Annotated in this window: 174 protein-coding genes, 1 tRNA gene and 11 pseudogenes (1 of these 186 cut by a window edge); 92 read left to right on the top strand and 94 right to left on the bottom strand. The window is 65.0% G+C overall.

Going from position 1 to position 230,686, the window contains the following annotated elements:
• Positions 1 to 57: 57 nt before the first annotated feature.
• On the top strand, positions 58 to 966 hold the full coding sequence (locus H5J25_RS01205; protein ID WP_202093963.1) for a LysR substrate-binding domain-containing protein: 909 nt from the start codon (positions 58 to 60) through the stop codon (positions 964 to 966).
• Between the two features lie 76 nt (positions 967 to 1,042).
• On the opposite strand, the gene H5J25_RS01200 is transcribed toward H5J25_RS01205, so the two are convergent.
• Positions 1,043 to 1,117, bottom strand: a tRNA-Thr gene (locus H5J25_RS01200).
• 67 nt (positions 1,118 to 1,184) lie between these two features.
• On the opposite strand from H5J25_RS01200, the gene H5J25_RS21065 reads away from it, so the two are divergent.
• Positions 1,185 to 1,310 carry a hypothetical protein gene (locus tag H5J25_RS21065; RefSeq protein ID WP_263973986.1) on the top strand — a complete coding sequence of 42 codons (126 nt, stop codon included), beginning with the start codon at positions 1,185 to 1,187 and terminating at the stop codon, positions 1,308 to 1,310.
• Here the strand turns inward: H5J25_RS21065 and H5J25_RS01195 are convergent.
• Positions 1,300 to 3,097 (bottom strand): annotated as a pseudogene (locus H5J25_RS01195) (aminopeptidase P family protein). The gene H5J25_RS21065 and the pseudogene H5J25_RS01195 sit on opposite strands and share 11 nt — an antisense overlap.
• A 171-nt stretch (positions 3,098 to 3,268) precedes the next feature.
• Here H5J25_RS01195 and H5J25_RS01190 point away from each other — a divergent pair.
• Together H5J25_RS01190 and H5J25_RS01185 are read left to right on the top strand one after the other, a co-directional pair.
• Positions 3,269 to 4,138, top strand: coding sequence for a 3-hydroxybutyryl-CoA dehydrogenase (locus tag H5J25_RS01190; RefSeq protein WP_202093961.1), 870 nt, complete (start codon positions 3,269 to 3,271; stop codon positions 4,136 to 4,138).
• A gap of 27 nt (positions 4,139 to 4,165) precedes the next feature.
• A complete protein-coding gene (locus H5J25_RS01185) occupies positions 4,166 to 4,642 on the top strand; it encodes a YbjN domain-containing protein (protein WP_202093959.1) in 477 nt (158 codons plus the stop codon).
• Between the two features lie 464 nt (positions 4,643 to 5,106).
• Here the strand turns inward: H5J25_RS01185 and H5J25_RS01180 are convergent, their stop codons facing one another.
• Genes H5J25_RS01180 through H5J25_RS01155 form a run of 7 tightly spaced genes read right to left on the bottom strand, consistent with a single transcriptional unit; the run spans position 5,107 to position 9,813 of the window.
• Positions 5,107 to 5,565 carry an SRPBCC family protein gene (locus tag H5J25_RS01180; RefSeq protein ID WP_202093957.1) on the bottom strand — a complete coding sequence of 153 codons (459 nt, stop codon included), beginning with the start codon at positions 5,563 to 5,565 and terminating at the stop codon, positions 5,107 to 5,109.
• Positions 5,562 to 6,011 carry a hypothetical protein gene (locus H5J25_RS01175; protein WP_202093955.1) on the bottom strand — a complete coding sequence of 150 codons (450 nt, stop codon included), beginning with the start codon at positions 6,009 to 6,011 and terminating at the stop codon, positions 5,562 to 5,564. Before H5J25_RS01175 ends, H5J25_RS01180 begins: the two co-directional genes overlap by 4 nt.
• Positions 6,008 to 7,060: a molybdopterin-dependent oxidoreductase gene (locus H5J25_RS01170; RefSeq protein ID WP_318781340.1), complete on the bottom strand. Its 1,053-nt coding sequence runs from the start codon at positions 7,058 to 7,060 to the stop codon at positions 6,008 to 6,010. The genes H5J25_RS01175 and H5J25_RS01170 overlap by 4 nt, the downstream gene beginning before the upstream one ends.
• The gene (locus tag H5J25_RS21260; RefSeq protein WP_318781339.1) at positions 7,057 to 7,230 is read right to left on the bottom strand and encodes a hypothetical protein; all 174 of its coding nucleotides are present in this window, start codon (positions 7,228 to 7,230) and stop codon (positions 7,057 to 7,059) included. Before H5J25_RS21260 ends, H5J25_RS01170 begins: the two co-directional genes overlap by 4 nt.
• Positions 7,223 to 7,813, bottom strand: coding sequence for an NADPH-dependent FMN reductase (locus H5J25_RS01165; RefSeq protein ID WP_202093953.1), 591 nt, complete (start codon positions 7,811 to 7,813; stop codon positions 7,223 to 7,225). Before H5J25_RS01165 ends, H5J25_RS21260 begins: the two co-directional genes overlap by 8 nt.
• Positions 7,814 to 7,840: 27 nt before the next feature.
• Positions 7,841 to 8,908 (bottom strand): LLM class flavin-dependent oxidoreductase, encoded by a 1,068-nt coding sequence (locus tag H5J25_RS01160; protein ID WP_202093951.1) that lies wholly within the window; start codon positions 8,906 to 8,908, stop codon positions 7,841 to 7,843.
• Positions 8,905 to 9,813, bottom strand: a complete 909-nt coding sequence (locus H5J25_RS01155; RefSeq protein ID WP_225883265.1) for an aldo/keto reductase — start codon at positions 9,811 to 9,813, stop codon at positions 8,905 to 8,907. The genes H5J25_RS01160 and H5J25_RS01155 overlap by 4 nt, the downstream gene beginning before the upstream one ends.
• A 63-nt stretch (positions 9,814 to 9,876) precedes the next feature.
• Between H5J25_RS01155 and H5J25_RS01150 the strand changes: the two genes are divergently transcribed.
• Both H5J25_RS01150 and H5J25_RS01145 read left to right on the top strand, forming a co-directional pair.
• Entirely contained in the window at positions 9,877 to 10,926 is a 1,050-nt protein-coding gene (locus H5J25_RS01150) for a Gfo/Idh/MocA family protein (RefSeq protein ID WP_404829600.1), read from the top strand.
• A gap of 97 nt (positions 10,927 to 11,023) precedes the next feature.
• Positions 11,024 to 13,402 (top strand): TonB-dependent receptor, encoded by a 2,379-nt coding sequence (locus H5J25_RS01145; protein WP_202093948.1) that lies wholly within the window; start codon positions 11,024 to 11,026, stop codon positions 13,400 to 13,402.
• Between the two features lie 173 nt (positions 13,403 to 13,575).
• Here H5J25_RS01145 and cyoD read toward each other — a convergent pair whose 3' ends face one another.
• The 5 genes from cyoD to H5J25_RS01120 form a co-directional block, all read right to left on the bottom strand.
• Positions 13,576 to 13,983, bottom strand: a complete 408-nt coding sequence (cyoD, locus tag H5J25_RS01140) for a cytochrome o ubiquinol oxidase subunit IV (RefSeq protein ID WP_202093947.1) — start codon at positions 13,981 to 13,983, stop codon at positions 13,576 to 13,578.
• Entirely contained in the window at positions 13,980 to 14,633 is a 654-nt protein-coding gene (gene cyoC, locus H5J25_RS01135; RefSeq protein ID WP_225883264.1) for a cytochrome o ubiquinol oxidase subunit III, read from the bottom strand. The genes cyoD and cyoC overlap by 4 nt, the downstream gene beginning before the upstream one ends.
• Positions 14,630 to 16,669: a cytochrome o ubiquinol oxidase subunit I gene (gene cyoB, locus H5J25_RS01130; RefSeq protein ID WP_225883263.1), complete on the bottom strand. Its 2,040-nt coding sequence runs from the start codon at positions 16,667 to 16,669 to the stop codon at positions 14,630 to 14,632. The genes cyoC and cyoB overlap by 4 nt, the downstream gene beginning before the upstream one ends.
• A gap of 24 nt (positions 16,670 to 16,693) precedes the next feature.
• Positions 16,694 to 17,566, bottom strand: coding sequence for a ubiquinol oxidase subunit II (gene cyoA, locus H5J25_RS01125; RefSeq protein ID WP_225883262.1), 873 nt, complete (start codon positions 17,564 to 17,566; stop codon positions 16,694 to 16,696).
• 323 nt (positions 17,567 to 17,889) lie between these two features.
• Positions 17,890 to 20,055, bottom strand: coding sequence for a penicillin acylase family protein (locus H5J25_RS01120; RefSeq protein WP_404829560.1), 2,166 nt, complete (start codon positions 20,053 to 20,055; stop codon positions 17,890 to 17,892).
• A 337-nt stretch (positions 20,056 to 20,392) separates the two neighbouring features.
• Here H5J25_RS01120 and clpB point away from each other — a divergent pair, with 337 nt between their 5' ends.
• On the top strand, positions 20,393 to 22,972 hold the full coding sequence (clpB, locus tag H5J25_RS01115) for an ATP-dependent chaperone ClpB (RefSeq protein WP_202093946.1): 2,580 nt from the start codon (positions 20,393 to 20,395) through the stop codon (positions 22,970 to 22,972).
• A gap of 133 nt (positions 22,973 to 23,105) precedes the next feature.
• On the opposite strand, the gene H5J25_RS01110 is transcribed toward clpB, so the two are convergent.
• The 4 genes and pseudogenes from H5J25_RS01110 to xseA form a co-directional block, all read right to left on the bottom strand.
• On the bottom strand, positions 23,106 to 26,078 hold the full coding sequence (locus H5J25_RS01110; RefSeq protein WP_202093945.1) for a TonB-dependent receptor plug domain-containing protein: 2,973 nt from the start codon (positions 26,076 to 26,078) through the stop codon (positions 23,106 to 23,108).
• Between the two features lie 748 nt (positions 26,079 to 26,826).
• On the bottom strand, positions 26,827 to 27,741 hold the full coding sequence (locus H5J25_RS01105; RefSeq protein WP_202093944.1) for a M23 family metallopeptidase: 915 nt from the start codon (positions 27,739 to 27,741) through the stop codon (positions 26,827 to 26,829).
• Between the two features lie 26 nt (positions 27,742 to 27,767).
• Positions 27,768 to 27,971 (bottom strand): DUF2093 domain-containing protein, encoded by a 204-nt coding sequence (locus H5J25_RS01100; protein WP_202093943.1) that lies wholly within the window; start codon positions 27,969 to 27,971, stop codon positions 27,768 to 27,770.
• A gap of 14 nt (positions 27,972 to 27,985) precedes the next feature.
• Positions 27,986 to 29,366: pseudogene (gene xseA / locus H5J25_RS01095) on the bottom strand (exodeoxyribonuclease VII large subunit).
• Here xseA and purD point away from each other — a divergent pair.
• Together purD and H5J25_RS01085 are read left to right on the top strand one after the other, a co-directional pair.
• Positions 29,365 to 30,630: a phosphoribosylamine--glycine ligase gene (gene purD / locus H5J25_RS01090; protein ID WP_202093942.1), complete on the top strand. Its 1,266-nt coding sequence runs from the start codon at positions 29,365 to 29,367 to the stop codon at positions 30,628 to 30,630. The pseudogene xseA and the gene purD sit on opposite strands and share 2 nt — an antisense overlap.
• Positions 30,631 to 30,743: 113 nt before the next feature.
• Positions 30,744 to 31,475, top strand: coding sequence for a hypothetical protein (locus tag H5J25_RS01085; RefSeq protein WP_202093940.1), 732 nt, complete (start codon positions 30,744 to 30,746; stop codon positions 31,473 to 31,475).
• A gap of 250 nt (positions 31,476 to 31,725) precedes the next feature.
• Here the strand turns inward: H5J25_RS01085 and H5J25_RS01080 are convergent, their stop codons facing one another.
• The gene (locus H5J25_RS01080) at positions 31,726 to 33,063 is read right to left on the bottom strand and encodes a hemolysin family protein (RefSeq protein WP_225883261.1); all 1,338 of its coding nucleotides are present in this window, start codon (positions 33,061 to 33,063) and stop codon (positions 31,726 to 31,728) included.
• 163 nt (positions 33,064 to 33,226) lie between these two features.
• On the opposite strand from H5J25_RS01080, the gene H5J25_RS01075 reads away from it, so the two are divergent.
• Entirely contained in the window at positions 33,227 to 33,904 is a 678-nt protein-coding gene (locus tag H5J25_RS01075) for an OmpA family protein (protein WP_202093938.1), read from the top strand.
• A gap of 180 nt (positions 33,905 to 34,084) precedes the next feature.
• On the opposite strand, the gene H5J25_RS01070 is transcribed toward H5J25_RS01075, so the two are convergent.
• Both H5J25_RS01070 and H5J25_RS01065 read right to left on the bottom strand, forming a co-directional pair.
• Positions 34,085 to 34,525: a nucleoside deaminase gene (locus H5J25_RS01070; protein ID WP_225883260.1), complete on the bottom strand. Its 441-nt coding sequence runs from the start codon at positions 34,523 to 34,525 to the stop codon at positions 34,085 to 34,087.
• A gap of 79 nt (positions 34,526 to 34,604) precedes the next feature.
• Positions 34,605 to 34,844, bottom strand: coding sequence for a hypothetical protein (locus tag H5J25_RS01065; protein WP_202093936.1), 240 nt, complete (start codon positions 34,842 to 34,844; stop codon positions 34,605 to 34,607).
• A gap of 164 nt (positions 34,845 to 35,008) precedes the next feature.
• Between H5J25_RS01065 and rpmB the strand changes: the two genes are divergently transcribed.
• Positions 35,009 to 35,305 carry a 50S ribosomal protein L28 gene (gene rpmB, locus H5J25_RS01060; protein ID WP_055774133.1) on the top strand — a complete coding sequence of 99 codons (297 nt, stop codon included), beginning with the start codon at positions 35,009 to 35,011 and terminating at the stop codon, positions 35,303 to 35,305.
• A gap of 103 nt (positions 35,306 to 35,408) precedes the next feature.
• Here the strand turns inward: rpmB and H5J25_RS01055 are convergent, their stop codons facing one another.
• Entirely contained in the window at positions 35,409 to 36,422 is a 1,014-nt protein-coding gene (locus tag H5J25_RS01055; protein ID WP_202093934.1) for an esterase-like activity of phytase family protein, read from the bottom strand.
• Positions 36,423 to 36,605: 183 nt separating this feature from the next.
• On the opposite strand from H5J25_RS01055, the gene H5J25_RS01050 reads away from it, so the two are divergent.
• Positions 36,606 to 36,998: a glycine zipper 2TM domain-containing protein gene (locus tag H5J25_RS01050; RefSeq protein ID WP_202093932.1), complete on the top strand. Its 393-nt coding sequence runs from the start codon at positions 36,606 to 36,608 to the stop codon at positions 36,996 to 36,998.
• A 367-nt stretch (positions 36,999 to 37,365) separates the two neighbouring features.
• On the opposite strand, the pseudogene phbB reads toward H5J25_RS01050, so the two are convergent.
• The 4 genes and pseudogenes from phbB to H5J25_RS01030 all read right to left on the bottom strand — a co-directional run bounded on the left by phbB (position 37,366) and on the right by H5J25_RS01030 (position 43,301).
• Positions 37,366 to 38,087, bottom strand: a pseudogene (gene phbB / locus H5J25_RS01045) (acetoacetyl-CoA reductase).
• A 37-nt stretch (positions 38,088 to 38,124) separates the two neighbouring features.
• Positions 38,125 to 39,084, bottom strand: a complete 960-nt coding sequence (hemH, locus tag H5J25_RS01040; protein WP_404829559.1) for a ferrochelatase — start codon at positions 39,082 to 39,084, stop codon at positions 38,125 to 38,127.
• A 43-nt stretch (positions 39,085 to 39,127) separates the two neighbouring features.
• Entirely contained in the window at positions 39,128 to 41,368 is a 2,241-nt protein-coding gene (locus tag H5J25_RS01035) for a xanthine dehydrogenase family protein molybdopterin-binding subunit (RefSeq protein ID WP_202093928.1), read from the bottom strand.
• A gap of 202 nt (positions 41,369 to 41,570) precedes the next feature.
• Positions 41,571 to 43,301 carry a class I adenylate-forming enzyme family protein gene (locus tag H5J25_RS01030; RefSeq protein WP_202093926.1) on the bottom strand — a complete coding sequence of 577 codons (1,731 nt, stop codon included), beginning with the start codon at positions 43,299 to 43,301 and terminating at the stop codon, positions 41,571 to 41,573.
• An 80-nt stretch (positions 43,302 to 43,381) separates the two neighbouring features.
• Here H5J25_RS01030 and lgt point away from each other — a divergent pair, with 80 nt between their 5' ends.
• The 8 genes from lgt (at position 43,382) to H5J25_RS00990 (ending at position 50,660) form a co-directional block, all read left to right on the top strand.
• Complete coding sequence (gene lgt, locus H5J25_RS01025; protein WP_202095854.1) at positions 43,382 to 44,263, top strand: prolipoprotein diacylglyceryl transferase; 882 nt, start codon at positions 43,382 to 43,384, stop codon at positions 44,261 to 44,263.
• A 132-nt stretch (positions 44,264 to 44,395) separates the two neighbouring features.
• Positions 44,396 to 45,499 (top strand): class I SAM-dependent methyltransferase, encoded by a 1,104-nt coding sequence (locus H5J25_RS01020; protein WP_202093924.1) that lies wholly within the window; start codon positions 44,396 to 44,398, stop codon positions 45,497 to 45,499.
• On the top strand, positions 45,496 to 46,005 hold the full coding sequence (locus tag H5J25_RS01015; protein ID WP_202093923.1) for a GNAT family N-acetyltransferase: 510 nt from the start codon (positions 45,496 to 45,498) through the stop codon (positions 46,003 to 46,005). The genes H5J25_RS01020 and H5J25_RS01015 overlap by 4 nt, the downstream gene beginning before the upstream one ends.
• A complete protein-coding gene (gene pgeF / locus H5J25_RS01010) occupies positions 46,002 to 46,775 on the top strand; it encodes a peptidoglycan editing factor PgeF (protein WP_202093922.1) in 774 nt (257 codons plus the stop codon). Before H5J25_RS01015 ends, pgeF begins: the two co-directional genes overlap by 4 nt.
• A 179-nt stretch (positions 46,776 to 46,954) precedes the next feature.
• Entirely contained in the window at positions 46,955 to 48,286 is a 1,332-nt protein-coding gene (locus H5J25_RS01005) for a cystathionine gamma-synthase family protein (protein WP_202093921.1), read from the top strand.
• 102 nt (positions 48,287 to 48,388) lie between these two features.
• On the top strand, positions 48,389 to 48,775 hold the full coding sequence (locus H5J25_RS01000) for a DUF2147 domain-containing protein (protein WP_225883258.1): 387 nt from the start codon (positions 48,389 to 48,391) through the stop codon (positions 48,773 to 48,775).
• 359 nt (positions 48,776 to 49,134) lie between these two features.
• Entirely contained in the window at positions 49,135 to 50,148 is a 1,014-nt protein-coding gene (locus H5J25_RS00995; RefSeq protein WP_202093920.1) for an adenosine deaminase, read from the top strand.
• A complete protein-coding gene (locus tag H5J25_RS00990; RefSeq protein ID WP_202093919.1) occupies positions 50,145 to 50,660 on the top strand; it encodes a phosphoribosyltransferase in 516 nt (171 codons plus the stop codon). The genes H5J25_RS00995 and H5J25_RS00990 overlap by 4 nt, the downstream gene beginning before the upstream one ends.
• Positions 50,661 to 50,675: 15 nt before the next feature.
• Here the strand turns inward: H5J25_RS00990 and murA are convergent.
• Positions 50,676 to 51,958: pseudogene (gene murA, locus H5J25_RS00985) on the bottom strand (UDP-N-acetylglucosamine 1-carboxyvinyltransferase).
• 178 nt (positions 51,959 to 52,136) lie between these two features.
• Here murA and H5J25_RS00980 point away from each other — a divergent pair.
• From H5J25_RS00980 to H5J25_RS00970, 3 genes are all read left to right on the top strand, one after another.
• Complete coding sequence (locus H5J25_RS00980) at positions 52,137 to 52,835, top strand: Crp/Fnr family transcriptional regulator (protein ID WP_202093918.1); 699 nt, start codon at positions 52,137 to 52,139, stop codon at positions 52,833 to 52,835.
• 332 nt (positions 52,836 to 53,167) lie between these two features.
• The gene (locus tag H5J25_RS00975; protein WP_202093916.1) at positions 53,168 to 53,896 is read left to right on the top strand and encodes a head GIN domain-containing protein; all 729 of its coding nucleotides are present in this window, start codon (positions 53,168 to 53,170) and stop codon (positions 53,894 to 53,896) included.
• A gap of 52 nt (positions 53,897 to 53,948) precedes the next feature.
• Entirely contained in the window at positions 53,949 to 54,683 is a 735-nt protein-coding gene (locus tag H5J25_RS00970; protein ID WP_202093914.1) for a GIN domain-containing protein, read from the top strand.
• 254 nt (positions 54,684 to 54,937) lie between these two features.
• Here H5J25_RS00970 and H5J25_RS00965 read toward each other — a convergent pair whose 3' ends face one another.
• Entirely contained in the window at positions 54,938 to 55,342 is a 405-nt protein-coding gene (locus tag H5J25_RS00965) for a DUF1489 family protein (RefSeq protein WP_202093912.1), read from the bottom strand.
• A gap of 34 nt (positions 55,343 to 55,376) precedes the next feature.
• Positions 55,377 to 56,792 carry a magnesium transporter gene (mgtE, locus tag H5J25_RS00960; RefSeq protein WP_202093910.1) on the bottom strand — a complete coding sequence of 472 codons (1,416 nt, stop codon included), beginning with the start codon at positions 56,790 to 56,792 and terminating at the stop codon, positions 55,377 to 55,379.
• A gap of 164 nt (positions 56,793 to 56,956) precedes the next feature.
• On the opposite strand from mgtE, the gene H5J25_RS00955 reads away from it, so the two are divergent.
• The 3 genes and pseudogenes from H5J25_RS00955 to H5J25_RS21475 all read left to right on the top strand — a co-directional run.
• Positions 56,957 to 57,412 carry a peptidylprolyl isomerase gene (locus tag H5J25_RS00955; RefSeq protein ID WP_202093909.1) on the top strand — a complete coding sequence of 152 codons (456 nt, stop codon included), beginning with the start codon at positions 56,957 to 56,959 and terminating at the stop codon, positions 57,410 to 57,412.
• Between the two features lie 146 nt (positions 57,413 to 57,558).
• Positions 57,559 to 58,752, top strand: a pseudogene (locus tag H5J25_RS20420) (PQQ-dependent sugar dehydrogenase); the annotation flags it as partial.
• 204 nt (positions 58,753 to 58,956) lie between these two features.
• Positions 58,957 to 59,064 (top strand): annotated as a pseudogene (locus H5J25_RS21475) (PEPxxWA-CTERM sorting domain-containing protein); the annotation flags it as partial.
• 18 nt (positions 59,065 to 59,082) lie between these two features.
• Here H5J25_RS21475 and H5J25_RS00945 read toward each other — a convergent pair.
• Positions 59,083 to 59,973 carry a LysR substrate-binding domain-containing protein gene (locus H5J25_RS00945; protein WP_202093908.1) on the bottom strand — a complete coding sequence of 297 codons (891 nt, stop codon included), beginning with the start codon at positions 59,971 to 59,973 and terminating at the stop codon, positions 59,083 to 59,085.
• 370 nt (positions 59,974 to 60,343) lie between these two features.
• On the opposite strand from H5J25_RS00945, the gene H5J25_RS00940 reads away from it, so the two are divergent.
• Entirely contained in the window at positions 60,344 to 62,638 is a 2,295-nt protein-coding gene (locus tag H5J25_RS00940) for a CDC48 family AAA ATPase (RefSeq protein WP_202093907.1), read from the top strand.
• Positions 62,639 to 62,824: 186 nt separating this feature from the next.
• A complete protein-coding gene (gene rarD / locus H5J25_RS00935) occupies positions 62,825 to 63,700 on the top strand; it encodes an EamA family transporter RarD (RefSeq protein ID WP_202093906.1) in 876 nt (291 codons plus the stop codon).
• Between the two features lie 13 nt (positions 63,701 to 63,713).
• On the opposite strand, the gene H5J25_RS00930 is transcribed toward rarD, so the two are convergent.
• Entirely contained in the window at positions 63,714 to 65,012 is a 1,299-nt protein-coding gene (locus tag H5J25_RS00930; protein WP_202093905.1) for an MFS transporter, read from the bottom strand.
• Positions 65,009 to 65,359, bottom strand: coding sequence for an antibiotic biosynthesis monooxygenase family protein (locus tag H5J25_RS00925; RefSeq protein ID WP_202093903.1), 351 nt, complete (start codon positions 65,357 to 65,359; stop codon positions 65,009 to 65,011). The genes H5J25_RS00930 and H5J25_RS00925 overlap by 4 nt, the downstream gene beginning before the upstream one ends.
• A 149-nt stretch (positions 65,360 to 65,508) precedes the next feature.
• Here H5J25_RS00925 and H5J25_RS00920 point away from each other — a divergent pair, with 149 nt between their 5' ends.
• Both H5J25_RS00920 and H5J25_RS00915 read left to right on the top strand, forming a co-directional pair.
• Entirely contained in the window at positions 65,509 to 66,132 is a 624-nt protein-coding gene (locus tag H5J25_RS00920) for a class I SAM-dependent methyltransferase (RefSeq protein ID WP_202093902.1), read from the top strand.
• Positions 66,133 to 66,211: 79 nt separating this feature from the next.
• Positions 66,212 to 67,357 (top strand): GNAT family N-acetyltransferase, encoded by a 1,146-nt coding sequence (locus tag H5J25_RS00915; protein ID WP_202093901.1) that lies wholly within the window; start codon positions 66,212 to 66,214, stop codon positions 67,355 to 67,357.
• Here H5J25_RS00915 and H5J25_RS00910 read toward each other — a convergent pair.
• From H5J25_RS00910 to H5J25_RS00900, 3 genes are all read right to left on the bottom strand, one after another.
• On the bottom strand, positions 67,335 to 68,993 hold the full coding sequence (locus H5J25_RS00910; RefSeq protein WP_202093900.1) for a hypothetical protein: 1,659 nt from the start codon (positions 68,991 to 68,993) through the stop codon (positions 67,335 to 67,337). The genes H5J25_RS00915 and H5J25_RS00910 overlap by 23 nt on opposite strands.
• Positions 68,994 to 69,002: 9 nt before the next feature.
• Positions 69,003 to 70,757, bottom strand: a complete 1,755-nt coding sequence (locus H5J25_RS00905; protein WP_202093899.1) for a hypothetical protein — start codon at positions 70,755 to 70,757, stop codon at positions 69,003 to 69,005.
• A 79-nt stretch (positions 70,758 to 70,836) separates the two neighbouring features.
• On the bottom strand, positions 70,837 to 72,054 hold the full coding sequence (locus H5J25_RS00900) for an argininosuccinate synthase (protein WP_202093898.1): 1,218 nt from the start codon (positions 72,052 to 72,054) through the stop codon (positions 70,837 to 70,839).
• Positions 72,055 to 72,254: 200 nt separating this feature from the next.
• Between H5J25_RS00900 and H5J25_RS00895 the strand changes: the two genes are divergently transcribed.
• From H5J25_RS00895 to H5J25_RS00880, 4 genes are read left to right on the top strand one after another with little or no spacing between them, the layout of a single operon-like run.
• A complete protein-coding gene (locus H5J25_RS00895) occupies positions 72,255 to 72,959 on the top strand; it encodes a 3'-5' exonuclease (protein ID WP_225883467.1) in 705 nt (234 codons plus the stop codon).
• A 57-nt stretch (positions 72,960 to 73,016) separates the two neighbouring features.
• A complete protein-coding gene (locus H5J25_RS00890; RefSeq protein ID WP_202093897.1) occupies positions 73,017 to 74,543 on the top strand; it encodes a sensor histidine kinase in 1,527 nt (508 codons plus the stop codon).
• Positions 74,540 to 74,983, top strand: a complete 444-nt coding sequence (locus tag H5J25_RS00885; RefSeq protein WP_202093895.1) for a response regulator — start codon at positions 74,540 to 74,542, stop codon at positions 74,981 to 74,983. Before H5J25_RS00890 ends, H5J25_RS00885 begins: the two co-directional genes overlap by 4 nt.
• Positions 74,980 to 76,008 carry a sensor histidine kinase gene (locus H5J25_RS00880; RefSeq protein ID WP_202093893.1) on the top strand — a complete coding sequence of 343 codons (1,029 nt, stop codon included), beginning with the start codon at positions 74,980 to 74,982 and terminating at the stop codon, positions 76,006 to 76,008. The genes H5J25_RS00885 and H5J25_RS00880 overlap by 4 nt, the downstream gene beginning before the upstream one ends.
• Before the next feature lie 77 nt (positions 76,009 to 76,085).
• On the opposite strand, the gene H5J25_RS00875 is transcribed toward H5J25_RS00880, so the two are convergent.
• Together H5J25_RS00875 and H5J25_RS00870 are read right to left on the bottom strand one after the other, a co-directional pair.
• Positions 76,086 to 76,556, bottom strand: coding sequence for a DUF1440 domain-containing protein (locus H5J25_RS00875; RefSeq protein ID WP_202093891.1), 471 nt, complete (start codon positions 76,554 to 76,556; stop codon positions 76,086 to 76,088).
• An 89-nt stretch (positions 76,557 to 76,645) separates the two neighbouring features.
• Positions 76,646 to 77,743 carry a metallophosphoesterase gene (locus H5J25_RS00870; protein WP_225883256.1) on the bottom strand — a complete coding sequence of 366 codons (1,098 nt, stop codon included), beginning with the start codon at positions 77,741 to 77,743 and terminating at the stop codon, positions 76,646 to 76,648.
• 223 nt (positions 77,744 to 77,966) lie between these two features.
• On the opposite strand from H5J25_RS00870, the gene H5J25_RS00865 reads away from it, so the two are divergent.
• Positions 77,967 to 78,284: a hypothetical protein gene (locus tag H5J25_RS00865; protein ID WP_202093889.1), complete on the top strand. Its 318-nt coding sequence runs from the start codon at positions 77,967 to 77,969 to the stop codon at positions 78,282 to 78,284.
• 7 nt (positions 78,285 to 78,291) lie between these two features.
• On the opposite strand, the gene H5J25_RS00860 is transcribed toward H5J25_RS00865, so the two are convergent.
• The 7 genes from H5J25_RS00860 to H5J25_RS00830 form a co-directional block, all read right to left on the bottom strand.
• Positions 78,292 to 79,491: a multidrug effflux MFS transporter gene (locus tag H5J25_RS00860; RefSeq protein WP_202095848.1), complete on the bottom strand. Its 1,200-nt coding sequence runs from the start codon at positions 79,489 to 79,491 to the stop codon at positions 78,292 to 78,294.
• 147 nt (positions 79,492 to 79,638) lie between these two features.
• A complete protein-coding gene (gyrB, locus tag H5J25_RS00855) occupies positions 79,639 to 82,146 on the bottom strand; it encodes a DNA topoisomerase (ATP-hydrolyzing) subunit B (RefSeq protein WP_202093887.1) in 2,508 nt (835 codons plus the stop codon).
• Positions 82,147 to 82,242: 96 nt separating this feature from the next.
• Complete coding sequence (locus H5J25_RS00850; protein ID WP_202093885.1) at positions 82,243 to 82,914, bottom strand: hypothetical protein; 672 nt, start codon at positions 82,912 to 82,914, stop codon at positions 82,243 to 82,245.
• A 108-nt stretch (positions 82,915 to 83,022) separates the two neighbouring features.
• Complete coding sequence (locus H5J25_RS00845; RefSeq protein WP_202093883.1) at positions 83,023 to 83,787, bottom strand: OmpA family protein; 765 nt, start codon at positions 83,785 to 83,787, stop codon at positions 83,023 to 83,025.
• Between the two features lie 84 nt (positions 83,788 to 83,871).
• Positions 83,872 to 84,936, bottom strand: a complete 1,065-nt coding sequence (recF, locus tag H5J25_RS00840) for a DNA replication/repair protein RecF (protein ID WP_202093881.1) — start codon at positions 84,934 to 84,936, stop codon at positions 83,872 to 83,874.
• A 63-nt stretch (positions 84,937 to 84,999) separates the two neighbouring features.
• The gene (locus tag H5J25_RS00835; protein WP_202093880.1) at positions 85,000 to 85,788 is read right to left on the bottom strand and encodes a Coq4 family protein; all 789 of its coding nucleotides are present in this window, start codon (positions 85,786 to 85,788) and stop codon (positions 85,000 to 85,002) included.
• A 52-nt stretch (positions 85,789 to 85,840) separates the two neighbouring features.
• A complete protein-coding gene (locus H5J25_RS00830; RefSeq protein ID WP_202093878.1) occupies positions 85,841 to 87,403 on the bottom strand; it encodes an ArnT family glycosyltransferase in 1,563 nt (520 codons plus the stop codon).
• A gap of 318 nt (positions 87,404 to 87,721) precedes the next feature.
• Between H5J25_RS00830 and H5J25_RS00825 the strand changes: the two genes are divergently transcribed.
• The 3 genes from H5J25_RS00825 to H5J25_RS00815 are packed head-to-tail and all read left to right on the top strand — an operon-like array spanning position 87,722 to position 89,216.
• Positions 87,722 to 88,282 carry a hypothetical protein gene (locus H5J25_RS00825; protein ID WP_202093871.1) on the top strand — a complete coding sequence of 187 codons (561 nt, stop codon included), beginning with the start codon at positions 87,722 to 87,724 and terminating at the stop codon, positions 88,280 to 88,282.
• Entirely contained in the window at positions 88,279 to 88,983 is a 705-nt protein-coding gene (locus tag H5J25_RS00820) for an OmpA family protein (protein ID WP_202093869.1), read from the top strand. Before H5J25_RS00825 ends, H5J25_RS00820 begins: the two co-directional genes overlap by 4 nt.
• Before the next feature lie 2 nt (positions 88,984 to 88,985).
• Positions 88,986 to 89,216, top strand: a complete 231-nt coding sequence (locus H5J25_RS00815) for a hypothetical protein (protein WP_202093867.1) — start codon at positions 88,986 to 88,988, stop codon at positions 89,214 to 89,216.
• Between the two features lie 9 nt (positions 89,217 to 89,225).
• On the opposite strand, the gene H5J25_RS00810 is transcribed toward H5J25_RS00815, so the two are convergent.
• The 8 genes from H5J25_RS00810 to H5J25_RS00775 all read right to left on the bottom strand — a co-directional run bounded on the left by H5J25_RS00810 (position 89,226) and on the right by H5J25_RS00775 (position 102,982).
• Positions 89,226 to 90,806, bottom strand: a complete 1,581-nt coding sequence (locus H5J25_RS00810; RefSeq protein WP_202093865.1) for an alkaline phosphatase D family protein — start codon at positions 90,804 to 90,806, stop codon at positions 89,226 to 89,228.
• A gap of 82 nt (positions 90,807 to 90,888) precedes the next feature.
• On the bottom strand, positions 90,889 to 92,307 hold the full coding sequence (locus H5J25_RS00805) for an FAD-binding oxidoreductase (RefSeq protein WP_202093863.1): 1,419 nt from the start codon (positions 92,305 to 92,307) through the stop codon (positions 90,889 to 90,891).
• Between the two features lie 23 nt (positions 92,308 to 92,330).
• The gene (locus H5J25_RS00800) at positions 92,331 to 94,610 is read right to left on the bottom strand and encodes a TonB-dependent receptor (protein ID WP_202093861.1); all 2,280 of its coding nucleotides are present in this window, start codon (positions 94,608 to 94,610) and stop codon (positions 92,331 to 92,333) included.
• Between the two features lie 153 nt (positions 94,611 to 94,763).
• Positions 94,764 to 95,135: a response regulator gene (locus H5J25_RS00795; protein WP_202093858.1), complete on the bottom strand. Its 372-nt coding sequence runs from the start codon at positions 95,133 to 95,135 to the stop codon at positions 94,764 to 94,766.
• On the bottom strand, positions 95,125 to 97,503 hold the full coding sequence (locus tag H5J25_RS00790) for a PAS domain-containing protein (RefSeq protein ID WP_202093856.1): 2,379 nt from the start codon (positions 97,501 to 97,503) through the stop codon (positions 95,125 to 95,127). Before H5J25_RS00790 ends, H5J25_RS00795 begins: the two co-directional genes overlap by 11 nt.
• Positions 97,504 to 97,692: 189 nt before the next feature.
• Positions 97,693 to 99,126, bottom strand: a complete 1,434-nt coding sequence (locus H5J25_RS00785) for a sensor histidine kinase (RefSeq protein ID WP_202093854.1) — start codon at positions 99,124 to 99,126, stop codon at positions 97,693 to 97,695.
• Positions 99,126 to 99,821 carry a response regulator transcription factor gene (locus tag H5J25_RS00780; RefSeq protein WP_202093852.1) on the bottom strand — a complete coding sequence of 232 codons (696 nt, stop codon included), beginning with the start codon at positions 99,819 to 99,821 and terminating at the stop codon, positions 99,126 to 99,128. Before H5J25_RS00780 ends, H5J25_RS00785 begins: the two co-directional genes overlap by 1 nt.
• A gap of 59 nt (positions 99,822 to 99,880) precedes the next feature.
• Positions 99,881 to 102,982: a TonB-dependent receptor domain-containing protein gene (locus H5J25_RS00775; RefSeq protein ID WP_202093850.1), complete on the bottom strand. Its 3,102-nt coding sequence runs from the start codon at positions 102,980 to 102,982 to the stop codon at positions 99,881 to 99,883.
• 224 nt (positions 102,983 to 103,206) lie between these two features.
• Here H5J25_RS00775 and H5J25_RS00770 point away from each other — a divergent pair, with 224 nt between their 5' ends.
• Positions 103,207 to 106,023, top strand: coding sequence for a M16 family metallopeptidase (locus H5J25_RS00770; RefSeq protein ID WP_202093849.1), 2,817 nt, complete (start codon positions 103,207 to 103,209; stop codon positions 106,021 to 106,023).
• Positions 106,024 to 106,117: 94 nt separating this feature from the next.
• Here the strand turns inward: H5J25_RS00770 and H5J25_RS00765 are convergent, their stop codons facing one another.
• Positions 106,118 to 106,582 carry a DUF4126 domain-containing protein gene (locus H5J25_RS00765; protein ID WP_202093848.1) on the bottom strand — a complete coding sequence of 155 codons (465 nt, stop codon included), beginning with the start codon at positions 106,580 to 106,582 and terminating at the stop codon, positions 106,118 to 106,120.
• A gap of 281 nt (positions 106,583 to 106,863) precedes the next feature.
• Between H5J25_RS00765 and H5J25_RS00760 the strand changes: the two genes are divergently transcribed.
• A complete protein-coding gene (locus H5J25_RS00760) occupies positions 106,864 to 108,288 on the top strand; it encodes an MFS transporter (protein ID WP_202093847.1) in 1,425 nt (474 codons plus the stop codon).
• A gap of 25 nt (positions 108,289 to 108,313) precedes the next feature.
• Positions 108,314 to 109,000 (top strand): TetR/AcrR family transcriptional regulator, encoded by a 687-nt coding sequence (locus tag H5J25_RS00755; protein WP_202093846.1) that lies wholly within the window; start codon positions 108,314 to 108,316, stop codon positions 108,998 to 109,000.
• On the opposite strand, the gene H5J25_RS00750 is transcribed toward H5J25_RS00755, so the two are convergent.
• Complete coding sequence (locus tag H5J25_RS00750) at positions 108,995 to 109,900, bottom strand: TetR/AcrR family transcriptional regulator (RefSeq protein ID WP_202093845.1); 906 nt, start codon at positions 109,898 to 109,900, stop codon at positions 108,995 to 108,997. The two genes, H5J25_RS00755 and H5J25_RS00750, sit on opposite strands and share 6 nt — an antisense overlap.
• A gap of 210 nt (positions 109,901 to 110,110) precedes the next feature.
• Between H5J25_RS00750 and H5J25_RS00745 the strand changes: the two genes are divergently transcribed.
• The 4 genes from H5J25_RS00745 (at position 110,111) to H5J25_RS00730 (ending at position 115,013) form a co-directional block, all read left to right on the top strand.
• Positions 110,111 to 112,525: a TonB-dependent receptor gene (locus tag H5J25_RS00745; protein WP_202093844.1), complete on the top strand. Its 2,415-nt coding sequence runs from the start codon at positions 110,111 to 110,113 to the stop codon at positions 112,523 to 112,525.
• Between the two features lie 14 nt (positions 112,526 to 112,539).
• A complete protein-coding gene (locus H5J25_RS00740) occupies positions 112,540 to 113,154 on the top strand; it encodes a glutathione S-transferase family protein (RefSeq protein WP_202093843.1) in 615 nt (204 codons plus the stop codon).
• A 26-nt stretch (positions 113,155 to 113,180) separates the two neighbouring features.
• Positions 113,181 to 114,161: an NADP-dependent oxidoreductase gene (locus H5J25_RS00735; RefSeq protein WP_202093841.1), complete on the top strand. Its 981-nt coding sequence runs from the start codon at positions 113,181 to 113,183 to the stop codon at positions 114,159 to 114,161.
• A 420-nt stretch (positions 114,162 to 114,581) separates the two neighbouring features.
• On the top strand, positions 114,582 to 115,013 hold the full coding sequence (locus tag H5J25_RS00730; protein ID WP_202093840.1) for a hypothetical protein: 432 nt from the start codon (positions 114,582 to 114,584) through the stop codon (positions 115,011 to 115,013).
• A 193-nt stretch (positions 115,014 to 115,206) separates the two neighbouring features.
• Here the strand turns inward: H5J25_RS00730 and H5J25_RS00725 are convergent, their stop codons facing one another.
• Positions 115,207 to 116,517, bottom strand: a complete 1,311-nt coding sequence (locus tag H5J25_RS00725; RefSeq protein ID WP_202093838.1) for an SLC13 family permease — start codon at positions 116,515 to 116,517, stop codon at positions 115,207 to 115,209.
• A gap of 227 nt (positions 116,518 to 116,744) precedes the next feature.
• Between H5J25_RS00725 and H5J25_RS00720 the strand changes: the two genes are divergently transcribed.
• Positions 116,745 to 117,491, top strand: a complete 747-nt coding sequence (locus tag H5J25_RS00720) for a hypothetical protein (protein WP_202093836.1) — start codon at positions 116,745 to 116,747, stop codon at positions 117,489 to 117,491.
• Positions 117,492 to 117,542: 51 nt separating this feature from the next.
• Here the strand turns inward: H5J25_RS00720 and H5J25_RS00715 are convergent, their stop codons facing one another.
• Positions 117,543 to 119,960 carry a membrane-bound PQQ-dependent dehydrogenase, glucose/quinate/shikimate family gene (locus H5J25_RS00715; RefSeq protein WP_202095847.1) on the bottom strand — a complete coding sequence of 806 codons (2,418 nt, stop codon included), beginning with the start codon at positions 119,958 to 119,960 and terminating at the stop codon, positions 117,543 to 117,545.
• An 8-nt stretch (positions 119,961 to 119,968) separates the two neighbouring features.
• Positions 119,969 to 120,496: an MgtC/SapB family protein gene (locus tag H5J25_RS00710; RefSeq protein WP_202093834.1), complete on the bottom strand. Its 528-nt coding sequence runs from the start codon at positions 120,494 to 120,496 to the stop codon at positions 119,969 to 119,971.
• A gap of 999 nt (positions 120,497 to 121,495) precedes the next feature.
• On the opposite strand from H5J25_RS00710, the pseudogene H5J25_RS00705 reads away from it, so the two are divergent.
• The 7 genes and pseudogenes from H5J25_RS00705 (at position 121,496) to H5J25_RS00675 (ending at position 130,320) form a co-directional block, all read left to right on the top strand.
• Positions 121,496 to 122,368: pseudogene (locus tag H5J25_RS00705) on the top strand (TorF family putative porin).
• Between the two features lie 120 nt (positions 122,369 to 122,488).
• On the top strand, positions 122,489 to 122,578 hold the full coding sequence (gene kdpF / locus H5J25_RS00700; protein ID WP_055761421.1) for a K(+)-transporting ATPase subunit F: 90 nt from the start codon (positions 122,489 to 122,491) through the stop codon (positions 122,576 to 122,578).
• 16 nt (positions 122,579 to 122,594) lie between these two features.
• Entirely contained in the window at positions 122,595 to 124,298 is a 1,704-nt protein-coding gene (gene kdpA, locus H5J25_RS00695; protein ID WP_202093832.1) for a potassium-transporting ATPase subunit KdpA, read from the top strand.
• Positions 124,299 to 124,312: 14 nt separating this feature from the next.
• Positions 124,313 to 126,358 carry a potassium-transporting ATPase subunit KdpB gene (gene kdpB, locus H5J25_RS00690; RefSeq protein WP_202093830.1) on the top strand — a complete coding sequence of 682 codons (2,046 nt, stop codon included), beginning with the start codon at positions 124,313 to 124,315 and terminating at the stop codon, positions 126,356 to 126,358.
• A 10-nt stretch (positions 126,359 to 126,368) separates the two neighbouring features.
• Positions 126,369 to 126,947: a potassium-transporting ATPase subunit KdpC gene (gene kdpC / locus H5J25_RS00685; protein WP_202093828.1), complete on the top strand. Its 579-nt coding sequence runs from the start codon at positions 126,369 to 126,371 to the stop codon at positions 126,945 to 126,947.
• Complete coding sequence (locus tag H5J25_RS00680) at positions 126,944 to 129,634, top strand: sensor histidine kinase (protein ID WP_202093826.1); 2,691 nt, start codon at positions 126,944 to 126,946, stop codon at positions 129,632 to 129,634. Before kdpC ends, H5J25_RS00680 begins: the two co-directional genes overlap by 4 nt.
• Entirely contained in the window at positions 129,634 to 130,320 is a 687-nt protein-coding gene (locus tag H5J25_RS00675) for a response regulator transcription factor (RefSeq protein WP_202093824.1), read from the top strand. Before H5J25_RS00680 ends, H5J25_RS00675 begins: the two co-directional genes overlap by 1 nt.
• A 61-nt stretch (positions 130,321 to 130,381) precedes the next feature.
• On the opposite strand, the gene H5J25_RS00670 is transcribed toward H5J25_RS00675, so the two are convergent.
• Complete coding sequence (locus H5J25_RS00670; RefSeq protein ID WP_202093822.1) at positions 130,382 to 131,800, bottom strand: aldehyde dehydrogenase family protein; 1,419 nt, start codon at positions 131,798 to 131,800, stop codon at positions 130,382 to 130,384.
• A 185-nt stretch (positions 131,801 to 131,985) separates the two neighbouring features.
• Between H5J25_RS00670 and H5J25_RS00665 the strand changes: the two genes are divergently transcribed.
• From H5J25_RS00665 to H5J25_RS00650, 4 genes are read left to right on the top strand one after another with little or no spacing between them, the layout of a single operon-like run.
• Positions 131,986 to 134,274, top strand: a complete 2,289-nt coding sequence (locus H5J25_RS00665; RefSeq protein ID WP_202093820.1) for a TonB-dependent receptor — start codon at positions 131,986 to 131,988, stop codon at positions 134,272 to 134,274.
• A gap of 2 nt (positions 134,275 to 134,276) precedes the next feature.
• Positions 134,277 to 135,491 carry a cytochrome P450 gene (locus tag H5J25_RS00660; protein ID WP_202093818.1) on the top strand — a complete coding sequence of 405 codons (1,215 nt, stop codon included), beginning with the start codon at positions 134,277 to 134,279 and terminating at the stop codon, positions 135,489 to 135,491.
• Positions 135,492 to 135,501: 10 nt separating this feature from the next.
• Positions 135,502 to 136,365 carry a helix-turn-helix domain-containing protein gene (locus tag H5J25_RS00655; protein ID WP_202093816.1) on the top strand — a complete coding sequence of 288 codons (864 nt, stop codon included), beginning with the start codon at positions 135,502 to 135,504 and terminating at the stop codon, positions 136,363 to 136,365.
• Between the two features lie 12 nt (positions 136,366 to 136,377).
• Entirely contained in the window at positions 136,378 to 137,484 is a 1,107-nt protein-coding gene (locus H5J25_RS00650) for an NAD(P)-dependent alcohol dehydrogenase (RefSeq protein ID WP_202093814.1), read from the top strand.
• Here the strand turns inward: H5J25_RS00650 and H5J25_RS00645 are convergent.
• Positions 137,462 to 138,994, bottom strand: coding sequence for an acyl-CoA synthetase (locus tag H5J25_RS00645; RefSeq protein ID WP_202093813.1), 1,533 nt, complete (start codon positions 138,992 to 138,994; stop codon positions 137,462 to 137,464). The two genes, H5J25_RS00650 and H5J25_RS00645, sit on opposite strands and share 23 nt — an antisense overlap.
• 150 nt (positions 138,995 to 139,144) lie before the next feature.
• Between H5J25_RS00645 and H5J25_RS00640 the strand changes: the two are divergent.
• A pseudogene (locus H5J25_RS00640) lies at positions 139,145 to 140,322 on the top strand (acyl-CoA dehydrogenase family protein).
• A gap of 2 nt (positions 140,323 to 140,324) precedes the next feature.
• On the top strand, positions 140,325 to 141,404 hold the full coding sequence (locus tag H5J25_RS00635; RefSeq protein WP_202093811.1) for a phosphotransferase family protein: 1,080 nt from the start codon (positions 140,325 to 140,327) through the stop codon (positions 141,402 to 141,404).
• Between the two features lie 394 nt (positions 141,405 to 141,798).
• On the opposite strand, the gene H5J25_RS00630 is transcribed toward H5J25_RS00635, so the two are convergent.
• Complete coding sequence (locus H5J25_RS00630; protein WP_202093810.1) at positions 141,799 to 142,419, bottom strand: RNA polymerase sigma factor; 621 nt, start codon at positions 142,417 to 142,419, stop codon at positions 141,799 to 141,801.
• A gap of 224 nt (positions 142,420 to 142,643) precedes the next feature.
• Between H5J25_RS00630 and H5J25_RS00625 the strand changes: the two genes are divergently transcribed.
• The 8 genes from H5J25_RS00625 (at position 142,644) to H5J25_RS00590 (ending at position 151,225) form a co-directional block, all read left to right on the top strand.
• Positions 142,644 to 143,864: a dipeptidase gene (locus H5J25_RS00625; RefSeq protein WP_202093808.1), complete on the top strand. Its 1,221-nt coding sequence runs from the start codon at positions 142,644 to 142,646 to the stop codon at positions 143,862 to 143,864.
• Positions 143,865 to 144,042: 178 nt separating this feature from the next.
• A complete protein-coding gene (locus H5J25_RS00620) occupies positions 144,043 to 146,463 on the top strand; it encodes a TonB-dependent receptor (protein WP_225883255.1) in 2,421 nt (806 codons plus the stop codon).
• Between the two features lie 61 nt (positions 146,464 to 146,524).
• Positions 146,525 to 148,129 (top strand): flavin monoamine oxidase family protein, encoded by a 1,605-nt coding sequence (locus H5J25_RS00615; RefSeq protein WP_202093804.1) that lies wholly within the window; start codon positions 146,525 to 146,527, stop codon positions 148,127 to 148,129.
• A gap of 56 nt (positions 148,130 to 148,185) precedes the next feature.
• Positions 148,186 to 148,686, top strand: coding sequence for a RidA family protein (locus H5J25_RS00610; RefSeq protein ID WP_225883254.1), 501 nt, complete (start codon positions 148,186 to 148,188; stop codon positions 148,684 to 148,686).
• Between the two features lie 261 nt (positions 148,687 to 148,947).
• A complete protein-coding gene (locus H5J25_RS00605; RefSeq protein ID WP_202093800.1) occupies positions 148,948 to 149,187 on the top strand; it encodes a hypothetical protein in 240 nt (79 codons plus the stop codon).
• A 335-nt stretch (positions 149,188 to 149,522) separates the two neighbouring features.
• Positions 149,523 to 149,792, top strand: coding sequence for a hypothetical protein (locus H5J25_RS00600; protein WP_202093798.1), 270 nt, complete (start codon positions 149,523 to 149,525; stop codon positions 149,790 to 149,792).
• Between the two features lie 233 nt (positions 149,793 to 150,025).
• Entirely contained in the window at positions 150,026 to 150,598 is a 573-nt protein-coding gene (locus tag H5J25_RS00595; protein ID WP_202093796.1) for a DUF937 domain-containing protein, read from the top strand.
• A gap of 285 nt (positions 150,599 to 150,883) precedes the next feature.
• Positions 150,884 to 151,225 (top strand): TfoX/Sxy family protein, encoded by a 342-nt coding sequence (locus H5J25_RS00590; RefSeq protein WP_202093794.1) that lies wholly within the window; start codon positions 150,884 to 150,886, stop codon positions 151,223 to 151,225.
• Between the two features lie 396 nt (positions 151,226 to 151,621).
• On the opposite strand, the gene H5J25_RS00585 is transcribed toward H5J25_RS00590, so the two are convergent.
• Both H5J25_RS00585 and H5J25_RS00580 read right to left on the bottom strand, forming a co-directional pair.
• Positions 151,622 to 153,040 carry a sensor histidine kinase gene (locus H5J25_RS00585; protein WP_202093792.1) on the bottom strand — a complete coding sequence of 473 codons (1,419 nt, stop codon included), beginning with the start codon at positions 153,038 to 153,040 and terminating at the stop codon, positions 151,622 to 151,624.
• Complete coding sequence (locus H5J25_RS00580) at positions 153,037 to 153,702, bottom strand: response regulator (protein WP_202093790.1); 666 nt, start codon at positions 153,700 to 153,702, stop codon at positions 153,037 to 153,039. Before H5J25_RS00580 ends, H5J25_RS00585 begins: the two co-directional genes overlap by 4 nt.
• A 95-nt stretch (positions 153,703 to 153,797) precedes the next feature.
• Between H5J25_RS00580 and H5J25_RS00575 the strand changes: the two genes are divergently transcribed.
• The 6 genes from H5J25_RS00575 to H5J25_RS00545 all read left to right on the top strand — a co-directional run bounded on the left by H5J25_RS00575 (position 153,798) and on the right by H5J25_RS00545 (position 161,462).
• Entirely contained in the window at positions 153,798 to 154,874 is a 1,077-nt protein-coding gene (locus H5J25_RS00575) for an ABC transporter substrate-binding protein (protein WP_202093788.1), read from the top strand.
• Entirely contained in the window at positions 154,871 to 156,364 is a 1,494-nt protein-coding gene (locus H5J25_RS00570; protein WP_202093786.1) for an OprO/OprP family phosphate-selective porin, read from the top strand. Before H5J25_RS00575 ends, H5J25_RS00570 begins: the two co-directional genes overlap by 4 nt.
• A gap of 25 nt (positions 156,365 to 156,389) precedes the next feature.
• Entirely contained in the window at positions 156,390 to 157,694 is a 1,305-nt protein-coding gene (locus H5J25_RS00565) for a CitMHS family transporter (RefSeq protein ID WP_202093784.1), read from the top strand.
• 28 nt (positions 157,695 to 157,722) lie between these two features.
• Complete coding sequence (locus tag H5J25_RS00560; RefSeq protein WP_202093782.1) at positions 157,723 to 158,376, top strand: alpha/beta fold hydrolase; 654 nt, start codon at positions 157,723 to 157,725, stop codon at positions 158,374 to 158,376.
• Positions 158,377 to 159,534: 1,158 nt separating this feature from the next.
• Positions 159,535 to 159,915, top strand: coding sequence for a VOC family protein (locus tag H5J25_RS00550; RefSeq protein ID WP_202095845.1), 381 nt, complete (start codon positions 159,535 to 159,537; stop codon positions 159,913 to 159,915).
• 707 nt (positions 159,916 to 160,622) lie between these two features.
• Entirely contained in the window at positions 160,623 to 161,462 is an 840-nt protein-coding gene (locus tag H5J25_RS00545) for an alpha/beta fold hydrolase (RefSeq protein WP_202093780.1), read from the top strand.
• A gap of 241 nt (positions 161,463 to 161,703) precedes the next feature.
• Here H5J25_RS00545 and H5J25_RS00540 read toward each other — a convergent pair whose 3' ends face one another.
• The 5 genes and pseudogenes from H5J25_RS00540 to H5J25_RS00520 all read right to left on the bottom strand — a co-directional run bounded on the left by H5J25_RS00540 (position 161,704) and on the right by H5J25_RS00520 (position 170,077).
• Positions 161,704 to 163,902 carry a xanthine dehydrogenase family protein molybdopterin-binding subunit gene (locus H5J25_RS00540; protein WP_202093778.1) on the bottom strand — a complete coding sequence of 733 codons (2,199 nt, stop codon included), beginning with the start codon at positions 163,900 to 163,902 and terminating at the stop codon, positions 161,704 to 161,706.
• Between the two features lie 154 nt (positions 163,903 to 164,056).
• Positions 164,057 to 167,270: pseudogene (locus H5J25_RS00535) on the bottom strand (efflux RND transporter permease subunit).
• 3 nt (positions 167,271 to 167,273) lie between these two features.
• Complete coding sequence (locus H5J25_RS00530; RefSeq protein WP_404829558.1) at positions 167,274 to 168,290, bottom strand: efflux RND transporter periplasmic adaptor subunit; 1,017 nt, start codon at positions 168,288 to 168,290, stop codon at positions 167,274 to 167,276.
• 129 nt (positions 168,291 to 168,419) lie between these two features.
• Positions 168,420 to 169,682: a TolC family protein gene (locus H5J25_RS00525; protein ID WP_202093776.1), complete on the bottom strand. Its 1,263-nt coding sequence runs from the start codon at positions 169,680 to 169,682 to the stop codon at positions 168,420 to 168,422.
• Between the two features lie 56 nt (positions 169,683 to 169,738).
• Positions 169,739 to 170,077 carry a hypothetical protein gene (locus H5J25_RS00520; protein ID WP_202093774.1) on the bottom strand — a complete coding sequence of 113 codons (339 nt, stop codon included), beginning with the start codon at positions 170,075 to 170,077 and terminating at the stop codon, positions 169,739 to 169,741.
• A gap of 203 nt (positions 170,078 to 170,280) precedes the next feature.
• Here H5J25_RS00520 and H5J25_RS00515 point away from each other — a divergent pair.
• Positions 170,281 to 171,050 (top strand): IS5 family transposase gene (locus H5J25_RS00515; protein ID WP_202093772.1). Its coding sequence is split into 2 segments (ribosomal slippage): positions 170,281 to 170,629 and positions 170,629 to 171,050, totalling 771 coding nucleotides; the frame shifts between segments, so codons are not numbered across the junction.
• Positions 171,051 to 171,243: 193 nt separating this feature from the next.
• On the opposite strand, the gene H5J25_RS00510 is transcribed toward H5J25_RS00515, so the two are convergent.
• Positions 171,244 to 172,065 carry an SDR family NAD(P)-dependent oxidoreductase gene (locus H5J25_RS00510; RefSeq protein WP_202093770.1) on the bottom strand — a complete coding sequence of 274 codons (822 nt, stop codon included), beginning with the start codon at positions 172,063 to 172,065 and terminating at the stop codon, positions 171,244 to 171,246.
• 290 nt (positions 172,066 to 172,355) lie between these two features.
• Between H5J25_RS00510 and H5J25_RS00505 the strand changes: the two genes are divergently transcribed.
• The 6 genes from H5J25_RS00505 to H5J25_RS20410 all read left to right on the top strand — a co-directional run bounded on the left by H5J25_RS00505 (position 172,356) and on the right by H5J25_RS20410 (position 180,476).
• On the top strand, positions 172,356 to 173,885 hold the full coding sequence (locus tag H5J25_RS00505) for a GDSL-type esterase/lipase family protein (RefSeq protein WP_225883253.1): 1,530 nt from the start codon (positions 172,356 to 172,358) through the stop codon (positions 173,883 to 173,885).
• A complete protein-coding gene (locus H5J25_RS00500) occupies positions 173,882 to 174,949 on the top strand; it encodes a glycoside hydrolase family protein (RefSeq protein ID WP_202093765.1) in 1,068 nt (355 codons plus the stop codon). Before H5J25_RS00505 ends, H5J25_RS00500 begins: the two co-directional genes overlap by 4 nt.
• Before the next feature lie 399 nt (positions 174,950 to 175,348).
• Positions 175,349 to 178,039 carry a TonB-dependent receptor gene (locus H5J25_RS00495; protein WP_202093763.1) on the top strand — a complete coding sequence of 897 codons (2,691 nt, stop codon included), beginning with the start codon at positions 175,349 to 175,351 and terminating at the stop codon, positions 178,037 to 178,039.
• A 43-nt stretch (positions 178,040 to 178,082) separates the two neighbouring features.
• Positions 178,083 to 179,246, top strand: a complete 1,164-nt coding sequence (locus tag H5J25_RS00490; protein WP_202093761.1) for an SGNH/GDSL hydrolase family protein — start codon at positions 178,083 to 178,085, stop codon at positions 179,244 to 179,246.
• A gap of 14 nt (positions 179,247 to 179,260) precedes the next feature.
• A complete protein-coding gene (locus H5J25_RS20415) occupies positions 179,261 to 180,001 on the top strand; it encodes a hypothetical protein (protein ID WP_225883252.1) in 741 nt (246 codons plus the stop codon).
• The gene (locus H5J25_RS20410) at positions 179,898 to 180,476 is read left to right on the top strand and encodes an SGNH/GDSL hydrolase family protein (RefSeq protein ID WP_225883251.1); all 579 of its coding nucleotides are present in this window, start codon (positions 179,898 to 179,900) and stop codon (positions 180,474 to 180,476) included. The genes H5J25_RS20415 and H5J25_RS20410 overlap by 104 nt, the downstream gene beginning before the upstream one ends.
• Before the next feature lie 20 nt (positions 180,477 to 180,496).
• Here the strand turns inward: H5J25_RS20410 and H5J25_RS00480 are convergent, their stop codons facing one another.
• Positions 180,497 to 181,318 carry an IclR family transcriptional regulator gene (locus H5J25_RS00480; RefSeq protein WP_202093759.1) on the bottom strand — a complete coding sequence of 274 codons (822 nt, stop codon included), beginning with the start codon at positions 181,316 to 181,318 and terminating at the stop codon, positions 180,497 to 180,499.
• A 220-nt stretch (positions 181,319 to 181,538) separates the two neighbouring features.
• Here H5J25_RS00480 and H5J25_RS00475 point away from each other — a divergent pair, with 220 nt between their 5' ends.
• Positions 181,539 to 182,684: a CaiB/BaiF CoA transferase family protein gene (locus H5J25_RS00475; protein ID WP_225883250.1), complete on the top strand. Its 1,146-nt coding sequence runs from the start codon at positions 181,539 to 181,541 to the stop codon at positions 182,682 to 182,684.
• Positions 182,685 to 182,693: 9 nt separating this feature from the next.
• Here H5J25_RS00475 and H5J25_RS00470 read toward each other — a convergent pair whose 3' ends face one another.
• The 10 genes from H5J25_RS00470 to H5J25_RS00420 form a co-directional block, all read right to left on the bottom strand.
• Positions 182,694 to 184,676, bottom strand: coding sequence for a beta-galactosidase (locus H5J25_RS00470; RefSeq protein WP_202093757.1), 1,983 nt, complete (start codon positions 184,674 to 184,676; stop codon positions 182,694 to 182,696).
• Positions 184,677 to 184,769: 93 nt separating this feature from the next.
• Positions 184,770 to 188,441, bottom strand: coding sequence for a beta-galactosidase (locus tag H5J25_RS20405; RefSeq protein WP_225883249.1), 3,672 nt, complete (start codon positions 188,439 to 188,441; stop codon positions 184,770 to 184,772).
• Positions 188,438 to 189,160: an SDR family oxidoreductase gene (locus H5J25_RS00455; RefSeq protein WP_202093752.1), complete on the bottom strand. Its 723-nt coding sequence runs from the start codon at positions 189,158 to 189,160 to the stop codon at positions 188,438 to 188,440. The genes H5J25_RS20405 and H5J25_RS00455 overlap by 4 nt, the downstream gene beginning before the upstream one ends.
• Positions 189,157 to 190,167 (bottom strand): Gfo/Idh/MocA family protein, encoded by a 1,011-nt coding sequence (locus H5J25_RS00450; protein WP_263973946.1) that lies wholly within the window; start codon positions 190,165 to 190,167, stop codon positions 189,157 to 189,159. The genes H5J25_RS00455 and H5J25_RS00450 overlap by 4 nt, the downstream gene beginning before the upstream one ends.
• 47 nt (positions 190,168 to 190,214) lie before the next feature.
• Complete coding sequence (locus H5J25_RS00445; protein WP_202093748.1) at positions 190,215 to 191,408, bottom strand: extracellular solute-binding protein; 1,194 nt, start codon at positions 191,406 to 191,408, stop codon at positions 190,215 to 190,217.
• The gene (locus H5J25_RS00440; protein ID WP_202093747.1) at positions 191,405 to 192,577 is read right to left on the bottom strand and encodes an ABC transporter permease; all 1,173 of its coding nucleotides are present in this window, start codon (positions 192,575 to 192,577) and stop codon (positions 191,405 to 191,407) included. Before H5J25_RS00440 ends, H5J25_RS00445 begins: the two co-directional genes overlap by 4 nt.
• Entirely contained in the window at positions 192,574 to 194,067 is a 1,494-nt protein-coding gene (locus H5J25_RS00435; RefSeq protein ID WP_225883247.1) for a sugar ABC transporter ATP-binding protein, read from the bottom strand. Before H5J25_RS00435 ends, H5J25_RS00440 begins: the two co-directional genes overlap by 4 nt.
• A complete protein-coding gene (locus H5J25_RS00430; protein WP_225883246.1) occupies positions 194,061 to 195,029 on the bottom strand; it encodes a sugar ABC transporter substrate-binding protein in 969 nt (322 codons plus the stop codon). The genes H5J25_RS00435 and H5J25_RS00430 overlap by 7 nt, the downstream gene beginning before the upstream one ends.
• A gap of 28 nt (positions 195,030 to 195,057) precedes the next feature.
• Positions 195,058 to 195,507 carry a MaoC family dehydratase gene (locus tag H5J25_RS00425; protein ID WP_202093743.1) on the bottom strand — a complete coding sequence of 150 codons (450 nt, stop codon included), beginning with the start codon at positions 195,505 to 195,507 and terminating at the stop codon, positions 195,058 to 195,060.
• On the bottom strand, positions 195,504 to 196,682 hold the full coding sequence (locus H5J25_RS00420) for a CaiB/BaiF CoA transferase family protein (RefSeq protein WP_225883245.1): 1,179 nt from the start codon (positions 196,680 to 196,682) through the stop codon (positions 195,504 to 195,506). Before H5J25_RS00420 ends, H5J25_RS00425 begins: the two co-directional genes overlap by 4 nt.
• A gap of 116 nt (positions 196,683 to 196,798) precedes the next feature.
• Here H5J25_RS00420 and H5J25_RS00415 point away from each other — a divergent pair, with 116 nt between their 5' ends.
• From H5J25_RS00415 to H5J25_RS00385, 7 genes are all read left to right on the top strand, one after another.
• Positions 196,799 to 197,908 (top strand): extracellular solute-binding protein, encoded by a 1,110-nt coding sequence (locus tag H5J25_RS00415; RefSeq protein ID WP_202093741.1) that lies wholly within the window; start codon positions 196,799 to 196,801, stop codon positions 197,906 to 197,908.
• A gap of 22 nt (positions 197,909 to 197,930) precedes the next feature.
• The gene (locus H5J25_RS00410) at positions 197,931 to 201,983 is read left to right on the top strand and encodes a glycosyl hydrolase (RefSeq protein ID WP_202093740.1); all 4,053 of its coding nucleotides are present in this window, start codon (positions 197,931 to 197,933) and stop codon (positions 201,981 to 201,983) included.
• Positions 201,980 to 203,167: a ThuA domain-containing protein gene (locus H5J25_RS00405; RefSeq protein ID WP_225883244.1), complete on the top strand. Its 1,188-nt coding sequence runs from the start codon at positions 201,980 to 201,982 to the stop codon at positions 203,165 to 203,167. Before H5J25_RS00410 ends, H5J25_RS00405 begins: the two co-directional genes overlap by 4 nt.
• A 65-nt stretch (positions 203,168 to 203,232) precedes the next feature.
• Positions 203,233 to 203,970: a FadR/GntR family transcriptional regulator gene (locus H5J25_RS00400; RefSeq protein ID WP_202093739.1), complete on the top strand. Its 738-nt coding sequence runs from the start codon at positions 203,233 to 203,235 to the stop codon at positions 203,968 to 203,970.
• Positions 203,971 to 204,096: 126 nt separating this feature from the next.
• The gene (locus H5J25_RS00395) at positions 204,097 to 205,914 is read left to right on the top strand and encodes a beta-L-arabinofuranosidase domain-containing protein (RefSeq protein WP_202093738.1); all 1,818 of its coding nucleotides are present in this window, start codon (positions 204,097 to 204,099) and stop codon (positions 205,912 to 205,914) included.
• Entirely contained in the window at positions 205,914 to 207,182 is a 1,269-nt protein-coding gene (locus tag H5J25_RS00390; RefSeq protein WP_202093737.1) for a ribulose-bisphosphate carboxylase large subunit family protein, read from the top strand. Before H5J25_RS00395 ends, H5J25_RS00390 begins: the two co-directional genes overlap by 1 nt.
• On the top strand, positions 207,179 to 208,450 hold the full coding sequence (locus H5J25_RS00385) for a four-carbon acid sugar kinase family protein (protein ID WP_202093736.1): 1,272 nt from the start codon (positions 207,179 to 207,181) through the stop codon (positions 208,448 to 208,450). Before H5J25_RS00390 ends, H5J25_RS00385 begins: the two co-directional genes overlap by 4 nt.
• A 10-nt stretch (positions 208,451 to 208,460) precedes the next feature.
• Here the strand turns inward: H5J25_RS00385 and H5J25_RS00380 are convergent, their stop codons facing one another.
• The 15 genes and pseudogenes from H5J25_RS00380 to H5J25_RS00315 form a co-directional block, all read right to left on the bottom strand.
• Positions 208,461 to 209,723 carry an MFS transporter gene (locus H5J25_RS00380; RefSeq protein WP_202093735.1) on the bottom strand — a complete coding sequence of 421 codons (1,263 nt, stop codon included), beginning with the start codon at positions 209,721 to 209,723 and terminating at the stop codon, positions 208,461 to 208,463.
• A complete protein-coding gene (locus H5J25_RS00375; protein ID WP_202093733.1) occupies positions 209,720 to 210,388 on the bottom strand; it encodes an aspartate/glutamate racemase family protein in 669 nt (222 codons plus the stop codon). Before H5J25_RS00375 ends, H5J25_RS00380 begins: the two co-directional genes overlap by 4 nt.
• Before the next feature lie 86 nt (positions 210,389 to 210,474).
• Positions 210,475 to 213,552, bottom strand: a complete 3,078-nt coding sequence (locus H5J25_RS00370) for a family 78 glycoside hydrolase catalytic domain (protein WP_202093732.1) — start codon at positions 213,550 to 213,552, stop codon at positions 210,475 to 210,477.
• Positions 213,549 to 214,454, bottom strand: coding sequence for an amidohydrolase family protein (locus H5J25_RS00365; protein ID WP_202093731.1), 906 nt, complete (start codon positions 214,452 to 214,454; stop codon positions 213,549 to 213,551). Before H5J25_RS00365 ends, H5J25_RS00370 begins: the two co-directional genes overlap by 4 nt.
• A gap of 1 nt (position 214,455) precedes the next feature.
• The gene (locus H5J25_RS00360; RefSeq protein WP_202093730.1) at positions 214,456 to 215,205 is read right to left on the bottom strand and encodes an SDR family NAD(P)-dependent oxidoreductase; all 750 of its coding nucleotides are present in this window, start codon (positions 215,203 to 215,205) and stop codon (positions 214,456 to 214,458) included.
• Positions 215,202 to 216,059 carry a fumarylacetoacetate hydrolase family protein gene (locus H5J25_RS00355; RefSeq protein WP_202093729.1) on the bottom strand — a complete coding sequence of 286 codons (858 nt, stop codon included), beginning with the start codon at positions 216,057 to 216,059 and terminating at the stop codon, positions 215,202 to 215,204. Before H5J25_RS00355 ends, H5J25_RS00360 begins: the two co-directional genes overlap by 4 nt.
• A 10-nt stretch (positions 216,060 to 216,069) precedes the next feature.
• Positions 216,070 to 217,258, bottom strand: a pseudogene (gene rhmD, locus H5J25_RS00350) (L-rhamnonate dehydratase).
• A gap of 48 nt (positions 217,259 to 217,306) precedes the next feature.
• A complete protein-coding gene (gene glcF / locus H5J25_RS00345) occupies positions 217,307 to 218,629 on the bottom strand; it encodes a glycolate oxidase subunit GlcF (RefSeq protein ID WP_202093727.1) in 1,323 nt (440 codons plus the stop codon).
• A gap of 3 nt (positions 218,630 to 218,632) precedes the next feature.
• Complete coding sequence (glcE, locus tag H5J25_RS00340) at positions 218,633 to 219,766, bottom strand: glycolate oxidase subunit GlcE (protein ID WP_202093725.1); 1,134 nt, start codon at positions 219,764 to 219,766, stop codon at positions 218,633 to 218,635.
• The gene (locus H5J25_RS21060; protein WP_263973944.1) at positions 219,766 to 220,158 is read right to left on the bottom strand and encodes an FAD-linked oxidase C-terminal domain-containing protein; all 393 of its coding nucleotides are present in this window, start codon (positions 220,156 to 220,158) and stop codon (positions 219,766 to 219,768) included. The genes glcE and H5J25_RS21060 overlap by 1 nt, the downstream gene beginning before the upstream one ends.
• A 94-nt stretch (positions 220,159 to 220,252) precedes the next feature.
• A pseudogene (locus tag H5J25_RS00335) lies at positions 220,253 to 221,194 on the bottom strand (FAD-binding protein); the annotation flags it as partial.
• A gap of 65 nt (positions 221,195 to 221,259) precedes the next feature.
• The gene (locus H5J25_RS00330; RefSeq protein ID WP_202093724.1) at positions 221,260 to 222,024 is read right to left on the bottom strand and encodes an SDR family NAD(P)-dependent oxidoreductase; all 765 of its coding nucleotides are present in this window, start codon (positions 222,022 to 222,024) and stop codon (positions 221,260 to 221,262) included.
• A gap of 8 nt (positions 222,025 to 222,032) precedes the next feature.
• Positions 222,033 to 223,172: an FMN-dependent L-lactate dehydrogenase LldD gene (lldD, locus tag H5J25_RS00325; RefSeq protein WP_202093723.1), complete on the bottom strand. Its 1,140-nt coding sequence runs from the start codon at positions 223,170 to 223,172 to the stop codon at positions 222,033 to 222,035.
• A 73-nt stretch (positions 223,173 to 223,245) separates the two neighbouring features.
• On the bottom strand, positions 223,246 to 224,226 hold the full coding sequence (locus H5J25_RS00320; protein ID WP_202093719.1) for a TIM barrel protein: 981 nt from the start codon (positions 224,224 to 224,226) through the stop codon (positions 223,246 to 223,248).
• Between the two features lie 47 nt (positions 224,227 to 224,273).
• Positions 224,274 to 225,059 carry a DeoR/GlpR family DNA-binding transcription regulator gene (locus H5J25_RS00315; protein WP_202093718.1) on the bottom strand — a complete coding sequence of 262 codons (786 nt, stop codon included), beginning with the start codon at positions 225,057 to 225,059 and terminating at the stop codon, positions 224,274 to 224,276.
• A 210-nt stretch (positions 225,060 to 225,269) separates the two neighbouring features.
• Between H5J25_RS00315 and H5J25_RS00310 the strand changes: the two genes are divergently transcribed.
• The 4 genes in view from H5J25_RS00310 to H5J25_RS00295 are tightly spaced (at most 27 nt apart) and all read left to right on the top strand, a layout consistent with a single transcriptional unit that may run on beyond the window.
• Positions 225,270 to 226,157, top strand: a complete 888-nt coding sequence (locus H5J25_RS00310; RefSeq protein ID WP_225883243.1) for a transketolase — start codon at positions 225,270 to 225,272, stop codon at positions 226,155 to 226,157.
• On the top strand, positions 226,154 to 227,110 hold the full coding sequence (locus H5J25_RS00305; RefSeq protein ID WP_202093717.1) for a transketolase family protein: 957 nt from the start codon (positions 226,154 to 226,156) through the stop codon (positions 227,108 to 227,110). The genes H5J25_RS00310 and H5J25_RS00305 overlap by 4 nt, the downstream gene beginning before the upstream one ends.
• A complete protein-coding gene (locus tag H5J25_RS00300) occupies positions 227,110 to 228,672 on the top strand; it encodes an FGGY family carbohydrate kinase (RefSeq protein ID WP_202093716.1) in 1,563 nt (520 codons plus the stop codon). Before H5J25_RS00305 ends, H5J25_RS00300 begins: the two co-directional genes overlap by 1 nt.
• A 27-nt stretch (positions 228,673 to 228,699) precedes the next feature.
• Positions 228,700 to 230,686, top strand: the 5' portion of a protein-coding gene (locus H5J25_RS00295; protein ID WP_202093715.1) for a TonB-dependent receptor plug domain-containing protein. The gene runs 1,112 nt beyond the window's last position; 1,987 of the gene's 3,099 nt are visible here — the first part of the coding sequence; it begins with the start codon at positions 228,700 to 228,702; its stop codon lies beyond the right edge, outside the window.

The raw sequence follows: 230,686 nt of genomic DNA, 5'->3' as shown, positions 1-230,686 counted from the left end.
TGCGTGCCCGTCCGGTAGGGGGAGAATGGGACCAGCAGCTTTGCATAGGGAGCACGAATGGACGTCGGCGGTCGATCGGGAGAGATGGCGGTATTCGCCAGCGTCGCGTCGCAGGGCAGCCTGTCGGCGTCGGCCCGCGCACTCGGGCTGACGCCATCCGCCGTCAGCCGCATCATCGCGCGGATCGAGACGCGGCTGGGCGTGCGGCTGATGGTCCGCACGACCCGCGCGCTGTCGCTGACCGCGGAAGGCGAGGCCTATCTGCGCGCCGCGCGCCGCATTCTCGCCGATCTGGAGGAGGTCGAAGGCAGTATTGCCGACCAGGCAAGCCCGCACGGCCGGCTTCGCGTTACCGCGTCGCTGGCGCACGGGCGCTTGTTCGTCGTTCCGCTGCTTGGCGATTTCACCGCGCGCTATCCCGGTATCCTGATCGACCTGAACCTCAGCGACCGTATCGTCGATGTGCTGGGCGGGCAGGCGGACGTCGCGATCCGGTTCGGGCAGTTGGCCGACAGTCCGCTCACCGCGCGCAAGCTGGGCGAGACCGGGCGGGTCGTGGTGGCCTCGCCCGACTATCTCGAACGGCATGGCACGCCGCAGGTGCCCGACGATCTGCTGCGCCACAATTGCCTGAGCTTCAACTTCCGTCGGGCCGAACCTGGCTGGCCGTTCCGCCAGGATGGCCGCGACCGGGCGCTGGCGGTGACGGGCACGATCGAGGCGAATAGCGGCGAAGCACTGGCGCAACTCGCCCGCGCCGGCGTCGGCATCGCCCGTGTCGGGCGATTCTCGATCGAGGCGGATTTGGCCGCGGGTCGGCTCGTATCGCTGCTGGAGGCCTTCAACCCACACGATAACGAGGCGATCCACGCGGTGTTCGTCGGCGGATCGACCACGCCGGCGCGCGTCAGGGTTTTCGTGGACTATCTGGCGGAGCGGATCGGCGGGCGTACCGCGGCGACGTGAATCCAGTCGGCTTCTAAGGAGCCCCGGTTCCGCTCCAGCCCGCCAGTCGGGTCGGCACTGGCCCGATGAAAAGAAATGGTGCTGCCGGTGAGGATTGAACTCACGACCTCAGCCTTACCAAGGATGCGCTCTACCACTGAGCTACGGCAGCATTTCCACATTTCGGCGGAAGCGGCGTAAGAGACGAGGGCGGCGGGAATGTCAAGGCGAAGAACGTGGTGAATCACAAGGACGACAAAGCGGAACGGCTGGCGGCGGCACTCCGCGACAATCTGAAACGGCGCAAGGCGCAGGCGCGTGCCGCCGACACGCGCCCGCCGGAGGACGACAAGGTCACGCGATAGGCGCGCATTTCTCCCGTAGCCACGCCAGATCCTCCCCCTCCATCCGGGGACCGAGGATCGCCAGCACCTGCGCGTGATAGGCGTCCAGCCAGGCGCGCTCCGCCGGCGTCAGCATGTCCGCGACGATCAGGCTGCCTTCGATCGGGCAGAAGGTCAGCGTCTCGAACCCGAGCATCGCCGCGTCGCCGTCCGGGAAGGCACGATCCTCGACCAGCACGAGATTCTCGATTCGGATGCCGTATTCCCCCGTTTTGTAATAGCCGGGCTCGTTCGAGATCATCATGCCGGCGCGCAGCGGCTCGGCCGGGCCACCGCCCGGATAGTTGGGCGGAGCGATACGCTGCGGGCCTTCGTGCACCGAAAGGTATGCGCCGATGCCGTGGCCGGTGCCGTGCGCATAATCCAGCCCAGCCTCCCACAAGGGCCGCCTGGCGAACGCATCCAGTTGCGCGCCGGTCGTGCCGGGCGGGAAGATCGCGGTGGCGAGCGCGATATGGCCGCGCAGCACGCGGGTGAAGCGATCGCGCATTTCCTCGGTCGGCGTGCCGACGGGAACGACGCGGGTCACGTCGGTCGTGCCATCGGCATATTGGCCGCCCGAATCGACCAGATACAATTGTCCGGGCTCGATCGACGCGTTCGATTCCTCGGTGACGTGGTAATGCGGGCTGGCACCGTTCGCGCCCGTCGCGGAGATCGTGTCGAACGACGTGTCGAGCAATACGCCGGTCGCTTCGCGAAATTCCTGCAGCTTCGCGGCGGCGGTGAGTTCGCTTTGCCCGCCTTTGGGCAATTCAATCTCGCACCAGCGCAGGAAACGGGCGAGTGCGGCGCCGTCGCGGGCGGAAGCGGCACGGTGGCCGGAAATCTCGGCGGGGTTCTTCAGCGCCTTGGCGAGCACGACGGGATCGCGCTCCGCGACGACGGTCGCCCCGCCTGCCTCCAGCGCGTCGAAGATCGCCGCCACGGCGCGTTCGGGGTCCGCCGCGATCTTCTTGCCGGCATAGCCACCCAGCGCCGCCGCGAACTCGCTGCGCGGTCGCACGCGCACCGCATTGCCGAGATGCTGCGCCACGTCCTCGCCGACCTTGTCGGGCGCGACGAACAGCTCGGCGGTGCCGTCCGCATCGACGATCGCATAGGCCAGGGCGACGGGCGTGTGCGCGACGTCGCCGCCCCGGACGTTGAGCGCCCAGGCGATCGAGATCGAGCGCAGTCAGCACGACGGCATCGGCATGATGTTCCGCCAGCCAGTCGGCGATCAGCGCGCGCTTTGCCGCGGAAGACGCGCCGGCACGGTCGTCGCTTTGCACGGTGAGTTTCGCATCGGAGGGTTGCGGACGGTCCGGCCAGATCGCATCGACGGGGTTGGTATCAACCGGGACCAGCTCCGCACCCCCCGCGGCCAGCGCCGCGCTCGCCTGACGTACCCAGGCGCTGGTGTGTAGCCACGGATCATAGCCGATCCGACCGCCCTGCGGCGCGTGGGTGCCCAGCCAGTCGGCGACGCTGACCGCAGGCACGGGGACATAATCCCAATGTGCGCCATCGACCTGCTGGCGCACCTGCAGCGTGTAGCGGCCGTCGGTGAAGATCGCCGCCGCTTCCGGCAGGACCGCGGCGGACCCCGCCGAGCCCTGAAACCCGGTCAGCCAGGCGAGGCGCTGCGCATAGGCGCCGACATATTCGCTCATATGTTCGTCGGTCAGCGGCACGACGAATCCGTCGAGGCGATCCCGCTTCAACTGGTCGCGAAGGGCGGCGAGGCGGTCGGCATAGCTGGACATCGAAACTTTTCCCGAAAACGATCTGGATGCCACCGCGTCTGCCAGATTTCGTGCGCGCGCAACAGGCCATGCGGCGGGCGCGGCACGGCTTTGGGCACAGGCAGAAAGCGTCGCGGCACGGTGGATCATCGGCGCGCTATTGCCTAGGGAACGGGCAAAGGAGATTTCGAGATGCAGACGGTGGGTGTGATCGGGGCCGGGCAGATGGGCGCAGGCATCGCGCAGGTATCGGCGCAGGCCGGCTACCGCGTGCTGCTGAGCGACGTGTCGAAGGAGCGCGCCGAGGCGGGCAAGGCGGGCATCGCCAAGCAGCTCGACCGGCTGGTCTCGAAGGAAAAGCTCGAAGCCGGCGCGCGCGACGAGGCGCTGGCGCGGATCGAGTGCGTCGACAGCGTGGCTGAGATGGGCCCGTGCGCGCTGGTGATCGAGGCGGCGACCGAACGCGAGGAAATCAAGCGCGCGATCTTCGCCGAGGTCGGCAAGGTTCTCGGCGCGGACGCGGTGCTGGCGTCGAACACCTCGTCCATCCCGATCACCCGGCTCGCGCAATCGTCGCCCGATCCCAAGCGGTTCATCGGCGTACACTTCTTCAACCCCGTGCCGGTGATGGGCCTGATCGAGATCATCCGCGGGCTGGCGACATCGGACGCGACCGTCGCGACGATCGAGGCCTATGCACAGGCGCTGGGCAAGAAAGTGGTGCGCGCGAACGACGCGCCGGGCTTCATCGTCAACCGCGTGCTGATGCCGATGATCAACGAGGCGTGTTTCGCGCTTGGCGAGGGCGTGGCGACGATCCCGGATATCGACCTGGCCTGCCAATTGGGGCTGAACCATCCGATGGGGCCGCTGACGCTCGCCGATTTCATCGGGCTGGACACGTGTCTGGAGATTACGCGCGTGCTGTTCGAGGGAACGGGCGATCCGAAGTTCCGCCCCGCCCCCGTGCTGGTGAAATATGTCGAGGCGGGCTGGTACGGGCGCAAGACGGGGCGCGGATTCTACGATTATAGCGGCGACGAGCCCGTCCCGACGCGGTAGGCCGGTCGCTTATCGAGAGGGTCGATCATGCCATTACCATTCGTTTTCGCCGCGCTGCTGGCGGGCGCCACGCCCGCGACCGAGCCCGCGATCAACACGCACGACACCGCGATGTTCGAACGGCAATTGCGCGAGATGGGATATACGATCGATCCGTTCGAGCGCGACGGCGATACCGCGACGGCGGTGCTGCGATCGGGCAACGACAAGACGGTGATCGTGCTGGGCGGCTGCACCAAGGGCGATGCGTGCGATTATCTCGTCATCGTCAGCGCGTTCGACGACGTGCTGAAGCCCCCCGCGGACTGGGTGGCGAAGATGAACAGCACGTACGACCTGATCAAGGTATCGACCCGCGATCCGGATCAGGCGCTGACCTATTCGGCCGGCATCATCATCGACGGCGCACCGCGCGCGACGTTTCGCCACTGGCTGGAGCGCGTGGAATCGTCGAGCGCCGATCTGGCGCAGGAAGCGGTGAAGGCGAAACTGGTCGCGAAATAGGGTTTGGGCCGAACTTTCGGAGGGGGCTTGCTGGAGGCCGCTTCCGGTATCCGCCCCTGCCCGTTCGTTTCGAGTGTAGTCGAGAAACCTGTTTGGTGGACCGTGGGGCCTGTTTCTCGACAGCGCTCGAAACGAACGGGGGGGTTTGGGACAGGTGCTTCGACAAGCTCAGCACGAATGGACGGGACTCGGGGCAGGTGCTTCGACAGGCTCAGCACGAACGGGCAGAGGGCGGGTGAAATGAGTTCGATAATGCGCCTTGCCCGTATCGTTGGCGCGGCCTGACCCGCTACCGATCGCTCGGCCCTGGCCTGCCGGCGTAACTCTCAACCGACGCCCCCGTTCGTTTCGAGCGTAGTCGAGAAACCTGCTCCGTGGTCCGCGTGACGTGTTTCTCGACTACGCTCGAAACGAACGGGGTTATTTTTGGGCAAGCGTCCGGATCGCTGCCGGATCGAACGACTTCAGGCCGCCAGCGCTTCCAGCCAGCGTTGGTGCCAGTGTTCCATACGGCGCGGGAACAGCCGGCGGGCGATGCGGGCGAGCCAGCCGTGTTGCGTTTCCTCGGTCAGGATCGTGCAGCCGCCATCGGGCAACGGAGTGATGAGCCAGGCGTGATAGGCGCGGACGCCGGTGCTCTGCGCGAACCAGGCAAGCCGCGTTTCGGGTTCGAACTCCACCACGCGCGTGTCGAGCGAGACGCCGAACGTCTTCCAGTGGAAGCGCGCATCGGCGAACAGGTCGGCACCGCCGCCTTCGATCACCACGTCCTGCGCATTGGCATAGGTGGCGGACCATGCGGTCGCGTGGACCAGCCGGGTCCAGACGATCTCCGGCGCGGTGGTCGTCTCGATCCGGTTGACGACATGGATTGGGCTTTCCGAAGGGTTGAAGCCAGCCGGCCAGACGATACCGCCCGTCACTTCGCCGGGGCCTGACCCGGCGCGGTTGGGGCCGGCGCGACCTGCCCCGGCGTCATCTGGGTCGGCAAGGCAGTCAGCGCGGCGATCAGCGCCGTGTCGTCCGCTGGCGCGATCGGGGCCTTGTAGACGCCGCGCATCTTGTCGATCGTCGCCTGCCACTTTTCCGCATTCAGTTGCGGCTGGGTCAGGATCATTTCCGGCGAATGGCATGCGGTGCAGTTGGCGGTGATCAGCGCGCTGCCGGGCGTATCGGGCAAGGCGGCGGTCTCGTCCGGCAACGTGATGCTGTCCGACACCAGGGTGACCCCTCCGCCGGATACCGCCGATCCGAGCGCCGCGACGGGCGGGGCGGCGACGGGATCGACGCGGTGGATGAAGGCCAGCCAGCCGAAGACGAGCACGGCGAATACCGCCAGCGCGGACAAGGCGATCGTGCGCCCGGTCATGCCGCCGTCACCGCGATGCTCTCGATCGCGTTGCGCATGAAGCCGGCCGGGTTCCAGATCGGCTGCTGCACCTGAGTCTGGCCCGCGGCGTTGGTGCAGCGGACGGCGATCGTATAATTGCCCGGCGCTTGCGGCGGAACGGTCGCCTCCCACAGGCGGAAACCGTATTTGCCGTGATCCGGGCCGAGCGGGGCCGCGTGCCAGCTTCGCCCGCCATTCATCGACAGATCGACGCGGGCGACCGCGCTGGTGCCGCCCATCGCAAGGCCGCGAATGTAGAAAGGCGATCGCGCGACGACCTTCGCCCCGTCCGCGATGTTGGTGAAGAAAGCGCGGGGGATCATGCGGTTTATGGGAACGGTCGGGAAATCCTTCGCGCCGGGCACGACGTTCGCGCCGGGCGTGTCGGGAATGCGGTAAGCCTTGTCCATCCAGTATCCGGTGTCGGGCGTGTCCAGCACCTCGATCCGGTCGAGCGCCTTGACCCAATAGGTGGAGTACCAGCCCGGCACGACCAGCCGCAGCGGAAAACCGTTGAGCAAAGGCAATTGCGCGCCGTTCATCTGGAATGCGACCATCACTTCGCCGTCGCGGGCGTGATCGATCGAGATCGATTTCTCGAACGCGGCGGCACCGGGCGGCGGCTTGTCGAGCCCGCCGACGCGCACCGCGACCGCGCCCGGCGCGACACCCGCCAGATCGAGCAGGTGGCGCAGGCTGACGCCGACCCATTTGGCATTGCCGATCGCACCATTGCCCCATTGCGCGCCCGGCACGCGCGGGAAGAAATGGCCGCGCGAATTGCCCGAACACTGGTTGATCGCGGCGATTTCGACCCGCGGCATCGTCAGCAATTGCGCAAGCGAGATGCTCAGCCGCCGCCGCACCGCACCGCCGATATTCAGGCGGAAGCGACCGACATCCACGCTGGTCGGGATGTCGCTGTAATGCCAGCGCACGAAGAAGCGGTCGTTGGGGGTGAAGACGTTGCCGTCCAGCGCGTCCATCGGCGTTTCCAGCAACGGTGCGCGGCCGCGTTGCAGGATCATGTCGCCCTTGCCGGGAAATCCCCCGCGGTGGCGCGGGCATCGTTGCCGCCGGGCAGGCCCAGCCTCACCAGCGCCTGCGACCAGGCCGGAACGGTGACGATGCCCGCCCCGCCGATCCCGATCAGGCCGATCGCGCGCCGACGATCGTACAAGCCGGACAGGTCAGCCATTGGTTTGCAGGCTGAGCGGCGCGAACCGCGCGACCTGTTGCCCGACCATGTACAATTGATCGATCACCGACTGATCGTTCGCACCGCCTTCGTCGTCGAACTTGGTGATCTGCGTGTTGATCGCGGCGGCGAACGGGGTCGGCCAGCCGCGCAGCGCGTGGACGATCGATCGCAGCGCGGCGATCGTGCTGCCGGTCGCCTGCCATCCATAGGCCGTCGCGATCAGCCCGACGGGCATGTCGGCGAGATACGGCCGCTTCGCGTCGCGCGCCGTTTCCTCCAACAGGTCGAGCGCGTTCTTCACCACGCCGGAAATGCTGCCGTGATAGCCGGGCGACGCGATGATCAGCGCGGATGCCTTGCGCACCGTCTCGACGAAATCCGTCTCGTCGGGCGTGCGCGTCGCGGCCTTGGGATCGTAGAGCGGCAGGCGCCCCATCTCCACGCCGCCGAACATGCGCGTCCGGAACCCCTGTTTCGCGGCGGATTCGAGCGCGATCTTCAGCGCACGCTCGGTCGAGGACATCCCGCCGATCGTACCGCCGATGCCGACGACGAGCGGTTGGTCTTCGCTATCTGCCACGTATGTCTCTCCTGATCCCCCCTCCTGTTAGCGCGTCAGCGGGGCGTGGTCGATATTGGGCAGGACGTGGCGGGCAAACAAATCCGCCTCCGCCGCATGCGGGTAGCCGGACAGGATGAATGCCTCGATCCCCATGTCGCGATACGCGTTGATCTTGGCGAGCACCTGATCCGGATCGCCGACGATCGCCGCGCCGCAGCCGGAGCGGGCACGGCCGACGCCGGTCCACAAATTCGCCTCTGCATAACCATCGTCCGCGGCATTCTCACGCAGCGCGGCCTGCGCTGCGACGCCGGTCGAGGTGGAATCGAGCGATTTCGCGCGGATCGCCGCACCCTCCGCGTCGTCCAGCTTCGACAGCAGGCGATCGGCGGCGGCGCGCGCCTCCGTCTCGGTATCGCGGACGATGACGTGCGCGCGGTAGCCGAATTTCAGCGTGCGGCCATGCGCGGCGGCACGCGCGGTCATGTCGGCGATGATCGCGGCGACGTTTTCCTGCTTGTCGGGCCACATCAGGAACACGTCGCAGCCCTTCGCCGCCGCCTCGCGCGCATCCGGCGACAGGCCACCGAAATACAGCAAAGGCGCTTTGCCATCGACGGTGCCGATGCGCGGCGGATCGACCTTCAGCTTCCAGAATTCGCCGTCATGATCCAGGCTTTCGCCGTTCAGCAGCGTCTTCAGGATATGCATCGCCTCGACCGTGCGGGCGTAACGCGGCGCGCTGGCCAGCGTCTCGCCGGGCAGGTCGCTGGAGATGATGTTGACGGTCAGGCGGCCACCGAGAAGGCGATCGATCGTCGCGATCTGGCGTGCAAGCTGCGGCGGCCAGCTTTCGCCGATGCGCACCGCCATCAGCAACGCCATGCGGCGCAGCATCGGCGCGATCGCCGATGCAAACGCCGTGGTGTCGATGCCGAGCTGATAGCCCGAGGGCAGCAGGATATTGTCGAACCCGCCGGTTTCCGCCTGCATGACGATGTCGCGGCAATGCTCCCAGCTGGATTTCAGCTTGGCATCGGGCACGCCCAGGAATTCGTAATCGTCGTCGCACAATGCGGAGAACCAGCTGATCTCGCAGGCAGGACGCGTCATGGCAGTTTCTCCCCACGCGAGGCGACCAGCACCTCATACCATTCGGCCCGCGTCCATTGCACCTTGTGGACGTCGCTGATCTCCGCGATGCGGCCGACATTCTGCGTACCGACGATCGGGATCACCTTCGCCGGATGCGCCATGATCCAGCTATAGGCGGCGGTCGTGCGGCTGACGCCGGTGGCATTCGCCTTCGCATCCAGCGCTACCGCGACGGCGCGTTCGCGCGCGGTGCCCGGCTCCGCGATGCGACCGCCACCCAGCGGCGACCAGGCGAGCACGGCGATGTCGCGTTCCATCGTCAGGTCGAGCAGACCCGAGGTGATCGGATCCAGTTCCAGCGGCGAGAATTCGGGCTGCACCGTGGCCAGCGGGATCGACAGCATGGTGGCCAGCGCAGTCGTCTGCGCCAGCGTATAGTTGGACACGCCGACGGCACGCACCTTGCCCGACGAAACCATCTTCTCGAGCGTGGCGGCGACCTCCTGCGGGTGCGCCAGAATGTCCGGGCGATGGATCTGGTACAGGTCGACCCGGTCGGTCTTCAGCCGCCGCAGCGAATCGTCCAGCGCCTTTTCCAGATACGCCGCACTCGAATCGTACGGCACCGGCGGGGTGATGCCGCCCTTCGTCGCGAGCACCATCCGGTCGCGCAGGCCCGGCGCGCCGGCGAACACCTCGCCGAGCAGCGACTCGGCATCGCCGAAGCCGTTTTCCCCATCGAAGCCGTAGATATCGGCGGTATCGAACAACGTAACGCCGGCATCGAACGCCGCGTCGATCAGCCCCCTGCCCTCGTCCACGGAGACGCCGGCAAAGCGCCACATCCCCCATGCAATCGGTGAGACGAGCAATCCGCTCTTGCCGAGCGGACGCATTTCGGGTGTAAGGTGTGTTTCAGACATCGTTGTCATATAAGGGCGAGACGCGTGGGAGAGCAAGTACGATATGGGTTGGTCGGCGCCGGCATGATGGGCGTCGAACACATCACCAACCTCGCGATCACCCCCGGCGCGGTGATTACCGCCCTGGCGGATCCGACCGGAACCTCAATCGACTGGAGCATGAAGGCGCTCGGCGAAAAGGGCGCTTCGGTCGCAACGTTCGGCACGGCGGAGGAGCTTGCTAAGAGCGGCCTCTGCGACGCGGTGATCGTCGCCAGCCCCAATTATACGCATCGCATGGTGCTGGAGCCCCTGTTCGACGCGGCGCTCAACATCCTGTGCGAAAAGCCGATCGCGACGACGATTGAGGATGCGCGCTGGATCGTCGATCGCGCGGAGGCATCGGACAAGGTGTTCTGGACCGCGATGGAATATCGCTACATGCCGCCCGCCGCCGATTTCATCCGCGAAATTCATGACGGCCGCATCGGCAAGCTGCAGATGCTGTCGATCCGCGAACATCGTTTCCCGTTCCTCGAAAAGGTCGCCGACTGGAACCGGTTCAGCCGCAATACCGGCGGAACGATGGTCGAGAAATGCTGCCACTTCTTCGACCTGATGCGCCTCGTCACCGGGGCGGAGGCGGTGCGCGTCTATTGTTCGGGCGCGATGGACGTGAACCATCTGGACGAACGCTATGACGGCGAGACGCCCGACATCATCGACAACAGCTATACGACGGTCGATTTCTCGAACGGCGTGCGCGCGATGCTCGACTTGTCGATGTTCGCGGACGGCGCCGAGAACCAGGAGGAAATCACCGCGGTCGGCGACAAGGCGCGTCTCGACGTGCTGATCCCCGAGGGCGCGATCGTTTATTCGCCGCGCGTCGGTTTCCGCAACGACAAGAAAGTCGAACGGCGCGTCGTGGAGGTCGATCAGGCCGCGCTGGACGCCGGCAGTCATCACGGGTCGACCTTCTACGAACATCAGAAGTTCAACGCCGCGGTGCGTGGCGAAGGGGCGGTCGAAGTGACTGCACGCGACGGTTTGATGGCGGTGGCGATCGGCACGGCGGCGGAAATCAGCGCGCGCGAACACCGCGTCGTCGAAATGAGCGAATTGGGTTTCTGAAAAGACGGGCTTTGCCGCGACAAAGCCTGATTGCGCTGTCAGAACGCGAACGAGAACAATATCCCATCGAACGAATGGGATTTCAGTGGAGGGAATAATGAAGGCACTTTATCTATCCGGAGCGGCGCTGTTCGCTTTGGTCGCCAGCCCCGCCGTGGCGCAGGTCGCCCCCGCGACCGCGCCCGCCGATACCGCCGCCACGCCGGCGGCCGAGGACGCCGCGCCCGGCGAGATCATCGTCACCGCGCAGAAGCGCAGCGAACGCCTGCAGGACGTTCCGGTCGCCGTGTCGGTCGTGTCGGGCGATGCGCTCGCCGCACAGGGCAAGGTCAGCCTGGAGGGCGCGCAATATCTCGTCCCGACGCTGAACTTCCTGAAATCAGGCACGACGCTGAACCAGTCGCTGTTCCTGCGCGGCGTCGGCACCGCGACCTTCTCGATCGCGGGCGAGCCGTCCGTATCGACCGTGGTCGACGGCGTCGTCTTCGCACGCGCGGGTGAAGCGTTCGGCGATCTGGTCGATATCGACCAATTGGAAGTGCTGCGCGGCCCGCAGGGTACGCTGTTCGGCAAGAATGCCAGCGCGGGCGTGATCAACATCATCTCGAAAAAGCCGACGCGCGATTTCGGCGGTTATGTCGAGGCGGGCTTCTTCACCAAGAGCGAGTTCCGCGGCCGTGCGGTCGTGAACCTGCCGCTGGGCGAAAACGTGCGGTCGCGCGTCACCGGCTTCTACAATTCGTACGACGGCAACATCTACAACCGCGCGGTCGACAAGACGGTCAACGGCTTCAAGCATTATGGCGGACGCTTGCAGATCGATGCAGATCCCACGTCCACGCTAAAGCTGAGCTTCATCGCCGACTATCACCGCAACGACGACGATTGCTGCGGCGAAGTGATCGCCACGCCGCCGATCAACACCGCGACGGGCCTTCCCACGACAAACATCTCGTCCGGTGCGCTGCCGACGCCGAGAGGCAATGAGGGGCGCGAGATTTCGCAGGACCTCGTCACGCGCACAAAGGAAACCGGATACGGCTTCTCGTTGCAGGGCGATCTCGATCTGGGCAGCGTCACGCTGACCTCGATCACCGCCTATCGTAACTACAAGAACACCGAGATCCGCGACGGCGATTTCCTGGCCCAGGCCTATTCCGACCGGGCGACCGCGCCGCGGTCCAACCTCAACCAGCTCCACGATTTCGGGCCGCAGACCGGCGATACGTTCAGCCAGGAATTGCGCCTGACATCGTCCGGTCGCAACTTTATCGATTATGTCGTCGGGGCCTTCTACTCCCGCGCGAAGAGCGAACGCATCTTCACCCGCAACGACGTCACCTGCGACCAGGCGACGGCTCCCACCACCCTGATCGCTTGCGGCAGTGCCGGCGCGCCCGCGACGACGTTCCCGACGGGCACGGCGGACTTCGGTTCGACCTTCGACAACCTTGCCTTCTTCGGTCAGGGCACCGTCAACGTCGCCGAACGCTTCCGCATTATCGGGGGTCTCCGCTATTCAAGCGACCATCTGGACGTGTTCCACAAGCGCGTGACCGGGCTGGCGGGACCGGGAATCCAGCCCAATTTCGATCAAGGCGTCTACAATAACGGACTTGGCGGCGGCATTTCGAACGGCATCCCGTTCACCGCGAAGACCAGCAACGACAATTTGTCGGGCAAGGCGGGCGTACAATTCGACGTGTCGCGGGATTCGACCGCCTATGCGAGCTATTCGCGCGGTTATAAGGGCCCGGCCTACAACGTATTCTTCAACCTGACCGCTACCGGCACCAACGTGATCGCGCCGGAAACGTCGGATGCCTACGAACTCGGCCTGAAGAACACGCTGGCCGGTGGCAAGCTGGTGCTGAACCTCGCCGCCTTCTACGCCAAGTACCACAATTTCCAGGCGAACAACCCGGATCTGGTCGCTGGCGTGGTCGTCACGCGCTTCACCAACGCCGGTGAAGTCTCGACCCGTGGCGTGGAACTGGACGCGATCCTGCGTCCGGCGCGCGACTTCAGCCTGTCGGGCGGCGTCGCCTATACCGATGCGCATGTCGACCAGTTCAACGCGCCATTGGGCGCCGCGGTGGTCCCGTCGGGCACGCCGCTCGGCTTCGCGCCGAAGTGGAAGGGTAATCTCAGCGCCGATTATCGCTGGCGTACGGGCGGGGCGTTCGACGTGACGCTGGGCGCGCAGGGGTCGTACCAGAGCAAGCAATTATCGCTCTTCTCGGCCGATGCGGTGCAGCGCCGGTTGGGGACGATCAAGGGCTATGGCCTCGTCAATCTCAGCGCCGGGATCACCTCGACCGACGATCATTACCGCCTGACGTTCCAAGTGCGGAACCTGTTCGACCAGAGCTTCGCCGCGTCCATCATCAACGGCGGCCCGGGCCAGGCCTATCGCTACCAGATCCCGCGCGACGCGGATCGCTATTACGGCGTGACGGGCCGGGTCAGCTTCTGATCCGATCCCCTGCCCGCCGGCCCGGTGACGGGTCGGCGGGTAAGCGTTCACCCGCAACGCCGTTCGTTTCGAGCGTAGTCGAGAACCCTCTCGATAGTTCGTGCGGCCTGTTTCCCGACTTCGCTCGAAACGAACGGAGCAGGGGGACGCGCTCCTGCCGGGTGGGGCAGTCCCTAGCGCTGCATCTGCTGCATCATGTGCGCCGGCATCGTATTATGGTTCAGGTTTGCCATGATCCAGATCGACCCGATCAGCACCAGGGCGACGATCAGCACCCCGAATGCCAGCGCCAGCACGTTGTTCGCATTGTCCGGCCCGGTCGTGATGTGCAGGAAGAAGACGAGGTGGACGCCCATCTGCGCGATCGCCAGCGCGACCAAAGCGACGGGGATGCCGGGGCCATAGATCACGCCCGACCGCAGGGCCCAGAAGGACGCGGCGGTCAGCACCGCCGCCAGCACCAGCCCGATGACGTAACCGCGAACACGCCGCGCGATCGCCTGCGGATCCTGCGTATCCTCTCCAGGCGCGAGATCGGTGCCGGTCTCGTCGCGGCGGCGTTCCCTGTCATGACCGCTCATGCGCCCGCCCCCATCAGATAGACCATCGTGAACACCGCGACCCAGATGATGTCGAGCGCGTGCCAGAACAATGCGAAGCATTGCACGCGCCGCTCGATATCGTCGCGAAAGCCCTTCGCACCGACCTGCGCCATCATCGTCGTCAGCCAGATCAGACCGAGCAGCACGTGCAGCCCGTGGCAACCGACGAGGGCGAAAAAGGCCGAGAGGAACGCGCTGCGCGATGGCCCCGCGCCCTCGCCGATCAGGTGCGCGAATTCATACGCCTCCAGCGCGAGGAAGCCCGCGCCGAGCACGAACGTCGCCGCCATTGCGCCCTGGAACCAGCGCATGTTGCGCGCGGTGAGCGCGATGCCCGCCATGCCGCAGGTGAAGCTGGACAGCAGGAGCAACGCCGTCTCGGTCGCGACGAGCGGAAGCTCGAACAGGTCGCGCCCCGCAGGGCCGCCCGCCGTCGCGCCCGACAGCACGGCGTAACCGGCGAAGAACCCCGAAAACAGGATGAAGTCGGACAGCAGGAAGATCCAGAAGCCATAGGCGACGACGATCCGTTTGGGCGCGGGACCCTGCTCGCTGATCGGCACGTTGTCGTCATGGCCGAGATTGTGGGGATCCTCATCCCCCATCTGGCCGGCGGCTGGGTTGCTCATGCCACCTCGCCTTCGCTCAAGCCGAGCAGCTTTGCCTTGGCGCGGCGGCGGTCGCGGTCATGCGCTTCTAGGTCGCGCGCGTGGATTTCATATTCCGGATCGTCCCGCCAGGCGAAGACGACGAACGTCGCCCATGCCCCGACGAACCCGAGCGCGACCAGCCACCAGATGTGCCAGATCAGCGCGAAGCCCATCGCGGTGGCGAAGAACGCGCAGACGACGCCGGTCGGCGAATTCTTCGGCATCTCGATATCAGCGTAATCGGGCAGGTCGCTCAGCCTCTGACGTTCGCGCGCCAGTTCCTTCACGCCCCAATAGGCTTCCTCGCCCTCGACATCGGGCAATACGGCGAAGTTGAATGCGGGCGGTGGCGATGTCGTGATCCATTCCAGCGTGCGCCCGTCCCACGGGTCTCCCGTCGCGTCCGCCAGGTGCTTGCGGTTGCGGATGCTGACCGCGATCTGGATGATCTGGCACGCAATCCCGCCGGCGATCAGCACCACGCCGATCCCCGCGACGATCAGCCAGGGCTGCCATTCGGGCACGTCATAGCGTTGCAGCCGCCGCGTCATGCCCATCAGGCCGAGGACGTAGAGCGGCATGAAAGCGACGTAGAAGCCGCTGATCCACAACCAGAAGGCGCGCTTGCCCCAAGTCTCGTCCAGCTGGAATCCGAATGCCTTGGGCCACCAATAGGTCAGCCCCGCAAACGCGCCGAACAGCACGCCGCCGATGATCACGTTGTGGAAATGCGCGACGAGGAAGACCGAATTGTGCAGCACGAAATCGGCCGGCGGCACGGCCAGCAGCACGCCCGTCATCCCGCCGATCACGAACGTCACCATGAACCCGACCGACCACAGCATCGGCGTGGTGAACCGGATCCGCCCGCCATACATGGTGAACAGCCAGTTGAAGACCTTCACGCCGGTCGGCACCGCGATGATCATCGTCGTCACGCCGAAAAAGCCGTTGACGTCGGCCCCCGCGCCCATCGTGAAGAAGTGGTGCAGCCAGACCATGAAGCTGAGGATGCAGATGGCCATCGTCGCGAGGATCATCGACCGGTATCCGAACAACGGCTTGCCGGAGAAGGTGGAGACGACTTCGCTGAACACGCCGAAGGCGGGCAGGATCAGGATGTAGACCTCCGGATGGCCCCAGGCCCAGATCAGGTTGACGAACATCATCGGATTGCCGCCGAGTTCGTTGGTGAAGAAATGGAAGTCGAGATACCGGTCCAGCGTCAGCATCGCGAGCGTCGTGGTCAGGATCGGGAAGGCCGCGACGATCAGCAGGTTGGACGCAAGCGCGGTCCAGCAGAACATCGGCATGCGCGTATAGCCCATGCCGGGCGCGCGCATCTTCAGGATCGTGGTGACCAGATTGACGCCGGACAGCAATGTCCCGACCCCGGATATCTGGATCGCCCACAGATAATAATCGACCCCCACGCCGGGGGAGAAGCGCAGTTCGGACAGCGGCGGATAGACCACCCATCCGGTCTTCGCGAATTCACCCACGACCAGGCTGACGTTGATCAGCAACGCGCCGCTTGCCGTCAGCCAGAAACTGACCGAATTGAGCGTCGGGAACGCCACGTCGCGAATGCCGAGTTGCAGCGGGACCGCGAAGTTCATCAGCCCGATCATGAACGGCATCGCCACGAAGAAGATCATGATCGTGCCGTGCGCACTGAATATCTGGTCGTAATGGTCGGACGGCAGATAGCCGCCATTGCCCATCGCGATCGCCTGTTGCGACCGCATCATGATCGCGTCCGAAAACCCGCGCAGCAGCATCACCGCGGCGAGCAGGCAATACATCACGCCGATCCGTTTGTGATCGACCGACGTGATCCATTCGCGCCACAGATACGGGAAATAGCCCGATCGCCACACCCAGAACAGCAACGCGCTGAGCCCTACCGCGACCACGCCCGACGCGACCATCGGCAATGGTTCGCCGAACGGTATGGCGTCGAGGCCGAGCTTGCCGAACACAAGGCTGGTCTGCGGGGCGACGTCTGGATTCATAGGGGCGGCTTCATAGGGGCGGCTTCATTGCTGGCGACCATCCTTTGCGCGCTTCGCCGACAGCGTGCCGGAATCCTTCACCACGGCATCGAACAGGCCGGGCGCGACCGCGCGGTAGGTGTAGGGGGCGACGTTCTCGCTGTCCTTCAGCAGGGCGAGATAGCCGGCGCGATCGAGCAGTGGCCCGGAACGCTTCGCCCCCGCGATCCATCCGGCGAATTGCTGCGCTGACACGGCGTCCATCCGGAACATCATGCCGGGAAAGCCGCGCCCGCTATAATGTGCGGACAGGCCTTGATAGCTGCCGGGCCGGTCGGCTTGCAGGTGCAGCTTCGTTTCCATCCCCGCCATCGCATAGATCTGTCCGCCGAGTTGCGGCACGAACAGGCTGTTCATGACGGTCGCGGACGTGATCTGGAACGCGACCGGCGTACCGACCGGAGCGACGACGCGATTGACGCTGGCGATCCCCTGATCGGGATAGATGAACAGCCATTTCCAATCGAGCGCGATGACCTGCACACGGAGCGGTGGCACCTTCGATTCGAGCGGGCGGGAGGGATCGAGATCGTGGCTGCCGATCCACGCAATCCCGCCGAGGAAGATCACGATAAGCGCCGGCACCGACCAGACGAGCAGTTCCAGCCGCCCCGAATAGGCGAATTCGGGCTTATACTCCGCCTTCTTGTTACCGGCGCGAAACCACCAGGCGAACAGCAGAGTGGCGAGGATCGTCGGAATGACGATCGCCAGCATGATCGTCAGCGAGTTGAGCAGGATGATCCGATTGCCCGCCGCGACCGGCCCCGCCGGATCGAGCACCCCCCGCGCGCACCCGCCGAGCGGCAGCGCCGTCGCCGCGTAAAGCGCGGTTCGGGAAAGGAATTTCGGACTCACGCCCGAACGCTAGGCGCGCCCGGCCGATACGGCCAGAGGGAAGCGGTAGATTTCGCTTAAGTCGGGTGCGGGTTTTCCTACGGCTCGTGAGGGTCCGGGCGGTGTGGCGTCGGCGGGCCCCGCCTCATACCAACCCACCCCCAACCCCTCCCTTCCAGGGAGGGGAAAAGTGGAGGCAGACCCTCCCTTTAAGGACGGAGGTAGAAAGTAGTGAAATACTACCGTCGCCCGCGCGCTCCCCTCCCTGAAAGGGAGGGGCCGGGGGTGGGTCGCCATCGAGGGAATGCCCCGCCGGCCTCACACCGACCCCCGACGAAACGACATCAAGGCCGGTACACACGCTCCGTATGCCCGCGCAGGTCCGCCGGGCGGAAGCGCACCGGCTTGGTCCGGTGCGCGACGAACAGGGCCGCCTGATCGGTATAATGCGGCGATCCGGGCCGCGTCGTGGCGGCGCCATAAGGCTGGATCGAGGTCGAGGACACGCGGCCTGCCTTGTCCCACGCCATGAACATCACGAAGCTGTCGCCATGTTTCACCACCAGCCGCCCGTCCGGCGCCTCGTCCCAGGTGGAGGCGGCGCGCAGCACGTCGGGGGCGCCGTCCAGCGGCAGGTCCACGGCATATTTGCCCGGCCCCTGACGCAGGCGCAGCACTTGCCCCAGCGGCGGATCGAGCCGCCCGAAATGCTTGGCCAGATACGCCGCCGCCTTGGCGAGTTCCTCGCGCGGGATCTTTTCCGGCTTGCGGACATAGTGCCACGATTGTCCCGCGCGCAGCAGGATCGCGGCCAGTGCCTCGGCCGGATTGTTGCCGTCGAAGCGCCAGTTCCATTTCGCCATCAACGCCTTGGCCGCGTCGATCTGCTTGTCGCCCTTCGCATCGACGCGTGCGAGATCGTCATACCAGCGCGCCGCCCAACTGAGCCGGCTGACGCCCGTATCGTATTTGATGCGGTGCAGGTCGGCGTCGCTGATGCTGCCGTCCTGTCCCATCAACTCCACCGCGCGCGTGCCGCGATTGGTCGTATCCGTTTCGATCCCGAGCAGCGGCGACCAATCCGCCGGGTTCATCTCCGATCCCTCGCCCGCCGACTGGAACGGCGTATTGTTGGCATTGGCGAGGAAACCCGATGCGGGGTTCACGTTGCGCGGCACCTGCGCCCACGGCACCGTCCCCGCCATCAGGTCGCGCGATGTATCGCCGGGCAGTACCTGTCGATAATCGAACCCCTGTTTGCGGTTGGGGAAGGCGGCGTTGTAGAAATAGGCGATGTTCCCGGCGGCATCGCCGTACAGGAAATTGGTCGCCGACACGCCCTGGATCGCCAGCGCCTTCTGCCACTGCGTGAAATCCTGCGCGCGCGTCAGGCGGTAATATTCCTCCACCATGCGCAACTGGTCCGCGCCGCCATAGCGCATCGCGAACGCGCCATTCCTGTTGACGATCACTGGCCCCTGCACCGCGCGGTACACGGTCTTCGGGATCGGCAGCACGAACGGCCCGAACCGGACGGGCAGCCACACGCGCGTCGATTGCAGCGGCAGCGACTTTCCGTCGAAGCGATAGTGCGTCCCGTCCTGTTCCATCGACAGTTTGTACACGTCAACCAGATCGGGGCGGTTGACCGTGTTGGTCCAGCCGAGCCGTTCGTTATGCCCCAGCACCGGATAGGGCACGCCCGGGAAGGTCGCACCCGCGAAGTTCCAGCCGGTGCCCGAATGGATCACCAGCTCGTACCACGCCACCGGCCCCTTCCACGGCTGATGCGAATTGGACACGACCCGCGTGAAGCGGTCCGCCGACCGCTTGGGCGCGACGACGAACGCGTTCGACCCGTTCATATTGCCTTCGCTGGCATCCTGCCCCGCCGGGATCGCCTTCGGATCGGGCGCATCCGGCGTCGGCCCGGCACTCTCGCGCGGCGGCGGCAGGTCGCTCGACAGCGCGCCGAGCACCTGATCCAGCCCGAAGAAGAACGGCGTCCGCAGCACGAAGCCGGTCGCGATGTCGCGCCCGTCGACCGGGAACAGCTTGCGCATCCGCACTTCGCCCGGATGACGTTCGGCATAATGGTTGAGGCCCGAGGCGTAGCCGTCCAGCAATGCACGCACGTCGGCGGGCTGCTTGTCGTAATCGCGATCCACCGTCGCCCGCGCGCCCAGCAATGCCAGCGCATAATCGACCTTCGCGCCATCCTGTCCGGTCAACGCACCGAGCCGCCCGCGCGACATTGCGATCGCTTCCTGCAAGGTCGAGAAATCATCCTCGGCATGGGCATAGGCGACGCCGTACGCCACGTCGGGGTCGGTCTTGCCGAAGATGTGCGGCACGCCGAACGTGTCGCGCGCGATGACGGTGTCGTAGCGATGCGGGGGCGGCGGTGCGGGCGTGGAGGCGGCAAGCGGCTCCCACACCATCAACCCGATCGCGACGACGACCAACAGACCGATCAGGCCAAGCAGCCCCTTGGCGACCTTGCGCATCATCCCCGACATCCCGTTCTTATCGTTGCTGTTTGCAACTGGATATTGCGCATCCAAGCTTCTGTCGAGCGGCATGGGCGGTTTCGAGAACCCATGCGGAGTGACTGCGCCCCGCCCCAGTCACATCGTCATTCCCGCGCAGGCGGGAATCCATAAACGCCGTCGTTCGCCATAAGCTCGACACGTCAGTGACTATGGATTCCCGCCTGCGCGGGAATGACGATGTTAGGGCCCTGCCGAAACTCGACTTCCTCCGACCCAAGCAGTTAAAGTATCCCCCAACCTCTTGTGTTGCATAATTACCACACTACATCGCGGTCACAATCCAACAGGGCTGATCATGAACATCGAAAAATTCACCGACCGCGCCAAGGGCTTCCTGCAATCCGCTCAGACCGTGGCGATCCGCATGAACCACCAGCGTATCGCGCCCGAACATATCCTGAAGGCGCTGCTGGAGGACGATCAGGGCATGGCCGCGGGGCTGATCTCGGCCGCCGGGGGCGATGCGAAGCGCGCGGCGAGCGAAACCGATCTAGCGCTGTCGAAGATTCCGGCCGTGTCGGGCGGCGGTGCGCAGCAGACGCCCGGCCTCGATAACGATGCGGTGCGCGTGCTCGATTCCGCCGAACAGATCGCGCAGAAAGCGGGCGACAGCTTCGTCACCGTCGAACGCCTGCTGGTCGCGCTCGCTCTGTCGCTCAACAGCGCGGCGGGCAAGGCGCTCAAGACGGCCGGCGTCACGCCCGAGGCGCTCAACGCCGCGATCAATCAGGTGCGCAACGGTCGCACGGCGGACTCCGCAGGCGCGGAGGACAAGTTCGACGCGCTCAAGAAATTCGCCCGCGACCTGACCCAGGCGGCGCGCGACGGCAAGCTGGATCCGGTGATCGGCCGCGACGAGGAAATCCGCCGCACGATCCAGATCCTGGCGCGCCGCACGAAGAACAATCCGGTGCTGATCGGCGAACCCGGCGTCGGCAAGACCGCGATCGCCGAGGGGCTCGCGCTGCGCATCGCCAATGGCGACGTGCCCGATACGCTGAAGGACCGCCGCCTGATGTCGCTCGACATGGGCAGCCTGATCGCCGGCGCGAAATATCGCGGCGAGTTCGAGGAACGGCTGAAAGGCGTGCTGGACGAGGTGAAGGCCGCCGAGGGCGACATCATCCTGTTCATCGACGAGATGCACACGTTGGTCGGCGCCGGGAAAGGCGAGGGCGCGATGGACGCGTCGAACCTGTTGAAGCCGGCGCTTGCGCGCGGCGAACTGCATTGCATCGGTGCGACCACGCTGGATGAATATCGCAAGCATGTGGAGAAGGATCCCGCGCTCCAGCGGCGGTTCCAGCCGGTCTTCGCCGACGAACCGACCGTCGAGGACACGATCTCGATCCTGCGCGGGCTGAAGGAGAAATACGAACTCCATCACGGCGTACGCATCACCGACGGGGCGATCGTTGCCTCCGCCACGCTCTCGAACCGCTACATCACCGATCGATTCCTGCCCGACAAGGCGATCGACCTGATGGACGAGGCCGCCAGCCGCATCCGCATGGAAGTGGAGAGCAAGCCCGAAGAGATCGAGACGCTCGACCGCCGCATCATCCAGCTCAAGATCGAACGCGAGGCATTGCGCCGCGAAAGCGATGCCGCGTCGAAGGAACGGCTGTCAGCGCTGGAGGGCGAACTCGCCAATCTGGAGCAGCAATCGGCCGAATTGACGACGCGCTGGCAGGCGGAAAAGGACAAGATCTCCGCCGAGGCGAAGCTGAAGGAACAGCTGGATGCCGCACGGCTGGAACTGGAACAGGCGCAGCGCGGCGGCGATCTCGCCAAGGCCGGCGAGCTGTCCTATGGCCGCATCCCGCAACTGGAAAAGCAGCTTGCCGACGCAGCCGGCGCGACCAAGGGCGCGATGCTGCGCGAGGAAGTGACCGCCGACGATATCGCCGGCGTCGTCAGCCGCTGGACCGGCATCCCCGTGGATCGCATGCTGGAGGGCGAGCGCGCCAAGCTGCTGGGCATGGAAGCCGCGATCGGCAAGCGCGTCATCGGACAGGCGCAGGCGGTGCGCGCGGTGTCGACCGCGGTGCGCCGCTCGCGCGCCGGATTGCAGGAAACGAACCGCCCGCTCGGCAGCTTCCTGTTCCTAGGCCCGACCGGCGTCGGCAAGACCGAACTGACCAAGGCGCTCGCCGAATTCCTGTTCGACGATCCGTCCGCGATGGTGCGCATCGACATGAGCGAGTTCATGGAAAAGCACGCCGTCGCGCGGCTGATCGGCGCGCCTCCCGGCTATGTCGGCTATGAGGAAGGCGGCGTGCTGACCGAAGCCGTCCGCCGCCGCCCCTATCAGGTGATCCTGTTCGACGAGGTCGAGAAGGCGCATGGCGACGTATTCAATATCCTGTTGCAGGTGCTGGACGACGGCCGCCTGACGGACGGACAGGGCCGCACGGTCGATTTCAGCAACACGCTGATCATCCTGACGTCGAACCTGGGCAGTCAGTATCTGACGCAATTGGCGGACGGCGAGGATGTGGCGAGCGTCGAGCCGCAGGTGATGGATATCGTGCGCGGGCATTTCCGCCCGGAATTCCTTAACCGGCTGGACGAGATTATCCTGTTCCATCGGCTGGGCCAGAGCGAGATGGCACCGATCGTCGACATCCAGGTCTCGCGCATCGGCAAGCTGCTGGGGGATCGCAAGATCACGCTGGACCTGACGGAAGGCGCTCGGTTGTGGCTCGGCCGCGTCGGCTACGACCCCGTCTACGGCGCAAGGCCCCTGAAACGCGCGGTGCAGCGGTATCTGCAGGATCCGCTCGCCGACCTGATCCTGCGCGGCGACGTAAAGGACGGCGCGACGGTGCGGGTGGACGAGGGCGATGGCCGGCTTGAGCTGGTGGTGGGTTGATTTTGTAAGAGATGCTTCGTCGCAAATGGAACGGCGATCCCATCGAGTCTAACAAGCGATCATTTTTACATTCTACACAACGAAAAAAGGGGGACAGAGCAATCGCTCTGCCCCCCTTTTTCCGAAGGTTAGATCACAGTTTGAATTTGAAGCCCGCTGTGAAACGCCGACCGATTACATCGTAATCTGCTGCCGTCTCCAAGCCCGTAGGGGTGCCGAAGGGCGTACCTGGCAGATAGCGCGGCTTTTTGTCGAAGAGGTTGTCGATACCGAAGAAGAAAGAATAGCCACTTTTCAAATCGAACCGAGCCTGCGCGTCGTGCAGCCAGTAATCAGGCTGCGCATTAAGCGCTTCCACCGCTGGCGTATTGCTAACCGAAGGACCTGTTCCGTCGTTATAGATGTAGTTTCCGCCGCTCGTGAACGTGGTCTGCCAGCTGAAGCTGAACTCGTCGATCGAGTATGTTCCACGAACGTTGAAACGGTGAGTCGAAAAGCCGTTGCCATATGTTCCAGCCGAATCGATCTTGGCGCTGGTCGGATCAGACTGCTGTTTGTAATCAAGTAGCCACGTGTAGTTCCCGTTGAAGGAGAAGCGGTCATTACCAAGAAGATTCAACTGACGTTGATACCGTATTCCGAAATCGATACCGCTAGTTTCAAGGGTCACAACGTTGATCAACTGACCATTAACCGTTGTAACAAAGCCGGTGGATGAATCACGGGTAACCTGGCTGCAGAATACTGGCGCACCGGTAAGCAAGCACTGCTGGATCGAGAAGCTGCGTCCAAGCGACCCAATCGCATCCTCGATCTTGATGTTATAATAATCTGCTGTGAAAATCAGACCGCGAACGAGTTGAGGGCTCACCGTCACACCTAATGTGTACGTTTTGGCAGTTTCTTCCTTGAGCGCAGTATTGCCTCCGACGAAACCGTTAATCCCTTGAATATCAGCCAGCGAATACTGGAACGTACCGGTCGGGTTAGCGGTAAAGAAATTTCCAATTGCCGGGACGTTTGCACGACATGCGACTGCCTCAGGTGTTGCGGTGGCCGCCGTGATACCATCGCACGGATCCGAAACCGCCGCGAACGTTTCCGATGGCTGACTGAACAGTTCGCCGATATTCGGCGCGCGGTTGGCCACGGCATAAACACCCCGGAACCGCAGCCCCGAAATCGGCTCGAATTCGGCACCAGCGTTCCAGCTAAACACATTCCCAATCGTCGAGTAATCCGAATAACGCGCTGCGCCAATCAAACCAAGATATTTGACGAATGACTTATCCTTGAGCAACGGCACATTCAGTTCGCCAAACACTTCCTTGACGTTGAACTGGCCGACGAGATCGGGAATTTGATTGCCAGAGTTGCCACCGGTGTTGGTCAAGAAGTCAAGGTCATCAACCGTCTTTTCCTTACGGTACTCGACGCCGATCGACGCCCCAACGTCACCTGCCCATAGAGCAAACAGCGGACCCGCGATATTAGCAGACCAGACCTGTTGCGTATTTACGATATCTTCCGACTTGGCCACTTGGGACTGCACGTAAGCCGACGCGAGCGGATCGGCCGTATTGAGGCCAAAAAGATTGATCGGGACGCATCCTGCAGCACGAGCAGCGACATCGCGGCATACGATATCCGTTCCAACAACGTTGCCCGGTCCGACGCGAATGGCGTCGAGTGCATTTCGGTAGCGAGCGGCATCAACGTCTTGCGTGGTGTTAAAATCACGCAACCGACCATAGACATAGCTCGCTTCCCAATTGAAACGATCCGCAATTTCGCCCTTGAAACCGGTCGCCACGCGAACGGTCTCACGTGATGCGCGATTAGAGCGGCTGAATACCTCGTTCTGACGTCGACGGAAACCGATGAAGCCCACATCGTTCGCCGGGTTAGCATCACTGTTCAACCCCGCGATTTGCGCAGCAACGGCCGCCGGGATGAACGGATTATCGATGTTGTAGCCCAGGCTTCCAAGATCGGCGTTCGCGATTGGCGAAGCCTCGAGGCTCGCCTGCGATTTCACGTTGGAATAGGTAGCCTCGACGAATGCCTTGATGCCATTCGTGATCTCGTAATTGGCTATGCCGGACACCAAATGCCGCTGGACTGGCACAGAAATGTAGCGAACACCGTTACGGTTGAAGCCGAAGGCGCCAGTGTTGAACCCGTCAAGGCGGGCCAAGCTATTGTCTGGATTGAAAGAGAAAAACTGATTTGCAGTGGGCAAATTCACCGCAGCGATCGCCCCACCAGTCGGGCTTAACAGCCGAAACTGACCCTGTGGCGCAAACGAGCTGAAAGAACCCAAACCACAGACTACGCCGGAGCAATCCTGGGCAGAGATAGCTCGCTGGCGCGAAAACAGACCCTCGTCACGATCATAAGAATAGTTAACAAGGATATTACCGCGACCATCACCAAGCGTCTCGCCAGCGGTTACGCTGGCGAAATAGCGTTGGGCATCGCCCTTCCCCGTCAACGTGGACTGACCGCGGACTGAGATTCCCTTGAATTTGTCGCGCAGAATGAAGTTGACGACGCCTGCAACGGCATCCGATCCGTAAACCGCCGAAGATCCACCAGTAACAAGTTCAACTCGCTCCAAGAAGTCGGTTGGTATGTTGTTGAGATCAACTGCAGAGTCACCTGCAAAGCCACCGATAAAACGGCGGCCGTTGACTAGCGTCAATGTACGTGAACTGCCGAGCGCGCGCAGATTGACCGTTGCGGTACCGGTGCCTGACGTGGAGAAGTTTGTATTCGTGCGCGTCTGCCCGATACCGACCTGCGGAAGCTCGTTCAGCACGTCCGATATGTTCTGCTGACCCTCAAGGGAAAGCTGGGTATCGTCAATAACAGTGATCGGAACGGCAGAATCGGCTTCCGGCCTTGCGATGCGCGAGCCAGTTACGACAATGTCCGTTCCAGCAGGCTCTTCTTGCCCAACAGCAACAGCTTCAGGCTGCTGCTGCGCCATCGCCGGAACGACGGAGATCGCACTTCCGGCGACACCAGCGCCTAATAATACAAATGCCTGCATAGCGGCACCGCTACGAAGCATCTTCAGCGTAGAATTCAATGAATTAGCCACGATTTACCCCTATCTGTCGCTCGCCGAATCTATAGTGATCCGCGCGAGCGGTTGCCCCAGTTCGATCAAACTTCATCAACACGGATGATTCGAACATTAACGATGGATGAAGCGGTATAGGATTGGTGTAAAGCCGACATGCTGCGCGCCGTAGAGTCTTTACAATATTTGTGTAGCTAAAATGCCACAATATGACTGTTATAACCAAGCAACACACCTGCCTATTAGTTTTCGTTGCTTTGTGTTTACTCGGCATTTTTCCGTTCTCTGCGCTCTGTTTTCGTATTTATTTTATCCATATAATTTCATGGCGATACCGCTCCTTCTTGATATCTTATCCGGAGCTTTCCCTTGGATCGTGCGGACATAAGTCGTGCGATCACGACAGGCGCCGACGTCGCCGTTCGGACTGCCTCACAAAATAAAGAGATCGAAGCTGTCGGGACACTTTTGCCCGCGTTTGCCGGTAAAACGAGTACGGGTACGAGGTCAGGGCGCCAAGGACGGTGAAGGTCGAGGCGGGTCGTCGTCCTGGTTAAGACGGTCTTGGCGAAGATGAAGGCCAGGCGATCCTCGCGACCGCGTCGCTCGCCAACAGGTTCGATGTCCGACAACGCGCCGCGCCGAACGTCGACGCAGGTGCGAGATAACAGGTTGGAGCGACGTAGCGCGCATCGCTACCGGCGATAGGGATGGAAACGAAATCGACCGCACTTTCGAAAGCGGTGGGGATCGCGATTGCGGCTGATTATCTCTCGCCGCTAACCATCGGACCCGCCAACAACAGCGGGTCGATGCGAGCGTCGCGCCATTTCATGCCCCAGTGGAGATGCGGGCCGGTGGCGCGGCCGGTCATGCCCACGGCGCCGATCACCTGGCCGCGCTTCACCCGGTCGCCGACCCGCACGTCGATCCGCGAGAGGTGCAGGAATGCGCTGTTCAGGTCGGCGCCGTGATCGATCATCAGGAGGTTGCCCTCCAGCGTGAAGGGGTGGTCGGCGGCGAGGATGACGACGCCGTCGGCCGGGGCGAGCACGGGCGTTCCGGTTGCGCGCGCGACGTCGACGCCCGAATGATAGGCGCCCGCCTCGCCGTTCCTGTAGATGCGCTGCGACCCGAACAGCGTGGAGATGCGGCCGGTGGTCGGCCACAGGAACGGCTGCCGCCACCCCGCGCTATCGACCGAAACGCGCCGCGCGGCGGCGATCTCGGCAAGTTCGGCGGGGCGGATGCGGGCGAACTCGGCCTCCGGCACCGGATATTTGGGCAGGCTGCCGAGGCGCGAGATGTTCCATTCGCGCGGTGCGATGACGAGCGCATCGGCGACGCGCCGCCCGTCCCGCAGCGTCGCGACCAACGTGGCGGACGGCCCGGCGTCGCGATCGAACGCGATCAGGAAGCGGCCGTCCGGCGCGACCGTCACCGGCGCACCGTCGAGCGTCAGCGTCGCGGTCCCGGCGGGGGCGATGCCGATCACCGTGCCGCCCTGCATGCGCGGGCCGCTATAGCTGAACGTGACCGGCCCCGCCGGGCGATCGGCCTGCACCGTCGGCGGCTCGGCGCGGGTCGAGGGGGGCACCGGCTGGACCTGCGGGCGGGCCTGCGGGACGGCGGCGCATCCGCCGAGCAGGACCAGGCCGACCGCGATCGGAATTCCCCGCATTCGTCCCCCGCACGCCCGCGTGAAGATCACGCGGCGGGGCTCATCGCTTTCGTCGCCAGCTCGGCACTGGCATAGGCTTCCTGCGCCGCGACGCTCCAGTAGCGCAGATCCTCCAGCGAGATCCGCTCGCCGCTCACCGCGCACAGCACGTGATCGCCCGGCGCCAGCACGCGGAAGCCGTTCGCCATGTAATGCAGCTTTGCGGGGCGATCGGTGTTCGACATCAACATGGGGGCGTCCGGACCTAGAGCAGAGTGGGCTGTTCGGGCGTCTTCCCGGCAGTCGCCTTGTCATAGGCTTTGGCCGGCTTCTGCTCAAGGCGCGCATCGACCGGGCCGTCGCGGAAGTGGAGCGTGACGGCGCCCGCCGCCCGCGCCGCCGCCGCGCTCGTCACCACCGCCCCCGATGGCCGCGCCGAGACGCGGACGTATCCGCGATCCAGCAGCTTGTCGGGGTTGAGCGATCTCGACCAGCCGCCACGTCGCGTTCAGCCGGTCCCCCGCGGACGCCAGTTGCCGTTCCAGCACCGACAGGCGGAGCGCACCACCCGACCGGTCCAGCTGCCCGCGCGCCAGCGTCACGCGCCGTTCCAGCCCGCGGTCCAGCCGCGCGCCCGCCTCGTCCGCACGCTGGCGCTGGGGCCCGAGCAACGCGTCGCGCTTCGGCAGCACCCGCACCAGCGCGTCCAGCCGTTCCCGGCTGCGCTCGTGCGTCCGCCGGGCGCAGCGTTCGGTACGCTGGCGGAACCCGTCCAGCGTCAGGCGCAGGTCGGCGAGGACGGGGACCGCCATCTCCGCCGCGGCGGTCGGCGTCGGCGCGCGCAGGTCGGCGGCGAAATCGCACAATGTCGTGTCCGTTTCATGCCCTACAGCGGAGATGATCGGGATCGAACAGGCGGCGACCGCGCGCACCACGACTTCCTCGTTGAACGCCCACAGATCCTCGATCGAGCCGCCGCCGCGCGCGACGATGACCAGATCGGGCCGCGTCCCCGCCGGCATCGCGTCGAACCCCGCCACTGCCGCCGCGACTTCCTTCGCCGATCCGTCGCCCTGCACCTTGACCGGCCAGACCAGCACATGCGTCGGGCAGCGATCCTCCAGCCGGTGCAGGATGTCGCGGATCACCGCCCCCGTCGGCGATGTCACGACCCCGATCGTGCGCGGCAGGAACGGCAGGCGCTTCTTGCGCAAGGGATCGAACAACCCCTCGCCCGCCAGCTTCGCCTTAAGCTTTTCCAGCAAGGCCATCAGCGCGCCTTCGCCGGCCAGTTCCATCCGGTCGATCACGATCTGGTATTTGGATCGCCCCGGATAGGTCGTGATCTTGCCGGTCGCGATCACCTCGATCCCGTCCTGCGGCTGGAACGGCAGGTTCGCGACCGAGCCCTTCCACATCACGCCGTCGATCACCGCACTGTCGTCCTTCAGGCTCATATAGGCATGGCCGGAAGCGACGCGCTTGTACCCCGACAGTTCGCCGCGCAGCCGGACATGGCCGAACTCGCCCTCCACCACGCGCTTCAGCTTCTGCGCCAGTTCGCCGACGCCCATCGCGGCGGCGTTGTCGCCCGGCATCTCCTCGGCTACCAGCCGGTGCGACGTATCGAAAAAGGGGTCGGCCATGAATATCCTGCTGATCGGCTCCGGGGGCCGTGAACATGCGCTCGCGTGGCGGCTGGCGCAATCGCCGGGCACCACTAAACTGTTCGCCGCGCCGGGCAATCCGGGGATTGCGGAGCATGCCGAGCTGGTCGATCTTGACCCGGCGGACCACCGCGCGGTGATCGATTTCTGCCACCGCCATTCGATCCACTTCGTCGTCATCGGGCCGGAAGCGCCACTGGTCGACGGTCTTGCCGACAATATCCGCACGATGGGCCTGCCCGTCTTCGGCCCGAACAAGGCGGCGGCGCAGCTGGAAGGATCGAAGATCTTCACCAAGGACCTGTGCCGCCGGTCGAACATCCCGACCGCCGCTTATGCCCGGGTTACCTCGCGCGACGGCGCGCTGGCGACGCTGCAGGATTTCGGCATTCCGGTGGTGATCAAGGCGGACGGCCTCGCCGCGGGCAAGGGCGTCACCGTCGCGATGACGCGGGCCGAGGCGGAAGAGGCGATCGCCGACCTGTTCTCCGTGCCCAAGGCCGAGGCGGTGATCGAGGAATTCCTGGAGGGCGAGGAAGTCAGCCTGTTCGTGCTGACCGACGGGACTGCGATGATGCCGTTCGGCACCGCGCAGGATCACAAGCGCGTCGGCGACGGCGATGTCGGGCCGAACACCGGCGGCATGGGCGCATACAGCCCCGCGCCGGTGCTCACCCCGGATCTGGAACGCCGCGCGATGGAGGAGATCGTCGCGCCGACCGTGGCGGCGATGGCGGCGGCGGGCATGCCGTTTTCGGGCGTCCTCTATGCCGGGCTGATGCTGACCGCGGATGGCCCGAAGCTGATCGAATATAATGCGCGGTTCGGCGATCCCGAATGCCAGGTGCTGATGATGCGCTATCGCGGCGACCTGCTGGAACTGCTGCTCGCCGTGGCGCGCGGTACGCTTGGCGATCATCCCGCGCCCGATTTCACCGACGAGGTCGCGCTGACCGTCGTGATGGCGGCGAACGGCTATCCCGGCACGCCCGACAAGGGCGGCACGATCGACGGAATCGTGGCGGCGGAGGTGGACGGTGCCCGTATCTTCCAGGCCGGCACGGCGCGCGTCGGGGGCAGGCTGGTCGCGGCGGGTGGCCGCGTGCTGGCCGTGACCGCGCTCGCGACGGACATCGAGACGGCGCAGGCGCAGGCCTACGCCGCGGTCGAGCGGATCGACTTTCCCAGCGGCTTCAACCGCAGCGACATCGGATGGCGGGAAATCGAACGGCAGGCCGGCTGACCGTCCGTCCGCGATCGGACCAACCAACATTGGCGACCATAGCGGGATTGACCGGTAGCTTCGGACGCACGCGCCTGCGATAAGGCGCGACGCGCGGCCATTGGAGTATCGCAGTGACGGAAACGACGACCATTTTCACCATGGCGCAATTCGGGTTGATCGGCCTGTTCGCCATTCTCGCGATCGTCGGCATCCTGTTCGGCATGCGCCTGAAACGCCGCCGCATCCGGGCGGAGAAGGAAGTCGATGCGCACCGTGAGGCTGCGATCGACGCCGAGGATGGACCGGCAACGCCTGCCCGCGTCGCGCCCCCGCCACCCGCGCCCAGGGCCGTGGAGCGCGAGGCCCCTGCCGCCGCTCCGATCCCGCCTGCTCCGACACCCGCCGCCCCCGTCCCGGCCGCCCCGACTCCCTCGGCCCCCATTTCCGGCGAACCGGCCGTGGAAGCACCGGCCTCCGAACCGCAGGCGGCATCGCAGACCGCCCCCGTCGCTCCGTCCGCGCCTGTTTCGACGCCCGCGCCCACCGCGCCGCCGCCCGTGGACCGCGCGATCGAGGCGGCCGAACCGACGGCCGCACCCGCTGCGCCCGCGTCCACCCCGCTTGCCGGCAATATCACGCAGTTGAAGGGCCTTGGCCCCAAACTCGCCGCGACGCTGGCGGACCTCGGCATCACACGCGTCGATCAGATCGCCGCGATGAGCCCCGCCGATCTTGCCGATCTCGACGCGCGGCTGGGCGCCTTCAAGGGCCGCCCCACGCGCGACCGCTGGGCCGAACAGGCGGCCTTGCTGGTGGCCGGGGACCGTGCGGCGTACGAAGCGGAGTTCGGCAAGCTGGGCTGAGCCGACTTCCCCGCCTTTGTCGTCACCCCGGACTCGTTCCGGGGTCCACCCCGCCGCGAGCCCACCGTTAGAGTATCATCGTCGTCGCAAGCCGCCGGGTGGGCATCGGAACGCGTCCGCCTTGATGGGATACCCTGCCCCCCACCCGTTCGTGCTGAGCCTGTCGAAGCACCTGTCCTGCGCTACCCGCCCTTCGACACGCTCAGGACGAACGGCAGGTATGGATGGGCCTACGTCGTAAGCCGCAAACTCAGCCGCGCGAAACGACCGCGCTGACCAGCAACTTGTCGATCCGCCGCCCGTCGAGATCGACCACCTCGAACTTCCAGCCCTGCTCGACGAAGCTTTCGCCCTCGCCGGGCAGGTGACGGAAGACCGCAAGCGCCAACCCGGCGACGGTCGCATAATCCCGGTCCTCGGGCAGGTCGATGCCGAGCCGCTCGGCCAGCGCATCCACCGCCATCTGGCCCGACACCAGCAACGATCCGTCGTCGCGCTCCACGACGGACGGCGAATCCTCCGGATTGCTGTCGGACGCGAACTCGCCGGCGATCGCGGCAAGCAGGTCGGCCGGTGTGACGATGCCTTCGAAATGGCCGTATTCGTCGTGCAGCAACGCCATCGGCACTTCCGCCTGCCGCAGCGCGCTCAACGCGTCCATCGCGTCCAGCTGATCCAGCACGACCGGCGCCTGGCGCAGCAGCGCGCGCAGATCGAGCGGATCGTTGCCGAGCAGGGCGATCGCGATGTCGCGCGCCTGCACCACCCCGATCACCGCATCGACCGATCCTTCAGCCACCGGCAACCGGCTGTGCGTCATGCCGAGCAGCGCCGCGCGGATACCGTCTTCCTCCAGCCCGATATCGATCCATTCGATTTCGGTCCGCGGCGTCATCACCTCGCGCACGGGACGATCGGCGAGCCGGACCACGCCCGAGATGATCGAGCGTTCATGCTCCTCGATCACGCCCGATTTGCTCGCCTCCGCGACGATCAGATGCAGTTCCTCGGCGGTGACGTGATCCTCGGTCTCGCGCTTCAGTCGCATCAGCTTGAACAGCAAGGCGCTGGACGAATCGAGCAGCCAGCCGAGCGGCGCGGTGCCCCAGGCGATCCAGCGCATCGGCGGCGCCATGAACGCGGCGATCGGTTCGGGCGCACGCAGCGCGATCTGCTTGGGAACGAGTTCGCCGACGATCAGCGAGAAATAGGTCGTGATGCCGATGACCAGCGCGAAGCCGATCGTGCCCGTCGTTTCCGGCGAAAAGCCCAGCCAGCCAAGCCGCGCGGCGACCGGCGCACCCAGGCTCGCGCCCGAATAGGCACCCGCCAGAATACCGATCAGCGTGATGCCGATCTGCACCGTCGACAGGAATTTTCCGGGATCGGCGGCGAGCAGCATCGCGGCGCGTGCGCCACGTTTCCCTGCGCGCGCCATCGCTTCCAGCCGGGCCTTGCGCGCGGAGACGATCGCCAGTTCGGACATCGCGAAGACGCCGTTCAACGCGATCAGCGCGAGGATGATCGCCACGTCGATCCAGGGGAAGGGGGAAGCGGTGCCATGTCGCTGCACAGGCTCTTGCAGCACATCGCCGCGATTGCCAACCGATCTTCTGGGAAATCGCGCTGGCAGTTGCTCCAGATTGCGTTCAAATCGCTCCCGGAACAATTGGACGCAGGCCCGAGTTGTCCGGCCGAAACCAATACAGACGGCCGTCGCCATCGCGCCCGCCACCAAAGGAGTGAAGTCCATGCCCTCACCGAAATTGCTGATCGGCGCCGCAATGGCCGTCGTCCTGACCGCCAGCGGTTGCGTCACGGATCCGGAAACCGGGCAGCGTTCGATCTCGAAGACCGCGCTGGGCGGTATCGGCGGCGCGCTCGGCGGCTATCTGCTCGGCGACATCGTCGGCGGACGCAACGACCGGACCGCGAAGATCGTCGGCGCGGGTCTGGGCGGCATCGCGGGGGCCGGGATCGGCGCCTATATGGACAATCAGGAACGCGAACTCCGCGCCCGTACGGCCGGCACCGACGTGCAGGTGATCCGTCAGGGCGACGATCTGATCCTCAACATCCCGTCGGGCATCAACTTCGCCTATAACAGCGCCGACGTGCAGCCGCAGTTCCGCAGCACGCTGGACCGCGTCTCCGACGTGCTCGGCCAGTATCGCGAGACGTATATCGACGTGTACGGCCACACCGATTCGACCGGCAGCGACGCCTATAATCAGGGTCTGTCGGAACGTCGCGCGATCTCGGTCGCCGATTACCTGTCGGGCCACGGCGTGCAATCCGCCCGCATCGCGACCCGCGGCTACGGCGAGACGCAGCCGATCGCCTCCAACGATACCGAAGACGGCCGCGCCGCCAACCGTCGCGTCGAAATCAAGATCGTCCCCATCTCGCAGAACGACCTGCGTCGATAGAACACGGCGCAGGTAGAATAGGGCGCCGCTGGACATGGCGCCCCTTTTACCGACCCGTTCGTGCTGAGCTTGTCGAAGCACAGGTGCCTCGCACATGACCTCGACAGGTTCGGGCGAACGGGACCGTGACCTTGGTCCAGCCTTGGGAACAAGCAGCGTGTGCGCGCTCTCGGGATAACGTCACCGCCGTCCCGCAAAAAATCCCTTCAGCAGCGCACCCGCCTCTTCCTCGCCGATGCCGGAATAGATTTCGGGCCGGTGATGACAGGTCGGCTGCCCGAAGAATCGCGGTCCATGCGCGACCGCGCCGCCCTTGGCATCTTCTGCTCCGTAATAGAGCCGCGCAATCCGGGCATGCGCGATCGCACCCGCGCACATCGCGCACGGCTCCAGCGTCACCCACAGATCGCAATCGTCCAGCCGGTCGCGGCCGAGCGCCTGCGCGGCGGCGCGAATCGCCAGTATCTCGGCATGCGCGGTGGGGTCGTTCAGCGCACGCGGCGCATTGGCGGCGGTGGCGACGATCTTCCCGTCGAGCATCACGACGGCACCCACCGGAACCTCTCCCGCGGCCGCGGCGGTGGCGGCGGCATCCAGTGCGGCGCGCATAGGGGCGGGCATCGGGAACATCCCTGCCCTATGCCCGCTCTCCGCGGTCACCGCCATGCCTGTCCAGGCGTGGCGGGACGGGCCGATACCATTACTGCGCGGTCGAATTGCCTTCCGGACGATCGACCTTCAGCGTCGGGACGGCGACGGTCTTGTTCTCGGTGCCGACGACGATCTTCGCGACGTCCGCATTCACCTTGGGCGCGCTGCCGCCTTCGACATGCACGCTCGGTAGCGATCCCGGCGAGGCGTTCAGTTTCAGCAGCCCGACCGACATGAGGCCGACGACGACCAGGGCGGCAAGCCCGATCAGGATTAGGATAGCGCGCATGTGAGTCCTCCCGTGGAATCGAATCGTTTGCGTAATAACGCCGCCATTGCGCGCATGGTTGCATCGTTTTCTTGCGTGAATCGGTTGACGCCCTTGCCCGATCCGGCTATCCGCGCCGCCTTTACAGGACACCGTCTGGCGTCCGGAAATCAGGATTAGCGAACATGTCGCGCATTTGCGAGCTGACCGGCAAGGGCCGGATGGTGGGTAACAACGTTTCCCACGCGAACAACAAGACCAAGCGGACATTCCTGCCGAATCTGCAGAACGTGACGCTGATGTCGGACGCACTCGGCACTTCGGTCAAGCTGCGCGTCTCGACGCACGGCCTGCGTTCGGTCGAGCATGTCGGCGGCCTGGACAACTGGCTGGTCAAGACGACCGACGACAAGCTGTCGCTGCGTGCACGTCGCCTGAAGCGCGATGTCCGCAAGAAGCTCGACACGGCGGTCGCCGCCTAACAGTCCTTGCGTATAGCGAGATTGCCGGCCCGCTCTTCATATCGGAGAGCGGGCCGTCGGCGTTTGTGTCGCGGTCGAAGACCAAGGCTATGGCCGGGCTGGGCTAGCGGCCCGGTACCCCGAGCACCGCGGGGTCCAGTCGGAACTTGAGCAACAGGCTGCGTTGCAGGAACAGCTGGTTGTCGTCCGACACCATCCAGATCACCGTGTCATCGCCCTCGCGCACCACCGCGATCCCCTCAAAATTATCGTGCAGCACCGGCGCGGCGAAGGTCGCGATCTCTTCCCCCCGCACGCGTTCGCCCGGCCGAATCGCTTTCGGATCGACGATAGTCAGCTTGGCCGTGAAGTTGAAAGGGAAGGTGAAGGCACGGTTGAGCACCAGTATCCGCCCGTCCGGCAGCAACGCCGCGTCGCTCGGATCGTAATCGGCGGGCGGCATATACAGGAAGCGGAATCCGGCATTGGGCCGCGCGGTAGGATCGCCCGCGAATCGGATCGCGATGCGTCCGGCCCCGCGCTTGCCGGTGCTGGTCTTCGGTCGCGTCGTTTCAGAGAATACGATCGTCGCGCCGTCCGCCAGCCGCACCATCGCCTCCGGCCCGCCATTCTCGTTCCATTTCCGCATCGCGCGGGGTGCGGCGTGCCGGCACACCCTGGTCAGGTCGCGATCGTATCGCCAGATTGCATTGGCGAATTCGAACCCGATCGACCGGTCGCCCGTCGCCGGATCGACGATGATCGATTCGCTGTCCCGGTCGCGCTTTCTCCATCCCGTATCGGGGCCGCCGGGCAATTCGGCGAACTGGCGCGCACTGATCCCCCATCGCCCGTCCAGATCGAATCGCACGATATTGCCGCCGTCGCTCAGCAGCGTGAAGCGCCGCCCCTCGACCGTCAGCGACGAAAACCCGCCAAATACCGGATCCGGACTCTTCAGTTCGACCCCGCCCAGATAGGTCAGCCGCCCGACCGTCCGGCGCGCCGGATCGCTTGCGTCCAGCGCCACCGGCGTCGCGGTGAAGTCCACCTTCGGCCCCAGCAGCCCGAGCCTAGAGGCACCGTCCCAGCCGGGGGTCAACACGGGCAGCAGCAGGATCAGGAGCCAGGTTCGCACGCGCCCTCATACCCGCGATCCCCCGGCGAGCCAGCCTTTGATCCGCCTGCCCCGCATCATGAACGAAGGATAACGAACGCATTCAGGGATCGCTCAATGCGACTCGGGCAGAAGTCATGTCATCGAAGGAGTTCAGCCGCTTCGTCGAACAGATTTTACGATGCACGGCCTGGGAGAAAGACGATGTTCAAGAAATTCACGCTCGCTGCCACCGCAATCGCCATGAGCTCCGCCGCTCTGGTCTCCGCCACGCCCGCTTCGGCGCAGCGTTATAGCGATGGCTATTATGGCGACCAGTATCAGACGCAGTATCGCGGCTATCGCGATGACCGCCGCAATTACCGCGACGACCGCCGCAACTATCGCGACGACCGCCGCTACTACAACAACCGCCGCAGCAACCGTTGCGACAATACCGGCGGTACGGTGATCGGCGCGATCGCCGGCGGCCTGCTCGGCAACGTCGTCGCCGGACGCGGCGACCGCCTGCTCGGCACGGTGCTGGGTGCCGGTGGTGGCGCACTTGCCGGTCGCGCGATCGATCGCTCGGACGATCCGCGCGGTTGCCGCCGCTGATCCCGGACACAGGGTTTCCCCTATCCCTCGTGTTGCGTAGCTGAGGGCGAAGGCCGGTTCCCGATTTCGGGGGCCGGCCTTCAACGTTTTGGCGGTTTGAACCCTGTGTGGCAGACCCGTTCGTCCGAAACTCTTCGGAGGCCCGATCCAAGCCACCGTTCGTCCTGAGCTTGTCGAAGGGCGGGATCTGGGGACAGGTGCTTCGACAGGCTCAGCGCGAACGGGGTGGGAAAATTGTGGTTCGGCGCGAATAGCTTACCAACGCCGCCAGCAAAGCCGTCGGCCGGAGCGGGGGACCAAGCCCCCGCCCCGCCGGCCCCGCCGGGCGCTGCGCCTTGCGCATCGGCGGCTTTGCCGCCGGCGCCCGTCAGTACATATGCTGCCCGCCGTTGATCGACAGCGTCGATCCGGTGACGAACCCGCCATCCTCGGAACACAGGAACGCCACGCCGCGCGCGATCTCGTGCGCCTGCCCAAGCCGTCCGACCGGGATTTTCGCGACGATCTTCTCCAGCACATCGGCCGGCACAGCGGCGACCATGTCGGTGTCGATATAGCCCGGTGCGATCGCATTCACCGTTACGCCGGCCCGCGCGCCTTCCTGCGCCAGCGCCTTGGTGAAGCCGTGAATGCCCGATTTCGCGGCGGCGTAATTCACCTGGCCATATTGCCCCGCCTGCCCGTTGATCGATCCGATATTGACGATGCGGCCCCATTTGCGGCTGCGCATGCCCGGGAACACCGCCTTCGCCATGTTGAAACAGCCCCCCAGATTGGTGTCCATCACCTCTTTCCAGTCCTGATAGGTCATCTTCAGGATCGTCCCGTCGCGCGTGATGCCGGCATTGTTGACGACGATATCCACGTCGCCCAATTCCTCGGCGACCTGCGCGCAGCCCGCCTGGCAGGCGTCATAGTCGCTGACGTCCCACTTATACGCCTTGATCCCGGTGCGTTCGGTGAACTCGCGCGCGCGTTCGTCATTGCCGGCATAGTTCGCCGCGACGGACAGCCCCATATCCCTCAGCGCAAGGCTGATCGCCTCGCCGATACCACGCGTACCCCCGTGACAATTGCGACGCGTGCCATATCTCTCTCCTGGGTTAGCTGTTGCTGCAACCGGACGCTACGGCCTTGGCGTCCAGCCTTCAAGCTCCCGTGCGATCAACCTTTGTAACATATGAATGCCGGGCTCGCTGTCGTTCAGGCACGGCAGATATGCGAAATGCGTTCCACCGGCCGCGACGAAGCTCTCGCGCCCGCGAATACTCAGTTCCTCCAGCGTTTCGAGACAATCGGCGGAAAAGCCCGGCGCCAGGATCGCGACCTTCTTCACACCCGTTCCCGGCAAGGCCTCCAGCGTTACGTCGGTCGCCGGAGTCAGCCATTTTGCCCGCCCGAAGCGCGACTGGAACGCCACGATCACCTCGCGTCCCATCGCGGCGGCCAGCAGTCGCGCGGTCTTCTGGCAGTGGCAATGATACGGATCACCCAGCTCCAGCGTGCGCTGCGGCATGCCGTGAAAACTGGCGACGATCGCCTCGGGCTCGAAATCCAGCGCCGCCAGCGACGTTTCGACCGACGTCTTCAGCGCGGCGATATAGGACTCGTCGTCGTGATAGGGCGGCAACGTGCGCACCGCCGGTTGCCAGCGCATCCCCGCCAATACGGCGAACGCCTTGTCGTTGGCAGTTGCGGTCGTCGCGGCGCAATATTGCGGATACAACGGCGCGATCAGGATGCGCTCGCACCCCGCATCCTTCATCGCCTGCAAGCGGTGCGCGATCGACGGATTCCCGTAGCGCATCGCCCAGTCGACCAGCACGCCGGGGCCGAACGCGTCCTTCAGCGCCGCCGCCTGCAACCGCGTGATCGCGGCGAGCGGCGACCCATCCTCGCGCCATACCAGACCGTAGGCGTGCGCGGATTTTTTCGGGCGCGTGTTCAGGATGATGCCGCGCAGGATCGGCTGCCATGCGATCTGCGGGATTTCCACGACGCGGCGATCGGACAGGAATTCGCCGAGATAGCGTTTGACCGATTTCGCATCCGGGCCGTCGGGCGTGCCGAGGTTGGTCAGCAGCACGCCGATCTTGGGCTTCGGTACGGGGGGTGGCCGGGAGGAAGGATCACATGTCTCCAAATCTGAGCGGAAGCCCGCGCATCCGCACGCCGGTGGCGGATTGCAATGCGTTGGCGATGGCCGGCGCGACCGGCGGCACCGCGAGTTCGCTGACCCCGCCCGGTTCCGCCTCGCTGCGGATCAGTTCGACGGTGATGTCGGGCGTATCGGCCAGGCGCGGCAGGTTGAGATCGGCCAGCGTCCGCGCATCCGCTAGGTTCTCGGTAAAGCCGGTCGATGCGCCGATCGCCTGTGCCATGCCGAAGATCAATCCGCCCTCGATCATCTGGCGGACGATATCGGGGTTCACCTGACGTCCGCAATCGACCGCGGCGACGATCCGGTCGACGCTGATCGCCTGGCCGTCACCCATATGCGCCTCGACCAGCACCGCGATATAGCTGCCCCGGAATGCATGGCAGGCGATGCCCTGGCCGCTGCCGGGAATACCGCCTTCCCAACCGCCCAGCGACGCGACCGTCGACAGGCATCGCGCCAGCCGGATGTCGCTGCCCAGCATCCCGATCCGGTAGGATAAAGGTTCGGTATTCGCGACATGCGCCAGCTCGTCGAGGAAGCATTCGGTGAAGAAACAGGTGTAGCTGTGCGCACCCGACCGCCAATGCCCGGTGGGCACGCCGATCTCCGCGGGGTGGTGATCGACCGCGTAACTCGGGATGCGATAGAATGGCCGTGCGCCGGCCACGGCATAGCGATCCCCGCTGCCCCCCGCCTTCATCGCCAGCCCCGCGATCCGGTCCCCCGGCATCAATCGGTCCAGCAATTCGTGCCCGGTCGGCGGTGCGGCGATCTTGGCGAGCCACCCGCTAATCTGTCCGTTCGCCGCCAGCCGCGCGGTCATGCGGGCGGCGGCGGGCGGGCGATAGCGGTCGTGCAATATGTCCTCGCTGCGCGACCAGACGAGCTGCACCGGCCGCTTCATTTCCCGCGCGAGTAACGCCGCCTGCTCCGCCACCAGATTTTCCAGATTGGCGCCGAACGATCCCCCGGCGAGCATGGCGTGAACCGTCACGTCATTCTCCGCGATCCCAAGCGTCGCCGCGGCGGCGGCGCGCGCCAGCCCCGGCGCTTGTGTCGGCAACCACAATTCCAGCCGTCCACCGGCGAAAGACGCGGTCGCCGTCATCGTTTCGGCCGCGGCATGCACAGCTAGTCCGGCGCGATACTCCGCCGTGACGACGCTCGCGCCCTTGAACGCCATCGACAGGTCGCCCTGCGACGCCATGCGCGTACCGGGACCGTCCAACGCGGCGGACAAAGCTGAATCGATCGACGCCGTGCCGATAATCGCGCCCGTCGTGACGAAGCGGGGCTTCAGCGCATCCAGCGCCATGTTCGCCGCCCACCAGCTGTTCGCCACGGCCGCGACCCAGCGATCGTTCGTCACCACCGCCATGACGCCGCGGATCCGGTCCGCCGCCGCGCGATCGACGCGGATCAGCTTGCTGTCGCCGACCGGTCCCTGCCGGATGCTGGCATAGACCATGTCGGGCAGGCGGATATCGCCCGCGAAATTCGCCGATCCGTCGACCTTCGCCGGCACGTCCAGCCGGGGCAGCGACTTGCCGTACAGCCGGTTGCCGTCCGGCCCACGCAACGGGATCGGGCTCGGCACAGAGCCCCCCGCCGCTTCCGCTGCCAGTTCGGCGAAGCGGATCTTCTTGTCGCCGTGCAGGACGAAGCCGTTTGCCGTGCCGCACGATTGCCAGTCGACGCCCCAGCGTCCCGCCGCGACCTTGCTCAGCAGGATACGCGCCGACGCGCCCGCCGCGCGCAGCACGTCCTCGAACGCGCGGACCGAGGTCGACCCGGCTGTCAGCATCAGCGCGCTGCGCTGCGCATGTCCGGCGCGCAACGGTGCTGGAACCCCGTCGAACGCACCTTCGAACAGTTCGTCCGCCGCCAGCGTGTTGGCGTAGAGCGGATTGAGCGGCGCGGGCTGCACGCCGACGGTGCGCCAGTCGGCCCCCAATTCGTCCGCCAGGATCTGCGGCAGCGTGGTGAACACGCCCTGCCCGTGCTCGCATTGCGGCACCGCGACGGTGACATGCCCGTCCTCGCCGATCTTCAGCCAGGCGCCGAACACCGTCTCGCCCTTCACCGCGGTCAGGTTCGCGGCATAGTCGCGCGGCCACACCGCCCAGGCGACGAGCAACCCGACCCCCGCCCCGCCGCCGATCAGCAAGGTCCGCCGATCGATCCGGTCCAGTGTGTCGCGCGCGCTCATGCCTTTCGCTCTATCCCGGCGGCGGGAATGGGGGAAGGGGAACCGGTTGCACGCGTTTGTTGCCGCATGCTGTTTCGCGCTACCCCGACCGTCATCCCCGCGCAGGCGGGGATCCATAATCCCGCCGGATTCGAAGGAACCGCACCCCCGCGACTATCGATTCCCGCCTGCGCAGGACTGACGAACCTCGACGCAACAGCCGCTACGAAGCCAAGACTCCCTGCGCCCCCGCCTCGCGCTCCGCCGCCGCCAGCGCCTGATACGCATTCCGCAAAGCGACCCGGTCGATCTTCTCTGTACCCAATCGGGGCAGCGGGTTCGGCGAGGTCCAGATGCGCTGCGGCACCTTGAACGCGGCGATGTGCGCGAACAGGAATGCGCACAGTTCGTCCGGCGTCATGTCCTCGCCCGGGCGATAGACGACGACCGCGCCGGGTACTTCGCCGAACCGCTCGTCGGGCAGGGCGAACACCGCGACCTCGGCGACGCGCGGGTTTTCGTAGATCGCGGCCTCGACCTCCTGGCAGGAGATGTTCTCGCCGCCGCGGATGATGATGTCCTTCTTGCGATCGACGATGAACAGATATCCGTCCTCGTCGAGATAGCCGATGTCGCCGGTCAGGAAATAGCGGTCGGCGGTAAAGGCCGCGGCGGTCGCGTCGGGGCGGCCCCAATATTCCTTGAAGTTTGCCACCGACCGTATGCCGATCTCGCCGCGCTCGCCCTGCGCGACCGGGCGACCCGCATTGTCAAGGATCGCGAGATCGACCAACGGTGCGGACGCGCGCCCGGTGGAATTGGGCTTGGCGAGGTAATTGTCGCGCCAGTTGCCGCAGCCGATGCCGTTCGTCTCGGTCAGGCCGTAGCCCAGCAACGGCGCGCCGCCGCCCTTCGGCCCGCCCATCTCCGTCTTGATCCGCCGCACATGCTCCACCGGGCGCGGCGCACCGCCGGCCGCGAAATCGGTGACCGTCGACAGATCGTATTTTGTGCGGTTCGGGTGCGTCAGGATCTCGAAACTCATCAGCGGCACGCCGACGAAATAGGTCACGCCTTCCTTCTCGATCAGCCGCATCGCTTCCTCGGCATCCCATTTCGGCATCAGCACCAGCTTGCGCCCCATCGCGAAGCTTTGCAGGAACACCGGCACTTCCGCGGTGACGTGGAACAGCGGCACGTTCAGCAGCGTCGCGGGCTGCGTCGTCGGCGGGCTGCCATCCTCGGTCGAGATGCCGAGCATCACCAGCGCCTGCGCCAGATAGTTGAACACCGCCTGCACCACCGCGCGGTGGTCGCTCAGCGCGCCCTTGGACTGGCCGGTCGATCCGCTGGTGAACAGAATCGTCGCATTCGCATCGCCGTCCAGCTCGGGCAGTGCCGCACCCGCTGCGCCCTGCGTCGCGGGGGCGATCGCCTGCGCCAGCGGCAGCGTGTCGACGATCTCGATCACGCGCACCTGCAGCCCGTCGATCTCGGCCAGCCGCTTCGCGCGCGGCGGATCGGCGAACACCAGGCTGCACCCGACATCCCCGATCGCGTCCGCCAGTTCGGACGATTGCCACCAGCCGTTCAGCAGGCACGCGATCCCGCCCGCCATCGTAATTCCCATGTACAAGGCGATCCACGACGGCGAGTTGCGCATCGCGATGCCGATCCGGTCGCCGACCGCCATCCCGCCGCCCGCCAGCGCCTGCGCGATCTTCTGCGCCTCGTCATAGACCTGCCCGAACGTCAGCCGTTCGTCACCCGCGACCAGGAACGTCGCCTCGCGATGCTGCGCGACATAATGCGCGAAATAGTGCGGCAAGGCAGGAGGCGCGACCGCGATCGTCGGCAGCGTCACGCCGTTCAGCATGACCTCCCCCAGCGTCAGTTGCGTGCCGGTCAGCGCGGCCAGCCCATCGTCCATTCGCCGGTCGAGTGTCGTCCGCATCATTCTCTCCGCTTGGTCTTGTCGCCAGCCCCCCTTATGGAGACGACAAAGCCCGGGGAAAAGCCTTGATCCTGACCAGCATGTTAGCCGCCGCAACCGCCGCCCCGATCGCGGGAACCCCGCACATCCGGTTCAGCGATCTCGGGCTGGATCCGGTCGCGATCAATCTCGGCTTCTTCCAGATCAAATGGTATTCGCTCGCCTATATCGCGGGCATCCTGAGCGGCTGGTGGTATTTGCTGAAACTGCTCGCGCAGCCTGGCGCACCGATGGCGCGTCGGCATGCCGACGACCTCGTCTTCTACGCCACCCTCGGCATCATCCTCGGCGGGCGGATCGGCTACGTCCTGTTCTACGCGCCCGACATGCTGCTCAGTCCGTGGCAGGTGTTCAAGCTGTGGGACGGCGGCATGTCGTTCCACGGCGGTGTCATCGGCACGTCGCTCGCGCTGATCCTGTTCGCGCGCGCCAACAAGCTCAACTGGTTGCGGATCCACGATTACGTCGCCTGTGTCGTGCCGTTGGGCCTGCTGTTCGGGCGGCTGGCGAACTTCGTCAACGGCGAACTCTGGGGCAAGCCTAGCAATGTCGCCTGGGCGATCATATTCCCGCGCACCGGCGACGACGTCGCGCGCCACCCGAGCCAATTGTACGAAGCGGGGCTGGAAGGCATCGCATTGTTCGCGATCCTGTGGTTCGCCTTCTGGAAGACCAAGGCCCGCTACGCGCCCGGCCGCCTCGTCGGGCTGTTCGTACTCGGCTACGGCGTCGCGCGCTTCATCGTCGAATTCTTCCGCGAACCCGACGCGCAGTTCGCGGGCACCTTCATCCAGGCGAGCGGACTGCATATGGGCCAGTGGCTGTGCGTCCCAATGATCCTGGGCGGCGCATACCTCGTCGCGACCTCTGCCGGTCGCCGCCAAAGGGTCGAACCGATCGCCGGCAGCGAGAGCGTGGCGTAACCACCCCTCCCTTCTCCTCCCTCCCGCTTGCGGGAGGAACCTCTTCTTACTCCCCTCCCGCTTGCGGGAGGAACCTCTTCTTACTCCCCTCCCGCTTGCGGGAGGGGCTGGGGGAGGGCATGTGCACCCCCGATGACCGACCCAGATTCCTTTCCGGCCGCCCCTCCCCCGACCCCTCCCGCAAGCGGGAGGGGAGCAGCAGAACCATCCCTCCCCGAGCGCCTGTCGCGGGCGATCACGCTGACCGGGCCGATCTCGATCGCGCATTACATGGCGGCGGCGAACGGCCAATATTACGCGACGCGCGATCCGCTGGGCGCAGGCGGCGACTTCACCACCTCGCCCGAGATCAGCCAGATGTTCGGCGAACTGATCGGCCTGTGGTGCGCGGACCTGTGGGATCGTGCCGGGCGGCCGGACGTCGCATGGGTCGAACTCGGCCCCGGCCGCGGGACGCTCGCCGCCGATGCGATCCGCGCGATGGCCAGGGCCGGGCTGACCCCGCCGGTGCATCTGGTCGAAAACTCGCCCACGCTGCGCGCGGCGCAGGCCGAACGCGTCGCCGCCCCGCACTGGCACGACGCGATCGATACGCTGCCGACCGATCGCCCGCTGATCGTCATCGCCAACGAATTCTTCGACGCTCTGCCGATCCGGCAACTGGTCCGCACCGGCAGCGGCTGGCACGAACGGCTCGTCGCCTGCCAGGACACGCTGTTCCTGCCCGTCGCGGGAAAGCCCGTCCCCGACACCGTCCTGCCCGAGGCGTTGCGCGACGCGCCACCCGGATCGATCGTCGAGACCTCCCCCGCCAGCGTCGGGCTGATGCGCGATCTCGCCGCCCGGATCGCGGAACAGGGCGGCGCGATGCTGGTCATCGACTATGGCTATGAAGGTCCCGCGATCGGCGACACGTTGCAGGCGATGCGCGCGCACGCCTTCGTCAATCCGTTCGAGGCCCCGGGCGAGCACGATCTGACTGCGCATGTCGATTTCGCCACCTTGCTCGCCGCCGCGATCACCGCCGGCACGCGCGGGCACGGCCCCGCGGATCAGGGTGCGCTGCTCGAACGGCTCGGGATCGCCGCGCGCGCCGCCGCGCTCGCCAAGGCCGCGCCAGACCGCGCCGCCGCCATCGCCGCCGACCGCACGCGCCTGGTCGAGACGATGGGCACATTGTTCAAGGCCATCGCGATCACCGCGCCCGACTGGCCCTTGCCGGAAGGATTCGCATGATCACCTATCGCGACGCACGCACGATCGACGGGCCCGCGCTCTCCGTCATGGCGCGGCGCAGTTTCACCGAGACGTTCGGCACGCTGTACCCGCCGTCCGATCTCGACGCCTTCCTGGACGAGGCGTTCGGCCCGAACGGCCTGCCATCGCAACTGTCCGATCCGGATTTCACGATCCGCCTCGCGCTGGACGACGACCGGATCATCGGCTTCGTGAAGATGGGTCCGGTCACCTTCCCCGGCGAATGGCGCCCCGACGCGATCGAACTCTACCAGTTCTACGTGCTCGCCCCGTGGCAGGGACAGGGCGTCGCGCAGGAATTGATGGCCTGGGCGCTGGAACACAGCCGCAACCACGGCGCGAAGGAAGTGATCCTGAGCGTCTATGTCGACAATCACCGCGCGCACCGCTTCTACGAACGCTACGGCTTTCGCGATATCGGGCGAATCGCGTTCCGCGTCGGCGAGACGGTCGATGACGACAATCTGATGCGGCTCGTCCTGTGAGCGGCCCCGACCCCGTCGAGATTATCCGCGCCCGCACGCTGGACGGCGTGGCGCACGGCTTTCTCGGGCGGCGCGGCGGCGTGTCGACGGGCCTGTATGCCGGGCTGAACGTCGGCATCGGATCGGAGGACGATCCGCACGCCGTAAGCGAGAACCGCACCCGCGCGGTCGCCGCGGTCCTGCCCGGCGCTCGATTGCTGACCCCCTATCAGATCCATTCCGCCGACGCCGTCACCGTGCTTGCCCCCTATGAGGAAAGCCTGCGTCCACGCGCCGACGCGCTGGTGACGGACCGTCCCGGCCTCGCGATCGGCATTATCACCGCGGATTGCGCGCCCGTGCTGTTCGCCGATGTGCAGGCGGGCGTCGTCGGCGCGGCGCATGCGGGATGGAAAGGCGCGATCGGCGGCGTCACCGATTCAACGATCGCCGCGATGGAGGCGTTGGGCGCGCGCCGCAACCGCATCGCCGCCGCGATCGGACCGACGATCGCGCGCGCCAGCTACGAAGTGGACGACGCGTTCGCGCGACGATTCGAGGAAGCGGACCTCGCCAACGAACGCTTCTTCGCCCCCGGAAAGCCCGGCCACCACCAGTTCGATCTGGAGGCCTATGTCGTCCACCGCCTCGCCGCCGCGGGCCTGACGCGGATCGAGGCGCTCGGCCTCGATACCTATGCCGATGCCGATCGCTTTTTCAGCTTCCGCCGCGCGACTCATGCCGGCGAGCCGGGCTATGGCCGCCAGATCGCGATCATCGGCATAGCCTGACGCCTGATCCTCCCCGGAACGGGGAGGGGGACCGCCCGGCTCCTTCAGCCGGGTGGTGGAGGGGGCTCTCCGCGCGCAACCCGCTCTCGGATCGCCCCCTCCCCGTCCCGAAGCGGATAGTATAGAACGATACTATATCGTCGCGACGAGACGACGAATCCCCTTCAGGAGTTACCCAGATGCCGACCCCTCCCAAGCCGACTGAAGACGATCTCACCGGCGTCGCCGCCCGCGCCAAGCCGAAGGCCTCGATCGAGAAGATCGGCGATCGCAAGCTGAAGCCGTCGACGATGATGATGGGCCACGGCTACGATCCGATGCTGTCGGAAGGTTCGCTCAAGCCCCCGATCTTCGCCACCTCGACCTACGTCTTTCCCAATGCGGCGGCGGGCAAGCGCCATTTCGAAGGCGTCACCGGCAAGCGCCCCGGCGGGTCCGAAGGCCTGGTCTATTCGCGCTTCAACGGCCCGAATCAGGAAATTCTGGAAGACCGGCTGGGCGTCTGGGAAGAGGCGGACGACGCGCTCGTCTTCTCCTCCGGCATGTCGGCGATCGCCACGCTGTTCCTGTCGATGGTCAAGCCCGGCGATACGATCGTCCATTCCGGCCCGCTTTATGCCGCCACAGAAACGCTGATCGGCCGCATCCTCGGCAAGTTCGGCGTCAAATGGCTCGATTTCCCTGCCGGCGCGACCCGCGAGGAAATCGATGCGGTGCTGAAGACCGCATCGGACGGCGGCAGTGTCGCGTTGATCTATCTCGAAAGCCCGGCCAATCCGACCAATGCGCTGGTCGATATCCAGGCCGTCGCCGCCAGCCGCGACGCGACCTTCACCGGCGATACCAAGCCGCCGATCGCGATCGACAACACTTTCCTCGGCCCGTTATGGCTGCAACCGCTGAAGCACGGCGCCGACATCGTCGTCTATTCGCTGACCAAATATGCCGGCGGGCATAGCGATCTCGTTGCGGGCGGCGTGCTCGGATCGAAGGAGCATATCAACACGATCCGCCTGATGCGGAACACGATCGGCACGATCTGCGATCCCAACACCGCATGGATGCTGATGCGCAGCCTCGAAACGCTGGAATTGCGCATGAGCCGCGCGGGCGAGAATGCGGTCAAGGTCTGCCAGTTCCTTCGCTCGCATCCCAAGGTCGAACGCGTCGGCTATCTCGGCTTCCTCGCGGATTCGCCGGGTATGGAGCGGCAGGCGGATATCTACGCACGCCATTGCACCGGCGCCGGCTCCACCTTCTCGCTGATCGTCAAGGGCGGCGAGACGGAGGCGTTCGCGTTTCTCGACGCGCTCAAGATCGCCAAACTCGCCGTATCGCTCGGCGGCACCGAGACTTTGGCATCGCATCCCGCGGCCATGACGCACCTGTCCGTGCCGGAAGAGCGAAAGCAGGCGCTGGGCATCAGCGACAACCTCGTCCGCATCTCGATCGGGGTCGAGGATGCCGACGATCTGATCGCCGATTTCGGGCAGGCGCTGGACGCGATCTGACCGGTCGTCGTGCGGAAGGGGAAATCCCTTCCGCACGATGCGGTTAATCCGCCGCTCAGGCGTTCCGGTTCAATACAGGCCATTGATACTGGAGCACGAACGATGCGGCACCCGATGATAGCGGCCCTCGCCGCACTGGCGATGATCCCCGCCGCGGCGAATGCGGCCCCGCCCAAGGGCGTGTGGACCAACCCCAAGAAGAACGTCCGCGTCACCTTTCAGCGCTGCGGCGACGCGATGTGCGGCAAGGTCATCTGGGCCTCGCCCGAGGCGCAGGAAAAGGCCGGTTCGCCTTTGGTCGGCACGATGCTGTTCGAGGATTTCGTCGAGGAAGGCCCCGGCGAATGGAGCGGCAGCGTCTTCGTCCCCGATATCGGCCAGAGCGTCTCCGGCACGATCCGCCAGATGGACGCGAACACGCTGGTAGGCGAAGGCTGCGTGATCGCCGGCCTGGGCTGCAAGAGCCAGACCTGGACGCGATTGCGCTGAGCGACTCAGCGGGGGCGAGGTTTGGCGCTCGTCCTCACGCGCCGTTCGCCCCCCCCCTTCCCATGAGGTCGGGTCCCCTCCACCGTTTGTCCTGAGCGTGTCGAAGGGCGGGCAGCCCAGGACGAGTGCTTCGACAGGCTCAGCACGAACGGGGCTTTTCAACGTCATCGCTCTCTAGCCCCCCTTCCCCGTTCGTTTCGAGCGAAGTCGAGAAACAGGCCCCAAGCGCACGCCTCCCGTTTCTCGACTTCGCTCGAAACGAACGGAGGGTGAGAGGAACGGGCACCTCACCCCCCCGAACAGCCAGCCAATCACCCTCCGCGCTTGCCCCGCACGCCCAACCCCGCAATGATGCGCGCATGACCGAAACCGATTTCATCGCGGGCCTGCCCAAGGCCGAACTCCACCTGCACATCGAGGGGAGCCTGGAGCCCGAGCTGATGTTCGCGCTGGCGAAACGCAACGATGTGGCGATCCCCTTCGCGAGCGTGGAGGAGGTTCGCGCCGCATACAGTTTCTCGCGGCTGCAGGATTTCCTCGACATCTATTATGCCGGGGCGGACGTGTTGCGCACCACGCAGGATTTCCACGACCTCGCGATCGCCTATTTCGACCGTGCGGCGGCGGACGGCGTCGTCCATGCCGAGATCATGTTCGATCCGCAGACGCACACCGCGCGCGGCATCCCCTTCGGCACCGTGATCGAGGGGCTGCTGTCCGGCATGGCCGAGGCGGAAGCGAAGCATGGCATGACTTCGAAGCTGATCATGTCCTTCCTCCGCCATCTAGACGAGGACGACGCCTTCGCCACGCTAGAGGCCGCGAAGCCGTGGCTGGACCGGATCGATGCGGTCGGGCTGGATTCGTCCGAACTCGGCCATCCGCCCGAAAAGTTCGCCCGCGTCTTCGCCGAGGCGCGCGCGCTTGGGCTGCGGCTGGTCGCGCATGCGGGAGAGGAAGGGCCGCCGGAATATGTCTATCAGGCGCTGGACCTGCTTGGCATCGACCGGCTGGACCACGGCAATCGCAGCCTCGAGGATCCCGTCCTGACCGCGCGGCTCGCGCGCACGTCGATGACGCTGACGGTCTGCCCGCTGTCCAACCTGAAGCTGTGCGTGGTGGACGACATGGCCGATCATCCGATCGACCGGATGCTGCGCGAAGGGCTGCGCGCGACGCTCAATTCCGACGATCCGGCCTATTTCGGCGGCTATATCGCGGACAATTACCGCGCCGCCGCCGCCGCACGCGGGCTCGACCGCGACGATCTGGCATTGCTCGCGCGCAACTCGTTCCTCGGCAGCTTCCTGCCCGACGACGCGGTCGCGGCGCATCTCGCCAAACTCGACGCCTATGTGGAGCAGGCCGCATGACGATCTTCACCCCGATCCCGCAGGACGAGTTCGTCGCCGCGATCCACACGATCGCCGGCATGCTCGCGGCGGATGCGTGGAAGCCCGACTTCATCATCGGCGTCGGTCGCGGCGGCCTCGCCCCCGCCGTCTTCCTCAGCCACGCCACCGGCCTGCCGATGCTGTCGGTGGATTATTCCAGCCAGGTGAAGGACTTCGCCGACGAACCGCTGACCAAACTCGCCAAGCGCACGCAGACCGGTGAGCGCCTGTTGTTCCTCGACGACATCAACGATTCCGGCCGTACGATCGCCCATCTGCGCGCCAAGCTGGCCGAGGGCGGCGCGGTCGACGGCAGCATCCGGTTCGCGACGCTGATCGACAATGTCAGCTCCGCCCAGACCGTCGACTACCGCGCCCGCACGATCGACCGCCGCGAGACGAAGGACTGGTTCATCTTCCCCTGGGAAGCCGTCGCCCCCGCCGCCGCGATCGAGGACGATGCCGCCGCGGTGCCGGAACGGATCGCCTGACCCCCGGGGACCGCCTCAGCCGTCCCCGACGCGCTCGATATCCGCGCCCACCGCGCTCAGTTTCTCCTCCAGCCGTTCATAGCCGCGGTCGAGGTGATAGACGCGGCCGACCTCGGTCTGCCCGTCCGCCACCAGCCCGGCGATGATCAGGCTCATCGACGCGCGCAGGTCGGTCGCCATCACCGGCGCGCCGGTCAGCCCGGCCACCCCCGGACGATCGCGGTCCGCCCGCTGACCTGGATATCCGCCCCCATCCGCGCCAGTTCGGGCACGTGCATGTAGCGGTTCTCGAAGATCGTCTCGGTCAGCACGCTCGCGCCGTCCGCCTTGGTCAGCATCGCCATGAACTGCGCCTGCATGTCGGTCGCGAAGCCGGGATAGGGCGCGGTCGACAGCGTCAGCGGCGCAAGCCGGTCGGGCGCATCGACGAACAGGCTCCCGCCGCGTTCCTCCACCGTCACGCCTGCCGCGATCAGCGCGGAGACCGTCGCACGATTGTCGGCCAGCCCCACGCCAACCAGCTCCACCGACCCGCCGGTGATCGCCGCCGCACAGGCATAGCTGCCCGCCTCGATCCGGTCGGGCATCACCGCATAGGTCGCGCCGTGCAGCCGGTCGACGCCCTCGATCGTCAGCGTTTCCGTCCCGATCCCGTCGATCCGCGCGCCCATCGCGACGAGGCAGTTGCACAAATCGACGATCTCCGGCTCGCGCGCGGCATTCTCGATCACGGACGTGCCCTTGGCGAGCGTCGCGGCCATCACGACATTCTCCGTCGCGCCGACCGACACGATCGGGAACGTATAGCGTCCGCCCGCCAGCCGCCCGCCCGGGGCGGTCGCCTTGACATAGCCTGCCGCCAGCTCGATCTCCGCGCCGATCGCCTCCAGCGCCTTCAGATGCAGGTCGATCGGGCGATTGCCGATCGCGCAGCCGCCGGGCAGCGACACCGTCGCCTCGCCCGCGCGCCCGACCAGCGGCCCCAGCACGAGGATCGACGCCCGCATCTTGCGCACGATGTCGTACGGTGCCTCGGTCGAGGTCAGCTTGCCCGCACGGATCGTCATCACGCGGCCGAAATCCTCCGGCCGGCTGCCCTCGATCTGCGTCGATGCGCCAAGCTGGTTGAGCAGATGCCCGAAGCTGTCGACATCGGCGAGGCGCGGCAGGTTGCGCAGCGTCAGCGGCTCGTCGGTCAGCAGCGCGCACGGCATCAGCGTCAGCGCCGCATTCTTCGCGCCGGAGATCGGCAGGCGGCCGGAAAGGCGGTTGCCGCCACGAATGAGAATTCTGTCCATACGGCGCAGCTTTATCGCGTGTGCGGGGCCACGCAAGTGCGCGGCGGCTCAGCTGGCCGTATGCCCGATAGGGGTTGATCGACTTTAATGCAGCGATTCCCGTGCGATGCTCTTGAAGAGGTCGATCAGGGGGACGTACCGAGTGGCTGGCAGTTGTTTTGCGGCGCGTTTGAGCGCCATGGCGGCGCTTACTTCGTCCGAGCACTTTGCTCTGGGCCGGCTCGAGGATCGGGAACGCTCGCTTCGCCGCGGTGGCACGCTGGTCCGCGAAAACGATCGCGCGGGCGAGATGTTCGTGCTGCGCAAGGGCATCATGATGACCTCCGTCCTGCTCGATGACGGCAGCCGCCAGATCCTGCGTTTCATGTTCCCGGGCGACATGCTCGCCGTGTCGAACCTCGTCTATCGCGAGGCACCGGAGACGATCACTGCGCTGACCGATTGCATCGTCTCCCCGTTCGAACGATCGGCGCTCGCGCGCCTGATGAACGAACATCCGCGCCTGTCCGCGCTGATCCTGGTCTATAACCAGATCGAACGCGCGGCGCTGACGGACCGGCTGGCCGCACTCGGACGCACCTCGGCAAAGGCCCGCGTCGCGGCGGTACTGCTGGAAATGCGCAATCGCCTGCGCATGACGGATGCCAGTCTCGGCGAAAGCTTCGTGCTGGGCCTGACGCAGGAGGAGATCGGCGACGCCACCGGCCTGACCGCAGTCCACGTCAACCGCATGCTCCGTCAGTTGGAGGACGAGAAACTGATCGCGCGCGAAGGCGGCCGTATCTCCTTCACCGACGAACGCGCACTCTCCCGCGCGGCCAATTATGTCGATCGCTATGCGGGTCTCGACCTGAGCTGGCTGCCCGACGCGGTTTAGGCGCGCCTGCATAGAGCTTTCGGGTGCGTCCTGCCGAGCCCCCGTCATTCCCAAGCGCCTATTCCGTCACTCCCGCCCCCTCCCCGTCATTCCCGCGAAGGCGGGAATCCATACTGGCTGACGTCCGTGATCAACCACAAACGCCGGCAACTATAGATTCCCGCCTTCGCGGGAATGACGAGGGGAGGCGTACGTCGTCCTTCGCGGGAATGACGAGCGTGGGGCGTACCTCGCCCGCCCCCTCGCGAACGACGAAAGCGAAGGAAACACCCGACCCGCTTGCACACCCCCGACGCGTGTGTTATTCAAACAACACACATTGGGAGAGTATCATGCGCCTTGCCATCCTCGCGGCCCTGCCGCTCGCCGCCTGCTCGATAGCGTCGGACGGCCATGATTCCTCACCCGGCGTCCCCGGTACGGGCAGCGGCACGACGCGCACCTATGCCGTGTCGGATTTCACCGGCGTGGATCTGCGCGGATCCGACGATGTCGATGTCCGCGTCGGCACCGGCTTCTCGGTCCGCGCCGAAGGCCCATCGGACGAACTCGACAAGCTGAAGATCGAGCGCAAGGGCGAAGCGCTTCAGGTCGGCCGGGTCGACAGCAAGGGGCTGGGCTGGATCTCGAACAGCAAGGCGAAGGTGAAGATCTACGTCACGATGCCGCGCGTCGCCTCGGCCAACATCCTGGGGTCGGGTAGCATGGCGATCGACCGGGTCGAGGGGCAGCAATTCGATGCCAATACGGCGGGATCGGGCGACCTATCCGTCGCGGCAATGAGCGTGGATCGGGGCGAATTCGATATCGCCGGGTCGGGCGGGATGACGCTGAACGGCACTGTACGCGACCTGACCGTCAACATTGCGGGGTCCGGCGACATCAACGGCGGGCTGAAATCGTCGCAAGCCGAAGTCTCGATCGCCGGATCGGGCAGCGTGAAGGCTGCGGTCGACGGCCCGGCCAAGGTGTCGATCGTCGGATCCGGCGACGCGGACTTGGGCAAAAGCGCGAAATGTTCGGTGTCGAAGATCGGATCCGGGTCGGCCAGTTGCGGCTGATCCGCGACCGTACGATCTTGTAACCGGCGGGGAATCGGAGGATGCCGATGGCATGATCCGATTCCCGCTCGCTTTTGCCGCATCGTTGCCCGCCCTGCTCGTCGCCTCGCCTGCGCTGGCGGCGGATCGCACCTATTCGGTCGGCAGCTTCGACCGCATCCGCATCGACGGCCCGTTCAGGGTCGAACTCACGGTGGGAAAATCGCCCGGCGCGACCGCACAGGGCGACACGCGCAACACCGACCGGCTGAACATCCGCGTCGAAGGCGATACGCTGATCGTCAGCGCCAGCAGCACTGCGTGGCAGGAACAGGCCAATACCGCCAGTTCCAACCGCAGCCCCGCCGCCACGATCATCCGCGCCTCCACTCCCCGCCTGCGCAGCGCGACCGTCTATGGCGGCGGGCAATTGTCGATCGCCGGCCCGATGCGCGCGCAACGCGTCGACCTGTCCGTCCGCGGCACCGGATCGCTCGACGTCCGCGCCATCGATGCGGACCAGTTGATCGCCGACGTGAGCGGGCCGGGCACGATGACCCTCGCCGGCAAGGCCGCCAAGGCGCGTATCAGCGGCAACGGCCCGACGCGTATCTTGGCGGAAAAGCTCGTCGCCAACGACCTGTCGATCCGCACCGACGGAAACGGCGAAACCATCGCGCGCGCACGCTTCACGACGACCGTCAACGCCGCCGGCGTCGGTGCCGTCACCGTCTACGGCAAGCCCACCTGCATCGTGAACAAGAACGTCCAGGGGCCGGTAAGCTGCGGAGAATTGCTCGTCCCGTAATAGCGCGGGACCGAACCGCCCGCCCGCACCCAAACCGCTCCTGCCGAGCCTGTCGAAGCGTCCGCCCTCAAAAACCGTTCGTGCTGAGCCTGTCGAAGCACCTGCCCACAAAGCCCGTTGGTGCCGAGCCTGTCGAAGCACACGCCCTCAAAACCGTTCGTGCTGAGCCTGTCGAAGCGCCTACCCACAAAACCCGTTCGTGCTGAGCCTGTCGAAGCACCTGTCCCATACTGCGGACACGCACCGGACCCAGATCAGATCAGCGCCAGCGCCGAAAGCTTCCCGATCAACGCCGCCGGCATCGCGGCGTCCAGTTCCGCGCCCTCGCCCAAATCGGCCGGCGCATCCGCCGCCTCCAGATACCGCCACCCCTGATGTGCACGCTTCGGCCGCCCGGCGACCAGGATCAGGCGCGGATCCAGCAGGATCGACACCCGCCCGCCATCCGCCTCGCCGAACCCGACGATCGGGGATCGCGCGACGAGTTGGTGCTTCAGGATCCAGAACAGCGAACCCTGCCCGCCAATCTCTTCGTGCCGCTTGGGCAGGTACCGCGTCGTCAGTTCATAGGGCGGCAGGCCCTCGCGATCGCGCCAGCGCGCGACGAAACTTTCCAGGCTATCAACGCCGAACGCCACTTTGGTCAGATGCAAGGCCACGCCCCCATGTGGGCCGCGGCGCGCTGCGATCAAGTCAGCCGCCAAGCCCCGCCAGCGTCGCGAGCCCCAGAAACGAGAAAAATCCCATGCAATCCGTCATCATCGTGACGAACACGGCGGACGATACGGCGGGATCGACGCCGGAGCGTTCCAGCGTGATCGGCACCAGCACCCCGGCCAGCCCGGCGACGAGATTGTTCGTCAGGATCGCCGCGCCGAACACCAAACTCAGCGTCGGATTGCCGTAGATCAGGATCGTACCCAATCCGATCAGCGTGCCGAGCACAATGCCGTTGGTTGCCGCGATGCGGAACTCGCGCCCGATCATCCGCACCGTGTTCGAACTGGTCAGCTGGTTCGTGGCCAGCGCGCGGACGACGACGGCCAGCGTCTGCGTCCCGGCATTGCCGCCCATGCCCGATACGATGCCCATCAATGCGGACAGCAAAGCGAATTTGGCGATCGTGCCCTCGAACATGCCGACCACCGACGCGGCCAGCATCGCCGTGCCCAGGTTGACGACCAGCCATACCAGCCGGGTGCGCACCGTCAGGCCGATCGGTTCGTTGATGTCGCCGTCGCCGGCACCGGCAAGACGCAGCGTATCCTCGCCCGCTTCTTCGGAAATGATGTGGACGATGTCGTCGACCGTGATCATCCCCACCAGCCGCCCGCCGGTATCGGTCACCGCGGCGGAAATCAGCGCGTATTTCTGGAACCGGAGCGCGACTTCCTCCTGATCCATGTCGACCGGGATCAGCGTCTGTTCGCGCTTCATCACGTCGGCGATCGAAACGGTCCGCGGCGTGCGCAAAATCCACGACAACTGGCACGTGCCGACCGGCTTGTGCGCGGGATCGACGACGAATATCTCCCAGAAATCGGTCGTCAGTTCCTCATGCCCGCGCAGATAGTCGATCGCGTCGCCGACGGTCCAATGTTCCGGCACCGCGATCAGTTCGCGCTGCATCAGGCGTCCGGCCGATTCCTCGGGGTAGGACAAGGCCTCCTCGATCGCGGCGCGATCGTCCGGGTCCAGCGCGCGCAACACCTCGCGCTGGTCCTCGGGCTCCATGTCCTCGATGATCGCGACCGCGTCGTCCGTATCCAGTTCGGACGCGATGTCGGCGACTTCGTGCGGCTCCAGCGCGTCGATCAGGTCCTCGCGGACATAATCGTTCATCTCGGCGAACACGTCGCCGTCCAGCAGGTCGGTGATCGCCTTGGCGAGCGCAGCGCGCATCTCGTTCGGCGTCAGTTCGAACAGATCGGCGATGTCGGCGGGGTGCAGCGGCTCGACCAAAGCGCGCGCCGCCTCGTCGTCGCCCGCCTCGACCGCGTCGAGCACGTTGCGAACGAATTCGGGCTTCAGCCGGTCGTCGCGGTCCAGTTGGCTGCCCTGTTCGGCGGCATCGTCTTCCGCCTCGGGGATCAGGTCGACCTCGCTCATCTTCGACCTCCTTCACGCCGTGCACCGCCCCCTACCGCACGCGGTCGCATCCGTCATCCCCGACGATGCCGGGGCGATGTTTGCCGCCCTCTGCCCTCCCCCTCGCATTGCAACTCGGCGGGTGCATCGCTACCTGCCGGGCACAGCAATTCCAGGAGAGCCCGATGGCCGATACTTTCGAAACCCTGACCCTGACGCTCGATACCGGCGAAGTGAAGATCAAGCTGCGCCCCGATCTGGCGCCCGAACATGTCGCCCGCATCGGCGAACTCGCCAATGACGGTTTCTATGACGGCGTGGTCTTCCACCGCGTGATCGACGGCTTCATGGCGCAGGGCGGCGATCCTACGGGCACCGGCATGCACGGCTCCGACAAGCCGAACCTCAAGGCCGAATTCTCCAAGGAGCCGCACGTTCGCGGCGTCGCCTCGATGGCCCGCGCGCAGAGCCCGAATTCGGCCAACAGCCAGTTCTTCATCTGCCTCGACGATGCGCGCTTCCTGGACGGACAATATACCGTTTGGGGCGAAGTAACGGACGGGATGGACGCGGTGGACGCCCTTCCGAAGGGCGAGCCGCCCCGCACGCCGGGCAAGATCGTCAAAGCAAAAGCCGAGTAATTTCAAACCCCTCCCGCGAAACGGGAGGGGTTTTTCTTTGTCTTTGGACGAATATCCTTAAATAGATCAACAGTAAGTTGCAGACCACATTGACTCCTCGCCGGGCGTCCAACTATTCCCGTTGAACAGGGAATTGGGGGGCGTTCATGATCAGATACTTGGGTGCGGCGCTATGCGTCGCTGCGGCAACTTCGCCAACTTCCGCCGCCATCGTCATAAACCCCGTCCCCACCCCGATCGCGCCCGGCAAAACGGTCCGTCTCGATTTCTTCACCCGCGCGCCCGTCAGCAGGTTTCCCGTTACCGACGGCTTCTACACGCGCATCCAGTCGCTTCAGTCGTCACCCGGTGTTAGCGGCCGCAAATTCATCACCGATACGCGCGGCCTGATCAGCGTGGTCGGACCGGACGGCATTTCGCGTCCCTGGCTCGACATCAAGTCCGTCCTGCCCGGTTTCAGCAACGTCACGAACACATCGCAGACCGGGCTGATGAGCCTCGCATTCCACCCGAATTTCGCGGGCGATAAGAACCAGCCCGGCTACGGCGTGTTCTACACGGTCGATACCAGCACACCGACCGGCACCGCGACATTGTCGGGCAAGGGCGCGGCGATCGATCACGACAATGTGATCCACGAATTCCGCGTCACCGATCCCACCGCGGCGATCCCGACCGTCCAACCCGCCCGCGAAGTGTTGCGCGTCGGTCAGCCGCTCAGTGATCACGGCGCGGGCACGATCGCCTTCAACCCGTCCGCAACCCCCGATTCTCCGGATTACGGCAAGCTGTACATCGGCTTCGGCGACGGCGGCGGGATCGGCGATCCCTATGCCAACGCACAGGACCAGCGCAGTCCGTTCGGCAAGATCCTGCGCATCGACCCTGCGCGGGGAGCGAACGGCGAGGCGTATACGATCCCTTCGGACAACCCCAATGCCGGATCCACGACCGCGCTGGGCGAGGTCTGGGCTTCCGGGCTTCGCAATCCTCAGCATTTCAGCTGGGACAAGAATACTGGCCAGATGCTCATTTCCGACATCGGCCAGTCGCAGCTCGAGGAAGTGAATGTCGGCAAGGCCGGGGCGAATTACGGCTGGCCCCTGCGCGAGGGCACGTTCGCGCGCGGCGCCAACTGGTGGGACGGGAATGTCTATGACACGCCCGCAAATCCCGGGACCTTCGCCGATCCGGTCGCGCAATTCGACCATGAGGAGATCGTACGTAGCGGCCAGTTCAACGGAGTCGCGGTCAGCGGCGCGTTTGCCTATGCCGGCAGCGCGATCCCCGAACTTAACGGGATGGTCGTCCTGTCCGAACTCGTATCCGGGCGGCTTTTCTACTACGATCCGCGTGAAACGATCGGCCTTTCCACCGCCACTCTGTACGAGCTGGGCCTGAACTTCGAAGGTTCCGATACGACGTTGTTCGACCTTGCGGGCAACCCTTATGCCCGCGGACGCGTCGACCTTCGGCTCGGGACCGATACGGCCGGCGAACTATACCTGCTGACCAAGTTCAACGGCGACATATTCCGCCTGAGCTCGCTTGGCGCTGTGCCGGAACCGGCAACTTGGGCGATGATGATTCTGGGCTTCGGTGCCGTGGGCGGGGCGATGCGCCGCCGTCGCCTCAAGGTCAGCTACGCCTGAGAGATGTCGGCTGGGGCGTCAAACCCCCGGATCGGTGACGGCTTCGATCAACCAGTCGTGGAAGAGCCTGACCGGCTTCTGCGTCAGTGCGCGCGGACGGCACACGAACCAATAGCTGTACGGGCTTTCCACCGCGATATCGAACAGCTGAACCAGCCGGTCATCGCGCGCATCCTCGAAATGGCTTTCGTGCATGAAGGCAACGCCAAGGCCCTGCGCCGCCGCCTCCAGCATCAACTGCCCCGAATCGAAATGATCGATCGCCAGCGGTTCCATATCTCGTAAGCCGGCCGCGCGCCGCCACGCGCTGAACGTATCCGGCATCTCGCGGTGGACGAGCGCGGTCAATCCGCCCAACTGGTCGGGCCGGGTGATCGGGTTCGGTCCCTCCACCAATGCTCTCGACCCAATCACATAGACCAGATTGCGGTCCAGCCGTCGTGCGTACAGCGTCGGATCGATCTCCCGCGCGAGCGCGATCACCGCGTCCAGCCCGTCGCCGAGGCGCGATACGCCGTGTGCCGCCGTATCGATATCCAGATGCAGTTCCGGATGTTTGGCCCGAAGCTCGCCGAGTTTGGGAAACAGCCGTTGCGAGGCGAAGAGCGGCAGGATGCCAAGCCGCAGCCGCAGCACGTCCGCTCCGCTGGTCATCGTCTCGACCGCATCGGACAGGCTATCGATCGCCGGCGCGATTTGCGCGAGCAGGCGCTCGCCATCCATGTTGAGCACAACCGCCTGGTGTCGCCGTTCGAACAGCGGCTTGCCTATGAACCGCTCCAGCGCCTGCACGCGCCGGCTGAGCGCAGGGGGAGACAGCGCCAGTTCCTGCGCAGCGGCTTTGATCGATCCAAGGCGCGCGACCTGCACGAACGCCTCGATCGCGGTCAATGGCGGCAATCTACGCATCGACCCTCCGATCGTTCAGCCTCGAATATGGTGCGCTGCACCCGGCAGGCGAAACGCCCAAGCGACCAGGTCACCATCGTCTATGCCCTGACGCACTTTCGCCAATGCGTGCGTTAATTGCAACCGTGACAATTCTTTTCGCACTTGCACAACAAACCGGTGAGCGGCAAAAGGATCGGGCCTTTCAGGCATCCTCTCCTAAAACTTTCAAAGCCAGCCTTTCGGGGCTGGCTCTTTTTTGCGTTTTTCAGTAGCCTGGATCAAGTCCAGCATTGAAACGGGCATCCCCGTCGCTCGCTTTCTCGTATTCCGGGAACCGGCTTCCTATCTCGCACGCTGACTGATCGAACGGTCGTGTTTGAGAGAGATAATGGCTGATAGCGAAACCCCCGTCCGTAAATTGCAGGTTGCGAACGCCCGCCCCGAAGACAGCGGACGCGGTCTGGCGCATGTTCCACGATCGCTGATGGTGGCGCTTGGCATGACCGAGGGCGACGTGATCGAGATCGTCGGCAAGTCGTCGACGCCCGCACGCGCGGTCGCGCCCTATCCGGAAGACGAGGGCCTGGACCTTTTGCGGATCGACGGGTTGCAGCGCGCCAATGCGGGCGTCGGTTCGGGTGATTTCGTCGAGGTTCGCAAGGTGGAATCGAAGCCGGCGACGCGTATCGTGTTCGCGCCGGCGCAGCAGAATCTTCGCCTGCAAGGCTCGTCCCAGGCATTGAAGCGCACCTTCTTCGGTCGCCCCGTCACGCAGGGCGATGTCGTTGCGACCGCGGGACAGCAGCGGGTCGACAACATGCCGCCGGGCGTTCAGCAGTTTCTCCGCGCGCCCGCTTATGCATTGCAGGAAATCCGTCTCGCGGTGATCGCCACCACGCCGAAGGGCGTGGTTCATGTCGACGAGAATACCGAGATCGAACTTCGCCCCGAATATGAGGAGCCGAAGGAAGCGCGTCGCGCCGACGTGACGTATGACGATATCGGCGGCATGGCCGGTACGATCGACCAGCTGCGCGAGATGGTCGAACTGCCGCTGCGCTATCCCGAACTGTTCCAGCGCCTTGGCGTCGATCCGCCAAAGGGTGTTCTGCTCTACGGCCCACCCGGTACCGGCAAGACGCGGCTCGCCCGCGCAGTCGCAAACGAATCCGCCGCGGAATTCTTCCTGATCAACGGCCCCGAGATCATGGGATCGGCGTATGGAGAATCCGAACAGCGGCTGCGTCAGGTGTTCGAGGAAGCCGAAAAGGCGTCGCCGTCGATCGTCTTCATCGACGAAATCGACTCGATCGCTCCGAAGCGCGGACAGGTTTCCGGCGAGGCGGAAAAGCGTCTGGTTGCGCAATTGCTGACGCTGATGGACGGGCTGGAGGCGCGCGCCAATGTCGTGGTGATCGCCGCGACCAACCGCCCCGAGGCGATCGACGAGGCGTTGCGGCGTCCCGGCCGGTTCGATCGCGAGATCGTCGTGGGGGTGCCCGACGAGCGCGGCCGGCGCGAAATCCTCGGCATCCACACGCGCGGTATGCCACTTGGCGATCGGGTCGATCTCGATGAACTGGCATCGACGACCTACGGCTTCGTCGGGGCCGATCTCGCGGCGCTTGCCCGCGAGGCGGCGATCGAGGCCGTGCGCAAGATCATGCCGAAGCTGAACCTGTCCGAAGGCACGATCCCACCCGAAGTGCTCGACGAACTGGCGGTCACGCGCGAGGATTTTCTCGACGCGTTGAAGCGCGTCCAGCCGAGCGCGATGCGCGAGGTGATGGTCGAGGCACCGAAAGTCCGCTGGGAGGATGTCGGCGGGCTCGACACCGCGCAGATGCGGCTGAAGGAAGGCGTCGAACTGCCGCTGAGGGATCCCGACGCGTTCCGCCGGCTGGGCATTCGTCCGGCCAAGGGGTTCCTGCTCTACGGCCCGCCCGGCACCGGCAAGACCCTGCTCGCCAAGGCGGTCGCGCGCGAGGCTCAGGCGAACTTCATCGCGACCAAGTCGAGCGACCTGCTCAGCAAATGGTATGGCGAGAGCGAACAGCAGATCGCGCGCCTGTTCAGCCGTGCGCGTCAGGTCGCGCCGTGTGTCCTGTTCATCGACGAACTCGACTCGCTCGTCCCGACGCGGGGCAGCGGCATGGGCGAGCCACAGGTCACCGAACGCGTCGTCAACACTATCCTGGCCGAGATGGACGGGCTGGAGGAGCTGCAATCCGTCGTCGTCATCGGCGCGACCAACCGGCCGAACCTGATCGATCCCGCATTGCTCCGTCCGGGCCGTTTCGACGAACTCATCTATGTCGGCCTGCCCGATACGGACGGTCGTCGGCGCATCCTGAACATCCAGACGGCGAAGATGCCGCTCGCACCGGATGTCGATCTCGCCGTCCTGGCGGGGCGGACGGATCGCTTCACGGGCGCCGATCTGGAGGATCTCGTCCGCCGTGCCGGTCTCGTCGCATTACGGTCCTCGCTTGCCGTGTCGCATGTGACGATGGCGCATTTCGAGGAAGCCCTGACCGACTCCCGCGCCTCCGTCACGCCGGACATGGAGCGCGACTATGCGCAGATCGCGGCGCAGCTGAAGCAGGACGCATCCGCCCTGCAACCTTTGGGGTTCATCTCGCCCGGCCAGTTGCGGCCGCACGGCCCGAAGGGCACGGACTGACACCGCGCGGCTCCCTTAACGCGAAAGGGGGCCGCACCTCAGACGTCGGGGGCATTCCCGAAAGTCGCGACCGACCTCAACAAGCATTCCTCGTCCACAGGTCGTCACGGTCCGATGAACCTTCGGCATGAATGACGAAGAACAGCCGCGGGTTGATCTCGGACCGTCTTGCTTTAGCGCGGCGGGATGAACAGCAAGATCAATCCCGGCATCCTCTACGGCGTCGCCGCCTACGCGATGTGGGGCCTGCTTCCCATCTTCCTGAAGCTGTTGAAGCCGCTGCCCGCGCCGGACATTCTCGCGCATCGCATTCTTTGGTCGCTCGTCCTTCTGGTCGTGTTGGCGATCGTGTTCCGCCACGGTGCGGCGGTGCGGCGGATCGTCACCACGCCGCGGCTGATGCTGGCCCTCGCTGCGACGGCGACGCTGATTGCGATCAACTGGCTCTGCTACATCATCGCTGTGAATAGCGGGCATATCGCACAGGCGAGCCTGGGCTATTTCATCAATCCGCTGGTCAACGTGCTGCTGGGAACGCTGATCCTGCGCGAACGGCTGGGCCGGATCGAGGGCGTCGCGGTTGCGCTGGCGGCGTGCGGCGTCGCGTTCCTGGCCTATGAGCAAGGCGGCGTGCCGATCATACCGTTGACGCTCGCTTTCTCGTTCGGTGCGTACGGCTTGATCCGTAAGGTCACGCCCGTCGATGCGCTGGACGGGCTGCTGATCGAAACCGCTATCCTGACCCCGCCATCGATCCTGTGGCTCGCGCTGGCCGGGACGTCGCTCGCCGCCGGCCCGCCCTTCGCCTTGCTGCCGATTGCGGGTGTCATCACGGCGATCCCGCTGATGCTGTTCGCCGCCGCGGCCAAGCGGGTGCGCTATAGCGACCTGGGGTTGCTGCAATACCTGGCCCCTACGCTGCAACTGATCCTGGCGGTGGCGGTGTTCGGCGAAGTACTGGCACCCGCGCAATGGGCAGCGTTCGTGCTGATCTGGGTATCGCTTGCCATTTATCTCGCTGGAGCGACGCTCGCTGCACGGCGCGCGACGGCGATCGCATAGCCGGTCGCCGCGTTCAAACGGCCTTCAACGTTTTCCAGCCGTAGAAGAAGACGATCACCAACGCCGCCGCCGCCACTAGATATGGCAGGGAATGCTGCGCCTCGTACAGCCCGACGCCGATCGACGGACCAAGCACGAAACTGGCGCCGTTGACCGACGTAACCTTGCCAGCGACCGACCCTTGCGCCTCTGGTCCCACCGCGAGCGACGATCCCGCGGTGAAGCCCGGACGCGTGAAGCCGAACCCGGCCGATGCCAAGGCGTAGGCCAGCGCGATACCGTATAGCGACGTCGCAATCCCGGTCAGCGCGCATCCGATCGCCGCGAGCACCAGCCCGACCAGCACCAGCCGCCGGGGATCCAGCTTTAGCACCGGGATCATGCCCCACTGCACCAGCAAGGCGGACCCCGCTCCCATCATCAGCACCAGCCCGGTCGGTTGCAGCGCCTCGATCGGGGCGACGTGCAGCCGGTCGATCACCAGGAAACCGACTGCCTGCCCCGTCATCGCCTGCGCGTGGCCCATGATCAGTCCCATGATCATCCAGCTGCGCACGCGCGGGTCGGTATAACCGACCGCCTCGCTTACCTCGTGCGTCGCCGCAGTGACGCTCGCACCAGACGACTGCCCCCCAACCGAGGGATAGGCGATCGCCGCGCCGTGTGTGCCGGGCTGCGGGACGAGGTCGTCCGGCAATACGCGGTGGACCGCGGCGAAGATGCACGCGCCGAAGATCGCTGCGAAGAAGGCGGGGCCCGCGAGCCCGATCTCGATCCCGCCGACATGGCCGAGCGTCATGTACGGCGCGATGGCTGGGCCCAGGATCGTGCCCAGCCCGAATGCCGAGCCGAGCAAGGTCAGTGCGCGAGTCCGTTCCTCCCGCGTCGTCCGCCCGGCGACCAGCGCCTGAACCGCGGGCGGCGCGGCGGACCCGAACGTGCCGTAGAGCAACCGGCCGAAGATGAACGCGACGAACGCCGTGACGCCGCCGATCCACCCGTTGATACCCGCCGTCAGTGCGATGCCGCACAACAGCAGCGACACGGTGAACCCGCCCAGCCCCAACAGGATCATCGCGCGCCGCCCATGCCGGTCGGACCGGTTCGCCCAGAACGGTGCGGATATCACCCACAACAAGGCGGAGACCGAAAATGCCGCGGCCACCGCGCTGTCAGGCACGTGGAGCGATCGGCCCAGCGCAGGCAGCACCGATTGCAGCGCGGTATTCCCCGCCGCGATCGTCAGCATCACGACGAACAGCAGGATGAAGTCGCGCTCGACCCCGCCGGCTGGCTTGAGCGCTGCCTTCATGTCCGGCTCCACCGATACGCCCGTTCGATTCGCGTCACGATCACCTCATACCTGTCATACCAGAGTGCCCGGCCCCGCTCGCGAATCACCGCATGCCCGGGATGATCGCGCCACGCGATCGCTGCCGCGTCATCGGCCCAGTAGCTGATGGTTATGCCGTGACCGTCGCCGTCCCGTGTCGAGACGATGCCCCGATAGCCCGGCTGCGAAGTGGCAAGGCGCTCCATCGCGTCCGCGGCGGCATGATAGCCGGCCTCGTCGCGGCCATTCCGCGAGGATCGGAAGATGACCGCGATCTCCCCGATCGCGTCCCCCTTCTGTGCATCCTGCCCCGTCTCATCCTGCATAATCGTCGCTTAAGCGTTTAGATGGCGTTCGCAAACCTAGGTGAGCCATGACGGTGCAACCCGAGCGCTTGAATGTTCGTTGCAAGTTTGCGACGGGTGCCGGGAGCATGTCGTCACGACGACGCGAACGATGAAGACAAGGATTGCCTGTGCCCGTTTCAACCGCTGCCGCACGGCGCGAACGCCGCCAGCTTCGACAGGCCGCCGGCATCCCTTCGCCTTTCGGTATGTTCCTGAAAGGGTTCCTGAAGCATCCGGTGATGGTTGGCGCGCTGGTCCCGTCGTCGCAGACGCTCGTCAACAAGATGCTCAGCCGCTGCGACTGGGCGAATACCAAAGTGTTCGTCGAATACGGGCCGGGCGTCGGCACCTATTGCCGCACGATCCTCGATAACCTGCCCGCCGATGCGACCTATATCGCGATCGACACCAATCCTGATTTCATCCGCTACTTGCGGCACGAGATCGTCGACCCGCGCTTCTCCGCCGTACTGGGTTCCGCCGCCGACGTGATCCAGATCGTCGCCGACCACGGGCATGAAAAGGCCGACTACGTCTTGTCCGGCTTGCCTTTCTCTACGCTGCCAGCCGGGGTCGGCGATGCGATCGGACAGGCTACGGCGGACGTGCTGCGGTCTGGCGGTGCCTTCCTCGTCTATCAATATTCGCCCAAATGCCGCGATTTCATCGAACCCTATATCCCCCGCATCGACCATGCGATGGAATGGTGGAACGTTCCCCCCGCGCAGCTCTATTGGGCGTGGAAAGAATAAGCCGCCGGCCTGCCCGAATGCGGCGGCTCCGTCCGGCCAAGCCTTGGACCGAGGCACCGGGCATCCTATTTTGGCGGTAATGCCAGACACCGCCGTTACCGCTCGCCTCGCCGACGGCGTCGCCGCCATTCCCGCTGCCGATTGGGACGCGTGCGCCGGAGCGGACAATCCGTTCCTTAGCTATGCCTTCCTGTCGGTCATGGAACGATCGGGCAGCGCGACGGCGCGTACCGGCTGGCAACCGATCCCGATCGTGATCGACGGGCCGGACGGTCATCCCGCCGCGATCGCGCCCGCTTATGCCAAGAGCCACAGCCAAGGCGAATACGTCTTCGATCATGGCTGGGCCGATGCGTGGGAACGGGCCGGCGGGCGATATTACCCCAAGCTCCAGATCGCAGCGCCATTCACCCCGGTCCCCGGCCCGCGCCTGCTGCTGAAGGACGAATCCTATGCAGCACCGTTGATCGCCGCGATCGAGGCAGTGACCGACCAGCATGGCCTGTCCTCCGCGCATGCGACCTTCATCGCGCCGGAACAGGTTCCGCTGTTCGAGGCGGCTGGCTGGCTGATCCGCGCCGGCACGCAGTTCCACTGGCAGAATCAGGACTATTCGACCTTCGACGATTTCCTGGCCGCGCTTGCCAGCCGGAAACGCAAGGCGATCCGCAAGGAGCGCGCTACCGCGGTTAAGGGCCTGACGATCCGCCACCTGACCGGTGCCGAGATCACCGAGGCAGACTGGGATGCGTTCTGGATCTTCTATCAGGACACGGGCAACCGCAAATGGGGCCGCCCCTATCTGACGCGGCAGGCCTTTTCGCTGCTCGGGCGGGACATGGCGGATCGCATATTGCTGATCATGGCCGATCGGGACGGCGTGCCGATTGCCGGCGCGCTAAACCTGATCGGCGCGGATACCTTGTACGGCCGCTATTGGGGGTGCAGCGAGGACGTGCCCTTCCTGCATTTCGAACTCTGTTACTATCAGGCGATCGACGCCGCGATCGCGCGGGGATTGAAGACGGTCGAGGCCGGTGCGCAGGGCGAACACAAATTGGCGCGCGGCTATGTCCCCGTCACGACCTGGTCCGCCCACTATATTCCCGATCCGAACTTCCGCCGTGCGATCGCCGATTTCCTGGTCCGCGAACGGGAATCGGTCGAGGCGGATCAGGACTATCTCGGCGAACTGACCCCGTTCAGAAAGGCGCCCGCCATATAATCTTCGGATGGATCTCGGCATCGCTGACGAAGATGCCGGGCCGCGAGTGATCGACCTTGAACAGCACGCTGGTACCGTCGCGCCACACCTCGACCAGACCCTGATTGTATTTGGGGTCATAGGCCGGCGGCTGGACCAGCCAGACATAGTCATAGGCGTTGCGCGGGAAGCGGGCGAGCGCACGGTTGATCGGCCGCCACCATTCGCGCGGGCACTGGATGCTCGTCACGATCTGCGACGGATCATGCGAAAATTTGCCCGCCGGAAGATATTTCGTCGTCAGCAACTGCGCGCCGGCCATCGACCATTGGTCGTTCGAATAGGCCAGTCGCCGTTCCAGCGCGATTGCCGGGATATGCTCCAGCCGCGTCATGAACCAGCGGTTGCCGCATCTTTGCCCGACGAACGTCACCAGCCGCGCGCCGATCGGCACATGGTCCAGCGCCTTCAACTCGCGATCGTAGGTCTGGTCGAACATCCAGTAGCTGACCGTCCCCGCCCCCATCCGCACCAGGAAGAACGCACAGCCGAGCACGGCCAGCGTCGACGCGCCGCGGATCGAAAGACCCGGTTTCGGGCGCAGCGCGATCACCGCGATCGCGATCATGAACGGCGCCAGCCGCATATCGGCATAAGCAGACCCGAACACGATGCGCGGCAGGACGATGAACACAGCGAGCAGGAACAAGGCCGACAGGCCCAGATTACGCGAATATTCCACGTTCGGGTCGCGGAAACCCTTGAACAGGATCAGGTACAACACGGCCGTCGCGGCGATGTCGAACGCCTGCCAGCGATCCGCCAGCACCTTGGTCAGCCAGCTTACCTTCGCCTGCCAGTTGAACCAGTCCCCGGTCTGGCCGGCGACGTGTTCGCCGCTGCGCCACAGGATCATCATCACCATCGGTATCGCGAGCGGCAGGCAGTTCAGCCCGGCCTTGAACCATGCCTCGACCCAGTGCCCGCGCTTGACCCGTTGCCATAACGTGCCCGGCACGCGGCGCCCGGTCATCGCATCGTGCTGCCGCACCATTTCGGCAGAGAAGGCCAGTACACCCAGCACGCCCCAGCCGAACGTGTGGCAGATCCACAATGCGACCGACAAAGGCAGGAAGATGATCGCGCGCAGTTTCAGCCGTCCGAGCCGCGCGAGCCGCAACCACAGGGCGAAGGCGTTGAGCGCGATCGCCATAGCGAGCGCGAAATTGACGAAACCGAACTGGAACGGAAAACTATAGGCCAGAGGCAGCGCGAAGAGAGCGGTCGGCGGTATGCGGCCATGCACCTCGCGCGCGATCCACAGCAGCCCGAGCACCGTCAGCGCGGGAATGCTGATCACGATCAGCTTGACCGCGAGTTCCAGCCCGAACACCGGCGCCAGCGGCACGACCAGCAGGTCGATGCCAAGATTGCCGATCAGCGACCATTGGAAATTATACCAGTCGCGCAGCCACGGAACCGTGTCCATGTCGAGTTGGACGCGGTAGCGCCCCATATGTCCGGGCAGGTCGACCAGCGGCGGAATATCGGGTTTGAGCAGGGGAATGATGGCGGCCAGCACCATCAACGCCACGAACCACCGCGTCTGCCACCAGTGCAGCGTCTCGCCGCTGCTCTGCCTGTCCTCAACCTGCATCGAACGGCCTTACAGCGTTGCGGGGCGCCCGAACAAGCGTGGTTCGATCGCAAACAGGATCAATCCGTCATCCGGCCCTTCGACTGGTCGCATCCAGTCAGGCGCATGGCCGGCGCGGAGTCGAGCGATCAGGCTGCCCCGATCGGCCGGGCCGAGTTCACCGAAACTGTCCGGGCACACGGCGGCATAGCGCAGGTGCCAGTGCCGCGCGATCGCCTCCGCCTCGGCCGCCGACCCGAGATAGAAACGATAGACGGCGGTATTGCCGTGATCGCCGCGATGATACGGCGCGCCGACGACCGACAATCCGGTCGCGCCGATCGCATAGGCCCCAAGGTCGAGCGGCGCGATCAACCGTCCGCCGGGCAGTCGCGCGAGGCGGGCCAGCGCCTCGCGCGACGTGCAGGATCCGCCCGGTCGTGCCGTGGACGGCGATGACGGGGCATGCATGTCGGCCGGGGTCAGCGCATTTGCGGCCAGCGGATACAGCATGCCCGCGGATCCGATCCACGCGGCCGCGAGCGCGCCCGTACCGCGACGTCGTGCGATCGATATGACCGCCGCCAGCGCCGGGGCGGCGAGGATCGCCCCGGCATAGGCGCCACGCAACTGGATGCAGGTCAGGATCAGCGCGCCCGCCTGGAACGCCAGCAACACGCCCCACCCCGCCCGTCGCGTCCTGTACAGCCGCCACGTGCTTGCGACGATTCCGGCGACCATCAGGCCGGCATAGCCCAGCGCCGTCACCGTGGGTGCGGCGAACAGCGACTGCGCTTCCCCGACATTCGCCAGCCACATGCGCGCGAGCATCGGGTCCACATTGCCGTAGGGAGACAGGCATTGCGGCGCGCCGCGCCACACGCCGGCCGCGGTCACGATGCCGGCGGCGCCCGCCAGCGCGGCCCGAACGTCGCGCCGCTTGCTCGCATAACCGGCGATCGCGAGGATGATCGGTGCGAATGCGGCGAACTGGAAGGCGCGCCACGCGATCGCGGTGAATCCGTCGCAGGCGGGATACAGAAACTGGTCGGTTCGCAGCATCGTGTTGGCGGTCAGCAATCCCGCGGCAAGCGCAATACCGAAGCCCATCAGCGCGTCGTCCGATCCGCCGATGATCCACCGGACGACCAGCACCGCGCCGGCCACGCCGATCAAGGGCAGCGTCTCCAGCCCGATCGCGATGCTGGCGGCTGCGGCGAACCCCGCCACCAATGCGCGCTCCATCCCTCGCCCGGTGATCAGGGCAAGGACGATGACGAGCAGCAGGACGATCTGGAAGCCGTGATGGTCGATCCGTCCGGGCAGGAAGATCGTCGAGGATGGATAGGCGATCGCGGCGACGATCAGGGCCGTGCGCGCGATCTCGGCGCCGCCCAGCGCGCGGGCGATGCGCGCGATCAGGAACAAGGCGATCGTCAGCAGCATCGCGGGCCAGATGATCACCGCCGCGATCTCCGCCGCATGTCGGCCCGCCAGCGGGGCAAGGGCGGCGATGATCGCGCCCGGCACAAGATCCGGAAGCCGCGACCAGTGCATCGGCAGGCCGCCTGCCCCCAGCCGATGCTGCGATACGTCGCTGAAACGCTGCCCGGCGAGCCAGTCGCGGATCTGCTGCAGCCGCATGACGTCGTCCGTGTCGGGCAATCGCAGCGCCGAAAGGTTCTGCCAGTCGCGGAGACTCCAGGCGAGGACGAGCGCGAACGCCAGCAGGATCGCCGCCCAAGCGTCGCCCTGCCAATCCCGCCGTGATGCCGTGGAAGCCATGGGCCGGGTCTAATGGCGCACGGTTAATCGTCCGTTGTCTGTTCAGTCCCGCGCAGGCAATTGTAAGGAATAACTTTGCCTAGCGGTCGCGCCGACCCAGAAGGCGCAGGCGCAGCGCCTGCAACTTGATGAAACCGGCCGCATCACGCTGGTCGTACGCGCCCTGATCGTCTTCGAACGTCACGACCTTTTCGGAATAGAGCGAGAAAGGCGATTTGCGCCCGGTGACGTTGACCGAACCCTTGTACAGCTTCAGCCGCACCGTTCCGGTGACCTTTTCCTGGCTGTGGTCGATCGCCGCCTGCAGCATCTCGCGCTCCGGGCTGAACCAGAAGCCGTTATAGATCAGCTCGGCGTAACGCGGGGCGAGTTCGTCCTTCAGATGCGCCGCGCCACGATCCAGCGTCAGTTGCTCGATGCCGCGATGTGCGAGGTGATAGATCGTGCCGCCCGGTGTCTCGTACATGCCGCGCGACTTCATGCCGACGAAGCGGTTCTCGACCAGATCGAGCCGTCCGATGCCGTGCTTGCGACCCAGTTCGTTCAGCGTTTCCAGCAAGGTGGCGGGGGACATACCGACGCCGTTGACCGCCACGCCGTCGCCGCGTTCGAAATCGATCGTGATCGTCTCCGGCTCGTTCGGTGCGTCTTCTGGGTTCACCGTGCGCGAATAGACATAGTCCGGCACCTCGTCCCACGGATCCTCCAGCACCTTGCCCTCGGACGAGGTGTGCAGCATGTTCGCGTCGGTCGAGAACGGCGCCTCGCCGCGCTTGTCCTTGCTGACCGGAATCTGGTGCTGTTCGGCGAATTCGATCAGCTTGGTGCGGCTGGTCAGATCCCATTCGCGCCACGGCGCGATCACCTTAATGTCGGGCGCCAGCGCGTAATAGCCCAGTTCGAAGCGGACCTGGTCGTTCCCCTTGCCGGTCGCGCCGTGGCTGACCGCGTCGGCGTTCAGCATCTTTGCGATCTCGATCTGCCGTTTGGCGATCAGCGGCCGCGCGATCGACGTGCCGAGCAGGTACAGCCCCTCGTACAACGCGTTCGATCGCATCATCGGGAAGACGTAATCCCGCACGAATTCCTCGCGCAGATCGTCGATGAAGATATGCTCGGGCTTCACACCCGCCATCTGTGCCTTCTGACGTGCCGGCTCCAGTTCCTCGCCCTGCCCCAGATCGGCGGTGAAGGTCACGACTTCGCACTTATACGTCTGCTGCAGCCATTTCAGGATGACGCTGGTGTCGAGGCCGCCCGAATAAGCGAGGACGACTCTGTTGATCTGGTCGGACATGGCGGCGAACTCCGGCGATGTTGGGTCGCGGGCGGGTATCAGCCGCGCACGCGCGGGGCAAGCATTGCGAACCCGACAGGCGGTATCGCACGGAAAAGCTGGCATTCGGGCATGCGAACCTCCACTTAGGCACCGATGCCTCCCCCCAGCCTTCGATCATCCGCGTCATCGACCTCGAAACCACCGGCCAGGCGCCCCCGATGCATGGCGTGTGCGAGATCGGGTGGCAGGATGTCGCACTCGGTCCGGACGGACGCTGGGACCTGTATGGCGAGGGCGGACAGCGCTTCGTCAATCCCGGCCGTCCGATCCCGCCGATCACGCAGGCCGTGCATCATATCTTGGACGAACAGGTCGCGAACGAGCCGTTCTGGCAGGATGTCGCGCGCCCCGTGCTCGATCCCTATCCGCGACGCATCGCGCTGGCGGCGCACCGTGCGACGTTCGAGGAGCAATATTGCACCCCGGCGCTGACGCGCGGTGCGGACTGGATCTGCACGTGGAAGTGCGCCCTGCGGCTGTGGCCCGATTCGCCGAGCTTTTCCAATCAGGTGCTGCGCTATTGGCGCAAGCCGGCGGGGATCGATCACGAACGCGGCCTGCCGGCACACCGCGCGTTTCCGGATGCATACGTCACAGCATTCCACCTGCGCGACATGCTGAACGAGGCGAGCGTCGCGCAACTGATCGCCTGGTCGAACCAGCCCGGCCTGCTGCCGCGGGTCCGTTTCGGCCCAGACCGGGGCAAATCGTGGCAGGAGATCGACGAGGACAGCCTCAACAAGTTCCTGGGCGACCGCGACATAGACGTGCGCTTCACGGCGGAAACCGAAGCCGCGCGCCGGCGTGGCGGCGGTATGGTCGGGCGGCCCACGCTGCAGGGTTCGCTGCTGTGGGACGATTGATCGAAGTCAACCGTCACATGCTGGCGTTGATCGTAACGGCTGCGTAAGAGCGGTCCGATGGCAAGGCCGCTTCTCCAACGACTGGGTGTACGGGAGGGGCTTGCACGCCGCTTCCTGGTGGCGTGCCTCGCGGTCGGCTTCCTTGCGCTGATCACGGCGATCTTCGCTGCCGCCTGGTCGACCAAGCGCAGCCAGGATCATGGCCGCTGGGTCACTCATACCTACGAAGTCGAACTCGCGGTCACGAAAGTGACGACGGCGATCGAGCGCGCGGAAACGGTACGGCGCGGATATCTGCTGACCGGTCAGCAGGTCTATCTCGACAGTTACCGCGACGTCGCCGCGACGCTTTCCCCCGCACTGTCGCGAGTCATGCGCCTGACCGACGACAATCCACGGCAGCGCGGCAACATCGTGCGCCTGCAAGCGCAGGTCCGCGATATCCTCGCCTATCGCAACCAGTCGATCACGCTGATGGCGGCTGGGCGGCAGCAGGCGGCGATTGACGCGTTCGTCGCGGAAACCGGCGCGGCCCGCATGAAGGGCGTGCGCGCGACTTTGGCGGCGATGACTGCCGAGGAACAGCGCCTGCTCGCCATTCGCGATCGCGAATTGCAGTCCAGCGTGACGATCTTCTACGGCATTCTCGCGTTGACCGGCGTGCTGCTGCTGCTGGTCGCGATGGCGACATTGGCCACCGTCCTGCGCTATACGCGCGATCTGTCCGCCTCGCGCGACGATCTTCGCGATTTCGCCGACACGCTGGAGGAACTGGTCGAGGAACGCACGGCGGACCTGTCGCGCGCGAACGAGGAAATACAGCGCTTCGCCTATATCGTCAGCCACGATTTGCGCTCCCCGTTGGTCAACGTGATGGGGTTCACCGCCGAACTCGACACCGCCACCGTGGCGATCACCGACCTGATCGATCGCGCCGAGGCGACCGCGCCCGACATCGTCACCGAGGATGCCCGGCTGGCGGCGCGCGAAGACCTGCCCGAGGCGATCCGCTTCATCCGTACGTCCACCCAGAAAATGGATCGGCTGATCAATGCGATCCTCAAGCTATCGCGAGAGGGGCGGCGCGTCATTTCCCCCGAGCCGGTGGGCATGGGTGCGATGGTGCAGACGATCGACGGATCGCTGAAACACCTGACGGAGGATCGCGATGCGACGATCGCAGTCGAAGGGACTTTGCCCGGAATCGTCACCGACCGGCTGGCGATCGAGCAGATCTTCTCCAATCTGATCGAGAATGCGGTCAAATATCTGCAACCCGGCCGCCCGGGCCGCATCGTGGTGCGCGGCGAAAAGACGGGATCGCGCATCGTCTACGAAATCGAGGATAACGGCCGGGGCATCGCGCCCAGCGACCACCAGCGCGTGTTCGACCTGTTCCGCCGATCGGGGCATCAGGATCAACCCGGCGAAGGTATCGGACTCGCGCATGTCCGCGCACTCGCCTACCGTCTGGGCGGCGTGATCGACGTTCGATCGGAACTGGGCAAGGGCGCCACTTTCCGGCTAACGCTGCCCGCCGTCCTGACCGAAGCAGAATCAAAGAGATCCGGGGAAGTATCATGACCGACCACCGTTCCGTCAGCATCGTGATGATCGAGGACGATGAAGGCCATGCGCGGCTGATCGAAAAGAACATCCGTCGCGCCGGCATCATGAACGAGATCACGCATTTCACCGACGGCACGACCGCGCTGCATTATCTGTTTACCGACAAGAACGGACCGGCGATGAACGGGCCGGCGCTGGTGCTGCTGGATCTCAACCTGCCGGACATGAGCGGCACCGACATCCTCGCCAAGATCAAGAGCGAGCCCGCGTTGAAGCGCACGCCGGTCGTCGTGCTGACCACGACGGACGACAAGGTCGAGATCCAGCGATGCTACGATCTGGGCTGCAACGTCTACATCACGAAACCGGTCAATTACGAAAGCTTCGCGCAGGCGATCCGCCAGCTCGGCCTGTTCCTGTCGGTGATCCAGGTACCGGATATCGAAGGTCAGTGAGCAACCCGACCGCCTTGTATATCGACGATGACGAAGGCCTGCGCCGGTTGGCGGCGAAGGCGCTGGGCCGTCGCGGCTATACGGTGACGGTCGCGGCAGATGGCGAGGAAGGGGTCGAACTCGCGCGCGCACGGTCGTTCGACGTGATCGCGGTCGACCATTATATGCCGGGGATGAACGGGCTGGAGACGCTGAAGCAGCTGGATACGCTGCCGACGCGGCCTCCGGTCGTCTATGTCACCGGGTCGGAAGAAGGCAGCATCGCCGTCGCCGCGCTGAAGGCCGGCGCGTCGGATTACGTCATCAAGACCGTCGGCGACGATTTCTTCGATCTGCTGGCCAGCGCGTTCGCGCAGGTGCTGGCACGATCCTCGCTCGAACAGGCAAAGGCGGCAGCGGAAGACGAACTGCGCGCGACCAACGCCCGGCTGGAAGCGTTGCTGTCCGAGGTCAATCACCGCGTCGCAAATTCGCTGCAGATGGTGTCCGCGATGGTCGGCATGCAGGCCGGCGTATTGGGTGACGGCGCGGCCCGCGATGCGCTGGCGGATACGCAGCGTCGTATCGCCGCGATCGCGCAGGTCCATCGGCGCCTGTATACGTCGAACGATGTCGAGAGCGTCGACATGCAGGAATATCTCGCTGCTCTGGTCGGTGAGTTGAGCGAGACCTGGTCCACGCCCGAGGCACCGCGCACGCTGTCGCTGGATGTCGAACCGATCCGGCTGACGACGGATCGCGCGGTATCTTTGGGCGTCATCGTCACCGAACTGGTCAGCAACGCCTGCAAATATGCCTATCCCGCGCGCGCGGGGGAGGTTCGCGTCGCGCTGACCAGCGAAGGCGACGGCCGCTTCCTGCTGGCGGTCGAGGATGACGGGATCGGGATGGACGTCGGCGCGAAGCCGCGCGGGACTGGCATCGGTACCAAGCTCATCCGGGCGATGGCGCAGAGCCTGCACTCGATCGTCGAATATGACACGGATCGCACTGGCGTCCGCGCAGTGTTGCGCGCCGCGGTCTAGCCCGGTCGCACGGGCCGGGTAGTACGGTACGGGCGCTCGGGTTCAGCACGAGCGGGAAACGCCGACGTCATCATACCCTAGAACAGAAGAAATCCGATCCGCCGTGCGGCTTCGATGCTCGCGCCGAAAACGATATGCGCGGTCAGGCCGTAAAGATGGGTCGAAAGCGACGTCTTCCATGCGGGTGCGCCCCAGCCGAACGCCGGCACGGCGATGTAGTCGAAGACGATCGCGGTGACGATGCCGAACGCGACGCCGAACAGGATCGTGACGTCCGGTTTCCACGCTGCCGCCACGACGTAGATCATGCCCAGAACCAGCCCGGTGCCGTAATGCACCAGCCGGCCCGCAGACGCGCGGCCGCCTTTCGGCACTTTATGGCCCGTCAGTGTCCGGTCGAGGTCATCCGCTGCCTTGCTGGTCGACGATTCCCCACCGCCGTTCTGGCCGAACGGCTTCGAAGCGACGGTCTGGTACAGTTCCATGACGGCGGAGGCGATCAACCCGCAGACGGCGCCCAATAAGAGCAAAACGGGCAGGTCTGACATTGGCGGCTCCTGGATTTTCCAGATATGCCAACGCCTTGATTGCTCGAACGTTCATCCGGAGCGGAAACGACCCAAGTCCGTGCTGGCGATCAGCGTGCCGCGCGCAGGGTGATCCGTGTCAGTTCGGACGGCCGGCCGAGCCGCAGCGCGAAGCCCGGCCACAAGGCGGTGCCGTTGCTGACATACAGCGTCATCCCCCCGACATCGTACCGCCCCGATACGAACCCCCCATTCCCGTTCGCCACCAGCCGATCGAGCCCGACGATCATCCCGCCATGCGTGTGGCCGGAAAGCTGGAGCGCGACGCCGCGCTTTGCCGCGTCGCGCGCGTTTCGCGGCTGGTGATCCAGCAGGATCACCGGGGCATCGTCGGGTGCGCGCGCCAACGCCGCGGCGAGATCGGGGCCGGCCTGTCCGTGCGCCGAGGCGGACAGATCCGTCACTCCGGCCAGGACGATGCGCGCTCCGTCACGGATCACCACCGCATGCATATTGGGCAACATCCGGAATCCGAGATCCTTCAGATGCCGCATCCATTCGGCATAATCGAAGAAATATTCGTGGTTTCCCGGGATCGCATAGACGCCATCGGGCGCGCGCAATTTCGCCAGTGGTGCGATGTCCGCGCGGCGCATCTCGACCGGACCGTCGATAAAGTCGCCCGTGACGACGATCAGGTCGGCGCCGGACGCATTGGCGCGATCGACCACCGCCGTCGCCCAGCGTGCGGTGAACAGCCGGCTGATATGCAAGTCGGTGAGTTGCAGCACACGATAGCCGTCGAACTGCGCCGGAAGCCCCGCAATAGCGACATCGACATCCTTGATCGGCGGAACCCGCAATGCGTTGGCGACGGCTATTGCGGACAGGATCGCCGCGACGCCGCCGATGGCGTAGCGAACCCCATCCGGCACGCCGATCGCTCCATGCCGGATCGCGACCCCGATCAGCGTTCCCAGGTCGAGCAGGATCTGGAGCACCGCGAGGAAGATGATCACCCCGAACGCCCAGTTGAACAGGATCACGACCGCGCGCGGGAATTCGGGCGCGAAGACCGAACCCGACGAAAGGCGGCTCCAATAATGGTATTGCGACGCGAACAGCAGCAGCAGCGCGATGACGCCCTTGCCCCATAGCGGCATGGACAGCGGCCACAGCCACCGCGCGATCACGAGCAGGCTGGGCACGGCGAAAATCAGGTGGAAGATCGTCGGTCTCCGATCGCGTGGGGTCAGTCATGGCTATGCGCAAAGGATCGCGCTGGCCATCATCGTGTCGAAACACGCACGCGCGGTCGAGGTTGCGTCTTCGTTCGGTTGGCGGTCGGCGCGTTCCGGTCTATGATGCGCTATGACAAGGTATTCGCCAGCTCGCGCCTTCCGATCGGCCCTTTGCTGCGCGGTCGCGGTGGTGGCGCTGCAGACCGGTGCGATGGCTCAGACTGCACCGGAGGCTCCCGCTCCCAATGCCGCCCCTGCCGACACGATCCGTTTGTCGGATGAACAGCGCGATTTGATCCTCAATCGCACCACGCCGGACAGCGCAGCGATCGCGCGCGGCGAGATGAGCGGGACCGAGCGGGAGCGTGCGCAGATCCACGGCGAGGTCGGCGTAATGGTCGGGACGAACGGTACGCGCGCCCTGTTCGGGCGCGCCGACATCCCGCTCGGCGACCGGGGCGGGGCGACGATCATGTTCGAAAGCAGCCGGTTCGGCTATCGCCGCTAGGACCGCGTTACGCCGCGCGATGATGCGCGTGGAACAGCTTGCCGCCCTCGATCCAGTAGACGATCGCGAGAACCGCCAGACCGATCGCGAGGTATCCGATCGCCAGCGGATAAGTCGTCCCGTCATAGGATTGGCCGATCAGCGACCCGACGATCACCGCACCGACGCTGGTGATGAACCCCTGGATCGACGATGCGGTCCCGGCGATGTGACCAACCGGTTCCATCGCCATCGCGCCGAAATTCGATCCGCATAGCCCGATACAGGTCATGCTGAGCGCCTGGAACAGCATATAGGTCCACAAGGCTTCGCGGCCGGAAGCGATCACGACGATATGCAGCACCGACAGGGCGATCAGCGCAATGACCGCGCTTTGCGAGATCAGCCGCGTGCCGAGCCGCTCGACCAGCCGGCTGTTGGCGAACGACGCGCACCCCATCGAAAAGGCGCAGACCGCGAACAGGACGGTGAACCGTTCGCCAGCATGGAATTCGTCGACGAAGATCTGTTGCGCCGATGCGACGAACGCAATGATCGCGCCGAACGTCATCGACGCCGCGACCGCATAGCCCGCCGAAAACCGGTTGGTCAGCGTCTGCGTATAGGAGTCGCGGATCGATGCCAGCGACAATGGCGTGCGCCGCTCGATCGGCAGCGATTCACTTAAGCGGAACAGCGACCAGCTCAGCACAAACGCGGCAAAGGCGGCGAGCGCGTAGAAGATGAACCGCCACGGGCCGAAGTGCAGCAACACCTGTCCCAGACTCGGCGCCATGATCGGCACCAGGAAGAAGATCATCTGCGCGACCGACAGGGTCCGCGCCATCTGTCGTCCGGAAAAACGGTCGCGCACGATCGCCACGGCGAGCACGCGCGTCGAGGCCGACATCAATCCCTGCAACACGCGCGCGCCGAGCAGCGCGGCGAAGGTCTGCGACCCGGCGGCGAAGATGCTCGCCGCGACGAAGCCCGCCAGCGTGACGATCAGAATCGGCTTGCGCCCGAACCGGTCGGCAAGCGGTCCGTAGACCAGCTGTCCGGTGCCGAAGCCGAGCATATAGGCAGTGATGATCCATTGGCGGTGGTTCGCGGTCGCGATGCCCAGTTGCGTGCCGATATCGGCCAGCGCGGGCAGCATCAGGTCGACGCCCAGCGCGTTGACCGCCATCAATGCGGCGACGAACGCGACGAATTCGCGCAGCTGCATCGCGGGGCGGACGGTCGTGACGATCATGGCGATCCTCCAGGCTCGCTATACCGGCGACACCATGATCCTGATTTAAAAGCGGTCGCTCAACGCCTTACGGTCACGCGCCGTTCCACCATGCGCGTGGAACGGCATGCGGCGGGCGGATCAGACGTCGAGATTGGCGACGCTGAGCGCATTTTCCTGGATGAATTCGCGACGCGGTTCGACGACATCGCCCATCAGGCGCGTGAAGATCTCGTCCGCGACATCCGCCTGATCGATCTCAACGCGGAGCAGCGAGCGGTTCTGCGGATCGAGCGTGGTTTCCCACAATTGCTCCGCATTCATCTCGCCCAGACCCTTGTAGCGCGAGATCGCCAGACCCTTGCGGCCGGCGAGCAGGATCGCCTCGAACAGCTGGCTCGGGCGGGCGACCATCGTCTGGCCCTTCGCGACCGCGACCGGCGCATCGTTCGCGCCGTCATCCTCTGCATCGGCAGCAGCTTCCTCGGCCTCGGCCTGCGCGGCGGCCGCCTTGGTCGAGACCAGTTTCGCGGTCTGCGCGTAGCTGTCCTGTTGCTCGATCGCCAAAGCGTGCAGCTTGCGCGCCTCTGCCGACACGAGGAACGCCGCCTCGATGATGTGGTGATCGGTCACGCCGCGCCACGCACGCTCGAAATGGATGCTGCCATCCTCAGTCAGGCTGACCGTCCAGCGTGCCTCCGGATCGGCGGCTTCGAGACCGCGCGTCACCTCGGTAACATGCGCCAGCCGGTCTTCGCGCGCGGCGTTCGGATCAAGCGCACCGCCCATTGCCAAAGCCTCGACCATCGTCGGATCGTAGCGGCGCGGCACGTAGCGCATCAGCGTGCGCATGCGCCGCGCATGATCGACCAGCGACCGCAGATCGGCACCCGAGCGCGGCCCGCCGGCGCCTTCCAGCACCGTCGCCGCCACGCCGTTCTCGATCAGATAATCGTCCAGCGCATTGTCGTCCTTCAAATACACTTCGCTGCGCCCGCGCGTCGCTTTGTAGAGCGGCGGTTGCGCGATGTAGAGATATCCGCCGCTGATGATCTCGGGCATCTGGCGATAGAAGAACGTCAGCAAAAGTGTGCGGATATGCGCGCCATCGACGTCTGCGTCGGTCATGATGACGATCTTGTGGTAGCGTAATTTGTCGATCTTGAAGTCGTCGCGGCCGATCCCCGTGCCCATCGCCTGGATCAGCGTACCGATTTCACGGCTGGACAACATCCGGTCGAAGCGGGCGCGTTCGACGTTCAGGATCTTGCCGCGCAATGGCAGGATCGCCTGGAAATGCCGGTCGCGGCCCTGCTTGGCGGATCCGCCTGCCGAGTCACCCTCGACCAGGAACAGTTCGGACTTCGCCGGATCGCGCTCCTGGCAATCGGCAAGCTTGCCCGGCAGCGACGCGATGTCCATCACGCCCTTGCGACGCGTGAGTTCGCGCGCCTTCTTCGCGGCCTCGCGTGCAGCGGCGGCGTCGATGATCTTCGCGACGATCGCCTTGCCGTGTGCCGGATTTTCCTCGAGCCATTCGGCCAGCTTGTCCGCCATCAGGCTTTCGAGCGGCTGACGCACCTCGGACGAAACCAGCTTGTCTTTGGTCTGCGACGAGAACTTCGGATCTGGCAGCTTGACCGATACGATCGCGGTCAGCCCCTCGCGCATATCATCGCCGGTCAGCGTCACCTTTTCCTTCTTCAGGAGACCGGACTTCTCGGCATAGTTGTTCAACGTACGCGTCATCGCCGCGCGGAATGCGGCCATGTGCGTGCCGCCGTCGCGCTGCGGGATGTTGTTGGTGAAGGCGAGGACGTTCTCGTAATATGAGTCGTTCCACTCAAGCGCGACGTCGATCGTCACGTCGTCGCGCGTGCCCGAAATCGCCACGGGTTCCGGCATCAACGGCACCTTGTTGCGATCCAGATATTTCACGAACGCAGCGATGCCGCCTTCGTAATATAATTCGGTCGTCTTCAATTCCTCATGCCGCGCATCGTTGAGGAACAGGCGCACGCCCGAATTGAGGAAAGCGAGTTCGCGGTAACGGTGTTCCAGCTTGTCGAAATCGAATTCGGTGATCTTGAACGTGGCGGGCGACGGGAAGAAGGTCACCCGCGTGCCTTTTTGACCGGTTGCGGCCGGGCCGACGATCTTCAACGGAGCCACCGCGTCACCGAACGCGAAACGCATGTAATGTTCTTGCCCGTCGCGCCAGATCGTCAGATCGAGCCATTCGGACAAGGCGTTGACGACCGAGACGCCGACGCCGTGCAGGCCGCCCGAGACCTTGTAGGCATTGTCGTCGGACGTATTCTCGAACTTACCGCCGGCGTGCAGCTGGGTCATGATGACCTCCGCTGCGGAGACGCCTTCCTCGGTATGGATACCGGTGGGAATCCCACGCCCGTTGTCGGTGACGGAGACCGAACCGTCGGCGTTCAGCGTGATGTCGATCCGGTCGCAATGTCCGGCCAGCGCCTCGTCGATCGCATTGTCGGAGACTTCGAACACCATGTGATGCAGACCGGAGCCGTCGTCGGTGTCGCCGATATACATGCCGGGGCGTTTGCGCACCGCGTCCAGGCCCTTCAGGACCTTGATCGAGTCTGCGCCATAGTCGTTCTTGTTGGGGTCTTCAGCCATGCCCAGCATATAGGGTCGCGCGACTGGAAACGGAAGCAAAATGGGCCTCACGCCGTGGTGGCATGCGGCCCATTGCGGGGCGCGACCGGCCGAGGATCAGTTCGGCGTGGTCGTCACCGTCGTGGTCGTCTTTTCTGTCGTCGCCGCCGGTACCGGCGTCGTACGGCGAACCGTCTTCTTCACCACGCGCGGCTTGGCCTTCACCACGGTGCGCGTCGCCGGGACGGCGGCGGTCTTCGTCGTTTCCGTCGTCACCACCGTGGTCGGTGCGGCGACGGGTGCGGCGCGCGCAGCGGCGGCTTCGGCCTTTGCCGCGCGTGCAGCCTGTTCCGCTGCGGCAGCGCGTGCATTCGCGTCATCGGCCTGCGCGGTCGCGGCCTGCGCCTGCGCGTTTGCGGCAGCCGCCTGTTGCTGCGCGTCCACCGCCACGGCGGCGTTCACGTTCGCCGCGGTATTACGATTGCGCTCGGCGATCCCGATCGCCGTGTCGGCGAGCTGCGACGCACGATTGGCTTCGGCGATCGCTTCGTCCTTGCGGCTGCTGGCGACATCCTCCTCGGCGGTGCGGAGCGCAGCGGCGGCTTCGGCCTGAAGCCGCGGAACCTCGCCCGTCGCGCCGATCTTGGCAGCGGCCTCGACCTTGGCGCGAGCCGCCGCGACCGCTTCGCGCGCACGGTCCATCTTGCCACGCGCCATGCCCGGGGTCGCCGCGCCCAGCATCAACGCCGAAGCGAGCGTGGCATTCAGCATCAATTTGTAGCGATGCATATCGAAGTCCTTTAAGATTGATCGGCGGCCCAACGAGCCGCCTTGCTTTGCAGTTCCGTTACGGGGGCGACTAACCGAGGTTAATCGCCCCCGGGTGCTCCGATACGATCAGAAGCGGTCGGCACGCTGGCCCAGCAACGTGACCTCGACGCGCCGGTTCTGGCGCATGCCTGCCGCCGTGGAATTGCTGGCAACCGGATCGGATTCGCCGTGCCCGACGACCGAGAAGCGCGCGCGTGTCACGCCCATCGCGTCGAACGCGCTTCGCACGCTGGCGGCGCGGCGTTCCGACAGATCCTGGTTGTGCGCGTCCGTACCGCGGGAGTCGGTATAGCCGTCGATGGCCACGCGCACGCCGGGATTGGCACGCAGATAGTCCGCCAGTGGCCGCAGCTTATCCACCGCGCCCGGACGCAGCACGTCGCTGTCCGTGCGAAACAGGACGTCTTCCTGCAGCCGCAACGTCGCGCCGCGCGCCGTCTGGCGGAAACCGTAACCGCGCATCGCGGTGCGGTCCCACCGGCCGGCGGCGGGGCCACGATTCTCGACTACGACGACCGTGTCCCGCGTGCGCCAGTCGAACCGGTCGCGCCGTGGACCGGCGAACGATGCGAACGCACGGTTCGCCGCCTGCGCCTCGCGCGGCTGTACGCGGCCGTCGCGGTTCGTATCGAAATTGCGCATCACGAACGCGCGACCGCGATTGGTCGATCGCAATTCCGGATACAGCAGCCCGGCGCCGGCACCGATCAACCGATAGTCCCGGTCGCCCGGCCGCCCGCCGCCGAAATCCCAGCGGTCCTGCGCCACTGCCGGTGCGGAAACGGTCATCGTCGCGAACGCGGCCAATACGGTAATGCTCAACTTGCTCATATCATCTCTCCTCGGCCCCCGCCGATCGTGCGGGGATGGGCCGGGACGATTGAACGGCGGGTGAGTTGCGCCGACAGCTTCCGTTCAGCGAAAGGCGGTGCCGATCGTCATCCGGAAGGCGTCGCCGCCCAGACCGTCGAACAGCGCGTGCTCCGTTCCGGTCATCCACACCTGCCCGCGCCCCGCGAGACGTTCGAACAGGGCCGCACGACGGACCGGATCGAGATGCGCCGCGACCTCGTCGAGCAGCAGGATCGGCGGGTGCCCGGTGCGCGCCGCGACGAGATCCGCATGTGCGACGACGATGCCCAGCAGCAGCGCCTTCTGTTCCCCGGTCGAACACAAGGCCGCCGGCTGTGCCTTGGCGAGATGCGTCACCGCCAGATCGCTGCGATGCGGCCCGGCCAGCGTCCGCCCGGCGGCGGCATCGCGGCGACGGCCCTGCGCCAGATCGGCCGCGAGCGTGTCCGCCATCGTCGGCCCGCCCCATCCGTCGAGCGACAGTCCGGCGCGCGCGAACGGTCCTTCCGGCTGATCGGCCAAGGCTTCGGCGAGTGTCGAGACCGTTTCGCGCCGCGCAGTATCGATCGCGGCGCCGTGTTCGGCCATCTGCGCTTCGAGTGCGCTCAGCCAGTCCGGATCGGGCGGTGAATCGTCGCCCAGCAGGCGGTTTCGCGCGCGCATCGCGGCGTCGTACCGGTTGCTGTGCACCGCGTGCGCCGGACTGAAGGCCAGGGTCAGCCGGTCGAGGAAACGACGCCGCTCGCTCGCCGGTTCGGTGAACAGCCGGTCCATCGCCGGGGTCAGCCACAAGACCGTCAGCCATTCCGCCAGCGCGGTCGCCGCCGCCGCCGCGCCCTGAATACGGACGATGCGGCGCTCGGGCGCGGTCGGGACGGCTCCGGTCGCGATCTCGGTCGCATCGTTCAGGCTGGCCGCGACGCCGAAGCCGCCCGGCCCGTCCTGCCGCGCCATCTCGCCAAGTGCCGCGCGGCGTAGCCCCCGCCCCGGCGCCAGAAGCGACACGGCCTCCAGCACGTTGGTCTTGCCCGCGCCATTCTCGCCCGTCAGCACGACGAAGCCGGTGCCCGGTGCGATCACGGTGTCCGCATGGTTGCGGAAATCGGTCAGGACGAGGCGGGAGAGCATCGCCGGGTGTACTAGACCGGCGGAGGCGATGTGGGAAATGCCTTCCCCGTCAGGCCTATACTATTACGCGGCGAGCTTTTCGGACGCCGTATTCGCCTCGCGACGATTGCTGAGATACGACGCCATTTCGTCGCCCAGTTCGCGCTGCGCATGTTGATAGGCGACCGGCGTGGCGATGTTCAGGCGGGCACGTGCCACATCGATAGGCTCGTGCAACAGCCGCTCGTAATCCTCGCCCGAAATCCACTTCGCCTTGCGGCCGTTGCGATATCCCTCCCACACGGCGCGCGCGAACAACGTACCGCCGGTCACGCGGATGCTCTTGAGCGCCGCCGCCGCGCCGATGAATGCCCAGCCCAGGCCACCGACCTGCGCGTAGGAGAATGCCACCAGCGCCGCCTCGCCCATGCTTTCGTCGGCCTTGTAGCCGGTCAGCACATGCCAGATGTCATGCGTGTCGCGCACGCGCCGCCCGAACCAGGCATAGGGGTGGAGCATGTCCTCCTCGGCATTGATCCGGCTGACCTCGGCCAGGCCGTCCGCGGAATAGCCGGTCGATTCCAGGAAGTGGTTGTACGCCGCCCCGATCGTGCCCGGCGCGAATTGCCGCGCATAGCCGGGCTGCGAGAAGACATGGGCCAGTTCGGTGCGCTCGTACGCCAGGCGCCCGCCCTGATCGGTCGCGATCAGCCGGGCATAGTTCATCGGCGAATTGCCGACGTTGAGCGCGCGCATGATGCGGAACACCTGCGTCGTGTCGTCGCCATTCGCCATCAGCTTGCGGATCGCGTCGAAGGCGGTGCGCCAATCGCGCTTTCCGGTCGTGCCGGGGAAAGGGGGAAGCTTTGCCATGCGAGTCGCTCCTTACTGACAGCCATGTCAATAAGACGGACGGTCCCCTATGTCAATGTCCCGGCAAACGCCCGTAGATGATGCGGAAATGCATCCCCACGCGGACCACGAAGACCGGACGGTAATCCCGCGCCAGTTCCGCCTGCATATAGTCCCAGGTCCGCCGGTTGATCGTGCTGAACGGGCTTTCCATCTCGACCACGTATTGCGGCTTTTTGCGCATGATCCGCTGGACTTCGGCCAGCGGCAGGACGCCGATCGCATCGTTCTCGACATCGTTGTTCAAATGGTCCGGGAAGGACCAGGGCGACGGCAGGCAGGATCCGGTCAGATGGTACAGTATCGGTTCGGCGGCATAGACGAACAGGCAATCCTTCAACCGCGGCTTCAGATACGCCGCCATCGCATAGACCGCCTTGCCCCGGCCGCGGCCGTCCTGATGCGTCAGGATCGCGACCGCCGACAGCACGAAGGCGATGAAGGCGATGAACAGCACCGCGGGCACGTGCCGGCGGCGACGGCGCGAATGAAACAGCACGCCGGCGCCCAGATCGCCCAGGATCGGTGCCGCCGCGATCGACAGCGGCAACAGCATCGGCAACGCATAATGGTCATAGTAACTGCCGAACACCATTACCGCTGCGAACGCCGCCAGTGCCCAGTTGCGCGTGAACTTCTGCACACTTCCCGCCGGCAACGGCTCGACCGTGCCATCCGCACGCTTCGGCCGGCAGGACAGATATGCGACGAGCAGCAGAGGCGACACTTGCGCGATCATGACGAACCAGCGCATGAAGACGATACCCGGCTTGGGATGGCCGCGCTGGAAGATCGAGGTGAAGTTGGCGTAGACGAACGCCTCGCTATGGCTCCTCGCCGCGTAATATCCCCAGGCGGCGGCGGTGGGCGCCAGCGCGATCGCCATCCATAGTGTCGCCAGTCCGATCAACGCCGGAATCCGCATGCCCCGCAGATGCGCGATCCACAGCAGCGTGAGACCGAAGAACGCGCCCTCGAACAAAGCGGGATATTTGATCTGCATCGCCAGGCCCATCAGCGCCATCGCGACGCTTCCCAGCGCGATCTCCCGTCCACGGAACACGTCGCGGTCGAGGATCCGGACGATGCAGAGCCCCGCCCCGGCGGTGAGCAGATTGTAGAAGACTGGCGACTGACCGCCCTCGCCGCCGAACACGCAGAGATACAGCAGGTAAATGAGCCCCGCCATCAGCGCGCCACGCGGCGGCGTGAACCGCATCGCGATCTGGCCGATCGTGCAGGCGGTCAGCGCGGCGAAGATCGTTGCGACGATCTGATACTGGATCACGCCGTCGCCGCCGAGCAACCGAATCCCGGCGAACAGGATGAACAGGCCGACCGGCTTGCGATCCCAGATATCGATATAGGGCAGGTAACCATGCAACAGCCGGTCGCCGGTCAGCAGGTAGAATTGGTCGTCCGGCTGAATGACGGGATTGCCGAACTGGATCGCCCGGACAAGCAGCGCAAACACCAGAAACGCAGCGGCGCGCGACCAAGGCGTGGCGGCGATGCGATCGATGAAGCGAACGGTGGGCGATCGTGTTTCGAACGAGCGGTTTTGCTCAAAAACCATCGGTTGGCACTAGAAACAAAGAAGGAAGTATCATCGCGCGGCCCGTGCCGCAAAGCAGCGGGAGCGGCAAGACCGGTCGGGCGGTTTGGCGACGGGTCCATTGGAAGACGCCCGGCACCCGCCGCACCACGGACACGGTTCGTCGCGCTTACGGCAGCGAAAGGCTCACGGGAACGGCAGTCTTTGCAGGCTGGCGCGACGATAAAAGACCGGGCGACACCAATCCACCAGCCTTTCGGTTCAGCTCAATGCCTTGTTGCGCGATCGGAACGATCCGGCGCCTTGCCGGTTTCTCGAACGACGTAAAGGAGGAAAGACATGAAGCTTTTCTGCTTCGCCACGGCCGCGATGACCACCGCGATCGTTTCGGGATGTTCGGGCAAGGGCAACGAGCAAACACCTCCGGCCGCATCGGCGACGACGGCGGAGAGCGGGCGCGACGCGACGTCCGCCGCACCGGCGCGGACGGCCACCGATACGCCGGCACCGGAGGGTCGGATCATCCCGGTGAACGCGCAAGGCGTGGCACCGGTGGGGCTGACCGTTCGCGTGAAAAGCGTCGAGCTGGGCGCCGACGCGACGATCCTGGACGTCAGCGCATCCTATGGCGGCACGATGAGCGGCGATGTCGATCTGGCGTTCAGCGAGACGTTCATCCGCGACGAACAGGGCAACAAGCTGATGCTCAAGCGGATATCCGGGAACAAGGATCTCAAGATCCGCGCCGGTGACCAGATGGACGGCCGCCTCGTATTTTTGGGTGCGGTATCGCCGACGGCCAAGTCGATCGAACTGGTCCTGAACGATGGCAATGACGGATCGGCGATCACCGGACCTGGGCTGAACATCCCGATCTCCTTGCAGGCAGCGGGGAAATGACGGTGCGGTTCGGACGCGCCACTGCGCCGTTCGTGCTGGTTCTGACGCTCGGCGCCGTCATCGCGGCCTGCGACCAGATCGCCGCGCCACTGCCCAGCCTGAAGGACCAGCCGGGCACGTTCCGGGTCGTGACGGACGCGCCCAATTCCAGCTTCGGACCGGCGGGCACCGCGAGCGGCACGGGCGGCGCGGTGCCGGAAAGCACGTTCGCATCGTCGGAGGCGGAAGCCGGCGCATTCCGTCTGGCCGAAGTACCGGCGGACCGTTTGGCGGAGACGCGAACGCTGCTGACCGAACTGGGCGCGAAACAGGATGCGGACCAGACGATCCGCTTCTCCCTGCCCGCTGACGTGCTGTTCGACTTCGACAAGGCCAGCCTTCGCCCCGACGCGCAAAAGCCGCTGGCGCAGGCACAGACGCTGATCGCGTCCTATCCGAAGGCCCCGGTCACGATCACGGGCCATACCGACGCCAAGGGCGACGATGCCTATAACGAACGCCTGTCGCTGGCGCGGGCGAAGACCGTCGCGGCACGGCTTGCCGCGAGCGGCGACCGAAAGCCCCAGGTGAACGGAGTCGGCGAACGCGATCCGGTTGCGCCCAATACGCACGCCGACGGCAGCGACGATCCCGCCGGCCGGCAACGCAACCGGCGGGTAGAGATCGTCCTCGCGCCGATCCCGACCGCAACAGGGAATTGAACATGGCACTGATCAACTGCCCCGAATGCGCCCGCAGCGTATCGACCGCAGCTTACGCCTGCCCCGCCTGCGGCTATCCGATTGCGGATCGCCGCTCCGGCGGTCTCGACAGCCATGTGGCCGGCAAGGCGGTCAGCGGGATTGCGGCGTGGCTCGTCGTGCCCTGGGTCGCGAAGGCAGTCGTCGCGATCGTCGGGGTCATCGCGCTGTTCTGGTTCCTGGGGTCGCGATAGGCGGGACGGTCAGGCGGACAATCCGGGCCGCGCGGGATCGAGCGCGAAGCTGGCGATGTCACGAATCCCCGATGCCTCGTTGCGACTGTCCGCCAAGCCCCGAAAGACGACAGTCCCGCCAGCCGGGGTGAGGTCCACCCGCCCATAACCGCGCACGTCGCTTTCGGCGAAGGCGAGGCCATTACCCTTGGCAAGCCGTTCGAAGCTGTCGTCGTGCAACATCGATGTGATCGCGCCGCCGACGAACTCGGTGGCGATCGGTGACGCGTCTGGTTTGGCAGGATCGTGGATGTCGGCGGCGGCGAATGCATGAATATCCCCGCCAAGGGCAAGAGGACTGGATGTCTTCGCCTCTGCCCAGCGACTGAATATCCCTTCGCGGGCCGCCGGAAAGCCGGACCAGGAATCGGCGCTATATTGCGGCCCGCGCTCAAGGTGGTCGGCGTCGATCCGCGCCTGTTGATGCATCAGCGTCTGTTGAGCGAGAATATTCCATTTCGCGGTCGTGCGGCCCAGCGCGTGCATCAACCAACGTTCCTGCTGAGCCCCGAGCATCGTCCTGCGGGGATCGCCGAGGTCCGGGCACGCATCGATCAGGCTGCGATATTTCAGATGCGCCTCGACCAGACCGGGCGGCTGGCAGGCGGGCATGCCGCGATATTGCCGGTCGTCCAGGATCTGGAACTGCGCGAGCGATCCCCAGTCGAGCGTACGATACAGCCGCATCGCACTCCCGCGCGGGCGACACGCATCGCGCAACGGCAGATGTTCGTAATAGGCCTGATACGCCGCGGTGCGCCGGAGCAGCATCGCGGCGGGATCGCCGTTATTCTGGTCGCGAAGGCCGCCATAATCGTTCGCGACTTCGTGATCGTCCCACGTCAGCAACCAGGGTGCGGCACGATGCGCCGCCTGCAACATCGGATCCAGCTTGTAGGCGGCATAGCGCGCGCGGTAACTGGCGAGATCGGTCCCCGGGGCCTGACCCACGGTGCGGATCGTGTCGCCACCGGGCTTCGCATTATCTTCGTAGATATAGTCGCCCAGGAACAGGATGATATCCGGGTCTTCGTCGATCATGTGCGTATAAGCGGCGTAGCGGCCGACCTCATATTTCTGGCACGATCCGAAGCACAGGCGAAAACGATCGACCGCCGCGCCCAGCCCCGGCGCGGTGCGGGTCCGCCCGGTCGGGCTGGCTTCGCCACCGGTGATGAAGCGGTAGAAATAGCTCGAGGCGGGAAGAAGACCGCGAACATCTACGTGAATCGCATGCGCCCGGTCCGGCTCCGCGCGCGCCTGCCCCGAACGGACGATGCGCGTGAACGCCTCGTCCTCCGCCACGTCCCAGCGGACGGGCACCGCGACCGGCGGCATGCCGCCATCGGGCGCGGTCGGATCGGGGCCGAGGCGCGTCCACAGCACCACGCCGTCGGCAAGCGGATCGCCCGATGCGACGCCGAGCGCGAACAGGCCGGGTGGCAGGCGAAGCGCGCCGCGTGCGCCGACCGACAGCAAGGCCGTCGCGCCGATCGCTCCACCGATCAGCGCACGGCGGGTGACGGGGTTCGGGAATGCTGGAATGGCCATCCCAGACCTATCGGCTCCCCATATTGCGGAACGATGACGGTCCAAAGTCCCGTTCCGGCCGCTCGACCCCGGCCGGCATGCCTTAAGCGGCGAAGATCTTGCCCGGATTGAACAGACCGTCGGGATCGAGCGCCTGCTTTATCATGCGCATCATCGCCACGGCATCCTCGCCCAGTTCGGCGACGAGCGACGATTGCTTGCCGAGGCCGATACCGTGTTCGCCCGTGCACGTGCCGTCCATCGCCAGCGCACGCGCGACCAGGCGGTCGTTGATCGCCGCGACCGCGACGAATTCCTCGGGCCGGTTCGGATCGATCGGGAAGATGACGTGGAAATTACCGTCCCCCACATGCCCCAAGATCGCCGCCATCAGGCCGGCCTCGGCGATGTCGCGCTTCGTCTCCTCGATGCAGTCGGGCAGGCGGCTGATCGGCACGCAGACATCCGTGGTCCAGCCGACCGCGCCCGCGCGCAGATTGATGGCGGCGTAATAGGCTTCGTGCCGCGCCTTCCACAGCCGCGCGCGTTCCTCGGGCAGGTTCGACCATTGGAAGTCGCCGCCGCCATTCGCCGCGGCCAGTTCGCGCACCGTCTCGACCTGTTCGGCGACCCCGGCGGGCGAGCCGTGGAATTCGAAGAACAATGTCGTCACTTCGGGATAATCCAGTTTCGACCATCTGTTGACGGCCCGCATCTGCATGTCGTCCAGTATCTCGACACGCGCGAGCGGCACGCCGATCTGGATCGACTGCACCACCGCATCGACCGCGCCCCGCAACGTATCGAACCCGCACACCGCGGACGAGATCATTTCCGGAATGGCATGCAGACGAAGCGTGACTTCTGTGATGATGCCGAGCGTCCCTTCCGAACCGATGAACAGCCGCGTCAGATCGTAACCCGCGGCGGATTTGCGCGCGCGCTGTGCGGTCCGCACGATCTTGCCGTCGGGCGTGACGACGGTCAGGCTGAGGACCGCCTCGCGCATCGTGCCGTAGCGGACCGCGTTGGTGCCGCTCGCGCGTGTCGCCGCCATGCCGCCGATTGTTGCATTGGCGCCGGGATCGATCGGGAAGAACAGCCCCTGGTCGCGCAGGTACAGGTTCAGTTCCTCGCGCCGGACTCCCGCCTCGACCGTGCAATCGAAATCCTCGGCATTGACCGATACGATCCGCGTCATGTTGCTGAGGTTTATGGAGACGCCGCCACGTACCGCCAGCGTATGGCCCTCGATCGAGGTGCCCGCACCGTACGGAACGATCGGCACCTGCGCGGCACGGCACAGGTTCACCAGATCGGCGACGTCCTGCGTCGATCTCGCGAACACCACGGCGTCGGGGGGCATCGGCGTGAAATGCGCCTCGCTCTTGCCATGCTGGTCGCGGATCGCCTGCCCCGTCTGGCAATCCTCGCCGAACCGGTCGCTCAGCCTTGCGAGGAAAGCCGCGTCGACGTTCGACGGGCGGACGGCCGGGGCGGCAACGGGATGGTCGATATGCATCGTCTTACACCTGGATGGCCCGATCAGAACTTGATCGAGGCTTCTGCGCCGATAACGCGTGGCTGGTTGATGGCGGCGGCATAGAAAGCGCCCGGCGTGGCACTCGGGGCCAGACCGAGCTGTGTCGCAACGAGGATCTCGCGCTTGTCGGTCAGGTTCTTGACGAAGGCGGACAGCGTCCAGCTTCCCTGTTCGATACCGGCGCGCAGATCGAACGTCGTATAGGCGCCCAGCGTCTTGGGGAATTTGTTGGTATAATCGGTGACGCGCTTGCCGACGTAATTGGCGGTCGCGCCCGCGGTCAGCTTCATGTCGCCGCTGATCGGCGCGGAATAATCCGCCGTCAGCGATCCAGACCAGCGCGGGACATAGGGCAAGCGATCGTTCTTCACGCCGCCCGCCGCCGGTGCGGCCGTGGTCAGCTTCGCATCGGTATAGCCGACGTTCGCGCCGAAACTGATGCCGCGGCCGGGCTGATAGCGCAGCGTCGCTTCCGCGCCCTGGCTGGTCGCCTTGCCGCCATTGACGAGATAGTTGAACCCGCCGCCGCTCGTCTGGATCTGGATGTCGTTCCAGTCGGTGTAGAAGACCGCGGTGTCGAGCGACAGCTTGCGGTTCAAGGTCGATCCCTTGAAGCCGATTTCATACTGGGTCAGCTTGTCCGGCTGGAACGTCAGCGGGACGGTCGTGCTGGTCGGCGGGGCGGGATTGGGTCCGCCGGGGCGATAGCCGGTGGCGACGCGGCCATAGAACATCGCATCTTCCGACAGCTTGAAGCGCGGCGAGACCAGCCATGTCGTGACGTTCGCCTTTTCGGACCCGAGGACGACCAGACGCGGGCCGACGATCAGGCCCTGGTAATCCTGGAGGTAATTCTGGTCGTCATGGCTGTAGCGGATGCCGCCGAGCACATCGACGTTCGGGCCGAAATGCACGCGTGCGTTCCCGAAGAACGAATATTCCTTATACGTCGAATCGATCTTGGCGATCGCGATCGCGGGCAGCGGCAGCGTCGCGCCGGTGACGGTCGAGAAAGTGTCGATGCTGGGGATCTGGTTCTGGTCGTCTTCATGCGTCCAGTAGAATCCGGCCTGCAGGTCCAGCAGTCCGCCGAACATCCCGTTCGTGCTGGCGCGCGCTTCTTCCGACCAGCGATCGGTATGCTTGAACGTGTTCAGCCGGATGCCGAGCGTCGATCCCAGCCCGAACAACGGCCCGAGCGCCGCGCCATAGCCGCGCGTGCCGTCTGTCAGTTCGCGGAAGAAGATGCGCTGATAGGTGGTGGACGAGACCAGATCGACCTTGCCGAGCTCCGCGCGCACCGTCGCATTGTACAGCCGCAGGCGGACGAACCCCCGATCGCGGATGAAGCGGTTCTGCTTCAGGTCGCCATAGATAGGTTTCAAGGTCGCGGCATCGACATCGACGGTGTTCGTGCCGTTGGAGGTCGTGTCCTGACCGACCGCCGACAAATCGAGCCGCACGTCCGGCCCGAGCCGCATCGCCAGCACGGCGCGCCCGCCGCGGATGCGCGCGCTGTTGACGTTCTTCACGCCGATCAGCGGATTGATATTATCGATATAGCCCGGATCGAAGCGGTAGAAGGCGGAGGCGTGGAACGCGAGCTGGCCCGGCGCGAGCGGGATGTTGATCATGCCACGCGCCGAATAGCCGACATCGCCCTTCGCCACGGACGTCACGCCGCCCGATGCGCGCCCCTCGAACCGGTCGAGATTGGGCGCGGAGGTGGCGAACTTGACCAGTCCGCCGACCGCGCCCGCGCCGTACAGCGTACCCTGCGGCCCCTTCAGCACTTCGATCTGTTGCAGGTCCGACGGGTCGAGATCGGGCGTGATGCCGCTGCCGCCGGTATAGGCGTTGACCGAACCGACCGGCGCCTCGTCGATATAATAGCCCGTGGTCGATCCCGGCTGCGCCGCGCCGGTGGTGATGCCGCGCAACGTGATCTGCGCGTTGCCGGTGCGCGCGGTGGTCAGCGACAAGCCGGGGACGCGCGTGGCGTAATCGCTGAAGCGGACGATCCCGCCCTTGGTCAGGTCCGTCGCGGTGACGACGGAAACGGACGCGGCGACGTCCTTCAGGCGCTCGCTCCGCTTGGTCGCGGTGACGATGATTTCCGATACGTCGCCGGAGGCGTCAGCCATGTCCTGGGATGCGGCGGGCGCAACGGGCGCAGCGACGTCTGGCGCTGCGTTCGGGCCTGCCGCGAATGCCGAACCGGCAACCGAGACTGCGATGGCGGCGCTGGCTCGCAAGGCGATACGCAAGGACCGTGTCTTCATGGCTCAACTCTCCCCGAACCGTTACGCGCCGACACCTTATGATGCTCAGCCTTTCAGATAGGTCGTCCTATCAGATAGGATCGAAGAGTCGCGCATTACTGTTTTGCCGATCGGCTTTGCCACTGTGCCGAAGACGCGCGTCGCCCGTGCCGCCTAGTTGCGCGCGCCTCCCAGCGCGCGTTCGATCGCATTGGCGAGATCGGCGCTGCGAAACGGTTTTTTTAGGACGGTCGCACCGACATAGTCGCCCTCCATCCCATGTTCGCCATAGCCCGTCGCGAACAGGAACGGCACGTGGCGCGCGCGCAGCACGTCGGCGATCGGGAAGCTGCGATGTTCACCGAGATTGACGTCGAGGATCGCGAAGGACAGGTCCAGCGACCGGGCGAGCGGCAGTGCCTCGGGCAGGCCCATCGCGGTTTCGACATCCGAATAGCCGAGGTCGAACAGCATGTCCTCGACCAGCATGAGCACCGCGCTCTCATCCTCCACGACGAGGACGCGGGGGGATGCTTCAGGATCCATCTCGATCTCCGTTGGCTGTCAGTGCCTGCGCGAGGTTGGGGTGCGATGCGGTAGCCGTCTCGGCGAGCGGCGCCTCGATCGTGCAGGTGACGCCTTCCGGGGCATAGGTCAGTTCTACCGAACCGCGCAGTTCGCGCGCGAGCTGGCGTTCGATCAGGCGCGTGCCGAATCCCTTGCGCAGCGGCGGCGTCACGGGCGGGCCGCCATGTTCGGACCAGTTCAGCATCAGGCACGGCGCCGCCCCGTTCTGGTCGATCGTCCAGCGAATCGTGACATGCCCGCCCGGAACCGTCAGCGCGCCATATTTCGCGGCGTTGGTGCACAGTTCGTGCAGCGCCATCGACAGGCTGAGCGCCATCTTGGGCGACAGGCGCCAGTCCGGCCCCTGCACGGTGAAGGCATTCTGATCGCCGCCGCCATGCGCCGCGACCGCCTCCAGCACGACGTCCCGCAAACGCGCGCCTTCCCAATTCTCGCGCGTCAATACGTCATGGACGTTGGACAAGGCGAGCAGGCGGGATTCGAACAAGGCGCGCTGGCTGGCGGGGGCCCCGCCGCCCTGTTCGTCGGTGCGGAACGTCTGCATCGCGATCGACTGGATCGTTGCGAGCGTGTTCTTTACCCGGTGGTTCAGCTCGTCGATCAACAGCCGCTGGTGCAGGCTGGCGCGGGTGCGGTGCGTGACGTCGATCGAGATGCCCGCGATGCGCACCGCATCGCCCGCCGCATCGAATACCGGGCGGCCGCGCAGGTTGATCCAGCGGATCTGCGCGTCCGGCCAGATGACACGGACGTCGATATTATAATCGCGGCATTCTGCGATCGACAGTCGCAACTCCTGGTCCTGCCGCTCGCGATCGTCGGGATGCACCGCGTCGCGAAGGTCGGCATAGGAGAAGGCATCGCCCGGCTTGCGACCGAAATTCTCCCGGCATTGCGGCGACGTGGTCAGCGTATCCGCCGCGAGATCCAGTTCCCACGCGCCGAGGCCACCGGCGTCGAGCGCAAAGCTCAGCCGCTCCTCCTCCGCCTGCAGCGCTTCCTTCGCCAGCTTGCGTTCGGTAAGGTCGAGCATCGCGCCGATCATGCGCAACGGCGTGCCCTGCGGATCGCGCGCGACATAGCCGCGGTCGAGCACATCGGCGAAGCTGCCATCGCCGCGCAGGAAACGATATTCCTCCGTCCAATGTTCTTCGGTGCTTTCGATCACCGCATGGATCGAATGCTCGACGCGCGCACGATCGTCGGGATGGATCCGGCTGATCCACCAATCGCCGGTATGCTCGACTTCTTCGGGGGCATAGCGATAGGCCGCGTACAACGCCTCGTTCCACAGCACCGAATTGCTTTGCAGATCCCAGTCCCAGATCGCGTCGTTGGTCGCGAGTGCGGCGATCCGGTAGCGCTGGTTGGTGTCGCGTGCCTTCGCCTCCGCGCTGACGCGTTCCAGCGCTGACCAGACGCGTTCGGCCATGTCGCGAACCAGATCCACCTCGACATCCGTCCACACGCGCGGCTGCGTGGAATGGACCAGCGCGTTCGCAACGATCTTGCCGGCGCGCACCAAAGGCACGTTGATCAGCGCGGCGATGCCCAGCGCCTGGAACCGCTCCAGCACGCCGGCCTCGTTGGTGCGGGGATCCTGCGCGGTGTCGGACACCATGATCGCCTGCCCCTCGCGCAACGCGGTCAGGAACGTCGTTCCATAGTCGCGCGCGTCGTGACGGCCGGTCAGGGTGGCGACATCGCAGGCATTCCACTCGCCGCGCACGACGACATGGCGCTGATCGCCCTCGACGCGGACATACGCGGCATAGGGCGCGCGGATCGCCTCGGCGAGCAGCCTGCTCGCCCGCACCACGATATCCTCGATATCGTCGAGATCGCGCAGGCTGGCGTCGAGCGCTGACTGCAGATTCTGGCGGCGATCGGCCAGCACCTGCCGCGTGATCTCGTTGCAGGGACAGAAGAAGCCGGCGATGCTGCCATCCTCGTCCCGCACGGGGGTGTAGGAAAAGGCGAAGTGGGTCTGTTCCGCAAAGCCCCTGCGCTGCATGGTCAGCGCGATGTCGTCCATGTGAACCGACTGGCCGGACAGAACCGTGTCCACGAGTGGCCGCAGATCGCCCTCGATCTCATGCCACACCTTCAGGAAGTCGCGCCCAAGCGCCGCAGGATGCTTGTTCGCCAGGATCTCGGCATAGGCATCGTTGTACAGCAGCGTGCGATCCGCGCCCCAGACGATGAACATCGGCTGGTTCGAGTTGAGCATGACGTCGACCAGAGTCTTGAGCGGCTGCGGCCAGCCTTCCGGCGCGCCCAGCACGGTGGAAGACCAAGCAAACTCCCGGACCATTCTGCCCATCATCCCCCCACCGGAGACCAGCGAGTCCGGATTCGCGGTCGATGGGGCGACCTGCACTTCGTCATTCATTTTCGAAGCTTAGCGGCTGGAAACGCAAATCTCTACGGCTAGTTGATGGTCTTGCGCCCATTTCCGCAGTGCGTAGACGCCCCCTTCCGAAGCAGTGCGGGCGGCAGCGCGAGTGTTGCAGCGTCAGACCCGCTCCTCGTAACGGTCGGCGTCCTCGTCCTCCGGCCGCAACGCCGGCCGGATGTCGACGTGGAATACGGTGCCGCCGCCCGTGGGGGACGATGCGTCGATCGTGCCGCCGTGAAAGACGACGATCTCCTTCGTTATCGCCAGGCCGAGCCCCGAACCCTTGCGGTTGGGCGGATGTTTGACGAACGGTTCGAACAGATAGTCGCGAATGTCCGGCGGGATGCCCGGACCGCCGTCGATGATCCGTATCCGCCCATCACCCCCGATCGCGGCGGTCACCGGCGATGACGGCGCCGAAACTGATGCGGCGTTGCGAAGCAGGTTGAGGACAGCGATGCCGAGCAGGGCCGCATTGCCACCCGCCACGCGCCAATTCGCCTCGCCTTCCTGACGCAAGCGGAAGCGATGCTGCGGGAATTCGTCGCGAACGTCATCGATCGCTTCCTCGACGACGCCCAGCAACGGGAAGGCGTGACGTTCCTGCTGCTGATACTGGATCCGCATCAGATCCAGCAGCTGATTGGTGATGCGGGCCAGCATCTGCACGTCGTGCTTGACGTCGTCTTTCTCCGGCGAGTCATCGAGCGCCTCCAGCCGGACGCGCAGGATCGCCAGCGGCGTGCGCAGTTCATGTGCCGCCGCGGCCAGGAACAGCCATTGGCGGTCGAAATCGGCACGCACCCGCGCGGCCTGCGCGTTGATGATGCGCGCCAGCGGGCGCACCTCCAATGGAAACCGGTCGACTGGCATCTCGATCCGCCCGCCGTCGAAATCGAAGCCCCGCACCGCCGTGCGCACGCGGCGAAACGCGCGGAAGGTCAGCAGGCCCGTCGCGGCGAAGAGCAAGACGGCGAGCAGGAGCGCGCTGCCATATCCTGTCATCACGTCTATGAATTGCGCGGTAAAGGTCGCGTTGGGCTGGTTAGACGGCATCGTGATGACGTGGCGCAGGTTCTGTAGTTCAATATAGTAACTGGCGGCACCGCAATCGTTGTAGAGGACATAGCGTCCGCCTGATTGCCGTGTTGCCGGACGCCGCAGCGAAGACAGCTGGCATATCTCCAGGCCGTCCAGCCCCGCCGACCGCACGCGAAGGCGGCGTAATTCGCCTTCCAGCGTATCCAAGGGCTGTATGTTGCCCCCCGTATGGCCGTTATCCCGGATGAAGTACCGCAGATCTGGGTTTCGCTCGATCGTGCGTCGAACGACATCGGAAGCGAGGAATGCCCGTTGGTCGAAGCCACCGCGGTGGGCATGGCCTATCAGCTGGATCGCGAGCATGTCGTACCCCGCTTCCAGTACCACTGGCGATACGCGGCTGAGCCGCTCGACGCGGATCGCGAGCAGCGCCGCCAGCAGCAGCAACGCCGTGGTCAGCAGGACGACCTGCGCCACGATCGACGAGCGTATGACTTGGAGAACCCGCATCACCGATCGGCCGCTGTCGGCGGAATCGCGGGGTTGAGGCGATAGCCAAGTCCCCTGACGGTCTGGACGATCACGGCCGCGCCTTCCTGTCGCAACTTCTGGCGCAACCGGGAAATGTGGGATTCAAGCGCGTTGGATTCGATCTGGGTGTCGAAGCCGTACAAGGCTTCCTCGATATCGCGTCGTTGCACGATCCGGCCGGCGCGGGTGAACAGCAGTTCAAGCAGGAAATGTTCGCGGCGCCGCGTTAGCAACGGCTGGCCGTCGATGAAAAACTCCCGCGTATCCTCGTCATACGTGACATTGCCGACCTGATGGCGCTGGCGTGCGACACCCGCCGGATGGCGCAACGCCACCCGGATCCGCGCGATCAGTTCGTCAGGTTCGAACGGTTTGACGATATAGTCGTAGGCACCGAGTTCCAGCCCCTCGATCCGCTGCGGCGTCCGGTTCAGCGCCGACAGCACGATGAAGCGGTTGGGCCGGGCGATGCGGTTGCAGAAGTCGATCAGTTGCAAACCGTCCCCGTCGGGCAGTGTCCGATCGAGCAACACGGCATCGTACACGAACCCCTGTATCGCCGCCCGCGCCTGCGAGAGATCGGGCACCACGTCGACGATGAACGCGTGCCGAGTCAGTAATTTCGCCAGGCCCGCGGCCATCGCTGGCTCATCTTCCACCAACAACAGCCGCATGTACGCCCCCCGTCCGCCGCCCGTCCCGCGCCGTTCCCGAATACCCCGCGCCAACGGGGTCAGAACGACATGCGCGCCTCCAGATACAGCACCCGGCCGCGAATGTCGTATCGCGATGCGTCGAACGGACGACGTTCGATCAGGGCGAAGGGCGGTGCCGCGTCGAAGATGTTCCGGCCGCCGGCATTGATGCTGATCGTCTGGCTGTAATTCCAGGCCACCGACAGGTCGAACGTCGTCAGGCTCTTGACCGGAAACGATCCGTCCGGCGTGCCGTCGAAGTCGGCATCGAATGGCACACCTTCGATGAAGGTGACGCCGTAATTGTTCAGATAGGCCGGGGTGTATCGTCCCGTCAGACGCGCGGAGAACTGACGGCCCTGATAATCGAGATAGCCGATGATCTTGTATCGATCCATGCCGCGCGCCGTGCCGGTCAGATCCGGCGCCTCGCCACCCGCTACCGGTGTGCGCTTCTGCCGGAGGTTGCGGAGATAGAATAGCGAGGGCGTGATCGTGCCGAAACTCGTATAGATCGAATAGTCGGCCTTCACCTCGATCGATTCCGTTTCCAGTCGCCCGATATTCAGTGACTTGATCGTCTGCGACCGTATCTCGCCATCGGCACCGCGCTGGAAGAATTCCGGATTGCCGAAATACAGATCGGCCGAGACGATGGAGAACAGTTCGATCGACGAACCGATCTGGTCCTTGATCCTGGTCTTGTAATAGCTCGTTTCGATATTGAGGCCCGACAGCGTTCCGGCGGGCGTCCAGTTGGCGTTCAGCTGATAGCTTTGCGACGTTTCCGGCTTGAGGAGCGGATTGCCCTCCAGAAACAGCGGGATTTCGCGGAACTCGATGGCGTCGCCGTCCGGCGACAGCGGATCCTGCAACAGGAATGCCGTCGTCTCCTGGCCGGACGTCACGTTGTACAGCGAACTGAAAGGCGGCGGCGTGAAGTTCGACGACCACGATCCGCGGAAAGACAGGCCGGATACCGGCGTCCACGCGACGCCGATCCGCGGACTGACGCGATCGAACTTGGATTTCCCCTCGATCACTTCCCCGCCCTCGGCATAGGGAATGTTGTCGACGGTGCCGATCGGGCCTTTATACGTATAACGATCGTACCGCGCGTTCGCGGAGATATCGAGGGTCTGGATCAGCGGCACGTTCATGTCGCGACCGATCAGGGGAAGCCTCAGCTCCACATAGGCGGCGCCGACATCGTTGGTCGCAGGCCGAAGCGACGCGCGCGTGACCGTGACGCCGCTGGGCGTGCTGAAGGTTTCGGACCGGATCCGCTCCCCATCCACGGTGCTGGTCCGGTATTCGGCCCCGATCGCGATACGGACCTTGCCGGCAGGCAGGCTGAACGGCGCGGCGGTGAACAGCGCGTCCCCGGAATGTTGCGACGAACTGTTGTTCAACTGGCGCTGGTTGACGAAAAATACGTCGATCGGCGCGCCGGTCGTGGCCGTTCCGTCGCTGAGGAAATTGAACGCCTCGTTCGGATCGCTGCTGCGGATCGCGGCGCATTGCCGGGCGGCGACCGCGTCGATGTCGGCGATCTCCATCGTGTTCCTGACGCCGTCGTCGGCCCCGCAAACGCCGTTGATCGGATTGTAGAAGCTTATGTTCGTCAGGCCCTGCTGCGATCCTTTCGAGCTGGTCCGCGACCATGTGTAATTGGCGCGGACCACCGTATCCCTGCTGAAGTCGTAGATCAGCCCGCCGGTAAGGGTATGCGATCGGCCGGTCGTCTCCTGATACCCGCGCGGGATCTTGCCCGACGCATATTCGGCGGTCGGGTAATAATATGCAGAGAAAAAGGCGTCCTGCGCCCCCGGCCGCAGATCGCTGAGCTTGATGGGACTATAAGCCTGATCCAGCGGGACATTTTCCAGCTTCAGCACATCCTGCACATCGCGCAGCGTCGATGTGTTGACCGACCCCAGATAGTCGATGGTCAGCCGCAATCGGTCGGTCACGCGCTGGTCGATGCTGGCGGAAAAACCCAGGTTGGACATGAATTCGCCGCCGTCGCGCGGGATGATGCTGGGCGACGTACGATAGTCGAACGGCCCGAGCCCGGCAAAGGTCGGGTTGCTATGGTTGACGCCCCCGCGCCATTGCAATGTTTCATCGAAGAAAGCCGGAAAACCATCGGGGTCGGCGGACGGAACCGAGTAGGATAGCGCAAGCGCGGCTGGCTGCGCGCCGTCCGACGGACTTCTCTGGTCCAACGGGAAATTGGTGCGTCCCGCGGCGGCGAGTTGTTCCGGCGTGATGCGGCCGGAAAAATCATGGGTGGTATAGCCCAGCTTGGCATTCTGGACCGGCCTGATCCTGCTGTAGGACGCGGTCGCGGTGATCGATCCCGACCCCCATGACCGGGCGGCGCTGCCCGTCCATTGTGCCGTATGCGCGCCCGTGCTGCTGAGTTCAGCGCGGGATGTCACGGAATAGCCGTTATAGCCGCGTTTGAGAATGAAGTTCACGACGCCGCCAAGCGCGTCCGACCCGTAGACCGAACTGCCGCCCCCCAGGCTGATTTCGACCCGATCGATCGCAGCGAGCGGGATGTTGTTGATGTTGGCGAAGCCCTCCTCGATCCCTGCCGCGCCGGCGATCCGCCGTCCGTTGAGCAAAACCAACGTGTTCTTGGTGCCGAGCCCGCGCAGGTTGATCCCGCCGACGCCAAGCCCGCCCAGCCCGCCATCGTCGAACCGTACTTCGGTTTCGCTGCGATTGTTCAGCCCGGTCCCGACCGACGCCTGGTTCTGCGGCAGCGTGCGGATGAAATCCTGCACGTTGGACACGCCCAGCGCCCGGATATCTTCAGCGGTATAGACGCGCACGTCACTGGTCGGATCGTTCGTCGGCAGCCGGGTGCCGGTTGCTACTACCAGATCGTCGGCGGACGTATCGGTCGACGGATCGGAAAATGGCGTGCCGTCCTGCGCAGGATCGCTCAAGGAAGGCATCGCGGCGGCGTTCGGCTCCTGCGCCTGATCCGCGGAAACTTCCATAGGGGCCGGCTTCTCTGTTACAGGTGCGGCGGGGATGGTCTGCGCGGCCGCGATTCCGCCGATCAGTGCGCCGGGCATCGCCAGGATCGTGGTCAGGAACAGCGCGGCTTTCTGGCGTCGGTGCATGTGATGTTTTCCCCCTGATCGACGCGCCGCCCGCTTTTGCGAGTCGGCGCCCCCGTTGCCCCGGATCGTCAGAGTCGAAGATTGCAGCAGTCTTGTAGGGAACCGCATCAGCCGATCCCGCCGCATGTCCGATCCCCGATCGTGCCGCGGCGCTGCAATGATGCTGCAAGGTTCACGCCGAGAATGACACCCGACCCCGCATCGGGGCGTGGTGGAGCGACACAGTGGCGAAGAAAACCGGGACAAGGCTGACAGTATTACTGTCCATGGTGGCGGCGTCCGCGCTGGCGAGCGGGGCGACCGGCGCGAAGCGGACGCAGCAGCGTCCGCCGGCCCCGGCAAAACACCCGGCCAAACCGTTGCTCGGCCCGGCCGCGCTTGCCCTGGAACGCCTGGAAATCAAATTCGAAAAATTCACTCTGCCCAATGGTCTGACCGTGATCGTCTATCCCGATCATAGCCAGAAGAAGGTTTACGTATCGACAACCTACCGTGTCGGATCAAAGGACGAACCCGAAGGCAAATCCGGTTTCGCACACCTGTTCGAACATCTGATGTTCCAGGAAACATCCAATCGAAAGGGTGAATTCTTCACGCCGCTGCGGGACAACGGCGTGTTCAATATGAACGGCAACACCACGACCGATCGTACCCGCTATTTCGAATCGGTTCCGACCAACGAACTGGATCTGGCGCTGTGGATGGAAAGCGACCGGATGCAGTATTTGCTCGGCGCGGTCGACCAGGCCGCGCTGGATAGCCAGCGTGCGGTGGTCAAGAACGAAAAACGCCAGAACGAAAGCGCCGCAAGTGCAGCGCAATCGGCCGCCTATCTGGCTGCGATGTATCCAAAGGGCCATCCCTATGCTCACGGCGTGATCGGTTCGATGACCGATCTGGACAATGCCAAGCTTGCCGATGTCCGCGAATGGTTCGACTCCTACTACGGTGCGGCCAACGCGATCCTGCTGCTCGCCGGGGATATCGATGTCGCAACCGCGAGGGAGAAGGTCGGCCATTATTTCAAGGACGTCCGTCCGGGCCAGCGGATACAGGAAATTGCCGAATGGATCCCGACGATGACCCCCGGCCGGCGCCTGCGATTCTATGACAAGACGGCCAATCGCCGGATCACCCGGTCCTGGCCGGTGCCGCACGGTCATGGCCGAGAGGGGGTGCTGCTGAGCACGTTCGCTGCCACGTTGTTCGGCACGCCCGACAGTCCGCTCAATCGCGCGTTGGTCGAGAATGACGGACCCGCGCTGTCGGCGTTCGCGATGTACAGCGACTCTCAGGTCAACGGCATCTTTTCGGTCAGTGTCGAGCTGAAGCCCGGCGCCGACTTGGCGCTTGTCGAGCGCAAGTTGGATACGGTCATGGCCGACGCCTTGCGTGCGGGGCCTGATGCAGGCGCGCTGAAAGACTATCTCGCCAACAAGGACGAGATCCTGCTGTCGGCCTTCGTCGATGCGGATGTGCTGGGTGGGATGCTCGAAGCGGGCGAGCTGGAAGCCGGCGACCCGTTGTTGTTCAAGACGGCGCGGCGCTGGGAAAACGATGCGACCACCGCCGATATCGCGGCGACTGCTCGCAACTGGCTGCAGCGGCCGTACCTGACGACCGAAACATTCCCGGAGGCCCGCTCGCAGCCCCCGACCGCCGGGTCGGTCGATCGCAAGACAATGCCTGCGGTGCCGCCGACCGTCGCGACGCTGGAGTTTCCCCCGATCGAGCAGGCAACGCTCGCCAACGGCGCAAAGGTCGTCGTGGTCCGGCGCCCGAAACTGCCGATGGTCGATGTCTCCATACAGTTCGCGACGGGCAAATATATCGATCGTCCCTATGCGCCCGACCTTGCCAGCTTCACGTTCGGCAGCATCTTCGATGCCAGCGCCCGCCATCCCGCCGACCGGATCGCGGGGCGGATGCGCGAACTGTCGATTTCGCCATCCGCCAGTGCCGGGGACCGGCGCAGCAGCATCCAGTTCTCCACCATCTCGCCGCGACTGGACGAGGCGATGGACTTCGTGTCCGAAGTGGTCCGCGAACCGGCCTTCCCGCAGAAGAAGATCGACGAGTACATGATGCAGGTCGGTCCTTCGTACGACACCTATGAAGACAATCCCGCCGGCGCTCAGGACACGCTTTTCTCGCTCGCTTTGTGGGGTACCGATCACCCCAACGGCAAGATCGACACCCGGGAAACGGTGCGCGCCATCAATCGCGACAAGATGGTCGACTTCTACAATAAGGAAGTCGGCCCGGCCAACATGACCGTCTATTTCGTCGGCGATATCACGCTGGACCATGCACGGACGCTGGTTGAGCGGAACTTTGCGCAATGGCACCTTAAGGCACGCCCGGCAGGTACCATCGATGCGCCACCGGCGCGGCCGACCGGCGTCAAGGTCGTCCTGATCGACGTCCCAGGGGCGCAGCAGAGCAACATCATGGCCGGGCGGCTGATCGAGCCCTGGTCGATGCGTCGGGCGATGACAGAAATCCTCAGCAACGGCCCGATCGGCGGAGCGTTTACCAGCCGGATCAACCTCAACCTGCGTGAGGATAAGGGCTGGACGTACTGCATGTCGACCGGGCTCGGCAATTCGATCCGCTCGCAGCGCACCTTCTACGTCAAGGGGTCCGTGCAGACCGATGCGACGACGCCCGCGATCAAGGAGATCACCAAGGAGATCGAGGCGTACATCACCACCCGGCCGATGACCGACAGCGAACTGACGATCGAGCGCGACAATCTAATGAATTCGTTCGCGCCGTTCCTGTCGTCGAACGGCGCATACATGACCGCGATAACCGACGCGGACGCGCGCGGGATGCCGCTGGACTTCGTCAGGACCACCCCGGACGTCGTGCGCAGCATCACCCTCCAGGAAGCGCGCGATCTCGCCAAGCAGGATTTCCGCAGCGACGATTTCGTGTGGACGATTGCCGGCGATCTACAGCGCATCGAAGCGGATATCCGCGCGCTGAACCTTGGCCCCGTCGAGGTGCAGGACGTTTACGGCCATCGCATCCGGTAAGCGACCATCCCCGACGCGATCCATATTAGGGGTCCCGGTCGCGACCGGGACCCCTTTTCGCGTCGATCACGGCTCGATCATCGGACGATCCCGATCAGCCTTTTTTCGCGAATAGCGACGGATTGGCGATGGCCAGTCCGCTGCCGAATACCACGGCATCCTCGACGAAGCCGGTCGCGGTCTGGCCGTAGCGCCGCATGCCCCATTTGCGGGCCGCCAGCCCGGCATAAGACGAGGCGAACGCCGCGCCGACCGCGATGGCGGCGCCCAGGACGCGTTTGTCGCGCGGTGCCAGCGCGGCGCCCGCATAGGCCGCGGTGATGCCGCGTACGGCAAGTCCGATCGGCACCGTCCGGTCCGGCGCGGTCTTCATCTTGTCGCCTGCCATCTCGGCAGCGGCGAAGGCAACGGTCCCGGCCGCGATCACCGGGTTCAGCATGAGCTTCTGGAGCGGAAGGTCGGGCGCGATCTCGTCGCGGCGGGTGGCGGTGGCGATCACCGCCAGCGGCGTGATGCCACGCTGGCCCGCGACGAGGCCGATGAGGAACGAACGAAGCATGGCAGGTCTCCGATAGAGTGGCTGGTGCGCACCGGTGCCGGCGATGAACGCCGGCATGCATAGTATCCGGCATGCATAGTAACGGGCTGCCAACGCTTCCGGCCCGCGCCCGATCCCTCCGCCCACGGGCTATCCGATCGGCGCGATCGCCGCTCGCGCCGATAACGAAGTGATTCCGCACACGGCGAACGAACGCCGATTGACAGGAGCCGCGGATTAAAATCTATATATCGCACCAATAGTGTTGGCGTTTTGACCAATGCATGCGTGGGAGAGGTTACATGGCTGGCAGGACACTCGCGGCCGACGGCGCCATCCCGATCTCCGTCGAACAGGATTATCCCTCCGCCGCTTACGGCTGGTTCGTCGTGTTCGTCCTGACGGTGGCCTATGTCTTCTCCTTCCTCGACCGCCAGATCCTCAGCCTGCTGGTCGAGCCGATGAAGCGGGACCTGGGGCTGAGCGATACGCAGATCAGTCTGTTGCAGGGATTGGCCTTCGCCTTGTGCAACGTGCTGGTTGGCCTGCCGCTCGGCCGGCTGGTCGACTCGAAACGGCGCACCTGGCTCGTCGCGGGTGGGATCGCATTCTGGAGCCTGGCGACCGCCGGCTGCGGACTGGTGCGCAGCTATGGCGCATTGCTCGCATTGCGCATGGGGGTCGGCGCGGGCGAAGCCGTCCTGACACCGGCGGCCAACTCCCTGATCGGCGACCATTTCCCACCGCACAAGGTCGGCCTGCCGCTCGCGGTCTACAGCATCGGTATCTATATCGGCGGCGGTCTCGCGTTGGTGATCGGCGCGACGATCATCGCCGGGACGCTGCAATCCGGGCCGATGTTGCTGCCGCTGGTCGGCGAGATCCGGCCGTGGCAATCCGTCTTCCTGATCATCGGCCTGCCCGGGTTGCTCGTCGCTCTCGTCGCCTTGTGCCTGCGCGAACCACGGCGGACCGGCGCGGTACATTCGATCACCGCCGCGGATGGCAGCCAGGTCGCGGCGGCACTGCCGCTGCGCGACGTTTTCGCCTATCTGCGCGAGAACAAGCGCGCATTCCTGTCGATCAACCTTTTCATGGGGTTTTCCGCCGTTGCGGGATACGGAGTCGCGGCGTGGGTGCCGACGATGTTCATCCGGCGGCACGGGTGGACCGCGGTCGAGATCGGGCACATTTACGGCCTGCTCCTGCTGACGTTCGGGACGGCGGGCGTGCTGTGCGGCGGCTGGCTGGGCGATGTCATGACGCGGCGGCGCGGCGCTTCGGGCCGGTTGCGCGCCGCCTTGTGGGTGAAGATCGCGACGATCCCGTTGATCTTCGGCTATACGCTGTTGCCGGACGGCGGATTGGCGCTGATCCCGCTGGCCGGCACGGTGTTTCTGCCCACCTTCCTGAACGGTCTCAGCCCGGCGATCATTCAGCAGATGGTCCCCAACCAGATGCGCGGCACGGCGATCTCGATCGCGCTGCTCGTCATCAACCTGCTCGGGCTGGGCCTCGGCCCGACGCTGATCGCGCTGATGACGGACCGGGTATTCCATGATCCCGCGATGATCCATCTCGCGATCCTGGCGGTCAGCGTCGCGATGCTGATCCTGTCGCTCACCTGCCTGCTGATCGGATACCGGCCGTATATCGCCTTGGTCGAGCGGCTTCAGGCCGGCAGCGTGTCGCGCGAAGCGCAGGCCGCGGGAGCGACTAGCCCTTGACCCCGGCAGTCGATATGCCGGAGCCATGATCGAGCACCGATCCCAACCCGGCGGCAACGAACCGGCGTCCGCCGCGACGAGCGATCGCCAGCCCCGCTTCAACCGCGACGAACGCCAGGCGGACCTGCTCCGCCATGCCGCGCGCGAAGTGCTCGGCCAGGGCGGTTTCCCGATCTCGTTCGAGCGGCTGGCCTGCGCGGCCAAGGTGAGCAAGGCGCTGGTCTACAACTATTTTCCGAACCAGTATGCGCTGGGATCGGCCTTGTTGAGCGATGCGCTGGCGGTGGTCGATCGCACCGCCCTGCGCCACGCCGTCGCTCAACCCGATGTCCTGACCGCGGCCCGCGATTGCGCCGATCTCTATTTCGATCTCGTCAGCCGGCACGGGCCGCTGCTGCACGTGCTGCTCGCGGACGCGTTCCTGGAACAGGGGCCGGATCGCACCACGTTCGGTCGCGCATCCGTGATGCTCCTGCCCATCGCGCGACGGCTGAAACGCGAACTGGGACTGTCGTCGCGCGAGGCGATGGTCATCGTGCAATTGCTGCTGACTATACCGGAAGAAGCCGGCCGCAAGGTCTTCCACGGCGATGTGGATGCCGAACTGGCCCGCCGCCTGTGCGGCGAGACGATCGTGGCGAGCCTCGCCGCGCTGGACGGCCAGACGCCCGCGCATGTGGCCGAAGTCGCCGCCGGCGCGGACTTCCTATGATCGGGTGCCGTAGCGGTCGATCATATGCGCCTGTCCGCCGCCGATCGCGGGCATGACCAGCCGTTCCGCCGTGGCGAGATCGATCTTGCCGCGCGCCAGCAGCCGCCCGCCCCGAAGCGACAGCGCGGTCAGCATCGCACCGACGATCGCGCTGACCTGCGGCGGGACGCGGTACGCCTCCTGATACACGTCGCCGAACACCTTGCGGTTGGCGTTGCGGCGGTCCTCATGCTCCTCGCGCAGGATCGCGCGGACATCGGGCAGGCCGAGCAATTGCTGCAGCACTTCGCCGCGCGTCGCGACCTGCCGTAGATAGGCCAGGGTCGTCAGCGTGTAGCGCATCCGGGGATCGGTACAGTGGCGGCTGGCGGCGAGCCGCGCCTTGTTCATCTCGACCAGTTCGGAACGCGCGATCGCCGCAAGCAATTCGGCCGCGCTCTTGAAGTAGTTATAGCTTTGCGCCTCGCTCATGCCGAGGTCGCGCGCGACACGCTTCATCGACACCGCATGCACGCCTTCCGCGCGCACCAGCGCCTCGCCCTGCGCCAGGATCTTCTCGCGCCGCTCCTCGCGCGTCAGCCGCTGCCGGGGGCGCCGCGACCGGGATCGCGCCGGGGCGATCGTCGCATGCAGATCGATACCGGCCGGCGCCGGCGGCAAGGGCGTCTGCGCCTCGTCCTTGCCGGCATAGACCTTCGCCCAATATCCGCGCGTCGGGTACGGCACGAGCAATCGATCGCAGATCTTGGCGAGTCCATTTCCCGACAGGCCCAGTTCGCTCGCGATCGTCGTCATCGACTTCGACCATACCAGATCGTAGATTTCCCGGCGCGACAGCTGCGTTCCGTCCGCCGCCACCGGGTCGATCGGCACTGAATCGGAGTCGATCGGGTCGCGCATCGATCGATCAAGCACCTTCCCGATATGATTTGCAAGCGAATGAACGGGGTTGACCGATCGTCCAGTTCGAATCTAGATTATAACCATCGCACCAATAGGGCTTCGAACGAGCCAAGGTGCGCAGGAGAGCGGCCGGACATGTCTACACGGCGTTGCGGCGTCCTCCGTTTGTCGTCCGATCCCGGTCGGACCTGTCAGGGGAGGATCGTAATGCACACACGCACGACCATCGTAACGTTACTGACCGGAGTGTCCGCGCTTGCCCTGCCGGCCGGCGCATCGGCACAGACGACCCAGGTCGGAACGGCCACCGCGACGACCGCCGCGGAAACGATTCCGCAGACCAGCCCGGCCGACGCCGGTGCCGCCCCCCCATTGTCGAGCGACGTCACGGCGGAAATCGTCGTGACCGCGCAACGCCGCGCCGAAAGCGTTCAGCGCGTCCCCGTCGCGATCACCGCGGTACGGGGCGACGCCTTGCAGCGCCTGAACATCACCAGCCCGCAGCAATTGACGTTGATCGACCCCAGCGTGCGGTACAAACAAAGCACCAGCGCCGGTAATTCCGGCTTCCTGATCCGCGGTATCGGCACCAGCAGCTTTTCGGCCGGTATCGAACAGAGCATATCGACCGTCGTCGACGGCGTCGTACTGGGCGATCCCTCGACCATTTCGACCTTGGTCGATATCGAACGCGTCGAGATCCTGCGCGGCCCGCAAGGCATGCTGTTCGGCAAGAACGCATCCGCCGGCCTGGTGTCGTTCACCACCGTCCGGCCGAAGATCGGCGTGGCCGAACTGGTCGGTCATGGCGAACTGGGCACGCAGGGGCACGGCGTCGCCAATCTGATCGGCAACCTGCCGATTTCCGAAACCTCCGCACTGCGCGTGTTCGGTTTCTACAAGCAGCGCGACGGCGTGGTCCGCAACCTCAACCCGGCCCTGCCGCGCGACGTCGACGGGCAGTTGAACTATGGTGGCGGCGCGAAATTCCTGTGGAAACCGACGGATGCGCTCAGCGTCTTCCTGTCCGCCGATTATTCGGAGGTCGGCCGCTTCTGCTGTTCTATGGTGTGGGCGAAGAACGCGCCGGGCTACGCGCCGGCCGTGACGCTGGCGCAATACGGGATTACCGCATCCCCCACCAACCGCTACGTCGCGATCGGCGGCCGATCCTATGGCTATGCGAAGCGCGGCGGCGGTTCGGCGGAAATCAATTACGATATGGGCGATTATGCGCTCACGTCGCTCACCGCGTACCGCCAGTCCTACCGTGAATCCTTCTACGACGGCGACAATACGACGGTGAATTACGTCGACCGGAACGGCGGATCGAATGCGCTGCGCCAGATCAGCGAGGAACTCAGGCTGACGTCGCCGACCGGGGGCCTGATCGATTATGTCGCCGGACTGTTCTTCTTCGACCAGCATGCGAAGGGCTTTATCGACCAGCAGGGCCGGCTGGAATGGATCGTCCCGGCATCGAACGGAACGGTCATCCGCGTCGTACCCTCCCAGCCGGTCGGGACGATATTCGACGGCAATCTCACCAACCGCGTCCATTCGCGTAGCTATGCCGCCTTCGCGCAGGCCAATGTCCACGCGACGGACAAGTTGAATTTCATTCTCGGCGGTCGCCTGACGCGCGACGTGCTGAAACTGGACTATAGCCGCGGCTCGGTGCCGGGGACGATCCCCATCCCGGGCGGCGTCACCCTGTCGCTGCGCCAGGAGACCTCTAACACCAACTTCTCCTTCAGGGTCGGCGCGCAATATAGCGTGAGCGATCAGATCATGACCTACGCGACGGTTTCGCGCGGTTATAAAGGCCCAGGTTTCAGCGGCCTGACCGTGTCGAACGCATCGCAGGACCAGCGTGTCGCGCCGGAAATCCCGACCAATTACGAACTCGGTATTCGCGCCACGATGCTCGACCGGCGGCTGACGGTGAACGCGACCTTGTTCAAGACGCACGTCCGCGATTTCCAGGCGCAGGTCGCCGATCTGTCGAGCGCGAGCTACGCGAACCGCATCACCAATGCCGGTTCGCTCAACAGCAAAGGCGTCGAATTCAGCATTATCGCCCGCCCGATGCCCGATCTGACGCTCAGCGGCGGCGGCGCCTATGTCGATGCGAAATACGGCGAGTTCAATGGCGTCCAATGCTATTTCGGCCAACCCAAGGTCGCGCAGGGCGGGCCATGCACCGCGCCGCCCGCCAACCCGACGTCGATCGACGGGTTCTTCAACGCCGCCGGACTGCGGCTCGCCGCTGCGCCCAGGTTCAGCTACAATCTCGTCGCCGATTACCAGCGTCTGATCGGATCCGATCTGCGCGCCTCGGTGCAGTTCAACTTTACCGGCCAATCCGACGTCAATTACTCGGCGAATGGCGATCCGGGGACGATCCAGAAGGCGTTCGGGCTGCTCGGCGGCAATGTCGGGATCGGCGCGGCGGACAGTCGGTGGCGTGTCGGCCTGTTCGCGATCAACCTGCTCGACAAGAGATGGGCGGCGCAGAAAAACCCCAGCCCGACGACGACGCTGAACCCGGGCGGCTATCTGCAATATTACAGCCCGGATGCGGTACGCACCATCGGGCTGACCCTGGACTTCAGACTGTGACGGAGGGTGTTTTTATGGAATTCTACGGTGCGCCCATGCCGGCGCCGAATCCTCGCCGCGTACGCATCTTCGCCGCGGAAAAGGGCATCACGCTGCCCGAAATCCCGCTCGATCTGCGCGAACGGGATCACAAGTCGCCCGATCATATGAAGCGCAATTCGCTCGGGCAGGTTCCGGTGCTCGAACTCGACGACGGCACCACGATCACCGAGACGATATCGATCTGCCGCTACCTCGACGCGCTTCATCCCGAACCCCCGATGTTCGGACGCACCCCGGTCGAGATCGGCGTGATCGACATGTGGATCCGCCGGATCGAGATCCAACTGGCCGAACCGACGCGCATGTTCTGGCGTCACGCGCATCCCGCGACCGCGGCATTGGTCGAACAGCATGTCGTCTTCGGCGAATCCAATCGCATCACCCTTGCCCGCGCGATGGATTGGTTCGACTGCGAGATTGCCGACGGCCGAACATTCATCGCGGGCGAACGCTACACGATGTGCGATATCGCAGCCCTGACGATGATCGACTTCGCCACGTTGATCGGGCTGGACCCGGTGGGGAACAGGACATCCGTCGCGGCGTGGCACGAACGGGCTTCCGCTCGCCCCAGCGCCGCCGCATAACCCGCACAGGTTTCAAGGAAACGTCCATGCAAACGCGCCAGATCCATCTCGTCCGCCGCCCGAACGGCGTACCCGTCGCCAAGGATTTCGAAATCGTCTCGTCGGATCTGGCCGAGCCGCGACCGGGGGAGATCGAGGTCGAGGCGGTCCTGCTGTCCGTCGATCCCTATATGCGGCCACGCCTCAACGCCGATCAGGCGCTGAACGAGGCGATGCTCGGCACCGGGATCGGGCGCGTCGTCTCGTCGCGCGACCCGGCAATACAAAAAGGCGCTTTGGTCCGCCACGGCGCCGGCATGCGCGAACGGTTCGTCGTCCCGGCCGGCGTCGTCCGCATCCTGCACCCCGATCCCGCCCTGCCGCTCAGCGTCTACATGCACGCCTTGGGCGGAACCGGCCTGACCGCTTATGGTGGCCTGCTGGAAATCGGCGCGCTCAAGGACGGCGAACAGGTCGTGGTGTCCACCGCAGGCGGCGCGGTCGGGTCGGTCGCGGCGCAGATCGCCAAGATCAGGGGCTGCCATGTCGTCGGCATAACCGGCAGCGATGCGAAACTATCCTGGCTGCTCGACGAAGCGGGGATCGATGCCGCGATCAACTACAAGACAAGCGATCTGCCCGCCGCGCTGGCGGCCGCGACGCCGAAGGGCATCGACGTCTATTTCGAGAATGTCGGCGGCGCACACCTCGACGCCGCGCTCAAGCTGATGAACGTCAACGGCCGCATTCCGTTGTGCGGGATGATCTCGACCTATAACGGCGCCGGCGAAGGCGTGAACAATCTGTTCGAGATGATCTACCGCCGCGTCAGGATGCAGGGCTTCGTCTCGACCGATTTCGCCGGATTGAACGACCGCTTCACGCACGACATGACCGAATGGCTGAAGGCCGGCCGGATCAAGTATCAGGAAACGATCGTCGACGGCTTCGAAAGCGCACCGGAGGCATTGATCGGGCTGTTCAGCGGCAGCAACGCCGGAAAGATGCTGGTGCGGGTGAGCGATTGAAAGGCGCTGCCATCGCCTGATCGGCAAGTCGTTGCTGCTTTGGCACGAACAACGCCACGGCCTTGTGAGGGACGTTCAAAAAAATTCCGCAATTGGCTACAATGCGAACTGGTGGGAGACGCTTTCCAAGCCAAGAGCCGGTTCGCTACGACAAGCACCGCTACCGGCTCCAGCCGCAGCGAAATCATGTTCTGGGCCTAAGAATTGGCGGCGCGGTGCCACTCGTTACGACCGGCGCCCAAACTCTTTTCACCGCCGTTGCTTTCTGCAACCGGCATACGTCGGCTGTCAGCAACGAGTCTTGACCCTAACCCCAGCCTATTCCGCGCTGCCCAGGCAAATCAAAGGCCCGAAATCCTTCGAATAAAACCGTTCTGGATCATACACTAATTCGTAACCGCGCCTTCATACGCCACGTTTATGTTCAGCTCTTCTCTCGCAGACAAGCCCCGATACAGGATCGAAGAGGATCGGCTTCAGGAAGCGATTTTCATCAATGTCAGTGGTTTTTTCGACTTGTCTACCTTGCGCGATCATTTCGCCAACAATGCCGCCGTGGTAAAGCGCTGGCGTGCAGCAGGCCGCCCGATACGGGTCCTCATCAACGCCGTCGATCTGAAGCCACACAGTCCGGAGGGCCAGGCCTGCGTACAGGACGCGACCAGCAGGATCTATCGGCCGGGCGACCGGGTAGCGATCCTTGTGTCGTCGAGCCTCGTGAAGATGCAGATGCGCCGCGCTCTATCCCGTGGCGAGATCCTGAACTTTTTCATCAGCGAAAATGCGGCAGTCACGTGGCTCGACGCTCTTCAGCAGCCGGGCCAGCAATATCAAGTCGTTGGCCAACGATAGAAATTAAGAGAAGCCCTCGAACATGATCACTGCAAACCTTGCGCTCCCATTTATCGAGCTTCAGGCCAGACCATGCCGGGCTGGGTCCCGCAGGGGGGCGCGCAATCGAACGCGGAGGCGATAGCCCGATCGGGCGTCTCCATCATCGAGCGCGAGGAATGATCACCCATTCCGTCGCAGCTGCGACATCGCGCTAGAAAGGGAAGAAGATGCGGATCGCCGCGACTGCAACGGCGCATGTCAGCAGGTTGAGTGGCAAGCCAAGTCGAACGAAATCCATGTAGCGGTAGCCGGCCATTTGGTAGACGATGACGTTGGTTTGATAGCCGAACGGCGTCGCGAACGCTGCGCTTGCCGCCATCATCACCGCCACCAGGAACGGACGCGGGCTGACCGCCAGGCTGTCGGCGAGCGCCACCGCGATCGGGGTGACCAACACAGCGACCGTAGCGTTCGACAGCAATTCGGTCAGGACCATCGTAACCAGATACAGCGCCACCAGTGCGATCAGCGGATCGAGCCCGTGCACGCTGGAAATCAGCGTGCTGGAAATGCCCGCCGCCAACCCGCTTTCCTCCATGGCGATCCCAATCACCACCATCCCTGCGATCAGCACCAGTATCTCGGGTTTGAGGCCGTGATACGCCTCGTCCGCGCTGATGACGCGCAACAGGATGAGCAGCACCGCCCCTGCAAAAGCGGTGGCGGCGATCGGCGCAACGCCCGCGGTGGCCAGCGCGATGGCCCCTGCAAAGACGGTCAGTGCGGCGATCGCCTTTCGCGGCTGGAGCGGGCGATGCTCGGCGAAGACGCTGGCATTGCCGACCGAGGCACTGGCGATCCGCGTGGCGTCGACCGACACAGGCCCGCCTTCCGGTACCTCGTCCGCATGCCTTCCGCCGAGCAGTCGATTGCTGAAAAGGAAGAGGTAGAGCCCCCCGACGATCGCCATCGGCAAGCCGACCGGCGTCACCTCGAAGATGCCGAAGCGCGGCTGGCCCGCGACGCTCGCCATGTCGTCGACAAGCAGGTTGGTCGAGGTGCCGATCAGGGTGCAGCACCCCGTCAGGATGGTCACGTAGGACAGCGGAATCAGATAGCGTTTCGGGCTCTGGCCGAGTGCCGTCGCTACGTCACGCACCACCGGCGCGCCCAGGACGACGATCGGTGTCGAATTCAGGAAACAGGATACGCAGCCGATCATCGACAGCAACAGCCAGATGCCTGCGGTCCCCAGTCGGCGGCACATGGAGACGGCGCGCTCGATCGCGCGGTCGAGCAATCCCGAGAGCTCAAGCGCATAGGCGATGACGAAGAGCGAGGCGAGCGCGACGATCGCCGGGCTGGCAAACGCGCCCTGCATCGCAACCGGCCGGACGACGCCCGCCATCAGCAGCACCGCCGCACCCGCAAGCGCGACCACGTCGGCCCGCACCTTGTCCCAGATGAGCGCGGCGACGACCGCAACGAGGACGGCGAGCGTCAGGATCTGGTCGAACGGCATGTCGGCCCCTGCGTCGGACGCGACGCACGCAGTGTCAACATGCGGGCAAGCGCATTGGGAGTGGAGCGACAGTGGTTTTTCGCTATCATGCCGGGATGCGCGAACCCAGCCCCCGTTCCAGCCGTCTTGCCATCGGTGGTGGTCTGGCGGCTGCGATCGCGGTGGCTATGGCAGGATTCCTTGTGGGTCGGGAGAGCGCTCCAGACCCTGCACCTGCCACGATCGTGATGTCTCCGTCACCGGCGCCCGCCCCGTCGTCTTCGCCTGCCAAGGCAGCAGCGACGACGCTCGGCCGTGCCGAGTTGCTGGCGCTGGCGGATGCGGCCGCGGACGCTTTCGCGGCCGGCCGATCGCCGCCCGCCGAGTTGGCCTCTTCGGCAGGGCGGCAGTTCGACCTGGTCCTGCCATTCGGCTGCTCCGGACCGAACGATCCCGCCGCAACCGCGATGGGCTGGCAATATGATCCATCCACGGGAACGCTCCGGGTTTCGGTGACCCCGGTCGCCTGGAGCGGGCCGGACTGGCACGTTCGTCAAGGCGGCGAGACGGCAACCGCCACCGGTTTTTGGATCAATCGTCCCTGGTCCAGCAGCGAGCATTGCCCTGCCCGGATCGGCGACTTCATGCCCAGCGGGACCTCGCCGGTGACCCTGCCGGGTCAGACGCTGGCGATCGCGACCTTCGGCGCGGATGCACCTCTCGCTCGCGCTGGCCGCGCTTTCGAGACGGTGCAGCGCATATCGCAGTTCGATGGGTCGCAAGGGATCCGCCTGCACATCATCGGTCGGCTGGCGCGCGCAGAGACCGGCCCTGTGGTGCGCTGTGTCCAGCCCGCCGGTATCGAGCAACGCCCGATCTGCGCGATCGCCACCACGGTCGATGAGGTACGGATCGAGCTTCCGACGACCGGCGCGACGATCGCCACCTGGGAGATCGATCGCCTTGGTCCGCCCAAAGACCTGGCCAATCAATAATCCGGTCGGGGCCGATGGCGTCCGAGGCCCCGGCCCCGAACGCCCCGGTTCCTATCGCGCCGGCAGGGCGTAGGCGATCACCTGATCGCTGACGGGCGTCTCCATGAAATGGTGTCCGCCGGCGTAGATGACGAGATATTCACGTCCGCCCTGCTCATAGACCATCGGCGTCGCCTGCCCGCCACCCGGCAGCGTCTTCGTCCAGAGCGTTTCGCCGGTCGCGAGATCGATCGCGCGGATCAGATTGTCGGTCGCCGCAGCGATAAAGATGAGACCGCTTGCCGTTACCACCGCGCCGCCATTGTTCGGCGTTCCGATCGTCAGCGGCAACATCGACGGTATGCCGAACGGGCCATTGGTGCGGGCGGTGCCGAAGGGGCGATCCCAGATCGTCTTGCCCGTCGCCATGTCGATCGCACGGATGCCGCCATAGGGCGGCTGTTTGCACAGCATGCCGGTGAATTTCATGCGCCATCCGGCATTCACGTCCACGGCGTAGGGCGTGTTGGCCTGCGGATCGCCCGCGCCTTCCGCCCCGCCGATCCGGCCCCGCGCCTGGTTGCGGGGTGCCCAGCCAAGTTCATTGGCTCGGGCGCGCGGCACCAGCCGTGTATAGTTTGGCATGTCGTTGTAATTGGCGACGATCACGCCGCGCTGCGGATCGACAGCGACCCCGCCCCAGTCCGTTCCGCCATTATAACCGGGATAGGTGATCGAGCGCCGGTCGGTGTTCGGCGGCGTGAAGAACCCCTCGTAGCGCGCTTTCCGGAACTGGATCCGGCAGATCATCTGGTCGATCGGGGACATGCCCCACATGTCGCGCTCGGTCAGAACGGGTTTGCGCAGGGTATGCCAGTTCGACACGATCTGGAACGGCGAACGCTCCTGAGGTTCGACGCCGCCGCCGGGCGCACGGATCGTGCCGACCGGGGTCAGCGCCCGACCGGTCCGGCGGTCGAGAATGTACATGTCGCCCTGCTTGCTCGGCAGGACCAAGGCGGGCGTGCCGCGATAGTCGACCAGCGTCGCCTGCGCGCCGAAATCATAGTCCCAGACGTCCTTGCGCACCGCCTGGAACCGCCAGCGCGGCTTGCCGGTGGTAACATCAAGCGCGACCAGCGACGTCGCGAAGGCGTTTTCGGGCGGGCGGCGCAGCGAACTGTAATAATCAGCCGCGGCGTTGCCCATCGGCAGATAGACGAGGCCCAGTTGCTCGTCACCGCTGGCGATCGTCCACATGTTCGGCGTGCCGCGCGCCCAGGTCTGCCCGGCGGGAGGATAGCCAGACCAGTCGGGGTGCATCATGTCCCACGCCCAACGCAGCCGGCCGGTTACCGCATCGAAGCCTTGGATCACTCCGGACGGTGCCCAGCGGTCCTGTCCGTCGAGTACCTGATGCCCGGTGACGACCACGCCGCGCACGATCGTCGGCGGCGAGTTGATCGAGACGAAGCCTGGCGGCGTGTCGCCCATGCCTATCTTGGCATCGACCCGGCCATGCGTGCCGAACCCCTCGCAAGGGCGGCCGCTGCGCGCGTCGATCGCAAAGATATGCGCGTCGAGCGTACCCCAGATGATCCGCGTCGCGCAGGCGTCGCCAGCGGCAGCGCCGGGAACGGCGAAATAGCTCACCCCGCGGCAGGCGGCGGTATAGGGGATCGCGCTGTCGGGCACCTGCGGGTCGTACCGCCAGCGCTGCTGCCCGCTTGCCGGGTCGAGCGCGATGACGATGCTTTTTGGCGTGCAGACGTACAAAGTGTCGCCGATTTTCAGCGGCGTGTTCTCGGCACCGTACGTGCCCTTTGCCTCCGCCGATGGCAGATCGCCCGTGTGGATCGTCCATGCGCGTTCCAGCGTGTTGACGTTTGCCGGTGTGATCTGGGTCAGCGGCGTGAAGCGACGTGCGCTGTACGAGCCGCCATAAGCCGGCCAATCCGCCCCCGCTTGCATCTGCGCCGGATCGCCCATCGTCCGGCCAGAAACCGGGAGCGTTGCCAGGACACGCGGGCGGTTCATCTGCCCCAACACCACGCCGCCAAGCGCCGTCATTCCGACGATAGCGGCGATCGATACAAGCGCCTTCCGCCAGCGATGCGCGCCGTGCGTGATCGACGGGACGACCAGCAGCACCGCGACCAGCAGTACCAATGGCGCGATCACGCGGGGCACCAACGCCCAACCGTTCGTGCCGACTTCCCAAAAGGCCCAGAGGATCGTCAGCGCGACGATCGCGGCATACAACCGGGCGCCCGCCACGCGCCCCCGGATCAACAGCCATCCCGAAACGACCATCGCGATGCCGGCGATCAGGTAATATGGCGATCCCCCGACCGCAACGAGCCAGACGCCGCCGATCGCCAGTATCAGACCGATCAGCCCGACCAGCCCGCCGACTATCGCCGCAAGGACACCACCTTGCCGCGTGGACCCGCGTCCGGATGCGGCGGTGGGACCGGCGGTAGCGTCCATCGGCGAGTTCATGGCTCACGTCCTTCGATTGTCGGTATGGGGCCGGCTTTATCTTGGCCTCGGAGATCGGGCGGCGTCGGAGTGGTGCTATCGCCGAAGCGCCGGGGGAAACTTCGCTCCGTCAGGCCGACGATCGCGAGCACCATCAGGGTCGCCGCGCCCAGCAGAAGCGTAAGTTCGAACTGGCCGGCGCCAGCCGAGATTCCGATCGCGGCGCTGACCCAAAGGCTGGCTGCCGTCGTGATATTTCGCACGTCGCTGCCCCGCACGAAGATCAGGCCGCCCGCGATCAGGCCAACCGCCTGCGCGATGCCCTGCACCGCGCGCAACGGATCGCTGTCGCGATCGGGCGGCTGATCCTGTGCGACGATCAGGGCGGAAACCGTGATCGCTGCCGAACTGAGCGCGATCAAGGCGTGCGTCCGCAGTCCGGCATCCCGCCCCCGCCACTCGCGCTCCAATCCGACCAGCAGTCCGGCAATGGTGGCGACACCGAGCCGCAATGACAGCGTCTGCCAGTCGTGCGCGTCAGTCATCCGAGGACACGCGCATCGGTCAGTACCAACGGTGCTAGGTCGCTACGGTACCGCCAAGCGGTGCGATCCCGAAGGCCGTCGTGCTGGTCGATCGCCAATACGCTTCTCCCGTTCGAACTGGCGGAAGCGTGCGTTCAGTTACCAATATCCGCAATAACCTATGTCGATGTTATGAGACATCTTGAGTGTGCGGCAGCTGTCGTGTCGAAGCAGATGGGTTTAAACTGAGTACCGTTATTAGCGAACGGCTTGCATCGCATCGCGGGCCAGACCTGCGAGTTAAGGGAGCATGCGTCGACAGACAGCGCCGTCGACGCATCGTCCAGCCGCATGGCCACATAATTCAGCGGCAGAATTCCCGGCAATAACCAAGCAGTTGCCGATTCCAAAACCGGCGCCAAGCCGGTCATGCGGCAATAGATGTCCTGTCGGCGATAAAGAGTGCGGCGTTCAACCCGCATGTCATTGCAGGCACCTCTCCGCCCGGGATCTATACGATCTCCAACCATTCTGGCAGCGCGTCAGGGCACGAGCGGTTTAAGGACGTTCGAATCCAAAACCTTCGGCACATATTCGCGTTCATCGCCGTGACTACCGGGAAAGGGCTGCCCATGATCGGGAGATTGCTTGGCAACACTCAAGTGCAAACTACGGCGCGCTATGCGCACCCAAAACGCGGCCCACGCTGACGCGAACGATATCGCCGATCGCAGCGCTACCCCCATGGCTTGAGATTCTGTTATTCTTCGCGCTGTAGCGCGCCGCCAACTGAAATGCTCACTTATTGGTGGAGAAAGGTCCGTCTGTCGCAAGACACGCTTGTAGCCAATACGCAACTTATCAGCCTGAGCGGGGTATCTCTCCCAAATCTTGCAAAACATATGCCAGCGCTACGCGAAACGCCGAATTCGCTCTCGAAATAAAACGCGACATACGCCTAATCGGACAGCCTCAAGACGCCGCAAATTCTCGCGGACGTCACTCGGTTTGAGGGCAAGCATGAAATTCGCATATTGGGCTATAGCAGTCGCGATCTTGGCGATGCCTACAAAGTCTCACGCACAGTCAGAGCGCGAGGACGACACCGTCGAAAAAGCGGGACCGTCGACCGGACTCACCATCAGTGGGTCGGTCGGCATAGCATCCGATTACCGGTTCCGCGGCGTGTCGCAGTCGGACACGGAGATGGCGGTACAGGGCGGCATCGCGATAGCGCACGATAGCGGCTTCCATGTCGGCACCTGGGCGTCGAACCTGGGCGGATGGGGCACGTTCGGCGGGGCCAATCTGGAGCTCGACCTGATCGGCGGATACACGACGACCCTGTCGGCCACCACTACGCTGGATGCCGGGCTGACCTGGTACCTTTATCCCGGCGGAGCCGACAAGACCGACTTCGCCGAACCTTATGTGAAGCTGACCGGTACGGCCGGGCCCGCCACGCTGACCGCAGGCCTCGCCTATGCGCCGAGGCAGCAGGCGCTCGGCAAATGGTATGCAACGGGCGCGGCCGCGGCGGCTGGCGTCTACACCGATCCCGGCGCCAAGGGTGATAATCTCTACGTCTGAGGCGACGGCGCATTCGCCATCGCCGCCACGCCGATCACCGCCAAGGCTCATATCGGGCATAGCCGGGGCCAGAACGGCCTCGGCCCGAACGCGACCGCCGTATCGCCGACGGGTTCCTATTGGGACTGGTCGCTGGGCGCCGACGTCACGTGGCGTAACCTAACGCTCAACGCATCCTATGTCGGCACCGACATCTCGAACCGCGACGCCGCCTATCTGCGCCCGAGCTTCAGCAAGGGGCAGGACGGCACGGGCAATATCGCCGGCGGGACCGCGCTGGTTTCGCTCACCGCATCCTTCTGACCACCCGGAGTATAAGCAATGCAGGACCTCCTTTGGATCCTCGTCATGGCGGGATTGGTCGCGATGACGCTCGCCTATCTGCGCCTGTGCGACAACGCCTGAACCGCCGGGGACCATTCCATGACGCTCGACCTCTGGCTCGCCGCGATCACCGCGCTCGGGCTGCTCATCTATCTGGTGGCGGTGTTGATCCGCCCCGAACGCTTCTAGAAAGGAGCGCGATCCCATGACATTTCAGGGATGGATCCTGATCCTCGGCTTCGTCGCCATTCTCCTCGCGCTGACCCGGCCTATGGGATCGTGGCTGTTCGCATTGTACGAAGGACGGCGTACGCCGCTCCATCCGATGCTCGCCCCGGTCGAGCGCGGTTTCTACAGACTGTCCGGCATCGACCCGCAGGTCGAGCAAGGGTGGCGGCGATACGCGCTGCACATGCTGCTATTCAACACCGTGCTGATGGTCCTGACCTACGCCGTATTGCGGCTGCAGGGCGTGTTGCCCGGCAATCCCCAGGGGTTGCCGGGTCTCAGCGGGCATCTTGCCTTCAATACGGCGGTCAGCTTCACAACCAATACCAACTGGCAAAGTTATGGCGGGGAATCGACCCTGTCGAACTTCAGCCAGACGTTCGGCCTGACGATTCACAACTTCCTGTCGGCAGCGACCGGTATCGCGCTCGCATTCGCTCTGTTTCGCGGTTTCGCGCGGCGCTCTGCCACCACGATCGGCAATTTCTGGGCCGATATGACGCGCGTCACTTTGTATCTCCTGCTTCCGCTCTGCGCGCTGCTCACGCTGTTTTACATCGCAAGCGGGGTGCCGCAGACGCTGGCGGGCACGGTCGACGTGACGACGCTGGAAGGCGCGAGGCAGACGCTGGCGCTCGGGCCCGTCGCCAGCCAGGAAGCGATCAAGATGCTCGGCACCAACGGCGGCGGCTTCTTCAACGCCAACAGCGCGCATCCCTTCGAGAACCCGACCGCGCTGACCAACCTAATCCAGATGCTGTCGATTTTCGCGATCGGCTTCGGCCTGACCTGGACGTTCGGCAAGGCGGTCGGCAACACGCGCCAGGGGTGGGCGATCCTCTCGGCGATGATCATCCTTTTCACGATCGGTGTCGGCATCACCTACTGGCAGGAAGCCGCCGGCAACCCGATCGTCCACCATCTGGCGGTTGCGGGTGGCAATATGGAGGGCAAGGAGGTGCGTTTCGGCATCGCCGCGACCGCCTTGTTCTCGGTCGTCACCACTGCCGCCTCGTGCGGCGCGGTCAACGGCATGCATGACAGCTTCACCGCGATCGGCGGTATGATCCCGCTGATCAACATCCAACTGGGCGAGGTCGTGATCGGGGGCGTCGGCGCCGGAATCTACGGCTTCCTGCTGTTCGCCATCCTCGCGGTTTTCGTCGCCGGGTTGATGGTGGGGCGGGTGCCGGAGTATTTGGGGAAGAAGATCGGGAATCTGGAGGTGAAGCTCGCGGTATTAGCTATCGCGACTTTGCCGCTGATAATCCTGGGTTTCAGCGCGATCAGCGCGGTCGTGGAGCCCGGGCTGGCGGGGCCGCTCAATAAAGGCCCGCACGGCTTTTCGGAGATCGTGTACGCGTTCACCAGCGCGGTCGGGAACAACGGATCGGCCTTTGCCGGGCTGAGCGCCAACACGCCCTATTACGACGGAATGCTGGGCGTCGCGATGTGGCTGGGCCGATTTTTCGTGATCGTGCCGATGCTGGCCATCGCGGGAAGCCTGGCCGCGAAGAAATACACGCCGGAAAGCGCAGGATCGTTCCCCACGACCGGCGGACTGTGGGTCGGGCTGCTCGTCGGCACGATCCTGATCCTCGGCGGGCTCACGTTCCTGCCGAGCCTCGCGCTCGGCCCGATCGCCGATCATCTCGCGATGATCGCCGGCAAAACCTTCTGACAGGACCAGCCACGATGGCACGCACCGCGAAAACGTCGCTCTTCACCGCAGACCTGATCGCTCCGGCGATCGGCGAGGCATTCCACAAACTCGATCCCAGACAGCTGATCCGCAACCCGGTGATGTTCGTCACCGCCGTCGTCGCCGCGCTGATGACGATCCTGCTCGTCATCGGACACGACGACCTGTCGACCGGCTTCAAGCTGCAACTGGTCGTCTGGCTGTGGCTGACCGTGCTGTTCGGCACGTTCGCCGAAGCGCTGGCAGAGGGCCGCGGCAAGGCACAGGCGGCCAGCCTGCGCGCGACCAAGGCGGAACTGACCGCGCGGCGGATGAAGGGGGACCAGATCGAGCAGGTTCCGGCAAGCGCACTGCGCGCCGGCGACATCGTGCTGGTCACGGCTGGCGGCACGGGAGGCGGCGACCTGATCCCGGCGGACGGCGAGGTCGTGTCCGGCGTCGCATCGGTCAACGAGGCGGCGATCACGGGAGAAAGCGCGCCGGTGATCCGCGAGGCGGGCGGCGACCGTTCGGCGGTGACCGCAGGCACGCGCGTCGTGTCGGACGAGATCCGCATCCGCGTCACGGCCAATCCGGGCGAAGGGTTCCTCGACCGGATGATCGCGCTGGTCGAAGGCGCGCAGCGGCAGAAGACGCCGAACGAGATCGCGCTGACGGTGTTGCTGGTCGGGCTGACGATCATCTTCCTGATCGCGGTCGGCACCATTCCGGGCTTCGCATCCTATGCCGGCGGCAGCGTGCCGGTGGCGATGCTCGCCGCCTTGCTGATCACGCTGATCCCGACGACGATCGCGGCCCTTTTGTCGGCGATCGGCATCGCCGGAATGGACCGGCTGGTGCGATACAACGTGCTCGCCAAATCGGGGCGCGCGGTGGAGGCGGCCGGCGATATCGACGTGCTGCTGCTGGACAAGACGGGGACGATCACGATCGGCGACCGTCAGGCGAGCGAATTCCGCGCCGTCGGCGGCGTCAGCGACGGGGAACTCGCCGAGGCGGCACTGCTCGCCAGCCTGGCGGACGAGACGCCCGAGGGCCGATCGATCGTGCTGCTGGCGCGCGAGCGGTTCGGCGTGACGGTCGCCGCGCTGCCGGACGGCGCGGAGGTCATCCCGTTCACCGCGCAGACGCGTATCTCGGGCGTCCGGACCGATGGCATGCTGATCCAGAAGGGCGCGGTGGAGTCGATCCTGAAGGCCAATCCGGGTGCCGGGCAGACCGCGGCGGCGACCGCGCTGCGCCGCGCCACGGACGAGATCGCGCGTGCCGGCGGGACGCCGCTGGCCGTCGCGAAGGACGGCCGCCTGCTGGGTGCGATCTTCCTGAAGGATGTGGTCAAGGCGGGCATCCGCGAGCGGTTCGGCGAACTGCGCACGATGGGCATCCGCACGGTGATGATCACCGGCGACAATCCGCTGACCGCCGCGGCGATCGCCGCCGAGGCCGGGGTGGACGATTTCCTGGCGCAGGCGACACCGGAGGACAAGCTGGCGCTGATCCGCAAGGAACAGGATGGCGGCAAGCTGGTCGCGATGTGCGGCGACGGAACCAACGATGCGCCCGCGCTGGCGCAGTCCGATGTCGGCGTGGCGATGAACACCGGCACGCAGGCCGCGCGCGAGGCCGGCAACATGGTCGACCTGGACAGCGATCCGACCAAGCTGATCGAGATCGTCGGGCTGGGCAAGCAGTTGCTGATGACGCGCGGGGCGCTGACCACGTTTTCGGTGGCGAACGACGTCGCGAAATATTTCGCGATCATCCCGGCGATCTTCGTCGCCTTGTATCCCGGGCTGGGCGTGCTGAACGTGATGGGGCTGGCGACGCCGCAATCGGCGATCCTGAGCGCGATCATCTTCAACGCCGTGATCATCCCGCTGCTCGTGCCGCTGGCGCTGCGGGGCGTGAAATACACGCCGATGGCCGCCGGGCCGCTGCTCGCGCGCAACCTCACCGTCTACGGCCTGGGCGGCCTGATCGCCCCGTTCGTCGGCATCAAGATCATCGACCTGGCCGTTGGCGGCCTGGGTCTCGCCTGAGGAACCTATCATGGGCAAGGACTTTACCAGCGCGTTGCGCCCCGCTTTCGTCATGACGATCCTGTTCGCCATCGTGCTCGGCATTCTCTATCCTCTGGCGATGACCGGCATCGGACAAGCGATCTTCCCGCATCAGGCGAATGGCAGCCTGATCAGGCAGGGCGGCACGGTCATCGGATCCAGCGTGGTCGGGCAGGCCTTTACCAGCGAACGCTATTTCCAGACGCGCCCGTCCGCCGCCGGCAAGGGCTATGACGGGCTCGCCTCGTCCGGTTCCAACCTGGGCCCGACATCGAAGGCGCTGGTCGATCGCATCGCGGCCGACGTCGCACGACGCCGCGCCGAGGGCATGACCGGCGCACTGCCCGCCGATCTGGTCACCGCATCCGGTTCCGGTCTCGACCCCGATCTGTCACCGGCATCGGCGCTGGCGCAGGTCGACCGGGTGGCGCGGGTCCGCAACATGCCCGTCGCGCGTGTGCGATCGCTGGTCGAGGCGCATGTCGAGACGCCGCTGTTCGGAATATTGGGCGATCCCAAGGTCAACGTGCTGGCGCTGAACCGCGCGCTGGATGCCGCCGGCGGATGACCGGGGCCGAGCGACCATCCCCGGAGGCCCTTCTGCGTCAGGCCGCGCAGGAGGGCCGTGGCCGTTTGAAGATATTCCTGGGCGCGGCACCGGGCGTCGGCAAGACGTTCGAGATGTTGTCCGAAGGCGCGGAACGGCGCCGAGCCGGGGTGGACGTGGTGATCGGCGTGGTCGAGACGCATGGGCGCGCCGAGACCGAAGCGCTGACGCGCGGACAGGAGATCGTGCCGCGCCGCGCCGCCGCCTATGAAGGCCATGCGATCGACGAGATGGATCTTGACGCGATCCTCGCGCGTGCGCCGCGGCTCGTGCTGGTCGACGAACTGGCGCATACCAATGCGCCGGGCAGCCGCCACGCCAAGCGCTATCAGGATGTCGAGGAACTGCTGGCGGCGGGGATCCACGTCTATTCGACGATCAACATCCAGCATCTCGAAAGCCTGAACGACGTCGTCGCGTCCTTCACCCGCGTCCGGGTGCGCGAGACGGTGCCGGACGGCGTGCTGGAACAGGCCGAGATCGAAGTGGTGGATATCCCGCCCGACGAACTGATCCAGCGGTTGAAGGACGGCAAGGTCTACCTGCCGCACGAAGCGACGCGGGCGCTGTCGCACTTCTTCTCCAAATCCAACCTGTCCGCGCTGCGCGAACTGGCGTTGCGGCGCGCGGCACAGGCGGTGGATGCGCAGATGCTGGAGCATGTCCGTGCGATCGGGATCGGCGGGACATGGGCGGGGAGCGACCGCATCGTCGTCGCGATCAACGAACTGCCCGGCGCGGACGGGCTGGTGCGCGCGGCCAAGCGCGTCGCCGACGGGCTGCACGCACCCTGGACCGCGGTGTTCATCGAGACGCCGCGCACGCTGCACTTCACCGAGGAGGAGCATCGGCGGCTGGCGGCGGCGATGACGCTCGCCACGCAATTGGGCGCGGTGGTCGCCACGGTGCCCGCCGCATCGGTGATAGAGGGGATACGCGATTTCGTCGCGCATGCCCGCGCGACGCAACTCGTCGTCGGCAAATCACGGCGGCCGCGCTGGTTCGAATTCCTGCACGGTTCGGTGGTCGATGCGCTGATCCGGGGGACCAGCGGCGTCACGGTGCATGTGCTGCCGATGGCCGGACCGGCGAAGACGCGCGGACCGCGCGGACACGGTGTGCACGGGGGTGCGGGCGCGGCATCGGGGCGGGGTTCGATTGCCGGCTATGCGATCACCGTGGCGATGATCGCCGCGGTGACGGGGATCGCCAGTGCGCTGTTCCACGTCCTGAACCTGGGCAACGTCGCCTTGCTGTACCTGTTGCCGGTGATGGCGGCGGCGAGCCTGTACGGCCTGCGCACCGGGCTGTTCGCCGGGCTGGTGTGCAGCCTTGCCTATAACTTCTTCTTCCTGCCGCCGGTCGGCACGTTCAGCGTCAACAATCCCGAGAACGTCGTTTCGATCTTCGTCCTGCTGGGCGTCGCGATCGCCACCAGCCAGTTGACGTCGCGGGTCCGCGCGCAGGCGGACCTGGCATCGGCGAGCGCGCGGACCAATGCCACGCTGGCCGGGTTCCTGCGCCAGTTGAGCAGCGTCAACGATCCGTCGGAAGCCGCGCGGATGATCTGCGACGATATCGCGCGCGTGTTCGACGTGCAGACGGTGCTGCTCGTCACGGGCACGGGGACGGGCGTGACGGTGCAGGCGGCGAGCAACCCCGCCTATCGGCTGGACACGATGGACCTGGCCGCGGCGAACTGGGCGTTCGACACCGGGACGGTCGCGGGCAAGGGATCGGGGACGCTCGCCGCGTCCGAATGGCTGTTCACGCCATTACAGGCCGGGGGGCGGACGCTGGCGGTTATCGGCGTCGCACGCGCAGATGCCGGCGACCCGGTCCGCGCCGATCAACTGCCGTTGCTGACCAGCCTGATCGACCAGTCCGCGCTGGTGCTGGAACGGTTGCGGCTGGAGACGGAGATGCGCGACGTGGAGGCCGTGCGGACGCGGGACCGGCTGCGCGCGGCGCTTCTGTCGTCCGTCAGCCACGATTTCAGGACGCCGTTGACCGCGGTGATCGCCGCCGCCGACCAGCTGGATCACGGCGCGACGCCCGAAGTGATCGCGGTGATCCGGACCGAGGCGATGCGTCTGAACCGCTTCGTCGGCAACCTGCTCGACATGGCGCGGGTGGAGGCCGGTGCGCTGAAGCTCAACGTGGACGCGACCGACCTGAGCGATGCGGTCGCCGGGGCATCGCACGACGCGCGCCGCGCGCTGGAGGGGCACGACCTGCAGCTCGACGTGCCGCCCGACCTGCCGCTCGTTCGCGTCGACGCGCAATTGCTGCATCATTGCCTGCTCAACCTGCTCGACAATGCCGGCCGCTACGGCGACCCCGGAACCCCGATCCGGATCGAGGGGCGCCACCTGTACGGGCAGATCCGCCTGTCGATCGTCGACCGCGGGCCGGGCCTGCCGCCCGGACGGGAAGCGGAGGTTTTCGAGACGTTCCGGCGGCTGGAGGGATCGGACCGCGCGATCGGCGGGACTGGGCTGGGGCTTGCCATCGTCAAGGCGTTCGCCGAAGCGATGGGCATGACGGTGGAGGCAGGCAATCGCGACGACGGGCCGGGTGCGGCCTTCACCCTGGTCTTTCCGGGCGAGTTGATCGTGCGCGGCGCGGCGCTGGAAAGGGTCATCTGATGCCGGGCAAGGTGCTGATCGTCGACGACGAGGTGTCGATCCGGCGCCTGTTGCGCAACACGCTGGAGCGCGCGGGCTATGCGGTGATCGAGGCGATGGACGGGCGCGAGGCGCTGACCGGTGCGGCGCTGCACCAGCCCGATGCGATCCTGCTCGACCTCGGCCTGCCCGACCGGGACGGGCTGGGCCTGATACCGTTGCTGCGCCGCGACGGCGATGCGGTGATCCTGGTCGTCTCGGCCCGCGACGCGACGGAGGAAAAGGTCGCGGCGCTCGATCTGGGGGCGGACGATTTCGTCTCCAAGCCGTTCGATTCGGAGGAATTGCTTGCCCGGCTGCGGGTCGCGTTGCGGCATCGCGGCGGTGGCGACGCGGCGCAGAAGGTGATCCGGCGCGGCGACCTCTCGATCGATCTGGATGCGCGCATCGTGCAGCGCGACGGGGTGGACGTGCATCTGACGCGGAAGGAACAGGACGTGCTGGGCGTGCTCGCGCGGCATATCGGGCGCGTCGTGACGCATGACCGCATCATCACCGCGGCGTGGGGCCGCGACGAGGATCCGCGCGTCGAATATCTGCGCATCGTGATCCGCAACCTGCGCCAGAAGATCGAATTCCCCGCGCCCGTGGGGAGCGTGATCGCCAACGAACTGGGGGTGGGATACCGGCTGCGGGGCGAGGGTTAGGGGGTGTAAGGCGAGGCTCTCGGGACGAGGTCACCTGGCATGAAGAAAGCCGCCACTGGCTTCAGGAACGCCGCCGGGTCACGGTCTGCGCATTGGTGTATTCGAGCAAACCTTCCCTGCCACCCTCTACGCCGAGGCCCGATTGCTTCATGCCTCCGAATGCCGCAAGCGGCGTCAGGTGCTGCGTTTCGTTGATCCACACGGTGCCGCTGGCGATGCGCCGTGCCACGGCCAGCGCGCGGTCCTCATCGGCGCTCCATACCGACGCGCCGAGGCCGAATTCGGTTGCGTTTGCCTTGGCTATGACGTCGTCCAGATCGTCGAACCTGATCAGCGGGAGGACCGGGCCGAACTGTTCTTCCTGAACGATGCGGCTGTCTTCCGGCGGATTGTCGATGATCGTCACGGGAATGAAGTACCCTGGGGCATCGCGCTGCTCGCCGCCGATCAGGAAGCTGTATCCCCGATCCTTCGCATCGCCGATCAGGTCGAGCACACGATCATATTGCGGCTTGTTGTTGATCGGCCCGATCTGCGTGCCCTGCTCCGCGCCGTCCCCGATCCTGACGGTCTTCGCATAGGCGACAATCGCCGCCTTGAGTTCATCGTAGATGTCGGTGTGGACGTACATGCGCTTGGTCGCGATGCAGATCTGGCCGTTGTTGCGGAATGCTGCCCAGAACAGTTCCTCCGCGACCTTCGCGACATCGACGTCGGGCATGACGATCGCGGGATCGTTGCCGCCCAGTTCGAGCGTGACGCGTTTCAGTGTCGCGGACGCGCTTTGCATCACGCGACGTCCGGTCGCGGTCGATCCGGTGAAGCTGACCTTGTCGATCCCGGGATGCCCGGTGATCCACGGCCCCAGCGCATCGCCACCGGTGACGACGTTGAGCACGCCCGGCGGCAAGATCCCGGCGGCAATCTCGCCGAACTTCAGGGTCGTCAGCGGGGTGAACGGCGAGGGTTTCAACACCAACGCGTTCCCCGCAAGCAGCGCCGGCCCGACCTTGAACATCGCCAGGATCATGGGGAAATTCCACGGCGCGATCGCCCCGACGACACCGATCGGGACATGCCGCGTCTCGCTGTAGCGCTCCGCACTATCCTCGTTGACCGTCACCGGCAGATCGAGCGTCGCAGCACCCTTCAGCCACATTCCGGCGCCACCGATCTCGGATTCGGCATCGCCGTGTGGCTTGCCCTGCTCCGCGGTGAGCAGCCGCTTCAGGCCATCGATGTTCGCCAGGATCGCATCTCCGAGCGCATTCAGTGCCGCGCGGCGGTCGTCGATCGGGGTCGCGGCCCAGCCGGGAAAGGCGGCCCGTGCCGCATCGACCGCGGCATCGAGTTCGGCGCGGGTCGCATCGGGCGCCTGCGCGATCACCGCCTCGGTTGCCGGATTGACCACATCGAACGTCGCGCTGCCGGTGACCGCTTTGCCGCCGATCGTCATCGCATAATCACCGTCGAACTTCATTGTTCTCTCTCCTGCCGCTTTCGTCGTTATGGGCGTGCGTAACAGAGCATTTGCCGGATGCGGACGGGTGCGCAAGATTTGTCAAAAAGCAGCGCAAGTGCGTGCAAAGCTCCTTGCCCCCGGCTCGGCTATCAAGCGGTAATCGGAAGAAGCCCCAAGAGAGCTTCACGGTTCAGGAGACGGATATGAAAGCCCACACATTAGCATTGCTGCTCGCCGGGACGACGTTGCTGCCGGTCGCCGCACACGCGCAGTCCGCCGATCCGCTGCCGGCCACCAATCCCAGCCCGGATCCCACGACCGGGCCGGCGACCGCGACCGAGAATTCCGATGGGCAGGTATCCAATGACGGCGACATCATCGTCACGGCACAGCGTCGCGAGCAATCGATCCTGACCGTGCCGATCGCGATTTCCGCGGTCAGCGGCAACGCTCTGGCGACGAAGGGGATCGCCAATTCCGCGGCCCTGGCGAGCGCCGTGCCCAACCTGCAGGTCAGCAGCCCGTACGGCAACACGCAGCCGAACTTCAGCTTGCGCGGGATCAGCGTCGCGAACGAGTATAATTCCAACCAGGCATCGCCCATCGGCGTGTATATCGACGACATCTACCTCGCCAGCCGCACCGCGCACGGCATGGGACTGTTCGATCTCGACCGGGTCGAGGTGTTGCGCGGACCGCAAGGCACGCTGTTCGGACGCAACACGACCGGCGGCGCGATCAACTTCATCACCAAGGCGCCGGCGCTGAGCGGTAACGAGGGCTATGCCGAGGCCGGTTACGGCAATTTCAGCACCTACACCGCGCAGGCCGCGATCGAGACGACGATGGTCGAGAACCAGCTCGCCCTGCGCATCTCGGGCAATTACGCAAAGGGTGACGGCCAGATCGAGAATGTCTTCGCGGGCGGCCGGGACGGCAATTCGCAAAATACGCTGCAGGGCCGCGCGATCCTGCGCATGCGCCCGGGCGACGGCCCGCTGGACATCAAGCTGAAGATATATGGCGGACGCGACAAGGGTTCGCAGGCGGCGATACACGGGCTGTTGCCGTTCCGGTCCGGCCTCGGCTTCTTCCAGACCAACGAAAACCGGCTCGGGCTGAATCGAACCGAAGCCTATGGCGCATCGGCAACGATCGCCTACGAATTGTCACCCGCGCTGACCTTCACATCGATCACGTCGCGCGATGGCGGCAAGCAGAACCTGCAACAGGCCGCCGACGGATCGCCGCTCGACGTGCTCGACATCAACTGGCGGTCGAAATTCCAGCAGTTCAGCGAGGAAGCACGGCTGAACTACAGCACCGACAGGATGAAGCTGGTCGCGGGTGGTTTCTACGGCTGGGACCGGACGATCACGGACAATACGTTCAACATCGGTGGTGCACTCGGGCCGGGCGTCAATGGCGGCTTCTTCCAGCATTACCGGCAGGTTCGACGCTCCTATGCGGTGTTCGCGCAAGGCGATTACAACCTGACCCCGCAACTCGTGCTGACCCTCGGTGCGCGCTACACCTGGGATCGCGCGCGGTATGACGATGGCTATGCGTTCCTGTTTGCCGGCGACGTCGGTGGCGCGCAGACCCCGCTCGCGACCACCGTCCCGTGCCCCGGCGTGGCCGGCACCTGTGCGTACAACCCGGCATTGCGCTTCGCCTTGCCGGGACGGAACAATGCGCTGACCGGACGTGCGGCGCTCAGCTACACTACCGATGGCGGCGTACTGGTCTATGCCAGCTATAATCGCGGTTATCGTTCGGGCGCGTTCAACGGGGGCGGTTACACCTCGTCGGCAGGCATCACGTACATCCAGCCCGAACGCGTCGATGCGTATGAGGTCGGCGTGAAAGGCCGCTATTTTGACATGCTGACGCTGTCTGCGGCCGGGTTCTACTACAACTACAAGAACCAGCAGGTGCAGGACACGCGCCCCGGGCCGGTATCGTTCCTGGTCAATGCGCCCAAGGCCGAAGTCTATGGCGCCGAGGCGGAGGCGCGCTTGCGGCTGTCACCGGCGCTGACGCTGACGGCAGCGGCGGGCTATCTCCATTCGACCTACAAGCAACTGACGTTGCAGAGCACGAACCTGGACGGCAACGACCTGCCGTTCGCGCCGCGCTTCACCGCGCAGGGTGGGGTCGACATCACGCTGTTCAAGAACGGCACCGACGGGCTGACCATCTCGCCCAGTGTCGCCTATTTCTCGCGCCAGTATTTCTCCCCGTTCAATAGCGAGAATGCCGCCGGGACCGGCCAGCTCAACAGCGAGCTGCAACAAGACGCCTATGCCAAGGTCAACCTGACGGCCGCGCTGACGCTGGACCGCTTCACCTTCAAGGCGTTCGCGACCAATCTGTTCAACGAAAAGATCTATGCCTACGGACTCGATCTGCGCGGTGCCGGTTTCCCTTACAATTTCCTCGTGCCGTCCACGCCGCGCACCTACGGTGGCTCGGTCCGCGTGGCGTTTTGAACGTGGTCGATCTGAAGGATCCGTCGCTATACGAAGCGGGCGTGCCGTGGGACGTGCTCGCCGACCTGCGCGACAATGATCCGGTCCACTGGAACCCGGAAAGCGATGGCGCGGGTTTCTGGTCCGTCACCCGCCATGCCGACATCGTCGACGTGTCGCGCCAGCCACTCTTATTCTCCTCCGCGCATGAAAATGGCGGGCACCGCATCTTCAACGAAAACGAGGTCGGGCTGACCGGAGCGGGGGAGTCGGCGATCGGCATACCCTTCATTTCGCGCGATCCGCCGATCCACACCCGGTATCGAAAGTTCGTCATGCCCGCGCTGTCGCCGGTGCGGCTGGGCGATATCGAAGCCCGGATCCGCGCCCGCGTGGAAACACTGATTGCCGAGATGCCGCTCGACCGGAAGATCGATCTGGTGCCGACGCTGGCCGCGCCGCTGCCGTTGATGACGCTGGCGGAACTGCTCGGCGTGCCCGGCGACACCTGGATCAAGCTGTATCATTGGACCAATGCCTTTGTCGGCGAGGACGATCCGGAATTCCGCCAGAGTCCTGAGGCAATGGGCGAGACGCTGGCCGAATTTTTCGCGTTCAGCCAGGACCTGTTCGCGGCGCGACGCGCCGAACCGACCGGCGATATCGCGTCCCTGCTCGCCAATGCCGAGATCGACGGCGTTCCGGTGCCGTTCCGGGATTTCGTCGCCAATCTGATCCTCGTGCTGGTCGGCGGCAACGAGACGACGCGCAACTCGCTGAGCCACAGCGTCATCGCCTTTTCCGAAAATCCCGACCAATGGGACGCATTGCGTGCCGATCGGTCGCTCCTGAAGACCGCAGCGCCGGAAATGGTGCGGCATGCAAGCCCGGTGATGCACATGCGCCGGACCGCGACAGAGGATACCGTGGTCGGCGGGCAGGCGATCGCCAAGGGCGACAAGGTCGTCCTGTGGTATATTTCGGGCAATCGCGACGCCCTGGTCTACGACCAGCCCGACCGGTTCGACATCGCGCGCAAAGGCCCCCAGCATGTCGGTTTCGGGGCCGGACAACATGTTTGCGTCGGATCGCGGCTGGCCGAGATGCAGTTGCGCGTGGCGTTCGACATTCTGGCGGATCGTGTTAGTCGGTTCGAGGTGCAAGCACCGCCGCGACGGTTCCGGTCCAACTTCATCAACGGGCTGAAAAACCTCGACGTGATCCTGCGGGCTGCGTGAGGAGAGCGTGATGACCGAACGTGCGTCGACCAACGAGACGATCATTTCCGAAACGCTCGGGCGTGGGCCCGATCGATCGGCGAATATCGGCGACTGGCAATTCGCACGCTGGCGGCAGTTCATCGGCAGCTATGAATTGCCCGCCTTGGTCGACCCGGTGTTCGTCGTCCATGTCGGCGGCAAGCCCGACACCCGATTGTGGCAGGCCGAGGAATGGAGCAGTTCGCGCTCGATCCCCGGTTGCGCCACGATCGTACCAGCGGGACAGCCGACCGGCTGGCGGATCGACGGTGAGTTGGACGTGGTCACCGTCAGCGTGCCGCTCGCATCGCTGACCTGTGGCGATGCGATCGATCGCTTCCGGCACACGCGCTTCGCCTTTGCCGATCCGCTTGGCATCGCATTGACCCGGCAGATCCTGAGCGAACTCTATGCGCCCGAGGGGATCGACCGGACCGCGTATATCAACGTGCTGCTGGATGCGTTGAAAGCCCACACGCTGCGCGGGCCGGCGCTGGCAAGTCACGCCCCTTTCCCGACCGCGGATTTCTCTGCGCACCGCATCCACAACATCATGAATGCGGTCCTGGCGCATCCCGAGGCGGATCACCGCCTCGAGTCGATGGCGGCAGATGCAGGACTCACGCCGTCGCATTTCTGCCGCGTGTTCAAGAAGGCGACGGGCATATCCCCGCATCAGTATGTCATGAAAGCGCGACTGGAGCGCGCTCGTGAGATGCTGGGCGAATCCGAACTTTCGATCGCAGCGATCGCCGACAGCATCGGTTTTACCAGCCAGAGCCATTTCACCCGCGCCTTTCGCCAGTTCAGTGGCCAGACCCCGAGCGGCTGGCGCGCCGCCACCCTGCAGTAACCGGAGCCAGAGATGCAGACGATCGCCGCTGTCGCGCGTACCCCACGCGGCGAGTTCACCATCGAGACGCTTGAGTTGGAAGCTCCGCGTGTCGACGAAGTGATGGTCAGGATCGTCGGCGTCGGACTGTGCCATACCGACCTGATCTTTCGCGATCAGTTCGCGCCGTACCCGCTTCCGGCAGTGCTCGGGCATGAGGGGTCGGGGATAATCGAGGCGATCGGCGACGATGTCGAGGGACTGGAGGTCGGCGACCGCGTCGTGCTCGGTTTCTCGAGTTGCGGGCATTGTGCCCGCTGCAACGAAGGGCTGCCGAGCTATTGCCGGGAATTTCCCCCGCTCAATTATGCCGGGACGCGACTGGACGATGGATCGACCGCCTTCGCTGCCGGTGACGAAAAGATATCGTCGCACTTTTTCGGGCAATCGTCATTCGCGGGTCACGCGATCGTTCGCGCGGGCAATGTCGTGAAGGTCGTCGATGACGATGCGCCGCTCGAACTGCTCGGGCCGCTCGGCTGCGGATTCCAGACCGGCGCCGGCGGCGTCATGCGATCGATGGCATGCCCGGCAGGATCGTCGATCGTGATCGTCGGCGGTGGACCGGTCGGGCTTGCCGCGGTGATGGGGGCGAAGATCCAGGGTTGCGCGACGATCGTACTGGTCGAACCCGTCGCGGCACGGCGTGCGCTCGGCGAGGAACTTGGCGCAACGCACAGCATCGATCCCGCAGCCGGGGATGTGGCGCAGGCGATCCGCGCGATCATGCCCGACGGGACCGATTTCGCGCTCGATACGAGTGGCCGGATCGATGCGATCGACGCGGCGCTCGCGGCACTCGCCCCGCGCGGGATGCTCGGGCTGGTCGGCGTGCCGCCGCGCGCGGACGATGCGCTGTCGATAAACCTCGCCGGGATGATCACGTTCGGCCAGCGCGTCATCGGCATCATGGAAGGCGACAGCGACCCGCAGATGTTCATCCCCGAGCTGATCGCGCATCACGCCGCCGGCCGGTTCCCGTTCGATCGGCTCGTCCGGACCTTCCCGCTGGCGGACATCAACGAGGCGATCGCCGCGCAGGGGCGCGGCGATTGCGTCAAGGTCGTGCTGATCCCGTAGCGAGATACGCGTCGCGCAACGTGCGCTTCATCAATTTGCCGGTCGGCTCGCGCGGCAATGCGCTTGCGAAGTCGATGCGCCGCGGCGTCTTCACCCCGCCCAGTTGCGCGCGCACGAACGCCGTCAGCGTCGCGGCGAGATCTGGCGCGATGACGGACTCCGCCGGCTGCACCACCGCGACGACGATCTCGCCCATGTCCTCGTCCGGCAGGCCGATAACGGCCACGTCGGCGACCGCCGGATGCGCGATCAGCACATTCTCTATCTCCTGCGGATAAATGTTCACCCCGCCCGAAATGATCATGAAGCTTTTGCGATCGGTGAGGAAGAGATAGCCGTCCGGGTCCAATCGGCCGATATCGCCGAGCGTGGCCCAGCCACGACGGTCGTGCGCCTGCGCGGTCCTGGCCGGATCATTGAGATACCGGAATGCCGGCCCGTCGCCGAAATATACATGACCGGTTTCACCAGCGGGCAATTCCCGTCCTTCATCATCGACGATATGCACGACCCCCAGCACAGCCTTGCCCACCGATCCTGGCTTCAGCAGCCATTCGGACGACGATAGCGCAGTGATGCCGCAGCTTTCCGTGCCCGAGTAATATTCGTGCACGATCGGCCCGAACCAATCGATCATCGCGTGTTTGACCGGGATCGGGCACGGCGCGGCGGCGTGGATGACGGCACGCAGCGATGATACGTCATAGCGCCGGCGCACCTCCTGCGGCAGTTTCAGCATCCGCACGAAATGCGTCGGCACGAACGTGGCGTGCGTGATGCGGTGGCGTTCGATGAGGCGCAGCGTCTCCTCGGCATCGAAGCGCTCCATCACCACCACCGTGCCACCCAGCTGCTGTACCGCCATCGCCCAGCGCAACGGCGCCGCGTGATAGAGCGGCGAGGTAGACAGATACATGCTGTCCGGCCCCATGCCATACAGCGCCGTCCCCATGCGGGTCAGCGGTGTCGCCGCCTCGAGCGCGCCGTCTGGTAGCACGGGCATGACGCCCTTGGGCCGCCCGGTGGTGCCGGATGAATAGAGCAGGTCGGTGCCGGGGCTCTCGTCCGCGATGCGCGTCTTGGGCTGCGCCTGCATCGCCTGCGACCAGTCCGCCAGTCGATCGTCCGCGCCGGTCCAGCGGAATCCCGGCAGGTCGGGCAATTCGGCCAACGCGACGTGGGCGAGATCGGCGAACGCCGCCGACACGATCAGTAACCGCGCGCCCGAATCGCGCAGGATATAGGCGATGTCGGCCGCACCCAGCTTGTTCGAGATCGACGTCTGATACAGCCCGCTACGCTGTGTCGCCCACCCCGTTACGAAGACTTCCGCAGCATTGTCGAACACCGTCGCGATAACGTCCCCGCGCCGCATCCCCAGCGCCCGCAAGTGCCATGCCGCAGCGTTCGATGCCGCTTCCAGCTCGGCGAACGTCATCGTCGTACCGGTCGCTGCCATGACGATCGCTGGCTTGGTCGGCTGCCGGACGGCGTGGATGGCGGGGTGCATGCAATTCTCTCCGTCGTTTTGCCGACGAGGCAAACACCCGTGCCGGCGTGACCGCAACACGGGCGCAAGAAATGTCGAAATCGATGCGCTAGCTGGACAAAGCCGCTCTCAGCATGTTGCGCTAGGTATCGACATTACAGGAGAGCGATGATGACGAACACGGGTGGCACCGGCCCCAGCGAGCGGGCGATAGAGATAGGCGATCGCGTAGAAGCATTCGTGCGTTCCGTCGTCGCCCCCTATGAGCGCGATCCCCGTTGCGGTTCGCATGGCCCATCCGATGACCTGGTCGCGGAATTACGGGCACTGGCGCGATCGGCCGGGGTGCTGACGCCGCATATCCTACCCGATGGCGGTCATCTCGATCAGCGCGAGACGGCGTACGTCCTGCGGCAGTCCGGCCTGTCGCCGCTCGGTCCGATCGCCGTCAACACCGCCGCGCCGGACGAAGGCAACATGTTCCTGCTCGGTAAGGTCGGAAGCGCCGAGCAAAAAAGCGCTTCCTCGATCCCCTCGTGTCTGGCGACGCGCGATCGGCGTTCTTCATGACCGAACCGGCCGCGGAAGGCGGAGCCGGGTCGGACCCCTCGATGATGAAAACCTCCGCGGTGATGGACGGGAATCACTGGGTAGTGAACGGCCGCAAAGCATTCATCACCGGCGCCGAAGGAGCAAAGGTCGGTATCGTCATGGCGAAATCCGACGACGGCGCGTGCCTCTTCCTGGTCGATCTGCCTGATCCCGCGATCACCATCGAGCGCGTGCTCGACACGATCGATTCGTCGATGCCCGGCGGGCACGCGGTGGTGAACATCGACAATCTTCGCATCCCGGCGGACCAGATGCTCGGGCATAGCGGCGACGGTTTCAAGTACGCCCAGATCCGCCTGGCGCCGGCGCGTCTGTCGCACTGCATGCGCTGGCTCGGTGCATGCATCCGGGCGAACGAGATCGCCACCGACTATGCCTGCCGCCGGCACGCTTTCGGCAAACCGCTTATCGACCATGAGGGCGTTGGTTTCATGCTCGCCGAAAATCTGATCGATCTGAAACAGGCCGAACTGATGATCGACTGGTGCGCCGATGTGCTCGACAGCGGCGCGGCCGGGGGTGCCGAAAGCTCGATGGCGAAAGTCGCGGTGTCGGAAGCGCTGATGCGCGTCGCCGACAAGTGCGTACAGGTCATGGGCGGTACCGGTGTGACCGGCGACACGATCGTCGAACAGGTATTCCGCGAGATCCGCGCCTTCCGTATCTATGACGGCCCGACCGAGGTGCACAAATGGAGCCTCGCCAAGAAGATCAAACGCGACCGGCAGGCGCACTGAGCATGGAGGATGCACTCGGCCAGGCCGCGAATGCCGGCACCACTGCGGTCCGTGCGGCGCATCGCTTCGACGAGGCTGCGCTGGACGCCTGGATGGCGGCGAACGTCGTGGGTTATGCCGGGCCGCTCTCGGTCGAGCAGTTCAAGGGCGGGCAATCCAACCCGACTTATCGACTGGTCACGCCGACGCGTGCCTATGTGCTGCGCCGCAAGCCGCCGGGTGCGTTGGTGAAGGGTGCACATGACGTCCTGCGCGAGGCACGCATCGTGTCCGCACTGGCGGATACCGACGTGCCGGTCGCGACGATCTACGGGATTTGTGCGGACGACACCGTGATCGGCACGCCGTTCTTCGTCATGGAAATGGTCCAGGGTCGCATCTTCTGGGACGCGACGTTTGCCGACGTGCCCGATGCCGAGCGCGGAGCCTATTTCGACGCGATGAATGCGACGATCGCCGCGTTGCATCTGGTCGATCCGAACGCGGTCGGACTTGGCGATTACGGCCGCCCAGGAAATTATTTCGCCCGCCAGATCGCGCGCTGGTCGCGGCAATATCTAGACGATGCGGACGCGGGCCGGGACGCCGACATGGACGCATTGCTCGACTGGCTATCCGATCACGTGCCGGCGGAAGAAGAGACCTCGATCGTCCATGGTGATTTTCGCTGCGACAATATGATCTTCGCGCCCGATAAGCCGCAGATTCTTGCGGTATTGGACTGGGAGCTATCGACACTCGGCCATCCGCTGGCCGATTTCGCCTATCACGCGATGATGTACCGCATGCCGCCCGATATCGTCGCCGGCCTGGGAAATGCCGATCCCGCCACGCTTCATATCCCGACCGAGGCACACTATATCGCGGCCTATTGCGCAAGGACCGGGCGAGACGGCATTCCGGATTACGAATTCTACGTCGCGTTCAATTTCTTCCGCCTCGCTGCCATTTTCCACGGCATCAAAGGACGCGTGATCCGCGGTACGGCCGCCTCTGCGCATGCGAGAGAACGCGCCGCCAGCTTTCCAAGGCTAGCGCGCCTGGGACGCGAGGCGATCGATTTCGGCAAACTCGATCATTAGCCTGCCTGGGCGGCGGGCTATTTTTTGCGAGCGAGCGGGTCTCGCGAAAATACCTTTATTCCCGGTACGCCGTGCCGTTGGGAGGGCGTCGACGCGCGCCCATAGCGACTCCCGGTACTAAGTACGGAGCTGTTGATGTGCCGAATGCTACTCGCCGTCGCCTGCCAATGGCGCGATCAGCGAAAGGTAAGCTGCGCCGCAGGGCTATCTAGAACCGTCAAAATCGAGACTGCCATGGTCTCAACCGGTCTATAGTTTCTTTCTAGCTATCCCGAGCTCACTTTACAGCGCTTGTCAGCAGAAAAACGAGCCTGCGCTCCCTCTAGCGAGAGCATAGCCATGAGCTGGGTCCTGCTTAATTCAACAATAGGCCGCAATCCGTTCGTCTTCGCCATCACTGGCAGGCGCCGGTAGGAACAATCGCGCTGCTTCCGCGTCGATCGCCCGTCGCACTGTCGCGCTTATTCAGAGACCATCCAAAACCCGAACCCTGGTACTCGCCGATCGCATGCATGATCTTCACGGCTGCATGTGCCAAATGCTTGTCTACCGTGGAAACGGATAGACCCATTTCCTTTGCTATCTCGCTCGTCGGCCTATCGTAAACCCTTCGCAAAACGAAAGCACGCCGGCATTTCGGAGGCAGCGTGTCTAGCATCGCCTGCAGGTGCCGCAATTCGTCGCGCGCCTCTAAACTGGCCTGTGTACTATTGTCGATGCGGATCAAATCGATATCCGCGATTACCTCGAACGATACGATCTTGTTGCGTCGGGCGGAATCGATCGCGAGGTTGCGAGCGATCTGGTAAAGATAGGCGCGGCCGGACCGGACTTGCGCGATATCGGCGGTCGCGTAGGCGCGTGTCATGGCCTCCGCCACGACGTCGTCGACATCAGCACCATCTGGAAGCACCCGTCGCAATCGCGACCTCAAGGAACCCTCGTAAGGCAGGATTACTCGCTTGTACCATTCGAGCCTGGCCCGAACCGAGCCATTGCCATCGTTTGAATCCATCGGAACCCCCCGAATTTGCGAAGGTATCCCTCTCCTATTGACTGACCGCTGGCCAATACGACCAGCCTTTCATGATGGTGTCCAGCCATCATGAAATAAAAGTGACACGCCGATTGGCAGATTGTGTCGTCGGAACCGTCTTACCAAGTAGCAACTAACACGGAGGGGGAATGACGGAACCGATCCAAGTTCGAAGGTCACGTCGGAAAGCGCCTGGCGTTCCCATGCGCACCGGCTTGCTTGCGCCGCTGGCCCTACTCACGCTCGCCGCCTCTGCGCCGGACGCGCGGCAGGTGCATGAGGCGGCGATCGTACTCGACACGCATTTCGACACGCCCGCCAATCTCGGCCGCCCCGGCTGGAGCATCATGGACCGGCACAGCCGCGCGGACAGCGGCGACCAGGTGGATTATCCGCGCATGGTGGAGGGAGGAATCGACGGCGGGTTCTTCGCGATCTTCACGGCGCAAGGACCGCGGACGCCGCAGGGGGATCGTGACGCGCGCGACGCCGCGATGACGCGTGCGGTGCAGATCCGTGAGATGGTGGCGCGACACCCGGACGTCTTCCGGCTGGTGACCACGTCGGCCGAAGCCCGTGCCGCAATCGCCGCGAAGAAGCGGTTCGTTTTCATGAGCATGGAGAATGGCTATCCGTTCGAGGCGGACCTTTCGCTGATGCGCAGCTTCCAACGGCTGGGCGTCACGATGATGAGCCCGGTCCACTTCAAGAATGACGACCTTGCCGACAGCGCGACCGACGCGCCGGAATGGAACGGCCTCAGCCCCAGGGGAAGGATGTTCGTGGCGGAGGCGAACCGCGTGGGAATCCTGATCGATTGCAGCCACGCGTCCGACGACGTGCTGCGCCAGACGATCGCGTTATCCAAGGCGCCGATCATCCTGTCGCATTCGGGCGTGCGCGCGATCTTCGATCATCCGCGCAACGTGACCGATGCGGATCTGCGCGCGCTGGCTGCAAAGGGCGGCGTGGTGCAGATCAACGCCTTCGACGGCTATATGATCGCGCAGCCCAAGATCCCGGAGCGTGAGGCCGCAATGGCGGCGCTGATGGCGAAGCTGCCGCCGCGCGCCACGATGACCGAAGCGGATCGCACCGCGTTCCTGGCGCAGCGCAAAGCGATAGATGCGCGCTGGCCGGTACCCCGCGCGACCTTCGACGACGTGATGAAACACCTGATCCACGCGATCGGGGTGGCGGGCATCGATCATGTCGGGATCAGCGGGGATTTCGATGGCGGGGGAGGGGTCGAGGGATTCGACGACATCACCGCCTTTCCGAAGATCACCGCGGCGTTGCTCGCGCGCGGGTTCAGTGCGGCGGACGTCGCCAAGGTGTGGGGCGGCAACGCGTTGCGCGTGCTCGACGCGGCGCAAGCGGCCGCGGATCCCGGTGTACGTCCAACCATTCCGGCCACCTCATGATCGTCGCGCGGGCCAAACGGGAAAGGGAGGATCGTCCGACTCCGCCTTGAGCGGGAGTGAGCGTGGCAGTGTGCGCGTAATAGGGTGGACCGCGATAACCGGCCGCCTGCGAAGTCCCGGGGGGATGATCTGGATGGCGACATCCCGTCGGTGCGCCGACCAGATCAGGAGATTGCGCGTGTCTCGTTTCCGTTTTTCATCCTTCAACGCGACGGCGCTCGGCCTCGTCCTTGCCACCGGTGCGCTGCTGCTGACCACGCAGGGCGCCGCGGCGCAGGCGACCTCCGCCGAAAATGCCGACGCCGGCACGCAGCAAAGTGAGGTGCCCGCCGACGAAACACAGGAAATCGTCATCAGTGGCCGCCGCATCAGCCAGGCTAGCGAAGCGGTAGGCGAGGACCGCATCACCAGCACGGTCGCGGTGACGCGCGAAGCCCTGTTGTCAGCGCCTTCCGGCATTTCCGGCTTGAAGATGCTGGAGTCGCTGCCGGGCTTCAACGTCCAGACCGACGGAGCGCTCGGCCTTTACGAATTCGGAAACAGCGTGCAGGCGCGCGCCTTCAATCTCGACCAGATCGGCTTCGTCGTCGACGGCGTGCCGATGGGCCGCAGCGACGCCTTCGGCGGCAGCCCGGTATTCCGTTACGTCGATAACGAGAATCTGGGCGTGGTGGAGGCGTCGCCGGGCGCGGGTGGCGTGACGATGCCGACCTATTCCTCGCTGGGGCCGGTGGTCTCGTACCGCTCGATCGCGCCGCAGAACGATCTGGGCGTGTTCGCATCGCAGAGCTTCGGCGATTTCGGCATGAAGCGTACCTTCATCCGCGTCAGCACCGGAAAGATCGGTCCGCTGAAAGCCTTTGTCAGCCGCACCAAGCTCAACACCGACCTGTGGCGCGGTGCGGGATCGGTCGACCGCGAACATTGGGAAGCGATGGCGCATGTCGATATCACGGACAGCAGCTGGGCGCGGTTCAAGTTCGTGTCGAACGACTTCTTCGACTATGATTCCCCAACGCTATCGCGTGCCGAATATAATAGCACGGCGCCCGACCTTGCCGGCAACGTAGGGCGGTACCGCGGCTATTATGGTGATCCGCTGCCGAGCTATGCGCCGACGGTGGCCGGCGTGCCGTTTTCGAATGCCAATTACACCTATTATTATGGTCAGGCGATCAACGTCAGGAAGGACAAGCTGTTCGCCGGCACGTTCCACGCCGGGATCGCCGACGGCATCTATGCCGAGACCACGATCTATTATGAGGACAAGGACGGCTGGGGCAGTTCGCCCGACAGCTATGCCAATACGCTGACCTTCTACAATCGACAGCAGCTGGTGTCGGGGCTGGCGCTCACCGCCCCACGCGGCACCCAGTTCGGCGTGTCGAGCCTTGGCGGCTACAGACAGGGCATACTGCAAAGCCTGCATGCGAACGTCGGCATCCATTCGATCGATGTCGGCATCTGGGCGGAGGACGATCGGTATCGGCGCTATCAGCGTCGCCAGAACACGATCGACGGATCGCCGGCCAGCGCCCCGAATTACGACGAACTGGTCTATGGCCGCCGCGATTACCGGTCGAAGCGCGCGACCCTGCAGATGTTCGTTCGCGACCGGATCGACCTGACCCCCGCCTTCAGTCTCGACTTGGGCGTCAAGGCGCTCAACCTCGATTATCAGCAGCGCGGATATCGCGACTTCGCCGATTATGCGCGGACGGTGAACGGCGTGAACGTGGCCGGATGGGGACCACAATATAATCGTGCGCAGTTCAAGGACTATTTCCTGCCGACCGCCGGCATCCTGTACCGTTTCAACGACCTACGTACGCAGCTGTTCGCATCCTATGCCGAGAATCTGGCGCTTCCAAAAGGCATGGATGACATCTTTTCGGTCGCCTTTACCAACTCCCCGGCGGTGGTCGGCGCGCCCGCGCCGGAACGGTCCAAGAATGTCGAGATCGGCTTGCGCACGACGCGTCCCGAATTCTTCGCGTCGCTGACCGGGTATTACACGAAGTTCGACAACCGCATCCAGTCGATCGCGTCAATCCTGCCCGGCACCACCAACGTGACCGAGACGTTCTTCCAGAATGTCGGCGGCGTCGAGGCTTATGGCGCGGAATTGCTGGCGAACTACAAACCGGCGTTCCTGCACGGCGCCGCCTATTTCAACGGCAACATCACCTACAATCACGCGCAGTTCCAGGACGACATCGTCGCGGCAGCACGAACTTATCTGATCGCGGGCAAATATCTCCCGGACAGCGCGAAATGGGTGGTCTCGGGTGGTGTCACAATCGAACCGGCGCCGTGGCTGGTGGCCAATGTCACGGGTAAATATACCAGCCGCCGCCAATCGACGTTCGAAAATACGCCGGGATCCTCGCTGCCGGGCTTCACCGTCGTTTCGGCCTATGCCGACATCGGCGACGGCTTCTCGATCGGACCGGTGCGCAACGCCCGCATTCGCGTCAATGTCGACAATCTGTTCGACAAGGACGTGCTGTCGTTCATTTCGCCGGCGCTGACCGGGGATGGCTTCTTCCGCCCGCTCAGCCCGCGCACGTTCCAGGCGACTTTGTCCGTCGACATTTGATGCTGCCGCCGCGGCGCGGACTGCGTCGCGGCTCCACGATCACAGGAATGGAGATCACGTCATGGTGACACGCAGGACGGTTTTGAGTCGGATCGGTCTGGCGGGCGGGCTGGGCGCGACGTTGGGGGCGATGCACTCGCTCGGCCTTATCGGCACCGCGCAGGCACAGGATATGAGTGCGCTGACTCCGACGCTGGGCAAGGGGCGGCATGTCGTCGTGCTGGGTGCGGGGATTGCGGGGCTCACTTCCGCCTATGAACTGGAACAGGCCGGTTTCCTGGTAACGCTGCTGGAGGCGCGGACCCGCGTCGGCGGGCGCGCCTGGACGGTGCGCGACGGCGACAAGATCGAGATGAACGGCGCGGAGACCCAGACCGCGAGCTTCTCGGACGGCATCTATTTCAACGCCGGTCCCGCGCGCATCCCGAGTTTTCATCAGGGGCTGCTTGGCTATGCCAAGAAGTTCGGCGTGCCACTGGAGGTCGAGGTGAATTCCAGCCGCTCGGCCTATGTCATGGCCGATGACGGGTCGAAGATCCGGATGCGCACCGCGATCAACGACATGCGCGGCCGGATCGCGGAGCTGCTGGCGAAAGCGATCGGGAAAGGATCGCTCGATACCGAATTGACGGCCGCCGATCGCGAGAAACTGATGCCTTTTCTGAAGGCGTATGGCGATTTGGGGGAGGATGGCCGCTTCATCGGCACCGAACGCTCCGGCTTCGGTACCGCGCCGGGGGCGGGGGTCACTTTCGCTTCCCGGTCGACCGCGATGCCGCTGGACCAACTGCTCGCCAACCAGCGGCTGCCGATGACGCTGTTCGAAGACAATCTGTACATGCAGGCGACGATGTTCGAGCCGGTCGGCGGGATGGACCGTATCCACGCCGCGATGGACAATGCGCTGCGGCGTCCCGCCCTGCGCGGTGCGGAGGTGACGCGGATCCGCCAGCGCTCCGGCGATGTCGAAGTAATCTATCGCGACAAGGCGAGCGGCGCGTTCGAGACGGTCGCGGCGGATTATCTGATCTGCACGATCCCATTCCCGGTACTCGCGCGCATCGACACCAATTTTTCACCCACGCTCAAGAAGACGATCGCAAGCGTGGTCTATGACTATTCGAACAAGGTCGCGTTCGAAAGCGCGCGCTTCTGGGAGAAGGAGCAGATCTACGGCGGCATATCGTTCGTCGGCGGACCGACGACGCTCGTCTGGTATCCATCCGCCGGGCTGCACAGCGAACGGGGGATGCTGCTCGGCTGCTATTCCGCAGGATCGAACGCGGAGGAATTCCAGAAACGGCCGATCGCCGAACAGATCGCCTTCACGCGCGGCGTGGTCGACAAGCTCCATCCGGGCCACGGTGCCGATCTGGTCAACGGTATCGCGATCAACTGGAACAAGATCCCGTACAGCCTTGGACCCTGGCCCGACTGGAATGCGGGCAGCGCCAATGGCCATCAGGAGGGGCATATCGATACCAGCGCCTTCCGCTTCCTTCAGGCGCCCGAGGGCCGGGTCTATTTTGCAGGGGCGGCGCTCAGCCAGACTCCCGGATGGCAGGAAGGCGGTATCCATTCCGCGCGTGCGCAGGTGCTGGCGCTTGCCCGGCGCGTTACCGCGCAGGCGCTGGTCACACCGGGGCTCGTCAGCCGTGCAGCCTGAACGACGACTATGATAGGTTCCTTGCCGCGACCCGATATTTCAACTGGAGAATACACGTGAACCGTAATCTACACGCGGCGATCCTCGCCACTGCATTGCTAACCACACCCGCCACGGCCCAGACCGTCGAGAAGCATGCCAACACGCCGGCCGGGCTGATCCTGCAGTCGGTGACGGTAAAGCCCGGTGCGACGACCCTGTACCTCAGCGGCCAACTCGCCGCACCGATCGATCCGGCCAGCAAAATCCCCCCGGCGCAGCTGACGGCGGCCGACTTTGGCGACACAAAGATCCAGACGATCAGCGTGTTGAACAAGATCAAGGCGATTTTGAAACAGCACGGATATGCGATGAGCGACATCATCAAGCTGACCGTGTTCGTCGCCGGCGATCCGAAACTCGGTGGGAAAATGGATTTCGCGGGCATGAACGACGGCTTCAAGCAGTTTTTCGGAACCACGGAAAACCCGGGCACGGTCGCCCGATCGACGATACAGGTTGCCGCGCTAGCCGGCCCGGCCTTTCTGGTCGAGATCGAGGCGACAGCGGCAAGATAATCTTAAACTCGGTATCAACCACAATAGGACAGGAGATACATCAGCTCCCATCGTCTACCTGATAAATATAGCGCTCTCGAAGGCCCACGGAAGTCTCCCCGCAGTCCTCGAGGCAACAACTTCGGCGAACTTAGGCCTCTCGGGCGAAAACGCGGAGGCCGCGAAGCACATTGACCCCGCCGACACGAAATGCAGAGCTCTCTTTGTCAGGCTATCTTTTCAACCGGTCGACGGTGCGTCGAACGCAACGATCCACTGCGGATGGCCGTCGGCCGTCATGACGATATCCGGGTGGCCGACGGAATCATTCCCGGTCTCGATCCATCCCGCTCCATGACACTGATCGCAGATCGCCCGTTTGCAACGGAAGCTTACAAGATCGATTTCCATATTCCACTGCCCGTGGCCGCGGCAGACCGGGCAACGCGCATCGAGCGCGCCGTTCCTCGGCAGGAGGGGAATGATATCGAAGGCGTGCGGGCTATCCGGGCCTGCGCATAAGACGATATTGCTGGCGTGAGGGATGTCGGGTCTCCTTGCGGCCCGTTTTATACATACGATGAACAATACCTGCGGTGCGCACTTTGTTCAGATTCGACATCCGTGTTTCAGGAAGGCCGGTCTTCGCGCGATCGATGTTGGCGTGCCTTACCGAGACGGCGCCACGTCGATGAGATCGGCTCGGGGCTTTTTCGCGGCTGTCGGCTCGACGGTCACGATCAAGACGAAGCGGGTTTTCGGATACCGGGTTCGAGTTCGTGCGGCTCTGAAATCAGTGCGCGTTGAACTCGACAACAGTTGGTGTATCCGTACATTTCCATAACAAGGGGTTCATAATGAAGAAGATCTTCGTATTCGCCGTCGCCACGGGTCTAATGTCTCTGGCCGCGTGCAACTCCAGCCCGCGTGAACAGGCTGCGGATAACATCGAGTCGAACACGGAGGCCGTCGCCGATAACCTGGAAGACGCGGCCGATGACACCAGCAATGCGGCAGCCGAAGCCACCCTGGAGAACACCGCGGAAGCCGTTAGGGCAACCGGGCAGAATCAAGCCGACGACATGCGCACCAATGACGCGGATACCAACCTCTCTAATGGTATTTAAGGAACTCGGGGCCTAGATACATAAAAGGTTGCTCCCAAGCGGCTTGTTGAAAGAGGGCGTTCGAGGAAACTCGGACGCTCTTTTGCTTGATAGCGGGTTTCGTCGATGAGTATCGGTGTTCGATAGACCCACCTCGCTCGTCGGCCTAGCGTAGCGAGGACATTCGCCGGGCCTCGGACAAAGCGGCACAACAAGTCGACCCGAAGCGTTGACCGTCAAACCGGGAGAAGAACATGGACATCCTAAAGGCATTGCAAGCCGATGGCGGCATCAGCGCGGTCGCGCGAGAACTGAACGTCGACGATAGCACGGCTCAGTCTGGCATGGCCGCCTTACTTCCCGCAGTGTTGAGCGGAATGCAGAACCAGGCCGGAGTGCATCCGAGCGGTTTTGGTGGTTTGGCCGGCATCCTTGCCGGGCTTGGCGGCGGAGATTTGTTGAACCAGGTTACCAACCCGGCACCAACCGATCCAAGCCCAGGTAACGATGTGTTGGGCCAGATCTTTGGTACGAAGGAGACCAGCCGTGCAGTCGCGTCCGACGCCGCGGGAAAGACCGGTCTTTCGCCCGACTTGTTGAAGAAGATGTTGCCGCTGCTGGCGATGCTCGTCGCGGGCTACCTTGCCAAGCAATCGGGGGGCAACAACGAGACCGGGGGTGGACTCGAGGGTATCTTGGGAAGCGTGCTTGGAGGCGGCGCCAGCGCAGGCAGCGGCGGGCCGGGCGGGATACTGGGGGGATTACTTGGCGGCGGCAGCGGAGGCGGTAATGTCCTGAATGACATATTGGGCAAGCTCGGCAGATAAAGGTTCTAGCGGACGGTAGTCTGACGCTGACCAAGGCCACGCCAGCCCAAGATGTCCGTCCCCTGGGCAGCACGCCACCATCGTATCGATTTACGTTCGCCTTCCAGCGAGGCTTCTGAATATCCTACCGCCTAGAGCTGACACTTCGTCCTACGAGGCCCACGATCGGCTGTTCAGCGGCACTTCGACCTTTCAGGAAAGCCGGCCCCTCGCTCAGCGCGGTCAACGATGCAGACCATGTTCGGTCCGTTGCCCGCGGCGAGGCTTGTCTGTTAGGTTCGCTGTATGGCGACGCAGCAACGAACAATCGATTTCCTACTTGGACAGGCGACGCGCGCTGGCGTGGTCGCAGCCAAGCCGATGTTCGGCGAATACGGCGTCTACGTCGACGGTAAGATGATCGGCTCGGTGTGCGACGATCAGCTCTTCGTCAAGCCGACGGTGTCGGGCCGTGCCCATGCCGAACCGGTGTCGGACTCGCCGCCTTATCCAGGTGCCAAACCGCAGATGCTCATCGCGGCCGATCGTTGGGACGATGCCGAATGGCTTAGCGAGCTGCTGCGCCTCACGGCGGCCGAGCTGCCTACACCTAAGCCGCGAAAGCCGAAACCAGTAGGTAGCACTTGAGGCAGGAAGACCCAAAGTCGGTCATTCAGCACAGTCGAGGCCGCATTTGAAACCAGCCGCTCGGTCAGGTGAGGAGGCTAGCCTCGATTGGCAAAATGGGCGCCCCGACGGCTTGAATGGGTGTTCGCGCGCGTAAGCTCTGCAAGGAATGTACGTTGGAGTCGGCGCTCGAAAGGACGCTGGCGATCCCAAGATCGAACCAAAGGAACATCTCCCAATCTCCTACCATTTGGCTCAAGAAAGGTTCATATAGATTCCAGTGTTACTGGCAAGAACCTCGCATGGTCTCATCATGCGACGTCCCTGCCGGGGAACGCGTGATCATGCCGGCGAAATCGAACCTCTATGGTACTGAGGAGAGTTCTGGTTCAGTTGCTGGCAGGCATTCAATTTGCCTTACCTTGCCGGTCCTACCATTTGGCGCAATTGGGTTGATAGTGCACCCTCTTCCGTTCGGAATCGAAGCCGTACCACCAACCCAGGCGAGGCGTCGTCCAGCGACACCGTCGCGCCCATGCGTACCGCCGCCGAGCGGACGACCGCGAAGCCCAGCCCGCTTCCGTCTATACCGTCCGCGGGCCGGAGCCGGACAAAACGGTCGAATACCCGCTCCCGATCGCCCACGGCGATACCAGGGCCGTCGTCGCGCACCGATAATATCGTCGCGCCGTCTTGGTGTCCCATCGCGACCGTCACCGCGCCACCGCGCCGATTATATCGAATCCCGTTGTCGATGAGGTTGCTCAGTATCTCGACCAGCAACGTACGATGCCCTGTTACCGACACCGCTGTGTCCGGTGCATCGAGCTGCAGTTCGACGCCTGCAGCGATCGCCTCCCCGATGCGACGGCTGATAACCCGGACTGCCACCTCCCGTAGATCGACGCGTTCCAGTGGCGGAGAAACACCTGCTTCTTCCGCACGGGCGAGGGCGAGCAGCTGCACCAAAAGCCTTTCCAGCCGAGCCACGGCCGTAGCGATTTCGTCTAACGCCTCATGCGATCCACGGCGCGCGAGCTCGATCTGTACTTTTAACACCGACAGTGGCGTACGCATCTGATGTGACGCGTCGGCGGTAAAACGACGGGTGCCTGCGGTGGCGGTATCAAGCTGAGCAAGGAGACGGTCGAACGCATCGGCAAGCGGGCGAAGTTCGAACGGAAGCGGTCCCGCATCGATGGGCGACAGGTCAGGTGCGGCGGGGCCTCGACGAGCCTCGACTGCGCCTCGCAATTTTGCGAGCGGGCGGAGGCTCCAACCTAAAGCGGGACGGAGCAGCACGATGGCTATTCCTACAAGAGCCAGCTCTCCGACCAGCAATGCTGTCATTAGACGACGGACGAGGGCCCCGCGTCCGTCAAGCGTTTCGGCGACTTGCACGACGACAGGACGATCGATTGCCGGCAGGGAACGACGCACCTCTGCGATGCGGATCTGCTGCCCACGATACACCGCAAAACGGAAGCGCGGCTGGTCAACCGCCAATTCATTTGGCACCGGCGCAGGCAAATCTTGGTAGCCCGTGAGAAGGTCAGACCCCACCGCAATGCGGTAGTAGACGTTGTCCCGCTCGTTTTTCTCCAGCATACCAAAGGCCGCGGGCGGCAGGTCGAGCGTCACCTCGCCGCGCTCAACCTGTACCGTCTCAGCAATCGCACCCAAGGCGCCTCCAAGCACGCGATCGTTGGTGCGACGAACGACATCGGCGATCAGCGCCGCACCAGCTATTCCCAGCAGTATCGCCACTGCCAGTAGCGGCCCGAGCATCGCAACCAGCAGTCGCGTGCGCAAGGCGATCGAACGGGGCTGCGTCATTCTGGGTCAAGAAGGTAGCCGACCCCGCGGATGGTGCGGATCTGCGGGCCGTCCGGCGCTAGCTTGCCGCGCAGGCGTGTGACGTTGACCTCGATCGCATTCGGTCCGACCGGCTCGTCGTAACCGAATACCTCCGCCAGTAGCAGTTCACGCGCCACCACCTGTCCTGCCCGCGTCGCAAGCGTGTCGAGCACCGCATATTCACGGCGCCGCAGGTCAAGTATCCGGCCGGCAATCTCCGCCTGTCCAGACGAGCGGTTGAGAACCAGTGCGCCTATCGTCACAACCGCCGCTGGATCGCCGCCCCGCCGGCGGCCTAGTGCACGCACTCGCGCCTCCAGTTCGCTGGGTTCGAACGGCTTGCGCAGATAATCATCGGCACCAAGATCCAGCCCGCGCACCCGGTCGTCGAGCGCGTCGCGCGCGGTCAGCATCAGCACCGGCACCTTTTCCCCGCGCCGCCGCAATCGTTCCAGCACGGTGAAGCCGTCGATGTCCGGCAGACCAACGTCGAGTATTAGAAGAGCGTAGGGTTCGCCCGATACTAACGCGAGCGTCTCCTCGCCACTCGCCGTGTGATCCACCGCATGACCGCCCGCGCGCAGCAGCGCTGCGATACTGCGCGCCAGTGCGGCATCGTCCTCCACCATCAGGATACGCATAGACGGATCCGGTGAAAGGTTGCTGACAGGATCGAAGTGTATCTCACAGGCGCAGCTTATCCGATCATAGAAGCGGAAAAGCGAGAGGAGCCGGGATGAGGTCTGTCCTATTTCTGATGGCAGCCGCGCAGGTGGCAGCGCTGCCAGCGCATGCGCAGATGCGGCCGGCGGGATATCCGCGGTCGTACGACACACTGATCGCTGCAGCGCGCACCGAGGGCGGCCTGACGATCTACGGCAATGCAGACCGCGCGGAACTGGTCGGTGTCGTCGCGGCGTTCCGCCGCACCTATCCCGGCATCGCGGTGCGCTATGCCGATCTCGGCTCGCTCGATATCTATCGCCGGCTGGTATCCGAAACGCGCGCCAAACGTCCGTCCGCGGATCTCGTCTGGTCGTCGGCAATGGCGTTGCAGGTCAAGCTGATCAACGACGGCTATGCGCAAAGCTACGCAAGCCCGGAAAAGCCCGCACTGCCTTCGCAGGCGGTGTGGAAGAACATGGGCTACGGCGTCACCGCCGAGCCAATCGGCATCGTCTACAATCGGCGCCTGATCCCAGATGCGTCCATGCCGCGCAGCCATGTCGCGCTGGAGAGAATGCTGCGGGTGCGTCGCGCCGCGTTCACCGGTAAGGTCACAACCTTCGATCCCGCTCGCTCCAATGTCGGTTATCTCTATCTGGCAGAAGACCTTGCGATCACCCGCGATACGCGCGCACTACTGCGCGCCATCGCCGCGACCAAGCCTGTATTGCAGGCGAGAACCGAACCGATGCTTGCCGCCGTCGCCACGGGGAAGCAGGCGATCGCCTATAACGTCATCGGATCGTATGCACTGGAACAGGCAAAGCGCGATCGCCGTCTCGGCGTCGTGCTTCCGACCGACTATACTATTGTGACGTCGCGCATCGCGTTCATCGCTCGCGATGCCCGCGCGCCCGCTAGCGCTAAGCTGTTCCTCGATTTTCTGCTGTCCCGGCGGGGGCAAGTCCTGCTCGCCGCGCGAAGCCTTTGGCCGGTGCGCCTCGACGTTGCCGCTCGCCGCCTGCCAATACCACAATCTCGTCCCATCCGCGTCGGGCCTCAACTGCTCGTCCACCTTGACCGCATCACCCGCCAGCGCTTCCTGCGCGACTGGCAGGCGATCCTTGCCGGAGCTCCCCAGCCATGATCTTGCGTACCGGATGCGCGTTGCTCGCGCTTACCACCGCCACCCCCGCCCTGGCTCAGACTCCGAGCCGGTCCGAGCTTGCCGATCTCGTCCGGGCGCAAGCGGCTGAAATAGCAGCGTTGAAGGCCCGGCTCGACAGGATCGAAAGCGGACAACAGGCGCTCGTCCAAGCCGCGCCCGCGTCTGCGGCCACAGCCTCCAGTACCACCCCGCCGATCCAAGTCGCGCAGGCCAACACCACTCCGCGCACCACAACCCCTTTCGCGCCACAACTCGCGCCCCCCGGTCCCGCTGACCGCAACGTGGCGCAGGCCATTGCTGCGCGCGACAACCCCTCAGGTGTTACAACCGAATGGGGATCGGGCCTGCCCGTCTTCCATTCCGCGGACGGAATCTACACGTTCAAGCCGCGTGGCCGCATCCTTGCCGACGTCAGCAGCACCTTCGGATCGAGGTCCGATGCGCGTAATCTCACCACCACTGGCATGCGCGCACTGCGCCTAGGGCTCGAAGGTGGCGTCGGCCCGCACTTCTTCTACCAGTTCGAGGCAGATTTTTCCGAGAACGAGGTTGATGTCGTTACCGCCTTCATGGGCTGGCGCGACCGGATCAGACCGGGGATCGATTACGACGTGCGCGCCGGCCATCTGTTCAATGATCGCGGATTCGAAGGATCGACAGGGTCGGATTCGACGCCCTTCCTCGAACGCACCACGGTCGCCACTGCAATCATCCCGCAGCGCGGTTTCTACGGCATCGGTATCATGCCGCGCCTGTTCTGGAAGACCGGCCACGCCTCGCTGACAGTCACCGGCGACCGCGTCGATGGTACGCAGACCGTCAGCGACGGACGCACCGTTCTCGGGCGCGCGCATTGGAACCCGATCAAGACCGACGACAGCGTGTTGCACGTGGGTCTGTGGGCTTTCGATGAAAGCTTGTCGCCGGCCGCGACGACGCTGACCCGCAACACGGTGATCGGCGGACGCTTCAATGGCGGACTCCGCGTTTCGACCGGTCCGCTGATCGGCGGGACTGGTACCACGGGCTACGGCGTCGAGCTTGGCGGCTATCGTGGTCCGGCGTGGCTGATGGTCGAAGCCGGCCGCCGCGATGCGCGACTTGACGCCGGACGCCCCGACTTCACCAGCAAGGCGTGGAGCGTATCCAGCGGATTCTTCCTTACCGGAGACTTGCCGCCGTACAATCCGCGTCTTGGCAGTTTCGGCCAGCCGAAGGTGCTTAAACCGACATTCGAGGGTGGTTCCGGCGCAATCGAACTGACGGTGCGCTACGAGAGCATAGACTACACAGACCTCGTTACCGGCGGCGAGGGCTGGGCGGGAACGCTTGGTGTCAACTGGTATCTCAACAGCTTCACGCGGGTGCAGGTGAACGGCATCCACTGGAACACTGACAACCGCACTGGGGCGATTACGGGCAGGGACGACGGCGAGACCGTCAGTGCCCGCGTTGCCGTCACCTTCTGACCCTTACCATCAAGGATATACGCCCATGAATCTGGCGCTGCTCGGCTTCCTGATGGTGGCCACCTTCATGACGCTCATCATGACCAAGCGGATGACCCCGCTAGTTGCGCTGATCGTTATCCCGACGATATTCGGCGTCGTCGCCGGTCAGGCCGCAGGCCTTGGCGATATGATGATCGACGGGATCAAGAACCTCGCGCCGACCGGCGTGATGCTGCTGTTCGCGATCCTGTTCTTCTCGGTCATGACCGATACCGGCCTGTTCGATCCGCTCGTAGGCAAGCTGATCCGCCTGGTGCACGGCGATCCTACCCGTATCCTGCTCGGCACTGTAGTGCTGTGCGCGCTCGTCAGTCTAGATGGAGACGGATCGACGACGTACATCATCACGATCGCCGCGCTGCTGCCCCTTTATAAGCGCTACGGCATGAACCGGCTGTACCTGTGCTGCCTGTTGATGGCGACCAGCGGCATCATGAACCTGACACCCTGGGGTGGGCCAACCGCGCGCGCCGCCAGCGCGCTAAAGCTCGATCCTGCCACGCTGTTCCTGCCGCTGATCCCCGGCATGGTCGCCGGACTAGCCAGCCTGCTCGCCTTGGCGGTGTGGTTCGGCCGCAAGGAGCGCGTCCGCATCGGTGCGGTGCAGGCCCGGGATGAGGCGGAGATCACCGACATGGCTGTCTCTCAATATCCCGAGGCGCGCCGACCAAGGCTGATATGGTTCAACGGTCTGCTGGTTGTCACACTGCTGACTCTTCTGGTGTGGGGCCTGCTACCACTGTCGGTGCTGATGATGATCGCCTTCGCGATTGCGATGATTGTTAACTATCCCGGCGTTGCCGAACAGAAGGAGAGGATCGCCGCGCATGCCGGCAACGTCCTTTCAGTTGTCTCCCTGATCTTCGCCGCGGGCATCTTCACCGGCATCCTCGGTGGCACCGGGATGGTTGAGGCAATGAGCAAAGAGGTCGTTGGCATGATCCCGCCGGTTCTCGGGCCGTACATGGCGCCGATCACCGCGCTGCTCAGCCTGCCGTTCACATTTTTCATCTCCAACGACGCCTTCTACTTCGGGATGCTGCCGATCCTGGCGGAGGCGGGTGCTCATTACGGCGTGTCGCCGATGGCGATCGCCCGCGCGTCGCTTATGGGCCAACCCGTGCATCTGCTCAGCCCACTGGTTCCCTCGACCTATCTGCTGGTCAGCCTGGCGGGGATCGACCTGGCCGACCATCAGCGCTTCACGTTGCTTCCGGCGATTATGGTGTGCGCAGTGATGACGCTGGTAGGCATAATTGCCCTAGCCTTCCCTTTCGTGGCCGGTTGAACGTGCCCCGCCTTTCCGGAGAAGCGACATGACCCGCACGCCGTTGATGCTGCTCCCTGCGATGGGATGCGACGGACAACTCTGGGCTCGGCAGATCATGGATCTGGGCGACGTTGCTGAGCCGGAATTCGGCGACCTTTCTCAGGACGAGACGATCGCTGCGATGGCTTCCCGTGTGCTCGCCGACGCCCCGCCACGGTTCGCCGTCGCGGGCGTCAGCCTTGGCGGTTATGTCGCGCTGGAGGTGTTGCGACAGGCGCCTGAAAGGGTCGTGCGCATCGCGATGTTCGGAACGCGCGCATCTATGGAAGCGCGGACGCGTTCGGTCGCCGATCAGGGCTTGATCGCTACCGCTCCACATGCCGACCCACAGCTTTCAGCGATTGTAAGCGGCCCTGCCCTCGCAATGGCTGAGCGTGTTGGTAAGGTCGTATTCGCGCGGCAACAGCGTGCGTTGCTTGCCCGACCCAACATCGCAGAAGCGATCGCCGCAATTCGGGTTCCAACGTTGGTAGCCGTAGGCGACCGGGATAAAATTTGTTCCTTTGCCGATGCCCGAGACCTCGCGCAACAAATACCTGGAGCACGTTTTTACCTCTTAAAGTCTTGCGGTCATCTATCGCCGATGGAGCGCGCAGGAGAGGTGACGAACCTTCTACGCGAGTGGCTCGTTTCAAGCTAATTGAATGACCCGATTGCGGTCATTCGACGGCATCTATCCCCTCCCCGGAAGCGGAGGCTTGTTCATCTCGGCGGGTACGAACCGTGTGGAGACAGTGAGTCTTCACTGGATGGCCGGTCATTCCCCACGCAGACGATCTGTTGCGGACTCCTGACGCACCGAACTTTGCGGAAAAAACGTCGTTTGCACGTTGGTTTCACAACTGACGGTTGTACGCGTAGAGCTACATGTCTCGGCAAGATCCGTCACCCGATCTCTACCTTTATCGGGGTGTCAGCACGATCGCTCCGTAAGAAAGGCCGCCCTCGAGGTCTGCGTGCGCCCCTCCAGCCTCGGACACGTCGTAAGTGCGCCACACGTCCGGGACGATGGTCCCGGTTTCGACCGCGTCGAACATGGATCGCGCGCGTGTGCGGTATTCCTCGACATCGCCGATGTGCGCTGCCAGTTCGTGCGCTCGCCGGCGCCATCTACGAACACGAGACCTGGCTTCGCGTAAAGCAGGCGGCTCGAGCGCTGGTCATGGGTCGCGTGAACCGCCTTGCCCGCGCCGCTGCCAACGCGGTAAGGGCTGCGATCTGAATGGCGGCGGCGAAACAAGCCGCCAGCGCTTTGCGCGCGACGACTGCCGGCCAAAGCCGAGCAAGGCATTCGTCTATGTAGTGCTAATACATTACCCAGCGTTTCTGGAACGCCAAGGCCTGTACATAGGCCAGACCTCCCGCGACCCGGACTGGAGGTTCGATCGGCACAAGCTTGGATACAAGGCGAGCGGGACGTTCAAAGGTTTGGCGTTCGCCTGCTGCCCGATCCCGTCAGCATCTCAATCCTATGCAGCAATGGGAATCGCTCGAACTCAAGGCGGCGCTGCTCAACATGTTCGGTGAGGTAGGCGTGCCCTGGGTTAAGGGGGTTATTAGACCCAATCGCGGCCGTAAATCCGCCCCTTCATCCAGCCCAGCCTTGAACGCTCGTTCACGATCTCATGCGTTACGTCGTGATCAGCCAAACTTACGCCGAGCAGCGGGTACGCCCGCCGCCGAGTGTTGGCTCGGCATTCGGGGTGGGAATGACTTCCATATCCGGGTTAATGGCATCGACGAGCGTGTTTTAGGCCGCTCGAAATCACGTAGGAGAGAAAACTTGCTGTTCCATACGATGGTAGGATCCAACGACATCGAGCGATCCAAGCGATTCTATAATGCCGTGCTCGGCGCCCTTGGCGCTGGCGAAGCCACGCTGAACGTAGCCGGCAGCGGCCATACCCGCCTATTTTATCGTCATGAGGGGGGGACGAACTTCATCGTTAGCGAGCCGATCAATGATGAACCAGCGACGGTAGCTAACGGCAGCACCGTAGCGTTCTCATGCAACTCGCCCGCGCAGGTCGAACTCTTTCACGATACAGCTATCGCCAACGGCGGCACCTCGATCGAGGATCGACCTGGCCCACGTGAGTCGGCGATGGGAACCATCACTTTGGCCTATGTGCGCGACCCCGACGGCAACAAGCTGTGCGGAATCCACATCCCAGGCTAGGCAGCATCACTCGACGCTGGCGAACGATCGCCGCTACCCTCAGTCTGACAGCGGATCGGCGAAAGCCGGTCCGTTAGGCCCCCTGACCTGACATCCAAGGCCGATGGACAGTAGCTACGAAGCGAACGCTCTTTCAGCCACGCTCGTAGCCGTCGGTTCGGAACTGTCGGCGAGCTGGCGCCGGGGCTAGGATAAATCCTTTTCCACGGCCTCTTTGGCACTCCCTTCGAGTGATCAAGGACTAGTCCTACTGCGCTCTTACGAACAGATTGGCATCCCGGCGCTGGCTGAGTAGCATATGTAACGGGGTCAGTTGTGGGGTAGCGAAGATGCGAAAGGTCCTTGGCTGGGTTGGGCTGCTTCTAGTCGCTCTCATTGGGGCAGGTCTCAGTTTCGGTGTGCTATACCTGTTTGCGCCGCATGCCCCGACCCTCTTCCTAGTCGTTGCCGTTCCACTCTTGGCAGGAGCGGGAGTGGCGTCGGCGTTTGCCCGACTTCTGGCAAGCCGAGCTGGCGTGCGGAAAAAAACAGCTTCTGGTTTCGCCGGCATCCTCGCTGCGCTCCCGCTTGCCAGCCTCTTAACAGCAGTGGTGCTTAGCCCCGAGCTACCCCGCGCGGAACCCGGGATAGACCCTCGTGGTCCCCATCGTAATCTGAAGACGTCCGCTGGGTCCGAGCTTGCATGGTGGTCTTTCTCCCCGACGTCTGTGCGGCACCAGACGCCCGTGGTGTTCCTTGCGGGCGGCCCAGGCACTTTCGTTCGCAACAGGGATTTCGATGTTGCGCAGGGGTTTCGGGATGCCGGGTTCAGGACGATCTTTTATGACCAGGCCGGAAGCGGTGCCTCGGGCAACCTGCCGGTCCAAGATTATACCGTTGCCCGAGCAGTGGAAGACTTGGAGGCCCTACGTGCGGCCTCTGGTGCTGAAAAGATCGTGGTCTGGGGACAGAGCTGGGGAGCCTCGCTTGCCGCGGCCTACGTACGCGCCCACCCCGATCGCGTGGCGGCGACGATCCTCGATTCGCCGGGTGACTTCCCCGGCGAACCGTTGCCGCTGGACTATTCCAAGACCGACACGAACGGCGGGTTCAAGCCGACCCTGCGCGATGCGACCCTGTTCCTGCTGATCAACCATGCGCCTCAGCTTGCTGAACGTTGGCAGAGCCAGGACGAAGCACGGGCAACTCAGCAGGCGCGGGCGTCCCGAACAGAGTTCATCTATGGGTACCAATGCAAGGGCGCCACGACGAAGCTCAAACGGCCGTTGTCTCCAGCTGGCGGCAACCTTTATCCGCAACTCCGACTACAGGCGTCCCTCGAACAGCAACCGAAAGTTACGAAGCCGCTTTCGATGGCGCCCGCGCTGCTGATCCGCGGCTCGTGCGACTACCTGCCGCTTGGCACGGCTGCTCGGTACATGAAGGCCTTTCCGTCGGCGGAGCGACTGGACGTCCCCGGCCGGGGACACGCCTTCTACGGACACAACGATGATCTCCGCGCCATCCTGAACCGTTACGCGTCGACCAAGCTGACTGCTGTTCCATGAGAGCCGGACCATACCTCCATTAGGGACCGCCGACCTTTCCAATATCGATCCAAAAGGTCGCCAAAAGGTTCTCTAGTCCGGTGTCGGCGGGCGTTCAGCCCCAAGCCTCCTGAATCAAAACATCAACCACATACCAAAGCTCGGCGAAAACGGCCTGCGCCAGACCGGCATCGATCGAGCTTGCCGGTCCGTACGGCGTGTGCAGCGGGACAGACTGCAACACTTAAGGCACGTCGCCCAATCAACTTGCCGGCAGTCCGTCCAACAGCTTGTCGAGGGTGATCGGGAAGTCGCGCACCCGAACGCCAGTGGCGTTGTAGACTGCGTTCGCGACGGCCGCACCGGCACCGGATATGCCAAGTTCGCCGACCCCCTTGGCGCCTGCGGGGTTGGCGGAGTCGTCAATCTCCTCGATAAAGTGCACTTCGATTTTCGGCACGTCCGCGTTGGTCGCGACATGATATTCGCCAAAGTCCGGGTTTACGAACCGCCCCGAGCGCGGGTCGACTACGGCATCCTCGCATAGCGCATAGGCGATACCCCAGCCGATCCCGCCGATCAGCTGGCTCGCAGCAGTCTTGCGGTTGAGGACGCGACCTACATCGAACACGCCGAGCATGCGCCGCACGCGCACCTCACCCGTAACTGCGTTGACCGCGACCTCACAAAAGTGCGCGCCGTGACTTGCCTGGCTGGTGCGCTTGCTCTCGGCCCCCGGGCCAGTTTTGCCGTCAGCAACGATCGCCTCACCGCGCACGAGGTCGAGCAGGCTGACCTGTCGGCCGCCGACGCTGACGCAGCCGTCCTTTAGTCTCAGCTCGTCGGGCGCCGAGTTCATCCGCAGCGCAAGTTCAGCCAAGATATCCTCGCACGCGAGAATTGCGGCGGCGCAGGCCGAGCCGGCACCGAACGACCCGCCGGAGCCGGCGCTGGGTGGCAGGTCGGAGTCGCCGATCCGCACCTCGACCGAAGCGAGCGGGAGGCCCAGCATCTCGCCCACCGTCTGTGCCAGAATAGTGTAAGTGCCAGTACCGATGTCGGTCATATCGGTCTCTACTACTGCGCGGCCGTCCGCCGCCAACGTCACCCGCGCCTCAGCGTTGACGGTGAAGTTGCCCCGTAGCGCCGCGGCCATGCCGGTACCGATCAGCCACTCACCCTCGCGCACGGACGCGGCCGGCTGCGGGTCCCAGCCGAACCGGCGCATGCCCTCGTCGTAGCAGTCGAGCAGCCGGCGCGTGCTGAAGGGCTTGCCGTTCAGCGGATCGGTCTCGGGCTCGTTGCGCCTTCTCAGTTCGACGGGATCGAGCCCGAGTTGCTCCGCAAGCTCGTCCATGGCGCATTCGACCGCGAAGGTGCCGACCGCCTCGCCGGGTGCGCGCACTGCGCCCGTGGCGGGCAGGTCGACGCGGACGAGGTCGGTCGTGAACCACCGCGTCTCGCCGGCATAGAGCGGCATCGTGCCGAACGGCACCGGTTCCAGGAATTCGCCATCGTCGTTCTGCGCAGCGATGCTTTCGTGCGCCATCGCGCTGATACGACCATCGGCATCGCAGGCGATACGCAGTCGCTGCACGGTGTCGGATCGGTGGTGGACCATATATGCCGTCTGGCGGCGCGGCAGGGCTATCTTGACCGGCCGCCCAACCCGTTTAGCGGCGATCGCGGCGAGGATGACCTCGGGTCCAACCCCGGTCTTGCCGCCGAAGCCGCCACCGACATAAGGCGCGAGGACACGCACGTTGCCGGGATCGATCCCCAGAACCTGGGCAATCGTCGTGCGCGCCGAGCCGATCACTTGGTTGCTCGACCGCACCGTCAGGCGACCGTCGTCCCACCACACAGTAGACGCGTGCGGCTCGAGCGCGGCGGGAAAGTGGATCGGGGTCGTATAGGTCCGGTCGAAGACGACGGCGGCAGCGGCCAGCGCGGAGTCCAGATCGCCCTTGCGGATTGGCGGCAGGAACCCGATCGCCGGCTTGCGGTCTACCGGCTGAGCGCGCGGGTCGAAGCGGTCCTCGCCCGGCTCCGTGGAGACGCGAACGAGCGCGGCGGCCTCCTGCGCTACGAGCAAGCTTTCGGCGACGACGATCGCGACAGGCTGGCCAACGTGGAAAATGCGGTCTGTTGCCATGGTGGGCATCGCACGGCTGTTCGCCTCGCCCGCTGGCATTCGCGGATCGCCATGGACGACGGCGAGCACGCCCGACATTGCTTCTGCGGCGGTGGCGTCGATCGCGGTGACCCTGCCCGAACCCACGGGCGTTCCGACTATCGCGGCGTAGGAAATGCCATGCGGCGTTCCCTCATAAGCGTAGGGAGCCGAGCCGGTGACCTTCGCCGGCCCGTCGATCCGCTCCAAAGGCTGGCCAAGCAGGCCCTGTTGCGCGTGCGTCAGTCCCACCGGGCGGAACGGCTCGTCCATCATCATCTTGTTCATCGCTACGCTCCCAAGATCATCATATGGGCGGTTACGCTTGAAGTTGCACCCGTAGCATGCGGGAAGTGACGACGGGTGGGTCTGAATCAGCCGGATTAAATCATCACACCGATCAAGCGGTTGCCCGATGGCCGTCCCGGCTACAGACGTCCGTTCAGGAAGCGGGCTTGGCTTCGGGCGGACTTCGCCACCCGCCGAAGCGGGCGTAGAGCGTCGGCAGGACGAACAGAGTCAGCAGCGTCGCCGAGATAAGGCCACCGATGACGACCGTCGCCAGCGGTTTCTGAACCTCCGCGCCCGCACCGTGGCCGAGCGCCATCGGCACGAATCCGAGGCTGGCGACGAGCGCCGTCATCGCGACGGGCCGCAGACGTGCGAGCGCCCCGTCTTGGGCGGCCTGCACCCGGTCCATGCCACGCCCCATCAGGTCGTGGATGGACGACACCATGACCAGCCCGTTGAGCACCGCGATGCCCGACAACGCGATGAAGCCGACGGCGGCGGACACTGAGAACGGCATTCCCCGGAGGACCAGCGCCAGCACGCCGCCGACGAGGGCCAGCGGCACGCTGGTGAAGACGATCACCGCATCGCGCACCGAACCGAGCGCCCCGTAGAGCAGCAGCATGATGACAGCGAAGCAGACGGGAACGACGAGCAGCAGTCTGTCGCGGGCCGAGGCAATGTTCTCGAACTGCCCGCCCCATTCGACGTACGTCCCGGGTGGCATCTTCACCTGCGCGTCGATCGCGGCACGCGCGTCAGCCACGACGCTGGCCACGTCCCGGTCGCGGACGTTCGCCTGAACGACGACGCGGCGTTTGCCGTTCTCTCGGCTGATCTGGTTCGGCCCGTCGACGACCGCGATGTCCGCCACCGTGGACAGCGGCACGAAGCCGCCGGCCGAGGTCGGCACAGGCACCTGCGCCACTTCGGTCAGGTCCGACCGCGATGCCTCGGACAGGCGGATCACCACCGGGAAGCGGCGATCGCCCTCGAAGATCACGCCCGCCTCACGTCCGCCGATTGCGGCCGCAACAGTGTCCTGCACGTCGCCGGCCGTGACTCCGATCCGCGACATCGCCATGCGGTTGGGGCGAATGTCCAGCATCGGCAGTCCTTCGGTCTGCTCGACCCGCACGTCGACCGCACCACGCGTCTTGCGCAGGACGTCGGCGATGCGGTCGGCGGCGTCGTTCATGCCGCCGAAGTCGTCGCCGAACACCTTCACCGCGATGTCGCCGCGGACGCCGGCGATCAGCTCGTTGAAGCGCATCTGGATCGGCTGGGTGATCTCGTAGGCGTTGCCGGGCAGCGTCGAGAGCCTCTTCTCCATTCGCTCCACCAGCGCCTCCTTGCTGAGGCCTGGGTCAGGCCACTCCGAACGCGGCTTCAGGATGACGAAGGTGTCGGTGGCGTTTGGCGGCATCGGGTCCGACGCGATCTCCGATGTACCGGTGCGCGAGAAGGCGAAGCGGACCTCGGGCTGACGCGCCAGCATCTTCTCGACCTGGAACTGCATCTCCTGGCTTTGGTCGACCGAGGTGCCGGGGATGCGGACCGCCTGCACAAGGATGTTACCCTCGTCGAGCTGCGGCAGGAATTCCTGTCCGAGTGTCGTGAACGCGAGCCCGGCGAGAGCGAGCGCACCCAGCGCGACGCCCAGCGTGACGCTCGGCCGCCCCATCGCCTTGCCGAGGCCTGGCTCGTACCGGCGACGCAGCCAGCCGATCATCCGGCTCTCCTTCTCGTTGATCGGTCGGCTAAGCCAGATGGCGATGGCAGCGGGCACGAAGGTCATCGACAGGATGAAGGCGAAGACGAGCGCGATAATGACGGTCAGCGCCATCGGCTCGAACATCTTTCCCTCGACGCCGGTGAAGGTGAGCAGCGGGGCGTAGACGAGGATGATGATCGCCTGACCGTAAACGGACGGACGGATCATCTCGCGCGCCGATGCCGCCACCAGATCGAGGCGTTGCCGGAATGGCAGCGGCTCGCTGCGGCCGTGCTGCGCGTCGCCGAGCCGGCGCAGCGCGTTTTCGACGATGATGACGGCGCCATCGACGATCAGGCCGAAATCGAGCGCGCCGAGGCTCATCAGGTTGGCCGAGACGCCGGCGCGCAACATGCCGACGCTGGTCAGCAGCATCGTAATCGGAATGACGAGCGCCGCGATCAGCGCCGCGCGGAAGTTGCCGAGCAGCGCGAACAGCACGACGATGACGAGCAGCGCCCCCTCCGCGAGGTTGCGCGCGACCGTGGCGATGGTCGAGTTGACCAACTCGGTGCGGTTGAGCACCGGCTTCACCACCACATCGACGGGCAGCGCGCGGCCGATTTCCTTCAACCGTTCGCCGACCCCGGTGGACACCGTGCGGCTGTTCTCGCCGATCCGCATCACCGCCGTGCCGACGACGACCTCGCGCCCGTTCTCGGATGCCGATCCCATGCGCAGTGCCTGTCCTGTGCGGACGGTGGCGATCTGGCTCAGCAGGATCGGCACGCTTTCGCGTGTGGCGATCACGGTCCGCGCCAGCTCGTCGGCATTGCGCACCCGACCATCCGCACGGACGGCCAGCCCCTCGCCGTTGCGGTTGACAACGCCCGCACCGGCGCTGGTGTTGTTGCGCTCGAGCGCTGTGGCGAGATCCTGAAGCGTGATCTTCATCGCCGCCATACGCTGGATGTCGGGGACGACCAGATACTGCTTGGTGTAGCCGCCGAGGCTGTCGACGCCGGCAAGGCCTGCGCTGCTCTTCAGCTGGGGCGTGACGATCCAGTCCTGAACGGTGCGGAGGTAGGTCGCCTTGTCCGCGGCATCGACGAGGTGGTCGCCCTCCGGCGTGATGTAGCTGCCGTCCTTCTGCAGGCCCGGCTCACCGTTGCGGTGGTTGACCTGGTCGAGCTCGCGGTATTCGACCGTCCACATGAAGATGTCGCCAAGCCCGGTGGCGATCGGTCCCATCTGCGGGTTCACGCCCTCGGGCAGGCTCTCCTCCGCCGTACGAAGCCGTTCGGCGACCTGCGCCCTCGCGAAGTAGATGTCGGTCTTCTCGTCAAAAACGGCGGTGATCTGGGCAAAGCCGTTGCGGCTGAGCGAGCGGGTATGTTCGAGACCGGGGATGCCGGCGAGCGCGGTCTCGACGGTGAAGGCGACCTGCTTCTCGATCTGGTCGGGCGAGAAGCGCTGGCGCGACGACGTTGATCTGCACCTGGTTGTTGGTGATGTCGGGGACGGCGTCGATCGGCAGCCGCTGGATGGCGAACATCCCGACGAGTGCCGCGGCGAGCGTCAACAGCAGGACGAGCCAGCGCTTCTCGACGGCGATGGTGACGATTTGGGCCAGGAGGGGACGGGCGAGCATGGCCTAGTCCTCGTCCTTCGCTTCGCCCTTGCCGAGTTCGGCCTTGAGCGTGAACGAGTTGGTCGAGGCGATGCGTTCCTCGCCGGTCAGGCCGGCCGTGACGCTGACCGAACCACCGTTGGTGCGGCCGAGCGTCACGGGTGTCGCCTTGAAGCCCGACGGCGTGCGGACGAAGACATGCGGCTTGTCGCCGATCATCTGCACCGCGGCGGATGGCACGGCCACGCTGCGATCGCGGGTGGCCGGCAGCAACACCGACACGCTGACATTCTCGCCGACGCGCCATGTGCCGCCTGCATTGTCGATGGTCGCGATCACCGGCACCAGGCGGGTGGTCTCATCCAGGATCGGCGAGACGAAGGTGACGCGTCCTTCCTGACGCCGTCCTGCCGACGTGACCTCGACACGCGCGCCCGGCGCGACGCGACCGGCGTCGGCCGGCACCAGCGACATCGTCACCGACACCTTGGCCAGGTTCGCGACCCGGAAAATCTCGGCGTCGGCGGCGATCTGCTGGCCGAGCGTGGCCGAGCGGGCGATCACCTGACCGGAGATGGGCGACCGGACGGTGATGCGGTTGAGCGCCCCACCGCCACCACCGGTGGCCGACAGTTGCTGACGGGCGAGACGCAGCGCGATGTTCGCCTCGGTCGCGGCGGTGCGGGCGGCGATCAGGTCCTGCTCGGGCGACACGCGTTCTGCGAACAGGCGCTGCTCGCGACGCAGGTTCGACTGGGCCAGGGTGGAGCGGGCGCGGGCGGCTTCCACCTCGGCATTTAGGCTCGCGGCCTCCCGGCTCTCGATGATGGCGAGCGTATCACCGCGCCGGACCGGCTGGCCGAGATTGCGCGTCAGCGAGACGAGGCGGCCCCCGATGGCGGCCGAGACCACCTGCACGGCCTGCGGGTCGCCCTCGATGGTCGCGGGGAGCTCGATCGCGCCGGCGACGCCGCCGACGGTCGGGCGGGTGACCTCGATGCCTGCGTCGGCGATCTGCTGCGCCGAGAGCGTAGCGGTCATCGGATCGCCGGCAGCGGCCCCCTTTGGTTTCCCCCGCTTCGCCGGTGCTTTCCATAGGCTCCGCCGACCGGCCACAGCCGGATACGGCAAGAGCCAGAACCGCCGGCATGGCGGCCTTCATGATGCGATTCATCGTTGATCGTCCTTGGAGAGCGGCGCGGCCGTAGTCAGCCGTTCCAAACGGGCCTGCGCATCGTGATAGGCGGCCAGCGCGTCGATCGTGGCCGTACGGGTTTCGAGCAGCGTGCGTTCGGCATCGAGCAGGTCGAGCTGCCCGAACTTTCCTTCGCGGTAGCCGATGCGGGCGATGCGAGCGGCTTCGGTCGCCGCGGCGAGCGCCGGCCCGGCTGCGTTGCGCGCCGTGGTGGCGGCGTTCTCGGCCTCCGCCTGCGCGTTCACCATGTCCTGTGCCGCGTCGAGCAGCGCGACCCTCCGCTGTGCATCCGACTGCTCGCGCTGCGCTTCGGCGACGGCGATGCTGGCGCGACCGTTGTTGAATACGTTGAGCGGGATGGAGACGCCGAACACCGCAGCGATGTCGTTGGTCTGCTCAAGTCGCCGCGCGCTGGCGCTGACCGTGACGTCGGGCACCCGCTGGCTGCGTGCCAGACGTACCTGCGCGCTTGCCGTATCGAGGTCGGCGCGCGCCGCTGCGACCGTCAGGGTCCCGGACGCCGCCATCGGTCGCAAAGTGCCAGCCGAAGGCACCGCGTCGAACCAGCTGCGATCGAGCTGTCCCACCGGCATGTCGAGCAGCCGCGCAAGATTGCCGGACGCAGCTTCGGCCGACCGTCGCGCTCGCTCGACCGCCCCTTCGGCGGAAATGCGAGCGACGTCCGCGCGCTGCTCCTCGAGCGGCGATGCGCGGCCGGCCCGCACCCGCACGCGGGCGGCACGCAGCACTTCGGCCGCGATGCCTACCTGATCCTCCGCGATGATGACCCGACGCTGGGCGGCGGCGGCGGCGTTGTAGGTCTGTGTCACCCGAAGCCGCAGGTCGGCACGCGCGATCTCGGCCTGAAGACCGGCACGTCCGATCTGCGCCTCGGCAACGGCGATGCGGGCGCCGCGCTTCCCGCCGAGCTCCAGCGGCAGCGCAAGGCCGAGCGTCGTCTCCGACGATCTGAGCCCCTGATATATGCCGGTGCCCGCGACGTTCTCCGCCTCGCCGACGATAGACGGGTTGGGTCGAAGGCCGGCGACGCGACGCTGCGCCTCGGCGGCACGGATGCCGGCCGCTGCTGCGTCCTGGAATGGCGACGACGCGCCCGCCCTGTCGAGCGCCTCGGCGAGCGTAAGAACCGGCGCTGGTGCGGCGGTTCGGTCGGTCTGGGCCTGCAGCGACGATGCGCAGGCGCCTGCGGCCAGGACGGCCGCGACGATGCGATGCATGAATTGCTCCTGAGATAGTGTCCCGGACGCGCATCCGCGCGTGCTCGATCGACGCGTCAGGCGTGCGGAGGCCGGAGATCCGCTTCGGTGTCGTGCCCGCTAAGCGCCCGGCTGAGATCAGCTGGCGGCAAGGTCGATGCCGCGAGGATCGGGGTCGTCGTCGTCTCTTCGATCGGCGTGTTCGCGTGGTGCTCGTGGCAGCTCGCATGGTGATGCGGAAAGCCGTTGTCCGCGTCGGCGGCGACCTCGTCGCCGTCACCCGGTGCGTGGGCATTCATCTCTGCCGTGCTTATCTCGACGCCGCCTGCTTCCGCAGCATGGGCCATGCCGGCCCATGTCGTGAGGACCAGCAGCAGGCACGCCAAAAGGGCACGAGCTTGCGCATAGGTTCTCATACCATTGAGGAGGCGCGACGTAACCCTACTTGCTCGATCTGCGGGAAACAGCCCAAAAAGACGCACATTCGGTCGTTCGAGGTGACACAGCCGCTACTCAGAAGCGGACATTCATTCATAGCATCTCAGCAATGAGGTCGTAGGGTCAGGACTCATTGATGTGAGAGGCGCGATCTGATTCAGGCTCCGCAAGGAGACCGTGGATGAGCGACCTGTACTGGCTGACGGATGAGCAGATGGCTCGTCTGCAGCCGTACTTTCCCAAGAGCCACGGCAAGCCGCGGGTGGACGACCGGCGGGTGCTCAGCGGCATCGTCTTCGTCAATCGCAACGGACTGCGCTTGTGTGATGCACCGAGCGCGTATGGTCCGCACAAGCCTGTCTCGAGCGCAGTCGAGAGGACGCTCTACAATCGCTGGAAGCGGTGGGGCGAGAGGGGTGTTTTCCTGCGCATGATGGAGGGGCTTGCGGCAGCGGAAGCCGTACCGAAAACGGTCATGATCGACGCGACTTACCTGAAGGCACGCCGCACGGCATCGAGCCTGCGGGTTAAAAAGGGGGCCTTGGACGGCTGATCGGTCGCACCAAAGGCGGCATGAACACCAAGCTTCACGCCGTCAGTGATGCGGACGGGCGGCCCTTGAGCTTCTTCATGACCGCCGGGCAGGTCAGCGACTACACCGGCGCGGCAGCGCTGCTCGACGATCTGCCCAAGGCACAGTGGCTGCTCGGCGACCGAGGGTATGACGCGGACTGGTTCAGGGACGCCCTGGAAGCCAAAGGCATTCAGCCCTGCATCCCAGGTCGGAAATCGCGCAACGAGCCGGTCCAATACAACAAGCGCCGGAGCCGCATCGAGATCATGTTCGGCAGGCTGAAGGACTGGCGCCGCGTCGCCACTCGCTACGACCGATGCCCAACCGTCTTCTTCTCTGCCGTCGCCCTCGCGGCTACCGTCATCTTCTGGCTATGACCAATGAGTCCTGACTCTAGGCACGATGCACGGCGTTGCTTGAAAGATACTGGGCATCACGCGTCACCTCCGCGGCAACGGGGCTGCCGGCGTCGGAATTCGTCGGGGTACTTTTCGAGGTATTTGCCCGAACACCCGGCTTACCAACCTATGAATTTGCAGGGTAAGCTGGCCTTCCGACCCCCACCAGACCTCACCGCTCGGCCATGTAGCGGGCGAAGCGGTCCTTCCAGTCGGGATGCCAGCGTGACAAGGCCGGCCTGTTCTCCACGATGTCGCCCGCAGCCCAAAGGATACGCTTGTGATCCTGTGCGGTGGTCGTCTCGTTGTCGGGGCAGAGGATGTAGAAATCGCCCGCGGCGATGCCTGTTAGCATATGGTCGACGACCTGCTTCGCCGACCATGCCCCCGCGGGCTTTTCGTCGGAGCGCGCTGTCATCCCGGTATAGGTGAAGCCGGGTATCAGCAGGTGCGCGGTGATCCGGCCGCCGGCATGCGACCGCAACGTATGCGCAAGGCCTTCCGTCAGCGCCTTCACCCCGGCCTTGCTGACGTTGTAGGCGGTGTTGCCGGGGGGCTGCGTGATGCCCTGTTTCGATCCGGTGTTGATGACGACGCCCGGCGCGTCGGAGGCCAGCATCGCCGGAACGAACGCCTGCACACCGTGGACCACGCCCATCAGATTGACGCCGAGGACCGCATCCCAATCGGCGGACGGGGCGAGCACGTCGCCCCCGGCGCCGATGCCGGCATTATTCATCAGGACCGATACCGTTCCGTGCCGCTGTCCGATCGTCGCGGCGAGCGTATCGAACGCTTTCCGGTCCGACACGTCGCACGTCATCGGGAACGCGAGGTCGCCGATCTCCAAGGCGGCCCGCATCGTCGCATCGTCCGATCGGTCCACCACGACGACGCGCATGCCCGCTGCGGCAAACGCCTTGGCAGCTTCCAGTCCGATCCCGCTCGCGGCGCCGGTGACGACGGCGAGATTGTCGCGTTCGATGGCGGTCATCGGGCAATGCTTTCGGACGGCGTGGCTTGTGGTGCGGACATGATCGGGTTCCCGGCGACATCGTGGATCAGACAGCCTTAGGAAGGCCGATGGGCGTGAATGTGCAACGTGAAGACTGCAACGGTCGATCCCTGTTTTCGTGCAAAAATGCGCCTCAGCGCCCCACAGGCCCCTGAATGCATTCGTGAATATACTTGGCCGGCTAGCCAAGCCCGCTTAGCGGCCGTATTCACAGGAAAACATCTCATTCCTCTGCGGACAAGGATGCTATGGAGAGTGATCGTAATCCCGTGGTTCGCCTGATCCACCGCGCCGGTATCTGGCGGCGGGTCATGCAGGCCTTCGTGCTGGCCGGTGCAGTGTGGCAGGCGGCGCCTGCGGCCGCTTCGCCCGCCGCTCCGGCGATGTGCGAGAGCGGCGGCACGGTGGCCGCGACCGACCGGCTGAACGAGCCGTGGTGGGCAAAGCGCCACGCCGGCGTGCTCGCGCGGATCGTCAGGGGCCCGAACCCGGACGTCATCCTGATCGGCGATTCGATCACGCATAACTATGACAAGATGATCCTGCCGGACGAGCATTTCAGCCGGACGTGGGACCGCTTTTATGCGCCGCGCCACGCGATCAACCTCGGGTCCGGCGGCGATACCACGTCGAACGTCCTGTGGCGCCTGCGACATGGCGAGCTGGACGGCGTCTCGCCCAAGGTGGCGCTGCTGCTTGTCGGCACCAACGACACGGCACGCAATCGCACCGCGGCGCAGACCGTGTGCGGGATACAGGCGATCATCGGCGAGCTGGCGACACGGCATCCGACCACGCGCGTCCTGCTGCTGGGCATATTGCCGAGCGAGGGGCCGGCGCAAAAGGTCGCCACCGATCGGGCCGTCAACGCTATGCTGGCCGCGCTGTATGCCGAGGATCCGCGCGTCACCTATCTGGATGTGGGAACGATCTTCCTGCGTCCGGACGGCAGCCTCGACACCTCGATGTTCTACGACCCCCGCCTGCCCGGCCCGAAGCGCGATGCGGTGCATCCGGACACGTTCGGTCAGGCGCGTATGGCGGCGGCGGTCGAACCGACGCTGGCCAGGCTGCTGCAGGAGCCTCCAAGGGTGCCGCTGGCTCGATTGTCCGAGGCGAACAGCGCGATCATTCCCCTGCCGAGGCTCGAGCAGGATTCGTACGACTGGTACGAGCGCCACCGCGCGGTGCTGGCGCTGAACGACACGATGCGGCCGCGCGTGGTCATGATCGGGGATTCGATCACGCATTTCTGGGCGGGTCAGCCGGACTCCGCGCGCCGGAACGGGCCGATCGCGTGGCAGAAGCTGTTCGGCCGGATGCCGGTGCTCAATCTCGGTTTCGGCTGGGACCGCACGCAGAACGTGTTGTGGCGCCTTCGCCAGGGCGAGATGCGCGGGACTGCCCCACGCGACGTGGTTATCAACATCGGTACGAACAATCTGGTCGGGACGGAGAATGCGCGCGCGAACACGCCTGCCGAAGTGGTGGCCGGGATCGACGCGATCGTCCGCGCGGTGCGCGAAGTCAGTCCAGCGAGCCGGATCACGGTAATGGCGATCTTCCCGCGCGGCACGGCGGCGACGGATCCGCACCGCGCGCCCATCGTCGAGACGAACCGACTGATCGCCGCGCACTTCGCGGCCGATCGTACGGTGCGGTATCTGGATATCGGCGCGCGCTTCCTCGATCGGAATGGCAGCCTGATCCCCGGCATGATGATCGACGGAACGCACCCCGGGGAACGTGGATATGCGGTCTGGGCTCAGGCACTTTCACAGGCAGGAGTAGGTCGATGACCTTGCAATCGGTATCGCGGCGGGCGTTGATCGGCGGAGGAATGGGCCTGGTCGGCGGTTCGATCGCCAGCCGCGCCTTCGCGAGTCCATCAGCAGACCGGTTTGCGGCGCTGAGGACGCCCTACAAATTCAACCGGCTCGTGCTCGGGGGATCGAAAGTACCCGGCTCGTTCGACGAGAAGGCGGTGGATTGCCCGTTCGTCTTTTCGCACGGAGGGCGCTTCTATCTGACCTATGTCGGGTTCGACGGCATCGGGTATCAGACCGGGATCGCGGTCTCCGACGATCTCATCCACTGGGAACGGCAGGGCGTTATGCTTGCGCGCGACCCGAGCGACCCCGTCACCCGGTACAACGTCGCCGCCGCATCGATATTGCGCGAAACGGAATTGTATTCGCCGGGCCGGCTGATCAAGGTCGGTGGCCGCTATGTCTGTGCCTGGCATGCCTATCCCAGCGCGGGATACGAACAGGGTGCGGCGGTGATCGGTCTAGCCTTCAGTACCGATCTGAAGACCTGGCACCGCGGACCGCCGATCCTTCGACCCGAAGACGGCGCAGAGTGGGAGCGCGGCGGCTTGTACAAGCCGTATCTCGTCAAACATCGCGACACGTTCTACCTTTATTACAACGCGAAGACCGCGGAGAAGACTTGGCACGAACAGACCGGCGTTGCGACGTCCCGCGACCTGGTGACGTGGCAGCGACATGCGGGAAATCCGCTGATTGCCAACGGTGCGCCGGGCACGCCGGATGCGCGCTTCGCCAGCGATCCGTTCGTGGCGACGCACCGGGGCGAGTGGGCGATGTACTATTTCGGGCTGGGCACCGACGGCAAGGCGCGCGAACTCGTCGCTACCGGCCCCGACCCGTTGCACTTCCGCAAAACGAATGAGGTGTTAATCGACGTGGGGCCGAAGGGCTCGATCGACGACGACTATGCGCACAAACCCGCGCTCGTCTCCCACAGGGGTGACCTGTACCATTTCTACTGCGCGGTCGGCGGCCCTTATCCGGATGAGGTCCGCGGCATCTCCGTCGCGCTGTCGCGGCCCTGGGCCTGATGTTCGTGCCGAAAGCCTAACGGCAGCCGGTCCGCCGCCCCCTCCCCGGCACCGTACTTTCTGTCCGCACTCGTCCACCGGAAGGAGTGCGGCCGCGTCCTGTGAATATGATAATAATATGATTGATATTCATATGGGGACGGATTATTCACAGGGGAACAACAAATTCAGGAGATGGATCTGACAGCCGAGCTGATTCGAGCCCGCAGTGCGCGGCATGAACGGACACCCGCCAGCTGATCGATCTGGCGAGGTAGTTTGGTCCTCACGGATCATCCGAACGTCCGTCAGGATTAATTTGGGCGTGGCGCAATGTTTCCGGATCGATCTCCGATCCAGTTGAATGACCGAAAATTTCTAACCGATAAAACAAAACAACATGTCTGGAGGGACGTTCTGATGCGTGCACTATATTTCATGTCCAGCACTGCGGTCCTGGCTTTGCTTGCCGCACCGGCAGCAGCGCAGCAGGCCAGCCCTGCCCCGACCGCACCGGCGGACGGCACGGCGCCGAACACCGACGAAAGCGGGAATGAGGAGATCGTCGTAACGGACGTCCGCGCGAGCCTTCGCTCCGCCGCCGAGGTCAAGCGCAATGCGACGACGATCGTCGACTCGATCGTCGCCGAAGACATCGGCAAGCTCCCCGACAACAACGCGACGGAAGCGCTGCAGCGTGTGACCGGCGTGCAGGTTTCGCGCGATCTCGGGGAAGGCGGATCGATCGCCATTCGCGGTTTGCCGCAAGTTGAAACAACGCTGAACGGTCGCGAGACCTTCACGGCCGGCGGCGGGCGTACCTTCAACCTGCAGGATTTCCCTGCCGAACTTATCTCGCGGATCGACGTCTACAAGGCGTCGCAGGCGGATCTGATCGAGGGCGGCCTCGGCGGCCTTGTCGATCTCCAGACACGGCGTCCGCTCGACCTGCCCGGGTTCACCATCGGTGCATCCGCGCGTGCCCTCTATGCGGACTCGGTCAAGAAGACGACGCCGACCGGTTCGCTGTTCGTATCGAACAAATGGGATACCGGCATCGGCCAGATCGGGCTGCTCGGCAGCTTCAGTTACCAGGATCGCAAATATCGCCAGGACATCGACAGCACGGGCGCGCCCACGCCGCGCAGCGACCTGATCCCCGGACAGACCGTGTTCGCACCGAACGGCCTGAATCAGATCATCGTGGTCGGCGAGCGTCAGCGCATCGGCGCGAATGCCGCGCTGCAGTGGCGCCCGGCACCGAACCTGGAATTCACGCTGGAAGGGCAGTATCAGCGCTTCAAGACCACGCAACAGCAGTACAACGCCAACATCCCAACGGCTGGCATCGCGGCGGTGGCAGGCAGCACCACGCTGTTCCCGAACACGCAGGATGCGTCCTCGGTCACCTATATCAACCCGCGCCTGACCGCCGCCGGCACCGAGCGGGACACGCTGGACGAAAACAAGTCGATCGCGTTGAACGCGAAATGGCATTCCGGGCCAATCCGGCTGAGCGGCGACGTGGCCTATACCAAGTCGCGCAATGACCTGTTCTACACCGAACTGGATCTGGCCACGAACATCCCGTCGTTCACGCAGAACATCGCAACGAACCCGCCATCATCATCCAGCGGCACGTATGACCTTTCCAATCTTGCGAATTACACGGTCGCCGCGCTGACGCGGAACGAGAACCATTACAAAGGCGACGAACTCGCGACCCGCGTGGACGGCGAATATGATTTCGACGGCGGCTTCCTGAAATCGATCCAGATTGGCTACCGCTATTCCGATCGCACGATCGCGCAGGTCAATCCGCTCCGCTACACCGGACAGACGACGTCGACCAATCCGGCATCCTATACCAACCTGTTCCAGCCCAACGCCTTCAACGACTTCTACACGAGAAGCGGAGCCAACGTCGATTTCCAGCGTAATTTCCCCTATGCGATCGCGTCGCGACTGAAGGACGACTTTGCAGGCGTGCTCAACCAGCTTGGCCTGGTTGGAACGCTCGCGCCGTCGGTCCTGTCGGTGAACAGCCAGCTGGCTGCTTTCGACGCAGTAGAGAAGAGCCATGCCGCCTACGCGTTGGCCAAATTCGACTTCGTGCTCGGCGTGCCGATCGACGGCAATATCGGCGTCCGGTACGTTCACACCAACGATCTGATCCGCGGCAACCAGCGGCGCACAGAGTTGGTGGGTGGCGTAATTACTCCGATCGTACCGACGATCATCGAGACCGTGGCGGTCCGCAACAGCTATGACAATTGGCTGCCGAGTGCGAACGTTCGCGCGCACCTGACCGACAAGCTGCAGCTTCGTCTGGCTGCGTCGAAAACGCTGACCCGCCCGGATTTCAGCCAGCTATCCCCGGCGCTGACCGTCGTTCCAGGCCAGCTTGCGGCGAGCCAGGGTAACCCGAACCTGAGCCCGATCACGTCCAAGAACGCGGACATCTCGCTGGAATGGTACGTCAACAAATCGACGTCGCTCTATGCGGCCGCCTTCTACAAACGCGTCAACGGGTTCATCTTCACCCGGTCCACGCCGAACGTCACGATCGGCGGGCTGAGTGGCTACACACTGTCGCAACCGCTGAATGCCGGCGTGGGCACCGTGAAGGGCGCCGAGCTTGGGTACCAGCAGTTCTTCGATTTCCTGCCGGGCGCGCTGTCGGGGATCGGTATCCAGGCGAACGCGACCTACACGTCGAGCAAGGCGCCCACTTCGCTCGCCGGATTCGTCGCACCGCTGCCGCAGCTATCGAAGTACAGCTACAACGTCGCCGGTATCTACGAGAAGTTCGGCATCACCGCGAAGGTCGCCTATAACTACCGCTCGAGCTTCCTGTCCTCGATCCTCGCGGGCGCCTACACCCCGCCGGGCGGTACGACGCAATCCTATACTTTCCCCGTGATGACCAAGGGCTATGGCTGGCTGGACGCGTCGTTGAGCTATGACCTCACCAAGAACGTGACCCTGACCGTCGATGGGCAGAACCTGCTGCGGACGCAGATCCAGCAATATTATCAGAACGAAACCCGGCCGGGCCAGTTCACGATCGACGACCGGCAGTTCATGGCCGGTGTCCGCGTGAAGTTCTGATCATGAGGACGAGAGCGAGCGTGTGTCGGGCGTCAGGCCCGGCATGACGCTCGCCGTCTTCACCCGGCTACTCGGGGCGGCGGCGCTGGTCGCCCTGGCGGCCAAGCCGGCGCAGGCCGAGTGGGTCGCGGGGTGGATGGCCGCCCCCTTCCCCGCGACGCCTGTGCTCGCGGCACACGATATCCGCGACTATTCCAACGCGACGGTGCGTCAGGAGCTTGTCGTCGGCACGTCCGGCAGCCGGCTGCGCGTGCGGATGACGAATGCGCTGGGGACAGTGCCGCTCTCTTTCGCGTCCGCCCTGATCGAGATCGACGGGCAGATGATCCCGCTGCATTTTGCGGGGCAGCCGGGCGCGATCCTGCCCCCGGGTGCCGCGCTGACGAGCGATCCGGTCGCTCGCCGGATAAACCGCTTCGACCGGATCGCGATCACCGTGCGGTACGGAGCAAACCCCGTTCCCGCCGCGCACCTGCTGACCGTCGGGGTGGCCTATGCCGATGGGCGCACCCGCACGGGACGCGGCCCGGCGCCCGCCACGATGGTCGAGGTCGATCGCATCCGACCCGGGCGAGTGATCGTCGCGCTGGGCGATTCGATGACGGAGGGTGCGCGCGCCAAGCCGGAAAGCTTCACCGGATGGCCGGAAATGTTCGCCGCGCGACTGGCCTCGCTACCGCGTTACCGGGACTGGAGCGTCGTCAATGCCGGGATCCACGGCAATCGACTGCTGCGCGACGGTGCCGGGCCCAACGCGCTCGCCCGGCTGGATCGCGATGTCCTCGCGGTGCCCGGCGTGACGGACGTCCTGCTGTTCGAGGGGATAAACGACATCGGCTGGGGCAATTCCAAGCCGGCCACCGACGGCCCGGTCGATGCCGCCACCGTTATCGCGGCCTATTCGCAGATCATCCACCGCGCGCATGACAAAGGCGTGCGAGTGGTCGGCGCGACGATCCCGCCATATCGCGGCTCGATCTACTTCACCGCGCGTGGGGATGTCGTACGGCAGGCGGTCAACGGGTGGATACGGACATCGGGCGCGTTCGATGCCGTGGTGGATTTTGCCGCGGCTCTGGCCGACAAGACCAACCCGTCGCAACTCGACCCCGCCAATGATTCGGGCGACCATTTGCACCCGAGCGATGCCGGCTATCGGAAGATGGCCGCGGCGATCGATCCACGCGTTGCGTTTCCGGTACGATGATTGGGGAAGAGCATATGAAAAAAATCTTGCACATGATGATCGGTGTCGCCACCCCGACCCTGCTTGCCGCGGCACCCGTGCCCGCAGATCGCTGGGTGAGTGCCTATGGCAATGCGCCAATCGGCTACGAGCCGGCAATCCGCGACGCACTTGGCGCGCCGCTGAAGGACCAGACGGTCCGTCAGATCGTACGGGTCGCCGCGTCGGGCACGAAGCTGCGCGTCCGCCTGACGAACGAGCTTGGATCGACCGCGTTGCGGATCGGGGCCGCCAGCATCGTCGAACTCGATCGCGCCGGACTGCCCGTGGCCGGCACCCGGCATGCGCTGCTGTTTTCCGGCGCACCCGGGGCCGTCATCCCGGCGGGCGCACCGATGCTGACCGACGCGCTGTCGATGGTTGCGAAGCCCGGCGTGGACTATGGGGTATCGGTCTATTTTCCCGAAACATCCACGCCCCCGGCGCACGCCCAGATGGCCGATGTCGCGCCCGGCGATCAAACCGCGCGCGGCGTCTATACCGGACAGGTGCGCAAGCGCGTTCCGGCGATCGTCGCGCGCATCGATCTGGTCTCACCCGAGGCCTCGCGCACGTTGGTGGCCTTTGGCGATCTCGATCACCGAAGGCGCGGCGTCGACGCCCGGCGCGTATATGAGCTGGCCCGATCAGCTCGCGCGGCTGCTGGCTGCCCGGCGAGACGGCAGGTGCTGGTCGGTCGTCAACGCGGGGATCAGCGGCAATCGCCTGCTGCATGACGGGCGGGGTCCCAATGCGCTCGCCCGGTTCGATCGCGACGTGCTGTCGGTGCCGGGAGTGCGCACCGTGATATTGCTTGAAGGAATCAACGACATCGGTGCGAGTGCGATGCCGGGCCGCCGCGACGATGCGGTGGGCGCGGACCGGATCATCGCCAGCTACCGCGAAATGGCGGCGCGGGCGCGGGCGCATGGTATTCGTGTCATCGCCGGGACATTGCTACCGTTCGAGGGCGCCGCATATTTCACGGCGGAGGGCGAGGCGAAGCGCCAAGCGGCGAACGCCTGGATACGAACGTCCGGCGAACTGGATGGCGTAATCGATTTCGACGCGGCGATGCGCGATCCGGCCCGCCCGACGCACATGACGCCGAGAACAGGCAGCACGGACAGCCTGCACCCCCAGGACGCCGGCTATACGATCATGGCACAGGCGGCTGAAGCGGTGATCGCGCGTGACCGGTGCACGCGGTGAACCCAGCCGGTGCGCCGGTGTCAGGCGGCGGCGAGCGGGTCGCTGGCCTGGCGCAGCGAGAGACCGGTCGCCTCGGTGATCGCCAGCGCGGTGCGGCGCAGCGGCTCCAGCAACCGTTCGTGGCGCGCGTCGCCATCCGCCTCGATCAACGTGGCGATCGTCAGCGCGGCATTGAGCGGCGCGCGCGGGCTGCCGACCAGGACGCCCAGATCGGCGCTCCCCAGGAAGCGTTCGCTGATCGACGCGGCGTAGCCGTCACGGCGCACGGCGGCGATCTGTTCGGTCTTCTTTTTGCGTGCCGCCGCGCTCATCGCGCTCCACGCCGGTTGCCGGCCAAGCAGGCTGTCCAGCGCGTCGTCGGACAAAGCGGCGAGCAGCAGGCGACCGGAGTTCGTCCGCAGCGCGTCGTGGGTCGAGCCGACTTCGACCGAGAGGCGAAACGGATTGGGGCTCTCTTCCTGCGCGAGCACGAGAACTTCGTCGTTGCGCAAGACCGTGAGGTGGCAGCTTTCGCGTACCTCGTCGGCCAGCGCGCGCATGAACGGCCGGGCGGTGGAAACCAGCGTCTCGTACGGCGAATGGATCCGGGCGAGCTGGAACAGCTTGAGCGTCAGTGCATAACCGCCGCTGGTGGCATCGCGGTAGATAAAGCCGCGGCCCTCGAGACAGGCGAGCATTCGAAACAGTTCGCCCGGCTGGCGATCGAGCGCGCGCGCCAGTTGCGACTGGGTCAGCGGCACCGCCTGGTCGGCAAGATATTCGATGATATCGAGACCTTTTTCGAGCGCAGGAACGACATACTTCAAGCGCCGCTCATCGGACGACATGCTTTTCACGGACATTGCGCCCCCTTCGATTGTACGATCGCGCCGGCTGTATCGCGACACGGCGCCCGGCGACACCGTCACCGGGAAATTTTCTTTCCGGGACATGCCGGTTTAGCGGGCGTTGCGCCGTCACGAAACACGTCTGGTTGCATTCCTCCAGGCCTTACAGACGGATGTGAGCGCGCTCATGCGAATTGACGGCGATGAGTTTCCCGGAACGCGAATAAAAAGGAGCGTGACGCCATCCGCACCGCTCGACGGCCTTTTGGTGCTCGACATGGCGCAGTTCCTCGCTGGGCCGGCGGCGGCGCTGCAGCTTGGCGATCTGGGCGCCCGGGTCATCAAGATCGAACGGCCCGGCGCGGGCGATCTCAGCCGGTCGTTATACCTTACGGACACCGACATCGACGGCCATTCGACGTTGTTTCACGCGATCAACCGCAACAAGGAAAGCCTTGCGCTCGACTTGAAGAACGACACGCATTTGAAGGCGATACGGCAATTGATCACCCGCGCCGACGTGGTGATCCAGAATTTCCGGCCTGGCGTGATCGAGCGGCTGGGGCTGGATTACGACGTGGCGAAGCAGCTTAATCCGGGCGTGATCTATGGCAGCGTATCCGGTTTCGGTCCAAGCGGGCCTTGGTCGAAACTGCCCGGCCAGGATTTGCTTGCGCAGGCGCGGTCGGGAGTGATGTGGCTGAACGGCACCGCGGGCAGCGGGCCGATGCCGATCGGCCTGTCCGTCGCGGACATGCTGGCGAGCCATGTGCTAGCCAAGGGCATTCTCGCGTTGCTCGTACGGCGCGGACGCACCGGCCTTGGCGGTCTGATCGAGACGAGCCTGCTTGAAGTCCTGGTCGACTTTCAGTTCGAATTGCTGACGACGCACCTCAACGATGGCGGGCGCGCACCCCGTCGCGCCGCCGCTCATGGTGCCAATGCGTACCTTGCCGCGCCATACGGTGTGTATGCCACGCGGAATGGCCATCTCGCGCTGGCCATGACGCCGCTTGACAAGATCGAGGCGCTGCTGGACCTGCCCGGATTGGCGTCGGCCGATGGTTTCGCCGATCGCGACAGCCTGCTCGACCGCATCGCGGGGCGCGTCGCCGAACGCACGACGGAGGACTGGCTCGCATTGCTGGAACCGGCGGGCATCTGGGCCGCGCCGGTACTCGACTGGCCGGCATTGCTTGCCGCCGAGAGTTTTCAGGCGCTCGGCATGTTGCAGAACATCCGGACGGCATCCGGCACCGTGAAGACGACGGCGGCGCCCTTCCGGATCGACGGCGCGCGCCCGACATTCGGTCGCGGCGCGCCCGGCATCGGGGAACAATCGCGCGATATCTGCGAGGAGTTCGGCCTCGATCTCGGCTGACGCCGGGGGCTATTGGCAGGCAGTGCCGGTGACCTCGACCACGCCTACCTCATGCGGTTGCAGGACGCTGTTCGAAAACGTTCCCGCGACCACACGTGCCGTGCCGGGAAGCGAGACGGCATGCGCCTGCCCCCCATGGTTGATCAGGACGAAGACGCATCGCCCTGCCCCGGCGCGTGCGCTGACCTCGACATCGGGGTGGACGCCGCGAAGGAGCGGTTCGACCTTTGCCCGCGCTAGCACCTGATCGGCGAGAGTGCGCATCGCATCCGGATCGAGCCATGCACCGACATAAGTGATGCTGCCCTTGCCAAGCGACCGCGTGACGATCGCCGGTTTCTTGTCCAGCCATCCGCCCGGATCGGCATAACGCGACAGGACGGTCACGTCCGGCGTATCGGGGACAAGCGTTTCGGCCCAGACCGATGCCGTGCCGCCGGGTGATCCGGTCAGCCCGACGGGAACGTCCAAAGCGTAGAATTGATCGACCCGAGCGCCCAGCATTGGCGCCAACGGACCCGGCTGGCGATCGGGCCATAATGCGTTCGCATCGTCCTTCATGCCGGAGCGCGGTCCGAGCACCAGATGACCGCCGCCGCGCACATAGTCGGCCAGATGATCGGCCTGCGACTTGGTCAGTACGTTGAGCGATGGCGCGATAACGAGCGGGTAGCGCGCCAGATCCGCATCGACCGGCAGCACCGCGACACCTTGCGCGGCGATACGCACCGGGCGGTAGAAATCGGTGAACTCGCGGATCGGATCGAAATTCTTGTTCAACGGCTGCAGGTCGATCGCCCATCGACTGTCATAGGAAAACAGCATCGCCACCTTCGCGACCGGTGCGGTATCCGCAAGCGCGGCCGACGCGGCACCGATCTCCCGCGCGGTGCTGGCCACCTCGGCGAGGATAGGATTGGGTTTTCCGTCCTGCCCAAGCAAAGAGCCGTGGTAGCTTTCCTGCCCGTTACGCGCAGGCCGCCACTGCCAGTACAACACGGCGTCGGCGCCATGCCCGATCGCCTGCCACGCCAGTTCCCGCACCTGCCCGGGATCGAGCGCGCGGTTTACGGGTACCCAGTCGACCCGCCCCGGCTGGGTTTCCATCAGCCAGAAGTTACGCTGCTTATAGCCGCGGACGAGATCGTGATTGGCCCCATTCGCAACCCAGTCGGGACGTCCGTTCGGAATATAATTGTCCCACGATGCGAGATCGAGATCGCGATGCAGTACGAAGTGATCGAACCCCGCATTCCAAAACATCGTGTTGGTGGTAACGAACTGACGCGGATCGGCCTGCGCACGAATCGCACGCGTCTGGTTCATCACGTAATCGGTCCAGGTCGCGGTGGTGAAGTGCTTGAAATCCAGCAGCAGCGCGGGGTTCTGCTGCCCGGTCGCGTGGAGCGGCACCTGATCGAAATCGTCGTAACGCTGGCTCCAGTATTCCGTCGCCCAGCGGGTGTTCAGCGTCGCGATGTCGCCGTAGCGCGCCTTGAGGAATGCGTGCCAGCGTGCAACCGCTTCCGTGTCGAACGACGGCGGCCCGACCTCGTTGTCGATCTGCCAGCCAATCACGCGCGCATCATGTGCGTACCTTTTGGCCATTTCCGCCGCTACACGGCGGGCAAGGTCACGGTACCGGGCGCTGGCGAAGGAGAAATGACGGCGGGCGCCGTGTGTCGCGCGCTTGCCATCCTCATCGACGCGTAAAGTATCGGGATAGTTCTGGGTCAGCCATGCGGGCGGCGCGGCGGTCGGCGTGCCGAGCACCACCTGCATGCCGTGACGTGCCGCCGCGGCGACTGCCCGGTCGAGCCAGGCGAAATCGAATTGCCCCTCCGCCGGTTCCATCCGGCTCCAGGCGAATTCGCCGATCCGCACGGTGTTGAACCCCGCCGCTTTCATCATGGCGAGATCGGTATTCCAGTTCGCCTCCGGCCATTGCTCCGGATACCAGGACGTTCCGACGGCAAGCGCAGGCCGGGCCATGGCGCGCGTCGCCGGGGGGTTGGGACAGGGCAGCGACCGGGGCCGCCGCCAGCAACAGCGCGATAACCCGGGCCAGTCGCAGGCGGCGGGCGATCATCGGGCAAATCCGATGCGCAGGACATAGGGCATGGTCTTGCCCGCATCGGCCGGCAGCGTGGCTTCCATGCCGGACGGAGTCTGCCGCCATGCGACCGCCCCGCCGCCCAGCAGCCGCACGTCCGCTATCCCGCGATCGAGATAGCGCGAGCCGGCGTACAGCGTCTTGATCCGCACGACACCGTCCGTCGGGCGCTCCATCCCGATCGCGTACAACGCGCCGTTCTTCGTGGTGAAGCGAATGTCCTCCGCCTTCCAGCCCTTGTTCTGCGCTTCGGACTTCTCGCCGGTGACGATCGCTGTCGGGCCTTCGCCGAAATACTTCCACGGGCGCGTGCCGTAGATCGCCTCGCCATTCACCTTCAGCCAGGCGCCGATATCCCGCAGCACCGCCTGGGCCTGGTCGGGAATCGTGCCGTCCGCGCGTGGGCCGACGTTCAGCATCAGATTACCGTTCTTGGAAACGATATCGACCAGGTCCTGCACCAGCGACTTCGGCGACTTATAGTCGTCGTCCTGTATATAGCCCCAGCTCTTGGTCGAGATCGACGTGTCGGTCTGCCACGGCTCGAGCCGCAGGGCGTCGAGCTTGCCACGCTCGACATCGTAGAGGGCAGTACCCGGGGCGAACTGAGACCCCTTATACGCGATCGACGGGCTGTAGCCCTTCTTGCGCGCGGCATTGTAGTAATAGGCCGCGAAACGCTGGAGATAGGGTTCGAACGCGGGCGCGGCGGTCCACCAGTCGAGATAGATGATCTCCGGATCGTATTTGTCGATAATCTCGGTCGTGCGCGCGAGCCAATCGTCGAGGAATTGCTTGCTCGGCGGGTTCCAGTTTTCGAGATGCGCGCCATCGGGCATGCCCTTGCCCTTTTCATCGCCAATCCGCATCGGGGCGGCGGGGCCGTACAGCCCGGCATAGCGAGGGTCGCGCACGTCGCTGTCATAGTCGCGGCCGACGCCGTACCACCACCAATGCTCCGCCCGGTGCGACGACAGGCCGAAGTGCAGTCCCTGCGCGCGCGCCGCCGTCATCAGGGCGCGGGCAGTGTCCTGTTTCGGGCCCATCCTGACCGCGTTCCAGTCGGTCATGTCGGAATCGTACATTGCAAAGCCATCGCAATGTTCGGCGACCGGCATGATGTAGCGCGCGCCCGCGTCCTGAAAGAGCGTGACCCATTTCGCCGCGTCGAACTTGTCGGCGGTGAATTTCGGGATGAAATCCTTATAGCCGAAGCTGGATTGCGGCCCGAACACGTTGCGATGAAATGTATAGGCCACGTTGCCAGGCTCATACATGTTGCGCGAATACCATTCGGTGAGGAAGCCCGGCACGGCATAGGGGCCCCAATGCAGGAAGATGCCGAACTTCGCGTCGCGGAACCATTCGGGCACGCGGATCGCCTTGAGCGATTCCCAATTGGGGCGGAACGGACCGCTTGCGGTTCCGCGATCGACCTTCGCCAGCTGGCGTCCGACCGGCCCCGCCTTGAAATCCATCGGGTAGAGCGTGTCGTTCGCATCGGCGGTCGCGGCTTGAACGATCGGCGAAGCATGTAGCGGCACCGCACCCGTCATCGTCGCGCCGAGCAATAAAGTTTTTAGAAATCGCTTCATCGTTTCGCTCCAGTCGCCGGACGTTGCAGTACGGCGACGCCCTCGGGGAAGGTCGACGGCGGCGATCGTGCCGCCGTTCAGGATGTCGGACATGGCGGTCGGCAGCGCGACGCGTTGCGCGGTGCGCCCGTGGTTGATCAGAATGACGATGCGTCGGCCGGAGCCTTCTCGCGTCATCAATTCGACGTCTGCGGGCGTGGCGAAATCCCGTGTGATGCGTGCCTCGGCAAGCGCCGTGTCTATCAGGTCCTTGGTGACGATCTTGTCGAACACCGCCCCATGATAGCTGATCCGGCCCTTGCCGACCGTGCGAGTGACCGCCGCCGCGTGGCCGTCAAGCCAACCGTTCGCCTTCCCGTAACGCAACAGCACCTTGGTATCGGGCGCGGCCGTGGAGAGGTCTTCCGCCCAGATGCTGGCCGTTCCGCCATCGACGGCAACGGTCTCGTCCAGCGCGTAGAATTGCTCGACCTGCGCGCCCAAAAAATTGCCGAGCGGGCCCGGCTGGCGCACAGTATCGAGGCGGTTGAACTCGTCCTTCATTCCCGATCGCGGCCCGAGAATAAGGCGCCCGCCCTTGCGGACATAGTCCGCCAGCCGCTTCGCCAGCGCGTCGGGAATGACATTGAGGCTGGGCGCGACGACCAGCTTGTAACGATCGAGCGGCGCATAGGCCGATACGACATCCACCGCGCCGACCGCATCCTTCAACGGGCGATAGTAATTCAGCAGCACGCCGATCTGGTCGTAGTCCTTGGTCAATGGCTGGAAGTCGATCGCCCAGCGGCTGTCATAGTCCTGCAGAATAGCCACCTGCGCATCGGGCGAGGTGCCGGCCAGTGCAGGCGATGCCTTGGCGAAATCGCGTCCGATCTGCGCGGCCTCGGCATAGATGGGCAACGGCTTGCCGTCCGGTCCGACGATCGAACCATGCATCGTTTCCTGCCCGTTCAGGGCGTTGCGCCACTGCCAGAACAACACTGCATCGGCGCCGTGGCCGACCGTTTGCCACGCAAGTGCGCGCGTCTCTCCGGGGTACAGCATGTTGCTGACGGGCGCCCAGTTCACGAAGCCGGGCTGCGTCTCCATCACCCAGAAGTTCTGGCGTTTCCAGCCGCGCGCCAGATCGTTGACCGCGCCGTTGCGATACGCGTCGAGATGCCCGGTGCCGACATAATCGTCCCACGATGCAAGGTCGAGATCGCGGTTGATGGCATAGCGATCGAAGCGGTTGGCCCAGCCCAGCCCGCCCAGATTGGTGGTGATGAAGGCGCGGGCGGGTATCTTCGCGCGCAGCACGTCCGCCTGATTACTTTGGAACGCGACCCACTGGCTGGTGATGAAACGTTTCAGGTCCAGCATCCAGCCCGGGTTTCCGCCACCTGCGTTGAACGGTATTTGATCCCAGCGCGAATAGGTTTGCGACCAATAGGCCGTCGCCCACTTATCGTTCATTGCGTCGAGCGTGCCGTATTTCGCCTTCAGCCACGCATGCCACGCATCGCGCGCCGCCGGATCGTAGCTCTCATCGGTGTGTTCGTTGCCGATCTGCCAGCCGATGACGTTCGGTTCGCGGCCAACGGCATCCGCCATCTGCGCGACGACCGCGCGGGCCATGTCGCGGTAGCGCGGCGACGAGATCGAGAATTGCCGTCGCCCGCCATGCCCCGCCGGCACGCCGTTCGTATCGACGCGCAACGTATCGGGATATTTCTGCGTCAGCCACGCAGGCGGCGTATCGGTTGGCGTACCGACCACGACCTTCAAGTCATATTTTGCCGCCAGCCGCACTGCGCGGCGGAGCCAGTCGAGGTCGAACTTGCCTTCCTCCGGTTCGATCCGGCTCCAGGCATATTCGCCGATCCGCACGACGTTCGCGCCATGCGCCTTCATCAGGCGAAGATCCTCCGCCCAGCGATCCTCGGGCCATTGTTCGGGATACCAGGCGGATCCGAGCCACAGCCGTTCGGACGCGGCCTTCGGTGCGGGCGCCTGCGCGAGTGCCGGTGCCGCGACGCACGCCGCCAGCAGGGCGAGAAAGCGCCTCATAGCGCCCAGCCGCCGTCGATGATCTGGACTTGCCCGGTGGTATAGGTAGCACCGGCAAGATAGACAACGAGATCGGCAATCTCCTCCGGTTGGCCGATCCGTCCGATCGGCTGGCGCGCGATGAACGCCGCGCGGGCGCCTTCGTAATCGCCCCCGGCGCCCAGCCGGTCGTGCAACGATGGCGTCTCGACCGTGCCGGGGCAGATCGCCGTGACCCTGATATTCTTGTCCACGAAATCCGCTGCGACCGACTTGGTCAGTCCGATCACCGCCGCCTTCGACACCGAATAGGCGAAGCGGTTGGGCACGCCCTTCACGCTGGATGCGACCGAAGACATATTGATGATCGCACCGCCGCCGCGCGCGACCATTCCGGGTAGCACCGCGCGACACATCCGCGTCATCGCCTTGACGTTCAGCGCCCAGGCGAAGTCGAGATCTTCGTCGCTGGTTTCGAGTACGTTGCCGCCGTGAACGACACCCGCACAATTGAACAGGATGTCGACCGGGTCAGCAGCACACGCCGCGACCGCAGCCGCATCGAGCACGTCGAGCCGGCGCGTTTCGATGCCCGGCCCTTCAAGCCCGGCCAACGCGGCCGCGTTGACGTCGGTGGCAATCACGCGCGCGCCCGCCGAGGCGAGCGCCAGCGCGGAGGCGCGGCCGATACCCTGTGCGGCGGCGGTGACGAATGCTGTCTTTCCGGTCAGGTCGGTCAAGGTTCGGTCCTCATGATGGGTAAGGGAGTGCCGGGCTGATCGCCCGATCGGTAACAGGCCTCGACCAACGCCATCGTCTGCCAGGCGTCGTCGACGGCAGTACACAGGATGTCGTCCTCCCCCGCTGCGAAGCGCTGGAGATTGGCCATCGGGCCGATAAAAGCGTCGGGGAACCATGCGCCGGCCAGCGGCACCTGCTCCCAGGCCGCCCCGCGCGCGACCATCCACAATTCATCCGGCTCGCCAGCGGGATAGTCGAGCAGCACGCCAAGCTTGGCGACCGCAGCACCCTCGCTTCCTTCGACGCGGAACTGCGCCGCCTGGAATTCGCGCCCGAAATCGTGATGGTGGTTGATCGACAGCAACACGCGCAACGTCGCGCCGTAATCGAGGATGATCGATGTGCGCGTGTCGGCCAGCGTGCTGGACGGATGGCCGTAACTGCGTGCGAAAACCGATGTCGGATTGCCGACGAGCGCGCGGATCGCATCGAGATAATGGATTGAATGGCTGACGATCTCGACCCGCGGATTGCCTTGCAGATGCGGAAAGAGATGCCACGGCGTGGCGAGGTTGATCTGTACCTCGATCTCGGTCAATTTGCCGAGCATGTTTCGCGAAACGGCGTCCGCCACGGCAAGCATCATCGCCGAATAGCGCAACTGGAAATTGACCGAAGCCGTCAGTCCCCGATCCGCGCAAACATCGCGTATCGCCGTCGCCGCGGCGAGATCGAGCCCCATGGGCTTTTGCAGCAGCACCGTGGCGCCATGCGGTAGCGCGGCGAGGATCTCGTGGTGCGTGAGCGGCGGGGCTGCGACATCGAACACCGCGTCGGCGCCCGCCGCGTCTTCGAGTGACGCGAAGACGGTCTGGATACCCCATTTGCCCGCCAGCGCCCCCGCGCGGTCCCGGTCCGGATCGTAGACACCGGAAACCGCGAATCCGGCCTCACGATAAGCCGGAAGATGCGCGTCCCTTACGATCCCACCGGTCCCGATGATCACGATAGGGCGGGGTTTCGAGGGCATCGGCCAGGCTTGGCGCAGCGCAATCATAGGGCCGCCCCCGCACGAGCTGGTGTCAGGGCTCGAGACTGGGCCTCGGCAAGCAGATCGGCCGTCGCACGGTCCGTGGCGACCGCCGCCGTGATCAGATCGTCGACGATATGGCTGATCCGCGCAAGATCGGGCGTTACCGGCATCTCGCGAGCATGTTCGTGCAACCATTCGAGCCGGTGATAATAGGGAATTGTCGCGTTAATCTCGGGATCGTTCCAGGTCGACCGCCGTACGCCGATCGCACCGGACGTCGTCGTCAGCCGGTCCATCGCCGCAGTCGCGCAATGACGCAGAAATGCCCAGGCGAGCGATTTGTGACGCGAGCCCGTGCCGATCGCCAACACCCAGAAGACGTTGAGCGACACGCTGGTCCCACCCGGTCCGGCGGGCAAAGGTGCGACATCGACCAGTCCTGCGACCTTGCTGTCCGCGGAGGTGTCGCAATAGGCGGCGAAGCCGAACCAGTTCGCCATCAGCGCGACCTTGCCCGCGGCAAAGGCCATGCCCGATGCGACGCTGTCCATCGCCGCACAGCCCGGCGCGATCGCATCCGGATCACGTGCGAGCCCACGCAGGAAATCCAATGCATCGACCGCCTGCGGCGAGGTCAGGTCGATCTGTCCGTCCTCGTCGAACAGCTCGCCCCCGCGCGACCAAACGTGAATGCAGAAATCGTAGAAGCTGTTATGACCGTCGGGAAAGAGCGCAAGCACCGTCCCGTAGCGGTCTTGCGCCGGCTTCTGCAGCCCGCGGGCGCAGGCGTGGAATTCGTCCCAAGTCGCGGGCGGCGTGGCGATCAGATCCTTGCGATACACCAGACATTGCGGCCCGTCATGATACGGCATGCCCCAGAAGCCCCCGGCGAAGCGCTGCAATCCGGTCAAAGACGGGCTCCAATCCTCCGGGAAACCGGCGATCGGTTGCCGATCGAGATGTGGCGCGAGATCCTCCAGCAGATCGTCGGCGACCGCCTCGGCGAGCCAGTCGGTATTCAGGAACGCGATGTCCCACGCGCCGGTCGCCAGGCCGCGATCTCCAATCGTCGCCTGATGCAGCGGGTTCAGGTCAAGCTCGACGGCATCGAGCGTCGCGTCGCTGCCTGTCGTCGCGACGAAGTCGGCGAATTGCGCGGCGATCGCTTTCGCAAACGGATCGAAACGCCGGACCGCGATGCGCAAGCTTGTCATACCGGCGCCCCGGACGGCGGCACCGGCATCGTTTCGAGCACGGGCGACGCCTCGGCTGGCACCCGACGCGTCCGCTTGCGCTCGCCACCGATCGTGTAGATCGCCGCCGCCGCGATCACGACGACGCCCTCGATCAGGCCCTGATAGCTGGCCCCCAGATTGAGCACGTTGAACCCGTTGGTCAGCGTGAACAGCAGCAATGCGCCGACCACCGTCTTGACCACGCTGCCTGCGCCGCCGAACAGAGACGTTCCGCCGAGGATCGCCGCGGCGATGACGGTCAGTTCGGTGCCCTGCAACGCGGTCGGGTTGATCGCGCCGAGCCGGCAACCGAACAGGATGCCGGCGAACCCCGCCGCCAGCCCCGACAGGATGAATGCGCCGAGCTTGTAGGCATGGACGTTGATCCCCGACAGCCGTGCCGCCTCGGCATTTCCGCCAACCGCATAGATATTCCGCCCGATCACGGTGAATTTCAGCACCGCCCAGACGAGCGCCGTGAAGATCGCGAGATACACGACCGGCGCCGCGACGGAGAAGGCCGGGCCGGCGAGCAAGGCGAGAACCGCCACCACGATACCGCTGCCGATCACCAGCGGCTGACGCCTGGTCAGGCCCAGCGCGCATAGCGCGGCAGCGATCAGCAATAGTGCCCAGAATACCGGCACGCGCGTGCTTTCGAACGCCAGCATTTGCGCCAGCGTATCGGCCCTTTCGACCATCAGCGACCGGCCGTCGGTGAGCACCAGCACCAGTCCGCGCACCGCCGTCAACGTGCCGAGCGTGACGATGAACGCATTGATTCCGACGAACTGGACGATCGCGCCGTTAAGCAGTCCGATGCCGGCGGCCGTGATCAGCGCGGCCAGGGCGGCGAGCGGAAAGCCGATCTGCGGCGCCAGTCCGACCAGTATCGCCGCGGCGAGCGCCGCAACCGAAGCGACGGACAGATCGAACGCACCGGTGATCAGCATCACCGTCATCGCGACGCCCATAATGCCGACCAGCGACGCCTGATAGCCGATATTGCCGAGATTTTGCGCCGTCAGGTAATTCGGCAGGCCGCGCGCCTGTGCCATCGCCGCGAGGATACCGAGCAGGATCAGCAGCGCGTAATAGACCCCCGCCTCACGCAACCCGAAATGTCGTCGCCAATCGATCCTGCTCACGCGGCATCCTCCCAACGCGCCTGGCTGCCACCCGCCAGCTGGATCAAGGCCGCCTCGTCTAACGTCGTCGGATCGGCGATGTCGCGCACCACCGCGCCGTCGCGCATGACGAGGATCCTGTCCGATATGGCAAGCAATTCCTCGAACTCGGAACTGACCAGCACCACCGCCAGGCCATCGTCGGCAAGCGCGCGGATTAGTTCGAGAATATCGGTCCGCGCCCCGATATCGATCCCCGCGGTCGGTTCGTCGAGCAGCAGGACGCGCGTGCCGGGCACGAGCCACTTGGCGATCACGACCTTTTGCGCGTTCCCGCCCGAAAGCTCGCCGACCAGCGCCTCGGGGCCTGCGGCCTTGATCGCGAGGCGGGCGATAGCGGCGCGCGCGGCAGCGTCCTCGCCCGCGCGATCGATCAACGTGCCGCGCCGCGGCAGCGCGATATTCTCGGCGATCGTCATCTGCGCCACGAACCCCTGCCGCGCGCGATCTTCCGGAAGGAGCGCGATTCCCGCCGCGACCGTGTATTCCGGCGCGAGCGTCACTTTGGAACCATCGACGACGATCTTGCCGCTCGCCGCTGGATCCGCGCCGAAGATCGCGTGGAGCAATTCGCTGCGCCCCGACCCGAGCAAACCGGCAATCCCGACGATCTCGCCCGCACCCACCGCAAGCGACGTCGATGCCAGCCGGCCCGGCGAGCGAAGATCGCTCACGTCGAGCATCGCGCCCGACAGCTTCTTCCGTGTGGTGGACCGGGTCATCGCGCCGACCGACCGGCCGGCGATCGCCGCGGCGATGGCAGCTTCGTCAAGCGACGCGGTTTCGGCGCGCAACACCGCCTGCCCGTCGCGCAGCACCGTGACCTCATCGGTAAGGGCGACGATCTCATCGAGGAAGTGCGAGATGAACAGCACCGCCCGGCCCTCCGCCGCCAGCCGCCGGATCATCCGGTAGGCGGTTTCGCGTTCCTGTTCGCCGAGTGCCGCGGTCGGCTCGTCCAGAATGACCAGAGCGGGGTCGCCGATCAGCGCCTGCGCCATCGCGACCATCTGACGCGCACCGATCGGCAGATCGCCGACCATATCATCCAGATCGAACGGGTCGCCCAGGGTCGCGACGATTGCCGCCGCCTTACTGCGCATCGCCGCGTCGCCACGCCAGCCACGGCGCTGTTCGAGCAGGATATTGTCGAGCGCGCTGAGCGTCGGGACGAGCGGGATGTGCTGGTACAATGTGGCGATTCCCGCGGCACGCGCATCGCGCGGCGTCCGCCACCGCACATCGTCGCCGCGCCACGCGATCGTACCGCCGCTCGCCGGCACCGCGCCCGCGAGAATCTTGATCAAGGTCGACTTGCCCGCCCCGTTCGCGCCGAGCAAGCCGTGAACGCGACCCGGCCGCACCTCCAGATCGACCCCGCGCAGCGCGACCGTACCGTTCGGCCATACCTTCGCGATACCGCGCAGGGCGAGGAGCGGGGTATTCACCATTGCCCGACGCATTGCTGCACCGTGGCACGGGTGACCGCCGGGATCGGATAGGTCCGAAAACGATCGCCGCCGGGACTGGCAAGCGCCTGGAACGCAAGTGCGCCGAGCGCTTCGGGCTTGAAGCATACCGTGCCATCGACGGCGCCGGCCTTGATCGACGCGATAGCGAGCTTCGATCCGCCGACACCGATCAACCGGGCCTTTGACCCGGCGGCACGGACGGCGCGGGCACAACCGACCACCATGTCGTCCGCTTCGTTGTAGAACAGGTCGATCCCGGGTTGCGCCGCGAGGATGTTCTGGCACGCGGCCTCGCCCCCCTCGCTCGTCCAGTTGCCCGGCTGCGCGGCGACGATCGCATAATGTGCGCCCGCCGCGTCCAGCGCCTGGCGAAAGCCCCGCGCGCGCTGCTCTACTTCCGGAAAGCCCGCCGCGCCTTCAATGATCGCGATGCGGGCCGGGCGGTCCTTCGGCAGCAGTCTTGCCGCAAGTTGACCGGCGGACCGGCCTGCGGCGACTTCGTCCTGCGATGCCAGCGCGACCAAGCCCGGATAGACATCCTCCACCCGCCGGGTGCGAGGATCGCCGACCAGCGCCGCGACTGCTGCGATCGGTACGCCGGCGCGCCCTGCGCGCTGCACCCACCCCTGCGCGACGACCGAATCCAGCGGCATCACCGCGATGCCGGCGACGCGCTGCGCAATCAGGTCGTCGATATCGTTGGCCTGTTTCTGCACATCGCCCTTGGCATCCAGGATGACTGCGGTCGCACCCGCACGCGCCGCAGCATCACCAAAGCCCTTGGCGATCGCCGCGGCGAAGGGGTAGCTGAGCCCTACGGTCGATAGCCCATAGCGTGGCCCACCCGCTGCGCCGACCGCGACCGACCCGTTCGCCGCGCGGGCCGCGGTGCGCACGCCGATGAGCGAACCGCTCGCGACGATCGCGACCAAAGCCGTCATGGCGAGGGGAATCGGGCGCCAGCGCATCTCAGTCGGTCGGGCGGCGCGTGACGAGATACAGATGCTCGCACGCCAGCACGGTTTCGCCGCGCTGGTTGCGGATATCCACCTGTTCGGTGACGACGCCCTGCCCGGCGCGCTTGGCATGATCGCGCATGTCTGAAATGCGCGTCACGGTCGTGATCGTGTCGCCGATATGCACCGGGCGAATGAAGCGCAGCCGATCATAGCCGTACGACATCGCATGCGGATTGATCGTCGTCGCGGTCAGCCCGATGCCGATCGCGAACACCATCGTGCCGTGCGCGATACGTTGCCCGATATCCTGCGTCCTGCACCATTCGGCATCCATGTGATGCGGGAAGAAATCGCCGGTATGGCCGGCATGGACCACGAAATCGGTTTCGGTGATGGTCCGGCCGAAGCTCGTCCGCTCCGATCCGACGACATAATCCTCGAAATATTGTGCGACGATCATGCGGCCAGTTCCCGGTCGATTGCAGCCCGATCGGCACCCAGTCGGGGTGCCGCGCGCGCGGAGTGAAGGATTTCGCCATCGATCCGGATCGGGCAGCGGGTGGTGGCCATCATGGCGCCATCCTGCGCCTGGATCCGCTGCGTGGCATTCAACGCGGTAAAGGCGGGTTCCGACATCAGCGCCGGCCAGTCGAGCACGGGCGCGCACCAGATGCCGGCCGGCTCGAGAATATCGAGCCAGTCCTGTGCCGGTCGCGTATGCAGATGATCGCGCAGTATCGCCTTGATCGCGTCACGCTCGGCAAACCAGCGGTCGGCCGGGAACGCGCCGAGTTCGGGCAACCCGAGCAGCACACCCAAGCGATCGATTGGCGCCATCGCCAGCGCGAGATGACCCGAAGCCGTCGCATAGATACCGTAGGGCGCGGCGAGATAAACGTTACCGTTGGCGACCCGGCTGCGCTGCGGCATCTTTTCGTCGCGATTGAGGTGCACGGACAGATGCTCGAACTGCAGGTCGATCGCGGTTTCCATCAGGCTGACATCGACCCGCCCGCCCTGTCCGCTGACCCCGCGCCGGACCAGCAGGGCGAGGACGCCCTGGCATAATTGTGCGCCAGCCATCATGTCGGTCACCGAAAAGCCTGCGGGAACCGGCGCATCATCGGCATCGCCCGAAAGCCAGGCGAGCCCGGAAAGCGCCTGCACCAGCAGATCCTGCCCGGGACGATCGCGCCACGGGCCGTCCGTGCCATATCCACTGACGCCTGCGTAGATCAGGCGGGGGTTGAGCGTGCGGACCGCCTCCCAACCCAGCCCAAGCCGGTCCATGATGCCGGGTCGGAAATTGTGGATCAGCACGTCGGCGCGCGCGACGAGTTGGCGGACGGCGGCGAGATCGTCCGGATCCTTGAGGTCCGCGGCGTAACTTTCCTTGCCGCGATTTATCGCATGGAACAGCGCGCTGGACCCGTCGAACGCCATGTCTGCGAGAAACAGGGACCGGCTGGCATCGCCGCCATCGCGCCGCTCGACCTTGATGACCCGCGCGCCGAGATCGGCCAGCCGCAGCGCGCAGGATGGCCCCGCGAGAAACTGGCTCAGATCCAATATTGTCAGGCCGGCCAAAGGCAGCTCCGAAGGGTCGAGCCGCTCGGCCAAGTCATCCGTCTCCACGCGGCAGTTCTCGCATTCGTATGTTTATATGATGCTATTTGCACATGCTATGGATCGGGCTATGGGGTGTCAACTGGGTTTCACAGACAAACCAGACGTTCGCAGGAGAATGATGCATGCGGGGCATGACGTGGGATCATCCACGGGGATTCGATCCATTGGTGGCCGCTTCCGACCAGTGGGAGCGTATGACGGGGCAAGCGATCCAGTGGGACCGCCGATCGCTGCAGGATTTCGAGACGTACCCGGTCGAAGACCTTGCGAGGAATTATGACTTGATCGTGATCGATCATCCGCATGTCGGGCAGATCGCCGACACGGGGGCCCTTGTCGCGCTGGACAGTCTGATCGATGCCGATGCGCTTGGCGAAATCGCCGCCGGGTCGGTCGGTGGATCCTTTGAGAGCTATCAATGGAAAGGACACCAATGGGCGCTGCCGATCGACGCGGCGGCGCAGGTGCAGGCCTGGATGCCAGGCCGGATCGCCGGTCCGCTGGCGCGCTGGGAAGAGGTCATGGCGCTTGCCGAGAACGGACGGGTAGCAGTTCCCCTGCGGCCGCCGCACAGCCTGATGAGCCTGTTCACGCTGTGCGGGATGACCGGCGTCTCGCTCGATCCCGACGACGTCGACCTTTTTCCCCCCGACGCAGCCCTGGCGTATCAATTGCTCGAACGGCTTGCCGCACGCCTCGACCCTATCGCGTATGGATCGGACCCGATCGCGATGCTGGAAGACATGGCGCGGCCCGATAGCGTTTTGGCGGTGGCCCCGCTGATTTACGGTTACGTCAGCTACGCGCAGGACGGGTTCCGAACGAATACGATCCGTTTTGCGGATCTGCCTGCGCTGGAAGATGGGCCGTGCGGCTCCGCTTTGGGTGGGACGGGAATAGCCGTATCCGCATTTGGTCGACAGCCGGAGGAAGCCGCCCGGTTTGCTGCCTGGATCGCCAGCGGCGCGGTGCAGCGCGATCTGGTCGCGAGCGAAGGCGGGCAGCCCGCACACGCCATTGCCTGGGACGCGGACGCCACCAATGCCACGACGCACGATTTCTATCGCGCGACCCGCGCCACGCTCGACCGCGCATGGCTGCGACCGCGCCACCGAGGCTATATGGATTTCCAGCACCAGGCGTCCGAACGTTTGAACGCGGCATTGCAGGCCCGCGAGCCCGCCGCATCGGCACTAGCCGCACTGAATGCGCTGTATCGCGCCAGCCACTGACCCCGTGATCAGGACAAAGACGATGAGCCGCCACGCACGCGCCCTTTTGGCCAGCACTATTCTTCTGACGCTGGCTACGGCAGCCCGCGCCGACCAGCCGGAACCGGTCGTGCCGGACGAAAACACCTTCCGCACTCCGCCGGCGGAGGCGCGCCCCAAGACGCTGTATTTCTGGATGAACGGTAACGTCACGCGCGAGGGGATCGACGCCGATCTGGTGGCGATGCGCGATGCCGGACTGAGCGGCCTGCTCGCTTTCGACGGCAGCAGCGACATTCCCAAGGGTCCGGTCGATTATCTCAGCCCGCAATGGCTCGACCTGATGACGCATATGATGAAGCGTGGCGGCGAACTGGGTCTGACGGTCGCGATGCAGAACGCACCTGGCTGGTCTTCCAGCGGCGGCCCGTGGATCAGCCCTGCGCAGGCCATGCAACAGATCGTCTGGACCGAGACGACGCTGGACGGCGGACGCCGCATCACGACCCGCTTGCCGCAACCCTATACCAAGCTGGATTACTACCGCGACGCGATCGTCGTCGCCTTCCCCGCATCGGCCGGCGACGAGAGCCGATGGCGCGACACCGTCGCGTCGATGCGGATCGGTACGAAGCCGGTCGATGCGGGGACGTTGACCGACCGGAACCTGCACTCGACGATGTCGATCGCGCCAGATGCGCCGTTGCTCATCGCCACGAACGCGCCCTTCGCTGCACAGGCGGTGACGTTATATGCCGAGAAGGATCAGCCTTCCTTCTCGGCGAAGATCGAAGCGTCCGAAGACGGCCAGACATGGCGTACCGTCACTCGCGTGACGGTCGGCGCGGAACGCGGGATCGAGGCGCCGGGCACAGCCAACTTCCCGAGCCTATCCGCACGGTACTTCCGGGTCACGCCGTCGACCAAAGCCAAGCTGGCAGAGGCGCTATTTTATGGCACGCCGCGCATCGCCGACTGGGATGCAAAGGCCGAACACAATTTTCACGGCGCGATGGCGGCAAGCGCGAAGGAGCCCGTTGTACCGCCGGCAGACGCGATCGATCCGGCGCGCATCATCGACCTGACCGGCAAGGTTGCGGCGGACGGTACGCTCGACTGGCGCGCACCCGAGGGCCGTTGGACGATCCTGCGCCTCGGCCACACGCCGACCGGAAAGCTGAACGTCGCCGCGTCGGATTCCGGCCGCGGGCTGGAGGTGGACAAGTTCAGCGTCGCCGCGGTTGATCATCAATTCCAGAACAGCATCGCGCGCGTCATCGCCGCCGCCGCTCCACAGGCACGCAAGGCGTTCACGCGGGTCGAGATCGACAGTTACGAAGCCGGACTGCAAAATTGGAGCGAAGGCGTTCCCGCCGCCTTCGCCAAGCGCAACGGATATGCTTTGACGAAATTCGCACCGGCCCTTGCAGGCCGTGTGGTCGGCGACACGGATCGCTCCGATCGTTTCCTGTTCGATTTTCGCCGCACGCTCGCCGATCTGATGGCCGACAATTACTATGGCGAGATGGAGCGCAAGGTACGCGCAGCGGGGCTGGAGTTCACCGTCGAGGGCTATGGCCCCGGCCCGTTCGACGAATTGCAGGTCTCGGGCCGGGTACAATATCCAATGACCGAATTCTGGACGCGCACGCCGTGGACCGACAACCGGTCGGTCAAGATGGTGAGTTCCGCCGCGCACGTCTACGGGAAGGATCTGGTCGCGGCCGAGGCGTTCACCGGCGAGGCGCAGACCAGCCGCTGGTCGGATTATCCCTATGCGCTGAAGGCGCTGGGCGACCTGATGTTTTCGCAGGGCGTCAACCGCCTCTATTTCCACCGCTACGCGATGCAGCCCAACCCGAAGGCCGCGCCCGGCATGACGATGGGGCCCTGGGGCATCAATCTCGATGCCAGCAACACATGGTTCAAATCGGCCAGACCCTGGCTCGATACGCTGTCGCGCAGCCAGTATCTGCTTGGTCTCGGCCATCACGCCGCCGACGTGCTGTATTTCGTCGGCGAGGATAGCCCGAACCAGGCCGAATATCTCCGCCCCGACATCTCGCCCGACAGCAATCCGCGGATCGGGACGCATTTCACGCCAGCGATGCCGGCCGGCTACCAATATGATTTCGTCAACGCCGAGGTCCTGAATACCGTCGAGGTGAAGGACGGCCGGATCGTGCTGCCCAACGGCGCCAGCTACCGCCTGCTCGTGCTGCCGGATGGATTGAGCGGAATGACTCCGGAACTGGCCGCTCGATTGCGCGATCTGGTCGCGCGCGGGATGGTGATGCTCGGCGAGCGTCCGCAAAAGTCGTTGTCGCTTACCGGTGGGGCGAAGGGAGAAAGCGCTTACCGCGATAGCGTCGCGGCATTGTGGGGCGACGGAACCGCCACCCGCAGCGTCGGCCGCGGCAAGGTCTATCCGACCGGAACGATCGCGGGCGTGCTGGGCGATCTCGGCGCCGGGCCCGATGCCGATTGCCAGACCGCGACGCCGGACGGCCAGGTCGTCTGGCATCACCGCACGCTGCCCGACGGCGATATGTACTTCGTCGCCAATCGCCAGCGCCGCGCGGAATCGGTGACGTGCAGTTTCCGTGTCGCAGGTAAGGCGCCCGAATTGTGGAACCCGGAGAGCGGCACGGTCTCCAGCCCGGCGCTGTACGACACGCCGGCCGGACGCACGCGCGTCTCGTTCGCGCTCGACGCCTCGGGATCGACCTTCGTGATGCTGCGCAAGCCGGCCGGCCCCGCTGCCACCTGGGTCGCACGGAACGGCGTGAAGTTCGCCGACGTGCAAGCCGTAGCGGCACCAGCGCCAGCGGCGCCCTCCGATAGTTTCACGCTGTCGGTCTGGGCCAAACCCGATGTCGACCTGCGGCTGATGCCGTCCGAGAAGGTCGATGGCCGGATCAACGAAACGGGCAAGTTCTACCTCGTTCCGGCACGGTCCGGGTTGGACACGCACGGCGCCGACACGGCCGTTGCGGGCCTCGCCGTCGGGCGTAACGGAGCCTATGTCATCGAACGCACCTCACCGGACGTCGCGCCCGCCGTTCTGGTGTCGCACACGCCGATCGCCGGCTGGACGCACTTCGCGCTGGTCTACGATCGCGGGACGCCGAGGCTGTACATCAATGGCAAGCTTGATCGAACCGGCCTGAAAAGCGGCCGCAGCGTGTTTGCCGGCGGCAGCGACGCACCGCCCGCAACCGGGGTCACCTATTTCTTTGAAGGTGACAATGGTCCGTTGACGACCCTGCCCCGCATTTTGTCGACCGCCGAAATCGCCGCGCTCGCCGCCAAGGGCCCTCCCGCGCCGGAGATCGCAGTTCAGCCGGCCGTGGTCACCGGCAATGGCGACGCGATGAAGGCGCTCGCCTTCGAAAGCGGCCGCTATTCGCTGAGCACGGGTGCGACGTTCGCGGCGACCGTTCCCGCCCCGCTGACAATTGCCGGCGGGTGGTCCGTCGCGTTCGAGCCGGGCCGCGGCGCCCCGGCCAGCGCCACGCTGCCAGCGCTTGCCTCGCTCAGCCACAATGCGGATCCGGGCATCCGGTATTTCGCCGGTACCGCGACCTACACCCGCAAGATCGTCGTTCCGGCCAGCGCCTTCGCACCGGGACGCCGAACCTTCGTTGATCTCGGCCGGGTCGAGGTGATCGCGAAAGTCAGCATCAACGGCCGCGATCTCGGCACGGTGTGGAAGGCGCCGTTTCGTATCGACATCACCGATGCGATCCGGCCCGGCGCGAACCATATCGAGGTGGCGGTTACCAGTCTGTGGCCGAACCGGCTGATCGGCGACGCGCAACAGCCCGATCCATATCCGCGCGTCGATTCGGAATGGCCGGTCGGCGAACGCTTCGCACCCGATGGAAAGCGGCGCGAGATCATGGCGCGAAAGTTGGTCGAGTTGCCGGAATGGTATCGCTCCGGCAAACCCAAGCCGAAGGACGGACGGGTCGGCTTTTCGACCTGGACCTTCTTCCAGAAGGACGAGGCTTTGCTCGATTCCGGCCTGCTCGGCCCGGTGCGGCTGGTTTTTGCCGACGAAATACCCATCGCGAAGGGCGCAGATCGGCCGTGACCGGCGCACTGATCAAGAAAGGAAGCGATATGTGGAGAATCCGGCTTGAGTGGATGATCGCCGGTATCGCGCTGGCGTTCGCGATGATCCTGGGGAGTTCGAATGCCGCCGCTTCGGCTCCCGATTGCCCGTTGCGAGACCAACCGTTTTCGGTCGATTCTCCGCTGCTCGACCTCTGGCTCAGTCCCGCCGCTACGCAGATCCTCGACGATCAGGCGCCGGCCGTGTTCGTCGGGGCATCGGACATGCTGCGCAACCGCGACGTCCCGGCCTTCGCCGCGATCATCACGGCCCGGATGGTCGCCAGGAAGAAACTTTCGGCCGAGCAGGTCGACCGGCTGGATCGGTCGCTCCGCGCGTTACCGGTCACGCCGTCCGACAGGCGCGCGCGCTGCGCCCGCTATGATGAGACGCCGCTGAATACCCGCCCCGTTCGCGGTCGCCCGGCCGTTCTCGTTTTCCAGAAAATCGTCGGATTCCGGGACGGGCCGTCGGTCGACGCCGCGGAACAGGCCTTGCGCGCGATGGCCAAGCGGCGGGGATGGAGCATCGTGGTGACCGACCGTGGCGGCGCCATGACGGCGGCCACGCTGTCGCGGTTCGATACCGTCATCTGGAACAACGTCAGTGGCGACGTGCTGACGATACGCCAGCGCGCCGCGTTCCGGACCTATATCGAAAACGGCGGCGGCTTTGTCGGGATCCATGGGGCCGGCGGCGACCTCGCCTATTTCTGGGACTGGTATGCGGACGAGCTGATCGGCACGCGCTTTCGCGGGCACCCCACCCAGCCCTCCTTTCAAACCGCACGGATCGACGTCGCAGATCCCGATGCTGCCATCACGCAGGGGCTGGGCAGCGGCTGGACGATGAACGACGAATGGTATTCGTTCGTCACCAATCCTCGCGAGACGAAATCGACGATCCTGCTGACGCTCGACGAGCAGACATATTCCCCCAAGGGCGGCGGCGAAGATATCTCGATGGGCGACCATCCGATCGCGTGGACCCGGTGTGTACGCGACGGGCGCGCTTTCTTTTCGGCGATGGGTCACCGACCGGAAACCTATGCCGACCCCTCGCATAATCGGCTGCTCGAACAAGGCATCCTATGGTCGATCGGCCGTTCCGGACGCGGATGTCGCGCCGGACAGGCGATCGACATGTTCCGCGACCACCGATGATCGCCGTTTGCCAGTTCGGCATGGTTCCTATTACATGACGAATTGAGCGATGGGGTAACGTACTGATGGCGAGCGAAGCCAGTTTCGGCAGATTTACCGAGGGCACGCTGTCGAGCCACGATCAGGTGGCGCGGACGCTTGGCGTGGAAATCCTCGGCGGGCTCTACAAGCCGGGCGAGAAATTGCCGGTCGAAGCCGACATGCTCGCGCGCTTCGGCGTGTCCCGCACTGTGCTTCGCGAGGCGTTCAAGACGCTGACGGCCAAGGGCCTGATCGTATCCAAAACGCGCGTGGGGACAGTGGTGCTCGACAGCGCGCACTGGAATTTTTTCGATGCCGCCGTGCTTGGTTGGAAAGTCAGCCAGGGATTCGACATCGCTTTCGTCCGAGATCTCGCGGACGTCCGCCGCGCGATCGAAGCGGCCGCCGCAGCTGCTGCGGCTAAAAGATGCTCGCCCGAGGACATTGCGGAACTTCGCCGCTGTCTTGCGCGCATGGACGCCGCGACGGCGAGCGCCAGCGATTTCGCTTTGGCCGATCTCGATTTCCACAAGACCGTCGGGCGTGCGTCGGGCAACGTATTGATGCGGTCGCTGGCCGCGGTGGTCGAGACCGCGTTGCTTGCGTCTTTCCGGATGAGTTCGCCTGTCCGCGAGGCCGAGGAGCATGCCGCCAGCGTCGCCGGCCATCGCCGTATCATCGACGCAATCGAAGCTGGGGACGCGGACGAAGCCGCCACCGCCATGCGGGACATCATCGGACACGGCCTGTCCCGCATAGAGCGGGGCGCGACATCCTCCTGACTCTGTAGCGACTTTCGAATTTCTTCGACTTGCTTCGAGTGGCATCGTACAATAATACTATTATAGTGTTCGAAGACCACGAGGCGCGCCGCGAATCGGCGGTCCGGGTCGTGCGAGAGGATGAAAATGTCTGGCGTATCAAAGGCCGCGCTGACGCGCCGCGAACTTTTCCATTGCACCGCCTGCGCCACTGCCGCGGGTGCGATCACCGCCATTCCCTTTGCCAGCGCCGCGACGGCCGGGCTGCAAGGCAAGGAGGTCGTTCGCGAATTCCCCTACGGTAAGGTCCGGCTGACCGGAGGCGTAATCAAGCAGCATTACGACCAAATCCATGCGCATTATCTCGCGCTCGACAACGATCGCTTGCTGAAGGTCTTTCGCCAGAATGCGGGGCTTCCCGCCCCGGGCCCGGACATGGGCGGCTGGTACGATGCCGACGGCTTCGTTCCAGGCCTGGCGTTCGGTCAATATGTCTCCGGCCTCGCGCGCATCGGCGCAGCGACCGGCGACACGGCGGTTCATCAGAAAGTGGCGGCGTTGGTCGACGGCTTCGGCAAGGCGATGCTGGCGGCCAAGAACCCCTATGCCGGACCCAAGGCGCAGGAGCAGTGGGCGGCCTATGTGATGGATAAATACGTCGTTGGATTGATCGACGCCTATCAGTTGAGCGGTGTGACGCAGGCCAAGGCGCTACTGCCGAAGATCATCGACAAGTGCATGCCCTATATCTCGCCGGTCTCGCGCGATCGCATCGGCAAGACCGAGCCGCCCTATGACGAAACCTATGTGCTGCCGGAAAACCTGTTCCACGTCGCAGACATTACTGGCGATGATAAATACCGCGCGATGGCGGTGCATTACATGCTCGACAAGGAATGGTTCGATCCTCTCGCCGCCGGCAAGGACGTGCTGCCGAGCAAGCATGCTTATAGCCACACGATCGCCCTCAGTTCGGGTGGCCAGGCGTATCTGCATCTCGGCGATCCGAAGTATCGCGCCGCGCTGCAAAACGCGTGGAAGTTCATGGAGCCGCAGCGTTTCGCCAGTGGGGGATGGGGTCCGGAGGAGCAGTTCGTCGAACTGCACAAGGGGCATCTCGCCGACAGCCTGAAGACGTCCAAGGCGCATTTCGAGACACCGTGCGGCAGTTTCGCCGATATGAAGCTGGCCCGGTATCTGATCCGGTTCACCGGTGAGCCGGTCTATGGCGACGGTCTGGAACGCACTGTGTTCAACACGATCCTGTCGACCCGCATGCCCGACAGCGACGGCAATTATCCGTATTACTCCAATTATGGGCCGGACGCCGACAAGCTGTATTACCAGAAAAAGTGGCCATGCTGCTCGGGCACCTTGGTGCAGGGCGTGGCGGATTACGTGCTCAATCTGTATTTCCATGACGACGATGCGCTGATGGTCAACATGTACGCGCCCTCTGAAGTGACTTGGGATCGCCCCGGTGGCGCAGTCGAGATCGTGCAGGAAACCGAATATCCGGCACAGGACAGCGTACGGTTGACCGTGCGCAAGCCGGGCAACGGACGTTTCGCGATGAAGCTGCGCGTTCCCGCCTGGGCTGCCGGCGCAAGCGTGGCGGTCAACGGCCGCAAACAGGCCGCGACCGCCGGCCAGCTCGCGGTGTTGAACCGGATGTGGAAGGCGGGGGACACGATCGAACTGATCCTGCCGCAAGCGTTGCGAACCGTTGCGATCGACGACCGCAACCCGACTTTCGCGGCGATGATGCGCGGTGGCATTATGTATGTCGGGCTTAATCCCTGGGATGGAATCGAACGCCAGACGGTCGCCTTGCCTGGCGCGGTGCGGCCGGTGCCGGGTGCCGATCAGGCATACCGGGCCAAGGTCGGCGGGCGTGATCTGGTGTTCGTGCCGTATTTCACGGTGCAGACCGAACGCTACAACACCTATTTCAAGATCGCCTGATGACCGACGGCCGCGTCCACGCCAGCTACTGGATCGAAACCGCCTTTCCGCTGCAGCAGGCGGCGGAAACGATGGCGGGCGAACAATCCACCGGCACGTTCGTCCGCGTACCGGGCGAAACGGACGAACTGCGCGAGGCGCATGCCGCACGGGTCGAGGACGTGGTGGATCTGGGCGAGGTGGAGGCGCCATCGCTGCCGGGGTCGGGCTTGCCGAAATCGGGGGACGGGGTGCGGCGCGCGGCGCGGGTGACCCTGTCCTGGCCGATGTCGAATTTTGGCCCTTCTCTGCCGAACCTGCTTGCCGCTGTCGCCGGTAATCTTTCGGAACTGAAGGCATTCTCCGGCCTGAAGCTGATCGACCTGAAACTGCCTCCGGTATTCCTCGATCGCTATCAGGGCCCGCAATTCGGCGTGGCGGGAACGCGCGCCCTGACCGGCGTGTACGATCGACCGATCATCGGTACGATCATCAAGCCGAGCGTCGGGCTGTCGCCGGAAGCGACCGCGGAGCAGGTGCGTGGGCTCGTCGAAGCCGGCGTGGATTTCATCAAGGACGATGAGTTGCAGTCCGACGGGCCGCACTGCCCGTTCGAGGCGCGCGTGTCGGCGGTGATGCGCGTCATCAACGACCATGCCGAGCGCACCGGTAAAAGGGTGATGTTCGCCGCCAACCTTACCGGCGATATCGACGAGATGCTCCTGCGCCACGATCACGTCCTGACGCAGGGCGGCACATGCGTGATGGCGAGCATGAACTCGATCGGCCTTCCCGCGATGAAGGTGCTGCGCGCGCATTCGCAATTGCCGATCCACGGCCATCGCAACGGCTGGGGCATGCTTGGCCGGTCGCCGGCGATCGGCATGAGCTTCATTGCCTATCAGAAACTGTGGCGCCTCGCAGGGATCGACCACACCCACGTCAACGGTATCGACAACAAGTTCTGCGAACCGAATGACAGCGTGATCGCATCGGCGCGCGAATGCCTGACCCCGATGTTCGATGCGCCGCACCCCGGCTGCGAGGTGATGCCGGTCTTCTCCTCCGGTCAGTCTGCGAAGCAGGCCGCACCGACATTCGCAGCGTTGAACAGCGTGGATTGCATGTTCGCGGCCGGCGGCGGAATACTTGCGCATCCCGGCGGCCCGGCAGCGGGCGTGCGCGCGTTGCGGCAGGCGTGGGACGCTGCCGTCGCCGGCGTGCCGGTGGAAGATGCTGCGCGCGACGCGCCTGAACTGGCGGCGGCGCTGGGTGCCTTTGGCGGGTGACGTTACGCTACGCCTATTACGGCGATGACTTCACGGGATCGACCGACGTTCTGGAACAACTCGCCGAGGGCGGCGTACCTGCGGTCCTGTTCCTGCGTACACCCGATACCGCTTTGCGCGCCCGCTTTCCGGATGTGCGCGCGATAGGGCTGGCGGGCGATAGCCGTAGTCGATCGCCCGAATGGATGGACGGGCATTTGCCCGCCGCGTTGGAGGCACTGAGCGATGGCGCACTGGTCCATTACAAAACGTGTTCGACATTCGACAGCAGCGCCCGGACGGGATCGATCGGCCGGGCGATGGACATCGGGCTACGACGGTTCGGCGGCAAGGCGGCGATCCTGGTCGGCGCGCCGCATCTGCGCCGCTACGTCGCGTTCGGCAACCTGTTCGCGGCGGCGGGCGACACGGTGTATCGCATCGATCGCCACCCGACGATGTCGCGCCACCCGGTAACTCCGATGCACGAGGCCGATCTCGTCCGGCACCTTGCCGCGCAGACCGCGGCGCGCATCGCACTTGCCTCGCTGGAGGCGATCCACGGTGGCACTGCCGGGCGTGCGTTCGACGACGAAGACGCGGACGCGATCCTGTTCGATGGCGTGACGATGAACGACCTCGCCATCGCAGGCGACATAATGCTGTCCCGTCGCGTGCGTTTTGCGGTCGGCAGTTCGGGCGTTACGCGCGCGATGGTGTTGGCGTGGAGGGCGGTCGGGGCGATCGATACGGAGGCCCCCTCGCGTCCCGCCTCCACGCAGGACCGCATGCTCGTTATCAGCGGCAGTTGCTCGCCGGTGACCGGGCGCCAGATCGCGCGGGGCACGGCGTCGGGTTATGTCGCGATCCGCGCCGACGTCCCGGCATTGCTGCGCGGAGAGGCGGCAGAGGAAGACCGGCTCGTCCGCGAGGCCGTTACCGCATTGGCGGAAGGCGGCCGAGGCGTCGTCCATTCCGCGGAAGGCCCGCTGGATACGAATGCGGCTGCGGCGGGCGAACTGCTCGGCATCGCGCTGGGTCGGGTCGCGGGTTCGGCGGTTCGGCAGACAGGCTTGCGCCGGATCCTGTTCGCAGGCGGCGACACGTCCAGCCACGGCGTCGCGCAACTCGGTATCGACGCGCTGACCTGGGCGGCACGGATCGAACCCGGCGCGCCGCTCGTCCGCGCGCATGCCTCCGACCCGGAGATCGACGGGCTGGAACTGGTGCTGAAGGGTGGCCAGATGGGCGGCGAGGACTTTTTCGAGACGGTCCGCCGCGGCGGCTAACGCGTTCGCATCACGCCGGCGCCAGCAGGTCCGCCGTTACCTTGTGATCGAAGCCCTTCGTGCAGTCGATGAACGCAAACACGGCTGCCGCGACCAGCACCATCGCCGCCACGCCCTGCAACGGCAGATTATAGTCGCCCGTCGCCGACACTATGTACCCGAAAGCGACCGAACAGACGAACCCGCCGAGATTACCCGCGGTGTTCATCACTCCGCTCGCCGTGCCGCCATACCGCCCGCCGATCGCCATGCACATCGCCCACGCCGCCGGGAGCATCAGGTCCATGACCATGAACGCTGCGCCTGCCAGCACGATGATCGCCACCTTGCCCGTCGCCAGACTGAGCCCGACCAGCAACGCCGCCGTCACCGTGAGGCACGTACTCGCGATCAGGCTATAAGCGCGCCGGATACCGATGCGTTGCGCCAGCCGGTCGCAGAGCACCCCGCCCGCCAGATTGCCGACCACGCCCAGCAGGAACGGAATCGAGCCGTACAGTCCCATTTCCGCGACGCTGAAGCCCGCCCCCTTGACCATCCAGGTCGGGAACCAGTTGAAGAAGAACCAGCTGCCGAACGCATAGAAGCAATAGGCCAGTGCGATCAGCCACAGTTGCGGCAAACTCAGCAATTTCCGCCATGGTGTCCCCAAATGACCGCCGGTTTCGTCAATACCGATGTCGGCGACTTCCTCGGCCGTGATACCGGGCTGGTCGCCGGGACGATCGCGGAACCAGCTGCGCCACACGATCGCCCATACGAAGCCGATCGCCCCGAGCACGACGAACACCGCGCGCCAGCCGAAATACGCCTGCATCGGCACCAGCAGCAGCGGCGCCAGCGCACCGCCGAATCGGCTCGCCGCCCAAATCACGCCCTGCCCGCGCGCGCGCTCCCGCGCCGGGAACCAGCGATACAGCACACCCGACATATTGGGATACGCACCGGCAGCACCCAGCCCGAACAGAAACCGCGCCCCGGTCAGTTGCCAGAAATTCTGGCAGAACGCAGTCGCGGCGGTGAAGCCCGACCACCACACGGTGATGCGCGTCAATTCGCGACGATAGCCGCGCGCATCGCCCATCGCGCCGGACGGTATTTCGAATACGGCATAGGCGATGACATAGGCGCCAAGCACCCAGCCCCATTGCTCCGGGGTGATGTTCAGGTCGCGCTGGATCGACGGCCCCGTCACCGCGATCGCCAGCCGATCGATGAACGTGATGATCGACAGGGCTGCGAGCAACCCCACGACGACGTGACGTTTCTTCACTTGGCGAGCGCCGCCAGAGCATCTCGCGCGGCTTCCATGCCCAGTTCGGGGCTGGAGAAGACGGGGGCGGTCACCGCACCCTCGGGCAGCGCCGCGACGACCCGCGCCATCGACGCCTGGGCAAGGACGATCGCGTCCATGCCTTTCGTCGTCTCGGTCAGCGCCTCGGACACGATACGATCGTGCGTCGCCCCGTCACCCGCCATCACTGCCGCGAACGCCCCCTTGCAGACATGCGCGACCACCTCGATCGTCTTGCCCTGTTCTTCCGCGACGCGGCGGATGAGTTCGACCGTCGGATCCAGCGTGGTGGACAGCGTCGCGACCACGCCGATCCGGCTGCCCGTGGCGACCGCCTTCTCGGCCATCGGGCGATCGACGCGCAGCACGGGCTGGTCGTACAGCTCGGCTGCCATATCGACCGCCAGTCCGATCGACGAACAGGTGACCAGCGCCACGTCGCATCCGGCATCGAAGGAGGATCCGACCAGCCCGATCACACGGCGCATGGTCTTCTTTTCAAGATACCCCGCCGCGATCGTGTTCTTGATCGTGCTTTCATCGACGAAGTGCAGGATGCGAACATCGGGCATGATCCGTGCCGCGATCTCGTTGAAGATGGGTGCGAGCACCGGCGAATTGTGGATCAGACCAAGCGTTGGCACGGAAGCGTTCCTCTCAAGGATATGTCGTGAAATCATAGTCGCCGGAGCCGATCTCGAACCGGATCAGATCATCTTCGCGGCGCAGATTATGGATGTCGGGGTGACGGTCGAGCGCCATGCCGCTTTCGCGCCATCCGTCGCGCAGCGGCAGTTCGACCTCGGCTACGGTGTTCGGCGGAGTGACGAGGTGCAGCCGCGCCAGGCCGGTCGCATCGCCGTCGATCGCGGTCGCGATCGTGCCGACGACCGACTCGTACCGTGCCGACACGCGTCCGACCTCGGGTATCCAGACCGGCCAGAATCGCGATCCGCCGGAATCCCGGCGCGCCCTGGGCAATCCCGGCAAGCCGGCGGTAGAAGAAGCCGACCACGGCCCCGAAGGCGTAATGGTTGTAGCTGTTCATCGACAGGTCGCCGACATCGCCGTTCCAGCGTTCCCACATCGTCGTCGCACCGGTGGCCGGCATATAGCCCCAGCTCGGATACGCGGTCTGGAACAGCAATCCCGCAACCTCTTCCCAAAGCCCCGCATCGGCCAGCACGTCGAGGAGATACGGCGTGCCGAGAAAACCGGTCGACAATGTCATCCCGCGGCGGCGGATATCGTCCGCAAGCACGCGGGCGGCGGCCGCACGTCGGTCGGCGGGCACGAGCCCCATATACAAAGCGAGCACCTGGCTCGTCTGGCTGCCATTGCCAGCCACGCCGTCCGCCGCGACGAATTCCGCCGCGAAGGCATCGCGGATCGCACGGTGCAATGCGGCGTAGCGGTCGGCGTCGGCACCCCGCCCGGTGGCGCGCGCCATCTCGGCCATCAACTCCGCGGACCAGGCCCAATAAGCGGTGGCGCACAATGCCCGCGGCGTCGTTTCGTCATCGGGTTTGATCGCATCGACCGAAAGCCAGTCGCCCAGATCGAGTTCGCGGTCCTCCCGCCAGACGAAATCGGGGTTGTTCCGTGCGACGAAGGCCATCCACGCTTCCATCGCCGACCAGTTCTCGTCGATCACCGCGGTGTCGCCGTAGCGCTGCCACAATTGCCACGGCAGGATGATCCCCGCCTCGCTCCAGCCCGCCGTTACCACGTCTGGAAAAGACAAAGGCTGCGGAACCACGATCGGATACGCACCATCGGGCCGCTGGGCCGCGCGTGCCTCCAGCAGGAAGCGGCGGATGAACGGATCGACCTCCATGTTGAACGCGGCGGCATCCAGGAATACCTGGATATCCCCCATCCAGCCCATCCGTTCGTCACGCTGCGGGCAGTCAGTCGGGACGCTGAAGAAGTTGGAGCGCTGACTCCACAATGCATTGCGCCAGATCGTCTGGAGCAGGGGCGCGTCAAGGAAGTCGATCGTTCCGGTTTCACGGCAGGCGCTGTGAACGATGACGCCCTCGACGTCGTCCAGCGTGGGAATGCCGGGATAGCCTTCGATCTCGACGTAACGGAAGCCATGATAGGTGAAGCGCGGTTCGAACGTCTCCCGCCCCCCCACCTGCGCCCCACCCGCGAGAATGAACGTGTCGGTCGCCTTGGCCAGACGGAGATTGCTGAGATCGGTCGTCCCGTCTGCATTGAGCAGTTCGGCGAACTTCGCGGTGATCTTTGTCCCCGCTCGGCCGCTTGCACCGATGCGCACCCAGCCGGAAAAGTTCTGGCCGAAATCGAACACGAAGCGGCCCGGCTGCGGCTCCTCGATCGATATCGCGCGGCGTATTCCACGCCGTTCCAGCGCGGGCGATGTCTGCGCGACGATCGCCGTGTCGGGCGCCACGCCGAGCCGTACAGGTGCCCATGCCGAGGCGTCGAAGCCGGCCCGGTCCCAGCCCGGCGTGTCCAGCCGCGCATCCAATGTCTCGCCGTCATAGATTTCGGACGTGAGGATAGCGGAGGTTGCGATCCGCCAGTCTTCGCCCGTGGTCACCCATTCACTGCTGCCATCGTCGTAATCGAGTCGCAGTTGCGCGCGGAAGCGACGCGGCGCTGGCCCGAAGCCATAGCGTTCGATCCGCCAGCCGAACGCGCTGGCATACCAGCCATCGCCGACGATCGCGCCCAGCGCATTCTCGCCCGCTACGATGAGACCGGTGACATCATGTACCTGATACAGGATGTGGTCGCGCGCGACCGTCATCTCCGGCGCTAGGATCGCATCGGACACGATTTGCCCGTTGATCCGCGCCTCGTACGCGCCGAGCGCAGTGGCATATAACCGCGCCGAGACGACCGGGCGGGTCGCGGAAAAGTCCGTCCGTAACAGCATCGCCGGTTCGGCCGGGCGTGGGTCGTTATGGACGTTGGCGCCGCTCTCGACCGCGACGGGCCAGGCGCTCGCATCGAAGTCCGCGGCCTGCCAGCCGGAAGGTACGTCGACGCCGACCCACCAGTCCGGCCCGCTGACGATGCGTTCGATCGATCCGTCCGCGCGGTGCAATCGGATCAACGCAGCGAACGCACCGCCATCGACCGGGAAGAACCCCGTCGTATCCGCCTCGACCAGCGCGCAGATGCTGTTGCGGCCGGGATGCACGTCGCCGGCATAGGCGCCGAGCGTTCCCCAGAACGGCAAAGGCGAATCCCAGTCGAAATCCCAAGGCAGGTCGGACGGCGCGCCGTTCACCCATACGCCGCGGAGATGATCCTTGCCCGCGATCAGGATATCGGCACGCACGACATTCGCAGGCGCGTCGAAATCCAGCCGGAAGGCGTGCGGGCGCGGATCGAGCGGCGTATCGCTCCATATCCAGGCGAGCCCGGCGGCGCGATCGGCGGCCGCCGGTTCATCCTCCGCCTCGATCCAGTCCGCGCGCCAATCGTCACGCGACAGGCCGGTTTCGAACCAGCTCGGCAGCGACCGTGCCGAGGCACCGCGATCGTCAGTGATCGTGATGTCCCACCAAATGCGCTGCATCGCGGCCAGTTCCGGCCCCGGATAGGGAATGTCCCCCTGCGCCGCATCGGCGACGTCGCCACTATCGAACAGCAATCGGTCGTCGGACGCCACTCGCCCCGCCGTAGCGGCGGCGCGGATGCGATAACTTGCCTGGACCACGCCCCGCGCATCGCTTTCGATCCGCCACGATAGGCGCGGACGCGCGACTTCCGTACCGAGCAACTCGACCGTCAGTTCGCTGCGCAGATCGACGACGCGCAGGTCGCTCATAGATCCAGTCCGAGACGATAGATGCGGTTGGCATTGCCTGCGAACATCGCGCGGCGCTCGGCATCGGGGAACCCGGCGGTGATCGCGTTATAGGCATCGAGATGCTCGTCAAACCCGCCGAACAATTTGTCGGTCGGGAAATCACTGGCGAACATCACCCGGTCCGTCCCGAACAGGTCGATCGTCTCACGGACATAGCGATGCACCTGGTCCATGCGCCACGGCCGGAACGCGAAGCCCATCCCGGATATCTTGACCGATACGTGCGGCAGTGCAGCCAGCGCCATCATACCGGTGCGCCATTCGTCGAGCCCGGCTTCGCCGATCGCCATGCCGCTATGGTTCAGGATCACCGGCGTCGCGGGATGGCTGCCGATCAGCGCGGCGAGCCGCGGAAATTGTCCGGGATACGCCTGCAGGTCGAAACTCAGCTTATGCTTGTGCAGCAGCCCGAATCCCGCACTCCAGCGCTCGTCGGTGGTCAGGTCGCGCGGCGTGTAGGTTAAAACGGGGTCGGGATGCCAGTTGATGATCTGCCGTATCCCGCGCACGCTGGGCCGCGCCGCCTGTTGCCCCAGCACCCGCTTCACGTCGGGCCCGTCGAGCGCGGCGAAGGCGACGATCGCGTTCGGCATGCCGCGACCGTCGGCAGTCGCCTGCAACCAGTCGGTTTCCTTCAGCGCATCGGCCGGATCAGCGCCGGCATCAACATGGACGATGCCGCGGATGTCCCACCCCGCTGCGTCGCGAAGATAGTCGTCGAGCAGATAATTCTGCGCGATCGCCGCCACGCTGCCGTTCGGTCCGTCATCGGCGAAGGGCGGCGTCAGCCAAGGGTAGCGGCAATGCCCCAGATCCCACAGATGCACATGCGCATCGACGAAGGGCAACCGCTCCGCCATGTCAGAACGTCGTTCGCCCGCCGGACGTGTCGAAGGTGGAGGCGGTCGTGAAGCTGCACTCCTCGCTCGCCATGAAGCACGCCATCGCCGCGGTTTCGGAGATTTCGCCCAGCCGGGCCATCGGGATCTTGGATCGCATATAATCCACCTGGCTCTGCGGCAGTTGGGCCAGGATAGGACTTTCGAACGTGGCGGGGGTGATCGCGTTAACGATCACTCCCTTTTCCGCGAGTTCCTTGCCCAGGCTCTTCGTCAGCGCAATCACGCCCGCCTTGGACGCGGAATAAGCGGATGCGTTCGGATTGCCCTCCTTTCCGGCCACCGAAGAGACATTGACGATCCGCCCGTATCCGTTTTCGAGCAGAAGCGGCACGATCGCGCGGCAGCAATAGAATAGGCCGTTCAGGTTGATGTCGATGACGCGCCGCCAGCCGTCGACCGGATAATCCTGCACCGGGGCGGTCGCGCCCGTGATTCCCGCCGAGCAGATCAGGATATCGATTTTGCCCAAAGCGGCCGCGCTCGAGGCGGCAGCAGCCTCGACCGCGGCCTGGTCCGAAACATCGAGCGCCTCGAAATGCGTCGCACCGACCTCGGACTGGGCCGCCGTCAGATTGCCCGCATCCATATCCCATAGCGCGACACGTCCGCCCTCGGCGACGATCCGCCGGGCCACTGCCTTGCCGAGACCGGATGCGCCGCCCGTGACGACCGCCGTGCGCCCGGCGAAGCGGCCCTGGAACACCGTCATTCCGAAGCACCCGTGCGCGGATGGCGCCAGCCAACCACCGATTGGGTCTGCTCGCCCAGCTTGGCGATCTTCAGGTGCATCGTGTCACCTGCCTTGAGGAAGATCGGGTCCGGCTTCTTTCCCTCGCCCACCCCGGGCGGCGTGCCGGTAATCAGCAGATCGCCCGGCTCCAGCGTAACGTATTCGCTGACATAGGAGATCAGTTCGTCGACCGCGAAGATCATCGTCTTCGTGTTGCCGGTCTGCATCCGCGTGCCATTGACGTCGAGGCTCATGTCCAGATCCTGCGGGTCGCCGATTTCGTCCGGTGTCACCAGCCAGGGACCGACCGGGCAGAAGCCGTCATGCCCCTTGCCCTTCGACCATTGCGTACCGCGTTGCTTCTGGTTGAAGCGCTCCGAGACGTCGTTGACCAGAACATAGCCGGCAACATGGTCGAGCGCTTCTGCGCGATCGACATAGCGACACGTCTTGCCGATCACGACGCCCAGTTCGACTTCCCAATCGCCGTGCGTCGCGCCCTTTGGCAGCATCACGTCGTCATCCGGGCCGCCCAGGCTCGACAGCGCCTTCATGAACATCATCGGCTCGGTCGGGATCGGCAGGTTCGACTCGATCGCGTGATCGCGGTAGTTCAGGCCGATCGCGACGATCTTGCCGATTCCGGCGATCGGCACGCCATAACGCGGCGTGCCCTCGACGATCGGCAGTGGGCCGGCGTCGATACCGGCAACGCTGTCGAGCGCATCGACGGTCAGCTCGGCGACATGGCCGGTGAGATCGCGGATCCGTCCATCGGCGTCCACGAGCCCGGGTTTTTCGCTCCCTTTCGGGCCGAAGCGGCAGAATTTCATAGCATGATCCTCAATGGGTATACGGGCGGTGCATCGCCACGTCGGGGTTCAACTCGACGCCAAAGCCCGGCTTGTCGAGCGCGGCAACCTTGATCCGGCCGTCAACCGGGACGGGTTCGCCGAGCAGTTGCGGGGCGAACATCGGTACCACTTCGGTCGGGCCGGGGTGCATCATCAGAAATTCGGCGAACGGCGAATTGTGCCGCGTCACGACGAAATGGTACGAATAGACCGACGATCCGTGCGGCACGACCATCTTGCCGTGCGCGTCGGCCAGCGCCGATATCTTGAGCAATTCGGTTACGCCGCCGCACCAGCCGACATCGGGCTGGATGATATCGCAACACTCCATTTCCAGCAGCATGCGGAAACCCCAGCGCGTCGCTTCATGCTCGCCCGTCGTGACGAGCAGCCCCCTGGGGGGCATTGCGCTTGAGGTCGGCATAGCCCCAATAATCGTCTGGGCTCAAAGCCTCTTCGATCCATTTGAGCCCGCATTCCTCATAGGCGCGATGCGCCAGCCGGGTCGCATAATCGAGATCGAGCGCCATCCAGCAGTCGAGCATCAGCCAGAAATCATCGCCGACGCGTGAGCGCATCTCGGCCAGTTCGGCGATGTTCTTGTGCATCCCCTCCAGCCCTTCGGCGGGCCCGTGATGCAGCGGCAGCTTGCCGCCGATGAAACCCAGGTCCTTGGCGATATCGGGCCGCGCACCCGTCGCGTAAAATTGCAGTTCGTCACGCACCGCGCCGCCGAGCAGATGATAGACCGGCTCCTGCCGGAGCTTGCCGAGCAAGTCCCATAGCGCCAGGTCGACACCCGAAATCGCGTTGATGACGAGTCCCTTGCGTCCGTAATATTGTGTCGAGAAGTACATCTGGTCCCAGATCTTCTCGTAGTCAGTCGGCGCCCGCCCCTCCAGGAAACGCGCAAGATGCTTTTCGACGATGTAGCAGGCTGGCTCGCCGCCGGTCGTCACCGCAAAGCCGATCGTTCCGTCCTCCGCCTCGATCTCGACCACCAGCGTGCCCAGAACATTGATCCCGAAGCTTTGTCGCGACTGGCGATATTCGGGATAGCGCGACATCGGCGTGGCGATGTGATCGTCGATCCAGTGGCCGGCGCCCTGATCATGATAATCCGCACCGCCCCCGCGCACCGTAAAGGCCCGGACGTGTTTGATCTTGGGCAAGCCCACGCATCTCTCTCCTCGATCATTCGTCTATTATATGACTAATTAACCGCGTCAATCGATACTGTGCCCTCGTTCGGCAGAGAATGTCGCCTTCAGTTGTGCTGGCACGGGCCCGCCTGTCGCCCAGTCGAGCAATTCGATCGTGTGAACCACGGGAATGGCGTTGCGTTGACCGATCTGAACCGCGCATCCGACATTGCCCGTCGCGACCACGTCGGCGCCCAGCCGCGCAAGGTTGGCCGCCTTGCGATCGCCCAACTGCGCTGCGATCTCGGGTTGCAGGATGTTGTACGTGCCGGCCGATCCGCAACACAGGTGCGCCTCGACCGGCGTGCGAACGATAAACCCCGCCGCGGCAAGCAGGCGCTTCGGCGCGTCAGTTACCTTCTGACCATGTTGCAGCGAACAGGCGGGATGATAGGCGACGGTCAGGCCGTGGCCGTCGCCCGGGGGCAGATCCGCGTCGGCCAGTACCTCGCTGATATCCCGTGCCAGCCGCGAGACGCGCGCCGCCTTTTCGGCATAAGCGGGGTCGCTCTGCAGCATGAAGCCGTAATCCTTGATCGTCGTGCCGCAGCCGGAGGCGGTGACGACGATCGCGGCGAGACCGCCCTGCTCGATCTCCCGCGTCCAGGCGTCGACATTGCGCCGTGCCGCCTCAAGACTGTCATGCTCGCGGCCCATGTGATGGACCAGCGCACCACAGCATCCCTCGCCCGCGGCGAAGACGACATCCAGCCCGACGCGATTGAGCAGCCGGACCGCGGCGGCGCGATATTCCGGACGCAATACCGGCTCCGCACATCCCTGCAACATGGCAACCCGACCGCGCGATCCCGCCGCTGGTGCCGATTGCGCCGCGACTTTGGGTGGGACTCGGGCGGGGGCCATGCGCAACATCGCCGCGATCGGCCGCAGGCCGGGAACGCGATCGAACATCGGCGCCAGCGGTCGCGTCAGACGCGCCAGCCGCAATGCCGTACGGAACCGCTCGGGATAGGGCAGCACCAGCGCCAGCAACGCGCGCACCAGTCGCTCATGCCACGGGCGGTCGTAACGGTCCTGGATGTGCGCGCGCGCATGATCGACCAGATGCATGTAGTTCACGCCGGACGGACAGGTCGTCATGCATGACAGGCACGACAGGCAGCGATCGACATGCTTGACCACTTCCGCGCTCGGCGTGCGATCATTCTCCAGCATGTCCTTCATCATGTAGATGCGGCCGCGCGGGCTATCCAGTTCGTCGCCCAGCAGGACATAGGTCGGGCACGTCGCGGTGCAAAACCCGCAATGCACGCATTTGCGGATCGCCTCGGCCGATGCGGCGGTCGCCGGATCTACAAGCTGCTCTGCGCTGAAATGGGTCTGCATCGCCTAGAATCTTCCGGTTTCGAACACGCCCGCAGGGTCGAACGCGCGCCGCACGCGGGCTTCCAGCGCGGCGACCGGCGCGGGCTGTGGGTGCAACGCGGGCACCGTCGCCCGCATCGCCGCGTCTGCCCGCACGAGGCTGGCATGACCGCCGCCCGCTTCGGCCAGGCGGCGGATCGTCAACGGATCACCCCGACTGGCCAGCCATATCAGCCCGCCCGCCCAATCGAGCATCCAGGCGGCATCGGGCACGGCAGCGACGATATCGGGCGCCGCACTCGGCGGTACGACGATACGCCATAACGGGCAGTCTATCGGTAGCGGGCTGACATGTCGCACCGCGTCCCACAGCGCGTCGCCATGGTCCGCGCTTATCGCATCGAGGTTGCCCATATCGTCAAGCAGAGCCGCGAGCGTCTGGCTTCGGGCGCTTACCGACGGAGGGAAACCATCCAGACGCAATGCGGTCACCGCTTCGCCGTGCCAGTCGGCCAGGTGCGCAGCTGCCGACAGGTCGACCGGCGCCCCCAGCGCCCGCGCCATCGCCGCGACCCCGCTTCGTACGTCCAGCCCCCGCAATAGCAGCGTCGATTGCATATGCGGGCGCGGCATCACTTTCAGGGTCACCTGCGTGATCGCCGCCAAACGCCCCCAACTGCCCGTGATCAGCTTGGGCAGGTCGTAACCCGTGACGTTTTTCACCACTTTGCCGCCCGCGACGAAGCATTCGCCGCGACCCGACACCGCCTCGAAACCCAGCACATGGTCGCGCGTCGCGCCGCGCGTCAGCCGCGCCGGCCCGGCCACGCCCGCCGCGACCACGCCACCGATCGTCGATCCCCCACCCGCACTCGTATCGAACGGGTCGAACGCCAGCATCTGGCCCTGCGCCGCGACGAGAGCCTGCACCTCGGCCAGTGACGTTCCGGCGAGCAAAGTCAGCACGAGTTCGGGCGGGTCGTAATCGATGATGCCACTCATGCCGCGCATATCCAGGACCGTCGTGTCCGACGTCGGCGCACCGAAGCCGTCCTTGCTGCCCCCGCCCCGCACCGTGATCCGCTCGCCACGCGAACCTGCCGCAGAGACAATCTCTCGGACCTGCGTGGCGTCATCGGGACGCAGCGTCTCGCTCATCAGAATCGCGGCAGATCGGGGAAGGGTAGCTTGCCGCCATGCACATGAACGCGGCCAAGTTCGGCGCAGCGATGCAGTTGCGGGAAGACCTTGCCAGGATTGAGCAAAAGATCGGGGTCAAACGCGTGCTTCACACGCTCCTGCTGCGCCAGATCGACCGCGGAAAACATCGTCGGCATCAGGTCGCGTTTCTCCACGCCCACGCCGTGTTCGCCTGTCAAAACGCCGCCGACTTCGACGCACAGCCGCAGGATATCCGCGCCGAACGCTTCCGCCAGTTCCAGCTGGCCGACTATGCTCGCGTCGTACAACACCATCGGATGCAGATTGCCGTCGCCAGCATGGAAGACGTTGATGACACCCAGCCCGTACTGCGCCGACAGCAATTTCATTCGCGCGAGCACCTGCGGCAGGCAGCGGCGCGGGGATCGTACCGTCCATGCAGAAGTAATCGGGGGAGATCCGCCCCGCTGCCGGAAACGCTGCCTTGCGCCCGGCCCAGAACGCAGCCCGCTCGACATCGTCGGTCGATGACCGGACCGACGATGCGCCGTTAGCCGCGGCGATCCGTGCCACTTCGTCCACCAGATGCGCGCATTCCGCTTCGGGGCCGTCGAGTTCGACGATCAGCAGCGCTTCGACGTCGAGCGGATAGCCGACTTGGACGAACGCCTCCGCCGCATGGATCGCGGGCCGGTCCATCATCTCCATCCCGGCAGGGATGATCCCCGCGGCGATCACCTCGGCCACACACGTCCCCGCACCCTCGATGTCGGGGAACCCGATCAGCAACGCGCGCGCGGTCTGCGGCCGCGGCAGGATGCGCACGGTAACCTCCGTCACCACGCCCAGCATTCCTTCTGATCCGACCACAAGGCCGAGCAAATCCAGCCCGGGGGATTCCAGCCCACGCCCGCCCAGCCGGATCACGTCGCCGTCCATCGTCACGATCTCGACGCCCAGCACATTGTTCGTCGTCAGCCCGTATTTCAGGCAATGCACCCCGCCCGAATTCTCCGCGACATTCCCACCGATCGTGCAGGCGATCTGGCTCGACGGGTCCGGCGCGTAGTAAAAACCCGCATCCCCCACCGCGCGTGTGATCGCCAGATTGGTCACGCCCGGCTGCACCACCGCGACCCGGTCGGCATAATCGACGGCGAGGATGCGGTTGAACTTCGCCATGCCAAGCAGAACGCCGTCCGCCAGCGGCAATGCACCGCCGGACAGCGACGTGCCCGCTCCGCGCGGCACCACCTTGACCTGATTGTCGCGGCACCAGCGCAGGATCCGGACGATCTGTTCGGTCGTCTCGGGCAACACGACGACCAAAGGTTCCTGCCGGTACGCGGTCAGCCCGTCCGTTTCGTAGGGGCGAACACCGTCGGCATGGTCGATCACACCTTCGCCCGGCACGATCGCGCGCATCGCGGCGACGATCTCGGGCCGCTGCGCCAACACCCGTGCGTCGGGCTCGGGCATGCACAGCGTCACTATTGGAGGTTCACGTACATGCCGCCATCGACCAGCAGCGCCGCCCCGGTGACATAGGCCGCCATGTCGGAAGCAAGGAATACGATCGGACCGGCCAGGTCGTCCGGCGCGCCCAGCCGCCCCAGCGGCACGCGCCCTTCCATGCTGCGGCGCTTCTCCGGATCGGCGAGATCGTCCTTGTTGATTTCGGTCAGGATCGTGCCGGGCAACACGCTGTTGCAGCGGATATTGTGCTTGCCGAGCGCGATCGCCGCGGACTGCATCAGCGAGTGCACGCCTGCCTTGGTCGGCGTGTAATGCGTTTGGAACTCGCCGCCGACCAGCGCCGAGATGGACGACACCGCGACGATCGCCCCGCCATGCCCCTGCGCCACCATCTGCCGCGCCGCCGCTTGGCACATGAAATACGCGCCGTGCATATTCACTTTCTGCGTGCGCTCGAAAACCTCGACCGGCATGTCGAGAAAGGCGTGGAACGGGCAGATCCCGGCGTTGGACACCATCACGTCCACCTTTCCGAAAGCGGCGACCGCCTTTGCGACGAAATCGGTCGCCGTCTCCGGCAGTGCCACGTCGCCCTTCAGCGCGAAAGCACGCTGGCCAAGCGACTCGATCTCCGCAACGCACGACTCCGCATCCTCGTCGCGCGAGTGATAATTGATCGCGACGTCCGCTCCGTGGCGTGCCGCACCGATCGCCGCCGCGCGGCCGATCCCGGTCGAACCGCCCGTCACGAGCACCGTCTTTCCATCCAGCAATTTCATCGTCGTCCTCACATGGTTCCGGGCACGAGGATCGAGCGGTCGATAGCGTCGATCCGGTTAACCCCGGTCAGCGTCATCGCGACCGTCATTTCCTTGGCGATCAGATCGAGCAGCGTCGTAACGCCCGCCTCGCCCTGCGCCGCCATTGCATAGACCCACGCCCGGCCGAGCAGCACGCCCTGCGCGCCGAGCGCCAGCATCCTCACGACGTCCAACCCGTTGCGCACCCCGCCATCGACCAGCACCGTCATCGTGTCGCCGATCGCATCGCGGATCGCGGGCAAGGCACGCGCGGTGGACAGCACGCCGTCCAGCTGCCGTCCGCCATGGTTCGACACGACCACGCCGTCTGCGCCGATCGCCGCCGCCTCGCGCGCATCGTCGGGATCGAGGATACCCTTCAGGATCAGCGGTCCATCCCATTCCGCGCGGATCCATTCCAGGTCGCGCCACTGGATCGTCGGATCGAAATTGGTGCCGAGCCAGCCCATATAGTCGTTCAACCCGCTGTCCTTGCCCAGCACCGGCGCAAGGTTGCCGAGCAGGTGCGGACGCCCCCGCAACCCCACATCCCACGCCCAGCGTGGATGCGTCATCGCCTGCCACATCCGTCGCAGCGGCGCGTTGGGCCCGGACATGCCGGAATGCGCATCGCGGTATCGTGCGCCCGGCACCGGCATGTCGACGGTGAAGACCAGAGCTTCGGCGCGGTTGGCTTTGGCCGTTGCGATCAGATCCTTCATGAACGCGCGATCGCGGATCACGTAAAGCTGAAACCAGAAAGGATCCGCGACCTTCGCCACATCCTCGATCCCGCAGATCGAGACTGTCGACAGGCACATCGGCACGCCAGCCGCCTTTGCCGCACGCGCAGCCTGCAATTCCCCGCGCCGCGCATACATCCCTGCGATCCCGACGGGCCCCAGCCCCACCGGCAGCCGCATCTTCCGCCCGAACAATTCGGTCGACAGGTCGATCGTCGCAACGTCCTTCAGCACGCGCTGGCGCAGCGCGATGCCCGACAGGTCGGAGACGTTGCGGCGTAGAGTCTCCTCCGCATAGGCCCCGCCATCGGCATAATCGAACAAGAAACGGGGCAGCCGACGACGCGCGGCGTCGCGAAAATCGGCAGCGGAGGATATAATCATACTATTGCTCTACGACCTCTCCCCGCCCCCGTCATCAGCTAAACGTCATCAGCTGCACGCAGCGCGCCGGATATCAGTACGAACTGAACAACGCCTCGCGCGCCAGCTTCAGCGCGGCCACCGCGTCCTGCCGGTCCTGCGCCGCCTGCATCGCCTCGAAGTCAAGCTTGTCCAGCGCGCGCTCGACCGCCTTCAGGAAGCCGATCGCGGAATTCGCCGCCTCCACGCTGTCCTCGCGGAACGGGAACTGATCGAGCTGCCACACGCCTTCCCAGGCGTTCTTGCGCAGCGTGTAGAAGAACTCGAACAATTCGATCGGGTGGATCGACCCGGCGATGAGATCGTCGTCCCATCCGCGGAGATTGTCGTTCACATCCATGCCGAACAGCCGGCCGTGATCGATCGCCAGTTGTGCCGCGTCCGCGGGGGATTCGCCGCCATACAGCGAATGCCCGAAATCGAGCAGGATGCCGACATTGGGCAGGCCGATCTTCTCGATCCCCAGCAGCGTCCGCGCCACGCTGTCATAGCTCATATGCACGCGCGGCTCGCGCGGCTTGTATTCGATGACGAACTTCAGGTCCGGGTTCTGGCTGGCGAGTTCGCCGACCCCGTCCATGCTCGCCTGCCACAATTTCTTGTGGTCGACCTGGAACGGATAATCCCAGCCGTCCTGCCCCGGCCATAACTTGACATAGTCCGCGCCGAACCGCCGCACCACGTCCCCCGCTTCGTTGCACATCTGGTTGGCGAGACGGCGTACGCCCGCATCCGGGTTGGTAAAGGCACCCTTGGCGAATTGCCGCGTGTAGATTTCCGGCGTGATGCCGATCACCGACAAATTGTTCCGTTTCAGCGCGACCTCGACCGCATCGAGCGACAGGTTCGGATCGGCGAACGGAAAGTTGATGTCGACAACCGAGAGATCGTCGACCGTCCCGGCCAGGTCGATCATTTCGATCAGCGTCCGCGCCGGGCCGTAGCCGTCGGTGGCATAGCGATCGACATAGGTCGCGAAGTGCCAGATCCCGGCGCCGTATTTTTGCGTACTCATACTCTTATCCTCATCCGCATCTTATTATTTTCAAACGCGCACGCTTGTCAGGCGACGATCACCCTGACGCCCGCGGCCTCGATCGCCGCCCGGTCCTCGTCGCGGATGCCGTGATCGGTGACCAGCGTGTTGATCAGGTTGATGCCGCCGAGCGACGAGAAGGAGCGCACGCCGATCTTGCTCGAATCCGCCACCAGGATCACGGTCTCGGCCGCACCGATCATCGCCTGCTTGACGGAGATGTCCGACAGCGCCGGGAAGGTCAGCCCTGCATCCAGGTCGATCGCCGCGGTGGCGAGGAACAAGGTCTGCGCGAACAACCCCGTGAAATAATCGGCGGAGCGCTCGCCACTCAGCGACAATGTCGGCGCCTTGAAATGCCCGCCCGTCATATGGACTTCGAACCCCGGGTCCGCCCCCAGCATCAGCGCGATGTTGAGCGCGTTGGTGATCACCGTCATCTCGCGCCGACCGAGCAGGTTCGCCGCGACTTCCGTCGTGGTCGATCCCGAATCGAGGATGACGGTTTCGCCATTCCCGACCAGCTTCGCCGCCGCCCGGCCGATACGTTGTTTGGCGGGCATGTTCTCGAGGTGATGCAAGGCCATCTCCCGCACCTGACGCGGCACCGATTTCAGGAAGGCACCGCCATGTTCGCGCTCGATATGCCCTTCCGCTTCCAGCCGTTCGAGATCCTGCCGCACGGTTACTTCGGACACCTCGAACGCCTCGGCGAGCGTGCGCACGCGCGCGCTGCCCTCCTCCTGCAACCATTCGAGGATCTTGGTGCGCCGCGCTTCGCCCAGCAGCTTCAACCGACTGGGAAAGCTCATTGGACCGAGATCGTCCACGGACTGGCCATTGGTTCACCCTTTCCGTCGTGCGGCGAGCCTGGATCAGCCCCGTCGTTCGGCTGGACCCTAGCGAGCGCTTTCGAGATTTGTCAATTTGAACCGATACAAACGAGAAAAGAAAGAATTCGAAAGTAGTTTACTTGCGTTTTGGCAGGTCGCGAGTTACGGATTTTGCAGGAGAGGCAAAATATGTCGAAATCGCAGGGTTCTATCGCGCCCGCTGCACATGGTGAAACGCAACGGGACCGAACGCTGCGCGTCGCGCATGTCCGGGAACGGGCGAACTGGATGCGCCGCCGCCTGCTCGGCATGATCCTCGCCGCGGGCCAGGGGCATCCGGGCGGCGATCTCTCGGCGACGGACGTGGTCGCAACGCTGTATTTCGACGTCCTTCGTATCGACCCTACCCAGCCCGACGCGCCGGATCGCGACCGCTTCGTGATGAGCAAGGGGCATTGCACCGGCGCGCTATATTCAGCGCTGGCGGGCGCCGGCTTCTTTCCGGAGGCCGATCTCGACACGTATCTCAAGCCGGAATCTAAGCTCAACGGCCACCCCAACCGCACCTATCTCGCCGGGGTCGAAACGAACACCGGGCCGCTGGGCCACGGCTTTCCGGTTGCCGTGGGTATCGCGATCGCGGGTCAGATCGACGATGCCGACTACCGCGTCTACGCTCTGACCGGGGACGGCGAGTTGCAGGAAGGCAGCATGTGGGAAGCCGCGATGCTCGCCGGGCATCGCAAGCTCGGCAAGCTGACCGTCATCGTCGATCGCAACCGCCTGCAACAGGGTGCGCGAACCGAAGAGACCAACTCGCTCGAGCCGCTGGCCGATAAATGGCGCGCATTCGGTTGGGACGTGGTCGAACTGGACGGGCATGATCACGCTGCGCTGATCGACGCGTTCGATGCCGCCACAGCGCCGCGCGACAAGCCGCGCGTGATCATCGCCAACACCTTCAAGGGCCACGGCGTCAGCTATATGCGCGACCAGGCCGGCTGGCATCACGGCGTGCCGAGCGCAGATCAATACGCCCTCGCGATCGGTGAACTCGAAGCGGAGATGCAGTCGTGAGCGCCGCTGCCGCCCCGATCGGCCTGTTCGACTGCCGCGACGCTTATGTCCGCACTGTCGAGGCACTCGCCGCGGACGACGACCGGATCGTCGCAGTGGTCAACGATTCCGTTGGGTCTTCCAAACTCGGCGCGTTCCAGAAACGCTTTCCCAACCGGCTGGTGAATGTCGGCATCGCCGAACAGAATATGGTCAGCGTCGGCGCGGGTCTCGCCAATGGCGGCAAGATTCCGTTCGTCAGCGGCGCCGCCTGCTTTCTCACGGCGCGCGCGATGGAGCAGATCAAGGTCGATTGCGCCTATAGCGAAGCCAATGTGAAGCTGTGCGGCATCTCCAGCGGTGTCGCTTACGGCGAACTCGGCGCGACGCATCACAGCATCGAGGATGTCGCGTGGCTCCGCGCGATCGACAAGATGACGATCATCGTCCCGTCCGATCCGTGGGAAACGGCGGAAGCGATCAAGGCTGCTGCCGCGCATGACGGCCCGATGTTCGTCCGTATCAGCCGCATGCCGGTGCCGGAACTTCCTCGCACCGATCCGGTGTTCCGGATCGGGCGTGGCGAAGTCCTGCACGATGGCAGCGATATTGCGATCATCGCCAACGGTACCACCGTGCATCACGCGCTCGCCGCGGCGAAGACGCTCGCAACCGAAGGTATCGCCGCCCGCGTGATCAACATGGCGACCGTCGCACCGCTGGACGAGGCGCTGGTTGCCGCCGCCGCCGCGACCGGCGCGATCGTCACGGTCGAGGAAGGGCTGTCCAAGGGCGGCCTTGGTGGCGCGGTGGCGGAATATTGCGCGGCACATGCGCCCGTGCGGATGCGCATCCTCGGCTTTCCCGGCTTCGCACCGACCGGCTCCGCCGCCTGGCTGATGGAGCATTTCGGGCTTACCGCTCCCGGCATCGCCACGGCGGCGCGTGAGTTGCTCGGTACCGTAAAGGCTTGATGATGGGCTCGGCCATCCTCGCGATCGATCAGGGTACCAGCAATACCAAGACCCTGCTTGTCGCGCCGGATGGCTCGATCCTGTTCACGCGCGCGCAGGCGATGGAAATCGCCTATCCAAAGCCCGGTTGGGTCGAACAATCGGCAACCGATATCTGGAACACGGTCGTGGCGCTCATCGCCGGGGTGGCAGAGGCCGGGATGACCGCGTCCGTTGCTGCACTCGCCATCTCCAACCAGCGCGAGACGGTCGTCCTGTGGGACGCGGCGAGCGGTGAGCCGATCGGCCCCGCGATCGTGTGGCAATGCGGGCGATCCGCCGACCGTTGCGCCGCGTTGCGCGCGGCCGGTCATGCGGATGACATCATCGCGCGTAGCGGTCTTGCCGTCGATCCGATGTTCGGCGCGGGCAAGATCGCCTGGCTGCTCGACTCCGTCCCCGAAGCCCGTGATCGCGCCGCGCGGGGCGAACTACGCTGTGGCACGATCGATACATGGCTGGTGTGGAAGCTGACCGGCGGCGCGGTTCATGCGACCGACCACAGTAACGCCTCACGCACGCAACTGCTCAATCTAGATACGCTCGACTGGGACCCCGAGCTTGCCCGCATGTTCGATGTACCCTTGTCGATCCTGCCCGGAATCCGCGCGTCCGACGCAGGGTTCGGATCGCTCGCCGCCGGCGCAACCGCCCTGCCCGCCGGCATCCCGATCCAGGCCGTGCTCGGCGACAGCCATGCCGCCCTGTTCGAACATGCGGCAACCGGTGCTGCGGTAAAGGCGACGATCGGTACCGGCAGTTCGCTGATGGCGACCACGCCAGCGCGGGTGCATTCCGCACACGGCCTGTCGAGCACGATCGCGTGGAGCCGCGGCGACCGGGTCCAGCACGCGATCGAGGGAAACATCTCGGTGTCCGGCCATGCCGCTGCCTTCGCCGCCGAGATGCTTGGTCTTTCCGACGGCGACGCGCTGACGAAGCTCGCCACCACCGTCGACGACTCGGGCGGCGTAGTGTTCGTTCCCGCACTTGCCGGGCTTGGCGCGCCGCACTGGTCGAGCGACGCCCGCGGCAGCATTTCAGGACTGACGCTCGCCTCAAGGCCCGCGCACGTCGCCCGCGCCGCGCTGGAAGCCATCGCGCTGCAGATCGGCGATGTGTTCGATGCGATCGAGGCTGACCTCGGCACGCACTTTACCGACGTATCGGTCGATGGCGGCGCAGCGCGCAACGATATGCTCGTGCAACTCGTCGCAGATTTGCTCGACCGCACCGTCCTGCGTCCGCACATCGCAGAAGCCAGCGCGCTTGGTGTGGCCCGTCTCGCTGCCGACGCGCTCGGCCTCCGGTCCTCCGGCACGCCGACGCCGACCGACCGCTTCGAACCGAACATGCCCGCCAGCCGGCGCCACGCGATCCGTCACCACTGGCACGATGCCGTGGCACGCGCGACTGGCCCGGCCCGGCCGGCCGGAACGGCACACGCCCAATCGCAACGACAAGGGGGGCATTCGACCCTCCGGACGGACCCGCCTCGCCGTGAAGGCGCGACGACCAAATAATCAGTTCAGGAAGAGGGAAAGAAGATAATGACGAACACCGCACGGAATAGCCGCGCACTGAAGGGCTTGCTTCTTACCGGCGCAAGCGCCGTCACGCTGCTGATCGGCGCGCCTGCCTACGCGCAGGATGCCGCATCGCAAACGACGACCACGCCCGGCGCCACGCCGACCGATCCCGCGACCAACCTTCAGGACAGGACGCAGTCCGCACCGTCGGATACGGAAGAAGCCATTGTCGTCACCGGCAGCCGGATCAAGAGCCCCACCGTCACCTCGCCCTCGCCGCTTCAGGGCATCACGTCCGAGGATATCGCGCGCACCGGCCGCACCAACGTCCAGGAAATCCTGCAGACCAACCCGACCTTCGGCGCACCGGGCCAGTCCCGCACGGTGTCCAACTATAACGCGCTGTTTGCCGGTCTCTCGACCGTGAACCTCCGCAACCTGGGGGCAAACCGCACGCTCGTGCTGATCGACGGCCGCCGCGTCGTCGCCGGCGTCCCCGGCACGGCGCAAGTCGATCTGTCGATGATCCCGAGTTCGTTCGTCGATCGCATCGACGTGCTGACCGGCGGCGCCTCGGCGGTCTACGGTTCGGACGCGATCGCCGGTGTCGTCAACTTCATCTACAAGAAGAAGTTCGACGGCCTGCTGCTCAACGCGCAGGGCGGCGTCTCGCAGGATGGCGATGACGGGCAATATTCCACGAACTTGACGATCGGCCACAATTTCGACGACGGCCGCGGCAACGTGATGGTCTATGCCGGGTACGAGAAGGAGAACGGCGTCAGGTCCGTTGATCGCTTCCGCAGCTCGACCGACCAGACCAGCATCGGCGCGCTCCAGCGCAGCAACAACCGCACCGACGCGAACCTGACCGCGGCGCAAAACCTGTTCCGCGCACAGGCCAATCTGTCGTCCGTCGTCCCCGCCAGCACGTTCAATGCCGGCACCGCTACGACGCCGTACATCGTCGACGCCAACGGTACCGTCCGCCCGTTCGTCGGCGCGACCGACGGCTTCAACCGCACGCCGTACGATGCGATCGCCGTACCGGTCGAACGCCGCCTGTTCGCCGCACGCGCGAATTACGAAGTTGCCGACACCGTGAACGTCTTCATGGAAGGCAATTACGGCAATACCAAAGCCCGCTCGCAGCTGGAGCCCTCGCCTCTCGTCGCGACGGGCACGCTCGGCATCTTCCGCCAGGGCAATGGCCGCTACAATATCGAACAGGTCTTCGCCAATCCGAACAATCCCGCTCAGTCGCAACTTGTGGTCAACCCGCTCGTCCCGACGGGACTGTACAACGTCGCCACGGATACCAATGGCGACGGTTTCCGCGACGTCGCGGTGTCCCGTCGCCTGCTCGAGTTCGGCCCGCGCATCGGCCTGTTCGATCGCACGCAGTTTCGCGCGGTTATCGGTCTGGAAGGCGAGATCGCGAACAAGTGGAACTGGGAAGTCTCGTACAATTACGGCAAGACTTCGGCCTCCAGCACGTTTGGCGGCCTGATCAACCAGGATCGCGTGATCCAGGCGTTGAACGTCGTTCCCGACATTTACGACCTTAACAATAACGGCAACCGTTCGGAAGCGATCTGCGCCGGCGCCGAAGCCCGTGCACAAGGTTGCGTTCCCTACGACGTATACGGCGCGGGCAAGGTTTCGCCCGCCGCGCTCAGCTATCTCGGCGCCACGTCGACGCGCGACGCCAGCCAGACGCTGAACGTCGTCGCCGCGAACATCTCCGGCGCGCTGTTCAAACTGCCCGCCGGCGACGTGCAGATCGCGCTCGGCGCCGAATATCGCCGCGAGAGCAGCAAGGAGACGTTCGATCCGCTGTCGCAGGTCGCGCGCAATTCCTACATCCAGCAGACCAACACGTCGGGCCGCTTCGACGTCAAGGAAGCGTATGGCGAAATCATCGTTCCGCTTTTGAGCGATACGCCGTTCTTCCAGCAACTGAACATTCGCGGGGCCGGCCGGGTATCGGATTATTCGACCGTCGGTA

It is taken from the genome of Sphingomonas aliaeris, from assembly GCF_016743815.1.
Taxonomy (GTDB): Bacteria; Pseudomonadota; Alphaproteobacteria; order Sphingomonadales; family Sphingomonadaceae; genus Sphingomonas; species Sphingomonas aliaeris.
The sequence above is the reverse complement of the archived record's forward strand: the minus strand, read 5'-3'. Positions and strand labels throughout refer to the sequence as shown.

Excerpts from the sequence above, each read along its gene's own strand:
- H5J25_RS01205 (WP_202093963.1), top strand. The coding sequence starts at position 58 with ATGGACGTCGGCGGTCGATCGGGAGAGATGGCGGTATTCGCCAGCGTC.
- H5J25_RS01190 (WP_202093961.1), top strand. The coding sequence starts at position 3,269 with ATGCAGACGGTGGGTGTGATCGGGGCCGGGCAGATGGGCGCAGGCATC.
- H5J25_RS01185 (WP_202093959.1), top strand. The coding sequence starts at position 4,166 with ATGCCATTACCATTCGTTTTCGCCGCGCTGCTGGCGGGCGCCACGCCC.
- H5J25_RS01175 (WP_202093955.1), bottom strand. The coding sequence starts at position 6,011 with ATGACCGGGCGCACGATCGCCTTGTCCGCGCTGGCGGTATTCGCCGTG.
- H5J25_RS01170 (WP_318781340.1), bottom strand. The coding sequence starts at position 7,060 with ATGATCCTGCAACGCGGCCGCGCACCGTTGCTGGAAACGCCGATGGAC.
- H5J25_RS21260 (WP_318781339.1), bottom strand. The coding sequence starts at position 7,230 with ATGGCTGACCTGTCCGGCTTGTACGATCGTCGGCGCGCGATCGGCCTG.
- H5J25_RS01160 (WP_202093951.1), bottom strand. The coding sequence starts at position 8,908 with ATGACGCGTCCTGCCTGCGAGATCAGCTGGTTCTCCGCATTGTGCGAC.
- H5J25_RS01155 (WP_225883265.1), bottom strand. The coding sequence starts at position 9,813 with ATGTCTGAAACACACCTTACACCCGAAATGCGTCCGCTCGGCAAGAGC.
- H5J25_RS01150 (WP_404829600.1), top strand. The coding sequence starts at position 9,877 with ATGATGGGCGTCGAACACATCACCAACCTCGCGATCACCCCCGGCGCG.
- H5J25_RS01145 (WP_202093948.1), top strand. The coding sequence starts at position 11,024 with ATGAAGGCACTTTATCTATCCGGAGCGGCGCTGTTCGCTTTGGTCGCC.
- cyoD (WP_202093947.1), bottom strand. The coding sequence starts at position 13,983 with ATGAGCGGTCATGACAGGGAACGCCGCCGCGACGAGACCGGCACCGAT.
- cyoC (WP_225883264.1), bottom strand. The coding sequence starts at position 14,633 with ATGAGCAACCCAGCCGCCGGCCAGATGGGGGATGAGGATCCCCACAAT.
- cyoB (WP_225883263.1), bottom strand. The coding sequence starts at position 16,669 with ATGAATCCAGACGTCGCCCCGCAGACCAGCCTTGTGTTCGGCAAGCTC.
- H5J25_RS01120 (WP_404829560.1), bottom strand. The coding sequence starts at position 20,055 with ATGATGCGCAAGGTCGCCAAGGGGCTGCTTGGCCTGATCGGTCTGTTG.
- clpB (WP_202093946.1), top strand. The coding sequence starts at position 20,393 with ATGAACATCGAAAAATTCACCGACCGCGCCAAGGGCTTCCTGCAATCC.
- H5J25_RS01105 (WP_202093944.1), bottom strand. The coding sequence starts at position 27,741 with ATGCGGGGAATTCCGATCGCGGTCGGCCTGGTCCTGCTCGGCGGATGC.
- H5J25_RS01100 (WP_202093943.1), bottom strand. The coding sequence starts at position 27,971 with ATGTTGATGTCGAACACCGATCGCCCCGCAAAGCTGCATTACATGGCG.
- purD (WP_202093942.1), top strand. The coding sequence starts at position 29,365 with ATGAATATCCTGCTGATCGGCTCCGGGGGCCGTGAACATGCGCTCGCG.
- H5J25_RS01075 (WP_202093938.1), top strand. The coding sequence starts at position 33,227 with ATGCCCTCACCGAAATTGCTGATCGGCGCCGCAATGGCCGTCGTCCTG.
- H5J25_RS01070 (WP_225883260.1), bottom strand. The coding sequence starts at position 34,525 with ATGCCCGCCCCTATGCGCGCCGCACTGGATGCCGCCGCCACCGCCGCG.
- H5J25_RS01065 (WP_202093936.1), bottom strand. The coding sequence starts at position 34,844 with ATGCGCGCTATCCTAATCCTGATCGGGCTTGCCGCCCTGGTCGTCGTC.
- rpmB (WP_055774133.1), top strand. The coding sequence starts at position 35,009 with ATGTCGCGCATTTGCGAGCTGACCGGCAAGGGCCGGATGGTGGGTAAC.
- H5J25_RS01050 (WP_202093932.1), top strand. The coding sequence starts at position 36,606 with ATGTTCAAGAAATTCACGCTCGCTGCCACCGCAATCGCCATGAGCTCC.
- H5J25_RS01035 (WP_202093928.1), bottom strand. The coding sequence starts at position 41,368 with ATGAGCGCGCGCGACACACTGGACCGGATCGATCGGCGGACCTTGCTG.
- H5J25_RS01030 (WP_202093926.1), bottom strand. The coding sequence starts at position 43,301 with ATGCGGACGACACTCGACCGGCGAATGGACGATGGGCTGGCCGCGCTG.
- lgt (WP_202095854.1), top strand. The coding sequence starts at position 43,382 with ATGTTAGCCGCCGCAACCGCCGCCCCGATCGCGGGAACCCCGCACATC.
- H5J25_RS01020 (WP_202093924.1), top strand. The coding sequence starts at position 44,396 with ATGACCGACCCAGATTCCTTTCCGGCCGCCCCTCCCCCGACCCCTCCC.
- H5J25_RS01015 (WP_202093923.1), top strand. The coding sequence starts at position 45,496 with ATGATCACCTATCGCGACGCACGCACGATCGACGGGCCCGCGCTCTCC.
- H5J25_RS01005 (WP_202093921.1), top strand. The coding sequence starts at position 46,955 with ATGCCGACCCCTCCCAAGCCGACTGAAGACGATCTCACCGGCGTCGCC.
- H5J25_RS01000 (WP_225883258.1), top strand. The coding sequence starts at position 48,389 with ATGCGGCACCCGATGATAGCGGCCCTCGCCGCACTGGCGATGATCCCC.
- H5J25_RS00995 (WP_202093920.1), top strand. The coding sequence starts at position 49,135 with ATGACCGAAACCGATTTCATCGCGGGCCTGCCCAAGGCCGAACTCCAC.
- H5J25_RS00990 (WP_202093919.1), top strand. The coding sequence starts at position 50,145 with ATGACGATCTTCACCCCGATCCCGCAGGACGAGTTCGTCGCCGCGATC.
- H5J25_RS00980 (WP_202093918.1), top strand. The coding sequence starts at position 52,137 with ATGGCGGCGCTTACTTCGTCCGAGCACTTTGCTCTGGGCCGGCTCGAG.
- H5J25_RS00975 (WP_202093916.1), top strand. The coding sequence starts at position 53,168 with ATGCGCCTTGCCATCCTCGCGGCCCTGCCGCTCGCCGCCTGCTCGATA.
- H5J25_RS00970 (WP_202093914.1), top strand. The coding sequence starts at position 53,949 with ATGATCCGATTCCCGCTCGCTTTTGCCGCATCGTTGCCCGCCCTGCTC.
- mgtE (WP_202093910.1), bottom strand. The coding sequence starts at position 56,792 with ATGAGCGAGGTCGACCTGATCCCCGAGGCGGAAGACGATGCCGCCGAA.
- H5J25_RS00955 (WP_202093909.1), top strand. The coding sequence starts at position 56,957 with ATGGCCGATACTTTCGAAACCCTGACCCTGACGCTCGATACCGGCGAA.
- H5J25_RS00945 (WP_202093908.1), bottom strand. The coding sequence starts at position 59,973 with ATGCGTAGATTGCCGCCATTGACCGCGATCGAGGCGTTCGTGCAGGTC.
- H5J25_RS00940 (WP_202093907.1), top strand. The coding sequence starts at position 60,344 with ATGGCTGATAGCGAAACCCCCGTCCGTAAATTGCAGGTTGCGAACGCC.
- rarD (WP_202093906.1), top strand. The coding sequence starts at position 62,825 with ATGAACAGCAAGATCAATCCCGGCATCCTCTACGGCGTCGCCGCCTAC.
- H5J25_RS00930 (WP_202093905.1), bottom strand. The coding sequence starts at position 65,012 with ATGAAGGCAGCGCTCAAGCCAGCCGGCGGGGTCGAGCGCGACTTCATC.
- H5J25_RS00925 (WP_202093903.1), bottom strand. The coding sequence starts at position 65,359 with ATGCAGGATGAGACGGGGCAGGATGCACAGAAGGGGGACGCGATCGGG.
- H5J25_RS00915 (WP_202093901.1), top strand. The coding sequence starts at position 66,212 with ATGCCAGACACCGCCGTTACCGCTCGCCTCGCCGACGGCGTCGCCGCC.
- H5J25_RS00910 (WP_202093900.1), bottom strand. The coding sequence starts at position 68,993 with ATGCAGGTTGAGGACAGGCAGAGCAGCGGCGAGACGCTGCACTGGTGG.
- H5J25_RS00905 (WP_202093899.1), bottom strand. The coding sequence starts at position 70,757 with ATGGCTTCCACGGCATCACGGCGGGATTGGCAGGGCGACGCTTGGGCG.
- H5J25_RS00900 (WP_202093898.1), bottom strand. The coding sequence starts at position 72,054 with ATGTCCGACCAGATCAACAGAGTCGTCCTCGCTTATTCGGGCGGCCTC.
- H5J25_RS00895 (WP_225883467.1), top strand. The coding sequence starts at position 72,255 with ATGCATGGCGTGTGCGAGATCGGGTGGCAGGATGTCGCACTCGGTCCG.
- H5J25_RS00890 (WP_202093897.1), top strand. The coding sequence starts at position 73,017 with ATGGCAAGGCCGCTTCTCCAACGACTGGGTGTACGGGAGGGGCTTGCA.
- H5J25_RS00885 (WP_202093895.1), top strand. The coding sequence starts at position 74,540 with ATGACCGACCACCGTTCCGTCAGCATCGTGATGATCGAGGACGATGAA.
- H5J25_RS00875 (WP_202093891.1), bottom strand. The coding sequence starts at position 76,556 with ATGTCAGACCTGCCCGTTTTGCTCTTATTGGGCGCCGTCTGCGGGTTG.
- H5J25_RS00860 (WP_202095848.1), bottom strand. The coding sequence starts at position 79,491 with ATGCAGCTGCGCGAATTCGTCGCGTTCGTCGCCGCATTGATGGCGGTC.
- gyrB (WP_202093887.1), bottom strand. The coding sequence starts at position 82,146 with ATGGCTGAAGACCCCAACAAGAACGACTATGGCGCAGACTCGATCAAG.
- H5J25_RS00850 (WP_202093885.1), bottom strand. The coding sequence starts at position 82,914 with ATGCATCGCTACAAATTGATGCTGAATGCCACGCTCGCTTCGGCGTTG.
- H5J25_RS00845 (WP_202093883.1), bottom strand. The coding sequence starts at position 83,787 with ATGAGCAAGTTGAGCATTACCGTATTGGCCGCGTTCGCGACGATGACC.
- recF (WP_202093881.1), bottom strand. The coding sequence starts at position 84,936 with ATGCTCTCCCGCCTCGTCCTGACCGATTTCCGCAACCATGCGGACACC.
- H5J25_RS00835 (WP_202093880.1), bottom strand. The coding sequence starts at position 85,788 with ATGGCAAAGCTTCCCCCTTTCCCCGGCACGACCGGAAAGCGCGATTGG.
- H5J25_RS00830 (WP_202093878.1), bottom strand. The coding sequence starts at position 87,403 with ATGGTTTTTGAGCAAAACCGCTCGTTCGAAACACGATCGCCCACCGTT.
- H5J25_RS00825 (WP_202093871.1), top strand. The coding sequence starts at position 87,722 with ATGAAGCTTTTCTGCTTCGCCACGGCCGCGATGACCACCGCGATCGTT.
- H5J25_RS00820 (WP_202093869.1), top strand. The coding sequence starts at position 88,279 with ATGACGGTGCGGTTCGGACGCGCCACTGCGCCGTTCGTGCTGGTTCTG.
- H5J25_RS00815 (WP_202093867.1), top strand. The coding sequence starts at position 88,986 with ATGGCACTGATCAACTGCCCCGAATGCGCCCGCAGCGTATCGACCGCA.
- H5J25_RS00810 (WP_202093865.1), bottom strand. The coding sequence starts at position 90,806 with ATGGCCATTCCAGCATTCCCGAACCCCGTCACCCGCCGTGCGCTGATC.
- H5J25_RS00805 (WP_202093863.1), bottom strand. The coding sequence starts at position 92,307 with ATGCATATCGACCATCCCGTTGCCGCCCCGGCCGTCCGCCCGTCGAAC.
- H5J25_RS00800 (WP_202093861.1), bottom strand. The coding sequence starts at position 94,610 with ATGAAGACACGGTCCTTGCGTATCGCCTTGCGAGCCAGCGCCGCCATC.
- H5J25_RS00795 (WP_202093858.1), bottom strand. The coding sequence starts at position 95,135 with ATGGATCCTGAAGCATCCCCCCGCGTCCTCGTCGTGGAGGATGAGAGC.
- H5J25_RS00790 (WP_202093856.1), bottom strand. The coding sequence starts at position 97,503 with ATGATGGGCAGAATGGTCCGGGAGTTTGCTTGGTCTTCCACCGTGCTG.
- H5J25_RS00785 (WP_202093854.1), bottom strand. The coding sequence starts at position 99,126 with ATGCGGGTTCTCCAAGTCATACGCTCGTCGATCGTGGCGCAGGTCGTC.
- H5J25_RS00780 (WP_202093852.1), bottom strand. The coding sequence starts at position 99,821 with ATGCGGCTGTTGTTGGTGGAAGATGAGCCAGCGATGGCCGCGGGCCTG.
- H5J25_RS00775 (WP_202093850.1), bottom strand. The coding sequence starts at position 102,982 with ATGCACCGACGCCAGAAAGCCGCGCTGTTCCTGACCACGATCCTGGCG.
- H5J25_RS00765 (WP_202093848.1), bottom strand. The coding sequence starts at position 106,582 with ATGCTTCGTTCGTTCCTCATCGGCCTCGTCGCGGGCCAGCGTGGCATC.
- H5J25_RS00760 (WP_202093847.1), top strand. The coding sequence starts at position 106,864 with ATGGCTGGCAGGACACTCGCGGCCGACGGCGCCATCCCGATCTCCGTC.
- H5J25_RS00755 (WP_202093846.1), top strand. The coding sequence starts at position 108,314 with ATGATCGAGCACCGATCCCAACCCGGCGGCAACGAACCGGCGTCCGCC.
- H5J25_RS00750 (WP_202093845.1), bottom strand. The coding sequence starts at position 109,900 with ATGCGCGACCCGATCGACTCCGATTCAGTGCCGATCGACCCGGTGGCG.
- H5J25_RS00745 (WP_202093844.1), top strand. The coding sequence starts at position 110,111 with ATGCACACACGCACGACCATCGTAACGTTACTGACCGGAGTGTCCGCG.
- H5J25_RS00740 (WP_202093843.1), top strand. The coding sequence starts at position 112,540 with ATGGAATTCTACGGTGCGCCCATGCCGGCGCCGAATCCTCGCCGCGTA.
- H5J25_RS00735 (WP_202093841.1), top strand. The coding sequence starts at position 113,181 with ATGCAAACGCGCCAGATCCATCTCGTCCGCCGCCCGAACGGCGTACCC.
- H5J25_RS00730 (WP_202093840.1), top strand. The coding sequence starts at position 114,582 with ATGTTCAGCTCTTCTCTCGCAGACAAGCCCCGATACAGGATCGAAGAG.
- H5J25_RS00725 (WP_202093838.1), bottom strand. The coding sequence starts at position 116,517 with ATGCCGTTCGACCAGATCCTGACGCTCGCCGTCCTCGTTGCGGTCGTC.
- H5J25_RS00720 (WP_202093836.1), top strand. The coding sequence starts at position 116,745 with ATGTCTCCGTCACCGGCGCCCGCCCCGTCGTCTTCGCCTGCCAAGGCA.
- H5J25_RS00715 (WP_202095847.1), bottom strand. The coding sequence starts at position 119,960 with ATGGACGCTACCGCCGGTCCCACCGCCGCATCCGGACGCGGGTCCACG.
- H5J25_RS00710 (WP_202093834.1), bottom strand. The coding sequence starts at position 120,496 with ATGACTGACGCGCACGACTGGCAGACGCTGTCATTGCGGCTCGGTGTC.
- kdpF (WP_055761421.1), top strand. The coding sequence starts at position 122,489 with ATGACGCTCGACCTCTGGCTCGCCGCGATCACCGCGCTCGGGCTGCTC.
- kdpA (WP_202093832.1), top strand. The coding sequence starts at position 122,595 with ATGACATTTCAGGGATGGATCCTGATCCTCGGCTTCGTCGCCATTCTC.
- kdpB (WP_202093830.1), top strand. The coding sequence starts at position 124,313 with ATGGCACGCACCGCGAAAACGTCGCTCTTCACCGCAGACCTGATCGCT.
- kdpC (WP_202093828.1), top strand. The coding sequence starts at position 126,369 with ATGGGCAAGGACTTTACCAGCGCGTTGCGCCCCGCTTTCGTCATGACG.
- H5J25_RS00680 (WP_202093826.1), top strand. The coding sequence starts at position 126,944 with ATGACCGGGGCCGAGCGACCATCCCCGGAGGCCCTTCTGCGTCAGGCC.
- H5J25_RS00675 (WP_202093824.1), top strand. The coding sequence starts at position 129,634 with ATGCCGGGCAAGGTGCTGATCGTCGACGACGAGGTGTCGATCCGGCGC.
- H5J25_RS00670 (WP_202093822.1), bottom strand. The coding sequence starts at position 131,800 with ATGAAGTTCGACGGTGATTATGCGATGACGATCGGCGGCAAAGCGGTC.
- H5J25_RS00665 (WP_202093820.1), top strand. The coding sequence starts at position 131,986 with ATGAAAGCCCACACATTAGCATTGCTGCTCGCCGGGACGACGTTGCTG.
- H5J25_RS00655 (WP_202093816.1), top strand. The coding sequence starts at position 135,502 with ATGACCGAACGTGCGTCGACCAACGAGACGATCATTTCCGAAACGCTC.
- H5J25_RS00650 (WP_202093814.1), top strand. The coding sequence starts at position 136,378 with ATGCAGACGATCGCCGCTGTCGCGCGTACCCCACGCGGCGAGTTCACC.
- H5J25_RS00645 (WP_202093813.1), bottom strand. The coding sequence starts at position 138,994 with ATGCACCCCGCCATCCACGCCGTCCGGCAGCCGACCAAGCCAGCGATC.
- H5J25_RS00635 (WP_202093811.1), top strand. The coding sequence starts at position 140,325 with ATGGAGGATGCACTCGGCCAGGCCGCGAATGCCGGCACCACTGCGGTC.
- H5J25_RS00630 (WP_202093810.1), bottom strand. The coding sequence starts at position 142,419 with ATGGATTCAAACGATGGCAATGGCTCGGTTCGGGCCAGGCTCGAATGG.
- H5J25_RS00625 (WP_202093808.1), top strand. The coding sequence starts at position 142,644 with ATGCGCACCGGCTTGCTTGCGCCGCTGGCCCTACTCACGCTCGCCGCC.
- H5J25_RS00615 (WP_202093804.1), top strand. The coding sequence starts at position 146,525 with ATGGTGACACGCAGGACGGTTTTGAGTCGGATCGGTCTGGCGGGCGGG.
- H5J25_RS00605 (WP_202093800.1), top strand. The coding sequence starts at position 148,948 with ATGGCCGTCGGCCGTCATGACGATATCCGGGTGGCCGACGGAATCATT.
- H5J25_RS00600 (WP_202093798.1), top strand. The coding sequence starts at position 149,523 with ATGAAGAAGATCTTCGTATTCGCCGTCGCCACGGGTCTAATGTCTCTG.
- H5J25_RS00595 (WP_202093796.1), top strand. The coding sequence starts at position 150,026 with ATGGACATCCTAAAGGCATTGCAAGCCGATGGCGGCATCAGCGCGGTC.
- H5J25_RS00590 (WP_202093794.1), top strand. The coding sequence starts at position 150,884 with ATGGCGACGCAGCAACGAACAATCGATTTCCTACTTGGACAGGCGACG.
- H5J25_RS00585 (WP_202093792.1), bottom strand. The coding sequence starts at position 153,040 with ATGACGCAGCCCCGTTCGATCGCCTTGCGCACGCGACTGCTGGTTGCG.
- H5J25_RS00580 (WP_202093790.1), bottom strand. The coding sequence starts at position 153,702 with ATGCGTATCCTGATGGTGGAGGACGATGCCGCACTGGCGCGCAGTATC.
- H5J25_RS00575 (WP_202093788.1), top strand. The coding sequence starts at position 153,798 with ATGAGGTCTGTCCTATTTCTGATGGCAGCCGCGCAGGTGGCAGCGCTG.
- H5J25_RS00570 (WP_202093786.1), top strand. The coding sequence starts at position 154,871 with ATGATCTTGCGTACCGGATGCGCGTTGCTCGCGCTTACCACCGCCACC.
- H5J25_RS00565 (WP_202093784.1), top strand. The coding sequence starts at position 156,390 with ATGAATCTGGCGCTGCTCGGCTTCCTGATGGTGGCCACCTTCATGACG.
- H5J25_RS00560 (WP_202093782.1), top strand. The coding sequence starts at position 157,723 with ATGACCCGCACGCCGTTGATGCTGCTCCCTGCGATGGGATGCGACGGA.
- H5J25_RS00550 (WP_202095845.1), top strand. The coding sequence starts at position 159,535 with ATGGTAGGATCCAACGACATCGAGCGATCCAAGCGATTCTATAATGCC.
- H5J25_RS00540 (WP_202093778.1), bottom strand. The coding sequence starts at position 163,902 with ATGAACAAGATGATGATGGACGAGCCGTTCCGCCCGGTGGGACTGACG.
- H5J25_RS00530 (WP_404829558.1), bottom strand. The coding sequence starts at position 168,290 with ATGACCGCTACGCTCTCGGCGCAGCAGATCGCCGACGCAGGCATCGAG.
- H5J25_RS00525 (WP_202093776.1), bottom strand. The coding sequence starts at position 169,682 with ATGCATCGCATCGTCGCGGCCGTCCTGGCCGCAGGCGCCTGCGCATCG.
- H5J25_RS00520 (WP_202093774.1), bottom strand. The coding sequence starts at position 170,077 with ATGAGAACCTATGCGCAAGCTCGTGCCCTTTTGGCGTGCCTGCTGCTG.
- H5J25_RS00510 (WP_202093770.1), bottom strand. The coding sequence starts at position 172,065 with ATGACCGCCATCGAACGCGACAATCTCGCCGTCGTCACCGGCGCCGCG.
- H5J25_RS00500 (WP_202093765.1), top strand. The coding sequence starts at position 173,882 with ATGACCTTGCAATCGGTATCGCGGCGGGCGTTGATCGGCGGAGGAATG.
- H5J25_RS00495 (WP_202093763.1), top strand. The coding sequence starts at position 175,349 with ATGCGTGCACTATATTTCATGTCCAGCACTGCGGTCCTGGCTTTGCTT.
- H5J25_RS00490 (WP_202093761.1), top strand. The coding sequence starts at position 178,083 with ATGACGCTCGCCGTCTTCACCCGGCTACTCGGGGCGGCGGCGCTGGTC.
- H5J25_RS20415 (WP_225883252.1), top strand. The coding sequence starts at position 179,261 with ATGAAAAAAATCTTGCACATGATGATCGGTGTCGCCACCCCGACCCTG.
- H5J25_RS20410 (WP_225883251.1), top strand. The coding sequence starts at position 179,898 with ATGAGCTGGCCCGATCAGCTCGCGCGGCTGCTGGCTGCCCGGCGAGAC.
- H5J25_RS00480 (WP_202093759.1), bottom strand. The coding sequence starts at position 181,318 with ATGTCCGTGAAAAGCATGTCGTCCGATGAGCGGCGCTTGAAGTATGTC.
- H5J25_RS00470 (WP_202093757.1), bottom strand. The coding sequence starts at position 184,676 with ATGGCCCGGCCTGCGCTTGCCGTCGGAACGTCCTGGTATCCGGAGCAA.
- H5J25_RS20405 (WP_225883249.1), bottom strand. The coding sequence starts at position 188,441 with ATGAGGCGCTTTCTCGCCCTGCTGGCGGCGTGCGTCGCGGCACCGGCA.
- H5J25_RS00445 (WP_202093748.1), bottom strand. The coding sequence starts at position 191,408 with ATGACAAGCTTGCGCATCGCGGTCCGGCGTTTCGATCCGTTTGCGAAA.
- H5J25_RS00435 (WP_225883247.1), bottom strand. The coding sequence starts at position 194,067 with ATGGTGAATACCCCGCTCCTCGCCCTGCGCGGTATCGCGAAGGTATGG.
- H5J25_RS00430 (WP_225883246.1), bottom strand. The coding sequence starts at position 195,029 with ATGACGGCTTTGGTCGCGATCGTCGCGAGCGGTTCGCTCATCGGCGTG.
- H5J25_RS00425 (WP_202093743.1), bottom strand. The coding sequence starts at position 195,507 with ATGATCGTCGCACAATATTTCGAGGATTATGTCGTCGGATCGGAGCGG.
- H5J25_RS00415 (WP_202093741.1), top strand. The coding sequence starts at position 196,799 with ATGCGGGGCATGACGTGGGATCATCCACGGGGATTCGATCCATTGGTG.
- H5J25_RS00410 (WP_202093740.1), top strand. The coding sequence starts at position 197,931 with ATGAGCCGCCACGCACGCGCCCTTTTGGCCAGCACTATTCTTCTGACG.
- H5J25_RS00400 (WP_202093739.1), top strand. The coding sequence starts at position 203,233 with ATGGCGAGCGAAGCCAGTTTCGGCAGATTTACCGAGGGCACGCTGTCG.
- H5J25_RS00395 (WP_202093738.1), top strand. The coding sequence starts at position 204,097 with ATGTCTGGCGTATCAAAGGCCGCGCTGACGCGCCGCGAACTTTTCCAT.
- H5J25_RS00390 (WP_202093737.1), top strand. The coding sequence starts at position 205,914 with ATGACCGACGGCCGCGTCCACGCCAGCTACTGGATCGAAACCGCCTTT.
- H5J25_RS00370 (WP_202093732.1), bottom strand. The coding sequence starts at position 213,552 with ATGAGCGACCTGCGCGTCGTCGATCTGCGCAGCGAACTGACGGTCGAG.
- H5J25_RS00365 (WP_202093731.1), bottom strand. The coding sequence starts at position 214,454 with ATGGCGGAGCGGTTGCCCTTCGTCGATGCGCATGTGCATCTGTGGGAT.
- H5J25_RS00360 (WP_202093730.1), bottom strand. The coding sequence starts at position 215,205 with ATGACGGTGTTCCAGGGCCGCTTCGCCGGGCGCACGGCGGTCGTCACG.
- H5J25_RS00355 (WP_202093729.1), bottom strand. The coding sequence starts at position 216,059 with ATGAAATTCTGCCGCTTCGGCCCGAAAGGGAGCGAAAAACCCGGGCTC.
- glcF (WP_202093727.1), bottom strand. The coding sequence starts at position 218,629 with ATGCAGACCCATTTCAGCGCAGAGCAGCTTGTAGATCCGGCGACCGCC.
- glcE (WP_202093725.1), bottom strand. The coding sequence starts at position 219,766 with ATGAGCGAGACGCTGCGTCCCGATGACGCCACGCAGGTCCGAGAGATT.
- H5J25_RS21060 (WP_263973944.1), bottom strand. The coding sequence starts at position 220,158 with ATGAAATTGCTGTCGGCGCAGTACGGGCTGGGTGTCATCAACGTCTTC.
- H5J25_RS00330 (WP_202093724.1), bottom strand. The coding sequence starts at position 222,024 with ATGAAATTGCTGGATGGAAAGACGGTGCTCGTGACGGGCGGTTCGACC.
- lldD (WP_202093723.1), bottom strand. The coding sequence starts at position 223,172 with ATGATTATATCCTCCGCTGCCGATTTTCGCGACGCCGCGCGTCGTCGG.
- H5J25_RS00320 (WP_202093719.1), bottom strand. The coding sequence starts at position 224,226 with ATGAGTACGCAAAAATACGGCGCCGGGATCTGGCACTTCGCGACCTAT.
- H5J25_RS00315 (WP_202093718.1), bottom strand. The coding sequence starts at position 225,059 with ATGAGCTTTCCCAGTCGGTTGAAGCTGCTGGGCGAAGCGCGGCGCACC.
- H5J25_RS00310 (WP_225883243.1), top strand. The coding sequence starts at position 225,270 with ATGTCGAAATCGCAGGGTTCTATCGCGCCCGCTGCACATGGTGAAACG.
- H5J25_RS00300 (WP_202093716.1), top strand. The coding sequence starts at position 227,110 with ATGATGGGCTCGGCCATCCTCGCGATCGATCAGGGTACCAGCAATACC.